The 225,061-nt window shown below is 61.8% G+C and carries 227 protein-coding genes, 3 tRNA genes and 2 riboswitches (2 of these 232 cut by a window edge); of the genes, 139 read left to right on the forward strand and 91 right to left on the reverse strand.

Annotated features, from left to right (window positions below; genetic code table 11):
* The 5 genes from ABAC460_RS28980 to rpiB form a co-directional block, all read left to right on the forward strand.
* Positions 1–1,933, forward strand: the 3' portion of a protein-coding gene (locus ABAC460_RS28980; protein ID WP_023452108.1) for a sialidase family protein. It extends 215 nt beyond the left edge of the window; the window shows 1,933 of its 2,148 coding nt (coding positions 216–2,148); its start codon lies off the left edge, out of view; its stop codon occupies positions 1,931–1,933.
* Between the two features lie 460 nt (positions 1,934–2,393).
* On the forward strand, positions 2,394–3,371 hold the full coding sequence (locus ABAC460_RS28985) for a hypothetical protein (protein ID WP_155914575.1): 978 nt from the start codon (positions 2,394–2,396) through the stop codon (positions 3,369–3,371).
* 13 nt (positions 3,372–3,384) lie between these two features.
* Entirely contained in the window at positions 3,385–3,705 is a 321-nt protein-coding gene (locus tag ABAC460_RS51170) for an STAS-like domain-containing protein (protein ID WP_155914576.1), read from the forward strand.
* Positions 3,665–4,168: a hypothetical protein gene (locus ABAC460_RS49540; protein ID WP_155914577.1), complete on the forward strand. Its 504-nt coding sequence runs from the start codon at positions 3,665–3,667 to the stop codon at positions 4,166–4,168. The genes ABAC460_RS51170 and ABAC460_RS49540 overlap by 41 nt, the downstream gene beginning before the upstream one ends.
* A 137-nt stretch (positions 4,169–4,305) precedes the next feature.
* Positions 4,306–4,755, forward strand: a complete 450-nt coding sequence (gene rpiB / locus ABAC460_RS28990) for a ribose 5-phosphate isomerase B (protein ID WP_023452110.1) — start codon at positions 4,306–4,308, stop codon at positions 4,753–4,755.
* Positions 4,756–5,308: 553 nt separating this feature from the next.
* Here the strand turns inward: rpiB and ABAC460_RS28995 are convergent.
* The 3 genes from ABAC460_RS28995 to ABAC460_RS29005 form a co-directional block, all read right to left on the reverse strand.
* Positions 5,309–5,830, reverse strand: coding sequence for a carbohydrate binding domain-containing protein (locus tag ABAC460_RS28995; protein WP_023452111.1), 522 nt, complete (start codon positions 5,828–5,830; stop codon positions 5,309–5,311).
* A 50-nt stretch (positions 5,831–5,880) separates the two neighbouring features.
* On the reverse strand, positions 5,881–7,563 hold the full coding sequence (locus ABAC460_RS29000; protein ID WP_023452112.1) for a glycoside hydrolase family 43 protein: 1,683 nt from the start codon (positions 7,561–7,563) through the stop codon (positions 5,881–5,883).
* 143 nt (positions 7,564–7,706) lie between these two features.
* Positions 7,707–8,828, reverse strand: a complete 1,122-nt coding sequence (locus ABAC460_RS29005; protein ID WP_031236395.1) for an endo-1,4-beta-xylanase — start codon at positions 8,826–8,828, stop codon at positions 7,707–7,709.
* Between the two features lie 173 nt (positions 8,829–9,001).
* Here ABAC460_RS29005 and ABAC460_RS29010 point away from each other — a divergent pair, with 173 nt between their 5' ends.
* The 4 genes from ABAC460_RS29010 to ABAC460_RS29025 all read left to right on the forward strand — a co-directional run bounded on the left by ABAC460_RS29010 (position 9,002) and on the right by ABAC460_RS29025 (position 16,486).
* Positions 9,002–11,398 (forward strand): glycoside hydrolase family 3 N-terminal domain-containing protein, encoded by a 2,397-nt coding sequence (locus tag ABAC460_RS29010; protein WP_023452114.1) that lies wholly within the window; start codon positions 9,002–9,004, stop codon positions 11,396–11,398.
* Positions 11,399–11,414: 16 nt separating this feature from the next.
* Positions 11,415–12,245, forward strand: coding sequence for a GDSL-type esterase/lipase family protein (locus tag ABAC460_RS29015; RefSeq protein WP_081716437.1), 831 nt, complete (start codon positions 11,415–11,417; stop codon positions 12,243–12,245).
* Between the two features lie 2 nt (positions 12,246–12,247).
* Positions 12,248–13,723, forward strand: coding sequence for a DUF5597 domain-containing protein (locus tag ABAC460_RS29020; protein WP_023452116.1), 1,476 nt, complete (start codon positions 12,248–12,250; stop codon positions 13,721–13,723).
* Between the two features lie 141 nt (positions 13,724–13,864).
* Positions 13,865–16,486 (forward strand): glycosyl hydrolase 115 family protein, encoded by a 2,622-nt coding sequence (locus ABAC460_RS29025; protein ID WP_023452117.1) that lies wholly within the window; start codon positions 13,865–13,867, stop codon positions 16,484–16,486.
* Between the two features lie 134 nt (positions 16,487–16,620).
* Here the strand turns inward: ABAC460_RS29025 and ABAC460_RS29030 are convergent, their stop codons facing one another.
* Positions 16,621–16,953, reverse strand: coding sequence for a hypothetical protein (locus ABAC460_RS29030; RefSeq protein ID WP_023452118.1), 333 nt, complete (start codon positions 16,951–16,953; stop codon positions 16,621–16,623).
* Between the two features lie 240 nt (positions 16,954–17,193).
* On the opposite strand from ABAC460_RS29030, the gene ABAC460_RS29035 reads away from it, so the two are divergent.
* From ABAC460_RS29035 to ABAC460_RS29045, 3 genes are all read left to right on the forward strand, one after another.
* Positions 17,194–18,456 carry a DUF3422 domain-containing protein gene (locus tag ABAC460_RS29035; protein WP_031236398.1) on the forward strand — a complete coding sequence of 421 codons (1,263 nt, stop codon included), beginning with the start codon at positions 17,194–17,196 and terminating at the stop codon, positions 18,454–18,456.
* Positions 18,457–18,613: 157 nt separating this feature from the next.
* Positions 18,614–19,018 carry a GFA family protein gene (locus tag ABAC460_RS29040; protein WP_023452120.1) on the forward strand — a complete coding sequence of 135 codons (405 nt, stop codon included), beginning with the start codon at positions 18,614–18,616 and terminating at the stop codon, positions 19,016–19,018.
* Complete coding sequence (locus ABAC460_RS29045; RefSeq protein WP_023452121.1) at positions 19,015–19,794, forward strand: M12 family metallopeptidase; 780 nt, start codon at positions 19,015–19,017, stop codon at positions 19,792–19,794. Before ABAC460_RS29040 ends, ABAC460_RS29045 begins: the two co-directional genes overlap by 4 nt.
* A 146-nt stretch (positions 19,795–19,940) precedes the next feature.
* Here ABAC460_RS29045 and ABAC460_RS29050 read toward each other — a convergent pair whose 3' ends face one another.
* A complete protein-coding gene (locus ABAC460_RS29050) occupies positions 19,941–20,654 on the reverse strand; it encodes an NlpC/P60 family protein (RefSeq protein WP_031236399.1) in 714 nt (237 codons plus the stop codon).
* Between the two features lie 175 nt (positions 20,655–20,829).
* On the opposite strand from ABAC460_RS29050, the gene ABAC460_RS29055 reads away from it, so the two are divergent.
* The 5 genes from ABAC460_RS29055 to ABAC460_RS29075 all read left to right on the forward strand — a co-directional run bounded on the left by ABAC460_RS29055 (position 20,830) and on the right by ABAC460_RS29075 (position 24,709).
* Entirely contained in the window at positions 20,830–21,063 is a 234-nt protein-coding gene (locus ABAC460_RS29055) for a hypothetical protein (RefSeq protein WP_023452123.1), read from the forward strand.
* Positions 21,064–21,113: 50 nt separating this feature from the next.
* A complete protein-coding gene (locus ABAC460_RS29060) occupies positions 21,114–21,917 on the forward strand; it encodes an N-acyl homoserine lactonase family protein (RefSeq protein WP_023452124.1) in 804 nt (267 codons plus the stop codon).
* Positions 21,918–21,998: 81 nt separating this feature from the next.
* Complete coding sequence (locus ABAC460_RS50715; RefSeq protein ID WP_235075763.1) at positions 21,999–22,334, forward strand: hypothetical protein; 336 nt, start codon at positions 21,999–22,001, stop codon at positions 22,332–22,334.
* Positions 22,219–22,527, forward strand: a complete 309-nt coding sequence (locus ABAC460_RS48840; protein ID WP_235075760.1) for a type VI secretion system tube protein Hcp — start codon at positions 22,219–22,221, stop codon at positions 22,525–22,527. The genes ABAC460_RS50715 and ABAC460_RS48840 overlap by 116 nt, the downstream gene beginning before the upstream one ends.
* Before the next feature lie 94 nt (positions 22,528–22,621).
* Positions 22,622–24,709, forward strand: coding sequence for a catalase (locus tag ABAC460_RS29075; protein WP_023452127.1), 2,088 nt, complete (start codon positions 22,622–22,624; stop codon positions 24,707–24,709).
* A 77-nt stretch (positions 24,710–24,786) separates the two neighbouring features.
* Here ABAC460_RS29075 and thiC read toward each other — a convergent pair whose 3' ends face one another.
* Together thiC and ABAC460_RS29085 are read right to left on the reverse strand one after the other, a co-directional pair.
* Complete coding sequence (thiC, locus tag ABAC460_RS29080; RefSeq protein ID WP_023452128.1) at positions 24,787–26,628, reverse strand: phosphomethylpyrimidine synthase ThiC; 1,842 nt, start codon at positions 26,626–26,628, stop codon at positions 24,787–24,789.
* A gap of 52 nt (positions 26,629–26,680) precedes the next feature.
* Positions 26,681–26,796: riboswitch (TPP riboswitch) on the reverse strand.
* Positions 26,797–26,837: 41 nt separating this feature from the next.
* Positions 26,838–27,671 (reverse strand): hypothetical protein, encoded by an 834-nt coding sequence (locus ABAC460_RS29085; protein ID WP_023452129.1) that lies wholly within the window; start codon positions 27,669–27,671, stop codon positions 26,838–26,840.
* Between the two features lie 187 nt (positions 27,672–27,858).
* On the opposite strand from ABAC460_RS29085, the gene ABAC460_RS29090 reads away from it, so the two are divergent.
* The 3 genes from ABAC460_RS29090 to cytX are packed head-to-tail and all read left to right on the forward strand — an operon-like array spanning position 27,859 to position 30,621.
* Positions 27,859–28,350 carry a hypothetical protein gene (locus ABAC460_RS29090; protein ID WP_031236401.1) on the forward strand — a complete coding sequence of 164 codons (492 nt, stop codon included), beginning with the start codon at positions 27,859–27,861 and terminating at the stop codon, positions 28,348–28,350.
* Between the two features lie 60 nt (positions 28,351–28,410).
* Positions 28,411–29,250, forward strand: a complete 840-nt coding sequence (locus ABAC460_RS29095; protein WP_023452131.1) for a TIGR00266 family protein — start codon at positions 28,411–28,413, stop codon at positions 29,248–29,250.
* A gap of 54 nt (positions 29,251–29,304) precedes the next feature.
* Positions 29,305–30,621 (forward strand): putative hydroxymethylpyrimidine transporter CytX, encoded by a 1,317-nt coding sequence (gene cytX / locus ABAC460_RS29100; protein ID WP_023452132.1) that lies wholly within the window; start codon positions 29,305–29,307, stop codon positions 30,619–30,621.
* Here cytX and ABAC460_RS29105 read toward each other — a convergent pair.
* On the reverse strand, positions 30,590–31,018 hold the full coding sequence (locus ABAC460_RS29105; protein ID WP_023452133.1) for a VOC family protein: 429 nt from the start codon (positions 31,016–31,018) through the stop codon (positions 30,590–30,592). The genes cytX and ABAC460_RS29105 overlap by 32 nt on opposite strands.
* A 119-nt stretch (positions 31,019–31,137) precedes the next feature.
* Positions 31,138–31,605, reverse strand: coding sequence for a hemerythrin domain-containing protein (locus tag ABAC460_RS29110; RefSeq protein ID WP_023452134.1), 468 nt, complete (start codon positions 31,603–31,605; stop codon positions 31,138–31,140).
* A gap of 171 nt (positions 31,606–31,776) precedes the next feature.
* Between ABAC460_RS29110 and ABAC460_RS29115 the strand changes: the two genes are divergently transcribed.
* The gene (locus ABAC460_RS29115; RefSeq protein ID WP_023452135.1) at positions 31,777–33,411 is read left to right on the forward strand and encodes an alpha-amylase family glycosyl hydrolase; all 1,635 of its coding nucleotides are present in this window, start codon (positions 31,777–31,779) and stop codon (positions 33,409–33,411) included.
* Here ABAC460_RS29115 and ABAC460_RS29120 read toward each other — a convergent pair.
* Positions 33,398–33,814: a hypothetical protein gene (locus ABAC460_RS29120; protein ID WP_155914578.1), complete on the reverse strand. Its 417-nt coding sequence runs from the start codon at positions 33,812–33,814 to the stop codon at positions 33,398–33,400. The two genes, ABAC460_RS29115 and ABAC460_RS29120, sit on opposite strands and share 14 nt — an antisense overlap.
* Before the next feature lie 575 nt (positions 33,815–34,389).
* Here ABAC460_RS29120 and rpsL point away from each other — a divergent pair.
* From rpsL to ABAC460_RS29155, 7 genes are all read left to right on the forward strand, one after another.
* Entirely contained in the window at positions 34,390–34,761 is a 372-nt protein-coding gene (rpsL, locus tag ABAC460_RS29125; protein ID WP_006275291.1) for a 30S ribosomal protein S12, read from the forward strand.
* 12 nt (positions 34,762–34,773) lie between these two features.
* The gene (gene rpsG, locus ABAC460_RS29130; RefSeq protein ID WP_006275290.1) at positions 34,774–35,247 is read left to right on the forward strand and encodes a 30S ribosomal protein S7; all 474 of its coding nucleotides are present in this window, start codon (positions 34,774–34,776) and stop codon (positions 35,245–35,247) included.
* A gap of 132 nt (positions 35,248–35,379) precedes the next feature.
* On the forward strand, positions 35,380–37,458 hold the full coding sequence (gene fusA / locus ABAC460_RS29135) for an elongation factor G (protein ID WP_023452137.1): 2,079 nt from the start codon (positions 35,380–35,382) through the stop codon (positions 37,456–37,458).
* 96 nt (positions 37,459–37,554) lie between these two features.
* A complete protein-coding gene (tuf, locus tag ABAC460_RS29140) occupies positions 37,555–38,745 on the forward strand; it encodes an elongation factor Tu (protein ID WP_023452138.1) in 1,191 nt (396 codons plus the stop codon).
* Positions 38,746–38,989: 244 nt separating this feature from the next.
* Entirely contained in the window at positions 38,990–39,466 is a 477-nt protein-coding gene (locus ABAC460_RS29145) for a MarR family winged helix-turn-helix transcriptional regulator (protein ID WP_023452139.1), read from the forward strand.
* A gap of 167 nt (positions 39,467–39,633) precedes the next feature.
* A complete protein-coding gene (locus ABAC460_RS29150) occupies positions 39,634–40,266 on the forward strand; it encodes a glutathione S-transferase family protein (protein ID WP_023452140.1) in 633 nt (210 codons plus the stop codon).
* 78 nt (positions 40,267–40,344) lie between these two features.
* A complete protein-coding gene (locus ABAC460_RS29155) occupies positions 40,345–41,532 on the forward strand; it encodes a GNAT family N-acetyltransferase (protein ID WP_023452141.1) in 1,188 nt (395 codons plus the stop codon).
* Positions 41,533–41,637: 105 nt separating this feature from the next.
* On the opposite strand, the gene ABAC460_RS29160 is transcribed toward ABAC460_RS29155, so the two are convergent.
* Positions 41,638–42,066, reverse strand: a complete 429-nt coding sequence (locus tag ABAC460_RS29160) for an META domain-containing protein (RefSeq protein ID WP_023452142.1) — start codon at positions 42,064–42,066, stop codon at positions 41,638–41,640.
* A gap of 422 nt (positions 42,067–42,488) precedes the next feature.
* Between ABAC460_RS29160 and rpsJ the strand changes: the two genes are divergently transcribed.
* The 42 genes from rpsJ (at position 42,489) to ABAC460_RS29355 (ending at position 74,704) form a co-directional block, all read left to right on the forward strand.
* The gene (rpsJ, locus tag ABAC460_RS29165) at positions 42,489–42,797 is read left to right on the forward strand and encodes a 30S ribosomal protein S10 (RefSeq protein ID WP_006273890.1); all 309 of its coding nucleotides are present in this window, start codon (positions 42,489–42,491) and stop codon (positions 42,795–42,797) included.
* Positions 42,798–42,809: 12 nt separating this feature from the next.
* The gene (rplC, locus tag ABAC460_RS29170) at positions 42,810–43,538 is read left to right on the forward strand and encodes a 50S ribosomal protein L3 (protein WP_023452143.1); all 729 of its coding nucleotides are present in this window, start codon (positions 42,810–42,812) and stop codon (positions 43,536–43,538) included.
* A gap of 2 nt (positions 43,539–43,540) precedes the next feature.
* Positions 43,541–44,173 carry a 50S ribosomal protein L4 gene (rplD, locus tag ABAC460_RS29175; RefSeq protein WP_023452144.1) on the forward strand — a complete coding sequence of 211 codons (633 nt, stop codon included), beginning with the start codon at positions 43,541–43,543 and terminating at the stop codon, positions 44,171–44,173.
* Positions 44,174–44,176: 3 nt separating this feature from the next.
* A complete protein-coding gene (locus ABAC460_RS29180) occupies positions 44,177–44,473 on the forward strand; it encodes a 50S ribosomal protein L23 (RefSeq protein WP_023452145.1) in 297 nt (98 codons plus the stop codon).
* Between the two features lie 15 nt (positions 44,474–44,488).
* A complete protein-coding gene (gene rplB, locus ABAC460_RS29185) occupies positions 44,489–45,325 on the forward strand; it encodes a 50S ribosomal protein L2 (RefSeq protein WP_023452146.1) in 837 nt (278 codons plus the stop codon).
* 2 nt (positions 45,326–45,327) lie between these two features.
* Entirely contained in the window at positions 45,328–45,606 is a 279-nt protein-coding gene (gene rpsS / locus ABAC460_RS29190; RefSeq protein ID WP_023452147.1) for a 30S ribosomal protein S19, read from the forward strand.
* A 1-nt stretch (position 45,607) separates the two neighbouring features.
* Positions 45,608–45,991, forward strand: a complete 384-nt coding sequence (gene rplV, locus ABAC460_RS29195; protein ID WP_006273896.1) for a 50S ribosomal protein L22 — start codon at positions 45,608–45,610, stop codon at positions 45,989–45,991.
* Positions 45,991–46,752, forward strand: a complete 762-nt coding sequence (rpsC, locus tag ABAC460_RS29200; RefSeq protein ID WP_023452148.1) for a 30S ribosomal protein S3 — start codon at positions 45,991–45,993, stop codon at positions 46,750–46,752. Before rplV ends, rpsC begins: the two co-directional genes overlap by 1 nt.
* Before the next feature lie 3 nt (positions 46,753–46,755).
* Complete coding sequence (rplP, locus tag ABAC460_RS29205) at positions 46,756–47,190, forward strand: 50S ribosomal protein L16 (RefSeq protein ID WP_023452149.1); 435 nt, start codon at positions 46,756–46,758, stop codon at positions 47,188–47,190.
* 5 nt (positions 47,191–47,195) lie between these two features.
* Complete coding sequence (rpmC, locus tag ABAC460_RS29210; protein WP_006273899.1) at positions 47,196–47,402, forward strand: 50S ribosomal protein L29; 207 nt, start codon at positions 47,196–47,198, stop codon at positions 47,400–47,402.
* A 13-nt stretch (positions 47,403–47,415) separates the two neighbouring features.
* Positions 47,416–47,655, forward strand: a complete 240-nt coding sequence (gene rpsQ / locus ABAC460_RS29215) for a 30S ribosomal protein S17 (protein ID WP_006273900.1) — start codon at positions 47,416–47,418, stop codon at positions 47,653–47,655.
* A 12-nt stretch (positions 47,656–47,667) separates the two neighbouring features.
* A complete protein-coding gene (gene rplN / locus ABAC460_RS29220) occupies positions 47,668–48,036 on the forward strand; it encodes a 50S ribosomal protein L14 (RefSeq protein WP_006273901.1) in 369 nt (122 codons plus the stop codon).
* Entirely contained in the window at positions 48,036–48,350 is a 315-nt protein-coding gene (gene rplX / locus ABAC460_RS29225) for a 50S ribosomal protein L24 (RefSeq protein ID WP_023452150.1), read from the forward strand. The genes rplN and rplX overlap by 1 nt, the downstream gene beginning before the upstream one ends.
* The gene (gene rplE, locus ABAC460_RS29230) at positions 48,343–48,903 is read left to right on the forward strand and encodes a 50S ribosomal protein L5 (protein ID WP_023452151.1); all 561 of its coding nucleotides are present in this window, start codon (positions 48,343–48,345) and stop codon (positions 48,901–48,903) included. The genes rplX and rplE overlap by 8 nt, the downstream gene beginning before the upstream one ends.
* Before the next feature lie 20 nt (positions 48,904–48,923).
* Positions 48,924–49,229, forward strand: a complete 306-nt coding sequence (gene rpsN / locus ABAC460_RS29235; RefSeq protein ID WP_031236406.1) for a 30S ribosomal protein S14 — start codon at positions 48,924–48,926, stop codon at positions 49,227–49,229.
* Positions 49,230–49,244: 15 nt separating this feature from the next.
* A complete protein-coding gene (gene rpsH / locus ABAC460_RS29240; RefSeq protein WP_006273905.1) occupies positions 49,245–49,643 on the forward strand; it encodes a 30S ribosomal protein S8 in 399 nt (132 codons plus the stop codon).
* A gap of 36 nt (positions 49,644–49,679) precedes the next feature.
* The gene (gene rplF, locus ABAC460_RS29245; RefSeq protein ID WP_023452153.1) at positions 49,680–50,213 is read left to right on the forward strand and encodes a 50S ribosomal protein L6; all 534 of its coding nucleotides are present in this window, start codon (positions 49,680–49,682) and stop codon (positions 50,211–50,213) included.
* Positions 50,214–50,216: 3 nt separating this feature from the next.
* Positions 50,217–50,570 carry a 50S ribosomal protein L18 gene (gene rplR, locus ABAC460_RS29250; RefSeq protein ID WP_023452154.1) on the forward strand — a complete coding sequence of 118 codons (354 nt, stop codon included), beginning with the start codon at positions 50,217–50,219 and terminating at the stop codon, positions 50,568–50,570.
* A 10-nt stretch (positions 50,571–50,580) separates the two neighbouring features.
* Positions 50,581–51,156, forward strand: a complete 576-nt coding sequence (gene rpsE, locus ABAC460_RS29255; RefSeq protein WP_023452155.1) for a 30S ribosomal protein S5 — start codon at positions 50,581–50,583, stop codon at positions 51,154–51,156.
* 3 nt (positions 51,157–51,159) lie between these two features.
* On the forward strand, positions 51,160–51,336 hold the full coding sequence (gene rpmD, locus ABAC460_RS29260; protein WP_023452156.1) for a 50S ribosomal protein L30: 177 nt from the start codon (positions 51,160–51,162) through the stop codon (positions 51,334–51,336).
* Between the two features lie 141 nt (positions 51,337–51,477).
* Entirely contained in the window at positions 51,478–51,957 is a 480-nt protein-coding gene (rplO, locus tag ABAC460_RS29265; protein WP_023452157.1) for a 50S ribosomal protein L15, read from the forward strand.
* A 118-nt stretch (positions 51,958–52,075) separates the two neighbouring features.
* Positions 52,076–53,458, forward strand: a complete 1,383-nt coding sequence (gene secY, locus ABAC460_RS29270) for a preprotein translocase subunit SecY (RefSeq protein WP_031236407.1) — start codon at positions 52,076–52,078, stop codon at positions 53,456–53,458.
* A complete protein-coding gene (locus ABAC460_RS29275; RefSeq protein ID WP_023452159.1) occupies positions 53,455–54,039 on the forward strand; it encodes an adenylate kinase in 585 nt (194 codons plus the stop codon). The genes secY and ABAC460_RS29275 overlap by 4 nt, the downstream gene beginning before the upstream one ends.
* Before the next feature lie 237 nt (positions 54,040–54,276).
* Positions 54,277–54,645, forward strand: coding sequence for a 30S ribosomal protein S13 (rpsM, locus tag ABAC460_RS29280; protein WP_023452160.1), 369 nt, complete (start codon positions 54,277–54,279; stop codon positions 54,643–54,645).
* A 10-nt stretch (positions 54,646–54,655) separates the two neighbouring features.
* Positions 54,656–55,045, forward strand: a complete 390-nt coding sequence (gene rpsK, locus ABAC460_RS29285) for a 30S ribosomal protein S11 (protein WP_006273914.1) — start codon at positions 54,656–54,658, stop codon at positions 55,043–55,045.
* 83 nt (positions 55,046–55,128) lie between these two features.
* The gene (locus ABAC460_RS29290; protein ID WP_006273915.1) at positions 55,129–56,145 is read left to right on the forward strand and encodes a DNA-directed RNA polymerase subunit alpha; all 1,017 of its coding nucleotides are present in this window, start codon (positions 55,129–55,131) and stop codon (positions 56,143–56,145) included.
* Between the two features lie 239 nt (positions 56,146–56,384).
* The gene (gene rplQ, locus ABAC460_RS29295; protein ID WP_023452161.1) at positions 56,385–56,801 is read left to right on the forward strand and encodes a 50S ribosomal protein L17; all 417 of its coding nucleotides are present in this window, start codon (positions 56,385–56,387) and stop codon (positions 56,799–56,801) included.
* 221 nt (positions 56,802–57,022) lie between these two features.
* The gene (locus tag ABAC460_RS49545; protein ID WP_023452162.1) at positions 57,023–57,178 is read left to right on the forward strand and encodes a hypothetical protein; all 156 of its coding nucleotides are present in this window, start codon (positions 57,023–57,025) and stop codon (positions 57,176–57,178) included.
* 128 nt (positions 57,179–57,306) lie between these two features.
* Positions 57,307–58,536, forward strand: coding sequence for an alkaline phosphatase family protein (locus ABAC460_RS29300; protein WP_023452163.1), 1,230 nt, complete (start codon positions 57,307–57,309; stop codon positions 58,534–58,536).
* A gap of 16 nt (positions 58,537–58,552) precedes the next feature.
* Positions 58,553–59,158: a hypothetical protein gene (locus tag ABAC460_RS29305; protein WP_023452164.1), complete on the forward strand. Its 606-nt coding sequence runs from the start codon at positions 58,553–58,555 to the stop codon at positions 59,156–59,158.
* Positions 59,159–59,238: 80 nt separating this feature from the next.
* Positions 59,239–60,516, forward strand: a complete 1,278-nt coding sequence (locus ABAC460_RS29310) for a TCR/Tet family MFS transporter (protein WP_023452165.1) — start codon at positions 59,239–59,241, stop codon at positions 60,514–60,516.
* On the forward strand, positions 60,513–60,875 hold the full coding sequence (locus tag ABAC460_RS29315) for a DUF1801 domain-containing protein (protein WP_023452166.1): 363 nt from the start codon (positions 60,513–60,515) through the stop codon (positions 60,873–60,875). The genes ABAC460_RS29310 and ABAC460_RS29315 overlap by 4 nt, the downstream gene beginning before the upstream one ends.
* An 88-nt stretch (positions 60,876–60,963) precedes the next feature.
* On the forward strand, positions 60,964–62,382 hold the full coding sequence (locus tag ABAC460_RS29320) for a Do family serine endopeptidase (RefSeq protein ID WP_023452167.1): 1,419 nt from the start codon (positions 60,964–60,966) through the stop codon (positions 62,380–62,382).
* A gap of 259 nt (positions 62,383–62,641) precedes the next feature.
* Positions 62,642–64,579 carry a M61 family metallopeptidase gene (locus ABAC460_RS29325; RefSeq protein ID WP_023452168.1) on the forward strand — a complete coding sequence of 646 codons (1,938 nt, stop codon included), beginning with the start codon at positions 62,642–62,644 and terminating at the stop codon, positions 64,577–64,579.
* Positions 64,580–64,768: 189 nt separating this feature from the next.
* Positions 64,769–67,453 (forward strand): TonB-dependent receptor, encoded by a 2,685-nt coding sequence (locus ABAC460_RS29330; RefSeq protein ID WP_023452169.1) that lies wholly within the window; start codon positions 64,769–64,771, stop codon positions 67,451–67,453.
* 93 nt (positions 67,454–67,546) lie between these two features.
* On the forward strand, positions 67,547–68,902 hold the full coding sequence (locus ABAC460_RS29335) for a replication-associated recombination protein A (RefSeq protein ID WP_023452170.1): 1,356 nt from the start codon (positions 67,547–67,549) through the stop codon (positions 68,900–68,902).
* The gene (locus tag ABAC460_RS48095; RefSeq protein WP_023452171.1) at positions 68,902–69,399 is read left to right on the forward strand and encodes a DUF805 domain-containing protein; all 498 of its coding nucleotides are present in this window, start codon (positions 68,902–68,904) and stop codon (positions 69,397–69,399) included. Before ABAC460_RS29335 ends, ABAC460_RS48095 begins: the two co-directional genes overlap by 1 nt.
* A 42-nt stretch (positions 69,400–69,441) precedes the next feature.
* Positions 69,442–69,933: a DUF805 domain-containing protein gene (locus tag ABAC460_RS50340; RefSeq protein ID WP_023452172.1), complete on the forward strand. Its 492-nt coding sequence runs from the start codon at positions 69,442–69,444 to the stop codon at positions 69,931–69,933.
* Between the two features lie 36 nt (positions 69,934–69,969).
* Positions 69,970–70,773 (forward strand): RluA family pseudouridine synthase, encoded by an 804-nt coding sequence (locus ABAC460_RS29340; RefSeq protein ID WP_031236412.1) that lies wholly within the window; start codon positions 69,970–69,972, stop codon positions 70,771–70,773.
* Positions 70,774–70,994: 221 nt separating this feature from the next.
* Positions 70,995–72,722, forward strand: coding sequence for a TadE/TadG family type IV pilus assembly protein (locus ABAC460_RS29345; protein WP_023452174.1), 1,728 nt, complete (start codon positions 70,995–70,997; stop codon positions 72,720–72,722).
* Positions 72,723–73,094: 372 nt separating this feature from the next.
* Complete coding sequence (locus tag ABAC460_RS29350) at positions 73,095–74,237, forward strand: vWA domain-containing protein (RefSeq protein ID WP_023452175.1); 1,143 nt, start codon at positions 73,095–73,097, stop codon at positions 74,235–74,237.
* Positions 74,238–74,296: 59 nt separating this feature from the next.
* Positions 74,297–74,704, forward strand: coding sequence for a DUF805 domain-containing protein (locus ABAC460_RS29355; RefSeq protein ID WP_023452176.1), 408 nt, complete (start codon positions 74,297–74,299; stop codon positions 74,702–74,704).
* 98 nt (positions 74,705–74,802) lie between these two features.
* Here the strand turns inward: ABAC460_RS29355 and lipB are convergent, their stop codons facing one another.
* Entirely contained in the window at positions 74,803–75,489 is a 687-nt protein-coding gene (lipB, locus tag ABAC460_RS29360) for a lipoyl(octanoyl) transferase LipB (RefSeq protein WP_023452177.1), read from the reverse strand.
* Positions 75,490–75,735: 246 nt separating this feature from the next.
* Here lipB and ABAC460_RS29365 point away from each other — a divergent pair, with 246 nt between their 5' ends.
* From ABAC460_RS29365 to ABAC460_RS48100, 4 genes are all read left to right on the forward strand, one after another.
* Positions 75,736–75,993: a FliM/FliN family flagellar motor switch protein gene (locus ABAC460_RS29365; protein ID WP_031236413.1), complete on the forward strand. Its 258-nt coding sequence runs from the start codon at positions 75,736–75,738 to the stop codon at positions 75,991–75,993.
* A 182-nt stretch (positions 75,994–76,175) separates the two neighbouring features.
* Positions 76,176–76,260: transfer RNA gene (locus tag ABAC460_RS29370), tRNA-Leu, on the forward strand.
* 124 nt (positions 76,261–76,384) lie between these two features.
* Positions 76,385–77,821: a magnesium transporter gene (gene mgtE, locus ABAC460_RS29375; protein WP_031236414.1), complete on the forward strand. Its 1,437-nt coding sequence runs from the start codon at positions 76,385–76,387 to the stop codon at positions 77,819–77,821.
* A 136-nt stretch (positions 77,822–77,957) separates the two neighbouring features.
* The gene (locus ABAC460_RS48100) at positions 77,958–80,369 is read left to right on the forward strand and encodes a glycoside hydrolase family protein (protein WP_023452180.1); all 2,412 of its coding nucleotides are present in this window, start codon (positions 77,958–77,960) and stop codon (positions 80,367–80,369) included.
* Here the strand turns inward: ABAC460_RS48100 and ABAC460_RS29390 are convergent, their stop codons facing one another.
* Entirely contained in the window at positions 80,370–82,214 is a 1,845-nt protein-coding gene (locus ABAC460_RS29390) for a patatin-like phospholipase family protein (protein ID WP_023452181.1), read from the reverse strand.
* A 97-nt stretch (positions 82,215–82,311) separates the two neighbouring features.
* Here ABAC460_RS29390 and ABAC460_RS29395 point away from each other — a divergent pair, with 97 nt between their 5' ends.
* The 3 genes from ABAC460_RS29395 to ABAC460_RS29405 are packed head-to-tail and all read left to right on the forward strand — an operon-like array spanning position 82,312 to position 83,563.
* Positions 82,312–82,716, forward strand: a complete 405-nt coding sequence (locus tag ABAC460_RS29395) for a DUF1489 family protein (protein WP_023452182.1) — start codon at positions 82,312–82,314, stop codon at positions 82,714–82,716.
* 57 nt (positions 82,717–82,773) lie between these two features.
* A complete protein-coding gene (locus ABAC460_RS50345; RefSeq protein WP_023452183.1) occupies positions 82,774–83,154 on the forward strand; it encodes a DUF7662 domain-containing protein in 381 nt (126 codons plus the stop codon).
* Entirely contained in the window at positions 83,147–83,563 is a 417-nt protein-coding gene (locus tag ABAC460_RS29405) for a type II toxin-antitoxin system VapC family toxin (RefSeq protein WP_031236417.1), read from the forward strand. Before ABAC460_RS50345 ends, ABAC460_RS29405 begins: the two co-directional genes overlap by 8 nt.
* Here ABAC460_RS29405 and panC read toward each other — a convergent pair.
* Positions 83,560–84,414: a pantoate--beta-alanine ligase gene (panC, locus tag ABAC460_RS29410; RefSeq protein WP_023452185.1), complete on the reverse strand. Its 855-nt coding sequence runs from the start codon at positions 84,412–84,414 to the stop codon at positions 83,560–83,562. The genes ABAC460_RS29405 and panC overlap by 4 nt on opposite strands.
* Positions 84,415–84,516: 102 nt before the next feature.
* Between panC and ABAC460_RS29415 the strand changes: the two genes are divergently transcribed.
* Positions 84,517–85,113 (forward strand): SPOR domain-containing protein, encoded by a 597-nt coding sequence (locus ABAC460_RS29415; protein ID WP_023452186.1) that lies wholly within the window; start codon positions 84,517–84,519, stop codon positions 85,111–85,113.
* On the opposite strand, the gene sfsA is transcribed toward ABAC460_RS29415, so the two are convergent.
* A complete protein-coding gene (gene sfsA / locus ABAC460_RS29420) occupies positions 85,110–85,811 on the reverse strand; it encodes a DNA/RNA nuclease SfsA (RefSeq protein ID WP_031236418.1) in 702 nt (233 codons plus the stop codon). The two genes, ABAC460_RS29415 and sfsA, sit on opposite strands and share 4 nt — an antisense overlap.
* 23 nt (positions 85,812–85,834) lie before the next feature.
* Here sfsA and ABAC460_RS29425 point away from each other — a divergent pair, with 23 nt between their 5' ends.
* The 5 genes from ABAC460_RS29425 to ABAC460_RS29445 all read left to right on the forward strand — a co-directional run bounded on the left by ABAC460_RS29425 (position 85,835) and on the right by ABAC460_RS29445 (position 93,648).
* Positions 85,835–86,617, forward strand: a complete 783-nt coding sequence (locus ABAC460_RS29425) for a competence/damage-inducible protein A (RefSeq protein WP_023452189.1) — start codon at positions 85,835–85,837, stop codon at positions 86,615–86,617.
* Positions 86,618–86,627: 10 nt separating this feature from the next.
* Positions 86,628–88,094, forward strand: a complete 1,467-nt coding sequence (locus tag ABAC460_RS29430; RefSeq protein ID WP_023452190.1) for a M20/M25/M40 family metallo-hydrolase — start codon at positions 86,628–86,630, stop codon at positions 88,092–88,094.
* A 63-nt stretch (positions 88,095–88,157) separates the two neighbouring features.
* Positions 88,158–88,244: transfer RNA gene (locus tag ABAC460_RS29435), tRNA-Leu, on the forward strand.
* Between the two features lie 238 nt (positions 88,245–88,482).
* Positions 88,483–90,489 (forward strand): alpha/beta hydrolase family protein, encoded by a 2,007-nt coding sequence (locus tag ABAC460_RS29440; protein WP_023452191.1) that lies wholly within the window; start codon positions 88,483–88,485, stop codon positions 90,487–90,489.
* Positions 90,490–90,732: 243 nt separating this feature from the next.
* On the forward strand, positions 90,733–93,648 hold the full coding sequence (locus ABAC460_RS29445) for a TonB-dependent receptor domain-containing protein (protein ID WP_023452192.1): 2,916 nt from the start codon (positions 90,733–90,735) through the stop codon (positions 93,646–93,648).
* A gap of 121 nt (positions 93,649–93,769) precedes the next feature.
* Here ABAC460_RS29445 and ABAC460_RS29450 read toward each other — a convergent pair whose 3' ends face one another.
* Positions 93,770–94,552, reverse strand: a complete 783-nt coding sequence (locus ABAC460_RS29450) for a PhoH family protein (RefSeq protein WP_023452193.1) — start codon at positions 94,550–94,552, stop codon at positions 93,770–93,772.
* Between the two features lie 347 nt (positions 94,553–94,899).
* Here ABAC460_RS29450 and ABAC460_RS29455 point away from each other — a divergent pair, with 347 nt between their 5' ends.
* Positions 94,900–95,430: a gamma carbonic anhydrase family protein gene (locus tag ABAC460_RS29455; protein ID WP_023452194.1), complete on the forward strand. Its 531-nt coding sequence runs from the start codon at positions 94,900–94,902 to the stop codon at positions 95,428–95,430.
* A gap of 51 nt (positions 95,431–95,481) precedes the next feature.
* The gene (locus ABAC460_RS29460; RefSeq protein WP_023452195.1) at positions 95,482–95,847 is read left to right on the forward strand and encodes a TFIIB-type zinc ribbon-containing protein; all 366 of its coding nucleotides are present in this window, start codon (positions 95,482–95,484) and stop codon (positions 95,845–95,847) included.
* On the opposite strand, the gene rnhA is transcribed toward ABAC460_RS29460, so the two are convergent.
* Positions 95,844–96,299 (reverse strand): ribonuclease HI, encoded by a 456-nt coding sequence (rnhA, locus tag ABAC460_RS29465; RefSeq protein ID WP_023452196.1) that lies wholly within the window; start codon positions 96,297–96,299, stop codon positions 95,844–95,846. The genes ABAC460_RS29460 and rnhA overlap by 4 nt on opposite strands.
* 42 nt (positions 96,300–96,341) lie before the next feature.
* Positions 96,342–97,283 carry a 4-hydroxy-3-methylbut-2-enyl diphosphate reductase gene (gene ispH, locus ABAC460_RS29470; RefSeq protein ID WP_023452197.1) on the reverse strand — a complete coding sequence of 314 codons (942 nt, stop codon included), beginning with the start codon at positions 97,281–97,283 and terminating at the stop codon, positions 96,342–96,344.
* Between the two features lie 193 nt (positions 97,284–97,476).
* Between ispH and ABAC460_RS29475 the strand changes: the two genes are divergently transcribed.
* From ABAC460_RS29475 to ABAC460_RS29535, 13 genes are all read left to right on the forward strand, one after another.
* A complete protein-coding gene (locus ABAC460_RS29475; protein WP_023452198.1) occupies positions 97,477–98,136 on the forward strand; it encodes a hypothetical protein in 660 nt (219 codons plus the stop codon).
* A gap of 73 nt (positions 98,137–98,209) precedes the next feature.
* Positions 98,210–100,036, forward strand: coding sequence for an arginine--tRNA ligase (gene argS / locus ABAC460_RS29480; protein ID WP_023452199.1), 1,827 nt, complete (start codon positions 98,210–98,212; stop codon positions 100,034–100,036).
* A 134-nt stretch (positions 100,037–100,170) separates the two neighbouring features.
* Positions 100,171–100,893 carry an NYN domain-containing protein gene (locus ABAC460_RS29485; RefSeq protein WP_023452200.1) on the forward strand — a complete coding sequence of 241 codons (723 nt, stop codon included), beginning with the start codon at positions 100,171–100,173 and terminating at the stop codon, positions 100,891–100,893.
* A gap of 19 nt (positions 100,894–100,912) precedes the next feature.
* A complete protein-coding gene (locus ABAC460_RS29490) occupies positions 100,913–101,314 on the forward strand; it encodes a hypothetical protein (protein ID WP_023452201.1) in 402 nt (133 codons plus the stop codon).
* A 53-nt stretch (positions 101,315–101,367) separates the two neighbouring features.
* A riboswitch (glycine riboswitch) is annotated at positions 101,368–101,457 on the forward strand.
* Between the two features lie 106 nt (positions 101,458–101,563).
* A complete protein-coding gene (gcvT, locus tag ABAC460_RS29495; RefSeq protein WP_023452202.1) occupies positions 101,564–102,685 on the forward strand; it encodes a glycine cleavage system aminomethyltransferase GcvT in 1,122 nt (373 codons plus the stop codon).
* Positions 102,686–102,697: 12 nt separating this feature from the next.
* Positions 102,698–103,063, forward strand: a complete 366-nt coding sequence (gcvH, locus tag ABAC460_RS29500) for a glycine cleavage system protein GcvH (RefSeq protein WP_023452203.1) — start codon at positions 102,698–102,700, stop codon at positions 103,061–103,063.
* A 10-nt stretch (positions 103,064–103,073) separates the two neighbouring features.
* Complete coding sequence (gene gcvPA, locus ABAC460_RS29505; protein ID WP_023452204.1) at positions 103,074–104,414, forward strand: aminomethyl-transferring glycine dehydrogenase subunit GcvPA; 1,341 nt, start codon at positions 103,074–103,076, stop codon at positions 104,412–104,414.
* Between the two features lie 8 nt (positions 104,415–104,422).
* Positions 104,423–105,964 carry an aminomethyl-transferring glycine dehydrogenase subunit GcvPB gene (gene gcvPB, locus ABAC460_RS29510; RefSeq protein ID WP_031236421.1) on the forward strand — a complete coding sequence of 514 codons (1,542 nt, stop codon included), beginning with the start codon at positions 104,423–104,425 and terminating at the stop codon, positions 105,962–105,964.
* 169 nt (positions 105,965–106,133) lie between these two features.
* Positions 106,134–106,520 carry a hypothetical protein gene (locus tag ABAC460_RS29515; protein WP_023452206.1) on the forward strand — a complete coding sequence of 129 codons (387 nt, stop codon included), beginning with the start codon at positions 106,134–106,136 and terminating at the stop codon, positions 106,518–106,520.
* 483 nt (positions 106,521–107,003) lie between these two features.
* Positions 107,004–107,795 (forward strand): helix-turn-helix domain-containing protein, encoded by a 792-nt coding sequence (locus ABAC460_RS48105; protein WP_162150293.1) that lies wholly within the window; start codon positions 107,004–107,006, stop codon positions 107,793–107,795.
* 108 nt (positions 107,796–107,903) lie between these two features.
* On the forward strand, positions 107,904–108,149 hold the full coding sequence (locus tag ABAC460_RS29525; RefSeq protein WP_023452208.1) for a hypothetical protein: 246 nt from the start codon (positions 107,904–107,906) through the stop codon (positions 108,147–108,149).
* Between the two features lie 62 nt (positions 108,150–108,211).
* Entirely contained in the window at positions 108,212–109,450 is a 1,239-nt protein-coding gene (locus tag ABAC460_RS29530) for a radical SAM protein (protein ID WP_023452209.1), read from the forward strand.
* 73 nt (positions 109,451–109,523) lie between these two features.
* Positions 109,524–111,614 carry a peptidase domain-containing ABC transporter gene (locus tag ABAC460_RS29535; RefSeq protein WP_023452210.1) on the forward strand — a complete coding sequence of 697 codons (2,091 nt, stop codon included), beginning with the start codon at positions 109,524–109,526 and terminating at the stop codon, positions 111,612–111,614.
* A gap of 59 nt (positions 111,615–111,673) precedes the next feature.
* Here ABAC460_RS29535 and ABAC460_RS29540 read toward each other — a convergent pair whose 3' ends face one another.
* The 10 genes from ABAC460_RS29540 to ABAC460_RS0124195 form a co-directional block, all read right to left on the reverse strand.
* Positions 111,674–112,165 (reverse strand): F0F1 ATP synthase subunit B family protein, encoded by a 492-nt coding sequence (locus ABAC460_RS29540; RefSeq protein ID WP_023452211.1) that lies wholly within the window; start codon positions 112,163–112,165, stop codon positions 111,674–111,676.
* Positions 112,165–112,842, reverse strand: a complete 678-nt coding sequence (locus ABAC460_RS29545; RefSeq protein WP_023452212.1) for a F0F1 ATP synthase subunit B family protein — start codon at positions 112,840–112,842, stop codon at positions 112,165–112,167. The genes ABAC460_RS29540 and ABAC460_RS29545 overlap by 1 nt, the downstream gene beginning before the upstream one ends.
* Before the next feature lie 47 nt (positions 112,843–112,889).
* Positions 112,890–113,147, reverse strand: a complete 258-nt coding sequence (locus tag ABAC460_RS29550; protein ID WP_023452213.1) for a F0F1 ATP synthase subunit C — start codon at positions 113,145–113,147, stop codon at positions 112,890–112,892.
* Positions 113,148–113,183: 36 nt separating this feature from the next.
* Positions 113,184–113,945 carry a F0F1 ATP synthase subunit A gene (locus ABAC460_RS29555; RefSeq protein ID WP_023452214.1) on the reverse strand — a complete coding sequence of 254 codons (762 nt, stop codon included), beginning with the start codon at positions 113,943–113,945 and terminating at the stop codon, positions 113,184–113,186.
* A gap of 64 nt (positions 113,946–114,009) precedes the next feature.
* Positions 114,010–114,312, reverse strand: a complete 303-nt coding sequence (locus ABAC460_RS29560) for an AtpZ/AtpI family protein (RefSeq protein ID WP_035425935.1) — start codon at positions 114,310–114,312, stop codon at positions 114,010–114,012.
* Positions 114,313–114,549: 237 nt separating this feature from the next.
* Positions 114,550–118,020, reverse strand: a complete 3,471-nt coding sequence (gene smc, locus ABAC460_RS29565) for a chromosome segregation protein SMC (protein WP_023452216.1) — start codon at positions 118,018–118,020, stop codon at positions 114,550–114,552.
* Positions 118,021–118,131: 111 nt separating this feature from the next.
* Positions 118,132–118,833, reverse strand: a complete 702-nt coding sequence (locus tag ABAC460_RS0124190; protein ID WP_023452217.1) for a DsbA family protein — start codon at positions 118,831–118,833, stop codon at positions 118,132–118,134.
* A 25-nt stretch (positions 118,834–118,858) separates the two neighbouring features.
* Positions 118,859–119,515, reverse strand: a complete 657-nt coding sequence (locus ABAC460_RS29570) for a thioredoxin domain-containing protein (protein WP_023452218.1) — start codon at positions 119,513–119,515, stop codon at positions 118,859–118,861.
* Between the two features lie 6 nt (positions 119,516–119,521).
* Positions 119,522–120,160, reverse strand: coding sequence for a DsbA family protein (locus tag ABAC460_RS29575; RefSeq protein ID WP_023452219.1), 639 nt, complete (start codon positions 120,158–120,160; stop codon positions 119,522–119,524).
* 262 nt (positions 120,161–120,422) lie between these two features.
* Positions 120,423–120,935 (reverse strand): DUF721 domain-containing protein, encoded by a 513-nt coding sequence (locus ABAC460_RS0124195; RefSeq protein ID WP_235075758.1) that lies wholly within the window; start codon positions 120,933–120,935, stop codon positions 120,423–120,425.
* 50 nt (positions 120,936–120,985) lie between these two features.
* Between ABAC460_RS0124195 and ABAC460_RS29580 the strand changes: the two genes are divergently transcribed.
* The 4 genes from ABAC460_RS29580 to ABAC460_RS29595 all read left to right on the forward strand — a co-directional run bounded on the left by ABAC460_RS29580 (position 120,986) and on the right by ABAC460_RS29595 (position 123,960).
* Complete coding sequence (locus tag ABAC460_RS29580; protein ID WP_023452221.1) at positions 120,986–122,056, forward strand: A/G-specific adenine glycosylase; 1,071 nt, start codon at positions 120,986–120,988, stop codon at positions 122,054–122,056.
* Between the two features lie 59 nt (positions 122,057–122,115).
* Positions 122,116–122,526 carry a hypothetical protein gene (locus ABAC460_RS29585; RefSeq protein WP_023452222.1) on the forward strand — a complete coding sequence of 137 codons (411 nt, stop codon included), beginning with the start codon at positions 122,116–122,118 and terminating at the stop codon, positions 122,524–122,526.
* 81 nt (positions 122,527–122,607) lie between these two features.
* The gene (locus tag ABAC460_RS29590) at positions 122,608–123,018 is read left to right on the forward strand and encodes a hypothetical protein (RefSeq protein WP_023452223.1); all 411 of its coding nucleotides are present in this window, start codon (positions 122,608–122,610) and stop codon (positions 123,016–123,018) included.
* A 21-nt stretch (positions 123,019–123,039) separates the two neighbouring features.
* Positions 123,040–123,960, forward strand: coding sequence for a polysaccharide deacetylase family protein (locus ABAC460_RS29595; RefSeq protein ID WP_023452224.1), 921 nt, complete (start codon positions 123,040–123,042; stop codon positions 123,958–123,960).
* Here ABAC460_RS29595 and ABAC460_RS29600 read toward each other — a convergent pair.
* Positions 123,957–125,081: a site-specific DNA-methyltransferase gene (locus ABAC460_RS29600; protein ID WP_023452225.1), complete on the reverse strand. Its 1,125-nt coding sequence runs from the start codon at positions 125,079–125,081 to the stop codon at positions 123,957–123,959. The genes ABAC460_RS29595 and ABAC460_RS29600 overlap by 4 nt on opposite strands.
* 238 nt (positions 125,082–125,319) lie before the next feature.
* On the opposite strand from ABAC460_RS29600, the gene ABAC460_RS29605 reads away from it, so the two are divergent.
* Positions 125,320–125,871, forward strand: coding sequence for a PepSY domain-containing protein (locus tag ABAC460_RS29605; RefSeq protein WP_023452226.1), 552 nt, complete (start codon positions 125,320–125,322; stop codon positions 125,869–125,871).
* 1 nt (position 125,872) lies between these two features.
* On the opposite strand, the gene ABAC460_RS29610 is transcribed toward ABAC460_RS29605, so the two are convergent.
* The 4 genes from ABAC460_RS29610 to ygfZ form a co-directional block, all read right to left on the reverse strand.
* Complete coding sequence (locus ABAC460_RS29610) at positions 125,873–126,487, reverse strand: ribonuclease HII (RefSeq protein ID WP_023452227.1); 615 nt, start codon at positions 126,485–126,487, stop codon at positions 125,873–125,875.
* 18 nt (positions 126,488–126,505) lie between these two features.
* Positions 126,506–127,225, reverse strand: a complete 720-nt coding sequence (locus tag ABAC460_RS0124200) for a DUF805 domain-containing protein (RefSeq protein ID WP_162150294.1) — start codon at positions 127,223–127,225, stop codon at positions 126,506–126,508.
* A gap of 83 nt (positions 127,226–127,308) precedes the next feature.
* Positions 127,309–127,893: a DNA-3-methyladenine glycosylase I gene (locus tag ABAC460_RS29615; protein WP_023452229.1), complete on the reverse strand. Its 585-nt coding sequence runs from the start codon at positions 127,891–127,893 to the stop codon at positions 127,309–127,311.
* Positions 127,890–128,552 carry a CAF17-like 4Fe-4S cluster assembly/insertion protein YgfZ gene (gene ygfZ / locus ABAC460_RS29620; RefSeq protein ID WP_023452230.1) on the reverse strand — a complete coding sequence of 221 codons (663 nt, stop codon included), beginning with the start codon at positions 128,550–128,552 and terminating at the stop codon, positions 127,890–127,892. Before ygfZ ends, ABAC460_RS29615 begins: the two co-directional genes overlap by 4 nt.
* Before the next feature lie 266 nt (positions 128,553–128,818).
* Between ygfZ and ABAC460_RS29625 the strand changes: the two genes are divergently transcribed.
* Positions 128,819–130,090, forward strand: a complete 1,272-nt coding sequence (locus tag ABAC460_RS29625; RefSeq protein WP_023452231.1) for a glycosyltransferase family 9 protein — start codon at positions 128,819–128,821, stop codon at positions 130,088–130,090.
* On the forward strand, positions 130,074–131,402 hold the full coding sequence (locus ABAC460_RS29630) for a dihydroorotase (protein WP_023452232.1): 1,329 nt from the start codon (positions 130,074–130,076) through the stop codon (positions 131,400–131,402). The genes ABAC460_RS29625 and ABAC460_RS29630 overlap by 17 nt, the downstream gene beginning before the upstream one ends.
* A 223-nt stretch (positions 131,403–131,625) precedes the next feature.
* On the opposite strand, the gene ABAC460_RS29635 is transcribed toward ABAC460_RS29630, so the two are convergent.
* Positions 131,626–133,059 (reverse strand): hypothetical protein, encoded by a 1,434-nt coding sequence (locus ABAC460_RS29635; protein WP_023452233.1) that lies wholly within the window; start codon positions 133,057–133,059, stop codon positions 131,626–131,628.
* Positions 133,060–133,228: 169 nt separating this feature from the next.
* Between ABAC460_RS29635 and ABAC460_RS29640 the strand changes: the two genes are divergently transcribed.
* The 5 genes from ABAC460_RS29640 (at position 133,229) to ABAC460_RS29660 (ending at position 138,299) form a co-directional block, all read left to right on the forward strand.
* Complete coding sequence (locus ABAC460_RS29640; protein ID WP_023452234.1) at positions 133,229–133,978, forward strand: enoyl-CoA hydratase-related protein; 750 nt, start codon at positions 133,229–133,231, stop codon at positions 133,976–133,978.
* 153 nt (positions 133,979–134,131) lie between these two features.
* Positions 134,132–134,662: a GNAT family N-acetyltransferase gene (locus ABAC460_RS29645; protein ID WP_023452235.1), complete on the forward strand. Its 531-nt coding sequence runs from the start codon at positions 134,132–134,134 to the stop codon at positions 134,660–134,662.
* 160 nt (positions 134,663–134,822) lie between these two features.
* The gene (locus tag ABAC460_RS29650) at positions 134,823–136,040 is read left to right on the forward strand and encodes a CCA tRNA nucleotidyltransferase (protein WP_023452236.1); all 1,218 of its coding nucleotides are present in this window, start codon (positions 134,823–134,825) and stop codon (positions 136,038–136,040) included.
* A 103-nt stretch (positions 136,041–136,143) separates the two neighbouring features.
* Positions 136,144–137,271 carry a M23 family metallopeptidase gene (locus ABAC460_RS29655; RefSeq protein ID WP_023452237.1) on the forward strand — a complete coding sequence of 376 codons (1,128 nt, stop codon included), beginning with the start codon at positions 136,144–136,146 and terminating at the stop codon, positions 137,269–137,271.
* A gap of 305 nt (positions 137,272–137,576) precedes the next feature.
* Positions 137,577–138,299: a type 1 glutamine amidotransferase gene (locus ABAC460_RS29660; protein ID WP_023452239.1), complete on the forward strand. Its 723-nt coding sequence runs from the start codon at positions 137,577–137,579 to the stop codon at positions 138,297–138,299.
* On the opposite strand, the gene hemF is transcribed toward ABAC460_RS29660, so the two are convergent.
* From hemF to ABAC460_RS29695, 7 genes are all read right to left on the reverse strand, one after another.
* Entirely contained in the window at positions 138,296–139,180 is an 885-nt protein-coding gene (gene hemF / locus ABAC460_RS29665) for an oxygen-dependent coproporphyrinogen oxidase (RefSeq protein WP_023452240.1), read from the reverse strand. The genes ABAC460_RS29660 and hemF overlap by 4 nt on opposite strands.
* A gap of 51 nt (positions 139,181–139,231) precedes the next feature.
* On the reverse strand, positions 139,232–139,879 hold the full coding sequence (locus tag ABAC460_RS29670) for a 3-oxoacid CoA-transferase subunit B (RefSeq protein WP_023452241.1): 648 nt from the start codon (positions 139,877–139,879) through the stop codon (positions 139,232–139,234).
* Positions 139,879–140,598 (reverse strand): CoA transferase subunit A, encoded by a 720-nt coding sequence (locus ABAC460_RS29675; RefSeq protein WP_023452242.1) that lies wholly within the window; start codon positions 140,596–140,598, stop codon positions 139,879–139,881. The genes ABAC460_RS29670 and ABAC460_RS29675 overlap by 1 nt, the downstream gene beginning before the upstream one ends.
* Positions 140,599–140,731: 133 nt before the next feature.
* Positions 140,732–141,952 (reverse strand): NAD(P)/FAD-dependent oxidoreductase, encoded by a 1,221-nt coding sequence (locus ABAC460_RS29680; protein ID WP_023452243.1) that lies wholly within the window; start codon positions 141,950–141,952, stop codon positions 140,732–140,734.
* On the reverse strand, positions 141,952–142,869 hold the full coding sequence (locus tag ABAC460_RS29685) for a bifunctional 5,10-methylenetetrahydrofolate dehydrogenase/5,10-methenyltetrahydrofolate cyclohydrolase (protein WP_023452244.1): 918 nt from the start codon (positions 142,867–142,869) through the stop codon (positions 141,952–141,954). The genes ABAC460_RS29680 and ABAC460_RS29685 overlap by 1 nt, the downstream gene beginning before the upstream one ends.
* Positions 142,870–142,912: 43 nt before the next feature.
* Positions 142,913–143,728, reverse strand: a complete 816-nt coding sequence (gene hutG, locus ABAC460_RS29690; RefSeq protein WP_023452245.1) for an N-formylglutamate deformylase — start codon at positions 143,726–143,728, stop codon at positions 142,913–142,915.
* Between the two features lie 41 nt (positions 143,729–143,769).
* Complete coding sequence (locus tag ABAC460_RS29695; protein ID WP_023452246.1) at positions 143,770–144,570, reverse strand: glycoside hydrolase family 16 protein; 801 nt, start codon at positions 144,568–144,570, stop codon at positions 143,770–143,772.
* Between the two features lie 118 nt (positions 144,571–144,688).
* Here ABAC460_RS29695 and ABAC460_RS29700 point away from each other — a divergent pair, with 118 nt between their 5' ends.
* A complete protein-coding gene (locus ABAC460_RS29700) occupies positions 144,689–146,491 on the forward strand; it encodes a monovalent cation:proton antiporter-2 (CPA2) family protein (protein ID WP_023452247.1) in 1,803 nt (600 codons plus the stop codon).
* Between the two features lie 2 nt (positions 146,492–146,493).
* Here the strand turns inward: ABAC460_RS29700 and ABAC460_RS29705 are convergent, their stop codons facing one another.
* From ABAC460_RS29705 to ABAC460_RS29720, 4 genes are all read right to left on the reverse strand, one after another.
* On the reverse strand, positions 146,494–146,781 hold the full coding sequence (locus tag ABAC460_RS29705; protein WP_023452248.1) for a type II toxin-antitoxin system RelE/ParE family toxin: 288 nt from the start codon (positions 146,779–146,781) through the stop codon (positions 146,494–146,496).
* Positions 146,781–147,017: a CopG family ribbon-helix-helix protein gene (locus ABAC460_RS29710; protein WP_023452249.1), complete on the reverse strand. Its 237-nt coding sequence runs from the start codon at positions 147,015–147,017 to the stop codon at positions 146,781–146,783. Before ABAC460_RS29710 ends, ABAC460_RS29705 begins: the two co-directional genes overlap by 1 nt.
* Positions 147,018–147,071: 54 nt before the next feature.
* A tRNA-Val gene (locus tag ABAC460_RS29715) sits at positions 147,072–147,146 on the reverse strand.
* Positions 147,147–147,167: 21 nt separating this feature from the next.
* On the reverse strand, positions 147,168–147,878 hold the full coding sequence (locus tag ABAC460_RS29720) for an HAD-IA family hydrolase (protein ID WP_023452250.1): 711 nt from the start codon (positions 147,876–147,878) through the stop codon (positions 147,168–147,170).
* A 78-nt stretch (positions 147,879–147,956) separates the two neighbouring features.
* Here ABAC460_RS29720 and glmU point away from each other — a divergent pair, with 78 nt between their 5' ends.
* The 8 genes from glmU (at position 147,957) to ABAC460_RS29760 (ending at position 158,902) form a co-directional block, all read left to right on the forward strand.
* Complete coding sequence (gene glmU, locus ABAC460_RS29725; RefSeq protein WP_023452251.1) at positions 147,957–149,324, forward strand: bifunctional UDP-N-acetylglucosamine diphosphorylase/glucosamine-1-phosphate N-acetyltransferase GlmU; 1,368 nt, start codon at positions 147,957–147,959, stop codon at positions 149,322–149,324.
* Positions 149,321–150,013, forward strand: coding sequence for a ribose-5-phosphate isomerase RpiA (rpiA, locus tag ABAC460_RS29730; RefSeq protein ID WP_023452252.1), 693 nt, complete (start codon positions 149,321–149,323; stop codon positions 150,011–150,013). The genes glmU and rpiA overlap by 4 nt, the downstream gene beginning before the upstream one ends.
* A 264-nt stretch (positions 150,014–150,277) precedes the next feature.
* Complete coding sequence (gene gorA / locus ABAC460_RS29735) at positions 150,278–151,648, forward strand: glutathione-disulfide reductase (RefSeq protein WP_023452253.1); 1,371 nt, start codon at positions 150,278–150,280, stop codon at positions 151,646–151,648.
* Positions 151,645–152,976 (forward strand): O-antigen ligase family protein, encoded by a 1,332-nt coding sequence (locus ABAC460_RS29740; RefSeq protein ID WP_023452254.1) that lies wholly within the window; start codon positions 151,645–151,647, stop codon positions 152,974–152,976. Before gorA ends, ABAC460_RS29740 begins: the two co-directional genes overlap by 4 nt.
* 155 nt (positions 152,977–153,131) lie before the next feature.
* Positions 153,132–154,505: a class II 3-deoxy-7-phosphoheptulonate synthase gene (locus ABAC460_RS29745; protein WP_023452255.1), complete on the forward strand. Its 1,374-nt coding sequence runs from the start codon at positions 153,132–153,134 to the stop codon at positions 154,503–154,505.
* Positions 154,506–154,565: 60 nt separating this feature from the next.
* Positions 154,566–156,659: a S9 family peptidase gene (locus ABAC460_RS29750; protein ID WP_023452256.1), complete on the forward strand. Its 2,094-nt coding sequence runs from the start codon at positions 154,566–154,568 to the stop codon at positions 156,657–156,659.
* A gap of 56 nt (positions 156,660–156,715) precedes the next feature.
* Positions 156,716–158,113, forward strand: coding sequence for an MATE family efflux transporter (locus ABAC460_RS29755; RefSeq protein ID WP_023452257.1), 1,398 nt, complete (start codon positions 156,716–156,718; stop codon positions 158,111–158,113).
* A 21-nt stretch (positions 158,114–158,134) separates the two neighbouring features.
* Complete coding sequence (locus ABAC460_RS29760) at positions 158,135–158,902, forward strand: SDR family NAD(P)-dependent oxidoreductase (protein ID WP_023452258.1); 768 nt, start codon at positions 158,135–158,137, stop codon at positions 158,900–158,902.
* Here the strand turns inward: ABAC460_RS29760 and ABAC460_RS29765 are convergent.
* Complete coding sequence (locus ABAC460_RS29765; protein ID WP_023452259.1) at positions 158,899–159,225, reverse strand: YnfA family protein; 327 nt, start codon at positions 159,223–159,225, stop codon at positions 158,899–158,901. The two genes, ABAC460_RS29760 and ABAC460_RS29765, sit on opposite strands and share 4 nt — an antisense overlap.
* A gap of 4 nt (positions 159,226–159,229) precedes the next feature.
* Complete coding sequence (locus ABAC460_RS29770; RefSeq protein ID WP_023452260.1) at positions 159,230–159,481, reverse strand: hypothetical protein; 252 nt, start codon at positions 159,479–159,481, stop codon at positions 159,230–159,232.
* Positions 159,482–159,554: 73 nt separating this feature from the next.
* On the opposite strand from ABAC460_RS29770, the gene ABAC460_RS0124205 reads away from it, so the two are divergent.
* Entirely contained in the window at positions 159,555–159,944 is a 390-nt protein-coding gene (locus ABAC460_RS0124205) for a MerR family transcriptional regulator (RefSeq protein ID WP_023452261.1), read from the forward strand.
* Here the strand turns inward: ABAC460_RS0124205 and ABAC460_RS29775 are convergent.
* Positions 159,941–160,834 carry a hypothetical protein gene (locus ABAC460_RS29775; protein ID WP_023452262.1) on the reverse strand — a complete coding sequence of 298 codons (894 nt, stop codon included), beginning with the start codon at positions 160,832–160,834 and terminating at the stop codon, positions 159,941–159,943. The genes ABAC460_RS0124205 and ABAC460_RS29775 overlap by 4 nt on opposite strands.
* Positions 160,835–161,035: 201 nt before the next feature.
* On the opposite strand from ABAC460_RS29775, the gene ABAC460_RS29780 reads away from it, so the two are divergent.
* The gene (locus tag ABAC460_RS29780) at positions 161,036–161,968 is read left to right on the forward strand and encodes a Gfo/Idh/MocA family protein (RefSeq protein ID WP_023452263.1); all 933 of its coding nucleotides are present in this window, start codon (positions 161,036–161,038) and stop codon (positions 161,966–161,968) included.
* A 425-nt stretch (positions 161,969–162,393) separates the two neighbouring features.
* Here the strand turns inward: ABAC460_RS29780 and ABAC460_RS50350 are convergent, their stop codons facing one another.
* From ABAC460_RS50350 to ABAC460_RS29815, 7 genes are all read right to left on the reverse strand, one after another.
* The gene (locus ABAC460_RS50350; protein ID WP_006274015.1) at positions 162,394–162,570 is read right to left on the reverse strand and encodes a hypothetical protein; all 177 of its coding nucleotides are present in this window, start codon (positions 162,568–162,570) and stop codon (positions 162,394–162,396) included.
* Positions 162,571–162,664: 94 nt separating this feature from the next.
* Positions 162,665–163,360 (reverse strand): NnrU family protein, encoded by a 696-nt coding sequence (locus ABAC460_RS29790; protein ID WP_023452264.1) that lies wholly within the window; start codon positions 163,358–163,360, stop codon positions 162,665–162,667.
* Between the two features lie 126 nt (positions 163,361–163,486).
* Positions 163,487–164,227, reverse strand: a complete 741-nt coding sequence (locus ABAC460_RS29795; RefSeq protein ID WP_023452265.1) for a hypothetical protein — start codon at positions 164,225–164,227, stop codon at positions 163,487–163,489.
* Positions 164,228–164,302: 75 nt separating this feature from the next.
* Positions 164,303–164,983, reverse strand: a complete 681-nt coding sequence (locus tag ABAC460_RS29800) for a hypothetical protein (RefSeq protein ID WP_023452266.1) — start codon at positions 164,981–164,983, stop codon at positions 164,303–164,305.
* A 52-nt stretch (positions 164,984–165,035) separates the two neighbouring features.
* Entirely contained in the window at positions 165,036–165,377 is a 342-nt protein-coding gene (locus tag ABAC460_RS29805) for an MmcQ/YjbR family DNA-binding protein (RefSeq protein WP_023452267.1), read from the reverse strand.
* Between the two features lie 10 nt (positions 165,378–165,387).
* Positions 165,388–166,176 carry an exodeoxyribonuclease III gene (gene xth, locus ABAC460_RS29810; protein WP_023452268.1) on the reverse strand — a complete coding sequence of 263 codons (789 nt, stop codon included), beginning with the start codon at positions 166,174–166,176 and terminating at the stop codon, positions 165,388–165,390.
* Positions 166,177–166,536: 360 nt separating this feature from the next.
* Entirely contained in the window at positions 166,537–166,866 is a 330-nt protein-coding gene (locus ABAC460_RS29815) for a HesB/IscA family protein (RefSeq protein WP_031236435.1), read from the reverse strand.
* A 217-nt stretch (positions 166,867–167,083) separates the two neighbouring features.
* On the opposite strand from ABAC460_RS29815, the gene ABAC460_RS29820 reads away from it, so the two are divergent.
* Positions 167,084–168,244 (forward strand): deoxyguanosinetriphosphate triphosphohydrolase, encoded by a 1,161-nt coding sequence (locus ABAC460_RS29820; protein WP_023452270.1) that lies wholly within the window; start codon positions 167,084–167,086, stop codon positions 168,242–168,244.
* 121 nt (positions 168,245–168,365) lie between these two features.
* Here ABAC460_RS29820 and ABAC460_RS29825 read toward each other — a convergent pair whose 3' ends face one another.
* Both ABAC460_RS29825 and ABAC460_RS29830 read right to left on the reverse strand, forming a co-directional pair.
* A complete protein-coding gene (locus ABAC460_RS29825; RefSeq protein WP_023452271.1) occupies positions 168,366–168,767 on the reverse strand; it encodes a VOC family protein in 402 nt (133 codons plus the stop codon).
* Positions 168,764–169,630, reverse strand: a complete 867-nt coding sequence (locus ABAC460_RS29830; RefSeq protein ID WP_235075759.1) for a GGDEF domain-containing protein — start codon at positions 169,628–169,630, stop codon at positions 168,764–168,766. Before ABAC460_RS29830 ends, ABAC460_RS29825 begins: the two co-directional genes overlap by 4 nt.
* 249 nt (positions 169,631–169,879) lie before the next feature.
* Between ABAC460_RS29830 and purE the strand changes: the two genes are divergently transcribed.
* From purE to ABAC460_RS29845, 3 genes are read left to right on the forward strand one after another with little or no spacing between them, the layout of a single operon-like run.
* Complete coding sequence (gene purE, locus ABAC460_RS29835) at positions 169,880–170,371, forward strand: 5-(carboxyamino)imidazole ribonucleotide mutase (RefSeq protein WP_023452273.1); 492 nt, start codon at positions 169,880–169,882, stop codon at positions 170,369–170,371.
* Entirely contained in the window at positions 170,371–171,441 is a 1,071-nt protein-coding gene (locus ABAC460_RS29840) for a 5-(carboxyamino)imidazole ribonucleotide synthase (RefSeq protein ID WP_023452274.1), read from the forward strand. Before purE ends, ABAC460_RS29840 begins: the two co-directional genes overlap by 1 nt.
* Positions 171,441–171,725, forward strand: a complete 285-nt coding sequence (locus tag ABAC460_RS29845) for a YciI family protein (RefSeq protein ID WP_023452275.1) — start codon at positions 171,441–171,443, stop codon at positions 171,723–171,725. The genes ABAC460_RS29840 and ABAC460_RS29845 overlap by 1 nt, the downstream gene beginning before the upstream one ends.
* Here ABAC460_RS29845 and ABAC460_RS29850 read toward each other — a convergent pair whose 3' ends face one another.
* The 3 genes from ABAC460_RS29850 to ABAC460_RS29860 all read right to left on the reverse strand — a co-directional run bounded on the left by ABAC460_RS29850 (position 171,726) and on the right by ABAC460_RS29860 (position 173,870).
* Complete coding sequence (locus ABAC460_RS29850) at positions 171,726–172,892, reverse strand: hypothetical protein (protein WP_023452276.1); 1,167 nt, start codon at positions 172,890–172,892, stop codon at positions 171,726–171,728.
* 37 nt (positions 172,893–172,929) lie between these two features.
* A complete protein-coding gene (locus tag ABAC460_RS29855) occupies positions 172,930–173,151 on the reverse strand; it encodes a hypothetical protein (RefSeq protein ID WP_155914580.1) in 222 nt (73 codons plus the stop codon).
* Positions 173,152–173,216: 65 nt separating this feature from the next.
* Entirely contained in the window at positions 173,217–173,870 is a 654-nt protein-coding gene (locus ABAC460_RS29860) for a COQ9 family protein (RefSeq protein WP_023452278.1), read from the reverse strand.
* A 242-nt stretch (positions 173,871–174,112) separates the two neighbouring features.
* Here ABAC460_RS29860 and rpsU point away from each other — a divergent pair, with 242 nt between their 5' ends.
* The 3 genes from rpsU to ABAC460_RS29870 all read left to right on the forward strand — a co-directional run bounded on the left by rpsU (position 174,113) and on the right by ABAC460_RS29870 (position 175,439).
* Entirely contained in the window at positions 174,113–174,364 is a 252-nt protein-coding gene (gene rpsU / locus ABAC460_RS0124210; protein ID WP_031236438.1) for a 30S ribosomal protein S21, read from the forward strand.
* 93 nt (positions 174,365–174,457) lie between these two features.
* Positions 174,458–174,835: an acyl-CoA thioesterase gene (locus ABAC460_RS29865; RefSeq protein WP_023452280.1), complete on the forward strand. Its 378-nt coding sequence runs from the start codon at positions 174,458–174,460 to the stop codon at positions 174,833–174,835.
* 121 nt (positions 174,836–174,956) lie between these two features.
* Positions 174,957–175,439 carry a hypothetical protein gene (locus ABAC460_RS29870; RefSeq protein ID WP_023452281.1) on the forward strand — a complete coding sequence of 161 codons (483 nt, stop codon included), beginning with the start codon at positions 174,957–174,959 and terminating at the stop codon, positions 175,437–175,439.
* 165 nt (positions 175,440–175,604) lie between these two features.
* On the opposite strand, the gene ABAC460_RS29875 is transcribed toward ABAC460_RS29870, so the two are convergent.
* The 16 genes from ABAC460_RS29875 to ABAC460_RS29945 form a co-directional block, all read right to left on the reverse strand.
* Entirely contained in the window at positions 175,605–176,270 is a 666-nt protein-coding gene (locus tag ABAC460_RS29875) for a hypothetical protein (protein WP_023452282.1), read from the reverse strand.
* A 7-nt stretch (positions 176,271–176,277) separates the two neighbouring features.
* On the reverse strand, positions 176,278–176,970 hold the full coding sequence (locus ABAC460_RS29880; protein ID WP_023452283.1) for a hypothetical protein: 693 nt from the start codon (positions 176,968–176,970) through the stop codon (positions 176,278–176,280).
* A 103-nt stretch (positions 176,971–177,073) separates the two neighbouring features.
* Positions 177,074–177,505: a DUF1801 domain-containing protein gene (locus ABAC460_RS29885; RefSeq protein WP_023452284.1), complete on the reverse strand. Its 432-nt coding sequence runs from the start codon at positions 177,503–177,505 to the stop codon at positions 177,074–177,076.
* Between the two features lie 7 nt (positions 177,506–177,512).
* A complete protein-coding gene (locus ABAC460_RS29890; protein ID WP_023452285.1) occupies positions 177,513–178,226 on the reverse strand; it encodes a hypothetical protein in 714 nt (237 codons plus the stop codon).
* A 30-nt stretch (positions 178,227–178,256) separates the two neighbouring features.
* Entirely contained in the window at positions 178,257–178,418 is a 162-nt protein-coding gene (locus ABAC460_RS48850) for a hypothetical protein (protein WP_023452286.1), read from the reverse strand.
* 34 nt (positions 178,419–178,452) lie between these two features.
* The gene (locus ABAC460_RS29895) at positions 178,453–179,862 is read right to left on the reverse strand and encodes an NAD(P)(+) transhydrogenase (Re/Si-specific) subunit beta (RefSeq protein WP_023452287.1); all 1,410 of its coding nucleotides are present in this window, start codon (positions 179,860–179,862) and stop codon (positions 178,453–178,455) included.
* Complete coding sequence (locus tag ABAC460_RS29900) at positions 179,862–180,188, reverse strand: proton-translocating transhydrogenase family protein (RefSeq protein WP_023452288.1); 327 nt, start codon at positions 180,186–180,188, stop codon at positions 179,862–179,864. Before ABAC460_RS29900 ends, ABAC460_RS29895 begins: the two co-directional genes overlap by 1 nt.
* 4 nt (positions 180,189–180,192) lie before the next feature.
* Entirely contained in the window at positions 180,193–181,326 is a 1,134-nt protein-coding gene (locus ABAC460_RS29905) for a Re/Si-specific NAD(P)(+) transhydrogenase subunit alpha (RefSeq protein WP_023452289.1), read from the reverse strand.
* A 211-nt stretch (positions 181,327–181,537) separates the two neighbouring features.
* Positions 181,538–182,107: a DUF4287 domain-containing protein gene (locus ABAC460_RS29910; protein WP_023452290.1), complete on the reverse strand. Its 570-nt coding sequence runs from the start codon at positions 182,105–182,107 to the stop codon at positions 181,538–181,540.
* Between the two features lie 5 nt (positions 182,108–182,112).
* The gene (locus ABAC460_RS29915; RefSeq protein ID WP_023452291.1) at positions 182,113–182,367 is read right to left on the reverse strand and encodes an aa3-type cytochrome c oxidase subunit IV; all 255 of its coding nucleotides are present in this window, start codon (positions 182,365–182,367) and stop codon (positions 182,113–182,115) included.
* A gap of 69 nt (positions 182,368–182,436) precedes the next feature.
* Positions 182,437–183,330, reverse strand: coding sequence for a bifunctional helix-turn-helix transcriptional regulator/GNAT family N-acetyltransferase (locus tag ABAC460_RS29920; protein WP_162150295.1), 894 nt, complete (start codon positions 183,328–183,330; stop codon positions 182,437–182,439).
* Positions 183,331–183,456: 126 nt separating this feature from the next.
* Positions 183,457–184,098: a hypothetical protein gene (locus tag ABAC460_RS29925; RefSeq protein ID WP_023452293.1), complete on the reverse strand. Its 642-nt coding sequence runs from the start codon at positions 184,096–184,098 to the stop codon at positions 183,457–183,459.
* A complete protein-coding gene (locus ABAC460_RS29930; protein ID WP_023452294.1) occupies positions 184,095–185,738 on the reverse strand; it encodes a tetratricopeptide repeat protein in 1,644 nt (547 codons plus the stop codon). The genes ABAC460_RS29925 and ABAC460_RS29930 overlap by 4 nt, the downstream gene beginning before the upstream one ends.
* Positions 185,739–185,841: 103 nt before the next feature.
* Positions 185,842–187,107, reverse strand: a complete 1,266-nt coding sequence (locus ABAC460_RS29935; RefSeq protein WP_023452295.1) for a Xaa-Pro dipeptidase — start codon at positions 187,105–187,107, stop codon at positions 185,842–185,844.
* 62 nt (positions 187,108–187,169) lie between these two features.
* Entirely contained in the window at positions 187,170–187,433 is a 264-nt protein-coding gene (locus tag ABAC460_RS29940; RefSeq protein ID WP_023452296.1) for a hypothetical protein, read from the reverse strand.
* Positions 187,430–189,226 carry a M3 family oligoendopeptidase gene (locus ABAC460_RS29945; RefSeq protein ID WP_031236439.1) on the reverse strand — a complete coding sequence of 599 codons (1,797 nt, stop codon included), beginning with the start codon at positions 189,224–189,226 and terminating at the stop codon, positions 187,430–187,432. Before ABAC460_RS29945 ends, ABAC460_RS29940 begins: the two co-directional genes overlap by 4 nt.
* Positions 189,227–189,454: 228 nt before the next feature.
* Between ABAC460_RS29945 and ABAC460_RS29950 the strand changes: the two genes are divergently transcribed.
* From ABAC460_RS29950 to ABAC460_RS29960, 3 genes are all read left to right on the forward strand, one after another.
* Complete coding sequence (locus tag ABAC460_RS29950; RefSeq protein ID WP_031236440.1) at positions 189,455–190,906, forward strand: sigma-54-dependent transcriptional regulator; 1,452 nt, start codon at positions 189,455–189,457, stop codon at positions 190,904–190,906.
* Between the two features lie 149 nt (positions 190,907–191,055).
* Entirely contained in the window at positions 191,056–193,980 is a 2,925-nt protein-coding gene (locus tag ABAC460_RS29955) for a beta strand repeat-containing protein (RefSeq protein ID WP_023452299.1), read from the forward strand.
* A gap of 85 nt (positions 193,981–194,065) precedes the next feature.
* Positions 194,066–196,660: a calcium-binding protein gene (locus ABAC460_RS29960; RefSeq protein ID WP_023452300.1), complete on the forward strand. Its 2,595-nt coding sequence runs from the start codon at positions 194,066–194,068 to the stop codon at positions 196,658–196,660.
* 171 nt (positions 196,661–196,831) lie between these two features.
* On the opposite strand, the gene ABAC460_RS29965 is transcribed toward ABAC460_RS29960, so the two are convergent.
* From ABAC460_RS29965 to kdpF, 6 genes are all read right to left on the reverse strand, one after another.
* Positions 196,832–197,506 carry a response regulator gene (locus ABAC460_RS29965; RefSeq protein WP_023452301.1) on the reverse strand — a complete coding sequence of 225 codons (675 nt, stop codon included), beginning with the start codon at positions 197,504–197,506 and terminating at the stop codon, positions 196,832–196,834.
* Positions 197,507–197,693: 187 nt separating this feature from the next.
* The gene (locus ABAC460_RS29970; RefSeq protein ID WP_023452302.1) at positions 197,694–200,351 is read right to left on the reverse strand and encodes a sensor histidine kinase; all 2,658 of its coding nucleotides are present in this window, start codon (positions 200,349–200,351) and stop codon (positions 197,694–197,696) included.
* Positions 200,348–200,908: a potassium-transporting ATPase subunit KdpC gene (gene kdpC, locus ABAC460_RS29975; RefSeq protein WP_235075762.1), complete on the reverse strand. Its 561-nt coding sequence runs from the start codon at positions 200,906–200,908 to the stop codon at positions 200,348–200,350. Before kdpC ends, ABAC460_RS29970 begins: the two co-directional genes overlap by 4 nt.
* A 310-nt stretch (positions 200,909–201,218) precedes the next feature.
* Positions 201,219–203,282, reverse strand: coding sequence for a potassium-transporting ATPase subunit KdpB (gene kdpB, locus ABAC460_RS29980; protein WP_023452304.1), 2,064 nt, complete (start codon positions 203,280–203,282; stop codon positions 201,219–201,221).
* 3 nt (positions 203,283–203,285) lie between these two features.
* Entirely contained in the window at positions 203,286–204,998 is a 1,713-nt protein-coding gene (kdpA, locus tag ABAC460_RS29985; protein WP_023452305.1) for a potassium-transporting ATPase subunit KdpA, read from the reverse strand.
* Between the two features lie 10 nt (positions 204,999–205,008).
* Complete coding sequence (gene kdpF, locus ABAC460_RS29990; RefSeq protein WP_023452306.1) at positions 205,009–205,101, reverse strand: K(+)-transporting ATPase subunit F; 93 nt, start codon at positions 205,099–205,101, stop codon at positions 205,009–205,011.
* Between the two features lie 356 nt (positions 205,102–205,457).
* Between kdpF and ABAC460_RS30000 the strand changes: the two genes are divergently transcribed.
* Positions 205,458–207,653, forward strand: coding sequence for a calcium-binding protein (locus ABAC460_RS30000; RefSeq protein ID WP_023452308.1), 2,196 nt, complete (start codon positions 205,458–205,460; stop codon positions 207,651–207,653).
* Positions 207,654–207,742: 89 nt separating this feature from the next.
* Positions 207,743–210,241 carry a beta strand repeat-containing protein gene (locus tag ABAC460_RS30005; RefSeq protein WP_023452309.1) on the forward strand — a complete coding sequence of 833 codons (2,499 nt, stop codon included), beginning with the start codon at positions 207,743–207,745 and terminating at the stop codon, positions 210,239–210,241.
* Between the two features lie 3 nt (positions 210,242–210,244).
* On the opposite strand, the gene ABAC460_RS30010 is transcribed toward ABAC460_RS30005, so the two are convergent.
* Positions 210,245–211,597, reverse strand: a complete 1,353-nt coding sequence (locus ABAC460_RS30010; RefSeq protein ID WP_023452310.1) for an MFS transporter — start codon at positions 211,595–211,597, stop codon at positions 210,245–210,247.
* 278 nt (positions 211,598–211,875) lie between these two features.
* Between ABAC460_RS30010 and ABAC460_RS30015 the strand changes: the two genes are divergently transcribed.
* Positions 211,876–213,009 (forward strand): lactonase family protein, encoded by a 1,134-nt coding sequence (locus ABAC460_RS30015; RefSeq protein ID WP_023452311.1) that lies wholly within the window; start codon positions 211,876–211,878, stop codon positions 213,007–213,009.
* Here ABAC460_RS30015 and ABAC460_RS30020 read toward each other — a convergent pair.
* The 7 genes from ABAC460_RS30020 to ykgO all read right to left on the reverse strand — a co-directional run bounded on the left by ABAC460_RS30020 (position 212,993) and on the right by ykgO (position 219,762).
* The gene (locus ABAC460_RS30020) at positions 212,993–215,347 is read right to left on the reverse strand and encodes a GH36-type glycosyl hydrolase domain-containing protein (RefSeq protein ID WP_023452312.1); all 2,355 of its coding nucleotides are present in this window, start codon (positions 215,345–215,347) and stop codon (positions 212,993–212,995) included. The genes ABAC460_RS30015 and ABAC460_RS30020 overlap by 17 nt on opposite strands.
* A gap of 3 nt (positions 215,348–215,350) precedes the next feature.
* Positions 215,351–216,715: an MFS transporter gene (locus tag ABAC460_RS30025; RefSeq protein WP_023452313.1), complete on the reverse strand. Its 1,365-nt coding sequence runs from the start codon at positions 216,713–216,715 to the stop codon at positions 215,351–215,353.
* 69 nt (positions 216,716–216,784) lie between these two features.
* The gene (locus tag ABAC460_RS30030) at positions 216,785–217,750 is read right to left on the reverse strand and encodes a hypothetical protein (RefSeq protein WP_023452314.1); all 966 of its coding nucleotides are present in this window, start codon (positions 217,748–217,750) and stop codon (positions 216,785–216,787) included.
* Entirely contained in the window at positions 217,737–218,135 is a 399-nt protein-coding gene (locus ABAC460_RS30035) for a hypothetical protein (protein WP_023452315.1), read from the reverse strand. The genes ABAC460_RS30030 and ABAC460_RS30035 overlap by 14 nt, the downstream gene beginning before the upstream one ends.
* A gap of 440 nt (positions 218,136–218,575) precedes the next feature.
* On the reverse strand, positions 218,576–218,848 hold the full coding sequence (locus ABAC460_RS30040; RefSeq protein WP_023452316.1) for a DUF2312 domain-containing protein: 273 nt from the start codon (positions 218,846–218,848) through the stop codon (positions 218,576–218,578).
* 100 nt (positions 218,849–218,948) lie between these two features.
* Positions 218,949–219,551, reverse strand: coding sequence for an HAD family hydrolase (locus tag ABAC460_RS30045; RefSeq protein ID WP_023452317.1), 603 nt, complete (start codon positions 219,549–219,551; stop codon positions 218,949–218,951).
* Between the two features lie 85 nt (positions 219,552–219,636).
* Complete coding sequence (ykgO, locus tag ABAC460_RS30050) at positions 219,637–219,762, reverse strand: type B 50S ribosomal protein L36 (protein WP_006274063.1); 126 nt, start codon at positions 219,760–219,762, stop codon at positions 219,637–219,639.
* Positions 219,763–219,984: 222 nt separating this feature from the next.
* Between ykgO and ABAC460_RS30055 the strand changes: the two genes are divergently transcribed.
* Together ABAC460_RS30055 and motA are read left to right on the forward strand one after the other, a co-directional pair.
* The gene (locus ABAC460_RS30055) at positions 219,985–221,331 is read left to right on the forward strand and encodes a lytic murein transglycosylase (protein WP_023452318.1); all 1,347 of its coding nucleotides are present in this window, start codon (positions 219,985–219,987) and stop codon (positions 221,329–221,331) included.
* 240 nt (positions 221,332–221,571) lie between these two features.
* Positions 221,572–222,444, forward strand: a complete 873-nt coding sequence (motA, locus tag ABAC460_RS30060; protein ID WP_023452319.1) for a flagellar motor stator protein MotA — start codon at positions 221,572–221,574, stop codon at positions 222,442–222,444.
* 52 nt (positions 222,445–222,496) lie between these two features.
* Here motA and ABAC460_RS49555 read toward each other — a convergent pair whose 3' ends face one another.
* A complete protein-coding gene (locus ABAC460_RS49555; RefSeq protein WP_023452320.1) occupies positions 222,497–222,658 on the reverse strand; it encodes a hypothetical protein in 162 nt (53 codons plus the stop codon).
* 341 nt (positions 222,659–222,999) lie between these two features.
* On the opposite strand from ABAC460_RS49555, the gene ABAC460_RS30065 reads away from it, so the two are divergent.
* From ABAC460_RS30065 to mnmD, 3 genes are all read left to right on the forward strand, one after another.
* Positions 223,000–223,191 carry a hypothetical protein gene (locus tag ABAC460_RS30065; protein WP_023452321.1) on the forward strand — a complete coding sequence of 64 codons (192 nt, stop codon included), beginning with the start codon at positions 223,000–223,002 and terminating at the stop codon, positions 223,189–223,191.
* Between the two features lie 85 nt (positions 223,192–223,276).
* Positions 223,277–223,543, forward strand: a complete 267-nt coding sequence (locus ABAC460_RS30070; RefSeq protein ID WP_023452322.1) for a hypothetical protein — start codon at positions 223,277–223,279, stop codon at positions 223,541–223,543.
* Positions 223,543–225,061 carry the 5' portion of a tRNA (5-methylaminomethyl-2-thiouridine)(34)-methyltransferase MnmD gene (mnmD, locus tag ABAC460_RS30075; protein WP_023452323.1) on the forward strand. Its footprint extends 185 nt past the window's final position, so the window shows 1,519 of its 1,704 coding nt (coding positions 1–1,519); the start codon lies at positions 223,543–223,545; its stop codon lies beyond the right edge, outside the window. Before ABAC460_RS30070 ends, mnmD begins: the two co-directional genes overlap by 1 nt.

The raw sequence follows: 225,061 nt of genomic DNA on the forward strand, positions 1-225,061 counted from the left end.
GATCCCGCTGCTGGATCATCTCAGCCATGATGAAGCCGACCTGATGGGCGTGCTGTCGATGGCGGTCGATCCCAATGACCCGAACAAGGTCTATGCCGCCTGCGGGCTGTATCTGGCCGACTGGGCCGGGAAGGGCGCCATTCTGCGGTCGAACGACCAGGGGAAGACCTGGCAGAAGACGGCTTTGGATATCAAGGTCGGGGGCAATAGCGACGGCCGCGGCTCGGGTGACCGGCTGGTGGTCGATCCGAAGGACGGTAAGGTGCTGTGGTACGGTTCCAACCAGGATGGCCTGTGGAAAAGCACGGATGGCGGTGCCTCGTTCGGCAAGGTCAATGGTCCGGCGACCAACCTCAGCCTGGTGCTGATCGATCCTGCTTCGGGCGCCATCTATGCCGGGGGTTATGACGCCAAGGCGGGGCTGTTCGTCAGCCAGGATGGTACGTCGTGGCAGCCGGTCGAGGGCACGCCGGCCCAGATGCCGCAGCATGCGGTGTTTGCGGCTGATGGTTCGCTGTATGTGACCTTTGCGCATGGTGACGGCAAGAATGTCGTCAACCCCAGCTATGCCAGCCAGGGCGGGGTGTGGAAGCGCGACAAGGCCGGCAAGTGGCGTGAGATTTCGCCGATCAAGCCGGTCGGTGGCGCCAGTTTCGGTTTCTCGGGCGTCGATGTCGGACCGGACGGCACGGTGGTGGTGTCGACGATCGACCGGTGGTGGCCCGGGGATGAGGTCTATGTGTCGCGCGATGGCGGCGGGACGTGGATTCCTTTGGGCGACAAGTCGAAGCACGATGCTTCGGGCTATCCGTGGCTGATCAACTTCCTGAAGGGCCAGGACAAGATGGGCCACTGGATTTCAGACGTGAAGATCAATCCGTTCAATGGCGATGAGATGATCTACGGCACCGGTTACGGCCTGTGGATGAGCGAGAACCTGACCAAGGCCGGAAGCGAGACGGTGCGGTTTGCTTTCAACATCAAGGACCTGGAGGAGACGGCGACGATCCAGATGACGTCGCCGACCGGTGGCGCTGTGGTGCTGGCGGCGTTGGGCGATGTCGGCGGGGCGGCGTGGGACGATCTGACGGCGACGCCGTCGACGGGATTGTTCACGCCGGCCAGCGAGACCAATTTTTCGGTCGATTATGGCGGCCAGGCGCCGGCCTTTGTGGCGCGGACGACCAACAGCGGTTCGCATGGCATGTATTCCGAGGATGCGGGGGCGAGCTGGACGGCGTTTCCGGCGTCACCGTATCGGCGGCCGGTGGATGGCCAGCCGTGGAAGAGTTCAGGAATTATCGTGGTTTCGGCCAAGGCGACATCGTTGCTGTGGGTGCCGGAAAAGGAAGGCGCCTGGTATTCGACGGACAAGGGGCGGACCTGGAAGGAAGCCGCCGGGTGGCCGTCGGGTAGGGATCAAGGTTTGACGCCGATCTCGGATAAGGTGGCGGACGGGGTTTTCTATGTCCATGACCGGTTTTCGGGGGCTGTGTTGATCAGCGTCGATGGTGGCGCGACGTTCAAGCCGATCGTGTCGGGCCTGCCCAAGGTCGAGGGCTGGCAGGGCGCTCAGCTGGCGGTGGTGCCGACGCGGATGCGGGATCTGTGGTTTGCCGCGCCCTATGGGCTGCTGCATTCGCGCGATGCCGAGGCGAGCATGAGTCAGGTCAAGGATGTCGATGTCGCCTGGTGCGTCGGGTTCGGCGCGGCGAAGGTCAAGGACGGCTATCCGGCGGTGTACCTGGCCGGCAAGGTCAAGGGTAAGGAAGGGCTGTGGCGGTCGGACGACGAGGGTAGGTCGTGGGTGCGGATCAATGATGACGCGCATCAGTTCGGGCATTTCCGGGCGATTGCCGGTGATCCGCTGGAATGGGGGACGTTGTATATCGCGCCGCATGGAAGGGGGTTGTTGGTGGGCAAGCCGGGGTAGGGGGTGAAGACTTGGTGGGGACTGTAAGCAAGATGTTTTCGTTTGGTTGACAGTCTGGACGAGTCAGATGACCTCTTTTGTCATCGTCTGAAATTGTGGTCGTGCAGTCCATTTCTTTCGAGGTGTGCTTTATGGACTGGCCTAACGCTATCCGCACCGGCGCATAACCGGATCCTCACGCAATCTTGACTAACATCGGGAATCCAAGGCAACCTTGGGCAGTCCGATGAAAAAACTAACTCTCAGATATAAGAACATCCTACTACACCGTGGGCAAAGCGCGTCCCGTAATAGGAAGCTGAAGCACTATAGGGGCTGGGGTAGCGCAGCACGTCAGCCCAAGGTGCCAACATTTCACGTAAGCATTTGGGATGGTGGAGAGCCCTTCACTGCACAGTGCAATGTACAGGCGCACGCCTGTCCGTCGAATCTATGCCTTTACGAGAATGCTGGTGATACGTTGAAGCTCTTACATAAAATTAAGAGCGGCCTGTGGCGGGTGACGCCTCAAACTGGCGGCTGGGTCAACCGAAAGAAGCGCGGGCTGCCAAGAATAAAGGCATATTTCGACTTCAGTACGATCGATCGTCTCTCAACGGCTGCGGCGTTAATCATCACGTCGGATTATGACAGAGCCAAGCGAATTTCAGGTATTGTACCGCCAGCGATTGATCTTGAAAACTGGGGTGATGATGCCTTCAAAGTTCTTTACGAAATCGGCTTTTTCGAACTGATTGGGCATGTACCAGGATCTCACCCTGCGCTGCGATATCACGACATCGATGACGGGCGTTTCCGGCTGATGCAAATAATGTCAGGCAAGAACTCAAACGAACTGGGCAATGTCGCCGAAGGCATTTCAGGCCTAATTGATTACTTGGGCAGTAGTCATGCCGTTCAGGATCTGTCCGTGGAAATAAACGGAGCTGTCGGCGAAGCCATGATCAACGTGGCCAAGCATGCGTACCCTGGCGATTTTCGTGCAAGTAGAGGCTTTAGGGCGGTTGGAAGGTGGTGGGTCACTGCGCGAGCCGACCGGGATAACAACACCTTAACACTCGTCATATACGATCAAGGAGCCACTATTCCCGGAACCCTCCCGCATCGGGTTTGGTACAACGACATCATTCTGGAGATTAAGCGAACGCTGGGTAAGTCCGATGCTTCCAGTGCCTTTATGGACCCTGAATTTATTGCTCACTCGATGAAGCGTGGCAAAACGCAAACGCTGGAACCTGGACGAGGCGAGGGCCTGCCGCAAATGCAGGAACTGATTGACTTTTGTGGGACTGGCTGTCTTAGAATCTTGAGCCGCTCCGGCGCGTACATATATGAGCGAAGCCACCAGCGAGAACCGAGTGTGACAAAGTACAAGTTACCGATGCCCTTGGAGGGGACGCTGGTGGAATGGGAGCTAAAGCTTCCCGAAGCGGCTTAGTATGGAAAACATCATGATCAACATAGCGGACTTTTCAAGGTACCCGTCCGGGAGGGACCACCGAGACGGCGACAACAATGGAACTCGATTTCGAGAAGAAGTCCTGTGTCCTGCTATCGAGGAAGCAGTAGCCGCTGGTAATAAAGTAGTAGTGTCTTTGGACGGTGTTAATAGCATGGGGTCTTCGTTTCTCGAAGAAACTTTTGGGGGGCTAGTGCGGAATCACGGTTACGGGAAAGATTTTATTAAAAGTATTTTAGAGGTTACAACTAATCGCGAATCTTTTAAGCGATATGTTGATGCTGCTTGGAGGTACATTGATAGTGCAGCCTAATGTATTTTCTCTCTTCGGAGTGCCTACATTTGCTGCCCTATTAGCAGGCCTTATTACACTTATTGTTACCACGTTATTTAATATACGAAGCGCGCAAAACGAAATAGTTAAAGATTACTTGGAAGATTTAAAAAAAATTGAGGATCTTTCAATCCAATATTGGCTTGGTGACCACGAAGCTAAACGAGATGACTTAGAAAAAATTGCAATTGAATTGCGGGCACGCCTCACAGCTACGGGTGATTTTTGCCAATTGGTGGGAAAAAACGGTATCGTCGTTGCCGGATTTTATTCGCGCTTCAGAAAGTTAGACGGACAGCTCTTCGACTTGGCAACGGGCGGAAGCTTTCAAACAGCAATGATGAAAGCTGACCCAGCGACCGCCGATCAATTGATTCAAATTCTTAGTGAAATTAGAAGTCTGCTTCGTCAGAGCCGAGTTGCGCGTTACTGGTTTCACTGATTTGCGAAGTTGTTAAGTAAGTATTTGAAATATTTTTGAATTTTGTAGATGTGCAGGCTGTCCGAGCGGGTGAGAGCTTCCACATTTCTCTTTGTGGCCTTGCCTCTCTACAGACGTTTTAAGAACGGACGACGCTCATGACATCCGCCGAACGCATCGTTCTCTCCAGCGACCATTCCGCCATACAACTCAGGCAGGCTATTGCGGGGCATATCGCTGCGCGGGGCTGGGTCGTGGTCGATATCGGACCCGCGACGCCGGAAAGCACCGATTATCCAACGCATGGAGAAGCGGCGGCGAAGCTGGTCGCTTCGGGGGATTGCCGGTTCGGCATCATCCTGTGCGGCACCGGCCAGGGCATCATGATGGCTGCCAACAAGGTCAAGGGTATCCGGTGCGGGGTTTGCTCCGATACGTTCTCCGCCCGCATGATACGTCGGCATAATGATGCTAATATGCTGTCGATCGGGGGGCGAGTGGTCGGGGAGGGGCTGGCGCTCGAGATCGTCGATGCGTTTTTAGGTGCTGAGTTTGAGGGCGGGCGGCATGAGAAGCGAGTGGAGATGATTAAGGCGATGGAGGGTTAGGGGCGTTAAGAGGACCTCTCCGTCTCGACGCCTTTTCGTTTTGGGGGGGGTGCAGGTGGAAATACCTGCGGGCCCAATCCCCCACCGTCTCATTTGCTTCCAGCAAATGATCCACCTCCCCGTATAACGGGGAGGGATTAAGTTATTTATATTCCTCGTCTTTTTTTAAAAGAGGCGAAAGTTCGCGTGGCGCTGCATCCGTGATCATCCGTGATCATCCGTGTCGCCGCAAAGCGGCGCATCCGTGGAAATCCGTGTTCCCACTTTAGGCCGGCGGCCGGCTTCGGCACGACAAGCACATACTGAAGTTCGTGCTTTTCGTGTCGCCGCAACGCGGCGGGTTGGTGCTTTTCGTGTTAAAATCTTGAGGTCGGGGAGCGAGTTAGGAATACGTTCGAGCTTCCGAAAGAAAGTCGCCCCACCACCACATCTCACTCGCTGGCGGCCTGCGGCCTGGCTCGCTCGTGCGGTCCCCCTCCCCACGCAAGCGCGGGGAGGTATCGGAAAAGTGTATTTCCACCCAAGAGGCGCGGGGAGGTATCAGAGATTTGGGTTACTGCGCAGGGATCAGGACGAAGGCGGGCCCAAGGTAGACCGTCTGCTTGGCGCCGGCCAGGTGAACCGCCAGCACTACGGTTTTTTTATTGTAATCCTGCGTCGCTGTCGTCTCGACGGCATACAGTTTCCACTCCGGACCCACCGACTGCGTGCTTTCGACAAGCGAGGTATAGGGCGCCGAATTGATCTGAACCCGGATATTCAGATGCGCCGGAGAACCGTCCTCGGTCTTGGCCTTCAGCCACACCGCCGCCAGGATCTTGTCGCCCTTCTTGATGTCGCCGGTAATATCCGTCTGGGCCGCCGAATCCCAAGGATTGGCGCCCTTGGCCGGGATCTTGACCTCGATGGCGTAGCCGCCCTGGACCGCGGCGTCCTTGATCCGCTTGTTCGTCTGCTGGCCGTAGACCTGCCAGCCCGAACTGGGGTCGTTGATCAGCTTGTCTTCGGCAAAGGCCGGCACAGCGGTAAAGGCCAGCGCGCAGACTGTGCCCGCGAGAAAATCCCGACGCTTCATATGATAACTCCCTGGTATTTTATTGTGGTTTTCAGGGAGGTTACATCCGGTCAGGGATTTTGGCTATAGGCGTACAGGCCGAACACCGTGCCGACAAAGCCGCCGGCTTTATTTGTGCTCAGCACTGTGGCATCGCCGTCCCACATCAGACGCTTCAGATCCGTCTTCATGTAGTCCTTGGCTTCCGAATACATGCAAATCAGCTTGTCGCGGCGGGCTTCCAGGGTGACGAAAACGCCGTCCTTCACGTCGACCGGTGCGGATTTCAGCACCACGCCGTCGCGCGGGTCGTTGGCGCCGGCGCGGACGGTGAGGATGATTTCGGTGACGCCATTGCGTTTGGTCAGGCCGCAAAAGATGTAGGAGTCGTCCGATTGCACGGCGGCGACGCCGGCGCGGTCGCCTTCGTCCGGCGTGAAGTGGACCCAGGTATCGAACGCGGTGGTGTTGCCCTGCTGGCGCGGGCCGGCGAAGCTGGGGATGGCGTTGACGTCGCCCAGGGCGGCGTTGCGGGCTTTCAGGGTGACCGTCTGGCCGTCCTTGCTGGCGGTCAGGAAGTCCTTGGACGAGCCGCGGATGGAGAGCCAGGTCAGTGGGTTATAGCCGTGCAGGTTCTGGTAACGCGGATCGGGTTGGGGTTTGTCGCCCAGGCCTTTGGGGCGTTTGACCGATAGCGGGATGGGTTGGCCGTGTTCAAGGATGACCGGCCAGCCGTCCTTCCAGGTGACCGGCAGCAGGAAGGTTTCGCGGCCGGTATTGTAGAGGTCGCCAGTATAGGGCCGGGTGGCCAGGAAGACCGACCACCATTCGCCGGATTTCGTCTGGACCAGGTCGGCGTGGCCCGAGGACGTGATCGGTTGGTCGCGGTTGGGATCGAGGTCGCGTTGGGTCAGGATCGGGTTCTGGTCCCAGGGCTCATACGGCCCCCAGACGTTTTTGGAGCGGAAGATGACTTCGGAATGGTCGGTGGAGGTGCCGCCTTCGGCCGCCATCAGGTAGTACCAGTCCTTGACGTGGTAGATGTGCGGGCCTTCGACCCAGACCGGCTTTTTGGCCAGGTCGACGCCGCCGTTGATGACCAGTTTCTTTTCGCCGGTCATGGCCAGGGTTTTCGGGTCGAACTCCTGCATCCAGATGGCGCGGTGGCCGCTGTAGAGCGGTTCGCCCTGCGGGCCGTCGTTCCAGGCGATGTAGGCCTTGCCGTCGGTGTCGAAGAACAGAGAGGGGTCGATGCCGCCGAACGGCAACCAGGTCGGATCGGACCACGGGCCGGCCGGGTTTTTGGCGGTGATGACGAAGTTGCCTTTGCAGTCGACGCAGGTGTTCACGATGTAGAACAGGCCGTTGTGGTGCGAGATGGTCGGGGCAAAGACGCCGCGCGAGGTGCCCAGGTTCGAGAAGGCGAGTTGGCCGGGACGGTCGATGGCATTGCCGATCTGCGTCCAGTTGACCAGGTCCTTCGATTTCCACACCGGGATGCCGGGCCAAAAGGCAAAAGTCGAGTTGACCATGTAGTAGGTGTCGCCGACGCGCTCGATCGAGGGGTCCGGGTAGAAGCCGGGCAGGATCGGGTTCTGGTAGTGGCCGGGTTGGTCGGGGACGTTCTGGCCGTAGCTTTCGTCCGCCAGGTGGCCGCCGCGCAGCCAGATCCCGTCGAAGCGGGCTTCGGGTTGGGCAAGCGCAGGGGCGGCGAGCGATAAGGCGAGGGCGGTGAGGGCGGCAATACGGCGCATGGCTTGCTCCAGATTATGGGGCGGACGATGTCAGAAACTGACCTTAGACGGAAGGGGCTATTCCACCGACGGAAAAGCCCCTCCCACCGCTTCGCGGTCCCCCCTCCCCGTAAACGGGGCGGGAGAAGAAATTATAGGTGTTCTTAGCGCGGGGAAGCGTTTTTGAAGGATTCCGCGATGGCGTAGTAGAGCGGTTTCTTTTCGAAGTTGGAGTCGAACGGCGTCGGGCGAAGCGGCAGCTTGTCCTCGCGCGGGGTGAAGCCCTGCAGCCAGTTGTAGTGGTCCGGCATGCCCCAGAAGATCACGTCCTTGGTCTGCTTGTAGCTCAGCATCTGGTCGAGATAGATCCGGCCAACCGTCGCCACGATCGCGTCGCGCTGTTCGATGTCGCCCGTCGGGATGCGTTGGTCGTCGACGTCGAATTCGGTGATGTGCAGGTCGTAGTCCAGCGCCACAATGGCGTCGAGCCACTCCTTCCACTGGTTGACCTGGCCGCCCAGCAGATCGAAGCCGTTACCGATGTGCGACTGCACGCCCAGGGCGTTGATCGGCACCTTCTTGTCGCGGAACCAGCGCAGCAACTTCAGCACGCCGGCGCGGTGTTTTTCGTTGCCGGCTTCCCAGCTCATATAGTCGTTATAGACAAGTTCGGTTTTCGGCAGGTTTTCACGCGCGGCTTCGAAGGCGATGCGCAGGACGTCCATGCCGAGGATGCGGGTGAAGACGTTGTCGCGGACCTCGCCGGTCGCCGGGTCGATGGTTTCGTTGACCACGTCCCAGGAGCACAGGCGTTCGCCGTAGTGGGTGGTGACGACCTTGATATAGTCGCGCAGGACCCGCTCGGCCTCGACCTTGGGCTTGGCGCCGAAGTCATAGGACTTCAGCCACTGCGGGGTGAATTCGTCGCGTGCCCAGTACAGGTTATGGCCGCGCATCGGGATCTTGTTGGCCTCGGCGAAGCCCAGCAGTTCGTCGGCCGGGGCGAAGTTATAGTCCGTCGCATTGTTGTTATGCGTGACGTACATCTTCAGTTCGTTTTCCATGACCAGGACGTTGCATTCCCGAATCATCAGTTCCTTCAGCTTTGGATCCTTGAAGGCGCCGATGCCGATGGCGTTGCCGAAGCGCAGACCCTTGGCGGCGGCCAGATCTTTCAACGGTGTATCGGTGCCGGCAAAGGCGGCCATGGGGCTACTTACTGCGGTGGCAGCGGTTACCGCGCCGGCGACGGCCAGGGCACCCCGGCGTGTGAGATTTTGACTCATGAAATTCTCCCTGTTGTCATTTTTGTTTGTTACCGCTAACACTGTCACCGATCGATACCGCCGTCAAGCGCGCCGCCCGCGAGATTCCGCGCTGGAAATTCGCCCAAGGCGCGTTTATGGTCAGACCAACCGCTTCGTTCAAGAAGCGAACATAAAACAGGGAAGTTACCGAAATGAAGCACCTGACCCGCCGTCTTTTTAGCGCCTCCTCCTTGGCTCTGACCATTGGCGCGGCGACCGCCGCTGCGGCCGCTCCGAAGAAGAAAGCCAAGAAGGAAGCCCTGCCGTACCAGGACGCCGCCTTGCCGGTTGCTGACCGGGTCAAGGATCTGATGGGGCGTATGAACCTGGACGAAAAGGTCGCCCAGATGCTGTGCGTGTGGCAGCAGAAGGGCGCCATCCAGACCGAAAAGGGCGATTTCGATCCCGCCAAGGCGACCGCGGTGTATCCGAACGGTCTGGGCATGATCGCGCGTCCCTCCGACCGGGTGGGCGTCAATGTCGCGACCGGCGCCGGCGATAATGGCGCGGTGCCGAACCGTAATGCCTTCGAGACAGCCACCTATATCAATGCCGCCCAGAAGTGGGCGATGGAAGAGACGCGCCTGGGTATCCCGATGATCATGCACGAGGAATCGCTGCACGGTTTCGTCGCCCGCGACGCCACCAGCTTCCCGCAGGCGATTGGCCTGGCGTCGTCGTTCGATCCGGACATGGCTCAGAAGATCTTCAGCGTCTGTGCGCGTGAAATGCGCGCCCGCGGCGCCAACCTGGCGCTGGCGCCCGTCGTCGACGTCGCGCGCGATCCGCGCTGGGGCCGGATCGAGGAAACCTATGGCGAAGATCCGCACCTGTGCGGCGAGATGGGCAAGGCCGCCGTGCTGGGCTTCCAGGGTGATACATTGCCGCTGGCCAAGGACAAGGTGCTGGCGACGCTGAAGCACATGACCGGTCACGGTCAGCCGGAAAACGGCACCAATGTCGGCCCGGCCCAGGTGTCGGAACGCGTGCTGCGCGAGGACTTCTTCCCCCCGTTCGAAAAGATCGTCAAGGAAACCAAGATCGCGGCGGTCATGCCGTCGTATAACGAAATCGACGGCGTGCCGTCGCACGCCAACAAGTGGTTGCTGACCACCATCCTGCGTGGTGAGTGGGGCTTCAAGGGCATGACGGTGTCCGACTACTTCGCCATCAACGAAATGATCACCCGCCACAAGCTGGTGCCCGACGTGACCGAAGCGGCCTTCCGTTCGATCAAGGCCGGCGTCGACATCGAAACCCCGGACAACCAGGCCTATGGCAAGCTGGTCGACCTGGTGAAGGCCGGCCGTGTTTCGGAAGCCGAGATCGACGCCGCCGTCCACCGCATCCTGGAATGGAAGTTCCAGGCCGGTTTGTTCGAAAACCCCTATGCCGACGCCAAGAAGGCCGACTCGCTGACCGCTACGCCGGACGCTGTCGCCCTGGCGCGCGAAGCGGCGCAGAAGTCGGTGGTTCTGTTGAAGAACAATGGCTTGCTGCCGTTCGACGGCAAGAAGGTCGGCAAGCTGCTGGTGCTGGGGACCCACGCCAAGGACACGCCGATCGGGGGTTATTCCGATATTCCGCGCAAGATTGTCTCGATCCTGGAAGGCATCGAGGCCGAGGGCAAGGCCCAGGGCTTCGAGGTCGCCTACAGCGAGGCCGTGCGGATCACCGAACAGCGCATCTGGGGCCAGGATCAGGTCAACTTCACCGATCCGGCGGTCAATGCCAAGCTGATCGCCGAGGCGGTCGAGGCGGCCAAGTCGGCCGACACTATCCTGATGGTGCTGGGTGACAACGAGCAGACCTCACGCGAAGCCTGGGCCGACAATCACCTGGGGGACCGCGACTCGCTGGACCTGGTGGGGCAGCAGAACGACCTGGCGGCGGCGATTTTCGCGTTGAAGAAGCCGACGGCGGTGCTGCTGCTGAATGGCCGTCCGCTGTCGGTCAACCTGCTGGCCGAAAAGGCCGATGCGATCGTCGAGGGCTGGTATATGGGCCAGGAATCGGGTTGGGCCGCCGCCGACATCCTGTTCGGCCGCGCCAATCCGGGCGGCAAGCTGCCGGTGTCGATCGCGCGTGGCGTCGGGCAACTGCCGATCTACTATAACCATAAGCCGACGGCGCGTCGCGGTTACCTGGGCGGCGAGACCAAGCCGTTGTATCCGTTCGGTTTCGGGTTGAGCTATACGACGTTCGAGATCGGTACGCCGACCCTGTCGCAGGGCACGATCGGTATCTCGGACAGCGTTCGCGTCGAGGTGACGGTGAAGAATACCGGGGCGGTCAAGGGCGATGAGGTGGTGCAGCTGTATGTGCGTGACGACGTTTCGTCGGTGACCCGTCCGGTCAAGGAGCTGAAGGGCTTCAAGCGCGTGACGCTGGAGCCCGGCGCCAGCGAGACTGTGACCTTTGTGCTGACGCCGCGGGAATTGCAGTTCTACAACACGGAAATGCAGCGCGTTGTCGAGCCGGGGACCTTTACGATCTCCGCCGGCCCGAATAGTGTCGACCTGAAAACGGCGATCCTGACGGTCGCCTAGTTTTAGGGGATCTGACATGAGTGTGGTGCGGCGTGGTCTTCTCGGTGGAGCCATCCTGGCGGGGGCGTCTTTCGGCATGGCCAGGGCGGCCGGGGCTCAATCCTTGTCTAGTGGGGCCCTGTCCGCCAACGAGCCTCAGTTGAAGACGGACGAGGCCGCGTTTCGCGACCAGGCCGAAGCCGTCGCACCGTTGCCGCCCCAAGTGGAGCGGGTTGGCCAGGACTGGGCCAATCTCAACCGCTACAAGGCGGCCAATCGCGACGCGTTGCGGCTGCCGGCGTTTAACCGCCGCGCCGTGCTGATGGGCGACTCGATCACCGATGCCTGGCCGGGCCAGACGGGTGATGTCTTCACCCGCAACGGCTTGATCGGGCGTGGCATCGGCGGCCAGACTACGGCGCAGATGGTGGTGCGGTTTCAGCCCGACGTCATCGCGTTGAAGCCTTTGGTCGTGCATATCCTGGCCGGCACCAATGACGTTGCTGAGAACCTGGACCCGTACGACTTTACGGCGACGACCAACAACCTGTTGGCCATGGCGGCGATGGCCAAGGCCAACAATATCCGCGTCGTCATGGGATCGGTGCCGCCGGCGACCAGCTTTGCCTGGCGTCCCGGTGTCGGTAACCGCAGCGACAAGATCCAGACGTTGAATGGTTGGATCAAGACCTTCTGTGCTCAGAACGGCCATGTCTATGCCGACTATTGGCCGGTTTTGGGGGATGGTCTGGGCGGTCTGAAGGCGGGGCTGGGCACGGACTCCGTTCACCCCAATGCGGCGGGCTATGCCGCCATGAATCCGGTCGCTCTGGCGGCGATCGACAAGGCCATGTCCCGAGGAAGATGACGATGAAGCTGCCGGTTCTGATCCTCGTGGGCGCTTTGCTGGCGTCCGGTGTACAGGCACAACCGGCGCGGATCAGCGACAAGGGGCTGATTGTCGACGGCAAGCCGTTCCTGGTCCTGGGCGGGGAGGTCGGCAATTCTTCCGTGTCCGATCCGAAGCAGATGGGGCCAGTGTTCGACAAGGCCAGGGCCATCGGATTGAACACCCTGGTCGTGCCGGTCGAATGGGACCAGATCGAGCCGGTCGAGGGGCAATTTGATTTTACCGTCACCGATGCCTTGATTGCGGAAGCGAAGGCACGGGATCTCAAGCTGGTCATCCTGTGGTTCGGGGCGTGGAAGAATTCGATGTCGACCTATGCGCCGGCGTGGGTCAAGACCGACCAGAAGCGCTTTACCCGGGCGCGTTCGGCCGAGGGCGTGGCGCAGGATATATTGACGCCGTTCGACGATGATTTGTTGAAGGCGGATGTGAAGGCGTTTTCGACCTTCATGGCGCATCTGAAACAGGCCGATCCCGCGGGCGTGGTCATCATGGTGCAGATCGAGAACGAGATCGGCATGTTGCCGTCGGCGCGCGATCATTCCGACCTGGCGACGAAACAGTTCATGGTGACGCGTGACACCGAGGAGCGGTTTCAGGCGCGGTCATATGCGAAGTTCGTTGAGGCCATGGCCAAGGCCGGCAAGGCGCAGTACGACCTGCCGATGTATGTCAATGCGGCCTTGAACCGGCCGGGCAAGCTGCCGGGGGAATATCCGTCGGCCGGGCCTTTGCCGCATCTGTTCGATATCTGGAAGGGCGTGGCGCCCAGCCTGGATATGCTGTCGCCGGACATCTATTTTCCGGACTTTGTCGAGCGGATGAAGCCGTATTCTTTTAAAGGCAATCCGCTGTTTATCCCGGAAGCCCATTACGCCGGCGATGCGGTGGCTTCGGCCAATGCGTTTTATGCCATAGGTGAGTTGGATGCGATCGGGTTTTCGCCGTTCTCGATCGAGAACCTGCCCGACGGCGATCCGCTGATTTCGGCCTATGCCGTGCTGGACAGCCTGGCGCCGCTGATCCATGCCCAGCGCGGCAAGGAGACCATGCGCGGGTTGAAGGCGCCGATCAATTACGATGGCGTGACGGATACGACGCCTCAGGTGTTCGAGCTGGGTGGATACCAGTTTACGGCGGCGTTCATCGATCCGTGGACGGCCAAGGACAAGCAGGTGCCGGGCAATCATGGCGCCTTGATCATCCAGACCGGCAAGGACGAGTTTATCGTCGCGGGTTCGGGGGTGACCTTGACGTTTGCTGATACCGGCAAGGAACGGATCGGCATGGAACAGGTCGTTGAAGGTACGTATGAAAACGGCGTCTTCGTGCCGGGCAAGTGGCTGAACGGCGACCAGACTCACCAGGGGCGGCATCTGCGTCTGCCGCCCGATAAGTGGGGCGTGCAGAGGCTGAAACTCTATAGATATAATTGATGCCTCCGGCAGTTGATTTTGACTCTTAAGAAAGGGCCCCGCCCGGCGCTTCGCGCCACCCTCCCCGTAAACGGGGTGGGCAAAGAAAGAGAAGTCAAACCAAACTGCCGTTGGACTAAGAACAGGTTGGGAGAGAGTACGATGAAGGCGATGTGGCTGGCCGCGGTGGTGTGGCTGGCGCCGGTGGCGGCGCTGGCCTGCGAAGGTCCGGTGGCGGTATGCGCCGGCCAGCAGGACGGCTTTGCGCTGATTTCCGGCGGTAAGCCTGCGGCCGTCTATGTCGACGCCAACTCGGCCGGGCCGGTGTTGCAGGTCGCGCAGGATTTTGCCGCTGACCTGGAGCGGGTGTCGGGCGTCAAGCCGGTCATCGTCAATGATTTGAACGGTTTGAGCGGGCCGGTGGTGATCATCGGCCAGGCCGGGCAACCGGTCATCGACGGGCTGGTGCGGGATGGCAAGCTGGGTGTGGCTGACATTTCAGGAAAATGGGAAGGGTATGTTCAGCAGGTTGTGACCGGTCCCATACCGGGCATTCCCATGGCTTTGGTGATAACAGGTTCCGATCCGCGCGGGGCCGTGTATGGCACTTATGACATTTCCGAAAAAATGGGAGTGTCGCCGTGGTACTGGTGGGCCGATGTGCCGGTTCGCAAACAGACGGATGTGACCGTTCTGGCCGGGGCGCGGTCGGATGCGCCGGTGGTCAAGTATCGTGGTTTCTTTCTGAACGACGAGGAGCCAGCGCTGGGGAACTGGGCGCGTGAGAAGTTCGGCGGCATCAATGCCGAGTTCTATGCCCATGTGTTCGAGTTGAATCTGCGGCTGAAGGGCAATTTCCTGTGGCCGGCCATGTGGGGCAAGTCGCTGCCCGATGACGATCCCAAAAGCCTGGCCATGGCCGACCGGTACGGCGTGGTGTTGAGCACCTCGCACCATGAACCCATGGCGCGGGCTCATGTCGAGTGGCAGCGTCAGAAGGACGCCGGCTTGATGTCCGGTAAATGGGATTACCGCAGCAATGCCGAGAACCTGCGCAAGTTCTGGCGCGGCGGCATGGAGCGGGCCAACGGCCATGAGCAGGTCATAACCTTGGGCATGCGTGGCGATGGTGACGAGCCGATGACCGAGGGGACGGCGACGGCCTTGCTGGAGACCATCGTCGCCGACCAGCGCAAGATCATCGGCGAGGTCACGGGCAAGCCTTTGACGGAGACGCCGCAGGTGTGGGCGCTGTATAAAGAGGTTCAGGATTACTACGACCACGGCATGAAGGCGCCGGAGGACGTAACCCTGTTGTTCGCGGATGACAACTGGGGGCAGATCCGGAGGTTGCCCGCCGCGCTCAAGGAGCGGAGCGTTAGCGCAACGCAAAATGCCGGTGCGGAGGCGAGGGCCGGGGGGTATGGGGTTTATTATCACTTCGACTATGTCGGGGGGCCGCGGAACTACAAGTGGCTGAACACCAACCAGATCGAAAAGACCTGGCAGCAGATGGACATCGCCTATGAGTCCGGCGCCGACCGGCTGTGGATCGTCAATGTCGGTGACCTGAAGCCGATGGAGTTCCCGCTCGACTTCTTCCTGGACATGGCCTGGAACCCCAAGGCCATGGACGTCAATGCGCTGTATGCCTATCCGGCCAACTGGGCCGAGCAGCAGTTCGGGCCGGAGCTGGGCTATACGATTTCGTACCTGCTGACGGATTCGTCGAAGTGGCTGGCACGGCGTAAGCCTGAATTGCTGGATGCCGGCGTGTTTGCGGCGAGCCCCGATTTCAAGGTGATGACGCGCGACTGGCAGGACATGCTGGCGGCCTCGAAAGAGGTTCGGGCGGAACTGCCGAAGGAGTATGACGCGGCCTATTTCCAGTTGGTCCATCATCCGATCGCGGCGGCGGCCAATGTCTATGAGCTGTACAATGCTGTGGCTGACAATCAAGTGGCCGTGGCCAAGGGCGATGCCGTCGCGGCCAATAAGGCGGCCGATGTCGCCGAGCAGGCCTTCGATCGTGATCAGGCGATCAGTGCTGAGTATCACGGGTTGCTGGGCGGCAAGTGGAACCACATGATGTCGCAGACCCATATCGGTTACGACAACTGGCAGCAGCCGGACAAGGATGTCATGCCGGTCGTGAAGCGGCTGCCGGTCGATGGTGTTGTGCCGGCGCGGCAGGTTGTGGTGGCCGATTACAGTGCCGTGCCTTATGTCGAGGTGCCGCGTCACTATGGTGGCCGCTATACGGACGAGCATGGCTATGTCTCGATCGATGCCGAATATTTTACGCGGGCGTTCGGTGACGTCAGTGGTGACGTGTACTGGGAGTTGGTGCCAGATCTGGGGCGGACCGCGGGTTCGTTGATCAGTTTGCCGCAGAACGCACCGGCTTCGGATGTGACGGTTCAGGCGCCGATGCGTGTCGAGTATGATGTGTCGACGTTGAAGGACGCCGACGCGGTGTTGCATCTGTATCTGGCGCCGACCCTGGATACCCAGGGCAAGGGCGGTTTGCGGATCGGTGTATCGATCGACGGTGGGGCGGTGCAGGTTTTGAGTTTTGATCTCAAGCCGGATGCGCCGGATTGGAACGAGGCCGTCAAGAACAATGCTCATGTGTTGAAGGCTTCGTTCCCGGGTTTGAAGGCCGGAGCGCATACGATCAAGGTGTTCCGAATCGATGGGAATGTCGTGCTGGAGAAGCTGGTTTTGGATACGGGTGGTTTGGGGGCTTCGTATCTGGGGCCGGTGAGGAGCATGCAGAATTAGGAAGGGGGCGGGAATGAGGGCAAGAGTACGGCGGGCCAAATCCCCCACCGTCTCATGTGCTTCCAGCACATGATCCACCTCCCCGTATAACGGGGAGGTATGATATTATTATGTTTGGTACTGCACGACAGTGCTTAAGTCCGCCGCTTCTTCAGGCGTTTGGCGTTGGCCATGGCGCGGGTGCGGAAGGGCTTCATCGTCTTGCGCGTCAAGGTTTCCGGGCTTTCGTTGGTGAGGATACCCGTCGATAGCGCAATCAGGGATTCGGCAGCGGCTTCGGCCTTTTCCTGGCCCATAAGGAGGAATTCGGCGCTGTCACGGGGGCTCAGCGGGAATTGCGCCATCGCCATGCGGTTCAGGCGGTGGCGGATCACCTGGGCCGAGGCCAGCATCATCTCGGCCGTCTGCCAGCCAAGACCGGTCCATTGCGTCACAGACAGGGATTTGGGCGTTTTGCGTCGTGGCATGAGTCACCTCCGGCGATAGGGTGACGTTGTGACGGTAAGGAAGCGATGTGTGGTGGCGGTTTCTACGGTAAGATACCCCTCCACCGCTCCGCGGTCCCCCTCCCCATGAAATGGGGAGGAGAAGGAAGAAAGTGTCTCTCTCCGTTCAGTGCTGTTGCAACAGGACACAGGAAGTGACGTTACGGCAGGGCGGTGCGTGGTAAGTTGCGGCAAATCAAAAATATGCCACTCGAGTCCCCCATGTCCCGACCTTCCGACCATCCCTTGCGGGCGTCGCTCAGCGACCTCATGCACGCCCGCGTCATCCCCGTCTTCGCCGCCCCCGCCGTCGTGCGCAGTTGGGTTTATCTGCTCAACGATGAAGAACGCGCCGCCGAGCGGACGTGGATCGACGCATTGGCCGGCGAGCATGGCGCCGAGGGCTGGACGTTGCATGATATCGGCGACACCGGCGGTATGATCTGGGAACGGCATGGCGAGTTTTCGACCTATCTCAAGTTCACCACGGCGGTCGATCAGGATGAGGCGACGCAGAACGGGTTGGGGTTTTGCAGTCTCAAGACGGCGTATTTTCCGTGGCTGAGCGGGGCGCCGGGAAGCGTGTTTCGCAGTGTCGAGATCGCGGTCCTGCCGTATGAGCCCGAGCCGGAGCAGCTCCAGGCATCGATCGATCTGAGCCAGGCGGTGTGTTGCGATGTCTTCGGCGGCAAGGCGCGGATCTGGTCGGACTTCCGCATGCACGAGGGCGGAGCAGGGCGGATCTATGTTCATGACCGGGGTTTGCAGAACGATCAGTTGTCGCGGCTGCTGCAGAACCTGATCGAGATCGGGCATTACCGCAAGCTGGCGCTGCTGGGGTTTCCGGTGGCGCGCGAATTGATGGCCTGGCTGAAAGAGGCCGAGGCGCGGTTGGCGGCGGTGACGTCGGACATGGCCAGCCAGAGCGCGTCGCAGGCGCAGGTGCTGGACCGATTGATGGCCTTGTCGGACGAGGTCGAGCAGCGGGTGAATGCGGTCAGCTTCCGTCAGGGGGCGACGCGGGCCTATGCGCAACTGGCCGAGGACCGGCTGGTATCGTTGCGCGAAAGCCGGGTCGAGGGGTTTTCAACCATGGCCGAGTTCATCGAGCGGCGGTTGCGCCCGGCCATGCGGACCTGCGATGCGGCGGAGCGGCGGCTGGATGAGATTTCGTCGCGTATCGGCCGGGTGAGCGACCTGTTGCGGGCGCGGATTTCGATCTCGCTGGAGGTGCAGAACCAGGATCTGCTGAAGAGCATGGATCTGCGGGCGCGGTTGCAGGTCAAGCTGTCGGGGCTGGTCGAGGGGCTGTCGGTGTTCGCGGTCAGCTATTACGTGTTCAGTCTGTTGAAGTATGTCGTGGATTCGGCGGTGCCGAAGGAGGTGGCGCATTGGCTGTACGCGCCGATGATCGCCGGAATTCTGGCGCTGGCCTGGCTGTTTATCTATCACCGGAAGAAGAAGATCGAGGAACAGGCCGAGTAGCCGCCCTGAACCGGTTACGGGGTGTGGGGTCCGTGGCCCCAAGACTTTTCTTCTTCCTTCCCTATACCGTCGCCCAAGGGGGCGAGGTATAGGGAAGGAAAGAGGGAAGACTGGGGCCTCAGGCCCCAGACCCCATTACTTGTTCAGGGCGAATCCCATGATCCACGAAGGCGGCTGCCTATGCGGCGCGGTGCGCTACCGCATCTCCGGCGAACCTATGGGCAGCATGGTCTGCCATTGCCGCACCTGCCGCAAGGTCTCCGGCGCGCCGGTCATCGCTTGGCTGTCCGTCGCAAGGGAGACCTTCACCCTTGAAGGGCCGACCACAATCTTCAAGTCTTCGCCGAACGTCACACGCACATTCTGCGCTAAATGTGGCACCGGCCTCACCTATGAGCACGCCAACGAACCCGGCGAGGTTGGCGTCACCATCTGTTCGCTGGATGATTCCAACGCTTTCCCGCCGACCCACCATTCCTGGCTCGAGCACGACCTAAACTGGGTGAAGTTCGGTGACGGTCTGCCGAGCTTTCAGCAGTCGCGTTACGGTAATCCGGAATGAAACTCTGGCTTTTGCTGCTCGCGGTTATGTCGCCGGTATCGGCTCAGGCCGGCGCCGTCATGAAGGGCACCAACCCGTGGCCCAACGCCACCGTGCCGTATCAGCTCACCGCCGACATCCTGAAAACCGCCGGCACCACCAGCAAGGACTGCACCGGCTGGGCTAAATGGAAGGCCTCCGCGGCGCAGAAGGCGTGCCGCGCCATGGACGACTGGCACCGCCGGACCGGAGTCCGCTTCGTCGCGCGAGAAGGTCTGGGCAGCGTCCAGATCAAGCTGAATGCCAGCGCCACCACGGCGACCGTCGGCTACATGCCGATCGGCAACCAAGTCAATATCGAGCCCAACGCCAATTACGGCTCTATCCTGCATGAGTTCGGCCATATCCTGGGTTTAATGCACGAACACCAGCGCACCGATCGTGGGACCTATCTGACCTTTGAGCCTTTCCTGCAAGATTATCTCAAGACCTGCGGGTTGGGCCTGACGCCGGTGTGCCTGGATGTGCGCAATGCCTTCCCCAGCCGAGAGACGCGCCTGAGTTCGGACTACGATCCGTGTTCGCTGATGCACTACCTGGCCAAACAGCAGCCGCGCCACAAGGAAGACCCGCGCTGGAGCCGGATATATACGTTGACGGCGAAGGGCAGAGCGGCCGAAACGGCGTGCCTGCCGCAGTTCGCTAAACTGGAAAAGCGCTGCCGCAAGATTGGCCAGAAATGCGCTATTTCGGAGCGTGACGCCTGGACCGTTCGGCGGTTTCACGGGCTGGCGTAAGGGAGCGGGGCGAGGGAAGACCACGGCGGGCCAAATCCCCCACCGTCTCATTTGCTTCCAGCAAATGATCCACCTCCCCGTATAACGGGGAGGTATAGAATTATTTATGTTGCCCAGTCTGACTATGAAGAATTTACCTCCGAAATTCACGCTTCGTAGCGCGACAGGCCGCCCGTCGCGGCGACCTTCACAGGACCGGCGTTGCTTAAGGGTACCGTGGCGGGCCAGCGGATACCGTCCGGCAGGATACGGTCCTTGCGCACCCGCGCCACGCTGACCTTATCCGACTGATTGCCGCCCAAGATGTGGTAGGCGACATCGTCCTCGCCGGCATAGAAGCCGACATGGCCCTTCCAACTGGTCGGCTTTTCACGCCAGAACACCATGACCGCGCCCGGCCGGACCGTGCAAGGCGCGCCAAAGCGGCGCCAGCTCTGGGCACTCAGCGGATTGCCGGGCAGGGGCTCGGTGTTCAGGGTCGAGCTGATGCAATGGGCGACGAACAGACCGCACCAAGCAATGTCGTCGCTTTTGTACGGGATGCCGGCGTCGTCGGCCCATTGCAGAAGCACCGGATTGCTGCCGGGGGAGGTGTCTTCGCGCACCCCCAGAAGCCGGCGGGCTTCCTGGAACCAGATGATGGCGACGTCGTCCAGCGGATCGACCGCCGGCGCCTGGCCGAACAGGGCGGCGCTGGTGACCGGGCCGACCACGCCATCGGGCTGAAGGTTGTTGGCGCGCTGGAACGCCTTGACCGCGGTGTCGGTGCGGCGGCCCCAGACGCCGTCGATATTACCCGGACTGAAGCCCTTGGCCGCCAGAGCTTGCTGAATGGCCATGACGCGCTGCTTTACAGACATCGAATGTCTCCCCGTAATGCCCCGCCACCAGCCCGCTATCCTCTTACCACTTTCGGGGGAATTTCGTGAGGGATTTTTCTACTTAGCGGGGATTATTCATGATGGCTTGACAGGCCGTCGGATCGGGTGAACAAAAGGGGAATTATGGCAGAAGGCCGCTGTATCGTGTTGAGGGATGATCGCCGTGGCCAAACCGTTTTGCGACAAGCTGTTCGATTGCTGCTGGGTGGATTTGCAGGGCTATCCGCGGCCGGAACTGGTCATCCAGAAGCGGTGGAAGCCGAAGATCTTCGCGATCGACGAGTTTCTGTATGATGAGCGCGGGACAGCATTGCCGGTCAATGCCGATGCGCCGGCGATCCTGGTGATCTACAACACGACCGTGTCACCGCGACGACGCGTCGCTTGACGTAAGGTCACTGGTACGGCACGCCTAGGGAAAATCAAACGGAGGATACCATGAAGTCGCTTACGCTCGCTTTGGTGCTTGTCTTGGCATCCGCCGGTTTCGCTCAGGCGCAAACGGCGGAGGTCAAACTGACCCGACTGGATTGCGGCGATATGGGGGAACGCGATGTTGCATGGTTCTCCGATGCCCACAGCTTTGACGGCGTCAAAAAGCCGTTCGTCGCGTCGTGTTACCTCGTCCAGCACGGTAGCGACTATCTGCTGTGGGACGCCGGATTTGGGACCGGCGCCAAAAAGGACGACGGCACGCCGATCGTAACGACCACGGTACTTCAGCAACTGGCGACCGTGGGCGTTGACCCGAAAGCGGTCCGGTTTGTCGGCGTCAGCCATATCCATGGCGACCATACCGGCCAGGCCGGCGATTTTCCGGCAGCCACCTTGCTGTTGGGCAAGGGCGACTGGGACAAGATCAAGGCGGCCAACAAGAGCGATGATCCGCTGGTCCATTGGGTGTCGGGTGGTGGTGCGGCCGAGCCTGTGCCGGGCGACAAGGATGTCTTCGGCGACGGTTCGGTGGTGATGCTCAACATGCCGGGTCATACCGATGGCCATCACAGTCTTCTGGTGAAGTTGAAGACCAAGGGCTATGTGCTGATCACCGGCGACCTGGCGCACTTCCATGAAGCCTATGACGGCAATGAGGTACCGGGTTTCAATACCGATCGGGCCGACAGTCTGGCGTCGCTGGACCGGTTCAAGAAGATGGCCAAAAATCTGAATGCGACAGTGATCATCCAGCATGATCCGCGCGACATCGCCAAGCTGCCGGCCTTCCCGAAGGCGGCGGAGTAGGGACGGGGGCTGTACAGAACGGCGTTGTGCAACGGCAGAGGCCGTGGCAGTCTCAGCGAAACCAGGATGGGAGGACGTAAGATGCGTGTACGGACAGGGGCGTTGGTGATGGCGGCCGGGATGGTTCTGGTGTCGGGGGCAGGGGCGGCGGATGCCGGCTATCTCCAGATCAAGGGCAGCAAGCAGGGCGAGTTCAAGGGCGACGTCCTGGCCAAGGGCAAGGAAAGCTGGAATTCGGTCATTGGGTTTGACTACACGGCGCCCGGCGCCCGGCGCGTCGGCGCGAAGAGTCCAGGCGCCGGTGACCTTTACCTTGCGCTGGACCAAGGCGACGCCGCTGCTGATCAATGCGGCGATCAGCGGAGAAGTGCTCAGCGAGTTCAGGTACAGCAACTGGGTGCCACAGGCGATGGGTAATGGGAATGTTGTCCAGGCCGACACGCTGGAATTTACCGGCGCGAAGATCACCTCGGTTCAGATCCACGATCGCACCGGGCCCAGCGATACGGTCGAACCGGTGGTCGATATCACCATCAGCTACCAGAAGGTGATCATCACCCATGCCGAGGGCGGCATTACGGCGACGGACGACTGGTCGGCGCCGAAATAGGCCGCATGGGGCCTTTATGTCTTTCCATCTTCGACTCATTGCGCTCTTACCGCGCCCTTGACCATGGTCGGCCCACATTTGCGAGGGCACGACCATGGACAAGACATTCGATACCCGTACCGGCAACGGCGGCGAGACCCACCAGCATGTACCTGAGATGGGACAGCACAGCCCTGAAGGCCATCTGACGACCAACCAGGGCATTCGCGTTTCCGATAATCAGAACAGCCTGAAGTCCGGCGCGCGTGGGCCGACGTTATTGGAAGACTTTATCCTGCGTGAAAAGATCTTCCATTTCGATCATGAGCGTATCCCGGAACGTATCGTTCATGCCCGCGGTTCGGCGGCGCATGGCTTTTTTGAGCTGACCGAAAGCCTGGAAGATGTTACCACCGCCGATCTGTTCCAGCGGGTCGGTGAACGCGTGCCGGTGTTTACGCGGTTTTCGACCGTGGCCGGGGGCGCCGGGTCGGTGGATACGCCGCGCGATGTCCGTGGCTTCGCCGTCAAGTTCTATACCCAGGCCGGCAACTGGGACCTGGTCGGCAATAACATCCCTGTCTTCTTTATTCAGGACGCCATCAAGTTCCCCGACCTGGTCCATGCCGTCAAGATGGAGGCCGATAAGGGCTATCCGCAGGCGGCATCGGCGCATGATACCTTCTGGGACTTCGCGTCGCTGATGCCGGAGACAACCCATATGCTGATGTGGGCCATGTCCGACCGGACGATTCCGCGCAGCCTGCGCACCATCGAAGGGTTCGGCGTCCATACCTTCCGTTTTGTCAATGCGGACGGCAAGTCGACCTTCGTCAAGTTCCACTGGAAGCCCAAGCTGGGCCTGCAGTCGCTGGTTTGGGACGAGTCGTTGAAGATCCAGGCGGCCGATAACGATTATCACCGCCGCGACCTGTTCGAAGCGATCGATACCGGCAACTTCCCGGAATGGGAGCTGGGGGTTCAGTTGTTCGATCAGGCGTTTGCGGATGGTTTGCCTTATGATGTGCTGGACGCGACCAAGCTGATCCCAGAAGAGGTGGTGCCGATAAGGATCGTGGGGCGCATGGTGCTGGACCGCAATCCCGATAACTTCTTCGCCGAGACGGAGCAGGTGGCCTATTGCCCGGCCAACATCGTGCCGGGGATCGACTTCAGCAACGACCCGCTGTTGCAGGGGCGGCTGTTCTCCTATCTCGACACGCAGTTGAAGCGGCTGGGGAGCACCAACTTCCATCAGTTGCCGATCAATGCGCCGAAGTGTCCGGTGATGAACTTCCAGCGCGACGGCCATATGCAGATGATGGTGCCGAAAGGGCGGGCGAACTACGAGCCGAATTCGCTGGGCGAGAACGGCGAGGCCGGCGGGCCGCGCGAATGTCCGGTGACCGGATTCAACAGCGTTGCGGCGGCGGATGGCGCCGAGGAGCAGGGCGACAAGCTGCGGGTGCGGCCGGAGCTGTTTGCCGATCATTACTCGCAGGCGCGGCTGTTCTGGCTGTCGCAGACGGAGTCGGAACAGGCGCATATCGCGTCGTCGTTCGTGTTCGAGCTTTCGAAGGTCGGGATTGCGACCGTGCAGGCGCGGATGGTGGCCAACCTGCGCAATGTCGATGACGGTCTGGCGCAGCGGGTGGCGGATGGGTTGAACATTCCGCTGCCGGGCAAGAACCCCGCCGCGCGTGAGGTGGTAGACCTGCCGCCTTCGGATGCTTTGTCGATCCAGAAGAACGCCAAGCCTATGTTGGAAGGGCGGCAGTTTGGGGTGCTGATTGCCGACGGTTCCGATGCGGCGGCTGTGGCGAAGGTGAAGAAGGCGATTGTCGATGCCGGCGGCAAGGCGGTCATTGTCGCGCCCAAAGTCGGCGGCGCCACGCTGTCAGACGGCAAGGTGATGAAGGCGGATGGCCAGTTGGCTGGATCGCCGTCACAGCTGTATGACGGCGTGGCGGTGGTGCTGTCGGAGGATGGGACGAAGGCGTTGTTGAAGGAGAGCGCTGCGGTGGAATGGGTCAGCAATGCCTTTGTCCATCTCAAGGCGATCGGCCATACCACGGAAAGCCATCCACTGTTGGCTAAGGCCGGCGTCGAGCATGATGCGGGCGTGGTGTTGCTGGACGATTTCGTTGCGGCGGCAGGGACGCGGTATTTCGACCGGGAACCGAATGTGAGGATGCTGGCTTAAGTAAGATACCCCTCCACCCCTTCGGGGTCCCCCTCCCCACTTCGTAGGGAGGAGGGCGTTTGGACATTCTACAGCGTCTATTCTGCGGGCGTCTTGACGTCGATCTCGCTGCCCAGTTCCTTGAACTTGTGCGACATCTCGGCCATGCCGGCGTCGATATCCGCCCGCTCGTTGTCAGTCATGTTGGCGGCGAATTCGCGCACCTCCTGGCTGATCTTCATGGAACAGAATTTCGGCCCGCACATCGAGCAGAAGTGCGCCGTCTTATGCGCCTCCTTGGGCAGGGTCTCATCGTGGAAGGCGCGCGCCGTCTCCGGATCTAGCCCTAAGTTGAACTGGTCCTCCCAGCGGAATTCGAAGCGGGCGCGGCTCATGGCGTCGTCCCACATCCGCGCGCCCGGATGGCCCTTGGCCAGGTCGGCGGCGTGGGCGGCGATCTTATAGGCGATCACCCCGTCCTTGACGTCCTTGCGGTCGGGCAGCCCCAAGTGCTCCTTAGGCGTGACGTAGCAGAGCATGGCCGTGCCGTACCAGCCGATCATGGCGGCGCCGATGGCCGAGGTGATGTGGTCGTAGCCCGGCGCGATGTCGGTGGTCAGTGGCCCAAGCGTATAGAAGGGAGCTTCGCCGCAGGTCTTGAGCTGCTTGTCCATATTGGCCTTGATCTTGTGCATCGGCACGTGGCCGGGGCCTTCGATCATGACCTGGACGTTCTTCTTCCAGGCGATCTGGGTCAGTTCGCCCAGGGTCTCCAGTTCGGCGAACTGGGCGGCGTCGTTGGCGTCGGCGATCGAGCCGGGGCGCAGCCCGTCGCCTAGCGAGAACGAGACGTCATAGGCGCGCATGATGTCGCAGATCTCGTCGAAGTGGGTGTAGAGGAAGTTTTCCTTGTGGTGGGCCAGGCACCACTTGGCCATGATCGAGCCGCCACGCGAGACGATGCCGGTGACGCGCTTGGCGGTCAGGTGGATATAGGCCAGGCGGACACCGGCGTGGATGGTGAAGTAGTCGACGCCCTGTTGCGCCTGTTCGATCAGGGTGTCGCGGTAGATTTCCCAGGTCAGGTCCTCGGCGACGCCGTTGACCTTTTCCAGAGCCTGGTAGATCGGCACGGTACCGATGGGGGCGGGGGAATTGCGGATGATCCATTCTCGGATGTTGTGGATGTTGCGGCCGGTCGACAGGTCCATGACGTTGTCGGCGCCCCAGCGGATGGCCCAGACCATCTTTTCGACCTCTTCCTCCATCGAGGAGGTGACCGCCGAATTGCCGATGTTCGCGTTGATCTTGACCAGGAAGTTGCGGCCGATGATCATCGGTTCGACTTCCGGGTGGTTGATGTTGGCCGGGATGATGGCGCGGCCGCGGGCGACTTCGTCACGGACGAATTCCGGGGTGATGAAGTCGGGGATTTCGGCGCCGAAGTCTTCGCCGTCGCGGATGACCTCGGCGTCCCGAGCGCGGCGCAGGTTTTCGCGGATGGCGATGTATTCCATCTCGGGCGTGACGATGCCGCGGCGGGCGTATTCCAATTGGGTGACCGACTGGCCGTCCTTGGCGCGGAGCACCTTGGGGAGGTTGGGGAACTGTGGGGCCAGCTTGCCGGCGGAGACGTTACCGTTGTCTTCGGGTTTGACTTCGCGGGCGACGATCTCTTCGACGTCGCCGCGTTGACGTATCCAGGAATCGCGAAGTCTGGGGAGACCTTTCGAGATATCCGGAATAAATCCGGCTTCGGTGTAGGGGCCCGACGAATCGTAAATGGTCAGGGGCGCTTCGTTGGCGGAGGCGTGGACACAGACCTCGCGGAACGGCACGCGGATGTCGGGGTGGAGCGTGCCCGGTTGGTAGACCTTATGCGAGCCCGGAATGGGGGAATGTTCGACGGTGATCGGCTTGTGATCGAACGGCTTGTTCATATGAAATCCTTTCAAAAGAAAGGATCATGCGCGTAGATTGCGGGCGCTCTGTAAGACAGCGTATCCAACTCCCTTCGCCGGCATGACCCGGATCAGGTTCGGCGGGTTCAAGGCACTGTCGCCTCGTCTCAGCCCGCCTCAAACGCGCGGACACCCCGGTGAACTACCCTGGACTCATAAAGATATGGGCGAAGGGGTCAATATGAATCTCAGGGGGCGGGGCTAAAGGCGTGGGCGCCGATCAGCACACGCTGGTCAGCCTGAACGTTCACTGTGCCGACAAGCGTACGCCCCAACTTCGGCGTACTGAAGAAGCACGATAGCCGACCGTCCTGGATCTCGATAAGAAGGCCGAGATCCGTCAACGATTTTGCGTCCAGCGGATAGGTCGCCTGCATAAGGCCTTCGTCCGGTTCGTCGCCCGACTCGCGGCGAGCGAGGACTGCGGCCGGTTTGCCGTTCAGCTGGGCAGCGCCGCAGAATACATAGTGCTGGTTATCCTGCCAGGCGAGAATGCCAGCCCGGTCGCCGTCCTGTTGTGGCGAGTAGATGACGCGGGTGGTGTAGTTTGCGCGCGGCCAGGCCTGTTTTATGCCGGTGAAGCTCGGGTTTGCGCCTTCGACGCCGGGGCTCTGCGCGGTGGCTTTGAGGCGGACGATGCGGCGTTTTCCTATGCTGCCGTCGGGGTACGTCAGATCCAGGTCCTGAACCGTGAGGAAGGTCTCAGGCGCGCCGATGGATTGCCAGGTGGCGGCATAATCGTCTTCGGCGCCGTACACGCTGACGAGTCGAGCCTTATTTACACCGGCAGCGGAGTCTTGGGCCGAAAACCGGGCACCATGTTCTTCGTAGGTGATGTTGTAGAAGACGGCTTCGCCGGGCACCGGTGATACCGCGTCCGTGATCTTGGGGCTGTCATCCCCCTGGAGGGAGGGCGGGAAGGCGACAAGCGGTGCAAGGACAGGGGCGACGACCGCAGCCGTACATCCGGACAGGGTTGCCGCGCTGAGCGTGAGCAGAAGCAGTCTTTTGAATGTCATCATAATCCCCCCAGTTAATTGGGGCTGTATAGCAGATTATGGGGGAGAAGTCCCGCCTTCGCTGCGATCTGACCATCGGATTGGCCGACGGGCCTTCCGGCACGTTTCCGGTCTTGACGCTTCCTTAAGCTTGCGAGCTCAAACTTATCCACAGTCTTTCCCAGGGCGTTTGGCGCCACCGAGGTAAACCATGCCTGCCCGACACACTTCGCGGCCGGTCGACGAAATGGACCTGCATCTCAAGGTCGGTGCCTACGACGAATACCACCACGCTCATGGCTATGCCCGCCCGCGCGAAAAACACCATTGGTACTGGTTCGCCGGCATCGCCGTTGCGATTTGCCTCACCGCCGTCGTCGCTGGGATCTACACCCTCTACGATCGCGCCATGGCGCCGATGTGCAGCCGAAGTGACAGCAAGACCAAGGCGTCGCCCGACGGCGCTTATGTTCTGGAATCCGTCCTCGTCACCTGTGCCGGCGCCGTGCCCAACCGCCGCGTCCTGGTCTACGCACCAGGCAGCCCCGGCAATGTCCCGGCCTTGGCCAGTTTCGACGAGGCGGCTTTTGTTCGTATCCGCTGGGACGGCGACAACTCGGTCGTCCTCACAAAGTCCGGTGGCCGGGTGTGGAGCTTCCGTCCCCATTATCGCGACATCCGCGTGCATTATGTGACCGAGTAGGGCCTTTATTTTGCCGTGCCGCACGCTACATCTTCCCTGAACCATCCAAGGAGGATTCGCATGTTCGGCTCATCTGTTCCCACGACGCATCATCACCGCAGTTCCGGTGTCGCCGACGATATCGACTTCGAGATCAAGGGCCAGGAACTGCAGTTCGTCGAAATCGAGCTTGATCCGGGCGAAAGCGCCATCGCCGAAGCCGGCGCCATGGTGTGGAAGGATGCCTCCATCGGTATGACCACCGTCTTTGGCGACGGTTCCGGCCAGCAGGGGGGCGGGTTTATGGGCGCGCTATTGGGCGCCGGCAAGCGGTTGATCACCGGCGAATCCTTGTTCACCACCGTGTTCACCCATAACGGCCACGGCAAGGCGCGCGTCGCCTTTTCCGCGCCTGTGCCCGGCGCCATCGTGCCGCTCAAACTGTCGGATCTCGGCGGGCGGTTGATCTGCCAGAAGGATGCTTTCCTGGCCGCGGCGAAGGGCGTGTCGCTGGGGATCGCTTTCCAGAAGCGCATCATGACCGGGCTGTTCGGCGGCGAAGGCTTCATCATGCAGAAGCTGGAAGGTGACGGCTGGGTGTTCGTCCAGTTCGGCGGCATGGTGGTCGAGCGTGAACTGAAGCATGGCGAAGTGCTGCACGTCGATACCGGCTGCGTTGCCGCCTTCACCGATACGGTCGATTTCGACCTGGTCCAGGCCGGCGGCATCAAGTCGATGCTGTTCGCCGGTGAAGGGGTGTTCTTTGCCCAACTCACCGGGCCGGGCAAGGTGTGGATCCAGTCGCTGCCGTTCTCACGCTTGGCCGGACGGATCGCGGCGGTGGCCGGCGGCACCGGACCCAATCGCGGCGAAGGCTCGGTCCTGGGCGGGCTGGGCGACCTAATCGGCGGAAACCGGTAAAGTTGCGTCCGGCCAGACTCACGGTACAACACAGGGTTTGTACCGTGAGGCACCATGGCCGATCCTTCCGAACGCGACGCCTATGATCCGCTGACACCCGTGCCTGAGGCGCAGCGTGCCTTCACGTCGCGCGACGCCTTTTCGCTGTGGTTCAGCTTAGGCATCGGGCTTCTGGTGCTGGAAGCTGGCAGTTTCCTGGTGCCCGGCCTCTCCATGGGCGTGGCCCTGGTGGCGATTGTCGTCGGCAGCCTGGTCGGGGCGGGGCTGTTGGGATTGGCCGCTGTGGTCGGCAGCGATACGGGCTTGTCGGCCATGGGGTCATTGCGGCCGACCCTGGGTGTGCGCGGCGCCGGTGTCGCCGCCATCATCAATATTGTGCAACTGGTCGGGTGGGGCGCGTTCGAAATCATCGCCATGCGCGATGCCGCCGATGCCCTGGCGCAGCGCAATTTCGGTATGCATTGGCCAGTGGTGTGGACCATCCTGTTCGGCGTGGCCGCGACGGGGCTGGCCCTGGCCGGTCCGTTGAGCGTGGTGCGCCGCTTCCTGCGCCATTGGGGTTTGTGGCTGTTGTTGGCCGGGGCGGCGTGGATGAGCTGGACGCTGCTGTCGCGCACCGACTGGGGTCAGCTGTTCGCGCGGCCGGGTGACGGTACGCTGTCTCTGGCGTCGGGTATTGACCTGGTCGTCGCCATGCCCTTGAGCTGGCTGCCGCTGATCGCCGACTATTCGCGCTTCGGCAAGTCGCCGGTAGGGATGTTGAAGGGGAGTGCGGGCGGCTATCTGCTGGCCAATATTTGGTTCTACAGCCTGGGCGCCGCCTTTGCCCTGACGGCGCATGGCAATCCCGATGGTCTGCTGCTGGCGGCCCTGGCCACGACCGGCGGCGGGCTGGCCTTACTGCTGATTCTGATCGATGAGACGGACAATGTGTTTGCCGATATCTTCTCAGCGGCGACCTCGACGGGAACTTTGTTTCCGGTCCGGATGGCGTATCTGGTCGTCGGCTTCGGCGTTTTGAGCACCCTGATCGCCCTGTTTGTGCCGATGGGTATGTTCTCCAATTTTCTGTTTGGGATCAGTGCGGTGTTTACCCCGCTGTTCGGTGTTATGCTGATCGACCATTTTGTCGTGCGGCAGCGTAAGGTCGTCCCCGCCGATATCCGCAATCCGTTCGGCGTCTACCGCTTTACCTACGGTGTGCACCTGTCGGCCTTTGCCGCCTGGGGAGCTGGCATTGCTACCTATCAGTATTTTCATACCTGGCTGCCCTCGGCCGGGGCGACATTACCGGCCTTCTTCGTGGCGGGTTTAGCCTATTGGGCACTGTCGCACAGCTTCAGTAGCCTGAACGCGCCACCGGAGGCGTGACCGCCGGGCCTTTCAGTTCCAGGTGATTGCCGTCGGGATCGGTCAGGTAGATGGACGGGCCTTCGCCATCGGCGCCGTAGCGGCTGGCGACTTCGGCTTCGATGTTATGGGCGGCGAGGTGGGCGATGATGGCGGCTTCGTCCCACGGCGAGACGCGGAAACAGACATGGTCGACATTGTGGCCGTCAGGTCCGGGGGCGGGACCGCCCATGCGGCCGATGATGCCGTCGACCGGGACCAGGTCAATCAGGGATGTGCCGATGCGCAGTTGGTAGAGGTCGACATGGGTTTGGTGCTGTTCGAACTGTGCCCCCAGGACGTCCATGTAAAACCGCGCCGCGCGATCGAGATCGCGGACGCGGAAGACGACATGGTCGATGTTTTGGATCGAGATCATGGTGCTTTATAGCAACTGCGGTTGATTTTGCCTCAAGAAAGAGCCCCGCCCGGCGCTTCGCGCCACCCTCCCCGTAAACGGGGTGGGCAAAGAAAGGTCAAGCCCAATTGCCGTTGGTATTATAGCGCGGGAATCTCGAACTCCATATCCTCAAGGAACTGCTGCTTCAGCCGGTCCATGTCGGCGGCCAGTTGTCGGGCCTGGGCCGGGGTGAGCAGGACGCGGGCCTTGGGGAAGACGTCGTTTTCCTCTTCGTGGACGTGATGGGTAACGGCCTGCTTCAGCTCGCCGAACTTCTCGATCCAGAACTCGCTGGAGATCGGGGTGTTGTCGAGCACGGTCAGGCAGTCGGCGATGTCCTGATGTTCGTCGACCGAATGCGCCATCTGCAGGCGCACGGACTCGGAAGCGGCGGCTTCGACGGCGACGTAAAAGGTCTGTTCTTCCGCCTTGCTGTGGGCGATCAGTTCTGACCGGATCTTGTGGAAGATGTTCTGGCGGATGGCGGGGAGACGGATGCTCATCACGTCGTCCATCATACCGGCGACCTTGCGGTGGTCGCGTTTGATATAGGCGAAAATGTCCATTGCGGCGCTCCAGGTCGGCAACCCCCGAAGCGCTTCAGTCTGCCACAATCGGTTGTAACGAAGACATGCCGGACCATGGGCTGTCAGATAAGGCGCGCATACGTATTCAAGTAGGCAAGCCGTCCGGCGCGTGGCACACCTGCCGCATAAAACAGGGCAGGGAGCTCGACTATGACATTGAAGGCCATCTACGGCGCGGCCGCACTTGCTTTCATCCTGGCCGGCGCTGCCCAGGCCCAGATCGATGTCTCGCCCGTCCCGGTGATCAAGAAGACCAGCGCCTTGCCCAAGGACTGGAACAGGACCGCCGTCTTCACCGAAATCTTCGTGCGGTCGTACAAGGACAGCGATGGCGACGGTATCGGTGACTTCAAAGGCATGACGTCGCAGCTCGACTATCTGCGCGATCTGGGCATTACCGGCATCTGGCTGATGCCGATGAACCCGTCGCAGGACGGCGACCACGGCTATGCCGTCAATGATTATCGCGCGGTCAATCCCGACTACGGCACCATGGCCGACTTCCAGGAATTCCTCGACGAGGCCCACAAGCGCGGCATCGGCGTCATCATCGACTTTGTGGTCAACCATTCGGGTAGCGGCAACGCGTTGTTCGTCGATGCGGCGAAATCGAAGTCCAGTCCGTACCGCGACTGGTACCTATTCGCTGACAGCAATCCCGGCTGGTACGACCAGAGCATGCGCGGCGTGTCCGGGGCCTATTGGAACGACCCGTGGAAGCCAGCGGACAAGGTCGTGCCGGGCGGGCAGGGGCTTTATTACGGCGTGTTCGATACCTCCATGCCGGATTTGAATCTGCGCAACCCGAAGGTCGTAACCTATCTGCAGGATTCGATGCGCTTCTGGGCCAATATGGGCGTGGACGGGTTCCGGTTGGATGCGGTGACCATGCTGCTGGAAGAGGGCAAGTCGTCCTATTTCAACAATCCCGGTAATCCGGGGATCGTCCGGGCCTTCAAGGATGTCGTCGACCAGTATGATAATCGATATTTGATTTGTGAGGTGTCGGAAGGCCGCGAACTGTATCTCGATGTCTGTTCGGCCTTTGCCTATGGCGTGCAGCAACACCTAATTGCCGGGATCAAGAAGGGCGTGGTGGCGCCGGAGGTTATCAGCTTCCTGCAGGATCCGCGGCGTGACCTGATGCCCCTGGCTTTGCAAAGCCATGACGCCTATGTCGGCGATCGGCTGACCAACCAGTTCGGGGTCAATGGCGAGGCCAATTATAAGGTCGCTGCGGCGGCTTCAATTTTGGTGTCGGCGACGCCGTTCGGTTATTACGGCGAAGAGATCGGCATGAGCAACGGCGGGACCTATAATGATCCCGGCATCCGCTCGCCGATGTCGTGGACGGGGGAAAAGCCGGCGGCCGGGTTCTCGGCGTCGCATCCTTATCGCGATCCGGCGATCAATTTCGCCACCATGAATGTCGACGCCCAGACCGGCGATCCGTCGTCGATCCTGGAGTTCTATCGGGCGGTTTACAGCGTCCGTAAGGCCCATCCCGTGCTGGCGACGGGGACGTTCAAGCTGTTGTCGAAGGCGGGCGATCCGGTCTTGGCCTTTTCGCGGACCGATGCGAAGGAAACTGTCGTGGTGGCGATCAATGTGTCGGATACGGCGCAGTCCGTGTCGGTGGATACCGGCGTGAAGAACGGTCGGTTCGGGCAGGCTTTCAAGGCACCGGACGTGGCTGTGGCGCCGGACGTAAACAGTGATAAGGCCGGCCAGGCGAGGGTCGATCTGACGCCCAAGTCGGTGCAGGTTCTGGTCAAGGGGCGCTAACGGCGAAATGCGCCATAACCTGGCTTAGCAGGGTCTCGATCCGGTCGCGGTCATGGCTTTCGCTTAGGGTCACGTCGCGCCCCTTTGGCGTGGTCAGCACCAGGCGGAAGAAGTTGTCTCCATCGCTGTCCTTGGCGGTGTGGATGGCCGGCGGTTCGACATCGCGTGGACGAAAGCGTTCCGCGTCGGTTTTCCACGGCCAAAATTGGTGCACGGTAATGTCGCCATGTGTAATCGTGGTGTGAACCAGAGGACGTTTGAATAGGTCGGCGCTGCCGGCCGCGCCGAACACCCAGAACAGCAGCATGATGCCAATTTCGACGGGCTGGGAGAACTGGCCGAAGCCGCCGTCGCGCAGGAAGACCCACGTCATCAGGCAGAGGAAGCTCATCCAGATGGACATGAAAATCCAGCCGACCAGAGGCATCAGGTTTCGGATTTTAACAGGCGCCGCCCTCATGAGGACGGTTGTAGCTGAATTGCGCTACAGGTTTATTAAGGGGGAGGGGCTTCTGGTTCGGAAACCGCAGGGCGATCGCGCTTACGCAAGATACCCCTCCACCGCTTCGCGGTCCCCCTCCCCACTTCGTGGAGAGGAGGGCGTTTGTGACATCCGACGGGGACTCTCCAGGGGAGAGTATGCCTCCGCGGAGGTTGGCATTTCCGACACGACCCATCCAAGCTGAGAGCAGTCGTCGCTGGCAAGCCTCGCCTCTCTCAAGAAGCAAACGATCACAGTCGTACGGATTAGCGCTTGACGGGGTAAGACCTGTCCTCTATAGCCCGCCCATCATTTTCGAGGCGGCCCTCAAAAGCTCTCCCGATCCATCCTATGCAGGGGCTGTGTCCCCGCCGTAACCTCCATAGCGCAGGTTGCGGCTTTTGTGTTTGTTCGGATTGGCCTCAGAAACGGTAAAACCGCAACCGAAGCCCCCCGGCCAAACGGCACAGGCTTCCTCCATCAAGGCACGAGATTTAATGCCCACAGTCAACCAGCTTATCCGCAAGCCTCGCCAGCCGAAGCCCAAGCGCAACAAGGTGCCGGCCCTGAAGGGTTGCCCCCAGCGCCGCGGCGTTTGCACCCGCGTCTACACCACCACCCCGAAGAAGCCGAACTCCGCGCTTCGTAAGGTCGCCAAGGTCCGCCTGACCTCCCAGATCGAAGCCGTGTGCTACATCCCGGGTGAAGGCCACAACCTGCAGGAACACTCCGTTGTCCTGATCCGCGGCGGCCGCGTCAAGGACCTTCCGGGCGTCCGTTACCACATCCTGCGCGGCGTGCTCGATACGCAAGGCGTCAAGAACCGTAAGCAACGCCGTTCGCACTACGGCGCGAAGCGTCCTAAGTAAGGAGCAGATCATATGTCACGTCGTCACCGCGCAGAGAAGCGCGACGTCCTGCCGGACCCCAAGTTCGGTGATCTGGTCGTCACCAAGTTCATGAACTACGTCATGTACGAAGGCAAAAAAGCCGTTGCCGAAAACATCATCTATGGTGCTTTCGACATCCTGATTGCCAAGAAGAAAGACGCCACCGCGCTGGAAACCTTCCACGCCGCCCTGGACAACGTCTCGCCGTCGATCGAAGTGCGTTCGCGCCGCGTCGGTGGTGCGACCTACCAGGTCCCCGTCGAAGTCCGTCCCGACCGCCGTCGCGCCCTGGCCATCCGCTGGTTGGTCAACGCCGCCCGCAAGCGTGGCGAAAACACCATGACCGAAAAGCTGGCCGGCGAACTGCTGGACGCCGCCAACAATCGCGGCACCGCCGTCAAGAAGCGTGAAGACACGCACAAGATGGCCGAAGCCAACCGCGCTTTCTCGCACTATCGCTGGTAAGAGAAGGCTTGGCGTTGGTCATTCCAACGCTTTTGCAAGCGCGAAAATTTTGCTTTGAGGCGCGGGCGGTTTGAGTTAAACCGCCCGCGACTTTGCACCTGAAACAAGTTTTTTTATCCTGAGGCTACTCCCATGCCCCGCACACATAAGATCGAAGACTATCGCAACTTCGGTATCATGGCGCACATCGACGCCGGCAAGACCACGACCACCGAGCGCATCCTGTATTACACGGGTAAGAGCCACAAGATCGGCGAAGTCCACGACGGCGCCGCCACCATGGACTGGATGGAGCAGGAGCAGGAACGCGGCATCACCATCACCTCCGCCGCGACCACGACCTTCTGGCTGGGCAAGCGTCTGAACATCATCGACACCCCGGGCCACGTCGACTTCACCATCGAAGTCGAGCGTAACCTGCGCGTCCTCGACGGCGCGGTCGCCGTTCTGGACGGCAATGCCGGCGTCGAGCCCCAGACCGAAACCGTCTGGCGCCAGGCTGACAAGTACAAGGTGCCGCGCATCGTGTTCGTCAACAAGATGGACAAGATCGGCGCCGATTTCGACAAGTCGGTCCAGTCGATCCGCGACCGTCTCGGCGCCAAGGCTGTGCCGATCCAGTTCCCGATCGGTTCGGAAAACACCCTGTCGGGCCTGGTCGACCTGGTTCGCATGAAGGCCGTTGTCTGGGACAACGACGCCCTGGGGGCCAACTATCGTGACGAAGAAATCCCCGCCGATCTGAAGGCCAAGGCCGACGAAGCCCGTCAGTACCTGATCGACAACGCCGTCGAACTCGACGACGAAGCCATGGAAGCCTATCTCGAAGGCACCGAGCCGTCGGAAGAAGTACTGAAGAAGTGCATCCGCAAGGCCGTTCTGAACGCCGCCTTCTATCCGATCCTGTGTGGTTCGGCCTTCAAGAACAAGGGCGTTCAAACCCTGCTTGACGCCGTCGTCGACTACCTGCCGTCGCCGTCGGACGTTCCGCCGACCCACGGCATCGACTACAAGACCGAAGCCGACGTGGTCCGCAACGCTTCGGACGATGAACCGCTGGCCATGCTGGCCTTCAAGATCATGGACGACCCGTTCGTCGGCTCGCTGACCTTCTGCCGTCTGTATTCGGGCAAGCTGGAAACCGGCATGGGCCTGCTGAACACGACGCGCGAAAAGAAAGAGCGCGTCGGCCGCATGCTGCTCATGCACTCCAATGACCGTCAGGACATCAAGGAAGCCTATGCCGGCGACATCGTCGCCCTGGCCGGCCTGAAGGATACCCGCACCGGTGACACCCTGTGCGATCCGATGAAGTCGCCCGTCATCCTGGAACGCATGGAATTCCCGGCCCCGGTTATCGAAATCGCCGTCGAGCCCAAGTCGAAGGCCGACCAGGAAAAGCTGGGCGTTGCCCTGGCCAAGCTGGCGTCCGAAGATCCGTCCTTCACCGTTTCGACCGACCACGAGTCGGGCCAGACGATCCTGAAGGGCATGGGCGAACTGCACCTCGACATCAAGATCGACATCCTGAAGCGGACCTATAAGGTCGAAGCCAATATCGGCGCGCCGCAGGTTGCCTATCGCGAATCGATCACCCGCAAGGCCGACATCGACTACACCCACAAGAAGCAGACCGGCGGTACCGGCCAGTTCGCCCGCATCAAGGTGACGGTCGAGCCCGGCGAGCCCGGCACCGGCTTCGTGTTCGAATCGGCCATCGTCGGCGGTAACGTCCCCAAGGAATACATCCCGGGCGTTATCAAGGGCTTTGAAACCTCCAAGGAAAACGGCCTGCTGGCCGGCTTCCCGCTGATCGACTTCAAGGTCACCCTGACCGACGGCGCCTACCATGACGTCGACTCCTCGGTCCTGGCCTTCGAAATCGCCGCGCGCGCCGCCTTCAAGGAACTGCGCGACAAGGCCGGCCCGCGTCTGCTGGAGCCGATCATGAAGGTCGAAGTTGTGACCCCGGAAGAATATCTGGGTTCGGTCATCGGCGACCTGAACGGCCGTCGCGGCATGATCCAGGGTCAGGACATGCGCGGTAACGCCATCGTCGTCGACGCCTTCGTGCCGCTGGCCAACATGTTCGGTTATGTGAACACCCTGCGCGGTATGTCGCAAGGTCGCGCCCAGTTCTCCATGACCTATGACCACTACGAGCCCGTGCCGCAGCACGTCGCCGACGAAGTGATCAAGAAGTACGCCTAAAAACCCTCTTGGCCCGTAGCACGGACTGTGCTACGGGCCGCAACCTTACAAGATCAACCCTAGCAATGAAGGCCCGCCACCGGCGGGATTTGTGAAATGGCCAAGGAAAAATTCAACCGTTCGAAGCCCCACTGCAACATCGGCACCATTGGTCACGTTGACCATGGCAAGACGACGCTGACTGCCGCGATCACGATGACGCTGGCGAAGTCGGGCGGTGCGACGGCCAAGAAGTACGAAGACATCGACGCGGCTCCGGAAGAAAAGGCCCGCGGCATCACGATCAACACGGCGCACGTGGAATATGAGACGGCGAACCGTCACTATGCCCACGTCGACTGCCCGGGCCACGCCGACTATGTGAAGAACATGATCACCGGCGCCGCCCAGATGGACGGCGCGATCCTGGTCGTTTCGGCTGCCGACGGCCCGATGCCGCAAACCCGCGAACACATCCTGCTGGCCCGCCAGGTCGGCGTTCCGGCCCTGGTCGTGTTCATGAACAAGGTCGACCTGGTCGACGACGAAGAACTGCTGGAACTGGTCGAAATGGAAGTCCGCGAGCTTCTGTCGTCCTACCAGTTCCCGGGCGACGATATCCCCATCACCAAGGGCTCGGCCAAGGCCGCGACCGACGGCGTCAACCCGGAGATCGGTGAAAACCAGATCCTGGCCCTGATGGCCACGGTCGACGACTACATCCCGCAGCCGGAGCGTCCGATCGACCTGCCGTTCCTGATGCCGGTTGAAGACGTGTTCTCGATCTCGGGCCGCGGCACCGTCGTGACAGGCCGTGTCGAACGCGGCATCGTCAAGGTTGGCGAAGAAGTCGAAATCGTCGGCATCCGTCCGGTTCAAAAGACGATCTGCACCGGCGTCGAAATGTTCCGCAAGCTGCTGGACCAGGGCCAAGCCGGCGACAACGTCGGTCTGCTGCTGCGCGGCACCAAGCGTGAAGACGTTGAACGTGGCCAAGTCCTGTGCAAGCCGGGCTCGATCAAGCCGCACAGCAAGTTCGTGGCTGAAGCCTACATCCTGACCAAGGAAGAAGGCGGCCGTCACACCCCGTTCTTCACCAACTACCGTCCGCAATTCTACTTCCGTACCACGGACGTGACCGGTATCGTCCGTCTGAAGGAAGGCGTGGAAATGATCATGCCGGGCGACAACGCCGAACTGGACGTCGAGCTGATCACCCCGATCGCCATGGAAGAGAAGCTGCGCTTCGCTATCCGTGAAGGCGGCCGCACCGTCGGCGCCGGCGTCGTGTCGAAGATCGTTGAGTAAGGTTTAAGGCGAGGGGGCCTCGGGCCCCCTCGACCCCCGTTACTCGGCAGTGCCGGTCAGAGATTGAACGGCAAACAGAGATACAAACTGAAAACCCCTTGGGCTGAAGAAGCCCAAGGGGTTTTCAGTTTGTATTTTTGCTTCTCGTTGAACTCCGATTGATACTGTCGAGTTATGGGGTCCAGGGGCCTGCGGCCCCTGGCCTTATTCCCTTCTTCAACAATCTCGACTAAGTATGCGGACGATGTCCGACGACTATATCTCTTCCCTGGGCAAGGCCTTTCTGGCGCACCGTTTCAAGCGGTTGTCGGAGACCTTTGTCGACGATATCCAGGCTTTCCTGCAGGCAGCCGGGTTGCGTGCGCCGGCGCGGGCGTTTTCTACGTTGCGGTTGTTGAGCGATACGCCGGGGCTCAGCGTCACCCAGCTCGCCGATCAGATCAAGCTGTCGCATCCGCTGGTCATCCATCTGCTGTCGCAGTTGGAGACCCTGGATCTGGTGCATTTCGACATCGATTATGACGATCGCCGGCGGCGGTTGGTCTATTTGACCGAGGCCGGGCAGGTGGAGGTGGCGCGCTTGAAAGCGGCTGAGCCGGCGCTCTGCGCGGCCTATGATGGGCTTTCGGCCGAGGTCGGGGCGGATGTTATGGCGGTCGTCGAGCGTCTGGATGCCGCGCTGGATAAACGGTCGATGGCGGAGCGGTTGAAGACGCCTTGAAGTAAGATACCCCTCCGCCGGCTTCGCCGGCACCTCCCCACTCCGTGGAGAGGAGGGAGCTTGAAAATTCCGTAATGAGGTTGATTGGCGCTAGGTTTGCAGATCTTGGCGGGATCGGCGGTGGATGAGCCGGTGGTTGTGGGGTAGCCTGACCTGAGGAGGCGCCTATGATTCTGATCGGTCAGTATGATTCCCCCTTTGTCCGCCGCTGTGGCATCGCCATGATGCTCTACGGCTTCGTCTTCGAGCACCAGCCGTGGTCGACCTTCGGCGAGGGTGACAAGATCAAGCCGTTCAATCCGCTGCGCCGGGTGCCGACATTGGTGCTCGATGACGGCGGTGTGGTCATCGACAGCGCCTATATCCTCGACTGGATCGACGAGCAGGTTGGGCCGGATCGGGCTTTGATCCCGGCCGCCGGTGAGGCGCGGCGCAAGGCGCTTTACTATATAGCGCTGACGACAGGGTTTTCGGACAAGTGCGTGTCGCTGTTCTACGAGAAGGTGCTGCACAAGCAGACGTCGCACATCTGGCTGAACCGGCTGGAGACCCAAGTCGACGAAGTCCTGGATGTGCTGGAGAGCCTGCGTGCGGAAGCCACGACGCAGTGGCTGTTCGGTGACTATCTTGGACATGCCGACATTGCCTTGGGCTGTTCCATACGGCATGCCCGTGAGGCGCATGGTGACGCGATCGACTGGTCGAAGAGGCCGGCCTTGTTGGCCCACAGCGAACGTTGTGAAGCCCTGCCGATTTTCGAGCATATTTCTCAGCCTTTCATAGGTCCCAGCTCAGATTAACCACCTCGTTTAGCCCGGCATAAACCGTGCAGTGTTACAAACCTGACAAGAACACTGTTTCAATCCGGGGCGCATGAAATGACCGATCGTATCGAGCTCGTTCAGGTCAACCAACTGACGGCAGCTGACGAAGTCCTGTGGAATGGCTTTGTGGCGGCGCGGTCGGACCTGGTCGGACCGTATTTCGATTTCCGCTATGTCCAGGCGATTGCGCCCGGCGTTCCCAATTCGGGTGTCGCGCGGTTCTATGAAGGCGACCAGGTCGCCGGCTATTTCGCCTATCAGAAGCGCGGCGATATCCTGTTGCCGATCGGCGCTCCGCTCAGCGACTATCACGCTGTCATCAGTTCGGCTGATTTTGTTGCCGATTTTGATGAGTTGATGCGTCTGACGCGGACCCGCCGGGTCGAGTTCCAGGGCCTGGTTGGGACGTCGGCCGGCCGTGGCGCCCATATGGGCCTGACCCGCCGTGTCGCCGATGCGACGCATGGTTTCGATCATTGGTGGGCGACCCAGGATGCCGCGAACCACAAGTTTTTCAAGAATGTCTCGCGTTGCCAGCGCAATGTCGAAAAGGATTTCGGCGGGTTTGAGTTCTCGTGGGAGAAGGTGACGCCGGAGCTGATGGACTGGACGATTAACCTGAAGCGCGACCAGTATCGCCGTTCGGGTATGCATGACGTCTTCGGTTGCCGCTGGACGCGCGAAATGCTGGATCGGTTGGCGGCTTTGGAGACGCCGGATTTCGGCCTGCGGTGCGGGGTTTTGCGCGACAAGGGGCGTTTGGTCGCCGTCGAGATCAGCCTGGTCCAGGGCGAAGACGTCCACCTGTGGTTCCCGGCCTATGATCCGGAATATGGTCGCTATTCGGTGGGTATTCTGCTGACGGTGGCGATTATCAAGAATACCGAGGCCCTGGGTTTGAAGCGGTTCGATTTCGGCACGGGTGGTGAGGATTACAAGTCGCCGATGACGACGCCGGGTGGCGTCTGTCTGGAAGGCGAGGTCGAGATTCGCCGGTCGCTGCAGAGCCGGGCTCTGGATGCCGCCGGGGTGTTCCTGCCGAAGGAGCGGTTCGAGAAGGTCAAGATCAGTCTGCGCCGCCGGGTCAAGGTGATCCGGGCGACGGAAATTACCTTGAACGGGTGGGGCAGGGCTTTGACGGATCTGGGACGTCGGGCTGTGATGCGGACCGGGGTGACCAAGGCCTATGCCGGGGTCTTGAAGAAGACGGCCGCGCTGGGGGCTGTGACCTTCGTCGGATAGGTCGGGCGTATTCGTAAGATACCCCTCCACCCCTTCGGGGTCCCCCTCCCCACTTCGTAGGGAGGAGGGCGTTTGCGACTTCGACCTGCGAGAGCTTGATGCCCCTTACTCCTTCGCCTCGAAGCGGGCGAGGGGGGCCATGCGGGCTTTGTTGAGCGACAGGCTGTTGCCGTTGAGGCTGTAGTTGTCGGCGCGGCTCAGAACGTCGAAAAAGGCCTGCTCCACATCCATGCCCTGCATACAGGCCATCTTGGTGCTGGCCACCTCCGAGAAGCGTACACGGTTGCCTGGTTCCACAACGGCGGAGCCGCCGAAGGTGTTGCAGCCGCCTGAGCCGCCGACGCGGCCGGCCTCGGCATTGATCTCCATATAGGCTTCGCGCGCGGTGGCAGCGACCGGCTGGCCGTTCAGTTCGACCAGGACCCAGTGGCGGCCGGCAATGGCCGGAGCGCCGGAGGATAGCGGCGGGGCGGCGCCGTCTGTCGCGCAGGCGGCCAGTAAGGGGAGGGCGATCAGCACCGACAGGACTTTCATGACAGGCTCCTTTGATATAGGGGCCGTACGCGATCACCTGCAAAAGAGCTATGCGAATCTTCGGTGAAATCTTTCCGGCAGGTTGACGTCCGGACTTATAGACAGCTTATTTTTTCCCGGGTTTTTAGCATTTTCGGGGTTGACCTTCCCGAGTCGTTCCGTCATATACCCGCACTCTGTTGGATCGGCTGTGGCGCTTCGGTGTCAGACGCGGTTCGCAAGGCACGAAATTCAGACGCCTCGGCGGCCCTAGATTTATAGGGAGTGAGGTTTCTGTTCAACGGCCCGCATCGGGGTTTACCTGATGTTGGGCTTTGTTTTTGCGGATATCGTGTCCGGAGGGGGTGACCCCGACGGGCCTGGTCTTTGAAATGGTTCACTGGACGCGGTAACGCAACCACCCTTATTGGAATACGAGCGATATGGATCGTCAGAATATCCGCATCAGGCTCAAGGCCTTCGATCACCGCGTCCTGGATCATTCCACGCGCGAAATCGTCAACACGGCCAAGAGAACCGGCGCAACCGTGCGGGGACCCATTCCCCTGCCGACGCTGATTGAGCGCTTCACCGTCAACCGTTCGCCGCACGTCGACAAGAAGTCGCGCGAACAGTTCGAAATCCGCACGCACAAGCGCGTGCTCGATATCGTCGATCCGACCCCGCAGACCGTGGACGCGCTGATGAAGCTCGACCTGTCGGCTGGTGTCGACGTCGAGATCAAGATTTAAGGGGCGACCAGCATGCGTACAGGTTTGATCGCCAAGAAGCTGGGTATGACGCGTTACTTCGATGCCGAAGGTTCGCACGTCCCCGTAACCGTGCTCTCGCTCGACGGCTGCCAGGTCGTTGCCCAGCGCACTGAGGCCAAGGACGGCTATGTTGCTCTGCAACTGGGTGCCGGTACCAAGAAGGCCAAGAATACCTCGAACGCCGAGCGCGTTCGTTTCGCCAAGGCTCAGGTCGAGCCGAAGGCCATCCTGACGGAATTCCGCGTTTCCGAAGAGAACCTGATCGACATCGGTGCCGAGTTCACCGCCGATCACTTCATCGCAGGCCAGCGCGTCGATATCCAGGGTGTCACCATCGGTAAGGGTTTTGCCGGCGCCATGAAGCGCTGGAACTTCGGTGGTCTGCGCGCAACCCACGGCGTTTCGGTCTCGCACCGTTCGCATGGTTCGACGGGCCAGCGTCAAGATCCGGGCCGTACCTTCCCGGGCAAGAAGATGGCCGGTCACTACGGCGTCGAAACCGTCACCACCCTGAACCTGGAAGTCGCCCGCATCGATGCGGAACGTGGCCTGGTGTTCATCCGTGGTGCCGTCCCTGGCGCGGAAGGCTCTTATGTCAAGATTCGCGACGCGGTGAAGAAGGCGGCTCCGGCCGGCCTGAAGTTCCCGGGCGCAATCAAGTCCAATGCCGCTGCGGCGCCTGTCGCTGAAGAGGCCCCGGCTGAAGAGGGCGCGGAATAATCATGAAACTCGACGTCATTAAACTCGACGCTTCTGCCGCTGGTTCGGTCGAACTTTCGGATCTCGTTTTCGGGATCACCGACATTCGCGCCGACATCCTGCACCGCGTCGTCAACTGGCAGTTGGCCAAGCGCCGCGCCGGTACCCACAAGGTTCAGACCCGTAACGAAAATTCGCGCACGGGTAAGAAGATGTACAAGCAGAAGGGCTCCGGCGGCGCTCGTCATGGTTCGCGCCGTGCCCCGCAATTCGTCGGCGGCTCGCGCGCCTTTGGTCCGGTCGTGCGTTCGCACGCTTTCGACCTGCCCAAGAAGGTCCGTGCCCTGGGTCTGCGTCACGCCCTGTCGTCCAAGGTGAAGGATGGCGCCTTGATCGTTCTCGATCAAGCTGTCGTCGCCTCGCCGAAGACCTCCGCCCTCAAGGCTTCCTTCGAGAAGCTGGGCCTCAACAACGCCCTGTTCATTACGGGCGCCGAGGTCGACACCAACTTCGCGCTCGCTTCGCGCAACATCCCCAACATCGACGTGCTGCCGACGGCAGGCCTGAATGTCTATGACATCCTGCGCCGCCATAAGCTGGTGCTGACGACGGCGGCGGTTGAAGCTATCGAAGCCCGCTTCGCTGTGGAGGCCTAAGTCATGGCTGCTACCATCCGCAATTTCGACGTCCTGCTGGCGCCGCACATCACCGAAAAGTCGACCCTGCTGTCCGAGCAGAACAAGGTTGTCTTCCGCGTTGCGCTCGACAGCTCCAAGGACGAAGTCGCTTCGGCCGTCGAAGCCATCTACGACGTCAAGGTCACCAAGGTGAACACCATTGTCACCAAGGGTAAGACCAAGCGTTTCAAGGGTATCAAGGGCCGCCGGAACGACATCAAGAAGGCGATCGTGACGCTGGCTGAAGGCCAGTCCATCGACGTCTCGACCGGTCTGTAAGGGAAGGCTCGCACAATGGCATTGAAACAGTTCAACCCAACGTCGCCGGGCCGCCGCCAGCTTATCCTGGTGGACCGCTCCGAGCTGCACAAGGGCAAGCCCGAAAAGTCGCTGGTCGAAGGTCTGACCAAGTCCGGCGGCCGTGGCGCCGGCGGCCGTATCGCCGTCCGTTTCCGCGGCGGTGGCGCCAAGAAGCTTTACCGCATCGTTGATTTCAAGCGTCGCAAGCTTGACGTCGTCGGCACGGTCGAGCGTCTGGAATACGACCCGAACCGCACCGCCTTCATCGCGCTGATCAACTACGCCGATGGCGAAAAGGCCTATATCCTGGCCCCGCAACGCCTCAAGGCCGGCGACCAGATCATCTCTTCGGAGAAGGTCGACGTGAAGCCGGGCAACGCCGCGCCGCTGCGCAGCCTGCCGATCGGCACGATCATCCACAATGTCGAGCTGAAGCCCGGCAAGGGTGGTCAGCTGGCCCGTTCGGCCGGCGCCTATGCTCAGCTGGTCGGCCGTGACGCCGGCTACGCCCAGATCCGTCTCGGTTCGGGCGAGTTGCGTATGGTTCTTGACGCGTGCATCGCCACCGTCGGCGCCGTGTCCAACCAGGACCACATGAACATCAACCTGGGCAAGGCTGGCCGCAAGCGTCACATGGGCTTCCGCCCGCACGTCCGCGGCGTCGCCATGAACCCGGTCGACCACCCGCACGGTGGTGGTGAAGGCAAGACCTCAGGCGGCCGTAACCCGGTAACCCCGTGGGGTGTTCCCACCAAGGGCCGCAAGACTCGTTCCAACAAGGCGACGGATAAGTACATCATCCGCTCGCGTCACGTTAAGAAGGCTCGCTAACCATGGCTCGCTCCGTTTGGAAAGGCCCCTTCGTGGATGGCCACCTTCTCAAGAAGGTGGAAACCGCGCTCAATTCGGGTCGCAAGGAAGTCGTCAAGACCTGGTCCCGCCGGTCGGTCATCATGCCGCAATTCGTCGGCGCGACCATCGGTGTCTACAACGGTCAGAAGCATGTCCCGGTTCTCATCAACGAGGACATGGTCGGCATGAAGCTCGGCGAATTCTCGCCGACGCGCAACTTCCCCGGTCACGCCGCCGACAAGAAGGCGAAGAGGAAGTAACATGTCGCAGACCAAGAATCCGCGCCGCGTCAACGCTAACGAAGCCCGCACCAAGCTGGTTTCCGTGCGCATCTCGCCGCAAAAGCTCAACCTGGTTGCCGCCTCGATCCGCGGTCTCAAGGTCCAGCGCGCTCTGAACGAGCTGGAATTCTCGCGCAAGCGTATCGCCAAGGACGTCCGCAAGGCGCTCTATTCGGCGATCTCGAACGCCGAAAACAACCACAACCTCGACATCGACAACCTGGTTGTCGCCGAGGCCTATGTGGGCAAGGGCCTGGTCATGAAGCGTTTCGCTTCGCGTGCCCGCGGTCGTTCCTCGCGTATCATGAAACCCTTCTCCGAACTGACGATCGTCGTTCGTGAACTTGGCCAGGAGGCTGCGTAATGGGTCAGAAAGCCAATCCGATCGGCCTTCGCCTCGGCATCAACCGCACCTGGGACAGCCGTTGGTTCGCCCAGCGTCAGGAATACGCCAAGCTGCTCCACCAGGACCTGCTGATCCGCAAGGTGCTGAAGGAAAAGCTGAACGCCGCCGGCGTTTCGCGCATCATTATTGAGCGTCCGCACAAGAAGTGCCGCATTACCATCTACGCCGCCCGTCCGGGCGTCGTGATCGGTAAGAAGGGCGCCGACATCGACAAGCTGCGCAAGGACGTTTCCGTCATCACCGACGGTGAAGTGTTCCTGAACCTGGTCGAAGTCCGCAAGCCGGAAGTCGATGCGCAACTGGTCGCCGAGTCGATCGCTCAGCAGCTGGAGCGCCGTGTGGCCTTCCGCCGCGCCATGAAGCGTTCGATCCAGTCGGCCATGCGTCTGGGCGCCAAGGGCATCCGGATGAACCTGTCGGGCCGTCTCGGCGGCGCCGAAATCGCCCGTATGGAATGGTACCGCGAAGGCCGCGTGCCTCTGCACACCCTGCGCGCCGACATCGACATGGGTTTCGCTGAAGCCCTGACCACCTACGGCATCATCGGTGTCAAGGTGTGGATCTTCAAGGGCGAAGTCCTGGAGCATGATCCGTCGGCTCAGGACAAGCGTTGGGCCCAGGAAGCTTCGGGTCCGTCGTCGAGCGACCGTCCCGAGCGTTCGGACCGCGGCGATCGCAACAATCGTGGCCCGCGCCGCGACCGCAACAAGGAGAACTAAGTCATGATGCTCCCCAAGCGGACAAAGTACCGCAAGGCGTTCAAGGGCCGCATCCACGGTAACGCCAAGGGTGGTTACACCCTGAACTTCGGTTCGTATGGTCTGAAGACCGTCGAGCCCGAGCGTCTCACCGCCCGTCAAATCGAAGCCGCCCGCCGCGCCATCACCCGTCAGATGAAGCGTCAAGGCCGCGTCTGGATCCGCATTTTCCCGGATCTGCCCGTCACCGGCAAGCCGGCTGAAGTGCGGATGGGTAAAGGTAAGGGCGCTGTCGACTTCTGGGCCGCGCGCGTTCACCCGGGCCGTATCCTGTTTGAAATCGACGGCGTGCCCGACGACATCGCGCGTGAAGCGCTGCGTCTCGGCGCTGCCAAGCTGCCTGTCTCCACTCGCGTCGTGACCCGTCTCGACGCCGGTGTCGCAGCGGCTGCGGAGTAAGAGAAATGACCAAGATTGCCGATTTTCGTGTCATGACCCCGGACCAGCTGCATGAGCAGCTGCTGAACCTGAAGAAGGAGCAGTTCAACCTGCGCTTCCAGAAGGCCACCGGCTCGTTCGAAAAGACCCACCGCGTTGGCGAGATCCGCAAGGACATCGCGCGCATTCAATCCCTGGTGACGGCCCAAAAGGCCGCCGCCAAGTCCGCCTAAGAGGATTTAGACCATGCCCAAGCGCATTCTCGAAGGTCTGGTCGTCTCCGATAAGGGCGACAAGACTGTGGTCGTGAAGGTGGAACGTACGATTCTGCATCCCGTTCTGAAAAAGACGGTGCGGAAGTCCAAGCGTTACCATGCCCACGACGAAAACAACGCATACAAGACCGGTGAGAGCATCCGCATCATCGAATGTGCGCCGAAGTCGAAGCTGAAGACGTGGGAAGTTCTCCCGCGCGAAGCCAACTAAAGGAAGTTTGATATGATTCAGATGCAAACTAACCTGGAAGTTGCCGACAATTCGGGCGCTCGCCGGGTCATGTGCATCAAGGTGCTGGGCGGCTCTAAGCGCCGCTACGCCTCGGTGGGCGACCTGATCGTCGTGTCGGTCAAGGAAGCCATCCCGCGCGGCCGTGTCAAGAAGGGCGACGTTCTGCGCGCCATCGTCGTGCGCACGTCCAAGGATATCCAGCGCAAGGACGGTTCGGTGATCCGTTTCGACACCAACGCCGCTGTCATCGTCAACAAGTCGAGCGAGCCGATCGGCACGCGTATCTTCGGGCCTGTGCCGCGTGAACTGCGCGCCAAGAACCACATGAAGATCATCTCGCTGGCTCCGGAGGTCATCTAATGGCTGCCAAGATCAAAAAGGGCGACTCGGTTGTCGTTCTGACCGGCAAGGACAAGGGCCGTCGCGGCACTGTCACCAAGGTCCTCCCCGAAGACGGCCGCGTGGTCGTCCAGGGCGTCAACATGGTTCAACGCCACACCCGTCCGTCGCAAGGCAATCCTAACGGCGGCATCATCAACAAGGAAGCGTCGCTGCACGTTTCCAACGTCGCCCACGTCGACGCCAACGGCAAGCCGACCCGCGTCGGTTTCAAGATTGAAGGCGACAAGAAGGTGCGTTTCGCCAAGACGACGGGAGATGTCATCAATGGCTGATACTGAAACCTACATTCCTCGTGCCAAGCAGGTCTATCTCGATACGATCCGCGCCGCGTTGAAGGAAGAGTTCGGCTATACGAACGAAATGCAGGTCCCCAAGCTCGACAAGATCGTCGTGAATATGGGTATCGGCGAAGCCACTGCGGACTCCAAGAAGGTCAATTCGGCCATCAAGGACCTGGCGGCCATCACCGGTCAGAAGCCGGCTCCGACGCGCGCCCGTCAATCCATCGCCGGCTTCAAGCTGCGCGAAGGCATGGTGGTCGGCGCCAAGGTGACCCTGCGCAAGGACCGTATGTACGAGTTCATGGACCGTCTGATCACGATCGCTCTGCCGCGCGTGAAGGACTTCCGTGGCCTGAACGGCAATTCGTTCGACGGCCGCGGCAACTACGCCATGGGTCTGAAGGAGCACATCGTGTTCCCGGAGATCAACTACGACCAGATCGACCAGATGTGGGGCATGGACATTGTCGTCTGCACCACGGCCACGAGTGACAAGGAAGCCAAGTCGCTTCTGAAGCACTTCCAGTTCCCGTTCACCGCGTAAAGGACGGGTAGAGAAAGCACATGGCAAAGAAATCCGCTGTCAATCGTAACGAGATGGTCAAGAAGCTGGTGGCGCAATACGCGTCCAAGCGCGAGGCCCTCAAGGCCAAGGCCAACGACGAATCGCTGCCGCTCGAAGAGCGCTTCGACGCCCGTCTGAAGCTGGCCAAGCTGCCGCGCAACTCGGCTCCGACCCGCATTCGCAACCGCTGCGAAGTGACCGGCCGTCCGCGCGCCTATTATCGTAAACTTCACATGAGCCGGATCGCGCTCCGGAAGCTGGGCAATGAAGGCCAGATTCCGGGCCTGACCAAGGCCAGCTGGTAAGGGGAGGGTACACATATGTTCGTCAACGATCCCCTCAGCGATATGATCGCCCGCATCAAGAACGGCGCCATGCGCAGCCGCTCCAAGGTGCTGACCCCGGCCTCGAAGCTGCGTGCCCACGTCCTGGACGTGCTGCGCGACGAAGGCTATATCCGCGGCTATGAAGTCCTGGAGACCCCGGGTGAGTTCCCGCAGTTCGAAATCGAACTGAAGTACTTCGACGGTCAGCCGGTCATCGCGGAAATCGCCCGCGTGTCCAAGCCGGGCCGTCGCGTCTATTCGTCGATCAAGGACCTCAAGCCGATCAAGAACGGCCTGGGTATCTCGATCCTGTCGACGCCGAAGGGCGTCATGTCTGACACTGCCGCCCGCGATGCTAACGTCGGTGGCGAAGTTCTCTGCCGCGTCTACTAAGCGGCAGCGGACACTTAAGGCACAAAAGGTTATATAATGTCTCGTATCGGCAAGAAGGCCATCCCGGTTCCCAACGGCGTCAATGTGACGCTGTCGGGCCAGGATGTCGCCGTCAAGGGCCCCAAGGGCCAACTGTCCTGGAAGGTCGTCGAGGAAATCGAAGTCCGTCAGGAAGGCAATGTCCTGCACATCAGCCCGCGCGGCGAAACCCAGCGCCACAAGGCGATGTGGGGCCTGTCGCGCACCCTGATCGCCAACATGGTCAAGGGCGTCACCGACGGCTATGAAGTGACCCTCGAAATGGTCGGCGTCGGTTACCGCGCCGCCTTGAAGGGCGCCAACCTGTCGCTGCAGCTCGGCTTCTCGCACGATGTCGACATCGTGCCGCCGGAAGGCGTCAAGTTCGAAGTGCCGAAGCAGACCGAAGTCAAGATCATCGGCATCGACAAGCAGGTCGTCGGCGAACTGGCCGCCAAGATCCGCAAGATCCGTCCGCCCGAGCCCTACAAGGGCAAGGGTGTCAAATACGCCGGCGAAAAGGTTCGCCGCAAGGAAGGCAAGAAGAAGTAAGCCATGGCCCTCTCTCCTCGTCAGCAACTGGCGCGTCGCGCCCAGCGCAACCGCACCCGTCTCAAGAAGCTCTCCAACGGCCGTCCGCGTCTGTCGGTCTTCCGTTCGGACAAGAACATCTATGCCCAGGTCATCGACGACGCCAGCGGCGTCACGATCGTCTCCGCTTCGTCGCTGGAAGGCGACAAGAAGCAGGGCAGCAACGCAGCGGCCGCGACCGAAGTCGGCAAGCTGGTTGCCCAGCGTGCAATCGAAAAGGGCGTCTCGGACGTCGTGTTCGATCGTGGCGGCTACATCTATCATGGTCGGGTGAAGGCGCTGGCGGAAGCCGCGCGTGAAGCCGGTCTCAACTTCTAAGGATATCCGAATGGCCCGTCCCAGCGATAACCGCGGCGACCGTCGCGACCGTACCGAGGAGCCCTCGGAGTTTGTCGAGAAGCTCGTCGCCATCAACCGCGTTGCTGCCACCGTCAAGGGTGGTCGCCGCTTCTCCTTCGCCGCTCTGATGGTCGTCGGCGACCAGAAGGGCCGCGTCGGCTACGGTCACGGTAAGGCCCGTGAAGTGCCGGAAGCGATCCGCAAGGCAACAGAAGAAGCCAAGAAGTCGTTGATCCGCGTTCCGCTTCGCGAATCGCGCACGCTGCACCACGATGGCTACGGCCGTTGGGGCGCCGGCAAGATCCAGATGCGCGCGGCCCCTCCGGGCACCGGCGTCATCGCGGGTGGTCCGATGCGTGCCGTTCTCGAAACCCTGGGCGTCTCGGACGTCGTGGGCAAGTCGATCGGTTCCTCGAACCCCTACAACATGGTGCGTGCGACGTTCGAAGCGCTGAAGGTTCAGTCTTCGCCGCGTCAAATCGCGTCCAAGCGTGGCAAGAAGGTCGCCGACCTGCTGCAGCGCCGTAACGATGGCGCTTCGTCGCCGGAAGCTCTGGAGGGCTAAGTCATGGCCACGATCAAAGTAAAGCAGACCGGTTCGCCGATCCGCCGCACCAAGGACCAGCGCGCCACCCTGGCTGGCCTGGGCCTGAACAAGATGGGCCGCGTCTCCGAACTGGAAGACACCCCGTCGGTCCGCGGCATGATCGCCAAGGTCCACCACATGGTGCAAATCGTCGAGTAATCGTCAGATTACGAACGAAAATACAGATCGAGGCGCGGATTGTCTGCGCCTCGATTTGACTTTTAGAGAATTTGGCGGCATAGCCGCCACAGATTTAGAGCCGAGTAGGGCATAGCCCTGCGCAATCCAAGGAATAGGCATATGACCAAGCTGAACGAAATTCGCGATAACGAAGGCGCCACCAAGAACCGCATGCGTGTCGGCCGTGGCCCGGGCTCGGGCAAGGGCAAGACCGCCGGCCGTGGTGTCAAGGGTCAGAAGTCGCGTACCGGCGTCAGCCTGCTGGGCTTCGAAGGCGGCCAGATGCCGCTGTACATGCGTATGCCGAAGCGCGGTTTCAACAACCCGTTCGCCCTGAAGCTGGCCGAAGTCAACCTGTGGCGCCTGCAGGACGCCGTTGACGCCGGCAAGCTGGACGCTTCCAAGCCGGTCGACGGTGCTGCCCTGGTGGCCGCCGGCGTGATCCGCCGCGAACTGGACGGCGTCCGCGTGCTGGGCGAAGGCGAGCTGAAGGCCAAGCTGGACCTGACCGTGTGGTCAGCGACGGCCTCGGCGGTCAAGGCCGTGGAAGCGGCCGGCGGCAAGCTGACCCAGAAGCGTCCGGCAAAGACCGAAGCCTAAGTTGACCTTTCACTAAGCCTACCCCATATGGGGCGAGGGCGGTTGGAAGGTCGCGGGAATCGCGCATTCGGCTGTCCTCTCCCATTTTGGTTAAGACTTTCCGGGTTTTGAGGACTTTATGGCATCTGCTGCTGAACAACTTGCGGCCAATATGAATTTCGGGGCCTTCGCCAAGGCCAAGGATCTGCACAAGCGGCTCCTGTTCACATTAGGTGCGCTGATCGTTTACCGTCTGGGGACCTATGTGCCCCTGCCGGGCATCGACCGTCAGGCGTTCGACAACTTCTTCCAGAATAACCAGAATGGTATTTTTGGGATGATGAACATGTTCGGCGGCGGGGCCATCGAACAGATGGCCGTCTTCGCGCTGAACCTGATGCCCTATATTTCGGCCTCGATCATCGTCCAGCTCATGGGCTCGGTCTATGGTCCGTGGGAAAAGCTGCGCAAGGAAGGCGGCGAAGCCGGCCGCAAGCAGCTGAACCAATATACCCGTTACCTGACTGTGATCTTGGGCCTGGTACAGGCTTTCGGCATCGCCTTTTCGCTCTATCGTGGCGGCCTGGTGCTGGACGGCCTCAGCGAGCCCCTGTTCCTGGCTTCGGCGACCATCACCCTGACCGCCGGCACGCTGTTGCTGATGTGGCTGGGTGAGCAGATCACCGCCCGCGGGATCGGCAACGGGTCTTCGATGATCATCTTCGCCGGTATCGTCGCGGTGCTGCCGCGAACGGTCGGCAACCTGTTCAACATGGGTTCCACTGGCGACCTGCAGGCACCTGTCCTGGTTGGGATCCTGGTCCTGCTGCTGGCCTGTGTGGTCTTTATCGTCTTTATGGAGCGCTCGCAGCGTCGTCTGCGCGTGCAGTATCCCAAGCGTCAGGTTGGTAACCGCATTGTCGGCGGCGAAAGCTCGTTCATGCCGCTGAAGGTCAATACGGCCGGTGTCATTCCGCCGATCTTCGCGTCGTCTCTGCTGCTGATGCCGACCTCGGTTGCCGCCTTCTTCAACCAGAATGCCGGTGCGGATCAGCCGGAGTGGATGCGCGTCGTCGGCCAGGTGGCCGGCACCCTGACGCACGGCAATCCTATCTTTACCGCGCTGTACGCCTTCCTGATCATCTTCTTCTGCTTCCTGTACACCTCGCTGGTGTTCAATCCGGAAGAGACGGCGGAGAACCTGCGCAAGTACGGTGGCTTCCTGCCCGGTATCCGTCCGGGCAAGCGAACGGCGGAATATCTCGATCACGTCCTGACGCGAATCACCGTCGTCGGCGCCTTCTACATCACCACCGTCTGTCTGCTGCCGGAGTTTCTGATCGCCAGCCTGGGTAACACCTTCTATTTCGGCGGTACGTCGATCCTGATCGTTGTGACCGTGACCATGGATACGGTGGCGCAGATTCAATCCCATCTGCTGGCGCACCAGTATGACGGGCTGATCAAGAAATCGAAGTTGAAAACAGGCGCGAAATCGCCTGCACGGGGAGCGCTGCGATGAATATCATCCTGTTCGGACCGCCGGCGGCGGGGAAGGGGACCCAGGCCAAGCGGCTGGTCGCGACACGCGGCATGGTCCAACTCTCGACGGGCGACATGTTGCGGGCGGCGATCGCCTCCGGCTCCGAGCTGGGAACGCGGGTCAAGACGATCATGGATACGGGCGGCCTGGTGTCGGACGCCATCGTGATCGACCTGATCAAGGAAAATCTGCCGCGGGCCGAAGCCGCCGGCGGCGCGATCTTCGACGGCTTTCCGCGCACCGTTGCCCAGGCTGAGGCGCTGGACGCCATGCTGGGCGGCCGCGGCGCCAAGATCGACAAGGTCGTGCGCCTGAAGGTCGACGAGCAGGCCCTGATCGAACGTATCGAGACGCGCTTCCAGCAGGAAGGCCGCGCCGACGACAACCCCGAATCCTACAAGGTGCGCCTGGCAGCCTACAACGCCCAGACCGCGCCGCTGCTGCCCTACTATGCGGCGCAGGGCAAGCTGTATGAAATCGACGGCATGGGCGCCGTCGACGACATCGCGGCCCGCGTCGAAGACGTGCTGGGCAAGACCGAATCCGCCACGACCGTCTAGTGGCGCAGTTGAGTTTCCGGCCTGTTTAAACCGGCTGGATAGTAAGACCGTAAAAAATGGCTTGCTTTTTTTGCGGATTAACCCATTGACGGGAGCGAAAACCCTTCTATAAGGGCAGGCTTCCGCGAAATGACGCGTACGCGCCTTGAACCGGCCGGATGGCAGGATCAGGGAGGCTTACGTGTCGTCTTTTCGTTTTACAGGTGCGCCTGCCGGCGCATTTCAGGAGATTACCTCGTGGCCCGTATTGCTGGCGTCAACATACCGACCAACAAGCGCGTGATCATCGCGCTTCAATATATCCATGGCATCGGCCCCAAGAAGGCCGAAGAGATCGTGCAGAAGGTTGGCATCGAAGACGCCCGCCGTGTCAACCAGCTGTCGGACGCTGAAGTGCTGCAGATCCGTGAAACCATCGATCGTGACTATACGGTCGAAGGCGATCTGCGCCGTGAAGTTTCGATGAACATCAAGCGCCTGATGGACCTGGCCTGCTACCGCGGCCTGCGTCACCGTAAGGGCCTGCCTGTCCGCGGCCAGCGTACCCACACCAATGCCCGCACGCGCAAGGGCCCGGCGAAGCCCATCGCCGGCAAGAAGAAGTAAGGATTAGCCCATGGCCAAGGACACTTCCCGCGTTAAAAAGCGCGAACGCAAAAACATCACTTCGGGCGTGGCGCATGTCAACGCTTCGTTCAACAACACGATGATCACCATCACCGACGCGCAGGGTAATGCCGTGTCGTGGTCGTCGGCCGGCGCCATGGGCTTCAAGGGGTCGCGCAAGTCGACCCCGTACGCCGCCCAGGTTGCAGCCGAAGACGCTGGCAAGAAAGCCATCGAACATGGTGTCAAGACGCTGGAAGTCAGCGTTGCCGGTCCGGGTTCGGGCCGTGAATCGGCTCTGCGCGCCCTGCAGGCGGTTGGTTTCACCATCACGACCATTCGTGACGTGACGCCGATCCCGCACAATGGCTGCCGTCCGCCGAAGCGTCGTCGCGTTTAATACATTCTCCGAATTTTTTCGTCGCTCCGCCCGGGCTGTTTGTTTAGGGCGGGGCGACATCTCCTGTTCTTAAAGGGACGTCAATGATCGAAAGAAACTGGCAACAGCTTATTCGTCCCGAGAAGCCACAAGTCGAAGCCGGCACCGATGCTTCGCGCAAGATGCGTCTTGTCGCGGAGCCCCTGGAGCGTGGTTTTGGCGTGACCCTCGGCAACGCGCTGCGTCGCGTCCTCCTGTCGTCGCTGCAAGGCGCGGCCGTCACCTCCGTCCAGATCGATGGCGTGGTGCACGAATTCTCTTCCATCGAAGGCGTCCGTGAGGACGTGGTCGACATCATCCTGAACATCAAGCAACTGGCCCTGCGCATGCATGCGGAAGGCCCGAAGCGTATGGTGCTGCGCGCCTCCGGCGCCGGCCCGGTGACCGCCGGCCAGATCGACGTCCCCGCCGATATCGAAGTGCTGAACCCGGATCACGTGATCTGCACCCTGGACGAAGGCGCTTCGGTGCGCATGGAGTTCACGGTTCAGAACGGCAAGGGCTATGTCGCTGCCGACCGTCTGCGTCCGGAAGATGCGCCGATCGGCCTGATCGCCGTCGACGCCCTGTATTCGCCGGTGAAGAAGGTCGCCTACCGCGTCGAGCCGACCCGTCAGGGCCAGTCGCTGGACTATGACAAGCTGATCCTCGACGTCGAAACCAACGCCGCCGTGACCCCGGTTGACGCCGTCGCCTTCGCCGCCCGCATCCTGCAAGACCAGCTCCAGATCTTCATCACCTTCGAAGAGCCGAAGGCGCCGGTCGTGGAAGAGGGCAAGCCCGAGCTGCCGTTCAACCCGGCTCTGCTCAAGAAGGTCGACGAACTGGAACTGTCGGTCCGTTCGGCCAACTGCCTGAAGAACGACAACATCGTCTATATCGGCGACCTGATCCTGAAGACCGAGAGCGAAATGCTGCGTACGCCGAACTTCGGCCGCAAGTCGCTCAACGAAATCAAGGAAGTTCTGGCTTCGATGAACCTGTCGCTGGGGATGGATATCCCGAACTGGCCGCCGGAAAACGTCGAAGACCTGGCGAAGAAGTTCGAAGATCAAATCTAAGATCTTCCAATCTGTTGAGGAAGCCGGATGGGGAAACCCCTCCGGCTTTCCCTTTTTATAGGAGAAGCTTTTTCTCCGACTTGCCGCGAAGGACCAAAACCTTGTCGCGGCAATTTCCGGGTTCGCCCGGACGTCCGAAGCGGGCAGGGGCCGTCGGCCCTTCTGACCTTTGCCTTCGGGCTCGATTTTGGGGCCGCGCCTGAGCCATCAGCGCCACGCGGTCTTATGGAGAGATACACATGCGTCACGGTCATGGTCACCGCAAGCTCGGCCGCACCACCTCGCACCGCATCGCGATGTTCGCCAACATGGCGGCTTCGCTGATCAAGCACGAACAAATCGTCACCACTCTGCCGAAGGCCAAGGAACTGCGTCCCTTCGTCGAGAAGCTGGTGACCCTGGGCAAGTCGGGCTCGCTGCACGATCGCCGCATCGCCATCTCGCGCGTCCGTGACGTGCCGCAGGTCGCCAAGCTGTTCGACGTTCTGGCCAAGCGCTATGCCGACCGCAACGGCGGCTATATCCGCATCCTGAAGGCCGGCTATCGTCATGGCGACAACGCCCCGATGGCCATCATCGAATTCGTCGACCGTGACGAATCGGAAAAGGGCAAGGATTCGGGGCCGGTGTTCGAAGTCGCCGGCGACGAAGAATAGGCTGCGATTTTTCAGCAGGATTTCAGAAGGCCTCCGGATGCTTCCGGAGGCCTTTTTCTTTACCGCGCGTTTAGATATCTTTCGGTTGAGTTAACAACCCTGTGATGTTTCGTCAGCAACCGTTATTTCCGCAATTGCGAAATCCGGGTTAGCGTACAGGTGCGGTCGACCAGGACAGAAGGCCGCAATCCCTTTTCACTGCTCACCTGAAGGAGGCCGACATGACCGACGAAGCCCTGTTGGAAGCCCCCATCGATGAGACGCAAGATGCGTCCGGCGATATGGCCCTGAGTGACTCGCTGACGCTGGAAGCGTCGGGCGAGGGCGTAAAACTCTATTCCTCCCCGGTACTGGACCGTATTCGCGCCAGCGATTGATGGTCAGGTTCCAAAGATGACATTGCAGCCCCCGGTCCCTGACCGGGGGTTTTGTTTTGGAACGAGGTGAAAGCGTCGCAAACCTGTGGCAAGACGTGTGGTTTCAGACGTACCGACATGAGTGCCGCATGCGCTATCTGCTTCCTCTGGTTTTGATTTTCCTGATGGTTACCGGTTGCGCTTCGGTGCCGCAGCACCGGACGGAAACGCCGCTGCTGATCCTGGTGTCGATCGATGGCTTCCGGGCCGACTATCTGGAGCGCGGCGTCACGCCCAATCTCAAGCGTCTGGCCGAAACCGGGGCGAGTGGACCTATGCGGCCGTCCTTTCCGTCCCTGACCTATCCCAACCATTATACCCTGGTCACGGGGCTGCGTCCGGATCACCACGGCGTCGTCAACAATACGATGCGCGATGACGGCCAACCGGGTGTCACCTTCAGGATGGCCAACCGCGCGGCGGTCGAGGACGCCTTCTGGTGGGCCGGCGGCAAACCGGTGTGGGTCAGCGCCGAAGAGCAGGGCATGCATGCCGCCACCCTGTTCTGGCCAGGATCGGAAGCCCCGAACCATGGAGTCAGGCCGAGCTACTGGTTCACCTACAATGAAGACCTGCCGCTGCCGGAACGCGTCAGCACGATCCTGGGGTGGGTCGATCTGCCGCCGGAGCAAAGGCCGGGCTTCATGACCTTGTACTATTCGGACGTCGACCATGCCGGCCATGATTTCGGTCCCGACAGCCCGGAGGTCGATGCCGCCCTGGCCCGGGTCGATGCTTCGATCGGGGCCTTGCTGGACGGGTTGAAGGCGCGGGGGCTGGAGGGCAAGGTTCACGTGATCATCGTGTCCGATCACGGCATGGCCAAACACCGGCCGGAGACCTTTGTCAAACTGGCCGATCTGCTGCCGCCCGACAGCGCCGATATGCTGGGCGGGCAGGTGGCGGGATTCAACCCGAAACCGGGTCATGAAGCCGAGGTCGAGGCCATATTGCTGAGGCCGCACGATCACATGACCTGCTGGCGCAAGGCGAAGATGCCAGTGCGTTTCCGCTATGGCCGCCATCCGCGCGTGCCGAAGATCAACTGCCTGGCCGATGTCGGCGGCTATATCGTGGCTCCGTCCGGCGACGGCTGGATGCCGAAGCCCGAAGGCGGCAGTCACGGCTACGATCCCGATGCCGTCGAGATGCGGGCCATCTTCATCGCCAGCGGTCCGGGAATCAAGCCGGGCGTGAAGCTGAAGCTGTTCGACAATGTCGATGTCTATAGCCTGGAGATGGCGCTGCTTGACCTGAAGCCCGAAGCCTCGGATGGTACCCTGCGCACCTTCCGGCCGGCCTTGCGTGACCGAAAATAGCAGACGTCGTTGAGCCATGAACCTGGATGCCCTCGTCAGGGATCGCATAAAGCCGACGCTCGATCATGCGGGTTTCAAGGCCAGGGGGCGGACGTTCCGGCGAACGACCGATGGCTTTGAGCACCTGATGGAGGTTGGCCGGGGGCAGCGGTCTATGGAGGGCAGGTTCTGCATCACCCTGTATGCCCATCCGCGGGTCAGCGGCTACCCGGGGCTGCCGGAATTTCCGCTCCGCTCGGGCGATTACTGGCTGAGTCACAGGCTGACACCCGCCGGGCTGGACGATCAGTGGTGGCCGGTTGACCCTTTAAGTTCGAGCGATGGCGATCAGATCATGGGGCTGATCGAGGGGGGCCTGGCTGAGTGGTTTTCCGATCTGCAGTGTCTGTCGCGTTTCTCCGCCGACTGGTTTCGGCGGATGTGGACGCTGGATCACGCAGCGGCAAGGCTGGGCCTGTTGCCGGCGCGGCTGGCCTATCTGCAGGCGGCTGTTTTTGCCGAACAGGGCAAGACCGATGTTGCCGGAAACGTCGCCGAGACGGCCTATGAGCAGGCGGGGCCTCGTGCGGTGATGCTTCAGGCGTGGATCCGGCAGTTCCAGTCGGGCCTCGCGGACTGCTGACTCCTTCTGGCGGCGGAGGCCTATCCCGCCACCAAGATTTCCTCTAAGGCTGTCGGACCATTGCAGGGGACACACACCGCATGTCGGACAAGCTCAAGGCCGCCGCACCTTTCATCCTGGTGACCGTCTTTCTCGACATGCTGTCGATCGGGGTGATCATTCCCGTCCTGCCGCGTCTTATCGAAGACTTCGTCGGTTCGATTTCGTCGGCCGGGCTGTGGACAGGCATTTTCGGTTCGGCCTGGGGGACGGCGCAGTTCATCTTTTCACCGATCCAGGGCGGCCTGTCCGACAGCATAGGACGGCGGCCGGTCGTGCTGTTCTCCAATTTCGGCACAGGGGTCGACTTCCTGTTCATGGCGCTGGCGCCGGGGCTGTGGTGGCTGCTGGTCGGGCGGATCATCTCCGGCATGACCTCGGCCAGCATCTCGACCGCCTATGCCTATATGAGCGATGTCACGCCGCCGGAAAAGCGCGCCGGCGTCTTCGGCATGATGGGCGCGGCCTTTGGCATCGGCTTTGTCGTCGGACCAAGCCTGGGCGGCGTGCTCGGAGAATTCGGCCACCACGTGCCGTTCCTGGTCGATCATGGCTGGGAAGACCGGCTGCCCTTCTTCTTTGCCGCCTGCCTGAGCCTGCTGAACTTCGTCTACGGCTTCTTCGTTTTGCCGGAATCCCTGCCGAAGGATAAGCGCAAGCCTTTCAGCATGCGCACGTCCAACCCGCTGGGGGCGTTCCAGTTCCTGGCTAAGTCGAGCCAGGTCCTGCGCCTGTCGGTCATGTACCTGATGATGATGTTCGCCCAGTCGGTCTTTCCGACGACGACCGTGCTGTATTGCGCCTATCGCTTCGGCTGGGGACCGTTCGAGGTCGGGCTGATGCTGGCCGTGGTCGGTGTCTGCTCGGCCATTGTCCAGGCCGGCCTGACCGGGATCATCGCCAAGAAGATCGGTGAGCGAAAGGCGATGTATCTGGGGCTGTTCTGCGGCATGATCGCTTTTATCGGCTATGGCCTCGCGCCGAGCTGGGAGTGGTTTGTGGCGACGATCCCGATCGGCGCCTTGTGGGGGCTGGCGACGCCCAACATCCAGGCGCTGATGTCGTCCAAGGTCGATCCGAAAGAGCAGGGGACACTGCAGGGCGCCAATATGAGCCTGTCGGCCATGTCGACCGTCTTCGCGCCGATCCTATTCGGTGTCACGCTTTCGGCGGTGACCCATCCCGGCGTGGCCAAGTGGCTGAGCGGTTCGGCCTTCTGGGTTGCGGCGCTGTTCATGGTGTTCTCGCTGCTACTGGCGGCCGGGGTGAAACAGTCGCTGAAGGTCGAACGTCCCGCCGATGGCGGAGCGGCGCATTGACGACGCCGGACGCCCTGGTCGCCGGTCATCCGGCGCAGGCGGAAATCGAGGTCTTGCGCCGGTTGATCCTGGCGGCCGATCCGGCCATCGAAGAAGGCGTCAAGTGGAATGCGCCCAGCTATAGGTCGGGTGAATGGTTTGCGACCTTCCACCTTCGGGCCAAATCCGGTGTGCAGATCATCCTGCATCGCGGCGCCAAGGTCCGGGCCGACGGCATCGGTGGGATCGACGACCCGGAGGGGCTGTTGCAATGGTTGGATCCCAATCGGGCGTCGGTGAGTTTCGCCGATATGGCGCAGGTCGAAACCCGGGGCGGCGCTTTCCAGGCCATCCTGCGCCAATGGGTACGGCAACTGTAACGGATTAAGGCCTAAACACGGTTGGCCCGAGCCTTGATACTGCCGCATTGGTTCTTAAATCTGAGCCTCTGAATTTCAGGGGACTCCTATGAAGTCGCGTTTTATCTCCCTTCTGCCGGTGCTGGCCGTTCTGGTGGCCTGCGGGCCTGGCCATTCTCAGGACAACAAGACGTTTCAAGGGACCGGGTTCGGCAACGAACCGCGCCAGGTGCCGTCGTCCGCCGTCGGCATGAAGACCTCGTTCGCACCCGTAGTGCGCACCGTCGCTCCGGCGGTCGTTAACGTCTATGCCAAGGTACGGGTGCGCGAGAATGTCGATCCCTTCTGGCAGATGTTCGGCAACGGCGTGCCGCAATCGCGCACCGAAGGATCGCTGGGATCGGGCGTTATCGTGCGCAAGGACGGCATCGTCGTCACCAACAACCACGTCGTCGCCGGCGGCCAGACCTTCATGGTCGTCCTGAACGACCGCCGTGAATATTCGGCCAAGCTGCTGCTGTCGGATCCGCGCTCGGACCTGGCGGTGCTGAAGCTGGAGGCACCGGGCGAGACCTTCCAGACGATCGAGTTGAACGACGGCCGTGACCTGGAGGTGGGCGATCTGGTCCTGGCCATCGGCAATCCGTTCGGGGTGGGCCAGACCGTGACCAACGGCATTATTTCGGCGCTCAACCGCAGCAATGGCGAAGAGGGCAACTTCATCCAGACCGACGCCGCCATCAATCCCGGTAATTCCGGCGGCGCCCTGGTCGACATGAACGGCAAGCTGATCGGCATCAATGCCCAGATCCTGTCGCGCGCCGGCCAGTCGTCGGGTGTCGGCTTCGCCATCCCGGCGGCCATGGTCAAGCGCGTGGTCGACAGCGCCGCCGGCGGCGCCACCTCGCTCAAGCGGCCGTGGCTGGGCGCCAAGGGCGATACGGTGACCTCGGACATCGCCAAATCGCTGGGGATGGACCGGCCGGAAGGCGTGCTGGTGTCGGATGTCTACAAGGGTTCGGCCGCCGATCAGGCGGGACTGCAGACCGGCGATGTCATCCTGGCCATCAACGGTCAGGCGGTGAATGACGCCGGCGGGCTGCGCTACCAGATCAGCCTGTTGAACCTGAACCAGACGGCGAAGATCGAGGGGCTGCGCCAGGGCAAGCCGTTCAGCGTCAATGTCAAGGCCACGCCGCCGTCGGATTCGCCGCCGCGCGACGAGCGCCTGATCAAGGGCGAGAATCCTTTCGCCGGCGCCAAGGTGGTCAACCTGTCGCCTGCGGTCGCCGACGAGATCGGTGTCGATCCGTTCGACGCGCCCAGGGGGGTGATGATCTATTCCATCGAATCGGCGCGCACCTATGCTGCCGGGGTCGGTTTGCAGCCCGGCGACATCGTCCGCGAGGTCAATGGCAAAGTGATCAACACCTCGGGCGACCTGGACGCCGTGGCGAAGCAGGGCGCGCGGTCGTGGCGGATCAGCATCCAGCGCGGCGGGCGGATCATTACGGCGCAATTCAGTTAGGGCAGGGATGGGCGACTGTTTGTCGGCGGGGAGGGAACCCAGGCCACAATTGCGCAAGCCTGTTGACGATCTCGTCTACCTTGTACCCCTCCGCCGGCTTCGCCGGCACCTCCCCAGCCTCGCCGGCAGGCATCGTGGAGAGGAGGGCGTTTGTCATTTCCGTCGGCGACCGCCCTGCAGGATTTGGGAGCCCCATGAAAAGGTCTTTACAGAGCGAACTCCGCGTGAATAGTTCCTCGTGAAACTTCAGGAGGGTGGCATGAAGGCGATCGTGGCCGCGGTAGTGGCGTTTGGACTTGCGGCTGGCCCCGTCTCAGCGCAGGCCCCTGCCATGCCGGCGGCGCTGCCGCCCGGTCTGCCGGCGCCGCGGGATGTCGCTTTTCCCGGCACGATTCAGCTGTTTGTCGACGCCAGCGACACGGACCGCCACATCGTCCATATCCGCGAGGTCATCCCGGTGGCCCAGGCCGGGCGGCTGACCCTGCTGGTGCCGAAATGGCTGCCGGGGCACCATTCGCCCGCCGATACCGACCTGACCAAGATCGCCGGGCTGAAGGTCACCGCCGTCGGCCAGGTCCTACAGTGGACACGCGACTCGATTGAGCCGAACGCCTTTCATGTCGAGGTGCCGGCCGGCGTTACCGAGGTGACGGCGCAGTTTCAGTACCTGTTTCCGGTTCAGGAACGCGACGGCGAAATCCTGCATACCGACACCATGCTGGCCTTGCAGTGGACCGGCCAGAGCCTCTATCCCGCCGGCTGGTTCGCCCGCCGCATTCCGATCCAGTTGAACCTGACGCTGCCGAAGGACTGGCAATTTGCGTCGGCGCTGGAGACGGACGGGCGCAAGGGCGACGTCGTAATCTTCAAGCCGATTTCCTACGATCACTTCATCGACTCGCCGCTGATCGCCGGACAGTATTTCCGCACCTACGACCTCGATCCTGGCGCCAAGGTGCCGGTGAAGATGAACATCGTCGCCGACGACCCGAAAAACCTGGAGGTCCCTGACAAGGTCGTCGACATCCATCGCCGCGTCGTCCAGGAGGCCTACAAGCTGTTCGGGGCGAAGCACTATGACCGTTTCGATTTCCTGGTCACAGCTTCCGACACCGTCAGCATCGGGCTGGAGCACCACCGTTCGTCCGAGATCGGCGTCGAGCCGGACTATTTCCGCGAAGTGGCGGGCAAGGGCTTCGGCCGAAACATCATGGCCCACGAATACATCCATAGCTGGGACGGCAAGTTCCGCCGCCCGCAGGGCCAGTTCACCGGGGATTTCCAGGCGCCGATGCAGGACGAGCTTCTGTGGGTCTATGAAGGCGGCACCACCTACTGGACCTTTGTGATCGAGGGCAGGGCGGGGCTCTACACTTACGACCAGACCCTGCAGCAACTGGCGGCCAGCATGGCGGTCTATGACAACCTGCCGGCGCGGCAGTGGCGCAACCTGGTCGATACGACCTATGATCCGATTATCTCCAACCGCGAACCGAAATCGTGGACCAGCTGGCAGAGATCGGAAGACTATTATTTCGAAGGCGCGCTGATCTGGCTGGAGGCCGATACTCTGATCCGGGAGAAGACCGGCGGGAAAAAGTCACTGGATGACTTCGCGCGGGGATTCTTCGGCGTCCACGATGGTGCGTGGGACCCGATGGTCTATGGTTTCGACGACGTTGTGGCGGCCCTGAACGCCGTCTATCCTTACGACTGGGCGAACTTCCTGAAGGCGCGCACCACCCGCACTGGTGGCGGCGCCCCGCTCGAAAGCCTGGCGCGGGCGGGCTATCGCCTGTCCTACAGCGACACGCCGACCGACTACACGAAGTCGAATGAGGCAAAGCGCAATGTCGTTGGGCTGATGTACGGCCCGGGCCTGAGCGTCGCCAAGGATGGTGCGATCCGCGAAGTCATGTGGGACGGGCCAGCCTTCAAGCTGGGCCTGACGGCGAGCATGAAGATTGTCGCTGTCGACGGCCGCGGCTTTACGTCGGACCGTTTGAAAGACGCCCTGGTTGCGGCCCATGGCACGGACAAAAAGATTGAACTGTGGATGCAGGAAGGCGACCACTACCGTGTCGTAGTGCTCGATTACCATGAAGGACTGCGTTATCCGCGCCTGGAACGCATCGAAGGCAAGGCCGACGGGCTCAAGCCGATCTTCACCGCCTCTGATTCGGCGGCCCGAAAATAAAGCGAGACCGCCGGTTTCGCGCGCTCAGAACGCGAATTGCGTGACGATTTTGCAACGTCGACGTCTCTTTCGCGCCGCAACCAAGCCGTTTTGTCAAACTGTCACAGAGCGCCGGTAACGGCATCCCCATCGCGGCCTGAACGCCGCACCCGACGCGCATGGTGCGCGCTGGATCATGGGGATACCAATATGCTGTTTTCCAAGAAGAGCGCACTGCGCCTGGCGCTGATGGCCGGCGCTTCGTTTATTACCGTAGGTCAGGCCTATGCCCAGGACGCCCAGGTGGAAACTGGTGAGGAAGTGGTCGTGCGCGGCCGCCGTCCCATGGCGGAAAGCCAGGAAGCCGCCATGAAGGCGCAGAAGAATTCGGACTCGCTGGTCACCGTGCTGTCGGCCGACGCTATCGGCGACCTGCCCGACCAGAACCTGGCCCAGGCGGTTTCGCGCCTGCCCGGCATCGGCATCGAGCGCGACCAAGGTCAGGGCCGTTACGTCAACCTGCGCGGCGCCCCGCGCTACTGGACGACCCTGTCCTTCGACGGCCTGTCGGTCGTGTCGCCGGAAGGCCGCCAGACCCGCTTCGACAACATCCCGTCGGCCATCGCGTCGCAGGTGACGGTGCAGAAGGCCATCGTCGCCTCCATGCCGGGCGACACGGTCGCCGGCAATGTCGACATCCGCACGCGCCGCGCCTTTGACTACAAGGGCCAGAAGATCACCGGCAAGCTGGGCCTGGGCCATGTCGAGTTGGGTGACGGTCAGGAAATCGACGCGTCGCTGGTCTATTCCAACATCTTCCTGGACGGCAAGCTGGGCGTGGTCGCCCAGGCTTCGTACTACAGCCGCGAAATGGCGACGGAAAACTGGGAAACCGACCCTTACGTCACGCCGAAGGCCGTCGATACCTCCAAGCGCTTCGCCGTCGACACCAAGAACAAGCACTACCGCCTGACCCGCGAGAACACCTCGGCCTCGCTGCGCCTGGATTACAAGCTCAACGCCGACAACACGATCTTCGCCTCGACGATCTTTTCGGAATATCATGACGACGAGTTGCGCGACCAGTTCATCTTCAACCTGGACGGCCAGAGCACCAACGCCGCCGGCGTGGCCTATAACAGCGACGCCTATTTCACGGCCAACGATCCGAAGCATGGCACGGCCTATGGCGCCCGCCTGAATGCCCGCATCACCTACCGCGATAACTACGACACCATGTCGACCAATACCCTGGGCGGCGAGCACCACTTCGGCAACGGCCTGGATGCGTCGTGGCGCCTGAACTACACCTGGACCGAAAACCGTGGCGACAACCCGGCCGAAATCCGCTTCCGCAGCGGCAGCAACTTCGCGTCGCGTCCGACCGTCGACTATGATTTCCGCGACACCACCTCGAACTTCGTTCAGCTGTTCCGCACGACCGGCACGACCTCGGCTCGCGTCAAGGGCGACCGGGTGATGAATATCGAAGACTTCGCCATGCCGCTGAACCAGATCTCGATGTTCGAGGCGGCGGAAGAAACCAAGGCGTGGACCGGCAAGGTCGATTTCGATTATGCCACGCAACTGTTCGGCCGCGACACCAAGGTCGAGTTCGGCGGCCTGTATACGACCCGTGAAAAGGAAAACCGCGACTACGGCTTCAGCGGTTCGACTGCGAACAGCACCCTGACCTACAGCCAACTGGCCCAGGACGGCGACTATCTGGGTGAGCAGTATCTTGGCTACACCTTCCGTTATTCCAACAAGGAGAAGGTGCTGAACGCCATCGCGACGTCGCGCAACGGCGCTGCCCTGACCGAGACCCTGGCCAACTACTGGAAGGTCAGCGAAGACGTCTCCGCCGCCTACCTGATGGCGACGACGCAGTTCGATTGGGGTAATGTTGTCTACGGCGTCCGCGTCGAGGCGATCGGCAATACCGGCGAGGCCTATACCTTCGTTGGCTCGACCAATACCGGCCTGAAGCAGACCAAGTCCGACGACACCCTGGTCTACCCCAGCGTTCACCTGAACTGGAACCTGTCCGACCGCCTGAAGGCCCGCTTCGGCCTGACGACCTCGGCTTCGCGCGCCGATTTCGACGACCTGCGCCCGAACTTCACCATCAATGACGGCGAAACCTCGATCTCGGGCGGTAACCCCGACGCCAAGCCGGAAAAGCAGGTCGGCCTGGACGCCTATCTGGAATATTACGGCAGCCACGACACCTTCTTCTCGGCCGGCGTCTTCTACAAGGACATCAGCGACGTCCTGCTGTCGACCTCCAGCACCTATGGCAAGGACGATCTGGATGTCGCCGGTTTCGACCGCACCAACTATCGCTACAACACCGTCCGTAACGGCGGTGACGGCTATATCAAGGGGCTCGAACTGTTCGCTTCGACGACAGCCGAAACCCTGGTCGAAAGCAACGGCCTGCCTGAATGGCTCGGCGGCTTCGGCGTTCGCGCCTCCGCCACCTTCACCGAATCGGAACTGAACCTGCTGGCGGTCGGCACGTCGCCTGCCCGTACCGTCACCCTGTCCGGTACGTCGGACTCGGTTTACAACCTTCAGGCCATCTACGAAAAGTATGGCCTGACCGTCCGCCTGGCCGCCCAATACCGCACGCCGTGGCTCCAGGACGTCGGCGTCTATAAGGCGGTTGCCGGCACCATCGTTCCCGATGGCAATGGCGACATCTACTGGGACAAGGATCTGGAGGTCGACCTGTCGGTCCGTTACCAGATCAACGACAACTTCGAAATCTTCGCTGACGGTGTCAACCTGACCAATGACGGCGCCGCCCGCTTCGGCGACACCGACCAGTATCCGATCGAATACGAAAAGTTCGGCAAGCGGTTTATCGCGGGTGTCCGTTTCAACTTCTAAGATCAGACGACAGTTCGCGTAGCGAAGCGCCGCCGGTACCTCCGGCGGCGCTTTTTGCGTTGAAATCGGGGGTTTGGGTTCTATATGTGTTCCATGCCCGCCCCCAATGCAGATCTATTCGGCCATGTTGCGCCGACCGCCAAGTCCACGCTGCCGCAGGTGGATGACGCCGCCAAGCCTCTGGCCGACCGGCTGCGCCCCAGGGCCGTCGACGAGGTCGTCGGCCAGGATCACCTGCTGGGGCCCGATGGCGCCATTGCCAGGTTGATCGCGCGCGGCTTCCTGCCCAGCCTGATCCTGTGGGGCCCGCCCGGTGTCGGCAAGACCACCATCGCCCGGCTGCTGGCCGAGGCGGCCGGCTATGAGTTCCAGCAGATATCGGCCGTCTTTTCCGGTGTCGCCGACCTGAAGAAGGCCTTCGAACAGGCCCAGGCGCGGCACCAGATGGGACAGCGTACCGTGCTGTTCGTCGATGAAATCCACCGTTTCAACCGGGCCCAGCAGGACAGTTTCCTGCCCTATGTCGAGGCCGGCGTGGTGACCCTGATCGGCGCCACGACGGAAAACCCGTCGTTCGAACTGAACGGGGCCTTGTTGTCGCGCTGCCAGGTCTTCGTATTGAAACGCCTGGACGAGGCCGCCCTGGACCGGATCATCGCGAAGGCGCAGGATCATATCGGTCATAAACTGCCGTTGCAGCCCGAGGCGTACGACACGCTGAAACTGCTCAGTGACGGCGACGGCCGTTACATACTGAGCCTCATCGAAGCCCTGGATCATATGGGCTTCGAGGCGCCCTTGTCGTCGGAGGAACTTCTGGCGCAATTGCAGAAGCGCCGGCCCAATCACGACAAGGACCGCGAGGGTCACTACAACCTGATCAGCGCGTTGCACAAGTCGGTGCGGGGATCGGATCCGGATGCCGCCCTGTACTGGCTGGCGCGGATGCTCAACGGCGGGGACGATCCCCTGTTCATCGCCCGGCGGCTGATCCGCATGGCGTCGGAGGATATCGGCAATGCCGATCCGATGTCGTTACTGATGTGCCAGGCGGCGCGCGACACCTACGAGGTGCTGGGCTCGCCCGAAGGCGAACTGGCCCTGGCCCAGGCCGTGGTCCACATGGCTTCGGCGCCCAAGTCGAATTCGGTCTATACGGCTTTCAAAGCGGCGCAGAAACTGGCGCGGGAGACCGGCCACCTCGACCCGCCGGCGGTGATTCTCAACGCGCCAACCAAGCTGATGAAAGATATCGGTTACGGCGCCGGCTATATCTACGATCCGGATGATCCCGACGGTTTCTCCGGACAGAACTATTTCCCGGACGGGGTGGCGCGGCCGAAATTCTACGATCCGGTCGGCGATGGTCACGAAGCCAAGGTGAAACAGCGCCTGGAGTACTGGGCGCAACTGCGGGCCACCAAGCAGAGGGCGCGCGGGGACGTGTGATGCCGGAGGAGGTGGGGGCGCTCTTTTACCTGGAATATTTCCTCTATGTTGCGGGGCCGGTGATCGTGTTCGTCGGACTGGCCGCCGCGCTGGCTGCCGCGGCGGTTCTGGGCCGGCCGGAAGGTCGCAACCGTTTCGGCCGGGTGCCCCAGACCTTGCCGGTCCCCGATGCCTTCGTCACCATCTTCCGCAAGTTCGCCGATTTCCGCGGGCGGGGTGGGCGCTCGGAAATCTGGCCGTGGCTCCTGGCCACGCTGGCGGTTCAGTTGGTGATCGTCTTCCTGTTGCGCGACAATCTGTACGTGGCGGGCGCAGTCGCGGCGCTGCTCTGGATTCCGGGCGTCTCGGCCGGGGCGCGGCGGCTGCACGACCTCAACCTGTCGGCGTGGTGGCTGGCCGTGGCGCTGACCGGCGTCGGCCTGCTGGGCCTGGCCATGATCTGGTTGGTGCCGTCGCAAAAGCCTCATGAGGCTGATGTGTCGGACATGTTCGAGTAGGTCGCCGGTTTACTTTTCCGGTGCCGTAGATAGGTTGGTGGCATGTATTGGGCGGGCGGCAGCTATATTTACCTCTTTATGGCCGGGATTCTCGGTGCGCCGGTGATTATCGGCGTGCTGGCCCTGTGGCTGATCAAGCCTGGCACGGCCGGGCACTATGGACCCTTGCCGACGCGCAAGTCGATCGCCAGCGCCGTGCTGACCGTCTACCGCAAAACCTTCATGTGGAAGGGCAGGGCCAGCCGGTCGGAAATCTGGTGGTACCTGCTGTTCGTGTTTACGGTGCAGAGCACGGTCATCTTCCTGCTGGCCTTCCGCAATGGGACGATCGACAACAACATCAACCTGGCGCTCAACGCCCTGTGCCTGCCGACGGGCCTGGCGGTCGGGGCGCGGCGGCTGCACGATATCGGTCGCAGCGCCTGGTGGCTTCTGCTGGGGGCGACCGGCACGGGCTATCTGGTCCTGCTGGTCCTGTGGCAGCTGCCACCGGGAAAGGATATCGGCGTATCTCAGGCCGAGGTGTTCGACTGATTTGCTTTTCCGGCCCGCCGCCGCTATGGAGCGGCCATGGCGAAACACTCCCCGCAACATCTTAAAGCCATGGCCAGCCGCGGGCCGCGCCCGAAACAGGCGCCGAAGTTCATTCCGGCGTCCAAACTGCCGCGCAACCTGTCGCCGGAGGATATCGCCTGGGTGAAGTCCATGGTGATCTATGAAGACGCCGACATCATGGGGTTCAACAAGCCGTCCGGCCTGTCCAGCCAGGGCGGGCGCGGGGACGGGCACAATCTCGATGACATGATGTGGGCCTTCGCCAGGTCCAATGGCAAGCGTCCCAAGCTGGTGCACCGGCTGGACCGCGACACCTCCGGGATATTGCTGGTCGCCAAGACCCAGCCGGCTGTCTCCTTCCTGGGCAAGGCCATGATCCGGCGCGCCTTCGACAAGACCTACCTGGCCATCGTGTCCGGCGCGGAACTGCCGGACAGGTTTACGGTCGATGCACCGCTGCGCCGCGAGGAAGTCGGCCGCGAAGCCTGGTCGCGGGTGTGCGCGTCCGACCACCCCGATGCGCTGACGGCGCAAACGGCCTTCGAAGTGTTGAACCGCTGCGATGACGCTGCCCTGGTTCGATGCAGCCCCCATACCGGCCGCATGCATCAGATCCGCGTCCACCTGGCCCATCTGGGGGCGCCGATCGCCGGCGACGTCCGCTACGGCGGCACGCTCAGCCTGGGGGGCGCGGCTGTACCCCGCCTGATGCTGCATGCCCTGAACCTGACCTTTCCCCACCCCGCAGGCGGGAATAAGGCGCTGTCCGCTCCCGTGCCAGGGGATTTTGAGCAATTGCGTTCGTTAGCCGGTCTTTAACCCTAACGAATTGCGCGAATTCTTTACCATAGAGTTTGTGGTTTATTTTACGGTAGCAATACTATCTGGTAATGGTAAATCTATATTTATCCTAATATTTGGCTGAAATTTTTTAACCTCGTATTTTTCTATTTTCTTAAAGGTCGGATGATACCTTTTTATTCATTGCCGGACCAATTTCTCGGAGAAGGCCTGTCTTTCTAGCCCCAAGGCGCACGTCCATGACGAACCTCAGTCGTTATTTTCGTAAGTTTACCGCGGACATCCGCGGCAATGTAACCATGGTCGTCGCGTTTTCCGTCATCCCGATCGTCGCGGCGGTCGGGGGCGGGCTGGATTTCGCCAATATCCAGGCGGCGCGGGCCAAGCTTCAGGACGCGGTCGATGCCGGCGCCATATCGGCGACGATCGACCCGACGGCGACTCCGACCCAGGCCACGCGTGAAGCGGCGGCCAAGAAGGCGTTCTGCGGTAACATCAAGGAAAGTACGGGCCTGCAGAACAGTTTCTGCAACGCCAAGGTCATTCCCACCCTGGGGACGGCGACGGCGACCCTTAGTACGGCGACCAGCAATAATGTCATGACCGTGAGTTATTCGGCCACCGCCCATGTGCCGACCTACCTGCTGGGCCTGGTCGGGATCGACACGGTCGATATCGACGCCGTTGCCAAGTCGGGTGTCAGCACCAGTACGGCCGAGGTCGCTTTCGTCCTGGACAATACCGGCTCGATGTCGTCGAACAACAAGATGACCTACCTGAAGTCCAGCCTGGATGCCGTGCTGGCTTCGATGCTCGATTCGACAGGCAAGAACTACGCCAAGACCAAGGTCGCCCTGGTGCCGTTCGACACCCAGGTGTCGCTGAGCAATGTCGCGGGCATGACCAACTATACCGGCAGCTTCCAGACGGTGAACCCGACCTACAGCTGTTCGAACTATACCGCGGGGCAGTGCCAGGTCATCTATGAAAACGTGTCGTCGATGTGCGGAAGCAATGCGACCTGCCAGTCGAACAACCGCAACTACACCCGCAGCTGGACGTCGAACGGCAGCACCTATTTCGGCGTGTTCTCGACGTCCTACTACACGTCGAGCCACACCTACCGGTACTACAACAACACCTACTACTACACCTATATCGCCTGGCGTCAGGTCGTCTACAAGGTCAGTGGCTCGACCCTGACGCTGAACAGCACGAACAGCGGTGGCGACGACTACACCTATAACGGCTATTACAACGAACCCAACAACTACACCCGCTACTATGGTGCGGTGACCTACAGCACGCCTTCGGCCGGCGGCTACAGCTCGGGCTCGACCACGGTCATCAAGGACAACACCACCATCACCAGCAATGACGACCTGCTGGGGGTGAGCACCACGACCTGGACCGGCTGCGTCATCGACCGTACCCAGTCCTATGACGTCACCGCCGACGCACCGGTGTCCAGCAATGCCAGCACGCTGTATCCAGCCGCCAAGTGCGCCACCAACTCGCTGCTGCCCATCATGCCCCTGACCCTGGACATCGCCGCGGCCCGGATCTACGCCGCCAAGATGACCCCCGCCGGCAATACCAATGTCACCATCGGCGTGCAGTGGGGCATGGAGGTCCTGTCGCCGACCGCGCCCTTTACCGAAGGCGGCAGCTTCACCGACGGGTCCGCCCAGAAGTACATGATCGTCCTGACCGACGGGATCAACACCCAGAACCGGTGGACCACCAACAACGCCCAGATCAACGCCCGCCTGGCCCTGGCCTGCACCAATGCCAAGAACCTGAAGATCACCGTCTTCACGGTCCGGCTGGAGCAGGGCGACTCGAGCACGCTGCAGGCCTGCGCCTCGCAACCGGCCTACTACTACAACCTGAGCACGGCTGATCAGCTTCCGGCCACCATGGCCAAGATCATGAAGTCGATCCGCAAGGTCCGCCTGACTCAGTAGTCGCTCAGACGCCGCGAGGCTCGCCGCATCAGCGGCGGCGGGCCCCAGAGCGGTTATCGGGCCCTTGCCAGGCTGCGATATTGCAGCCTGGAGTAATTTCAAAGTTCCTCCGGCGAAGACTCACCGAAACTGCCGACCTGACGCCCCCGCAAGGGGGCGTTTTTTTGCGCCTTTGAAGCGTGTGGTTAACAAGTTCCTAATTTTCGGTACGCGGCTTGCAACCCCAGGATGGAGTGTCCCGCTTTCGGACACAGGCCCCTTTTGCATCCGAGGTTCATCACCGTGACGATCCTGGCACGCCCTACACATGTTTTCGCAGGCTTCCTTCGCCGCCTGGGCGAGGGCTGTCGTGACCAAGGCGGAAACGTCATCATGATTTTCGCCCTCAGCGTCTTTGTCATTTTCGGCTTCGTCGGGGCCGCGATCGACTTTTCCCGGGTCGATTCCGCCCGCCGCAAGCTTCAGGACGCCGCCGATTCCGCGGTGCTGCGCGCCATGGCGCTGAAGTCGGCCTCGGACGAGTCCCGTGGCGCCGCCGCCGACAAGGCCTTTGCCGATAACTTCGCCCGCGCCGGCGTTTATGACATCAACGGCGACCTTAAGCGTGAGGTCAGCGACAACGTCATCAGCCAGACCTATACGGTTCACGCCACGGTCACCTCCTACTTCGGCGCCTTCTTCGGCAAGGACAGCTACCCGGTCACCGTCGTGTCCCAGGCCAAGACCTCGCTGGATGTGTTCGAAATTGCCTTCGTGCTGGATACCACCGGCTCCATGGCCGAGGCCAGCAAGATGCCGAACCTGAAGTCGTCCGTCGACAGCGCCATGGCCGGCCTGCTGGAGAATGGCAAGAACGTATCGGGCAGCAAGATCGCCGTCGTGCCGTTCAACACCCAGGTCCGGCTCAGCAATGCCACCGTGACCACCATGGCGAGCCAGGGCTTGTCGACGGGCTTCGGTAGTTGCGCTGTTGACCGCGCCCAGCCCTCGGACGTTTCGGCCGTTGCGGCTCAGAAAGGCAAGGCCGTGACCCTTTATCCGCTCGGCAATTGCGATGAAAGCAGCCTGCGTCCCGTCCAGGGACTGAGCGACAATATCGCTGCGTCGCGCAGCTTCATCCAGACCCTGCAGCCCGGCGGCTACACCAACATCACCATGGGTGTGCAGTGGGGCATGGAAGTCCTGTCGCCGAACCAACCGTTTACCGGCGCCACCGAGTTTGGCAGCGGCAAGGCGCGCAAGTTCATGATCGTGGTCACGGACGGCGACAACACCAAGAACTTCTGGAGCTGGAGCGCCAGCGAGATCGACAAGCGCACGGCCCTGGCCTGCGCTGACGCCAAGGCGCGCGGCATCACCGTCTATACGGTCAAGATCATCGAGGGCAATTCCAACATGCTGCGCAAGTGCGCCAGCGCGCCGGAATACTTCTATGACCTGACCAACGCCAATCAGCTGAACGCCACCATGGCAGGCATCTTCAAGTCCATTAATAAGACTCGCCTTTCGATGTAGTATTCTGGTGGTCGTCCCCTCCTGTTTGTTATAAGAAGCGGCGACCAACGGAGTCTCTCATGAACCCCAAGACCGACTGGGCCGAACTGTTCTTCTCCGCCACCGGGCGTATCGGGCAGGTGCCGTTCACCGTCGCCGCGGCCCTGCTGCTGGTCGGCGTTGCGGTCTATCAGTCCGCCTTTCATGGCCCGATCGAGTTCGTCGCCGGGATCGTCGTCTATTCCGCCGTGGTCTTCATGGGGACCTGCGTGCTGGCCAAGCGGTTGCATGACCGCGGCCGCTCCGGCTGGTGGGCGGCGGTGATTCTGCTGGCGGTGGTCATGGTCTGGCCGGCGCCCTACGGTTTTTTCGATTTCCTGGCCGGACTGGTGGTGCTGTGGGCAGCCGTCGACCTGTGCATCATGCCGGGGGAACGCGGTGACAACCGCTACGGCAAGACCCTGTTCCGGACAAAAGCCGCGATTTAGAGCGCATCCCGAAAAGTGTGACGCACTTTTCGGATTAAGATGCGCGTTAAAACAGAAACTTAGAGCGCCGATTCGATTCTTCCGGATCGAAACGCGGTCTAAGCGGCGTCAACGGGGCCGAACAGCTTTTCGAAGCTGGTTTTCAGGGCGTAGTCGACCTCGTCCATCGTCACCGGAAGGCCCAGGTCCAGCAGGCTGGTGACGCCGTGCTCGCGGATGCCGCACGGCACGATGCCGCCGAAATGCGACAGGTCGGGTTCGACGTTCAGGCTGATGCCGTGGAAGCTGACCCAGCGTCTCAGTTTGATACCCAGCGCCGCGATCTTATCCTCGGTCAGGGGATAACCCTTATCCTTGCGCTCCACCCAGACACCAACCCGGCCGTCGCGGATATGGCCTTCGACATTGAACTGCCACAGGGTGTCGATGATCCATTGCTCCAGGGCTTGGACGAAGCGGCGGACATCTTTCTGCCGGCGGTTCAGGTCCAGCATGACATAGGCCACGCGCTGGCCCGGGCCGTGATAGGTATATTGGCCGCCACGACCGGTCGGATAGACCGGAAAGGCACCGGGCGCGATCAGGTCGTCGGGTTTGGCCGATACGCCGGCGGTGTAGAGCGGCGGATGTTCGACCAGCCACACCATCTCGGGCGCTTCCCCGGCCTGGATGGCGGCGACACGGGCTTCCATGAAGGCGACGGCGTCCGGATAGTCGACAGGCGAGGGGGCAACCACCCACTGTGGGGCTGGCCCGTCGATTTGGCTGTGGAAACCGTGTTTCATTAACCTGTCATCAAGCATGAAACCTCATTGAGAGACTGTTTGCAAATGTGTCCAGCTGGCCTGCAAAGGTCCGTTTTCTGCGCTTCCGGTGCTCACGTACTTGAGTACGCTCCGCTCCGGTTCTCGAAACCAGCCCTTTTCGGCTCAGCCGTACAAATTTTCAAAACAGTCTCTGAGTTATAAAGTTTTAAGAGGCAAGGCCCTAATGTAGGTCCTCAGCCGGTTTAAGGTAAGGGTAGGGGTCGCGTGACGACATCTCAGGTGGGATCGGTTCCCGTCGAAATCTCGGTGCTTCTGGGCCGTTCGGTCCTGCCGATGCAGCAGTTGCTGCGCATGGGCCGCGGCGCCGTGATTCCGCTGGACGCGCGCGAGCACGACGAGGTGTGGATCCTGGCCAACAATCACCCGGTGGCGCGCGGCGAAATCCAGATTTTCGAAGAAAAAATCTCGATCGTCGTCACCAAGGCCGCGAACGTCTACGACTTCATGGCGATTGGGTCTTAATAGAGCTCAAACGCCGGACTAGGCGCCCCCCATGGCTCCTCGCATAAGCGGCGGCGGCCAAAGAACTTTTTCGGTGCCCTCGCCAAGCTGCATGCAGCTTGGAGGAAATTCCGCAACGGGTTCAATTAAAGACTTCACAAAGCCGCAAACTGTTGCTATCTGCCCGCCTCTCCGGATGGTGTGCGGTCGTGGCGGAATTGGTAGACGCGCAGCGTTGAGGTCGCTGTATCGCAAGATGTGGAAGTTCGAGTCTTCTCGACCGCACCAATCCGGAAAATCTTCATTATAACGGGATACGCTATCGCGCACTGAAAAGGGGGACTGGGCCATGAGCCAGACATCGGATACCCCGCAGAAGCCCGAAGCCCCAAAGCTTTCCCCCGATGACGTCATGACGGCGCCCGACGCCATCCTGACCACCCCCGAAGACATCGAAGACTTCGCGCTCAAGGACGACTACGCCCTTAATCCGCAATATATCAGCCTGGTTATCGACGCCGCCGACCGCGGCGACGGCATGCGCCTGCGCGAACTGCTGGATGCCCTTCACCCGGCCGACATCGCCGACCTGCTGGGGTTCCTGTCGGAAGACTACCGCGAGGAGGTCATCCCGTGGATCCCCGCCGACGCCCTGGCCGAGGTTCTGCCGGAGCTGGATGACGACATCCGCGACGAAGTCATCGACACCCTGCACACGGCGGACCTGGCCGAGGTGCTGCAGGAGCTCGATTCGGATGACGCGGCCGCCGTCTTCGAGGACCTGGAGGAGGACCAGCAGAAGGCCGTCCTGGCCGCCATGCCGCAGGCCGAGCGCGAGGCCATGGCCACGGCGCTCGCCTACGAGGAGGAAACCGCCGGCCGCCTGATGCAGCGCGAGGTCATGGCGGCGCCCAGCTTCTGGAATGTCGGCCACACCCTGGACCATATGCGCGAAGCCGGCGACGACCTGCCGGAGCTGTTCTTCGACATCTATGTCATCGACCCGTCGCACAAGCCGATCGGCGCCATTCCGGTATCGGTGCTGATGCGGTCCAAGCGCGAGGTCACCCTGGCCGCGCTGATGGAGCCGATCACCGAGATCGCCGTCAACCAGGACCAGGAAGAGGTCGCCTATATTTTCGAGAAGTACCACCTGATTTCGGCGCCGGTGGTCGATACCTCGGGCCGCCTGGTGGGCCAGATCACGGTCGACGACATCGTCAACATCATCCAGGAAGAACACCGCGAAGACATGCTGGCCCTGGGCGGCGTGTCCGACGACGAGGGCCGCGACGCCTCGACCGCCGATATGCTGAAGTCGCGCCTGCCGTGGCTGGCGGTCAACATGCTGACCGCCTTCTGTTCGACCTGGGTCATCGCCGCCTTTCAGGAGCAGATCCTGAAGCTGGTCATCCTGGCCACGCTGATGCCGATCGTCGCCTCGATCGGCGGCAATTCCGGCACCCAGGCCCTGACCGTCAATGTCCGCGCCCTGGCGGCGCGCGAACTGACGGTCGCCAACGCCTGGCGCACCCTGTGGCGTGAGGTCCGGGTGGCGTGGATCAATGGGGCGACCCTGGGCTTCGTCCTGTCGATCATCGCCACGCTTTTAATGTGGAACACCCAGATTCAGAAGGACTGGAACGGGGCGCTGGCCATGGGGGGCGTCATGTGGGGCGCTGTCGTCATCAATTTTACCGCGGCCGCTCTGGCCGGCACGCTGATGCCGCTGGGCTTGTCGAAAATGGGGCGCGACCCGGCTGTCGCTTCGCCGATTTTTGTGACCATGGTGACAGATACCGTCGGTTTCTTCAGTTTTCTTGGCCTTGCCGCGGTCATACTCCTGTAAAATAACGAGAAGACACTTGTCAGTGTTAAACGGTCTGTGGTTTGCTACGACGGGGCGTAAGAGGCGCAAAACGTCTTGTTTTGGGTCAGAGGTGGGTTAGTTTCACCCGCCGCAGGCTAGGTTAGGGTCAATTGGGATGAGAGCGCGTCAAAAGGTCTCCCGCGCCGGGGTCGAGCTGATCAAGAGTTTCGAAGGGTTGCGGTCGACCGCTGCCCGGTTGCCGGATGGCCGCTGGACTCTGGGTTATGGACATACCTTTTCCGCCCGGGAGGGGGCAAGGGTCACACAGGAAGACGCCGATGCCCTCCTGCGCTTCGACCTGCTGCCGATCGTCGATGCCCTCAACAACCTGGTCCTGGTACCCCTGAACCAGAACCAGTTCGACGCCCTGGTGTCGTTCTGCTTCAATATCGGCGTCGAGAATTTCGCTCAGTCGACCGTGCTGAAGCGGATCAACGAAGGCCGCATGACCGAGGCCGCTCTGGCCATGGACGCCTGGCGTTCGGCTGAATTCAACGGCCAGACCTATGTCCTGGCGCCGCTGATCCGCCGCCGCGCGGCCGAAAAGAACCTCTTCCTGACGCCGGACGAAACCTCCGGCAATGCGCCGACCCTGCTGGTCCGTCCCGTCGAGGACGCGGGCGGTACGCCCGTCCACCAGCCGTCGGAACTGAATTCGCCTGATCGCGGCGGTATCCTGTCGACCTTCCCCGTTGGCGTCCAGCAGACAACCGAGCCGTCGACCACGCCGGCATCGGCCCTGCCGCCGGAAATGCTGTCGCCCTACGCCCGGCCGGCGCCGGCGACCTTCGGCCATACGCCCGTGGCGTCCCAACCCGTCGCCCAACCTGTAGAACGCATCGTCGAAGCCCTGCCGGAAGGTCTGGTCGCTGCCAGCGCCATGCGTGAGACACCGGTCGTCGAAGACGCGCCGCTGGCACCCTTTGCTGGTGAAGAGACTGAACCGCAGATGAGTCCGGCCGTTGCTGCCGCCATTGCCCGGGCCCAGGAAGAACAGCGCCTGCGTGACGAAGCGCAGCAGGAAATCCAGCGTCAGGCGGCCGCCCTGGCGGCTGCGCGTGCTGCCGAAGAGGCCCGTATCCTGGAGCAGCAGCGTCTTGAGGCTGCCCGTCAGGAGCAGGAGCGTCAGGAGGCCGAGCGCGCCGCTGTCGCGGCCGAGGCTGCCCGTCTCGAACAAGCTCGTCTTGAGCAGGCCCGTCTTGAGCAGACCCGTCTTGAACAAGAAAACCTGGTTGCGGCCGAGGCCGCACGCCTGGAGCAACTTCGTCTCGAGGAAGAGCGCCAGGAACGCGACCGTATGATCGCGGCCGAGACCCTGCGCCGCGAACAGGAACGTCTGGAGTTTGAACGTGGCGCTGCGGCAGCTGCCGAGGCTGCCCGTCTGGAACAGGAACGGCTGGAACGCGACCGTCTGGCGTCCGAAGCCGCCCGCGTCGAGCAGGAGCGCTCTGAGCGCGAAGCGCGTGAACGTGAAGCCAGGGAGCGTGAGGCCAGAGAGCGCGAAGCCCGTGAACGCGAAGCCCGTGAACAGGCCGAACGCGAGAAGGCGGCTGCGGCTGCCCCCGTGCCGCCCAGTGACCAAGAAGCCGAAAAGATCCGCAAGGCCGAAGCCGCCGCGGCCCTGATGCGCCTGTATTCGCCCTATGGCGGCGGCGCCCTGGGACGTCCCCTGGCCGCGCCGGCACCCGGCCCGCGTCCGGCACCGGCTCCAGCTCCGGTCGTGGCCCCGCAACCCGCACCGGCCCCTGTGGCGGAAGAATTCACCAACCACAGCCTGATTGCGCCGCAACAGGCGTCGTCGGCCCCGATCGAATTGTCCAGCCGCCGTGAGCCGGCGCCGGAGCCTGAAGAGATCGAGGAAGAGTCCGAAATCCAGGGCTTTGCACCGTTCAAGCCGGTGGTGTCGCCGTCGGCCATGCCGGCGCCGGTGATCACCGCGCTGAATCCTTATGCCCGGCCGATCACGAAACCCGAGCCCGTTCAGGCAGAGCCTGTGAAGGCGACGCCCGAGGTCGTGGAGGTTCCGCGTCCGCGTGCCGTCGATCTGTCGGCTATGCCTGCACCTGAGGCTTTTAAGCCGGAGCCGGCCAGGCCGGCGCAATCAGCCCACTGGCGCGAGCAACTTCAACGGCCGCTGCCGGACGGCTATCGCGGACCGGAAGTGGTCCAGCCGGAAACCCAGGGCAGCCTGCTGAGCGCCAACCCGGCGTTCGATGACGACAGCGGTGCCTGGACGATGGATGGCGACCGTATCGCCCTTTCCGCCGAAGACATGCACGAGGAAACCGCGACCTTCGGCAAGATGCTGATGCGCACGATGAAATGGATCTTCATTTCCGTGCTCGGCCTGGGTTGCCTGGGCGTCGGGGCGGCCGCCTGGTTCAAGTATCAGGATCCGACCGTAGTGCGCGCCGGCATGGCGGGTGATTTCCGCAACCTGTCGATCATTGCTGCGGCCCTGGGTATCTTCTTCGTGTCGGTCTCGGTGTGGCTGATCATGAAGCGCCTGGGCGGCCTTAAGGATTGATCATCCGAACAGGCCGAAGCGCGTGCCCTGTTTCTGCGGCGGTTGTGACGCCATCTCGACATAGCTGTCATCCGGCGTGAAGGCCGGGATGTTGGGATGCACGCTCACCCCCTTCTTGCGCAGGGTCGTGACCGGCGAATCCAGCTGGGCCAGCGTCGCCACCGTCGTCTGGTAGCCGTTTTCCACCGCCAGGTCATAGGCCTTCCAGTCGCGGATCTCGACGCCGGCCGGTTCCGGAATGATCAGCAGGTCGGTCGCGGCGCGCGACTGGGCCAGGTCGGCGGCCGTGGTAATCGTCGCCGAGCGCATCATGACCGACACGATCGGCGGACCGCGCCGCCAGTCGCCGCGGGCGAACCATCCGGCCAGGTTTTTCGGTACGCTCAACGCCTTTGGGTCGACGCCGCGTGCCCGTGTTACGTCGACGCCGATCACCGTCCCCAGGTGGGTGTTGCGCATCATGGTCGCCGGGAACGAGCGCATCACGGCGCCATCGACCAGAACCTCGCCGTCCTCGATCACCGGCGGCATGACGCCGGGCAGGGAAATCGAGGCGCGCAGGGCCTGACGCAGCAGGCCCGTCTTGTGAACCTTCAGCGTGCCAGTGGTCAGGTTGGACGACAGGCAGAAATAGGGCAGGGGCATGTCCTCGATCTGGATGTCTGCGAAATGTTTCTCCAGCCGTTCGTCCACCTTGCGGCCGCCGGTCATGGCCAGGAAGGGGAAGGTGATGTCGTCCAGCGGTGACGAATCGACGAAGGCGTCGCGGATGCGCCGTTCGATCTCGGCATCGTCCCATTGCATGGCCAGGGTTGCCGCCAGGATGGCGCCCATGGATGAGCCGCAGACGAAATCGATCGGGATATGGGCTTCGCGCAGAGCCTGGATGGCGCCGATCTGAGAAAAGGCGCGGGCGCCGCCGCCGGAAAAGACGATGCCGACGCTGTGGCCGGCGATGATCCGCGCCAGCCGGCCCAGATCGTGGATGTCGTCGTGATAGATGTGGAACCAGCGCGTCGGCCGGACCTGATCCAGCCAGGCGCGGGTGCGGCCATGGGCATGGTGGGCCTTGGCCTGGTCGGACGGATACATCAGCACCAGGTCGGGGGCGCGGTGCAGCAGTGAGCGTTCGCCCTCGACCTCGATAGCGTCGGGGCGTTCGCGGGCGTCGGCCATCAGGAAGACGTGGTCGACCTGGCGCGAGCTGAGCAGCCGCCAGTGGCTTTCGTGGCGTTCGGCCACGTGCAGGACATAGTCGTTTTCGGTTTCGATATTGGAAAAGGCGTCGGGCGAGGTGCCGTGGAAGGTCTTGTCGAGCACGGCGACCCGGTAGCCCAGGGCGCGGATCTGGGTGGCGACCCGTTCGACCATGGGAAGGATCGGCTGATCGCAGATGGCGTAGAAGGCAAAGACATTTGGCGTCACCGCCGGAATGTCGCGGCGGACCCGCTCGATGACCTTGCGCGACAGGGCCAGCAGCAGATCCGGGCGTGAATCGACGAAGGTGAGGAAGGCTTCGCGCGGCATGGCCAGAAGGTCGGAATCACGCAGGGCCATGACGGTGAAGCCATGGGCGGTGCCCGCCAGAAGCGACATTTCGCCGACCGGTTCACCCGGTTTGATGATGCCGATCAGGCTGAGTTCGTCATGGTCTTCGTCGTGGCGGAAGACGCCGAGCCGGCCGGAGCGCAGCAGATAGATGTGGTCGGACTCGTCGCCCGTGCTGAACAGCCGCGATCCTCCAGGCAGGGAGATCAGGCTGGCGCTTTCGCCCTGGACCGTGCCGAAAAGGCTCTCCAGCGCCTGCTGCAGCGAGGGCCGTGGATGGTTGTCGTCTTTCGCCATACGCCTGGACACCTGATACGCGTTTCCGTCTTTATTTTGCTACAGGATTGCGCCTAAGAACTTAAGGTCTGTTTACCAGGTTTTCCATACGGGCGTGATGAGTGACATTCACATTATGAAGCTGGCGGTCGGCGCCGACAGCCTCGAAGATATTTTGCGCTGGGAACAGGAACGCGGTTTTGCCGAGGTGTCCTATATCCATACCCGCCACCGCCCGACGCGGTGGGAGGAGCTGATCAACGGCGGTTCGCTGTATTGGGTGGTCAAGGGCGTGATCCTGTGCCGGCGCGAGATCGTTTCGTTCGACTATGTCGAGGCCGACGATCATTGGCTGGTCGGCCTGAAGTCGAAGAACATCCTCACCGAAGCCCAGCCACGGCGGCCGTTCCAGGGCTGGCGCTACCTCAAGCCGGCGGATGCCCCCAAGGACCTGCCGGTGGGGGATGAGGTCGGGATGACGCCGGAACTGGCCCGCGCGCTGAAAGAGGCCGGGGTGTGGTAAGATAAACAGTGTTTATTTGTGTATTTTTGTGTTAATTTGTGGCGTGGGAGTTGCGCCATGTCCAAGTATGATCCTTTGGAAGATTATCTGAAGCAATCCGATGACGAGCAAATCGCCATGGGTTTTTCGGAAATAGAAACCGTGCTGGGCTTCAATCTGCCGCCCAGTTCGCGCAAACAACGGGCGTGGTGGAGCAACAATCCCACGAACAATGTCATGACGCAGGCCTGGCTGGATGCCGGTTTCGAGACGGCTGCGGTGGATATTCCCGCGGAGAGACTGATGTTTAAACGCATACGCCAGGCCGCAGCCGTGACATCCAGTGCGCCCAGGCGCAGTCCCCTATTTGGGGCGCTGAAAGGGATGATGACCATTCCGCCGGATCTTGACCTGACCCTGCCGGCTGACCCGGACTGGGGTAAGGCGGTCCATGACTAGGCCGATCTTGCTGGATACCTGCGCCGCCATCTGGCTTATGGCGGATGAAGCCCTGTCTGCCACCGCCGTTGACGCGATCGATCAGGCCAGCGACATGCGTCAAGCCATCTATGTCTCGCCGTTCACAGCCTGGGAGGTCGGGCTGCTGGTGGCGCGCGGACGCCTGCCGCTGGCGGTCACACCGTTAACCTGGTTCAACGCCCTGACGTCACAGGACCTGGTTGAGCTGGCCGATCTGACGCCCGAGATTTTGATAGCCTCGTCCAGCCTGCCCGGCACGCCGCCGAACGATCCGGCCGACCGCATCATCATCGCCACCGCGCGGCAACAGGGGATGATGGTGATGACGCGTGACCGGTTGATCCTGGGCTATGCCGACGCCGGACATGTCGGCGCGATCGCCTGTTAGACCGCGATGTTGTCGATCAGACGCGTCTTGCCCAGCCATAGAGCTGCCAGCAGTCGGCGAGGCTTTCCGGCGCGGACCTCGCCCAGGGTTTCGGCATCGCGCAGGGCAATATAGTCGATCTGGCCGAATCCAGCCGCCGTCAGGTCCGCTTTCGCTGTGGCGATGGCCACTTCGGCGTCACCACCGGCCAGCACGACGGACCGGATAGCCTCCAGAGCGGCGTGCAGCTTCGGCGCCGCGGCGCGTTGCTCCGGCGACAGGTAGGCATTGCGCGACGACAGCGCCAGGCCGTCGGCCTCGCGCATGGTCGGATAGCCAACGATGTCGATGCCCAGGTCGAAGTCGCGGACCATGGCGCGGACGACCGCCAACTGCTGGAAATCCTTTTCGCCGAACACCGCCAGGTCGGGCCGGACCTGGTTGAACAGCTTCATGACCACCGTGGCGACGCCGGAAAAGAACTGCGGCCGGAAATCGGTCTCCAGGCCCAGGGCCGGGCCCTTCATCTCGATACGGCTGACGAAACCCTGCGGGTACAGCACGTCCACGGTCGGCAGGTAGACCAGGTCGCAGCCGACGCTTTGCAGCAGGGCGATATCGCCAGCTTCGTTGCGCGGATAGCGGTCCAAGTCCTCGGTCGGGGCAAATTGCAGCGGATTGACGAAGATCGACACCACCACCTTGTCGGCGCGGGTTTTGGCATGGCGGACCAGGGCCAGGTGGCCTTCATGCAGTGCGCCCATGGTCGGCACGAAGGCGATCCTGGCGCCGTCCTCGCGGAAGCCGGCGACGGCGGATTGCAGGCTGGCCACGGTCGTGACGCGGGTGAGGGGGAAAGCTGTATCGGGCATGGCGCACGTCCGGTATTAACCATAGCTCCTAACCGTATTTTAGACGGCCTTGGGCATAGTCGGCTTATGACCCAGACAGCCCCCCTCCGTAAAGTCGTATTTTTGTGCGCTGCACTGACCGCCCTGGGTGGCCTGACGGCGTGTGACAATGTCAATCTCAGCGAGAGCTTCGCCAGGATCAAGGCGGCCGACGTCGATGCCGGCAAGGGTGAACCGGCGGCGGATCCGAAAAAGCTGAACCGCAAGGATATCGACCTCGCTGTCGGCACAGCACGGGATCTGGCCTTTAGCGTCGACAAGACCGTAAAGGACCAGGGTCAGCAGAAGCTGGAGATTGCGGTCGTGGATCCGCTGGACCTGCCCAACAACCAGCCGGCGGATGGCCCCGCGCCGGTGGTGGAAACGACTCCTGTGGTGGCCGAAGCGCCGGCGCCGGTATTGCGGCAGGAAACTTCGGCCGGCCGTTCGGTCCAGGTCGGATCGTTCGGCTCGATGGCGGCGGCGAAGGATGCCTGGCTGACCTTGCAGGCGAAATATCCCGGCGTTGAGCGCTACAGCCCGACCTACCAGTCGGTGACCACCGCTGCCGGCAAATCCATGGTCCGGCTGAAGGTAGGTCCGGTGACGACCCAGGCCCAGGCAGCCGCCTTGTGCGGTCAGTTGGGTGTGCGCGATGCCTGGTGCGCCAAGGCGTCTTAAAGGACCTTAAGGGCCTGGTGGAAACGCAGGCCTCGCGGTGAAAATTCCCACGAAATGGACATGAACTCGACGCCGGCGGCGCGGGCCAGGTCGTAGGCCCTGCCGAAGCCGGGATCACAGTCGCGGGCTATGTCGAAGGTCGTGACGTCGTGGCGCTGGACGCAGAAGACGACCACCGCGCGGTAACCTTCGTGGACCATGTCGATCAGTTCCAGCAGATGCTTGGCGCCGCGTTCGGTCACGCAGTCGGGAAACTCGGCGTGGCCGGGCGTGCGCGACAGGTGGACGTTCTTGATTTCGATATAGGCGTCCGGTCGGGCAGGGTGGCCGGTCGCCAGCAAATCGATGCGCGAATTGCGACCGTATTTTACTTCCGGTTTTATAGAAGTGTAGCCAGTCAGCTCCGGAATGAGGTCCGCGTCGATGGCTTTCGCGATCAGCCGGTTGGGCCATTGCGTATTGACCCCGACCCAGCAACCGCGTTCCTTCAGCGCCTCCAGCCGGTACTGTAATGTCTTCTTCGGATCGCCGATATGGGTGACCAGGGCCTCGGTTCCGGGTTCCAGCAGGCCCAGCATCTTGCCCGGGTTCGGACAATGTGCTGTAACCGTTTCACCTGTATCCAGTTCGATATCGGCGAAGAATCGCTTGTATCGCGCCTGCAATCGGCCTTTGATAAGGTTCTGAAAGCCTATCAGATGATCCACCGGAAGTCCCTGCCATGAGCGCCAATCCCACAGCCGCCATCCTGATTATCGGCGATGAGATCCTGTCCGGCCGTACCATCGACACCAATGTCAATACAATCGCCAAATTCCTGACGGCACTGGGCATCGACCTGATGGAGGTGCGGATGATCCATGACGATGAGTCGCAGATCGTCTCCGCCGTCAATGCCATCCGCGATGCCTACGACTATGTCTTCTCCACCGGCGGGATCGGGCCGACCCATGACGACATCACCGCCGACTGCATGGCAAAGGCCTTCGGTGTCCAGATCAGCGAACATCCGGCGGCTTTGAGGTTGCTAGTCGACCGGGCGGCCAAGATGGGCTGGGAGCTGAACGAGAACAGCCGCCGCATGGCGCGCATCCCGCACGGCGCCGAGTTGATCCAGAACCCCGTATCGGCGGCGCCGGGCTTCCAACTCGGCAATGTCTTCGTCATGGCCGGGGTGCCCAAGATCATGACGGCCATGCTGGAGGATGTCGCGCCGCGGCTGCAGACCGGCCGCAAGGTGCTGTCGCGCACCATAAAGCTGTCCTATGTCGGTGAAAGCTGGGCGGCCGATGTCCTGCGCGACATCGACAGCCGTTATCCCGGCCTGTCGTTGGGCAGCTATCCCTACGGTCTGTTGCCGGGAGAATTCGGCACCCATCTGGTGGTGCGTGGCCAGGACGAGGACAGCCTGGATGCTGCCACAACCGAGTTGATCGCCCGTCTAGAACCCATTGTCGCCGAGACGCAACGCCGCCAGCCGCTGGCCGCGCTCGAAGAAGTTTAGGAGCCTCACAATGAAGTCGATCCATTTCGCTGCTGTCCTGGCGGCCGGTATGGCCGTTGCCACAGCACCGGCCGTCTACGCCAAGCCGAAGAAGGCCACGGCCGTAGCGGCGCCGGTCGCCCTGGCGCCGGCCGACCAGGCGGTGGTTTTGCGCGACGCCGCACTGAAGGACAACAACGCCTATGAGTTCGTGGCGGCATTGACCACGCGTTTCGGCGCCCGGCCGGCGGGCTCGGCTTCGGAAAAGGCCGCCGCTGATTGGTCGGTCGAACAACTGAAAGCCATGGGCTTCGACAATGTCCGTGTCGAGACCTTCCCGCTGGAGATCTGGCAACGCGGCGAGGAGAAGCTGGAAATCGTCGGTCCCTTCCCGCAGAATCTGGTCGCCACGGCGCTGGGCGGTTCGGGCACGACGCCGCCGGGCGGTGTCGAGGCCGAGGCCGTGCTGTTCGAAACCTATCAGCAGTTCAGCGCCTCCACCGTCGACCTGAAGGGCAAGATCGTCGTGATTCTGCAGCCGACGGTCGCCACCCAGACCGGGGTCGGCTACGGCGCCAATTCGGGCTCGATCCGACGCCAGGGACCGGAAATCGCCCGCCAGCGCGGCGCCGTCGGCTATGTCATGCGCTCGCTGGGCACGCATGATCACCGCTTCCCGCATACGGGCGGAACGCGCTTCCTGGGCGCCGACGGCGTGCCGGCCATGGCGATTTCCCCCCCTGACGCGGAACAACTGGAACGTATCCTGAAGCTGCAAAAGGAAGGTCAGGCCGGCCCGATCCGGCTGAAGATGCTGTCGACGCCGAAATTCCTCGGCACCGGCCAGTCACAGAATGTCATCGCCGAAATCACTGGCGCCAAGCGGCCGCAGGAGATCATCACCATCGGCGGCCACCTCGACAGCTGGGATCTGGGCACAGGCGCCATCGACGACGGGGCAGGGGTGGCCATCACCATGGCGGCCGCAAAGACGATCCTCGATTCGAAAGTCCGGCCCGACCGCACGATTCGCGTAGTCTTCTGGGGCTCGGAAGAGGTCTCGCAGCCTGGCGATAAGGGTTTAAGCGGCGCCAACGCCTACGCCGCGGCCTACAAGGCGGAGTTCCCCAACCACATCATCGCGGCGGAGTCGGACTTCGGCGCCGATGTCGTCTATGCCCTGAGCCTGCCCGCAAGCGACTCGCCCGAGTTTACGAAACAGGTCGGCAATGTGCTGTATCCGCTGGGCATCTATGTCGACGGCGCGGTTTCGACCGGTGGCGGTCCGGACACATCGCCGCTGTTCAGCGCCGGCGTGCCGGTGATGGACCTGCAGCAGAACGGCATGGACTATTTCGACACCCACCACACGCCGGACGACGTGCTGGACCGGATCGATCCGGCCAAGGTCGATCAGAATGTGGCGGCCTGGGCGGCGACGCTCTGGTTGATCGCCTCGACCGAGGTGAAGTTCAAGGGCGTCGCGCCGAAGCCGTAATAAGGCTTTGACGGCGGGCGACAATTGCGGCAGAACGCCTGTCCCGTTCTGCCGGAACCTGCTGCGGCCGTGGCGAAATTGGTAGACGCAACGGACTTAAAATCCGTCAGGAGCAATCCTATGCCGGTTCGACCCCGGCCGGCCGCACCAATTCGGCGGAGCCGAATTGGTTTTTGGGTTTTGCACTCAGAAGCTTCGCTTCTCGGCGTCCCATCGGACGCTGTTACGTCGTTTTCTCTTGCCTTTACGTTTTCCGTGCCGGTTTGGGCTAATTGGGATGGCCCTGAATTACAAATGTGTAACAAAGCAGTTGTGATCGAGCGGGCGGCTTGACGCCCCTCGGGGAAGGCGTTTCAGATGCGACGAAATTGAGACACGGAGTATGTCCATGGCGCGCTCGCTTAAAGCCTTCGTCAAATCCGTCGCCGTCGCGGCGCTCCTGGCCGGGACCGCGGCGCAGGCCTGGGCCGCCTATTCTCCCCCGGCCAAGCCGCTGGCGATCCAGGATATCTCCCGCTACGAAGCCCTGACAGATGTAAGCCTGTCACCTGACGGCAAGCATATCGTCGGGCTTGTCGCGGTCGAAGGTGAAAAGTGGCCAGTAATATCGATCTGGGACGCGGAAGACCTGAGCAAGCGGCCGATCTGGATCCCGTCCAAGACCAGTCGCATCCAACAGGTGGGTTTTTTCACCTCCGACAAGATATTCTTTGTCATGCGTCAGCCGATTACCGGCTACGATGGCAAGCCGGCCTTCGTAGACAAGCTGTATTCGACGGATCTTGAAGGGAAGAAGATCGAAGAGCCTTTCCGCGTTACGGGCACGCTGAATAAGGATCTTCAGGACGCGGCCGAACGCGGTTTCTCACCAGATGTCTTCAACAACCACCTGTATGATGAAAACAAGGTGCTGATGGAGACGGTCGACCCGACCTCATACGTCCAGAAGATTTTCGAACTCGATACCAGGACCGGCAAGACACGGACGGTAGCCTTGGGCAGCGAAGAGTTCAACTTCCTGGCGGCCGGTGTCGACCTGAAGACCGGCGAACCGATGATCAAGGCTAAGGTCGACACGGTTGGGGGGGAGTTCTGGTACCAGGTTTACATCAAGGATGCCGCGGGCCAGTGGATTTATCACGAGCCTCTCAGCTACAAGGTCAAGGAACGGCGCGATGCAACGATCCTCGGCTACGACACCGACCCGACCAAGCTGATTGTGTCCTCAAACATCAGCACCGACAAGGCAGCGATCTACAGCTATGATATCGCCGCAAAGGCGTTTTCGCAGGAGCCATTGTTCGCCAACGCCAAATACGACCTGCCCAATGTCATTTTCCGGTATCACCGTGCCGAACAGACGACGACGGTCGAAGGTGTTGTGGTTGGCGGCCCCGTTCCCATGGCGATCCGGACTGACGACAAATGGCCTGCCGTCCAGAAGTCGATCGAGGCGGCCTTCCCCGGCCGGTATGTCAGTCTTCAGATCAACAGTCATTCGCGCGAAACGGCGCTGGTGACCGTTCACGGCGCCGACTTTGTTCCGCAATATTTTCTGTACAAGGATGCCAAGCTCCAAGCCTTGGGGGGGGAGCGTCCGTGGATTGATCCAGCAACCTTGGGCAAGGCCGAGTTTGTTACCTACAAGGCGCGTGACGGCCTGGATATTCCGGCAATCGTTACCCTGCCGCCCGGCTGGACGCCGGACCAGGGACCTGTGCCATTGATCGTGCTGCCGCATGGCGGGCCGTGGGCGCGTGACGTCATGACCTGGGACGGCAGCGGCTGGACGCAGTTCTTCGCGACCCGTGGCATTGCCGTCATCCAGCCGCAATATCGGGGCTCCCAGGGGTGGGGCCAGAAACTGTGGCTGGCGGGGGACAAGGAGTGGGGGCAGAAGATGTCGGATGACAATGACGACGCCGCTGCCTACATGGCGTCGCGCGGCATCGCCGACACAAGACGCATGGCGATCATGGGCTATTCTTATGGCGGTTTCGCCGCCATTGCGGCTTCGGTGCGGCCCAACAGCCCCTATAGATGCGCCATTGCCGGCGCCGGCGTCGCCAGCCTGCAGCGCCTGGGCAACCTGTGGGGCGACAATCACCTGGCTCGTGAGATTCAGGGGCATACCGTTGATGGCATGGATCCGATGAAAAACATCGCCAAGGCCAATATTCCCATCATGCTATATCATGGCGATCATGATCGTCAGGCCGATACCGAGCATTCGCGCATGTTCTATGCCGCGATGAAAGGGGCGGGCAAGGACGTTGAATATCACGAAATCAAGGGTATGTGGCACCAACTTCCCTGGACCACGGCATGGCACGATGAAAGCCTGAAACTAATCGAAGACTACCTGAAAAGTCCAAAATGCGGCTTGATCAGCTGATTCCAACTCTGATCACATAGTTGCAACGGAGACTCGATAATTGTGAAACCAATCTCTTTATTATTAAATTTGCGTAATGTTCGACGGAATATTCACGCTGATTTAACCGCTTTCATCGATTACTGCGACAAATTCATCACGTATGCTTTGTGACGGGTGCAATTGCAACAATTTCGTATTGCGTCAAAGCTGTGTCTGATTAGTGTCAGTTTCAACATATTTGACTCACCCCCGGAGTATGTCATGTTCAAATCCCCTCTTCTCAAGCGCCGCTGGCTGCTGGCCGGCACGGTGCTGACCTCGCTGACGTTCGGTCTCCCGGCCCTGGCGCAAGACACCCCACCCGCTGATCCTGCTGCTGCACCTGCCGAAGAATCGACCGAAGTCGTCATCACCGGTTCGCGCATCAAGGGCAAGGAATACACCTCGGCTTCGCCGGTGACGGTTGTCACGGCCGAGAAGTCGTCGGCCGCCGGTCTGATCAGTGCTACGGAAATTCTGCAAACGACCTCGGTCGCCAATGGTTCCGGCCAGGTCAATTCAACCTTTACCGGCTACGTGCTGGATGGTGGCGGTGGTATCAACACCCTGTCGCTGCGTGGTCTCGGCGCTCAGCGGACCCTGGTCCTGCTGAACGGTCGCCGCATGCCGCCGGCCGGTGTTTCCGGTACGGTTGCCGCCGTTGACCTGAACACCATTCCGGATGCCCTGGTCAACCGCTATGAAATCCTGAAGGACGGCGCGTCTTCGATTTACGGTTCGGATGCTGTTGCCGGCGTCGTCAACGTCATCACGCGCAAGAACTTCGAAGGCCTGGAACTGCAAGGCACGACCCGTTTCAGCGAAGCGGGCGGCGGCGAGAGCTATAATGCTTCCGCCATCTGGGGCAAGTCGCTCGACAAGGGCCACATCCTGGTGTCGGGCAGCTATTATGAACGCAAGGCCCTGCTGCAGGGCGACCGTCCGGGCCTGGATTGTCCGGAAGACTATATCTTCAACGCGGACGGCAGCCGTGCCGACCTGGTCACCACCCGTCCGGGCGAGAGCGGCTATAAGTGCTGGGGCTCGACGGTTGGCGGTATCATCATCGACGACACCTACTTCCGCCGTCCGCAGGCTGGTGCTTCAACCACCATCTACGGTGTACCGAATCCCGGCTGGTTCGGTCCGGTACCCTTCGCCGCGCGGGATATGGACCCGGCTATCGAAGACCGCGTCAGCGTCATTTCTCCCGTCAAGCGCGTGACGCTGTTTGCCCAGGGCGAATATCGTCCCGACTGGGCAAACGGCGCCGAGCTCTACACCGAACTGATGTATAATCGCCGTGAGTCCGAGCAGTATGGCGTGCGCTACATCTTCCCCTACTATGATCCGCAATCCCCGCAAAACCCATTTGGCGCTGAGACGCCATGGGGGCAGTTGACAGGCGGCTCGTACGTTTACCCGTACTTCCTTACCAAGTCCGACGACGCGCAGGATATCAGTGTCTTCCGCGGCGTATTCGGCGCTCGCGGCGAGTGGGGCAAGTGGGCTTGGGATGCCTATATTTCGCATGCGGTCAACGACGGGAAGTACACCGGCGACGTCGTGCCAAAAGACACCTTGTTCTACGGTACCGGCCTGAACGAAGACACCTTCGAATTCATCGGCGTCTGTCCGCCGGGCGCTCCGGCGGGGTGCTTGCCCTTGAACCTGCTGACACCGGCGGCGCTGAACAATGGGGAACTGACCCAACCGGAGTGGGATTACTTCTTCAAGACGGAAACCGGCCAGACCGACTACACCCAGACCATCGCCGAAGCCACCCTGACGGGCGACCTGTTCAACCTGCCGGCCGGTCCTGTGGGCGCTGCCTTCGGCGTCAGCTTCCGCCGCGACGAGATCAAGGACGTGCCGGGTGAATATTCGCGTGCGGCCAATGCGTGGGGCTCGGCCAGCGCCGGCATCACCGAAGGCCAGGACACCCTCTCCGAGGCCTTCTTCGAACTGGATGCCCCTCTCATCGAAGGCAAGCCCTTCTTCGAGGATCTGGAACTGAACGTGTCGGGCCGTTTCTCGAACTATGACAGTGTCGGCAGTGCCGCCACCTACAAGGTTGGCCTGAACTGGGCCATCAACAATACCTTCCGCCTGCGCGGAACGCACGGCACGTCGTTCCGTGCGCCGGCCTTGTACGAAATGTTCCTCAACGAACAGACGGCCTTCCTGGGCCAGCGTTCGGTCGACCCCTGCATCAACTGGGGTGGTACCGGCGAAGGTGGCCAGCCGGTCAAGAGCCAGACCATTCGCGACAACTGTGCCGCCGACGGCATTCCGGGTGACTATGCCGGTGCCGGTTCTTCGGCCCTGATTGTCTATTCCGGCAGCCAGGATCTGGACCCGGAAGAGTCGGAAGCCACGACCTTCGGTCTGGCCTTCACGCCGCCGAACACCGGCTTCAAGCTGGCGATCGACTACTGGCGTATCAAGGTCGAGAACCAGATCCTCAGCACCGGTCCAGGCGTCGTCGGTGCCTGCTATGGTCAGGAAACCTTCCCGAACAATGGTTTCTGCGACCTGTTCGAACGTGATGCAACCCACAGCATCCGGGTGGTCGACGCCAGCTATCGTAACATTCCGAGCGAACTGACCAGCGGTGTCGACTTTACCGCCAGCTACGAAAAGGAATTCAACCTCGGCAAGCTGTCGATCGACCTGGACGCCAGCTTCACGGATCAATCGACGACACAACTGTTCCCGGGCGACGTCGAGATCGACTATAACGGCACGGTCGCCGACCCGCAGTGGGTGGGCGATATCCAGTCCCGTTTCGATTACAAGGACTGGACCTTTGCTTACACCCTGAATTTCGTGGGTGAGTCGAGCAACCAGGGCTACCGTGATGAAGACGGCGTCGTTGCCTTCAGCTATGCACCGACAGCTTACAATATCAACTACACCAAGGACTGGACGACGCACGACCTGACCGTTCGTTACCGCGCCAAGGACTGGACCGTTACCGGCGGTGTCATCAACCTGTTCGACGAATACGCTCCGATCCTCAGCGTCGGCGACAATGCCGGTTCTCCGGGCCGTCAGGGCATCTACGCATGGGGCAGCCAGTATACTCAGGGCTATCTGGGCCGCGAGTTCTACCTGCACGTCTCCAAGACGTTCTAAGCCTGCGGAGACTGAAGATATCGGCGGCGAGGGTGACCTCGCCGCTTTTTCTTTTGCCGCCGCCAAAACAAAAGGCCCGGAGCATGTGCTCCGGGCCTTTCCTTGCCAGGCGATTATGCGCCTACAAAACGCCAAGCATCTGGGCGACCAGCGGGTGACGGACAATGTCCTTGTCCTTCAGGCGGACGACGGCGATGGTTTCGACATTCTCGAACTTGTCGGCGACATCGGCCAGACCGGACAGGCCGTGCATCAGGTCGGACTGGGCCGGGTCGCCGGTGACCACCATGGTCGAGTTCCAGCCCAGCCGGGTCAGCAGCATCTTGAGCTGCACGTAAGTGCAGTTTTGGGCTTCGTCGATGACGACAAAGGCGTTGTTGAGGGTGCGGCCGCGCATATAGCCGACCGGGGCGATTTCGATCAGGCCTTCCTGCATCAGCGCCTTGACGCGCTTCATGCTGAGCCGGTCGGTAAGGGCGTCGTAGAGGGGGCGCAGGTAAGGCGCCAGCTTGTCTTCCATGTCGCCGGGCAGGAAGCCGATCGACTCGCCGGCTTCGACCGCCGGGCGTGACAGGACGATGCGGCCGACCTTGCCGGCTTCCAGGGCTTCGACGGCCTTCGCGATGGCGAGATACGTCTTGCCGGTGCCCGCGGGCCCCAGCGCCATGACCAGGTTCTTTTCGTCCATGGAGGCCAGAAGGGCGGCCTGGCCTTCGGACTTGGGCTTGATGGTTTTTACGTAGGACTGGGAGCGGTCTTCGTTGGCCGGGCCGCTCATGGGCGACCACGACGATGAGGCGCCGCCATTATGTATGCTCAAGCGGCGCACCTTGGTGTCCGAGGCATATTGCTCGGCATCCAGGGTTCCTTCACGGAGAAAACGCTTTGCAGATCGCTTGGTCATGGTTGGCTCCTACAAATGGCCGTGCGGTGTGCCGCCGCATCGGGCATGAAAAAAGGCGAGGCCCATAGAGGCTCGCCTTCGGATACGATTGGGGAGGAGAATTGACGGCTTATAGAAGAGCCGCCGTCGCCGGCAAGGGGCGGTGGGGAGACAGCAATTGGTATGTACGCAACCCTTATTGCCACTTTTACCTCTAAGGTCTGAACCTTAATACGGTGCCGGACAGTGAGGAATGTGATTCCCTCGACCTGACGGTATCAGATTCTCGCAATTGTCTTACTGACTTCTTAAAAAAGCTGTGTGGTTCATCTCGCACTCGCGTAATAAACGAAATAGGGAGACCCGACATGACGGTTTATCGGCTGGGGGATGTGGCGCCCGTCTTGCCAGAAAGTGGCCGGTACTGGATCGCGCCATCGGCGGAAGTGATGGGCGACGTGCGTCTGGGCGAAGATGCAAGCATATGGTTTCATTCGATACTTCGTGCCGATAATGAACCTATGATCATCGGGGCGCGGAGCAATATCCAGGACGGCAGCGTGCTGCATTCGGATCCCGGGTCGCCGCTGACCGTGGGGGAGGGTGTCACGGTCGGTCACAAGGTTGTGTTGCACGGCTGTACCGTCGGCGACAATTCGTTGGTCGGAATCGGGGCGATTGTGCTGAACCGGGCGGTGATCGGACGTGACAGTCTGGTCGGCGCGGGCAGCCTGGTGCCGGAAGGCAAGGTGTATCCGGATGGTGTGCTGCTGCTGGGCTCGCCGGTGCGGGTGGTGCGTGAACTGACGCCCGAGCAGATCGCCGGCCTGCGGCGGTCGGCGGACCACTATGTCGCGAACGCGGCCCGTTTCCTGCGCGATTTGGCCGCAGTCCCTTGATTTTGTTTCTGGGCTTCCGATGTCGATAGGACAACAGCCAGAGGAGCCCACATGCCTGCCGATATCTCAACCATGTCCTGTCCCGTGTGCCAGGGCAGCTTTCGCGAAGTCCTGCGCGAAGGCATCCTGATTGATGTGTGCACGCAATGCCGCGGCGTGTGGCTGGATCGTGGTGAGCTTGAGAAGCTGCTGTCGCTGGCTCGTGCCGATGACGATGCGCCGCCGCCGCAACAGCCGACCTATGCGCCTCCGCCGCAGCAGACCTATCAGCAGCCTCCCCAGCCGCAGTATCGCCAGCCGGAACGTCAGTACCGCCACGACGATGATGACGACGATGACAAACGCAAGCACTACGGGCAACACGGCCAGTACAAGAAGAAAAAGAAGGGCTTCGATATCTTCGAGTTCGGGGATTAACTGGCGGCGGCGCGCGCTTCGGTGATGCCCTTGTTGGCCAACTGATCCGCGCGTTCGTTCATCTCGTGGCCGGCATGGCCCTTGACCCAGTGCCACTTGATCTTGTGGCGTTTGGTGGCCGTGTCCAGGCGGATCCACAGGTCGTCATTCTTGACCGGCTTGTTGTCCGCCGTCTTCCATCCGCGCTTCTTCCAGGCGAAGATCCACTCCTTGATGCCCTTCAGCACATACTGGCTGTCGGCATGAAGCTCGACCTCGCACGGCTTTTTCAGCGCCTCCAGGGCCTGGATGACGGCCATCATTTCCATGCGATTGTTGGTCGTCTCCGGCTCATAGCCGTACAGCTCCTTCTCGTGCTCGCCCGAGATCAGGATGGCGCCCCAGCCGCCGCGGCCGGGATTACCTTTGCACGCGCCGTCGGTGTAGATGGTGACTTTGGGAAGTTCGGACATGGCTCAGGCTTATACGGGAGTCGCGTGGCGGCGCAATGACGCTCAGGCTTCCGTCAACACCCGCGGCAGTTTGAACGTCACGGTTTCGCGCACGCCCGACGATTCGATCACGTTGGTGTCGAAACGGGCGCGAATGGCGTCGATCAGGTCGCTGATCAGGTTCTCCGGCGCCGAAGCCCCTGCCGACACGCCCACCGAGGTCACACCGTCGAACCAGGTCCAGTCGACATGCGAGGCATCATCGATCAGGTAGGCCGCCGGCGTCCCGGCCTTCAGCGCCACCTCGACCAGGCGTTGGGAGTTGGACGACTTGGCCGAGCCGATAATCAGCATCAGGCCGCAATCGGCCGCCACCGCCTTGACCGCCTCCTGGCGGTTGGTTGTGGCATAACATATGTCTTCCTTGTGCGGCACCCTGATCGACGGAAAGCGGTCGCGAAGGGCGGCGACGATATCGGCCGTGTCGTCGACCGACAGGGTGGTCTGGGTGACGAAGGCGACATTGTCGGGATTTTGCGGCTGATAGGCCTGCGCGTCGTCGACCGTCTCGATCAGGGTTACGGCGCCGGCCGGAAGCTGGCCCATGGTGCCGATGACTTCCGGGTGGCCGGCGTGGCCGATCAGCAGGATTTCGCGGCCTTCGCTGTGCTGGCGTTCGGCCTCGACATGGACCTTGGAGACCAGTGGGCATGTGGCATCGAGGAAGAACATCTGGCGCGATTTCGCCTCGGCCGGCACCGACTTGGGGACGCCGTGGGCTGAAAACACCACCGGCCGGTCGGGCGGGCACTGGTCCAATTCCTTGACGAAGACCGCGCCCATGGCCTTCAGGCGGTCGACCACGTGCTTGTTGTGGACGATCTCATGGCGGACATAGACGGGCGCGCCGTACAGCTCCAGGGCACGTTCGACGATCTGGATGGCGCGGTCGACGCCGGCGCAGAAGCCGCGCGGCGTGGCGAGATGGACGGTGAGGGCGGTCATGCCCTCTACATAGGCGGTTTCTTTGGACTTTTCCAGAGAGAGAAGCCGTGCCCCTCTTGTCACAGGTGACGGGGTTGCGCCGTGATTTCGCCGCAACTGCCCGATAAACCGCTTTGACAAGCGTTCGTCTTACGCTACCAAGGCGGTCAAGGGGCTGACAGGCCTCATTGTTTATACAGGATTCTCGAAGCCCATGTTCCTTCGCGCGCGTCATCTTATCGCAGGCGTCTGCCTGGGGGTCATGGTCAATGCCGGCGCCTTTGCCGTCCAGGCTCAGCAGCAGCGCGGCCGCGGTGAAGAGACGGGCGAGGACCAGGCCAAGAAGGAAGACGAGTGGGGCGACCGCAACCTGCGTCTGAAGGCCGTCAAGGCCGAAGGCCCGTGCCCCTTCGTCAAGGTGCTGTATGACGCCGCCCGTTATCACGAGTTCAAGGACAACCGCGAAGCCACCTCGGCCGCCATGTGGACGGGCGAGATCAACGGCGTGTCGTCCGATTGCGCCTACAAGGGCGAGGATCCCATCGAAGTCGGCATGACCATCGGCTTCTCGCTGGGCCGCGGTCCCATGGCCGATGGCGAAACCAAGGTCTACCGCTACTGGGTGGCGGTGACCGAGAAGGATACTACCGTCCTGGCCAAGCAGTACTTCGACCTGCCCGTGACCTTCCGTCCGGGCGAACAGAAGGTCGATATCAGCGTGCCGATCGAAGACATTGTCATTCCGCGCGCCGATATCACCGTGTCGGGTTCGAACTTCGAAGTCCTGGTCGGCTTCGATGTCACGCCGCAGATGGTTGCCTTCAACCGTGACGGCAAGCATTTCCGATACACGAGCGCTGTAGAGCAGAAATAACCGACGCCAAAACAGAGATTGTCAGGGCGTATAGCGCCCTGTATCAGGGCCGCTCAGTTGCGAGAACGGACCCATGGCCGAAGATTTTATCCCCTCCACCGACTTCCGGAGCCAGTTGACGGCGACCGCCGGCGATGCTTTTGCGGCCGAAGGTTTCGACCCCGTCGCTGGCCGCGTGCAACCGTCCGACCGCCCCGATCTGGCCGATTTTCAGTGCAACGGCGCCCTGGCCGTGGCGAAGGCGGCCAAGGCCAATCCGCGCGAGGTCGCGACCCGCATCCAGTCGCGGCTGAGCGATGACGCGCGGCTGCAGAGCCTGGAGATCGCCGGGCCGGGCTTCCTGAACTTCAAGCTGAACGACGCGACTTTGAGTGCGCGGGTGAACGTCCTTGCCGCCGATGAACGGCTGGGCGCGCCGAAGGTGGCAGCCAGGCGTAAGGTGATTATCGACTTCGGCGGTCCGAACGTCGCCAAGGAAATGCATATCGGCCACCTGCGCACCGCCGTCATCGGTGAGAGCCTGAAGCGGATCATGCGGTTCCTGGGTGACGAGGTTGTAGGCGATGCCCATTTCGGCGACTGGGGCCTGCAGATGGGCCAGTTGATCGTCGGCGTGTCGGAGGAGTTGCCGGAGCTGCCCTATTTCGATGAGGCGCTTTCTGGGCCTTATCCGGCGGAGTCGCCGGTGACCCTGGCAGACCTGGGCCGCATCTATCCGAAGACCAGCAAGCGCATCAAGGATAAGGATATCGAGTTTCTGAACGCCGCCCGTAAGGCGACGCGGGAGCTTCAGCAGGGCCGGCCGGGCTATCGCGCCCTGTGGCAGCATTTCGTCGTGGTCAGCCGTGAAGCCTTGAAGCGCGACTACGCCCTGCTGGGCGTCGAGTTCGATCTGTGGAACGGCGAGTCCGATGCCGACCCTTATGTCGAGCCGATGATCGCCGACCTGGAAGCCAAGGGGCTGCTGGTCGATGACCAGGGCGCCCGCGTGGTCCATGTCGCGCGGCCGGGCGAGACCCAGAAGAAGAAGCTGGACGACGGTTCGATCGTCGAGGTGGCCGATCCGCCGCCTTTGCTGGTTGTGTCGTCGGAAGGCTCGGCCATGTATGGCACGACCGACGTGGCGACTGTGCTGCAACGCAAGACCGAACAGCAGCCGGACCTGTCTCTGTATGTCGTCGACAAACGTCAGGCCAACCACTTCGAGCAGGTCTTCCGGACGGCTTACCTGGCTGGTTACGCTGTTGAAGGGCAGTTGGAACACGCGGCCAACGGCACGGTCAACGGCCCGGATGGCACGCCGTTCAAGACCCGCGATGGTGGGACATTGAAGCTGCACGAACTGGTGTCGGAAGCGGTCGAGAAGGCCGTTGCGCGTCTGCATGAGCAGAACCTGGGTGAGAACCTGTCTGAGGCCGAGTTCAACGAAACGGCGCACAAGGTGGCCGTGGCGGCGTTGAAATTCGCCGAGCTCTCCAATCACCGGCTGACCAACTACATCTTCGACCTCGACCGGTTCATGACGTTCGAGGGCAAGACCGGGCCATACCTGCTGTATCAAGCAGTGCGGATGAAATCGATCTTGCGCAAGGCAGGTGAGCAAGGTTTGGTTCCGGGCGCGATTGTGGTCGGCGAACAGGCCGAGCGCGAGGTGGTGTTGCTGCTGGACGGGTTTGATGGCGCCTTGCGCGAGACCTATGTGAAACGCGCGCCGAACATCCTGGCGGATCATGTCTATCGGCTGGCCCAGGCGTTTTCGAAGTTCTATGCCGCCTGTCCGGTGCTGATCGGCGACGACGAGGCGGTGAAGATTTCGCGCCTGGGTCTGGTTCAGGTGGTGTTGAAGCAACTGGAACTCGGGCTGGACCTGATGGGCCTGAGCGCGCCAGACCAGATGTAGCAGGGGGCAAGCCCCCTGCACCCGGACTCGTGACAGCGCCGATCGGTGCGGAACTCACGCCTGGGTGCTGAATCCTGCTGACAAACTGCCGGACTTGGGTTTTAGTGTTACCCAAGCGTTAATGGGGCGTCAGAATGGCGAAGGGCGGCAAAGATACGGGTTGGCACCTGCCGCTGTTTCGCAAGCGCGCCGCCTTCTATTTCGACGGCTTCAACCTGTATCACGCCGTCGACGCCTATAGGCGCCCCTACCTGAAATGGCTGAACCTGAAGGCCCTGGCCCGCGCCGTCGCGCCGAGGTCCGAAGCCATCAAGCGCGTCGTCTGGTGCTCCGCCTTCCGGCCGCAGAACAAGACCAAGCTGAAACGCCACGAAGATTACCGCAAGGCGCTGGAAGGGCAGGGCGTCATCTGCCGCATGGGCCACTTCGTCCACGCGCAGGATGGCTGCAATTCGTGCGGTCACAGCTGGCAGATCCATGTAGAGAAGCAGGGCGACGTCAACCTGGCCCTGTCGATCGCCGCCGACGCTGAGGATGACCTGTTCGACGTCTGTTACCTAGTGACTGCCGATGGCGACCATGCCGCCACGGCGCGCTATATCCGCGAACGCTTCCCCAATAAGAAGCTGGTCCTGGTGTCGCCACCCGGCCGCCACCCCAACCGCCATATCGAGCGCCTGGCCCATGCCTGTGTCGAGATCGAGATGGCGCACCTGGAGGCGTCGCTGTTGCCGCAGATGGCCAAGTACAAGGAACGCTTCCTGCGCCAACCCGAACGTATCGGTCGACCGGAAGCCTATGACCCACCCCAGGTGCGCGTAAAGCAGCACCTGCGCCTGGTCGTCAACAACGGCTGAAGCGTGCAAAAAGGTTGTCATGCTAAAGGATAAACTCACTGCCATGGGCTGTCCGCTCAATGGGCCGGCGACGGCGCTACAAATCGCCAGTCTTTCGTTGCGTTGTGAAGGCAAACTGGATCCGACATACGTCCAGATATATTCGCAGTTCAATGGCTTTCGAGACTACGAAAGCCATGACCCTAGTTTTATACATGTGTGGAGTATCGAAGAGATATTGTCGAGTGAGTTGAACCTGTCCGAATGGGGGACATATCTCCCGTTTGCCGACGAGTTCATCTGCGCTGACATGTTCATGTTTGATCCGGCCGACGCCTTACGGCCAATATTGAAATATAATGACCGCTCGATATCAGCGGATAGTTCGATCTCGTTCTGGCAGGGTTTTGTCGACGGTCACTACGACGCTGCCACTCGGTGAGCCGGTTCCTCGTTGTTCTCTTGACTCTTCGCGGCCGCTGACGCACAAGGGCCTTCGCTCATGCGGGAGAGATCGGATTCTATCCCGACGCCGAAGGCGCAACCGCCCCGGAAACGCTCAGGCAAACGGACCGCATCGAGCCACCAAACGCTGGAAAGTAGCGCTAGACTTGCGTTCGCCGAAGGAGCAAATCTCTCAGGCCAAAGGACAGCGGGGGCAGACACGTGTTCAGACGATCTGCGAGACCCCATGCCCGATTCCAGCACTCCCCTGAAGTCCACCCCGCTCTATGATCGTCACGTCGCGCTCGGCGCCCGGATGGTCCCATTCGCCGGCTACAACATGCCCGTCCAGTATGGCGGTGTTCTGGCCGAGCACAAATGGACCCGCGAAAGCGCCGGGCTGTTCGACGTATCGCACATGGGCCAGGCGCGCCTGACCGGCGCCGATGCCGTTGCCACCCTGGAAGCCCTGACCCCGACCGACTTTGCGACGTTAGTTCCAGGAAAGCAGAAATATTCTCTACTACTGAATGGCGAGGGCGGTATCCTCGACGACTGGATGGTATCGCGCCCGGAAGGCGACGGTTTCTTCCTGGTCGTCAATGCCGCCTGCAAGGATCAGGACTTCGAGATTCTGGCCGACGAAATTATCGGCGATACCCATTTCGAAGTGGTCGATGACCGCGCCTTGTTGGCGCTGCAGGGACCGAAGGCAAAGGACGTCATGCAGGCGGTCTGTCCGGCGGCGTGCAAACTATATTTCATGGAATGTGGAAGTTTTGACCTGCTGGGTCAGACAGCCTTCATTTCGCGCACCGGCTATACCGGCGAGGACGGTTTCGAGATCAGCGTGCCGAATGCCATTGTGGGTGAGTTGTGGGACCTCCTGCTGACCTTTGATGCCGTCAAGCCGATAGGCCTGGGGGCGCGCGACAGCCTGCGCCTGGAAGCCGGCATGCCGCTCTATGGTCATGAGATGGATGCGGGTTATACGCTGGTCGAGGCCAATCTCGGTTTCGCCATGCAGAAGTCGCGCCTGAACCGCGGTGATATCCGCGGCATCGACCGTATCCGTCAGCAGCTGGACGGCGGCCTGGACCGGGTCCGCGTCGCCATCCGTGTCCTGGAAGGCCCACCGGCGCGTGAAGGCGCGAAGATCCTCAGCGAAGGCGGCGCCGAACTGGGCATCGTCACCTCAGGCGTGCCATCGCCGTCGCTGGGTTATTCCATCGCCATGGGCTATGTGCCGCCCGCGTCGTCGGACGTCGGCACGAAGCTGAAACTGGAAGTCCGCGGCAAACCTTACGCCGCCGAAGTCGTCACCCTGCCGTTCGTGAAGAACGGCTATCACCGCAAACCGAAAGCTTGAGAGGGCCATCAGATGAAATTCACCAAGGATCATGAATGGGTCGAAGTGACCGGTGACACCGCTTTGGTCGGCATCACCGCCTATGCCGCCAATGCGCTCGGCGATGTGGTGTTCGTCGAGGTTCCGGCGCCGGGTACGGCGCTGAAGAAGGGCGACAGCTTCGCCGTGGTCGAAAGCGTCAAGGCGGCTTCGGACGTCTATGCCCCGGTGTCGGGCGACGTCATCGATGCCAATACCGACCTGTCGGCCAATCCGGATACGGTCAATGCCTCGCCGGAAGGGGCCGGCTGGATCGCCAAGGTCAAGCTGACCAATCCGGCCGAACTGGACGAACTGATGGATCGCGACGCCTACGAGGCGTATCTCAGCACCTTGTAAGGAAAAGCGTATGCGTTATCTGCCGTTGAGCGAGGCCGACCGGGTCTCGATGCTGGACAAGATCGGGGTCGGCTCGATCGACGACCTGTTTGTCGACGTTCCGCAAGCCGCCCGCCGTTCGGGCACTGTCGATCTGCCGATGTATGCCGGTGAACTGGAGGTCGAAGCCCAGCTCCAGGGCTTTGCCGCGAAGAACATCAGCCCGGCGAAGGCACCGTTCTTCGTCGGCGCTGGCGCCTATCGCCATCATATCCCGGCGACCGTCGACCACATCATCCAGCGTTCGGAATTCCTGACCAGCTATACGCCGTACCAGCCGGAAATCGCGCAAGGGACCCTGCAGGTCCTGTTCGAGTTCCAGACCCAGGTGGCGCGCCTGACCGGCATGCCGGTGGCCAATGCCTCGCTGTATGACGGTTCGACCGCTGCGGCCGAGGGCGTGCTGATGGCCACCCGCGCCACCCGCCGCAATAAGGCGGTACTGTCGGGCGGGCTGCATCCGCATTACCGCGAAACCGTCGAGACCCTGGCCCATGCCGTCGGCATCGAAACCGAAGCCTGCGGCCTGGCCATCGATGACGAAGCCGAGGTGCTGAACCATATCGACGCCGACACCGCCTGTGTCGTCGTCCAGACCCCGAACGTCTTCGGCACCGCCACCGACCTGACCCAGATCGCCGCCGCCGCCCAGGCCGCCGGCGCGCTGTTGATCGTGGTGGTGACCGAGGCCATGTCGCTGGGCCTGCTGAAGTCGCCCGGCGAAATGGGCGCCGATGTCGTCGCCGTCGAAGGCCAGTCGATCGGCGTGCCGCTGTCCTATGGCGGTCCCTATGTCGGTCTGTTCTCGGCCAAGGAAAAATACCTGCGCCAGATGCCGGGCCGGCTGTGCGGTGAAACCGTCGATGCCGATGGCGAGCGCGGTTTCGTCCTGACCCTGTCGACGCGCGAACAGCATATTCGCCGCGACAAGGCGACCTCCAATATCTGCACCAATTCCGGCCTGTGCGCCCTGGCCTTCAGCATCCATATGAGCCTGCTGGGCCAGGAAGGCCTGAAGCGGGTGGCGAAGATCAACTACGCCAAGGCCCATGCCCTGCGTGACCGTCTGGCGGCCGTTCCGGGTGTCGAGGTGGTGACGCCGCGCTTCTTCAACGAATTCACCGTGAAGTTGCCCAAGGCCGCCGCCGGTGTGGTCGAAGCCCTGGCCGCCCAGGGCGTGCTGGGCGGGGTGCCGGTATCGCGCCTGGATGCTGATCCGGCGTTCGACAATCACCTGATCGTCGCGGCTACCGAAACGGTGAGCGACGCCGATATGGACGCGTTTGTACAAGCTTTGAAGGCGGTGCTGTGATGGGCGATATGAAGATGAACACCGTCGGCCGTCCTTCCGCGCCCGATTTCGATGTCGAGGCGACCTCGTTCCAGACCCTGCTGGGCGGCCGCGGCCTGCTGCAGTCGGAAAAGCTGATCTTCGAATGGGACGATTATCACCGCACCGGCGTCGACTTCGCCGATATCGCGATCGATACGTCGGACATCGACGGCCTGGTCCGTGGTGACGACCTGAACCTGCCGGGTCTGACCGAGCCGGAGTGCGTGCGCCATTATGTCCGCCTGTCGCAGAAGAACCATGCCATCGATCTGGCGCTCTATCCGCTGGGCTCGTGCACCATGAAGCACAATCCGCGCCTCAACGAGAAGATGGCGCGCCTGCCGGGCCTGGGCGATATCCACCCGCTGCAGCCCGTATCGACCGTCCAGGGCGCTTTGGCGCTGATGGACAGCCTGGCGCACTGGCTGAAGACCCTGACCGGCATGCCCGCCGTCGCCCTGTCGCCCAAGGCCGGCGCCCATGGCGAGCTGTGCGGCCTGTTGGCCATCAAGGCGGCCCACGAAGCCAAGGGGGAGGGCCATCGCCGCACCGTGCTGGTGCCGACCTCGGCCCACGGCACCAATCCTGCCACGGCCGCGTTTGTGGGCTATACCGTCAAGGAAGTCGCCCAGACCGCTGACGGCCGCGTCGATGTCGCCGACCTGGCGTCCAAGCTGGGGCCCGATGTCGCCGCCATCATGGTGACCAATCCCAACACCTGCGGCCTGTTCGAGCGCGACATCATCGAGATTGCCCGCGTTACCCACGAGGCCGGCGCTTATTTCTACTGCGACGGCGCCAACTTCAACGCCATTGTCGGCCGGGTCCGCCCGGGCGACCTGGGCGTCGACGCCATGCACATCAACCTGCACAAGACCTTCTCGACGCCCCATGGCGGCGGCGGTCCCGGCGCCGGTCCGGTGGTGCTGTCCGAGGCCCTGGCGGCCTATGCGCCGCGTCCGTGGGTCGTATCGGCTAATGACGGCTTCGATCTGGCCGAACACGGCGAGGGCGAGAGCGCGGCCAATTTCGGCCGCATGTGCGCCTTTCACGGCCAGATGGGGATGTATATCCGCGCCCTGACCTATATGCTGAGCCACGGCGCCGACGGCCTGAAAAAGGTCGCCGAGGACGCGGTGTTGAACGCCAACTACATCAAGGCGTCTTTGTCGGACCTGATGAGCGTGCCGTTCCCGGAAGGGCCGTGCATGCACGAAGCCCTGTTTGACGACCGCTGGCTGGAGGGCACCGGCGTGACCACGCTCGACTTCGCCAAGGCGATGATCGATGAGGGCTTTCACCCGATGACCATGTACTTCCCCTTGGTTGTCCACGGCGCCATGCTGATCGAGCCGACCGAAACCGAGTCGCGCGCCGAGATGGACCGGTTCGTGGCGGTGCTGCGGGCCCTGGCCGGGGCGGCTCTGGACGGCGATGTCGCCCGCTTCAAGGGGGCGCCTTATCTCGCGCCTGCGAAAAGACTGGATGAAACACGCGCGGCACGGCAGCCACGGTTAACTTTCTCGTAAAGCTAAGTCTTCAAAAGATTTTCATGTATTTTTGGTAAGCCTTATTTCGGCCCTCCGCGGTGTTTAAATGCGACACTTACGCGCATTTGACAAAGCGGAGGGCTTTCCGCCTTGTGCACTGCGGGGGTGAACCCTATATGCGTCGGGTAAGTATTTAAGGTCTATCGAAGTGAAACCGTTTTCCGCGTTGAAGAAAATTCTACTGAGCATCGTCGGCATTCTGCTGATGATCTTCGGTGTCGCCATCGCGCCCCTGCCCGGGCCGCTGGGCGTGCCGCCGTTCATGTTCGGCCTGATCCTTCTGCTGCGTAATTCGATCTGGGTGAAGCGCGTGTTCGTGCGCCTGAGCCGCCGTTTCCCCAAGCTGGTTGGGCCGGTGCGCGCCATGCTGCGTCCCGGTGCCAAGGTTGTCGCTCTGATGTGGCTCAATACCCTGCGCATGGAACGCCGTATCCTTGGCCGCAAGAATCGCTTCATGAACCGCTTCCGCCAGGAGTTCAAAGCGATCCTCGGCATGCGCTTCAGCCGCCGCCGCTGGCAAACCGCCGCGGCCTGACAGGTCAAACCGTGAATTTGAAAAGCCCCGCTGGTCCTCCGGCGGGGCTTTTTGCATTCGGTCAGAAGCGTGTTCCGCGAGAGCGGATTGCGTTCAGATGGAAACGCTTAGAGCGGGTTGCGTTCAGGTGGAAACGCTTAGCGGAACGTAACCCGCTCTAATTTTTACGTTTATACGCTCCGCGCGTTTTTCGATTTGATTCCGTGTAAACGCGCTTTGCTCTAGGGGAATGCAACTCGCTCTAATCTTACGTTTTTTGCGCTCCGCAGGTACATGTGGTGATGCCGCGTGTACGTACTTTGCGCTAGTGCCAACTGTGCAGTGCATTTCCCAACAGCCGTGTTTGATGCCATATTTATGACATTCTATTTGCTAGTAATAAAATTTCCGGTTGTGGGGCGTGTTGTTTCCCTACCTTGAAGGTCGTCACATTTTTTATGCGAGCGCTGACAAGCGCTGTCGCTTCGGCATAGGGGGATGCTGATGGCGTATACCAATGAATTGGTAGGCATGGGACAGGACTGGGGTATCCTATTGGTATCGGCCATGGCCGTGCCTTGGAGCAACGTACCCGGGGAGTTCAGTTTCGGCGTCGCACGCGAACTACGATGCGAGATTAGACGGCCTCCGATGTTTATGGTCGACCGTCACCAAGCCGACAAAATCCAAAGGCCCTCTCAAATTCAGGCAGTTGTTTTCAGTGATGACATCGTCAAGAAAATTGTCGGAAGAGGACGTCGTACCTGCCTGACAAGAGAAGGCGCAGGCCGCGGTGTGATTTTGGATGGTGGGTTGAGCACCGATTTGGATCAGTTGTTTTTTCGGGCTGGAAATGGCGATATGTCATCACAGGAAGCCGAATTTCGTGGGCTGACCATCCTCAGCCAGATACTGGACCGAGAGGTGCTCTACGGCGGGGGGAATGACAAAGCAAGATCTGTCGCGGAGAAGGCGTCCCGGTATATAGATACCCATATCGACGGGAAACTGACCCTCAGCGGCCTCTCGAAATACTGTCGGACATCGCGGGACGCGCTGACCTGCGTATTTCGGGACTGTTATGGACTGACGGTAACAGCCTATATTTATGGGCGTCGCCTCGACCTCGCGAAAAGACTTGTAACACGTACCTCATCCCCCCTCGCCGAGATCGCTTCTCAGTCTGGTTTTTCAAGCCAGGCTCACATGACCGCAGCGTTCAGGAAAGTTTTTGGAACGACGCCGGGAGCGATGCGTGGCATCGCGAGTAAGCGCGAAGCCTCAACGATTAAGTGAGTGATCTCTCGGCCGAGATGTAAAAGATATCGATAAAAGTGTAAGACAGTCTCGCCGATAAGCAGAAAACTCCATGGGTCTCATAACGGGACACATAGGAGAAATCTGATGAAATCCAACTTGTTGAGCATACTTGCCGAGAAGTTTCCCCGCGCCAATGCCGAGCAAAATCCGCTTGTCATGCAGTTGCTGACGCCGGAGGAAATGTCGTCCGTATCCGGCGGTGACTACACCATGGCCGGTTATAGCCAGGGCAGCTATTCGATGGGAGGTTATTCGCAAGGCGGCTACTCCATGGGCGGCTATTCCATGGGCAGTGGTGGCAAGAAGCCGCCTACGCCGGGCGGCGGCTGATCCGAGCCCAAGGCGCGAACTTTTCGGGTTCGCGCCGAATCTTCCACCATCAGGAGTATGTTATGTCGCTTTCACCCATTGGCGGGGTCACTCTACAGCGTCTGCAGGTGATCTATAAAACCGTTGAACGCTGTAACCTGGCGTGTCCGTATTGTTATTATTTCTATGGAAGCGATCAAAGCTACAAGGACCGGCCGGCGCGGACGCGCATCGCTGTCGTCGATGCGCTTTGTGACTTTCTGATACAGGGCGTCGAAGATGCCGATATCGCCGGCATCGACCTGATTTTCCATGGCGGAGAACCGATGCTGCAACGTCTTGCGGATTTTGAGGAATCCTGCCGACGCTTACGCGACCGTGTCGGTACCCTCACCACACTGCGCCTGTCCATCCAGACGAACGGCACGAAGCTGGACGAGGCGTGGCTGGGCGCTTTAAAGCGGCACGGTGTCCGCCTGGGGGTCAGCCTGGATGGCCCTGACGAAATCCACGACAAAAACCGAGTCTACCACAATGGCAAGGGGTCGTTTGCAGACATTGCTGCGCGGCTTCACAGGGTTCGTCAGGCGGATCCGGACTATTATGATAACTGTGTAGGCTCGCTGACGGTTCTGGACGCACACCAGAACTATCGCGACATAGTTTCCTATTTTTACAGCGAACTTCACCTGCGGCAACAGAGTTTCCTGCTGCCGGACTGCACCCATGACGATGGTATTCCCGGCGGCCTGTCGGCCCGCGATTATGGCCACGCCCTGTGCGGCATCTTCGACCAGTGGCTGGAGCAGCCCGGCCTGCAAATTCGCGAAATCGAAAAAATACTGCGCTGCTTTCAAAAGGCCAGTTTTTACGACACCCCCGAGACCGTGGGCCTGGTGGATGGACGCCGTGTCATCGATAATCAGGTGATCGTGGTTCAGTCCGATGGAGCCATCAAGGTCGACGACAGCTACATACCGGCGGAAATATGGAGGTCGCAGGCCCCGGTGCGGAACATCCAGGACACGTCCCTTGCGAATTACGTGACCCACGCCTTCTTCGATGAATTTCATGACGCCCGTCAGACGCCACCCACTGCGTGCAAGGCGTGTATGTGGGTGAATATCTGCCGGGGAGGGGATGTCGAAAATCGCTGGTCCACGGAGCGGAGGTTCGACAACCCTTCTGTTTTTTGCGAGTCGCTGCAGATCTTCTACGAGCATGTCGTTCGCTATCTCGTCACCAACGGATACCCCCTTCAAGATATTTATCGTCGTCTCGCCGACGGGCCTCGGGGGGAAGATTTTGGATACGCGGCCTGAGGCACTACAGCGTGGCTCCATTACCGGTGCCGCATCTTCGCGCCGGTACAGATGGCGGCCGAGGCTACCCACAATGATGGCGGCCGAACAGGCGGAATGTGGGCTGGCATGCGTGGCAATGGTTGCGTTTTATCACGGACACGATGTCGACCTTAACGGCCTGCGCAACCGCTATGGATTTTCGATGTCAGGCGCCAGTTTCGCAACCCTGGCCAAGCTGGCCGGCGACCTCTGCTTCATGACACGGGCGATGAGAATAGATGTGGCGACGCTGCGGCAGATTGCGCTTCCTGCCATCTTGCATTGGGACCATAATCATTTCGTTGTGCTGCGGTCCATCACGGCCACACGGGCGGTTATTCATGACCCCGCCAAGGGGCGTGTCGAATTTTCCATCGATGAATTCAGCACACGCTTTACCGGTGCGGTGCTGGAAGTCAGGCCGCGGCTACCTTTCAGCGCGATTGCGGCCCGGTCGCCGAGCGGTCTCAGGACTCTTTTCGCCGGACTTGAGGGCCTTAAGCTCAAGATACCGCTCATCCTGGCCTTTTCGGTCGTGCTGCAGGCGATAGCGTTTGCCATGCCGTTCCAGATGCAATGGATATTCGACGACGTTCTGGGGGGGGGCGACGCAAATCTTCTCGTAATTGTATGTGCAGGGTTTGCTGCCCTGACCGCGGCGCAGACGATTGTCGCGGGGCTGCGCGACTGGACGGTCCATATCCTCGGCAATCAGATGATCCTGCAAATGATCAACCGAATTGTCGGTCACCTTATCAGGCTGCCGTCCGATTTCTTTGAAAAGCGGCACCTCGGTGACATCCTGTCACGAGTCGATTCTGCCAGGTCGATACAGCAGGTTGTCAGTCAGGGCCTCATATCGTCGCTCATAGACGGTTTGATGGCCATCACGGCAGCCGTCGCCATGTGGGCCTATTCTCCGACCCTTGCCGCGCTGGTCTTCATGTCACTGACCTTTGTCACGGCTTTGATTCTGTTCTTTTTCTCCCGGCTGCGGCGGGCAACGCAGAGAGTGATCGAGACCTCGGCAGACGAACAGACCTGCCTTATGGAGACCATTCGCGCCGCCACCACGGTGAAACTCATGGGCGCCGAAGCACAACGCGAGGCCATTTGGTCGGCCCTGTATGACAAGGCACACGGCGCCACTCACGCTTTGGGGGGGCTGCAGGTTTCCATGGCGTTCATTCAGAATACAATCATCGGTTTGCAGTCGATACTTGTCGTTTTTTTCGGCGCCAAGCTGGTTCTGGCCGGCACGGGATTTTCCGCCGGAATGCTGATTACCTTCATGGCGTTTCAGCAGACCCTGGTCAGCCGAACGGTCGCCCTTATCGCCCAAACCTACCAGGTCCGGCTCCTTGGCATGCACCTGGAGCGATTGAGGGATATTGTCGGCCAAAAGAAAGATGATTTATCCATCGCTGAAGACGACATCCGCGACCATGGCAATCTGAGCCTGGTCGACGTCTCATTCCGCTATGGCGCAGGCGACGACTGGGTCCTGAACCAAATCGATCTGGAAGTTTCGCAGGGTGAATTCCTGGCGATCACCGGCCCCAGCGGTGGCGGCAAATCAACCTTGTTGAAGCTGCTGCTGGGCCTTTACAGTCCGGTTCAAGGGACGCTCTGTATCGACGGGCGCCCCGTAACGCACCCACTGTGGCGCCTTTGGCGTCAGCGGGTTGGCGTTGTGAGCCAGGATGACCGGATGCTCTCAGGCAGCCTGGCGGATAACATAGCTTTTTTTGAGCCGCAAAAGTCCATGGAACGAGTCATGCGTGCAGCGGTTGCAGCCCGGATCCACGACGATATCATAAGGATGCCGATGTCCTATCAGACCAAGGTTGGGGATATGGGATCCACGTTGTCGGCTGGACAACGGCAGCGTGTCCTGCTGGCCAGGGCGCTGTACCGTGAACCGCAGCTGCTGATTTTGGATGAAGGCACGGCGAATCTCGATCCCGCTACGGAAGCAGAGATTGCCGATACGCTTCGTGCCCTGCCCATTACGCGCATTGTCGTAGCCCACAGACCCGCGCTGATTTCACGGGCCGACCGCGTTATGCGTCTTGAAGACGGAAGGCTTTATGAGGACGTAGAACACAGCGCCAAATTCCCCGTCCTTTTTGCTTCTGCCTGAGCGAAGAAAAGGCCCGGAGCGAACTCCGGGCCTTACATAACCAAAAGGTTATCGACTTCTTAGTTCAGGGTACCCTGGATCTGGCCGATGGCGGTGTCCACCGAAGCGTCACTGGTCATCTTGGCCGTACGGTCGGCCAGGATGGTTTCGGCAAGTTGCGTCGCCAGGTCGGCAGCCGCCGCCTTGACGTCCGCCGTCGCCTTGGCTTCGGCCTGGGCGATCTTGCGTTCGGCCAGTTCCTCACGGCGCTGGATCGAGTCGGCCAGCTTTTCGCGGGCTTCCTTGGCCAGACGCGCCGCTTCCTCTTCGGCCAGGGCGATCAGCTCGCGCGCCTTCTGTTCGGCGGCGACGCGTTGCGCCTTGATGGCGTTCAGCAGGTCGGTGGCTTCCTGACGGATGCGCACGGCCTCGTCCAGCTCGGCGCGGACGGCCTTGCCGGTGTCGCCCAGCGAGCCCCAAACCTTGCCGGGCACCTTGGCCACGATCAGGATCAGGAAGAAGACGACGAGGGCGATACGTACCCAGGTTTCAGCTTCAGCGAGGTTGAACATTACGATACCTTTCCGAAGGCCGATTTCAGGGCGGCCGCGGTGACCGGCTTGCCGGTCAGCTTTTCGACCAGCACCTGGGCGGTTTCACCTGCGATCTCCGTGACGTGGGCCATGGCCGTGTCACGCGCGGCGCGGATGCGGGCTTCCGCTTCCGACAGGCGGGCGTTCAGCTTGGCATCCTCGGCCGCGGTCTGGGCCGCGATCTCGGCGTTCGAACGCGCCAGGGCTTCCGCCGCCAGCTTGCGCGACGCGGCGTGAGCCGCGGCGGTTTCGGCGGCCGCTTCCTTGGCCTGAGCCTCGGCCTCGTCGCGATTGGCGCGGGCGTTGGCCAGGTCTTCGGCGATGGTCGAACCGCGGTTCGAAATCACCTTGCGCAGACGCGGCGTGAAGACGGTCGCCATCAGAACGTAGAACACGGTGAAGATGATCAGCAGCCAGACGATCTGACCGGCCCAGTGCTCCGTCTGGAGCTGGGGCAGGCCGCCGCTGCTGTGCTCATCGGCATGCTCGGTGGTCGCTACCGTGCCGGCCGTGTGGTCGCCGGCGCCATGGGCATCGGCGGCATGGGCATCGTCACCGTGACCCGGCACCAGGGAGACCACGGTCGTGGTTTCCGGTGCCGAGGTGGCGACATCACCTGTGGCGTTATCGGCAGCGGAAGTGGGGGCTGCAGTCATGACAGATCCTTGAAGGCCCGGGCGCAAGGCTCAGGCGTTTTGCTCAATTAGGCCGACGGGGCGTTGAACAGGATCAGCAGCGCGATAACGAACGAGAAGATGCCGAGGGCTTCGGTCAGCGCCATGCCGATGAACAGGTTGGTCTGCTGGGTCTTGGCCGCCGACGGGTTACGCAGGGCGCCGACATAGTAGTTGCCGAACAGGATGCCGAGGCCGATACCGGCACCGATCATGCCGAGGGTGGCCAGGCCGGCGCCGATGTACTTGAAGCCGACGGCGAAGAGGGTAGCGGATTGAACGTCCATTGGGGGTAGCTCCGTAAGGTAGGATTTTCAGTTAGATTAGTGGTGGCCGATATTGACCACGTCACCGAGATAGACACAGGTCAGAACGGCAAACACGAAGGCTTGCAGATAGGCGACCAGGAATTCGAGGGTCGTCAGGGCGACGATGGTGGAGAGCGAGACCAGGCCGATGCCCCATCCCAGGACACCCATGGTCGCCGTGGTGATAATGAAGCCAGCGAACACCTTCATCACGATGTGACCGCCCAGCATATTGCCGAAGAGTCGCAGGGTGAGGGTGACGGGGCGCATGATGAAGGCGATGACTTCGATCGGCACCAGAACGATCAGGATGTACCAGGGCACGCCCGACGGCACGAACAGCTTGAAGAAGCCGAGACCGTGGCTGAAAACGCCAACGCCGATGACCAGCACGATGGTCAGGGCGGCCAGGGTCATGGTCACGGCGATCTGCGAGGTCGCGGTGAAATAGGTGAACATACCGATCAGGTTGCAGCTCAGGATGAACAGGAACAGCGTGAAGACATACGGCATGAACTTACGGCCGTCGTGGCCGATGATCGATTCGGTCATGTCGTCGATCAGCTTGAACAGGCCTTCGGCCATGACCTGGCCGCGGCCGGGAATGATGCTGGCGCGGGCGGTGGTCAGGGTGAAGAACAGCAGGGTCAGGCCGACGGCGATCATCATGGCCAGGACCGAGTTGGTGATCGACATATCGACCACGACACCGCCGACTTCGAAGGACGGAAGCTCAGCGACCTTCTGGATCTGGAACTGGTGTAACGGATCGGCCATAAGCCCTAAACCTCTTTATTGTACCGGCGCGAACCGGTGGAATGTCACGGATGAGGCGATTGCCTCAGGATTCAGACTGGCCGCGTTTCACGATCAGGTAGACCGCAGCGACCATGCCCAGTAATGCGCCGGCGATCATACCCCAAGGCTTACTGCCCAACAGGTAGGTATCGACCAGCCAGCCCAGTCCCAAACCGCCACCGATGCCGCCCACGAGTTCGCCAAGCGCCAGGTAGCCCTGGTTGGCGCCGACTTCCGCACCATGGTCGACCGACTTGCGCTGACGCGCTTCGGCCGCCTTGAGGCGGTCATCGAGGTCCTTCAGCTCGTCGTCCGGCGAGGACCCGTAGGGAGGTTCATCTGTCACGGTCAGCACCACACAGGCAGGGGTAGTCGAAAAAACCACCCCCGGCTTGAACGCGGCGGAACCTACTGAAACGCCTTACAAAGGTCAAGCGCAGGGGGCGACAAAACCGCGATGCCGGTATTTTTATGGCGCGGCCTGCTTTGAAAAGGTAGAATCCGTTGCGATTTCAGCCGGTTTGGCGGGTAAATCTTGCCTGAGAGGCTTCGCAGGCGCACAATTTTCGCCCCAAAAGCAAACTTAAGCGACGTCTTCGGTCACCAAAGCCTCGGCCTGCGACAGATCGACGCTGACCAGCTGCGACACCCCGCGTTCGGCCATGGTGACCCCGAACAGCCGGTCCATGCGCGACATGGTCACCGGATTATGGGTGATGGCGATGAAGCGCGTGCGGGTACGGGTGCGCATCTCAGCCAGCAGGCGGCAATAGCGGTCAACATTGGCGTCGTCGAGCGGCGCGTCGACCTCGTCCAGCACGCAGACCGGCGCCGGATTGGCGAGAAAGACGCCGAAAATCAGTGCTGTCGCCGTCAGGGCCTGCTCGCCGCCGGACATCAGGCTCATGGTGCTGAGGCGCTTGCCCGGTGGGCAGGCGAAGATTTCCAGGCCGGCCTCCAGCGGGTCTTCTGATTCTACCAGGCGCAGCTCGGCCGAACCGCCGCCGAACAGGCTGACGAACAGGGTTTTGAAGTGTTCGTTGATGATCTCGAAGGCCGCCAGCAGGCGTTCGCGGCCTTCGGCATTAAGTTCGTCGATGCCGTCGCGCAGCTTGGCGATGGCGGTGATCAGGTCAGCGCGTTCGCGCCCCAGGGTATCGAGGCGGCCTTCATATTCGGCGGCCTCTTCCTCGGCGCGCAGGTTGACCGCGCCCAGGCCGTCGCGTTCGCGCTCCAGGCCGGACAGGAGTGATTCGGCGCCCGAAGCGTCGGCCGGAGTGGCGATGGCCTCTTCCTTGAGCTTACGCCCCAGGTCGTCGGGTGTGCCGCCGGTCTGGTCGAGAATCACCGCTTCGATTTCGGTGGCGCGGGCCTGGATGGCTTCCAGACGCGCCTGGGCGCCGGCGCGTTCTTCACGGGCGGCGGACGCCTCCTGTTCGGCGGTGCGCAGGTTGATATCGCCGTCGCGCTTGGCGGTTTCGGCGGCATTGAGGGCATCGCGGGCGGTCGACAGGCGCTTCTGGGCGACTTCCAACTGGTCGACCAGGGCGATGCGGCGTGATTCGAACTGCGCCGGCGCGGCCTGAGCCTTTTCCAGATTGGCGCGGGTGGTCTCCTGGTCCTTTTCCAGCTTGATCAGGCGCGAGCCCGAATCCTGGGTGCGGCGGGTCCAGTCGGCCAGTTCGCGGGTCAGGGTGCGTTCGCGGCCCTCGCGGGCGGCGCGGTTGCTCATTTCCTGGTCCAACTCGGCGCGGGCGCGCATCACCGACTGGCGCTTGCCCTCGGCGATGGCCCGGGCGGCGTCCAGGGTGGCCTTCATGGTGCTGGTGTCCAGCGCTTCGGACTGCGAGGCGACAGCCAGGCGGTAGAGGTTTTCCATCTCGCCATGATCGCCGGACAGCCGGGCCAGCGAGGCCTCCAGGCCTTCGAGGCGGGCTTCATAGTGGGTCTGGGCGCGCAAGCGTTCTTCCAGGGCCAACTGCTTGGAGCGCACCAGCCGTTCCAGGTCCGGCACCCGTGCACGCGCCTGGCGGACCGTGTCTTCGTGCTTGCGCTGGGCGTCGGCGGCCGTGGTCTGGGCCGTTTGGGCTTCGGCAAACCGGGGCTTCAGGCTGGCGATGTCGGCTTCTAGCTCATCGAGGCGGTTGCGCTGGGCCAGGCGTACGGCGGCGGGCTTGGGGGCCTTGGCGCGGACGATCAGCCCGTCCCAGCGCCACAGGTCGCCTTCCCGGGAGACCAGACGGGCACCAACAGGAAGTTGGCCGTGCAGTTTTTCGGCTTCGGCGGCCGTCACCACCCCGATGGTCGACAGACGCAAGGCCAGGGCGGCCGGGGCGCGGACATGGGTGCTGAGCGGTGTCGCCCCCAGGCTTTTTAGATCGATATGGGCTGCGCGGCTTTCGAAATCCTCGCTCCAGAAGGCGAGGGCATCGCTGTTCTTCTTCGACAGGGTCAGGTTGAGGTCGTCGCCGAGCGCCGCCGCCAGGGCCAGTTCGTAACCCTTGTCCGGGCGAACCTCGTCCAGCACAGGCTTGTTGGCCTTCTGACCGCCCTGCAGGATTTGCGACAGGCCGCGGGCTTCCGAGTTCATCCGGCCGAGCTGGTCTTCCAGTTCGCGCGCGGTTTTGCGCGCCTGGGCCTCGGCATTGACCAGGCCGACGCGCGCGCCTTCCAACTCCTCGGCCGCTTTCCGCGCAGCGTCCAGGTCGGTCTGGCCCTGGGCGGCTTCTGTCTTCAGCCGGTCGACGGCGCCATAATCGAAGGTGCCCAGGGCATTGCGTTCGTTGTGGGCGGTCTGCAATTGCGCGGCGATGCGGTCGAAGCGCGCCTTGGCCTCGCTCAGGCGGGCGGCTTCCAGCCGCTGGCGCTCGACCTGGGCGGCCTGTTCGGCGGCCATGGCCTCGATGGCGGCGTCGCCCTGGCGACGCTCGGCTTCGGCGGCATCGACGGCGGCACGCAGCTCCGGCTCACGCGACGGGGCGTCGGCGATTTCGGCCTGGACGCGGGTCAGGGAGGATTGCAGCCGTTCGAGCTGGATCGAGCCGTCCGACGACAGGTCCAGTTCGCGCTGGAAGTCGGCCCTTAGGCGCGACAGTTCATTTTTCAGCCGTTCGATCTCGGCGGCGGCCTGCTTTTCCTCCAGGTCCAGCCGTTCCTTCTCGACGGTCAGCCGGTGCATGACGGTGGCCGCGACGGCCTCTTCCTCGCGCAGGGGCGGGATGGCTTCGGTGGCGTCGATGGCGAAGGTCTGGGCGACGGCGGCGGCGCGTGCCGAGGTTTCGACCCGCGTCGACTGGGCCTGCATGTCGCTGACAGCGCCTTCGAGAAGCGCGCGGACCTCCAGCCATTTGGCGTGGAGTATGGCTTTCTGCAGGGCGCGGATCTCGGCGGAAATTTTCTTGTACTTCTCGGCCTGGCGGGCTTCGCGCTTCAGCCGTGACAGGGCGCTGTCCAGTTCGCGGGCGATGTCGTCCAGCCGCGACAGGTTGGATTCGGCGGCGGTCAGGCGCAGTTCGGCCTCGTGGCGGCGGCTGTGCAGGCCGGAGACTCCGCCGGCTTCTTCCAGGACGCGGCGGCGGTTCTGCGGTTTGGCGGCGATCAGTTCCGAGATCTGGCCCTGACGGACCAGGGCCGGAGAATTGGCGCCGGTCGAGGCGTCGGCGAACAGCAACTGGACGTCGCGGGCTCGGACCTCCTTGCCGTTGATGCGGTAGGACGAACCGGCGCCGCGGTCGATGCGGCGGGCGACGTCCAGCACCGGCTGGTCGGTGAAGGGCTGGGGCGCCAGGCGGTCGGAATTGTCGATGGTGAGCGTGACTTCAGCCCAGTTGCGCGACGGGCGTTTGTCGGAACCGGCGAAGATCACGTCGTCCATGCCGGCGCCGCGCATTGCCTTCGCCGAGGTGGCGCCCATGACCCAGCGCAGGGCTTCCAGCAGGTTGGATTTTCCGCAGCCATTGGGCCCGACAATACCCGTCAGGCCGGGGTCGATGCGGAACTCGGTCGCATCGACGAAGGACTTGAACCCGGAAAGCTTGATCTTCTGAAACTGCAAGGACGGGGGCCAAAAACCGAATTTACTGATTCTTAACGGCTATAATAGGGGCGCGCGCCTGTCGAGGCAAATACCGCCCGCGTCGTTGCATGACAGTGGAAAACGCCGCGACTATTTCGCCGCCGCGATGGCCGCGTCCAGGTCTGCGAGTTCGTGGCCTTCGATTTTCTTGCCGTTCACGACGAAGGTCGGCGTCGACTCGATCTGGTCGGCGTCCATATGGGCATTCATATTATCGTAAAAGGTCGACAACGCCGTCTCGTCCGTGACGCAGGCCTGGACATCGGCTTCCGTCATGCCGGTCTTGGTGTTGACGTCGCTCAGCACGAAGCCGATGCGCTTGGTGCGGTAATAGATTTCCTGACCCGAATAGAAGCTGTTCAGAACGGCGAAATATGGTGCGGAATTGGTCGGGTCTTTGCTGCGGTTGACAGCGCAGCGGCCGATCAGAAAGGCCGACAGAGCGTAGGGCCTTGGATTGGTCAGGACTTCGCGGAAGATGTAGCGGACCTTGCCGGTCTTGACATACTTGGTTTCGAATTCCGGCCACACCGTTTCGTTCCAGTGGGCGCAATGGGGGCAGGCGGCCGAGGCATATTCGATGACGGTGATCTTTGCCTTGGGATTGCCCAGGGACATGTCGGGCAGCAGGCCGGGCTTCGCCGCCGGAATGACCAGGGCCGGCACCGGCTTGGCGGGTACAGGTTTGGCGGGGACAGGCTTAACTGGGCCGGCCGCCAGTGTGGGCAGGGCGAGGACGGCCATGCCGAGCAGGGCGGCCGTTATCACAGATTTCAAAGCTGAATTGGCCATGATCACTCCTTCCCGATCCCCGCTTTTACTTTACGCCCGCAGCCGCGAAAGCGCGTTCGAATTCGGCGAAATCACCGGTTTTGCGCTTGAATTCAACGCCATTGATAAAAAAGGTCGGTGTCGACCTGACGTGGTGTTCCAGTATGTACTTATCGGCGTTGGTGTAGACGCGGGTCTGAGCGGTTAGGTCGACCATGCAGGCATCGAACTGTTCCGGTGACAGGCCGACGTCCTTTGCGATTCTCAGTAGTACCGGCCGTACATTGGTGGTTGTGCCGCCGAAAAACATGATGCTCTGCGAGCGCATGATGGTGTCGACGACTTCGAAATACTTGTCCTTGCCGGCGCACCGGGCCAGCAGGATGCCGGCCATGGCGACATCGTTCGGAGGGGTAAGATATTCTCGCTGGATGTACCTGACCTTGCCGGTGGCGACGTATTTTGCTTCGATCTGCGGCATGACCTCTTCGTTGAACGCAGCGCAATGGCTGCAGGTCAACGAAACATACTGGATCAGGGTGACCGGAGCGGTTTCGCTGCCTTTGGTCATATCGTCGGAGGCTTCTACGACGACGGCGGGGTTCGGTTTGGCCTGCGGTGTGGAGGCGACGGCAGGCAGGAGAAGGACGGCCATGCCGAGCATGGCCGTCGCCGTCATGATTTTCAGCGCCGCCCCCTTCATGACGTCCTACTTCACGCCAGCGTCGAGGAGCGCCTTTTCGAACTCGGCGAAGTCGCCGGTCTTGCGCTCAAACTTCTTGCCGTTGATGAAGAAGGTCGGAGTCGACGAGACGTCGTTCTCCTTCATGTACTTGTCGACATTGTTCTGAATGCGCTCGATGCCCTTCTGGTCGGTGATGCAGGTGTTGAACTGATCTTCCGACATGCCGACGCTCTTGGCGATGTTCAGCAGAACCGGCCGGGCATTGGCCGTCGAGTTGCCGGCGAACATTTCGCGCTGCGACTTCATGATGGTGTCGACGACTTCGAAATACTTGTCCTTGCCGGCGCAGCGGGCCAGCAGGATGCCGGCGGCCGAAACGTCGTTCGGCGGGGTCAGGAATTCGCGGTAGACGTATTTGATCTTGCCGGTCTTGATGAATTTCTCTTCGAGCTGCGGCATGACCGTCTCATTAAACTCGGCGCAGTGGGCGCAGGTGACCGAGGCATATTCGATCAGGGTCACCTTGGCGGTCTCGCCGCCCTTGCTCATGTCGTCGGCGGTCACGGCACCCGGCTTGGCGCCGCAGGCGGCCAGAACCAGGGCCGAGGCGGCAAAAAGGGCCACGGCGGCGACGCGGCGGCTAAGGTGAGAAAAAGTTTGCATCGGAAAACCCCGTAGTTAGACGCGTCCTTGCGCCCTTATGGCTTTGAGAACAGTGCGCCGCCCGCTTTGTCAACCGCATTTTAATAGCACGGATTGCGCTCAATTTATGGCGGGTCGTCAGAGACTGTATTGGAAATTCGTCAGGCTGAGCCGAAAAGGGCTGGTCTCGAGAACCGGAGCGGAGCGTACTTAAGTACGTGAGCACCGGAAGCGCAGAAAACTGTCCGTTGCAGGCCAGCATGGCGGGTTTCCAAACAGTCTCTCAGGGTGAGCGCAGTTTCTGGTGCCGCATGACCGATCGCCCCAGTTTCAGCAGGGCGGCGCGGACCTTGTCGTCGCCGACATCACCCAGTTGCTGTTGCAGGGCCAGGTCTTCCGCGGCGCTCAGGGGCGCCGGTTTCGGCGGCGGGACCTTGCGCGGCGCCACGGTGAGCGGTCCCTGGATGATGCGCAGCCGGTCGACCGGCTTGCCGCCCAGGAACAGGTTGATCCGATCGACCAACGGGCCGGCCTGGTGCTGGATCAGCGGCGCATAGGCGCCGGCGACACGAATTTCGAGCGCCCCGCCTTGCGAGCTTCCGGCGCGGCCCTTGATCAGGCGGACGGGTTCGCACAGTTTGGCCAGTTTTTCGCCGGCGATTTCAGGCCAGCGCCGCTGCAGGCGGTGGGCGGGATCGTCCTGGCCTTCAAAACGCGCCTCCAGGCTTTTCATCAGCGGCTGAACCTGCTTCTTTACTGGCGGTGGCGCCTTGGGCGCGCGCCGGGTACGAGTCATGCGCAGGATTCGCAACGAGTCTTCGAGCGATGGCAGAGAGCGTTTCATAGATGGCGATTATAAAGAAAGACGCGGTGCTTGTCTCGCGTTTACGCAGCGATCTGCTGAGCTGGTACGATCGTCACGGCCGCGACCTGCCGTGGCGAAAAGGGGCGCGCGATCCTTACCGGGTGTGGCTGTCGGAGGTCATGCTGCAGCAGACCACGACGGCCCATGCCGCGCCTTACTATGCCCGTTTCCTGGAGTTGTGTCCGACAGTGGCCGACCTGGCCGCGGCGGAGGACGGCGTGGTGATGGGGCAGTGGGCCGGGCTGGGCTACTATGCCCGGGCGCGCCGGCTGCTGGAATGCGCCCGGGTGGTTATGCGCGATCATGGCGGCCAGTTTCCGGATACGGAAGAGGCGCTGCTGCGGCTGCCGGGGTTCGGCCCCTATACCGCGGCGGCGGTAGCGGCGATTGCTTTCGACAGGCCGGCCAATGTGGTCGACGGTAATATTGAGCGGGTCATGGCGCGGCTCTATGCCATCGAAACGCCTTTGCCGGCAGGGCGGGCAGAGGTGCGCGAAGCCGCGGCGCAATGGGTTTTGGCTGAACGTGCGGGTGACTGGCCCCAGGCGCTGATGGACCTGGCCAACCAGGTCTGCCGGCCGAAGTCACCTGCCTGCCTGCTGTGTCCGCTGACGGACGGGTGTCTGGCTTTTGAGGGAGGCGATCCGGACCGGTTCCCGGTCAAGCTGACCAAGGCGCCCAAGCCGAGGCGCGAAGGGATTGTATTCGTTGTGACCGACGGCGTCTCGGTGATTGTGGAGCGGCGTGAGGACAAGGGGCTGCTGGGCGGAATGCTGGGCCTTCCACATACCGAATGGGTTTCGGAAATGCGTGATGTTCAACACTTGTTTGACCTTAAATATCAACATATTGGCGCCTATGAACATGTGTTTACGCACTTTGCCCTGACGCAGCAGGTGTGGTTGGCGCGGGTGTCGACCGCCGATCTGACCGACCTCCTGCGTCGCCATAATGCCTATCAGGCTTTGCTGCTGACGGAGTCCAAATCCCTCCCGACCGTGTTCGCCAAGGCCCTGAGGTCCTTATCAAGTCTTAATCATACCGACAGCTAACAGGCATCGGTTTCACCTGATCCTGCCATTAAGTTTCCCATATTGCATGGAGACGGATCATGAAGCGGGCATGGGTGGCGATTGTGGCAGGTGCAGCTGCGGCGGCTCTGGGCGTTTCAGCCCTGGCTGCCGAGCCTGTATATCTGGGTGATGTCCGCATCGTGCACCAGCCGCCCCCCAGCGGCTACCAGCCCGAAGGCACCAATTTTGACCTGGAGGATCAGGGCAAGACGTTCGACATCTCTTGCACGATCGCGGCGGATGGCCGGCTCTCGGCGTGCGAAGCCGGCGAAAACGACCTCTACGACCAGAAGTTCGTCGATATCGCCACGGCGAATGTCAGCCAGTGGGTGGTGGCGCCGCAAACCGTCGCGGGCGGGCCTGCCGCCGGAAAAACCCTGATTGTGACGGTACAGTTCAATCGCACAGATCAGACCAACCTGGCTGCTGCGTCCGACGGCGCAAAATAATTGACATAAATGTCAAAAATGTCATCATCCCATCATACGGTACGAGTCGTAACCGGATAAAGAGAGGCGGGAGGTTGGCGTATGGTGTGGCGTTTTCGCGATATCCGGCCGGTTGCCGTAGGTATAATCCTGGTCTGCCCGACCCTGGTTTGGGCGCAAGGTCTGATCGCCATCGACGATCTCAACATCATATACCAGCCCGAACCGGCGCACTATCAACCGTCCGGCGACGATCTCGATCTCGCCGACGAGGGCAAGTCGTTCGAGGTTACCTGTGTGGTCAGTTCGTCAGGGCGCCTGATGGACTGCGAAGCCGAGGACAATGATATGGCCGACCAGAAATTTGTCGAGGTCGCCGTGGAGAGTGTTGGCAAATGGGTGGTCGGCACCGAAACGCTGTCAGGTGAAAACGCCGTTGGGCGCCTGGTGACCATTACCTGCCGGTTCCGGCTCGAAGGCGGTGAAGAGCGGACGTCGATAGCCGCGCGCTAAATCCGGTGCTAGGATCAGGCCATGACTCGCTTTGATCGTCGCGCTTTTCTCGCCGGGCTTCTGGCTCTTGGAACTACGCCCGCCTGGGCCGCGGACGCCGCGCCGGGCCTTTCTGTTACCATCGACGACTTCGACCTCAGTCCCGATCCGTTGATGAGCGGCGAGGCGCGCGATCAGCGGCTTCGTGAGGCCGTGGAGCGGCGTGGCGTCAAGGCGGCCGGTTTTGTCGCTGGACGCAACGCCGTGGACGAGGTGGGGGCGCGTGTTCTGACCGCCTGGTCGGACGGTGGTCATCTGATCGGCAACCACACCTTTTCGCACGGCTACTACAATGGCTCGGATCCGCAGGCCTACTGGCAGGATATTGCAAAGGCCGAAGCGGTGTTGAAACCCTTTGCCGGTTTCCGCAAACTGTTCCGCTTTCCGTTCCTGGCCGAGGGCAAGACGGTGGAGGGGCGCGACGCCCTGCGCAAGCTATTGAGCGATAACGGCTATCGCAACGGCCATGTCACCATCGATACGTCGGACTGGTTCTACAGCAGCCGCCTGCTGGCGCGCCTGAAGGCTGATCCGAAGGCTGACCTGGCGCCGTATCGCCAGGCCTATCTCGACCACATGTGGGAAAAGGCGACCTTTTACGACGGTGTCGCCAAGACGATTTTCGGACGGTCGATCGACCATACCTTGCTGATGCACCACAATGTCATCAACGGCCTGTTCCTGGGCGACCTGCTGGCCATGTTCAAGGCGCGCGGCTGGCGGCTGGTCGACGCGGCGTCCGCTTTCGACCAGCCGGAGCTTATCCGGACCTATGACGCCATGCCGTCTGGTCAGAGTGTAGTGCTTCAGGCGGCTATCGCGGCCGGGCATCCGGAACTAGCGCGCTATCCCGGCGAGGATAGCGCGTACGAGAAGGCCAAGCTGGACGCCTTGGGACTTTAGTTCATGTCGCTGCGGATACGGGCGCGCAGGTCGTCGATCGGCTTGAGGCCGGCGTCGGTCTTGAAGCGCCAGTAGGTCCAGCCATTGCAGGCCGGCGACTGCTCCATCATGGCGCCCATCTTGTGGATGGAGCCGCTCAGATCGCCATAGACCAGAGAGCCGTCGGCGCGGACCTTGGCGGTCTTGTCGCCCTTGGGGGTATACAGCATGTCGCCCGGTTGCAGCAGGCCGGCCTCGACCAGGGCGCCGAACGGAATGCGCGGTTCTGCCTTCTTCGACCCCACGACGTTCAGGTTTTCCGCCGTGGTCGGAATCACCTTGGCGATGCGTTCGCGGGCGTGGCGGGCATAGGTTTCGTCGCGCTCGATACCGATGAAGTGACGGCCCAGGCGCTTGGCGGCCGCCCCCGTGGTGCCGGTGCCGAAGAACGGGTCGAGTACGACCTGGCCGGGCTTGGAGCAGGCCAGCAGGACGCGGTAGAGCAGGGATTCCGGCTTCTGGGTCGGGTGGGCCTTGTTGCCGTTTTCGTCCTTCAGGCGTTCGTCGCCGGTGCACAGCGAGATCAGCCAATCCGACCGCATCTGGGTGTCTTCGTTGAAGGCTTTCAGCGCGTCATAGTTGAAGGTATAGCGCTTCTGGCCCTTGGCCTTGGTCGCCCAGATCAGGGTTTCATGGGCGTTGGTGAAGCGGGTGCCCTTGAAGTTGGGCATGGGGTTGGCCTTGCGCCAGATGACGTCGTTCATCACCCAGAAGCCCAGGTCCTGCATGGCGACGCCGAGGCGGAAGATGTTGTGGTACGAGCCGATGACCCAGATGGCGCCGTCGTCCTTCAGCACGCGGCGGCATTCGCGCATCCAGTCGCGGGTGAAGGCGTCATAGGCTTCGAAGCTGGCGAACTGGTCCCATTCATCGTCGACGGCGTCGACCTTGGAATTGTCGGGACGCAGCAGGTCTCCGCCCAATTGCAGGTTATAGGGCGGATCGGCGAAGACCAGGTCGACGCTGGCGTCCGGCAGGGATTTCAGGACCTCGATGCATTCGCCGATGTGGATGGTGTCGAGCTTGAGCGGGGCGGCCAGGGACTTCGCAGGGGCAACCGGGACAGTTTTGAGCTTCGGCATGGGATCACTTTCGGCAAATCCGCCGGCCTTTTGCCGGACGGGAGGTAAGGTCTTGATTCAAAGACAAGAATCCTTTTGCGTTAAAAATAGCTTAAGGCTTGACTCCGCGGGAATCAGGTTGTGAAAATATTTTTCGGGGTGAGTCTTTGCGGACTCACTTTCGGATTCGTTTTGTTCTCAATTCCGTATTGCGACCGGTGTCACAGCGTGAAATTGTGCCGGATCCACGGAGGACAACATGAAAACGATGATGTGGTATGCGGTGGCCGGTGCGGCCGTGGCTCTGGCCGGATGTACGAACGAAAAGCCGGCGGATATCGCCTCGGCCAGCGAGGTGGCGGAGATGTCGGCCCTGGCCGGCGATATCATCACCGATGTGGCTGCGGCCGATCTGCCACCCGAGGTCATGGCGACAGCGTTGAAGGCGATTCCCGGCATGACGATCAGCGAGGCCAAGCGCAAGGAACGTGACGGCCGGGTCTATTACGATGTCGAAGGCAAGCGGCCGGACGGTTCCGATGTCGAACTCGACCTGCTGCAGGACGGGACTGCGTTCAAGGTCGTCGAGATTCAGCGTGATATCGCCTGGGCGGATGCGCCCGCCGATGTCCGCGCTACCGCTGAAGCCTCAGCAAAGACGGTCGTGCCGGTGCGGGTGATCGAAAGCATCGAAAGCGACGGCAGTGTGATCTATGAGCTGTTCGCCGAGGGCAAGCCGGCCAAGCCTTCGCTGGAGGTCCGCGTCAAGGACGGTAAGGCCGAAGTCCTGACCGAAGAATGGCCGCACTAATTTATTCGGCCGCGCCCAGCGGCAACGCCAACTGCTGCAGGGTCGACCAGGACATCCGATGGACGGGCGAGGGGCCGTGGACGCGCAGGGCCTCCAAGTGGGCGGCCGCCTGATAACCCTTGTGACGCTTGAAGCCGTACTGCGGATAGACGGCGTCCAGTTCGATCATGATGCGGTCGCGCGCCGTCTTGGCCAGGATCGAGGCGGCGGCAATCGACAGCGACAGGGCGTCGCCGCCGATGACGGCCGTCGCCGGCACGGTCAGTTGTTTCGGACAGCGGTTGCCGTCGATCAGGGCGTGGTGGGCGCAAGGATCGATTGCCATCACGGCGCGCGTCATGCCTTCCATCGTGGCGGCCAGGATGTTCATGCTGTCGATGTCTTCGACCGACATGGTGATCACCGACCAGGCGACGGCGGCGTCTTTGATCAGAGGTTCCAAATGGAACCGGCGGGCTTCGGTCAGGGCCTTGGAATCGTCGATACCGTCGGGCGTGCGCGCCGGGTCCAGAATGACCGCGGCGACGCAGACCGGCCCGGCGCAGGGGCCGCGGCCGGCTTCGTCGACGCCGCACACCAGACCGGCAAAGCGCTGTTCATGGAAAAAATCCGCCATGAACCGTCTTTAGACGATTCATCGCCGTTTGCCAAAGGTCGGGCGTACGGCCCCGGGCGCCAGCGGATTGCCGGCGGACGCGGGCGTGTAGCGCGGTTGGGGCGCCGGCGCCGGGGCAGCCTCGCGCACCATCGGCACGCCGCGCGATGGACCGAAGTCGAACACCGGCTTGTGCGGCTCGGCATAGGCGGGACGGGAGTCCTCGGGCTCCGGGGCGTCGAAAACGCGGGCGATATCAGCGACGCCACCTTTCGGGTCATCACCGAAGCGGTTGGGCCCCGGCGTGCCGGGCAGGACCATCAGCACGAACATGACAATATTACCCAGGAAGCCGACCAGGCTCAGGATCGAGCTCTGGGTTGAAGCGGCCATGATATTGTCGGGATTGCCCGATGCGATCGCGGCAAACATCTGCATGTTGGTGACGTTGGCGAAGACGCCGGGGGCATACAGCAGCAACCACCAGGCGGACTTGTTCGTGTCGTGAAGCCGGCGGACCGTGACGGCCAGATTGGGCAGCAGGCAGGCCAAGGCAAACACCATGATGAAGCCCATCAGTGCGGCACTTCCGCCAACGGCCGCGCCGGCATTGCGATCAGCAATGCTGCCGACGACGCTTATCATCATGATGGCGATCAGGACGAAGGCCACTAGGAACTGGAACAACTGGAACAGCCAATATTCGGACCGGCGCGCACGCCCCCGGAAATCGGCATACTTCATAAATGGCTTGAACATCAGCATCGGTGCACCCTCTTTCCCGGTAACTGGATAAGAGGGGTTTTACCCCAGCGGGTTGAAGTTTCCGCAAAGGAAGGTGGTTAAACCGCTTTCATCATTTTGGAGACTTCTGCATGGCGAAAACAGGTCACGGTGTGGTCGTTGACCATGCCGACCGCCTGCATGAAAGCGTAGACGATGACCGGGCCGCAGAACTTGTAGCCGTGCGATTTCAGCAGCTTGGCCAATTCGCGCGACGTCGACGTCTCGGTCGGGATCTGGCCCTGTTCGAAATGGTTGATTTGCGGTTTGTGGTCCTGGATCGCCCAGATCAGGTCCTTGAAGTCAGTGCCCTTTTCGCGCAGGTCCAGGGTGATACGTGCGCTGTCGATGGCCGCCAGGATCTTGGCGCGCGAGCGGATGATCCCGGCGTCGTTCATCAGCCGTTCGATATCGGCGTCGTCGAAGCGCGCCACCTTATCCGGATCGAACCCGGCGAAGGCCGACCGCAGCGAATCGCGCTTGCGCAGGATGGTGATCCACGCCAGGCCGGCCTGGAAACCGTCCAGCACCAGCTTCTCCCACAGGGCGCGCGAATCAAATTCCGGCACGCCCCATTCCTCGTCGTGATAGGCGCAATAGAGCCCGTCGTCCTTGGGCCAATGGCAGCGGATCAGGTCGGTCATGCGGCCTCCGTGGAAATATGCGGGGCGATCCAGCCCGGAATGGTCAGATTAAGCGGCGTGCCATCGCAAATCAGGTCGCCATCCAGCCGGTCCAGCCGCATCAGGGCCAGCGAAGCGCCATCAATCGAGCCCAGGACTTCGCCGGCGCGGCGATCGCCGATCAGCACCTCACCGCCGGTGGGCAACTTTCCGTCATGGCGCAGCGGCAGGACGCGGTTCTTGATCTGGCCGCGTCGCTTCATGCGCGAGGTCAGTTCCTGGCCGACATAGCAGCCCTTCTTGAAGTCGATCCCGTCCAGCAGGTCGAGATTGGCGTCGATGGCATAGAGCTCATCCTTGCTGAAGTCGCTGCCGGCTTCGGCCAGGCCGTGACGGTAGCGGAACTGCGTCCAATCGTCCGCAGTAGCGTCGGCGGGTTGCGGATCGTACGACCATCCGAACCCCGCGCCGATGACCTCACCGCGCGGGTCGGCGGCAAATGCCTCCGGCAACGAACCATCAAAGGCGGCGTGGACGGCGAGGTCCAGCGGCTCTATCGTCACCTTGGCGCGCAGCTTGTACATGTTCAGTTTCGCAAGTAATTCCTCGCGCGCAGTCTGCGGCACGTCGAGCCAGACTTCGTCAGCAGAGCGCGGCGAGAGCAGGCAGTCGGCGTACATCTTGCCCTGTGGCCGCAAAAAAGCCCCGTATGCCAGTCTACTAGGCGAAGTTTGGCCGCCATGATGTGAGTCTTCCGGACGAATCAGGTCGTCGATACGCGCCGTGCATAACCCCTTCAGAAAAGGGGCCCAATCGGGACCGGTGATACGGATCAGGGCGCGGTGAGAAAGATGTGCTATGCGGGTCATGCCAAGGCTTTGAATTGCAGTTCGTCTATTACGGGACGCGGACTTGATATAGGCGTAAATCGGACTAGGTAGGTAGCATGAAATCAAGCTTCCCGATTCTCCTGCTGGCGCTGTGCGAACCGGCCCGGGCGGTCGCGCTGGGCGGGGTGATTCCGCGCCTGAAGCAGGAGATTCCCCACGCCGTCATCACCCTGGTGACCACCAAGCTGTCGGCCGAGCTGTTCCAGAACGAAGCGGCGATCGACGAGACCCTGGCGCTGGACGGCGCCATCTTCAACCTGAAAGCCCTGGGCGCCCTGGCCGAACTGAGCCGGCGCCAGTGGGGACTTCTGGTCGACATCGGTCCGACCATGGTGTCGAAGATGATCCGTTCGAAGACGCGCCTGGTCGTCAATCCCAACGATTCGGCGGGGCCGTTGCGCCAGATCTGCCAGGCCCTGGCCCTGAAGGAAACCGACGTTTTTCCACGTCTGGCGGTATCGGAAGAGCGCGCCGCCAAGGCGCAGGCCGTTCTGGATGCCGGAAAAATGGTCGCGCCATTTCTGGTGATGGCGCCGGGCGCCGGCTGGCTGGGTAGGCGGTGGCCGACCGAGCGATTCGCCGTTCTGGCGACGCGTCTGATGCGCGAGGATGGCCCGTTCGCCAACCACAACCTGCTGATCGTCGGCGCCGAGGCCGACCGCGATACGGCCGTGGCCCTGTCCATGGCGACGCCGCGCGCCCAGATCATGGAAATGACCGGCAAGCTGGATCTGCTGACGGCCTGTGCGGTCATGAAAACGGCCGCCGCCTTTGTCGGCAATGACGAAATCTGGCTGCGCCTGGCGGCGGCGGCCGGCATTCCCACCTTCGGCCTGTACGGCCCGACCGATGAGGCCGACGCGCCGCCGGGCCCCAACATGCACGCCATCCGTGGGCCGCGCAGCCTGGCTGAGATTCGCGCTGCCGACCCCAAGCTGAAACAACAGGTCTGTCATATGCTGGACCTGACCATCGACACCGTCTTCGACGCGATCGATGCCGCGACGCCGCGACCGGAGTCCGAGAGCGCGGACGATGATCCGGCCGAAATCGTGGTCGAATCGCCGGCCACAGCGGCGCCCGCGGGCATTGTGTCGTGGGAGACCGAAGTCGATATCGCCGACCAAGCCGAGGCCTCCGATGACGTCGCGGATGTCGCCTCACCGGAAGAGGTCGTAATCGAGCCGGCAGGTGTCGAGCCTGTCGCTGACGACCTGCCTGAACCCGAGACGCCGCCCCAGACGCCTCAAGAGGCGCCGCCAGAGGCGCCGCCAGACACGCCGGAATCCAAGCCGGCAAGAGAGCCAGCCCATGCCGAAAAGCTTTGACCTGATCATCCGCAACGCCGACATCATCAACCATGCCGGACGGGGCAAGGGGGATATCGGTATCGTTGACGGCCGCTTCGCCGAATTCGGCGATCTCAGCCAGGCCTCGGCGGCCGACGTCTTCGACGCCACCGGTCTGCTGGCCATGCCGGGGGTGATCGACACCCAGGTGCACTTCCGTGAGCCCGGCCTGGAGTGGAAGGAAGACCTGGAGACCGGCTCCCAGGCCGCCGTCCTGGGCGGGGTGGTGGCGGTGTTCGAAATGCCGAACACCAATCCGACCACCACGACCCACGATGCCTTTTTCGACAAGCTGAAGCGCGCCCATCATCGCATGCACTGCGACCACGCGTTTTACGTTGGGGGTAGCCACGAAAACATCAGTCACCTCGGTGACCTGGAGCGCCTGCCGGGATGCTGCGGCGTCAAGGTCTTCATGGGCGCTTCGACCGGCACCCTGCTGATCGCCGACGATGCCGGGGTGGCTGCCGTGCTGGGGGCCGTGCGCCGCCGCGCCACCTTCCATTCGGAGGACGAGTACCGCCTGGCCGAGCGCCGGCCGCTGGCGCGCGAAGGCGACTGGACCAGCCACGACTATGTCCGTGATGCCCAGTCGGCGATCCAGTCGACCCACCGCCTTGTCAAGCTGGCGCGTGAAGCCGGCAAGCGCATCCATGTGCTGCACGTGACGACGCGCGAGGAGATCGAGTTCCTGGCCGGCCATAAGGATATCGCGACCGTCGAGATCACACCTCAGCACCTGACGCTGGAAGCGCCGGAAGCCTATGAACGGTTGAAGGGCTTTGCCCAGATGAACCCGCCGATCCGCGACCGTTACCATGTCGAAGGCCTGTGGCGCGGTATTGCCGGCGGTATTGCCGACGTGCTGGGGTCCGACCATGCGCCGCACACCCTGGAAGAAAAGGCCAAGCCCTATCCGCAGTCACCGTCAGGCATGCCGGGTGTGCAGACCCTGTTGCCCGTGATGCTGAACCATGTTGCCCAGGGGCGTCTGTCGCTGGAGCGGCTGGTCGACCTGACCTCCACGGGGGCGCAGCGCGTGTTCGGTGTCGCCAACAAGGGCCGGATGGCGGAGGGCTATGACGGCGACGTCACCCTGGTCGACCTGAAGGCCAGGCGCGTGCTGAAACATGCCGATATGCGCACGCGCAGCGGCTGGACGCCGTTTGATGGTATGGAGGTCACGGGCTGGCCCAAGGCGACCATTATCCGCGGCAAGGTGGTGATGCGCGACGACGAGATCGTCACGCCGTCCCAGGGCGAAGCCTGCCGGTTCATGGAAACGCTGTAACACCGCTTTTGCGAGGACCAGGCCACGGGCCGGCCCCGCAAAAGGAAAAGATGCAAAGCCGTCTCGCCGGGCCGCCCACAGAGACGGCTTTTCCATATCCAATCCGTAAAAAAGTACACTGAGCGTAGCGCTCCGCGCGGAGCGAAGGACTTTTTTACGGCAAAAGTAAAGCCCGTGAGGTCGGACCTCACGGGCTTCATCTTTTCAAACCTGAACCTCGGCCTTAGTCAGCCGAAGAATAGGTGCCGTTACCGGCAATCTCGCACTGCATCTCGTCCTTGTTGGAACGGGCAATGGCGCAGGGGCGGGTATATTGCAGGCTCTGGCGGTTCGGCGCGACCTCAATGATGTAGCCACGCTTGTTGACGCAGGCCAGTTCGGCCAGCAGGGCGTTGGGGTTGTCGCTGGACTCGCCGATGTAACGCACTTCCTTGACGTCGCAGTTCTTGGTCGGTTCGGCGACCTTGATCAGCTTGTCGAGGTGCTTCATCAGGGTTTCCGGCGTGACATAGGTGCACAGTTGGCGCGCCGTCTGGTCCATGAAGCAGTCATAGACGTCGGTCGGGGCTTCGCTGCCCGCCTGCGGCACGAAGCCGATCAGGCCGAAGGGCTGTTCCGGGCACTTGAACTCAACATAGTCACGCTTGCCGGCGCTGCCCTTGACGTCGAAATCGCTGACGGTGCACGGCATGCCGGCGGCCTTCAGGACGGCCGTCATCTGGCCGTTGGCATCGGCGGCCACCAGACCCGCGTCGCTCAGCTTGCACCCGCCCAGCGCCAGAGCGCCGGAACAGGGGATGACACGGTTGAGGCTCTGGTCATTGTTGTTGATCAGCACGATAAAGCCCGGCGGGGTTGCGCAGCCATATTCATAATAGGTCGCGGTCCCTTCGCCGTTGACAGCCACATAGCGGACATCCGTCGCCTGGCATTTGGCGTCGGCCTGCGCCGCCATCGGCTTCATGTAGTCCAGCATCTGTGCGTGGGTCGTCAGAGTACACTTCGAAGAGCTGGTCGTGCTTTCATAGGCCAGACATGGCGAGAATTCGACCGACGCCTTCGACAGGAACCGTGGGTAGTCGAGCAGGCCGCTGCCGCCGTTGGTACAGCCGACTTCGATGCGATCGAACATGTGATCGCCTTCGCCGCCGGAGCCGACCATCCGGAACCTGTCCACATCGCAGCCCGCAACGTATTTTTGCATAACCGGCGACATCCACTTTTGCACCGGCAGGTTTTCCGCCAGGGTGCAACTGGGGGCGTCCTTTTGGGTTTCCTTGGCCTTGGCCAACTGGACGCAGCCATAGAAGTCGCGTGCCGCATTGTCGGACGCGTTGATGACGACGACGAAACCCGGGCTGGTCTTACAGGCGACTTCGTACATATGGGATGGAATATTGTCGATCGCAGCGGAAACGATAAGCCGCGCGTTCGACGCTTCGCAGGTCACGCCGGACGAGGCAATAACCGTCGCCGCCATTTCCAGCGGTGTTACGGTCGGAGCGGCGACGGCGCCCGCCTTCGGCGCCTTTTGCTCCTTCTTGGGGACCGGCCGGTCTTCGTCGGAATTCTGGGCGAAGGACGCCGTGGCGCTGAAGCCGACCACAAGGGCCAGGCCTGCGGCCATGAGGGCGCCGGCGAGTTTGGATAATTTCATGGGCGAGGTCTCCGCTGCCTGTACAGTTCGGCCGGGTAAGCGACGGCCGCTCATTGCCTCTTATCTACAGGATATGTCCATAGCAAGGCAAGTCTCACCGCGATGTCACGGTTGCCATCATCTGCGACTTACGTTAACGTTCACGTAAACTAAATGCGCGGAGGCGGAAATGGACATTGTCACGGAACGGGAAGGCGGGGTTTTGACCCTGCGGCTGAACCGCCCGGCCAAGAAGAATGCCCTGACACGCGCCATGTATACCGATCTGGCGCAAGCCCTGAGCGACGCCGGCGATGATGACGCCATCCGCGCGGCGGTCATTGTGGCGGAAGGCGACGACTTCTGTGCCGGCAATGACATCGTCGATTTCGCCCAGGGGCTGGCCGAGCTGCAAAGTGAAAATCTTGAAGCCGCGCCGGTTTTCCGGTTCCTCAAGGCCCTGACCTATTTCCCCAAGCCGCTGGTCGCTGGCGTCCAGGGCCAGGCGGTCGGCGTCGGCGTCACCTTGCTGCTGCATTGCGACCTGGTGGTCGCTGACGAGGGGGCGCGGCTTCGCTTGCCCTTCCTTCAGTTGGGGCTGGTGCCGGAGGCGGGGTCGACTCTGTTGCTGCCGCAGCGTATCGGCCATGCTCGCGCCTTCGAATGGTTGTCGCAGGGCGCCCCGGTGATGGCGGGCCAGGCGCAGGCGTGGGGCCTGGTCAATCGCGTCGTGGCGAAGGACGCCGTCGCGGCGACGGCGAGTGAATTGGCCCGCAGCCTTCTCAAGCTGTCGCCGGCGGCGGTGCGCCACACCAAAGGCTTTATGCGCGATCCGGATCAAGTCTGGCAGGTGGTCCAGGCGGAAGGTCAGGTTTTCCGGCAACTGCTCACCAGTCCGGAAGCCATGGCTGCGTTCTCGGCCTTCCTCAACAGGTCATGAAATTTAAGCGAAACAAGCTCTTACTTACGGTATTTGTCACATTCGGACGCATAAATTGCACGCATTTTGCCGTATATTGATTTGACCTGAACTGCTAACCGGCATATCCCCGCTGTACCTGACGGGGGATGACCATTTATATCGGGGGCGCATTTGGCTCTGGATACACTGACTTTGGACTATGTGATTGGCCTCGAAACGCCGCAAACTGCGGATCGCGTTATCGAGCTGACGGACCGTGTGTTCGGTCCCGGACGATATACCAAGACGGCAGAACGCCTGCGTGAAGGCTCGGATCCGGTCCACGATCTCAGCTTTGCCGCCACGACGGGTCCAAAAGGCCATGAGCGTCTGCTGGGTTCGGTGCGCATGTGGCCGATCTTCATCTACGACGAAGATAACAATATCAAGGAACCCCTGGTTTTTCTGGGGCCGATCGTGGTTGAACCGACCCACCGTGGTCTCGGAATCGGCAAGAGCCTGGTCCGCGCCTCGGTCGATGCGGCCTTCCAAAAGGGCCTGCGCGCCGTGCTGCTGGTTGGGTCGCAATCCTATTTCAAGCCGTTCGGCTTCGACCTGGCCCAGGGCATCGACATGCCGGGACCCGTGGACCCCAAGCGCGTTCTGATCCGCTATCGCGATGAAGGTCTGAATTTCCATGGCCGAGTTGTTAAAGTCATCTGACATTGAAGCCTGTTTGCAAATCCGTCAGGCTGGCCTGCAAAGTGCCGTTTTCTGCGCTTCCGGTGCTTACGTACTTGAGTACGCTCCGCTCCGGTTCTCGAAACCAGCCCTTTTCGGCTCAGCCTGACGGATTTTCAAAACAGCCTCTTGGGACGCGGGCATGACTCGTATCCTCCTCACCGACAGTATGAACGCGCCCGGCAGCCGGGCCGTATTCGCCGCCTTGGAAGCCCGGGGCGGGAAGGGCTGTGTCCGGTTTGTCGGCGGCTGTGTGCGCAACGTCCTGCTGGGCGTGCCGGGCAGCGACCTCGATCTGTCGACCCAATTGGCGCCCGACGATACCGAAGCGGCTCTGGAGGCCGCCGGCATCCGCAACGTGCCGACCGGAAAAGACTACGGCACCATCACCGCCGTGGTCGACGGCGAGCCGTACGAGATCACTTCGCTGCGCGAGGACGTTGAGACCGACGGCCGCCGCGCCGTGGTCAAGTACACCACCGACTGGGCGAAGGACGCGGAACGCCGCGACTTCTACGTCAATGCGCTTTATGCCGATATCGACGGCCAGGTCTACGATCCGACCGGCCATGGCCTGGACGACATCGCCGCGCGCCGGGTGCGGTTCATCGGCGAGGCCGAGTCCCGCATCCGCGAAGACTATCTGCGTATCCTGCGCTTCTTCCGTTTCACCGCCGGCTATGCCGCCGGGATTGATCCGGGTTCGCTGGACGCCTGTATCGCCCTGCAGGCCGGTATCGACGGCCTGTCGGGCGAGCGCATCTTCGGCGAAACCTTCAAGACCCTGGCCCTGGCCGATCCGTTGCCGGCCTTCGAAGCCATGCAGGCCGGCGGGCTGCTGGCGCGTGTCCTGCCGGGATGGACCCTGACCGGCGACCGCCTGCCCGAATTGAAGGCCATGGTCGCGATCAGCGACGATCCGGAACGGCGCCTGATGGCGCTGGTCGATAGCGGCCTGGGTCTGGAGGCCGGTGATATCAAGGCTTTGCAGGGGCGGCTGAAGTTTTCGCAGGCGATCTGCGAGCGGCTTATCAAGGCCGGCGAGGTCATCGGTCATCTCGAAGCGGCCGAGGCCGGCGATATCGCCCGGCTGATCTACCGCCATGGCCGTCCGGCCGTCGAGGACGCCGTCCTGCTGGCGGCGGCACACGATGACCGCCGGCCGGGCGTCCTGATGCAGCTGATCGGTGAACTGGATGTGCCGGTGTTTCCCCTCAAAGGGGCCGACCTGATCAAGCTGGGCCTGCAGCCGGGGCCGGAACTCGGCCAGAGGCTGAAACAGATCGAGGCCGACTGGCTGGCGGCGGATTTTTCGCAAAGCGTGATCGACGCAGCGCTGGCCGGACCACCGCGGGTGTGATAGGCCATTACGACCGGTGGTAAGGGGGCGTCCGAGGCCGCCATCGGCTGTATCCTGACATTCTGGCGTTGCATTTTCACGACTCTGTCTGAGGAGAGACGACATGACCCGTACCCTTATCGGCGCGGCGACCCTTGCTGCCCTGCTTTTTGCCGGCACTGCCGGCGCCCAGTCCTACGAGATGCCTTTGCACGGCGAAGACCTGGCGCCCGGAGAGCGCTACCGTACCGACACCCATGCCGCCGGCATCCAGGCCCAGGGCCGCGACATCACAGCCCGGCGGTGGCTGGGCGATGGCAAATGGTCGGGGCTGAAAAGCGGCGTCGATGCCGACGCCAATGCCAAGAACCCGAAGAACAGCGCTGACCTGATCTATGGCGACGCCATCTACGCCATGGAGGACGGCGAGGTCGTCGGCTGCTGGGCCAATGCCGTCGAAAATCCCCGGCCCAAGCGCGGCGATGAAGACGGCGACATGGCCAACCCACCGTGGATTGCCCAGGATCTGAAGGACGGACTGATCGCCGGCGGCGGCAACCATATCTGGGTGCTGCAGACCAACGGCGTCTATGCCCTCTACGCCCATGCCATTCCAGGTTCGATCCCCAGCAGTGTCTGCCCCAACCGGGCGGTACGCTTCCCGAAGAAGGTTAGCTACAGCGCCCGCTGGCCCGACGTCCACCCGACGGTGGAAATTGCCCCAGGTTCACGGCCCAAGGTCAAGAAGGGCCAGAAGCTGGGCCTGGTCGGTAATTCGGGTTCATCGACCGGGCCGCACCTGCATGTCCATATGGAAAAGGACGCCAAGCCGCAACCGATGAACTTCGCCCGCGGCATGACCACGCCGATCGTTGACGCGACCGATATCAACGGGCCGTGGACGCCGCTGAAGGGCAAGCCGCTGCCGGAAGGCAAGATTCTGGTCTGGCCGGCCCATTCGCTGGGGGCGAAACTGACCTGGAACGGTACCGCCCAGGGCGATTTCCAACGTACCTTCGATCACTTCGCCGACAGTAGCTACTGGATGGATACGATCGTGTGCAAGGTCAGCAATGGCAAGATCAGCTACGACACGACCTGGTCGCCGGCGAAGAACGGCTGGTTCGGCTGGTTCGGGATCAGCGAGGCCAGCTACAACGCCAAAAAGGCCGATGCCGAGTCCAAGGGCATGAAGGAAACCTGGCACAATATCTGTAACGGTTCGCACTCGGCCATCTTCAAGAAGGTCTGATCGGAATTGAGGTCTTAGTTGAAATAAAAGCGAATATTTTTATTACCTTACACCTCCCCGCTATGCGGGGAGGTGGATCATTTGCCGTAAGCAAATGAGACGGTGGGGGATTTGGCCCGCTGTGACCTACCGCAGCCACCGACTCTCCGCACCCGGATTAACCCCTTGGAAACCGAAGCGGTTAATCATCGTCATAAAGCGTGATGAAGCTCACCCTTGACGCACCTGCGAAATAGAACATCTTAAAGGTCTCGAGGCCCGGATTTTGCATCCGCTTGAGTAGCTTGTAGACCTTTGGGACGGTCATGCGTAACGAATATATCGCCATCCTGGAAACCGGAGTGCCGCCGGCGGGACTGGATCAGACCTACGGCACCTATGCCGACATGTTTGCCACCCTGCTGGCGGACGAAGGGCGCACCTTCAAGACCTTCCGCACGCTGGAAGGTGAACTCCCCGTACAATGTGAACACCTGCGCGGCGTGGTCATCACGGGCTCGCCGTCGGGCGTCTATGAAAGCGATCCGTGGATTGCCGGCCTGATCGACTGGCTGCGGGATCTGGACGCTTCCGTGCCGGTGGTGGGGATTTGTTTCGGCCACCAGGTGATGGCTCAGGCCTGGGGTGGTCATGTCGAAAAGTCGCACAAAGGCTGGGGTGTCGGTTTACACGAATACAGCATCGAAGCCGCCGATTTGTGGCACGACCTGCTGGGTCGGCCGGCTGATGACAAGGCCATTCGCGTCGCCGTCACCCATCAGGACCAGGTGGTGAAAAAGCCCGACAGTGCCGTCGTCCTGGCCGGATCGGAATTCACGCCGCACGGTGCGCTCTACTATACCGACCGCAAGGGGCTGTCGTTCCAGTGTCACCCGGAGTTCTGTGAGGACTTCGCCAGCGACCTGCTGCTCAGCCGCCGCGGCATCCGTATCGATGCCGCCCTGGTCGACCACGCCGTCGAAACCCTGAAGAAGCCGTCCAGCCGTAGTCAGGTTCTGGGCGCGATTTCGCGCTTCCTGAGCGTTTAGGGCCACTTTACCACAGGCGGCATGGACGACATGATCGAAGCGACATTGCCGCCGGTCTTGAGCCCGAACAGAGTGCCGCGGTCGTACAGCAGGTTGAACTCGACATAGCGGCCACGCTGGACCAGTTGCGCCTCGCGCTCGTCCTCGTTCCACGGCTGGTCCAGCCGGCCACGCACGATCTGCGGATAGATATCCAGGAAGGCCTGACCGACCGCCTGGGTAAAAGCGAGGTCGGTATCGTGATCGCCGCTGTTCAGGTGGTCATAGAAGATGCCGCCGACGCCGCGCGGTTCATTGCGGTGAGGCAGGTGGAAATACTCGTCGCACCAGGTTTTGAAGCGTTCGTAATAGGCAGGATCGAACCGATCGCAGGCGGTCTTGAAGGCGCCATGGAACCGCACAGCATCCGGCGCGTCCTGATGCCGGTCAGCCGCCATCAACGGCGTCAGGTCGGCACCCCCGCCAAACCAGGTCTTGGTCGTGGTGATGAAGCGGGTGTTCATATGCACCGCCGGCACATGCGGATTGTGCATATGGGCGATCAGCGAAATGCCGGTCGCGAAGAAACGCGGATCTTCTGCGGCACCCGGGATTGACTTGGCGAACTCCGGCGAGAAGGTACCGTGCACGGTCGAGATGTGCACTCCGACCTTTTCGAACAGGCGGCCTTTCATGACCGACATCTCACCACCGCCGCCTTCGGCCCGGTCCCATGGTGTGCGGACGAAACGGCCGGTTTCGCCGCTGTACAGCGCGGCGGGCGCGTCGTCCTCAAGGGCTTCGAACGCGGCGCAGATCTGGTCGCGTAAGGAGCGGAACCAGGCGGCGGCGGAGGTCTGGCGGTCGGTCAGGGTTTCGGCGGAGAGGGCAGCTTCGGTCATGGCGCCGCTATAGACCGCTACGCCGCCTCAGAAAAGCGCTGAATTGCCGCATCAACCGTGCAACGCCACCTCATAGGCCGCCTCGGTTTTCGAGGCGATCTCCTCCAGGGTCACTTCGGGCGCCAGTTCGACCAGCACCAGGCCGGAACCGTCCGGCTTGACCTCGAACACGCCCAGATTGGTGATGATCAGATTGACCACACGTGTCCCGGTCAGCGGCAGGGTGCAGGCCTTCAGCACCTTGGATTCGCCGTGCTTGTTGGCGTGCTCCATGACCACGACGACCTTCTTGACGCCGGCGACCAGGTCCATGGCGCCGCCCATGCCCTTGACCAGCTTGCCCGGGATCATCCAGTTGGCGATGTCGCCGTTTTCTGCAACTTCCATGGCGCCCAGGATGGTCAGGTTGATGTGGCCGCCGCGGATCATGGCGAAGCTGTCCGACGACGAGAAATAGGCCGTCTCATCCAGTTCGGTGATGGTCTGCTTGCCGGCATTGATCAGGTCGGGGTCAACTTCGTCATCATACGGGAAGGGGCCCATGCCCAGCATGCCGTTTTCCGACTGGAAGGTGACGGTCATGCCTTCGGGAATGTGGTTGGCAACCAGCGTCGGAATGCCGATACCCAGATTGACGTAATAGCCGTCCTGCAGTTCCTTCGACGCGCGCTCGGCGAGTTGATCACGAGTCCAGGGCATCAGATGCTCTCCTTGGTGCGGACAGTACGTTGTTCGATCCGCTTCTCAAAAGTCGCCTGCACGATGCGGTCGACATAGATGCCAGGCGTGTGGATATTGTCGGGATCCAGCGAACCGACCGGAACGATTTCCTCGACCTCGGCGACGCAGACCTTGCCGGCCGTGGCCATCATCGGGTTGAAGTTGCGCGCCGTCTTGCGGAAGACCAGGTTGCCGCGGGCATCGCCCTTCCACGCCTTGATAATGCTCAGATCGGCGACCAGGCCGGTTTCCAGCACGTACTGGCGGCCGTTGAACTCTTTGATTTCCTTGCCGTCGGCGACGATGGTGCCAACGCCTGTCGCGGTATAAAAGCCCGGAATACCGGCGCCGCCGGCGCGGATGCGCTCTGCTAATGTGCCTTGGGGATTGAACTCCAGCTCCAGCTCGCCAGCCAGATATTGCCGCTCGAACTCTTTATTCTCACCGACATAGGAGCTGATCATCCTGCGGATCTGGCGGGTGGTGAGCAATTGCCCAAGGCCGAACCCATCGACACCGGCATTGTTCGAGATGACAGTCAGGCCGGAGGCGCCGCTGTCGCGCAGGGCGGCGATCAGGTTTTCCGGAATTCCGCACAGGCCGAAACCGCCGGACATGACGGTCATGCCGTCGAAGGTCAGGCCTTCCAAGGCGGTTTTGGCGTCGGGAAAGACTTTGGGGGAGGTGGTGGTCGGCATCAGGTCCCTCTTATGTTTTGAGGTGATGTAGCGTTGTTAGCAGGCGAAGTCACGCAGATTTTGAACGATCGTTGAAATTCTGCGTGTTCGCTTTCGGGGCGAATTAAGCGCAATTTTGTGCGCTGCGAAAGAACTATTTTGCCAGATAGGGTTTCAGCGAGGCTTCCGCATCGGCGACGATGGCTTCGTCGACAGCGACACCCTTGGCGATCAGCAGCTTGGCGGCCATGAAATCGGCCGGGCGGCTAACGCATTCGGCGGTCAGGACGCGGTTGCCGCCGTTCAGATGGAAGACGCTGAACGATCCCGCCGCCGGATCGCCGCGCACCACTGCGCGGGTGTCGGGGCGCAGCAGGCCGGCGATCTGCAGTTTGAACTCGTACTGGTCCGACCAGAACCACGGCGTCTCCACCACCGGCGGTTTGTAACCGGTGATGGCGGCGGCGGCCTGCTTGGCCTGCTCCAGTGCGTTGGGCACGCTCTCAAGGCGGAAGCGGCCGTCATAGAAGGGCAGGGTGCGCGACGTCACGTCGCCCAGGGCGAAGACATTGGCGCGCGATGTCCGGGCTTCGGTATCGACCACAATACCGTTGGCGCAGTCGATCCCCGCCGTCTGAGCCAGGTCGTCGGCCGGCAGAGCGCCGATCCCGACCAGCAACAGGTCGAAGGCGTGGGTGCGGCCATCGGCGAGATGCACGATCTTGTCGTCGCCCGCACCCAGGGACAGTTCTGTCACGAAGGCTTCGGTAATGAAACGGACGCCGCGGCCGAGATGCATGTCGGTGAAGAAGTCCGACAGGGCGCGCGAAGCCACACGGGCCAGGATGCGCGGCTCGCGTTCGAAGATGGTGACTTCGCAGCCGAGATGCCGCGCCGACGCGGCAACCTCCAGGCCGATATAGCCGGCGCCGATCAGGCCGATGCGATGACCGGGCTGCAGCGCACCTTTGAGTCTTTCGGCGTCGTCCAGCGACCGCAGCAAGTGGTGCGGCACGGTCTGGGTACCGGGGATATCGAAGGGCCGTGCCTTGGAACCGGTGGCCAGGATCAGGTGGTCAAACGGAAGGTTTTCACCATCGCTCAGAGCGACATTATCGCTAGAAATAGCGTTAACACGTATGTTTAACCGTGTCGTAATGCCTTGATCCGGATAGAAGTTTTCATTTCGTAGGTACACGTCATCCAGGCCGGCATCGCCCTTCAGCCAGGCCTTGGACAGCGGCGGTCGTTGGTACGGCAGGTAGGGTTCAGCGCCTACAAGCGTGATGCTATCCTCGTAACCGTACTGGCGCAGGAAGCCCGCGGCGGCCCCTCCGCCGTGGCCGGCGCCGATGATGACGACCCCGCCAGCCATTACACGCCGTCCGGAATGGCCAGGCCGTTCTGCAGGCAGAAGGCCTTGATGGTGTTGTTCAGCAGGCAGGCAATGGTCATCGGCCCGACGCCCTTGGGAACCGGCGTGATGGCCAAGGCATTGGCCTTGGCGGCCTCGAAATCGACATCGCCAACGACCTTCGACTTGGAGCCCTCCGGCGTCTCGACCTGGATGCGGTTGATGCCGACGTCGATGACATAGGCGCTGTCCTTCACCCAGTCGCCCTTGATGAAGTGGGCGCGCCCGACGGCGGCCACCAGGATGTCCGCTGACCGGCAGACCTCTGCCAGGTTCTGGGTGCGCGAATGGGCGATGGTGACGGTGCAGTCCTGGGCCAGCAGAAGCTGGGCCATCGGCTTGCCGACGATGTTGGAGCGGCCGACGATGACGGCATTCTTGCCGCGCAGCGTATCGCCGAACTTTTCGGCGGCGTCTTTCAGCAGCATCAGCGAGCCCAGCGGCGTGCACGGCACGATGCCGTCCAGGCCAACGGCCAGCCGGCCGGCATTGGTGACATGGAAGCCGTCGACGTCCTTGTCGGGGTTGATGGCGTCGATCACCTTCAGAGACGACATGTGCGCCGGCAGCGGCAGTTGCACCAGGATGCCGTTGACGACCGGGTCGCGATTGAGCTCATCGACCAGACGCAGAAGCTCGGCTTCGGAGGTGGTGTCGGGCAGGCGGAGGGTGCGCGATTCCATCCCGATGGCCTGGGTCTGCTCGCCCTTGTTCTTGACGTAGATCTGCGATGCCGGGTCTTCGCCCACGATGACCACGACAAGGCAGGGCGTCTTTCCCGACACTTCCTGTAAACTGGAAACGTGCTCGGCCAGCCGGTCGCGCAGGGATTTGGCGTAGCCGGCGCCGTCGATGATATGACCGCGGGTGGTGAGCATGAAGGCCCTTCCGTCAAAAGACACTTCCAGTAATTTGGAAGTTTTACAGCGCCAGCAAAAGTGCGTCGATCAGCGGGCGCAGGGCCCGCGACAACGGTGCGGCGCGGGCCTCGTCATACAGGTGAGGGGTGTCCGAATTCAAGTAGCAATCCTGGACAATTTCGATCTGGATCGCATGCACCTTATGCGCCGGATCGCCGTAGTGCCGCGTCGTGTAGCCCCCCTTGAAGCGGCCATCCAGAACATGGCTGTAATCGTCCTGGCCGTTGCGCCAGGTATTCAGCGCCGCCAGCAGCGACGCGCCGGCGGTGGCGCCGCCATTGGCGCCGAAGTTCAGGTCGGGCAGGCGGCCTTCGAACAGCGAAGGAATCTCCGGCCGGATGGAGTGGCAGTCGATCAACAGGGCGCGGCCGTGGCGGGCGACGGCGCGGTCCAGGGCATGCCGCAGCTGGGCATGGTAAGGGGCATAATAGGTGTCGCGGCGATCGACGACCTCGGCCGCACAGGGATCGTGGCCTTCCGGATAGAGCGGATTGCGGTCGAAGTCGGTCAGCGGACACAGGCCGGTCTCGAACTTGCCCGGATACAGGTTGCCGCCTTCCGGATCGCGGTTCAGGTCGATGACATAGCGCGAATGGGTGGCGAACAGGGTGGTCGCGCCCAGAGCCGGGGCGAAGTCGAACAGGCGATGGACGTGGAAGTCGGTTTCCCGGATCGCCCGCCCGGTCTCGGTCATGGTGCGCGCGATGTCGAGCGGAATATGCGTGCCGACGTGGGGCGCCGCGAAGACCAGCGGGCCATCGCCCTCGCGATAGTCGAAGAGCGGGAATTCATCCGGACGCGGAGCAAGGGCGGGCATGGTTTCATTTGAACCTGTCCGCGCTGCCGGTGTCAAGGTGATTACTTCTGATAAACCCGTACGTAGTCGATCTCGAACTTCGTCGGGAAGACCGTATCGTCGATGCCCTGCTGGCCGCCCCAGTTGCCGCCGATGGCCGTGTTCAGGATCAGATATTCCGGCACATCGTAAGGCCAGACCTCCTTCGACGCATTCTTCGGGCGTTCGCGATGGTAATAGGCCTTGCCGTCCAGCAGGAAGGTGATGGAGTCCTTCGTCCATTCTGCCTGGTAGTTATGGAAGGCCGTGCACGGATCGGCCAGTTCGGTCTTGCCGCCCTGGGGCGCGCTCTTGGCGACAGTATCCGGCGAATGGGTGTTGCCGTAGATGGTGGTGGCATCGAAGCCGACATATTCCATGATGTCGATCTCACCGGTCGCCGGCCATTGCCCGTTGCCCAGCAGCCAGATGGCCGGCCATTGACCACGGCCGCACGGCAGCTTGGCGCGGATGTCGAAGAAGCCGTAGGTCCAGTCGGCACGGCCACGTGTCACCAGCCGCACCGAGCTGTAGTGCTGTCCGCCCCAGTCGGCCATCATGCTGAGGTCGTCCTTGCGCGCTTCGATGATCAGGTTACCGTTTTCGATGCGGCTGTTTTCAGCGCGGTGGGCCGAATAGTATTGCGCTTCGTTGTTGTACCATCCGGTCTTGTTGACGGTGACATCGTAATCCCATTTGGCGGGATCGGGCGCCGTGCCTGTGTCGAACTCATCCGACCATACCAGCTTGTAACCGGTGGGGGCTTGCGCCGCGGCGGCGGACGCCATGGCAGCCATGACGGCGGCAACGAGAATGGATTTCATGGTGGTACTCCCTGACGTTTTCGCCAGTTTTGCAGTTTTACGCCTGGCGAACAAGCGCAACCCTTGCGCTGTGCCTCTCAGGCCCTAGATTAGGGCCCGGCGATTCAGGAGAGACGGCATGGATTTCAACGTATTGTTGGGTGTTTTCGTTTTCCTGGTCGCGGGCTGCTTCGTCGTGCCGATCGCCCAGCGGCTGAAGCTGGGTTCGGTCCTGGGCTACCTGATCGCCGGGATCATCATCGCGCCGTTCATCTCGGGCATTGTCGGTGATTCCGAGCGGGTGATGCACTTCGCCGAGTTTGGCGTCATCATGATGATGTTCCTTATCGGTATGGAGCTGGAACCCGCCATCCTGTGGCGGTTGCGCAAATCCATCCTGGGGCTGGGTGGGCTGCAGGTCGTGCTGACGTCGCTGGGACTCATGGCGGTCGGCATGGCGCTGGGCTTCACATGGCAGGCCTCGCTGGCTGTCGGCATGGCGCTGGCCATGTCGTCGACCGCCCTGGTCATGCAGATGCTGCGGGAAAAGAACCTGACCCATTCCCTGGTCGGGGAAACTTCGTTTGCCGTGCTGCTGTTCCAGGACATGGCGGTCATCCCCATCCTGATCATCATCCCGCTTCTGGCAGCGGCTGGCGTCCATACCGAAGCTTCACACAGCTTAATCGCGTCCTGGCCGGCGTGGCTGCAGCCGGTCGCCGTGGTGGCCGTCATCGCCGCCGTTATCGCCGCGGGCAAGTACGGTTCGCGCTACATCTTCCAGGTTATCGCCCGCGCCAACCTGCGCGAGGTCTTCACCGCCGCCTCGCTGGGCCTGGTGATCGGTGTCACCCTTCTGATGGAACTGGTCGGCGTATCGCCAACGCTCGGCGCCTTCTTGGCCGGGGTGGTTCTGGCCAATTCGGAATACCGCCGCACGATTGAGACCGATATCGAGCCGTTCAAAGGCCTGCTGCTGGGGCTGTTCTTTATCTCGGTCGGCATGGGGATGGACTTTACGATCCTGGCCCAGAACCCGTTCGGCATGATCGCCGCCGTGCTGGGCCTTATGGTGGTAAAGGGGATCATCCTGTTTGTCCTGGCCGAACGGTTCGGCGTCGGCGGGGCGCAGGGCCTGGGCCTGGCCATCGGCCTGTCGCAGGGGGGCGAATTCGCCTTCGTATTGCTGAACCTGATCGGTGGTCAACTGCATATCATCGACCCGCAAACGCAAAGGTTCGTGACGCTGGTCGTGGCGCTGTCGATCGGAATGACGCCGATCCTGGTGGCGCTGTACAGCAAGTTCATCCTGCCGCGCTTCCTCAGCCAGTTGCCGGAGCGCGAATACGACACGATCGACGAGCACCATCCGGTGATCATCGCCGGTTTCGGCCGCTTCGGCCAGATCGTCGGCCGTTTCATGATCGGGCAGGGTATCGCGGTCACCGTGCTGGAAAAGAACCCGGACCAGATTGAGCTGCTGCGCAAGTTCGGCTCGAAGGGCTATTTCGGTGACGCCACGCGGCTGGACCTGCTGCGCTCAGCCGGTGCCGACGAAGCGCGGATGCTTGTCGTGGCGGTGGACGACGCCGACAGCGCGCTGGAGATCGTCAAGCTGGCCAAGGCGCACTTCCCGAAGCTGAAGGTGTTCGCCCGGGCGCGTAACCGGCGCCACGCCTATGAGCTGGATCGGGCAGGGGTGGATTACTATCACCGCGAGACGCTCGATTCTTCGCTGGCCTTGGCGCGTGAGGCGATGGTGACCCTGGGCCGAGACCGCGCCGAGGTCGAACGCAAGGCGCGGTTGTTCCTGGAGCATGATATCGTGACCTTGAAAAAGTCGTTCGACTTCTTCGACAGCGAGCCCGACCTGATCAACTTCGCCAAGCTCAGCCGTGAGGAGCTGGAAGGGATCCTGCGCGAGGACAAGCAGGACGGATAGGCCTATCCGAAGTAGGCGGGCCATTCCCGTGCGCCGTGAACGACGGCCAGGACTTCAATTTTCGAGGTGATGCGATAGGCGATGATATAGCGAGTTTGAGGAACGACCCATTCGCGCGTTGCGTCGATTCGACCGGGACGTCCGGCCATGGGGTTGTTGGGCAGGGTGGTGTCGACGCTTGAGAGAATATCGGCGACCAGACGATACGCAGCGCGTGGACTATCCTGTGCGACATAGTCCTGAATTTGGTCGAGATCTTCGAGCGCCGGTTTGGTCCAGGCGACCTGCATCAGGCGTCGCGATATTTGTTTTTTACGCGTTCGACGTCGGCTTCACTCGCAAAATCGCCGCGTTCCGCTGCTGCAATACCCCGAGCTACTTTCTTCAGAAATTGCTCCTGCCATTCCAAAGAGTGGCCATTTTCCAGCGCATCCGAGATGACGTCAGCCGCCGACCGCCCAGAAGCGGTCGAGAGGGCGTCGATACGCGATTGCAATTCAGGTGTAAGATTTAGGTCGAGCGGCATGCGAAAATTATCGCACGATAGCGTTCGGTTTTAAACGAAAATATGAAGGGGAAATGGTGGACGCGACAGGGATTGAACCTGTGACCCTTCGCGTGTGAAGCGAATGCTCTCCCGCTGAGCTACGCGTCCATCCAATGGGGAGCGAGGCTTCTAGCGTGACGCTTCGCCCGTGGCAAGCCGGTTTTGCGAATTTATGCACGCTTTCACCGCCGCCACGAAATCGTGGTAGTGATCGATGAACACGTCGGCGGCCAGTTCGCGGATCGGTCCTTCGGAATAGCCGAAGGTGACCAGGATCGACGGCACGCCGGCGTTTTGCGCCGTCAGGAAATCGGTTTCGCTGTCGCCGATCATAATAACCTTACGGATATCGCCGCCCATGTCATCGATACAGGCCTGCAGGTGGCCCGCCGCCGGCTTCTTGGCTTCGACAGAGTCCGAGCCTCGGTTGCTGCCGAACCGCTTGGTCAGGCCCAGCTTCTCGATCAGCAGCACCGACAGGCGCGTATGCTTGTTGGTGCAGACGCAGAACCGCGCGCCCATGGCTTCCAGCTCGTCCAGGGCTTCGACCAGGCCGTCGAACGGCCGGGTCAGGGCGTCTATATCGACCTCGTACAGTTCCAGCAGCCGCGCCAGCAGTGGTGCTTCGTCCTCCGGCGCCAGTGGATGGCCCGCCAGCCGGTAGGCCCGGCGCAGCAGTTCCATGGCGCCACGGCCGATCATCGGGCGGGCTTCGTCGAGGTGGAACGGCGTGATTCCCTGCTCTTGCAGCACCTTGTTCAGGGCCGAAATGATGTCCGGCGCGCTGTCGACCAGGGTGCCGTCCAGATCGAAGGCCAGAATATAGCCGTTCAGGTCCATTTTACCCTCATTACGCTTTGTTTTGTGGAGGCTTTGGGCTAAATCGGCGCCCAGCGCAACGCAAGAAGAGTCGTGGTAATGCAAAAAAGCCCTCCCACCGGCCGGGCCGCCGTCATCCTCGCCGCCGGCCAGGGGACGCGCATGAAATCTCCCGTGCCCAAGGTGTTGCACAAGATCGGCGGCCGCACCATGCTGGACCGGGCCATCGATGCCGCCTTCGAGGTCGGCTGCGAGCGGGTCATCGTCGTCGTCGGCAACCATTCGCCATCGGTGCGCGCCACCGCCGAAAAGCGCGTCGGCGCTGCCAATATCGTCGTTCAGGATCCGCCCCAGGGTACCGGCCATGCCGTCAATGTGGCGCGCGAGGCGATGAAGGATTTCGACGGCACGGTCATTGTCACCTATGGCGACAGCCCGCTGATGGCGGCCAAGGTGTTGGAACCGGTTTTCACCCTGGCTGCCGCGTCGGACATCGCGGTGTTGGGCTTTATCGCCCATGATCCCGGCGCCTATGGCCGGCTGGTGCTGGATGGCGACCGTTTGAACGAGATCGTCGAGGCGCGCGAGGCCAGCAAGGAGCAGTTTGCGATCAAGGCTTGCAATTCCGGCGTCCTGGCGTGCGATCGTGAACTGCTGTTCTCGTTGCTCAGCGACGTGAAGAACGAGAATTCCAAGGGCGAATATTACCTGACCGACATTGTCGGCCTGGCCAAGGCGCGGGGGGGGCAGCCGCGCGTCACCATGGCTCAGGAGCATGAGGTTCTGGGCGCCAACAGCCAGGCCGAATTGGCCGTCATTGAAAAGGTGTGGCAGGACGGGGTCCGCCGCAGCTTCATGGACAATGGCGTGCACATGCCGGCGCCGGAAACGGTCTTTTTCAACTGGGATACCCAGGTCGAGGTCGGTGTGATCATCGAACCCAATGTGGTGTTCGGCGATGGCGTCCATGTTGCTTCGGGTGCGGTGATCCGGGCGTTTTCGCACCTGGAAGGCTGTAAGGTGGGCGAGGGCGCTTTGATCGGTCCCTATGCGCGTCTGCGTCCGGGGGCGGATATCGGCAGGGACGCTCATATCGGCAACTTCGTTGAGGTCAAGAACGTCACGGTGGGCGAAGGCGCCAAGGCCAATCACCTCAGCTATCTCGGCGATGGTTCCGTGGGGGCGGGGGCCAATATCGGCGCCGGCACCATCTTCTGTAACTACGATGGCTTCTTCAAGCATAAGACGGTTGTGGGGGAGCGCGCCTTTATCGGCTCGAACACCTCCCTGGTGGCGCCGGTGACCATCGGCCATGGCGCGATTACGGGTTCGGGGTCGGTGATCACCCAGGACGTGCCGCCGGATGCCCTGGCTTTGACGCGCGCGCCTCAGGTAGCCAAGGAAAGCTGGGCGGCGGCCTTCCGTGAGAAGAAACTGGCTGAAAAGGCCGCCAAGGGTAAGTCATGACGGTTGATGAACAAAAAGAAGCGGTCGGTGAGGCCGCGCTCAAGTACGTAAAGCCCGGCATGAAGGTTGGCCTGGGCACGGGGTCGACAGCGGCCTGGTTCGTCAAGGCCGTCGCGCGCGAGGTGGCGGCGGGGCTGAAACTGACCCTGGTGTCGACGTCGGTGCAGACGACGCAACTGGCCGAAAGCCTGGGTTTGGTGATCAAGGACATCAACGATGTCGGCACGCTGGACCTGTGCGTCGACGGCGCCGATGAGGTCGGCGAAGGCCTGGCCCTGATCAAGGGCGGCGGTGGCGCGCTGTTGCGGGAGAAGCTGATCTGGGAGCAGGCGAAAACCTGTGTGGTCATTGCCGATGCCGCCAAGCATGTGCCGGTATTGGGCAAGTTTCCGCTGCCGATCGAGGTCGAGCCGTTTGCCTGGAAGGGCACGGTCAACCGGATCAGCGATGTGCTGGTCGAGTTCGATATCGATAAGTTGCCTGTCATGCGGAAAAAGGACGGCCAGCCATGGATTACGGATGGGGGCAACCTTATCTTCGACGTGGCGTGCGGACGGATCGAGGATCCCAGCGGGTTGGGCGCGGCTCTGAAGTCGGTGACGGGGGTGGTCGATCACGGCCTGTTCCTGGACCTGGCCGAGGTGGCGCTGATCGCGACTCCGGACGGCGTCAGGGTTGTCCAACCGTAAGGTTTCTAGTCACGAAAAACACGAATAAGAAAGTAAGGTTTGACCACGAACCACACGAACAGACACGAACGAGCGCAAGGGCGCTCAATAAATTCTGATACACCTGAGTGTGCTTTCTTTCTTGTTCGTGTCTGTTCGTGTGGTTCGTGGTTGAAAATACCGGTCTTAAAGCCGTTTTGCGGCGTCAAGCATGTCCTGAAGTCCGTGTTTTTCGTGGCTAAAAACAAAACAGAGGCCGCAAACGCGGACCAACAAGGGTAAACCATGGCCGAGTACGACTACGATCTGTTTGTGATAGGCGCCGGCTCCGGCGGGGTTCGGGCTGCAAGGCTGGCCGCCAATATGGGCCTGAAGGTCGGCGTTGCCGAAGAAGACCGCCCCGGCGGCACCTGCGTCCTGCGCGGCTGCGTCCCCAAGAAGTTCATGGTCTATGCTTCCGAAGTGCCGTCCAATATCGACTATGCCCGCGGCTTCGGCTGGGACGTGCAACTGGGCGACTTCAACTGGCATCAGTTCAAGACCCATAACCAGGCCGAGGTCACCCGCCTGTCCGGCATCTATGGCTCCAACCTGGCCCGCGCCGGCGCCGAACTGATCCCATGCCATGCCGGGTTCAAGGACGAACACACCCTTATTCTCACTCAGGGCGGCGCGACCCGCGAAGTGACGGCGAAGACCATCCTGATCGCCACCGGCGGCTGGCCCTTCCTGCCGCAGCATTGCCCCGGTGTGCTGGAACACGCCCTGACCTCGAACGACATGTTCGAACTGCCCGAACTGCCCAAGAAAATGGTGATTGTCGGCGGCGGTTATATCGCCGTCGAATTCGCCGGCATCATGAACGGCCTGGGCGTTGAAGTCACCCTGATGTACCGCGGTGAGAAGATCCTGCGCGGCTTCGACAGCGATGTCCGCGACCACCTGACCGCCGAAATGAAGCTGCGCGGCATCACCATCCTGACCGGTGTCGATCCGATCAAGCTGCATACCGAAGGTGACGACACCATCCTGCACCTCAACAACGGTGAGACCTTCACCACAGGTAAGGTGATGTATGCTTCCGGCCGCAAGCCCAAGACCGAGGGCCTGAACCTGGACGTGCTGGACATCAAGGTCGATGTTCACGGCGCTATCCCGGTTGACGCTTTTTCGCGCACCGCCGTCCCGCATATCTTCGCCATCGGCGACGTTACCAATCGGGTCAATCTGACGCCGGTCGCCATCCGCGAGGCTGTGGCCTTCGTCGAGACCGCGTTGAAGGACAATCCGGTCGCCTACGACCACGGCAATATCCCGACGGCGGTCTTTTCGCAGCCAGAGATCGGGACTGTCGGCCTGAGCGAAGACGACGCCAAGGCCAAGGGCATCGTCTACGACGTCTACCAGACGCGCTTCCGGCCGATGAAGACGGCCTTTGTCGGTGGCGAAAGCCGAACCTTCATGAAGCTGATCGTCGAGGCCGAAAGCGATATCGTCATTGGCTGCCATATTGTCGGCAACGACTCGGGCGAAATGATCCAGTTGGCGGGCATCGCCGTCAAGGCGCGGCTGACCAAGGCCCAGTGGGACGCCACCTGCGCCGTTCATCCGACCGCGGCGGAGGAACTGGTGACCATCAAGGACAAGCGGCTGTGACGGCAAAAGGCGTGTGGGAAGCGGTCAAGGCGCATTATGCCGAATGGTGGCTGCTGTTTGGCCTGACCTGGCTGCCGATTTTTGCCTGGGTGGTGCCGACCGCGCTCCCGGCCATGCTGTTCATCTGGGGCATTCCGCTGCTGGTCTATCTCGGCCGTCTGAAGCGGTTCTGGCCGGCGGCAGCCATCACCGGCGCCATGGTCGTGTTGGGCTTCCTGCGTTCGGAATTCATGGTTGACCTGCTGGCCGGCAAGGGACTGGCCGTGGCGTTTGCGACCAAATACTGGTTCGCACCGACCTTTGCCTGGCTGGTGTCCTGGGCGGTGATCGCCGGTTTCGACGGCCTGCCCGACGAACAGGCGCCGCGCCTGGCCACTTGGTTCGGCTGGCTGATGATCGGCCTGTCGGTGGTCCAGGTCTTGGAAAGCCTCAGCCATATGGGGCTGCGCACCGGCATGAACAACGCCTTCGCGGCCGCCGGCACACCCGCCCTGGATGCGTCGCTGCCGGAAATGCTGATCGTCCATATGATCAACTGCAATGTCTATTTGACCCTGCTGTTCTGGCCCCTGGCCTTCTGGTTCGAACACCGCCGGCAATACGGCCAGATCGTCGTGCTGGCTATTGCCGTGGTGGCCGGGGCGATTGCGTCGGACGCCAATGCTCACCTGCTGGCCATGGTAGCCGGTGGCATCGTCTTCTTCGCCGTCCGCTATTGGCCCAAGGCCTTGCAGCGTTTCGCGCCGCATAAACTGCTGGCCGGGCTGAGCGCGGCCACCGTGCTGGTCCTGCCCTTGGCGGTCTATGGCGCGATACGGTCCGGCCTGTTCCAGCATATCAAGACCAACTTCTTGCCGTCCTGGGCGGCGCGGCTCGACATCTGGACCTATACGGTCGAACAGACCCTGGCTCATCCGTTCTGGGGGCTGGGCTATGAGACCGCCCGTACATTCGATCCGCACATCCCCAACCATCCGCACAACCTGTCGCTCCAGGCCTGGATGGAACTGGGCGTGCCCGGTCTGGTGCTGCTGGCCGCCCTATGGTTGGCGATCTTCTGGCTGTCAGGCCCTAAGGGCGGTTATGGCGAAGCCCAGGACGACGGCCTGCGCGACATCGGCGCGCCGGAGGTGGTGACGCCCCGGACGATGACCGTGCGCCAGCGCGCCACGCCCTATATCCTGGCGGCGGCATCGGGCTATTTCGTCATCAACCTGGTCAGCTATGGCCTGTGGCGGTCGTGGTATTACTGCCTCGGCGCCGTGCTGGTGGCCATCTTCCTTCTGGTCCTAAAGGCGGCAGATCAGCCGATAAAGTTACGGACTTAACTATAACCGCTGGAATTTACAGTCTTTTTCAAAAAGACAGCGTTGTCGGTATGGGTTTTGCAGTTGAAACCCGGCGTCTGAATGCGTAAATTGGCGGCTTAGGTGGACGCGCCCTACATTCTGTCGGCACGAACACTGCGTGGAATACAATGACAATGAACAAAATCTGGTCTCCGAAGGACTGGCGCCAAATGCCGGCCCTGCACATTCCCAGCGACTACCCCGACGCGCAGGCCCTGACCGCCGTCGAAGGCGAACTCGCGACCCTGCCGCCGCTGGTCTTTGCCGGCGAGGCGCGCCGTCTGACGACCGCGCTGGGCCAGGTCGCGCAAGGTAACGCCTTCCTGCTGCAGGGCGGTGATTGCGCCGAAAGCTTCAAGGAATTCTCGGCCGATAATATCCGCGACACCTTCCGCCTGATCCTGCAGATGGCCATCGTCATGACTTTTGCCGGCGGCCGTCCGGTGGTCAAGGTCGGCCGCATCGCCGGCCAGTTCGGCAAGCCGCGCTCGTCCCCGATCGAGACCATCGATGGCGTCACCCTGCCGTCCTATCGCGGTGACAATATCAACGGCATGGACTTCACGCCGGAGTCGCGCATTCCCGATCCGCAGCGCCTGCTGAAGGCCTACCATCAGTCGTCGGCGACGCTGAACCTGCTGCGCGCGTTTGCGAACGGCGGCTATGCCGACCTGTACAATATCCATAAGTGGACCCTGGGCTTCGTGTCCGGTTCGCCTCAGGGCGAACGTTACAAGGCCCTGGCCGAGAAGATTTCCGAGACGCTGAGCTTCATGTCGGCCATCGGCATCACCTCGGAAAGCCACCCGTCGATCCGCAGCGTCGATGTGTTTACGTCACACGAAGCCCTGCTGCTGAACTTCGAGCAGGCTATGACCCGCGTCGATTCCACCTCGGGCGATTGGTACGACACCTCGGCCCACATGCTGTGGATCGGTGAGCGTACGCGTCAACTGGACGGCGCCCACGTCAACTTTATGAAGGGCATCAAGAACCCGATCGGCGTCAAGTGCGGCCCGACCATGGAACCCGATGACCTGGTCCGCCTGATCGACGCCTTGAACCCGGAGGCCATTCCGGGCCGCCTGACCCTGATCGGCCGTTTCGGTTCCGACAAGGTCGCTGAGCGCCTGCCGAAACTGATGGCGGCGACGCGCAAGCACGGCGTGCCGGTGGTGTGGTCGATCGACCCGATGCACGGCAATGTGGTCAAGGCCGCCAATGGCTACAAGACCCGGCCGTTCGACCGTATCCTGTCGGAGGTGCGTTCCTTCGTCGATATCGCGGCCAGCGAGAGCGTCCACCCGGGCGGCATGCACCTGGAAATGACCGGCCAGAACGTGACGGAATGCACCGGCGGCGCCTTTGCCCTGTCGGAAGAGGATCTGCGCGACCGGTACCACACGCACTGCGACCCGCGCCTCAATGCCGATCAGGCTCTGGAACTGAGCTTCCTGGTGGCCGAGCGCCTGCACGCGTTGAAGGACAAGGCCGTCAAGGCGGCCTGAGCGCTTCCCACAGGCGAATGAATATGCAAGTCTCCGGTGAAACCACCGGAGACTTTTTTCATGCGCATGATCCTGATGACCGCGGCAGCCTTGCTGGCGTTTCCGGCGATGGCGGCGGAGCCCCCGGTGGCAAAAAAGGTGCCTTATGAGGTCAAGGCGCCGTTCGGCGCCGTGCGCAACGACGACTATTACTGGCTGCGCGACGACACCCGCAAGAACGAGGAGATGCTGGCCTATCTGCGGGCGGAAAACGCCTATGCCGATACGGTCCTGGCTGACAGCAAGCCGCTGGCGGAAACGCTGTACAAGGAAGTCACCGCCCGCCTGGTACCCGACGATGCCAGCGTTCCGTATCTGAAAGGCGGCTACTGGTACTATACCCGCTATGTCGCCGGGAAGGACTATCCGGTCGTCGCGCGGCGCAAGGGCGAGATGACGGCGCCGGAAGAAATTCTGCTGGACCAGAATGCGATGGCGGAAGGCAAGGGCTATTTCCGCGTCGGCGCCTGGACGGTCAGCCCCGACAAGACGAAGATCGCCTGGGCCGAGGATACGGTCGGCCGTGGCCAGTACGGCCTGAAGGTCAAGACGATCGCCACAGGTGAAATCCTCGACGCCAAGGTCAGCAATATCGAGGATATCGTCTGGTCCGACGACAACGCGACGATCTTCTATATCGACAAGGATCCGGTGACTCTGTTGTCCAAGCGGGTCAAGGCGCATGTGATCGGCAGCGAAGCGGCGGCGGACCGCCTGGTCTACGAAGAAGCCGACGACAGCTATTACATCTCGCTGGGCCGCACGACTTCCGACGAGTATGTCTGCATCTATCTTCATGCGACCGTCAGCGACGAGCAGCGCTGCGCGCCGGCCGTAGGCGGAGACTTTGCCGTCATAGCCCCGCGTGAACGTGAGTTCCTGTACACGGCCGATCATGTCACCGGCCGCTGGGTGATCCGCACCAACTGGCAGGCGAAGAACTATCGCCTGATGACCCAGGCCGACACATTGGGCTTCGGCGATCGGTCGAAATGGACCGATCTGGTCGCGGTTAGCGACGATGTTTTCATTGAAAACTTCCAGCCCTTCGACGGCTTTGTCGCCATCGAGGAGCGGGTAGGGGGCAATAAGCGCCTGCGTACCCTGACCATGGCGGGCGTGTCGACGCCGGTTAAAAGCGATGAGCCGGCCTACGTCATGGGGCTGAACGTCAATCCCGATCCGGCGACGGATTGGGTTCGCTATTCGTATGGTTCGCTGACCACGCCGGACACCGTCTATGAGACCAATGTCAAGACCGGTGAGCGCCGCACCCTGAAGGTCCAGCCGGTGCCGGGCTATGATGCCTCGCAGTACACGACCGAACGGGTCTGGGCCACGGCCCGCGACGGCACCAAGATTCCGGTTTCGCTGGTCTACAAGAAGGGCTTCAAAAAGGACGGCACAGCGGCCGTCTATCAGATCGGTTATGGCGCCTACGGGGCGTCGTCCGACCCGTCGTTCAACCCGATGTTCCCCAGCTTGCTCGACCGCGGCGTTGTGGTGGCGATAGCCCATATCCGCGGCGGCCAGGAGATGGGCCGGCAGTGGTACGACGATGGCCATCTGATGAACAAGATGAACAGCTTCACCGACTTCATCGACGTCACGCGCTACCTGGTCGACCAGAAATTCGCCGCGCCGAAGCGCGTGGCCGGTTTCGGCCGCAGCGCCGGCGGGTTGCTGATGGGGGCGGTGGCCAATATGGCGCCGCAGGATTACGGTGTCATCGTCACCCAGGTGCCCTTCGTCGATGCGGTGACGACCATGCTGGACGCCTCGATCCCGCTGACCACCAACGAATACGACGAGTGGGGCAATCCGGAACAGAAGCCCTTCTACGACTATATGATGACCTATTCGCCGTACGATAATGTCACGGCCCAGGCCTATCCGCCGATCTATGTCTCGACGGGTTTGTGGGACAGCCAGGTGCAGTACTACGAGCCGACCAAGTGGGTGGCGAAACTACGCGCGACAAAGACGGGCGATGCGCCCTTGGTCTATCGCGTCAATATGGAGGCCGGCCACGGTGGCAAGTCGGGCCGCTTCCGTCGCTGGGAGGAACTGTCCGAGGCCATGGCGTTTGCGATGAAGCAGTTGAAGGTGGAGTAGCTGCCAGTTCCTGACCGCGATTGCCCTATACTGCGACTTCGGTTACAGGAGCGACCATGTCGGGATTGCGATCACTGTTGAACCCTGAGGTAAGGGCGGCGTTTGCCGCCCTTTATCGTCTGTCATGGCCGGTCGTCCTGTCGCGCCTGGGCTTCATGCTGATGGGGCTGATGGATACCCTGGTCGTCGGGCACTATTCCGCCGCCGAACTGGGCTACCACTCCCTGGCCTGGGCCCCGACCAGCGTCTTTCTGGTGACCTCCATCGGCTTGCTGGTCGGGGTGCAGGTCAAGACCGCCCACTTCGTCGGTGCCGACGAACCGCATCGCATCGGCGGCGCCTTTCAGCGCGGCATGGTCTACGCCATCATCCTGGGCTTCCTGTCGATGATCCTGCTGGTCCTGGCGGGACCGGCCCTTCTGAAGGCCACCATCCAGCCCGGCATCGCTACGGGCGCCTCCGGGCCGCTGATCGTCTTTGCTTTGTCCATGCCGTTCTACATGCTGGCCGTGGCCGGTTCGGAATTCCTCGAAGGCCTGGGCAGGACCCGGCCCGGCATGGTCTTCACCTGGAGCGGCAATGTCGTCAACGTCGCCTTGCTGCTGGTCCTGGTGCCCGGCATCGTCAAGATTCCCGGCATCGACAGCGATGGCGCCATGGGGGCCGCCATCTCGACCCTGGTGGCGCGAATCCTGGTGACCATCGCCATCCTGGCCTATGTCTTCACCCTGAAACAGGTGAAGACCTACAACCTGCTGGGCCGTCATGCCCCGGATCCTCAGGGCGCGCGCGAACAGCGCCAGATCGGTTATGCCGCCGGCGCCTCCTATTTCATCGAAGTGACGGCCTTTGCCGCCATGACCTTTTTCGCCGGCCGGATTTCCGAAGCCGCCGTTGCCGTCTGGGCAATTATCCTGAACTTCGCCAGCCTGGTCTTCATGGTGCCCATGGGGCTGGCCATAGGTTGCTCTGTCCTGGTCGGCCGCGCCTATGGCGCCGAAGACTCCGCCGGCATGGCGCGGATGGGTCGGGTCAGCTTCCTGTCGGCAGCTGGTTTCATGATGCTGGTCGTGCTGACCGTGCTGACAGGATCGTCGTGGCTGGCGGCCGGCTATACGTCGGATGCCGCACTGATCACCGGCGTCCAGGCGGCGTTGCTGCTGTCATGCCTGTTTTTCGTGCCCGACGGTGTCCAGGTGGTTGCCGCCCAGGCTTTGCGCGCCCGCCACGATGTCTTGATCGCGCCGGTGCTGCACTATGTTAGCTACGGCCTGTTCATGCTGCCTTTGGGCTATCTCTTCTCGCTGCACTGGGGGCAGGGCGTGCCAGGCCTGATCTATGCCTGCGCCGTGGCGAGCTGGATCTCGGCGACCCTGCTGGTGGCGCGGTTCTTCTGGCTCGACAAAAAAGCGGCAGCCCTCTCGACAGACGCCGCCTGCGCACCTAATAAGTAATATAATTACAAGGAGGCGACGATGCTGGATGATTTGCAGGGCAAGCTGGTTTTGATCACGGGGGCCAGCACCGGCATTGGCGCGGCCGTCGCCCAGGCCTTTGCCGCCAAGGGCGCCAGGGTCGCCATCCACTACAATTCCAGCCGTGACGCCGCGCAGACCGTAGCCGACCTGATCGGGGCTGACGGTGGCGAAGCCCATCTGATCCAGGCCGACCTGATGAACGCGCCCGACAGCGTCCGCGACGTCGTCGCCGAAGCCGGACATAAACTCGGCGGGTTGGACATCCTGGTCAACAATGCCGGCGCCCTGGTGGCGCGCAAGCTGCTGATGGAGTGGGATGACGGCTTCTACGACAATGTCATGGACCTGAACCTGCGCTGCGTCATCGCCGGCACCCAGGCGGCCGTTCCGCTGATGGAAGCGCGTGGCGGCGGAGCCGTGATCAATGTCGGCTCGATCGCCGGCAGCAATGGTGGCGGTCCGGGCTCAGGCCTTTATGCCACGGCCAAGGCGGCGGTGCACAACCTGACGCGCCATATGGCGACCGACCTGGCCAAGAAGAACATCCGGGTCAATGCCATTGCGCCGGGTGTGATTGGTACGCCGTTCCATGCGATGACCCCGGCCGATCGAATGGAGGCCATGCGCAACTCGGTGCCCATGGGCCGCGTCGGCACGCCGGACGATTGCGTCGGACCGGTCCTGTTCCTGGCGTCTGCGATGAGCGGCTACGTCACCGGCCAGATCCTGCACGTCAATGGCGGCCAGTACTACGGCGGCTCCTAAGCCGACCGCGGACCGAATAGGATCATCGCCGACCCGGCCAGGCACAGCACCAGCCCGCCCAGGTCCCAAAGATCGGGACGCTGCTTTTCCATCAGCCACATCCAACCGATCGACGCGGCGATATAGATGGCGCCGTAGGCTGCATAGGCCCGGCCGGCGGCCGAACTGTCGATCAGAGTCAACAGCCACGCGAAAGCGCCTAGGCATAGCGCGCCGGGCACCAGCCACCACGGCGACCGGCCCAGCTTCAGTACGGCCCACAGGCTGTAGCAGCCGGCGATTTCGCAGAGGGCGGCCAGGACATAGACGGCAAGGGCTTTCATGTCCCTACCTTGCCTGCGGGTCGTGGTGCTTGCAACCGCAACTTCCGTCATGGGCGCAGGCCTTGCGCGGCTTGAGCACCAGATAGAGTCCAAAACCCGACAGCGCCACCAGAGGCAGGGCGCACACCAGAACCTCAAGGCTCACCCCGGCCAACCGGAGCCCAACAAGGGTTACCCCGGACACGGTGGGGATCAGGAACAGCAGGGCGCAGCAGCCCAGGCATGCCGCGATAACGGCGAGGATGGCTTTTTTCATGCAATTGCACTCCGAAAGGGTTGATGTCATCCGTGTCCGACCTCAAGTTACTTGAGGTTCAAGGAAAAAATGCATGTTCACCATCGGCGTTCTGGCGCGCAAAGCGCAATGTTCCGTCCCAACCGTCCGTTACTACGAAGCGCAGGGCTTGATGCCGCCGGCGGAACGACGGGAGAGCGGCCATCGCGTCTATGGCCGGGCCGACTTGGCGCGGTTGGTGATGATCCGCCGGCTGCGCGATCTTGATGTGCCGCTGGAGCGGGTTAAATCCCTGCTGGCCCTGGAGGCCAATGGCAAGCCGTGCGCCGAAACCCTGGCATTTTTTCAGGAGCAGCGCGACGCGATACGGCAACGGATAGAGGCCTTAAAAGACCTCGACCTCACCTTGTCCCTGCACATGGCGAACTGCCAGGCCGGCTGCCTGCCGGCCAATGGCCCGTGTGACCTCTATAGCGCTATTTAGGCGCCCAGGATCCAGCCTTCATCGCTAGCGGCCAGGGCGACATCGGTCTCGCTCAGGCTCTTGGGCGCGCTGAACAGCCCGTCCAGGTTCCCCTTGTCATCCAGGTCGGCCAGGGCTTGCGCCGTGAACCGCACCGCCGCCGCGTCCTTGACCTCGCCGGTCGTTGCTTCGCCTTCGAACATTGGCGGATAGACCTCGGCCACGACCGTATTGACGCCGTCCAGTTCCAGCGTACCGAAGCCGGTCTGCAACGGCCACAGCCGCGCCTTGTCGCCCAGGTGCTCCAGCAGCGAACGCACCGCTACGATCCCCAGCATGGCGACACCACCGGCGACACCGGCGCCGTGCATCTGCCACAGGCTCTTGGGCAGGGCGGCCTTCTTGATCTTGCCGGTCAGCGCTTCTTCGGTAAGGCGGAATTCCGGGAAGTCGCCGAACGAGTCCGGCTTCAGCGTCGACAGCCACTTCTGCGAGGCGTTCTTGGGCGCCCCCCAGAACGGCCAGGCTTCATCGGTGATCAGCCGGTTGATCTTGGCGGCGACCTGGAAGCGGTTGTTGGTGTTGTCGGCCTTGTCGACGATGTTCTTGGCCAGGAAGTCCCACAAGCCCTTCCAGCCATTCAGTTGCAAACGGCCGGCGGTGCCGCGGACAAAGCCCAGCGGGAAGCCAAAACCGAGGAAGATCCGGTCGCCGCGCTTGTGCAGGTCGGCCAGGATGGCGCGCAACACGGTTTGCGCCTCGGCGCGGGTAGCCGGGTTATGGGTCTCGTACGACAGGCGGAAGCGGACGTCACGCTTCATGACGCCGATCCATACCGAGGATTCGCCGGTCTTCTTGCCTTCGGCGGCGCTGTAGTCGACGATTACATAGGCCCCAAAAAGACGCTGCACGAATGACTCCCTGACATGGCGGGTCGCGGCAAGGCCTGCCGCAAAGTGCTCGCTTGTAACGCGATTGCGAAAGGGCACAAAGCGCTTTGTGCCGGGATCACAGGGCTGTGCACAGTTTATGTGTGTGGTTTCTATTCCATTTTTGCTGCAAAGCGGTCTAGATATGCCGCCGGGCGGGGGAAGCGCAGGGAAGAGAATGGCATGACCAAGGTGTTGCGTGCAGGTGTTGCGGGTGCGGGCGTGTTCGGCGGGTATCACGCCAACAAGTACAAGCAGGCTTCCGATATCGATTTCGTCGGCATTTACGATCTGGACATCGAACGTGCGCGCACCGCGGCGTCGGCCCATGGCGTCCAGGCGTTCGACGATCTCGACGCCTTCTTGGCCGCGGTCGATGTCGTCACCATTGCGACACCGGCCTTTGCTCATGCTTCGGTCGCCCTGCCGGCGCTGGAAAAGGGTATTCACGTCTACACCGAAAAGCCCCTGGCCGTGGCGTCACGCGATGGCGAGGCCATGGTGGCTCTGGCCGAGGAAAAAGGGCTCGTCCTGGCCTGCGGCCATCAGGAACGCGCTGTCTTCGAAGCCATGGGGCTCTATGATGTGCCGGAAAAGCCGCTGCAGCTTGAAGCCGTCCGCAACGGCACAGCGTCGAGTCGTAATCTCGATGTGTCGGTGGTTCTGGACTTGATGATCCACGACCTGGACCTGGCCATAAGCCTGGCGGGCTGCGAGGCCGGTGGTTTGCAGGCGGCTGGCCGCCGGCGTGGGGACGAAGGCTATTCCGCGGTCGGTGGCGATGAAGTCGACGCCGAAGTCGATTTCGAAAACGGTATGAAGGCGGTGTTCAAGGCGTCGCGCATGGCGGACGAGCGGGAGCGGACCATGCGGATTGTTTATCCGTCGGGCACGGTCTTTATCGACCTGCTGAACCGCAAGTTCGAGAACGGCACGCCGTTTGCTTTGAATGCTGACTTTGCCGAAGCCGATATCGCCCGCGACCCGCTGGGCACCAGTGTCTTCCGGTTCCTGGACACGGTGCGCGGCGTGCGCGAACGGCCTTTGTGCACCGGCGCAGAGGCGCTGCAGGCCCTGGAGCTTGGCTTTGCCATCGACGAGGATGTGGCGTTCTGACGTAAGGAAGATGGACCACGGACCACACCAAAACGCCGCTGCGCGGCGACACGGAAAACACTAAAATTTAGCGCTGATGCGCGCGAAGCGCCTTCACATTGGTGACAATTCGCAGACGATTCAAGCGTTTACGATGTTCATCTGGCTTCTCTGGCTTATCTGTGGACAACCTTTTACGAGGGTTCCGCCACGACGAAGGCCGGGATTTCGCCCGGCAACGGAGCCGTGGAAGCATCGCATTTTTTGTCCACAGATAAGCCAGATAAGCCAGATGGACGGCGCTTAAGCGCATTCCTTCCAAGGGACAGGCGTATCTTTTGAGGCGCTTCGCGCGGGAGATACTTCACCCGGAATTCAGTGATTTCCGTGCCGTCGCGCAGCGGCGTTTCCGTGTGGTCCGTGGTCAATCTTCTTAGATCAGGCCGCTAATGCGACTGGCCTTTGAACACGATCCCGAACACCAGGACGCCGAACGCTCCGGCCATCAGCCAGTACTGATACTCCGTCAGGTACTGGACCTCCTGGAAACGGCCGACCAAGCTGGCTATGGCAAGCGCCACGGACACGAAGAACAACAACAATGTGAAAGCCGACAGCTTCATCGTCCTAACGTACCCACCCACGCATCTGTTTCTCAGACCTTAACGACTATTTGTTCAAACATTTGTGACAAGATCAACAGGTTTTCGCACCCGCTCACAACAGCCGTGCGATAAAGAGCACTTCGTGCCACACCGCGAACATCGAGAACATAGAAGCTGCCAGGAACATGCGCGCAATCCCCAACTCCTCAGGGGCGAATGCGGTGCGGCCTTCGATGATGGCAACGAAGGGAATGATCGATGTGCGCCGCATGATCGAGGCGTAGGTGTCCCCCATCAGTGCCAGGCGTTTGCGGTCGATATTGGCGGCGCCCAGGACGCAGACCCCCAGTAAAGAACCGAAAAACAGCCAGCCGGCGATGTTGCCGCACGCGATCAGGTGCATGGCTGACCACAGGCCGATGCCGGCCAGGATTGGGTGCCGTGAAATCCGGATGATGCCGTAGACGCTTTTGTCAGGCAGGCGCCACAGCGCCAGCAGGTTGGTCGGCGACGGCGTCGTCAGGCCCAGGATCACCAGGAAGAAGGCGACGAAGTTGATCACCAGGGAGATGATTTCCAGCGGCAGCGGCGCTTCGCTGCGCTGCCACAGGCGGAAGTTCAGATTGTCATCCTGAGCGGCGGCGAAGGCCATACCCATGGCGATGAGGCCAGCCAACGACAGAATGGAAAAGATGACGTAATAGGCCGTGCCGCCGATGCGACCGATGATCTGCTCCTTCAGATGGGTGCCGCTGATCATCAGATGGATGCAGAGGAAGAAGGCGCACGCGAGTGCCAGAGTCCACATGGTATTTCCGGGGTGGTTTTTGGCCGGGATAGTTTTTGGCCGGGATTAGGCTTTCGGCCGGGATCAGGTTCGCGGTGAGGTTAACAGCTTTTTCGCCCGCGCCAAGCCGTGCCGTGCGCGGCCAGGTCAGATGTAGGGGATAAGCGGGGCGTTGAGCACATCGCCTTCCCCTTTTTTCGGCGGCGCCGATGCGGATGGCGCCGGGGCCGGGCCGGGTTCGGGCAGGGCGGCCGGGATAGGAGCTACTACGGCGACCTTGGCGGGTTCGGGCACCGGCGCATGGATGGCGGGCGGCGGCACCTTGACGTGCACCGGGCGGCGCAGGATGGCTTCGACGTGGTGGAACCACTTGCGAGCGCGGGCCATGGCGGCGCGCGGGCCTTCGGCGCGGGCGGTCAGGGCGTCATCCGGGCGCCACAGGATCAACTGGAAGTCGGGATGGATCGGGTCGTCGAAAATCAGGCGCACGGTGACGTCGTTGACGGTCGGCGCAATATCGTCGATCGCCTTATAGGATCCGGTGTCCAGCGGCTTGGCCGATCCGGCGCGAACGACACGGGCGAAGATGCGGCCATCGACGAAGACTTCCAGGCCGTACAGGTCGGCAATCGTGTAGGTCCGGGTCGGCAGCTTGCCGAATTCGCGCACGATGACGATCTTGTCGGCCATGTAGGAGATGGCGCAGGCGGCCTTGCGCACCGGCTCGATCGACTCGACGTCGGGCTTGGCGCCGCCAAGGGCTTCCTTGACTTCGTCCTCCAGCTTCTTAGGCTGTTCGACGCGCGATTCATAGATCCGGTAAAGGATGATCAGAACGGCGAGCGCAGCCGCGGACAGAATGATAAGGGCGGGCAGGAAGGTCGGCACGGTGAACCTGAACAGCTATGGCACTTTTCGGATTTAACCATAGTTCCGCAGGGACGTTAAGCCTTAACCTCTTATTCAGTGTTTTTCGTCGTCGTCCGTGTCGTTTTCGACATCGTCATCCCACGGTGGCCGGTCATTGATCACCGGTTTAGGCGCCTTTTTGGGCTCTTTGGGTCTTTGGGCTACCGCGGCCGGCTCAACGTCTTCGGCGGGGTAGGGGGATGCCGCGGCTGGCATGCGCTTGATCACCGCATCGATGTGCGACAACCATTTGCGGCCCAGCCGGACGGCTTCGGCAGCGGTCTTGGCGTGGACCGGGTTGTGGCTGACATCGCCGAAGAGATTTAACTCGAACTCCGGCGTTTCGACGTCGTCGAACATCAGCCGCAGGGTCACGCGTGAGGCCTGGGCGTGGGTTTCATTGAGCACACGGCGCGGTTCGCCGCGCTGGGCCCGGGCGACGACTCGTTCGTCGACGATCAGTTCGGCGCCCTCGATCTCATCGAAAGCATAGACCAGCCCCGCCGTGCCGCTGTTCCACAGGATGGCCAGGTCGCCGGCGGTAAAGTCCAGCCCGGCCGCCTTGGTGCTGCTGAGGTCGTAGACGATGGCGTCGGCGGGCTTGCCCAGGGATGTGGTGAGGGCGCGCTGCAGCCGGCGGGTGGCTTCGAACCACCACATCAGGCCCGAGGCGATCAGGGTGAGGGCAAACCCGGCGAACAGAAAATACAGCAGGGTGCGCGCGACTTGGTCCATGGACCGGACACTCTTGGTATGGTCAAGAAAAACTTAAGATGTTGGAAAGACGTTAAAATTCGGTTTGCGTGTGCTGTTTCAGCAGACTCTTCGGGGCTGTATTTCGCCACGCCATCCACAGGGCGCTGGTGGCGGTGGCGTTATCCGCGCGTGTGCTGTGGAACTGTGTCCAGCCCTTGGCGCCCCAGGCATTTTTCACGGGCTCGAAAATCTCCGGTTCAGCCTCGCACAGCATCTGCTGCTGTTCGGGGGTGAGTTTCAGCACGGCTATGTCCTGGTCGATGCGCGAGGCGAAAATCTTGTTGCGGACGCGGGCGTCGGCACTGTCGAAATGGGACGCGGCTTCCGCTTCCGGAAACGACAGGGCCAGGTCGCGAAATGCCTCAGGTGTCATTTTGACGGTCTCAGGCCAGTTCGATTTCGACCGGAACGTGGTCCGACGGCTTGGCTTCGTCGTGGGTGCGGCCGCGGGTGTCCTTGTGGATGGTCAGGCCGTTCAGCCGATCCGCCGCCTGAGGCGACAGCAGGTGATGGTCGATGCGGATGCCTTCGTTCTTCTGCCAGGCGCCGGCCTGATAGTCCCAGAAGGTGTAACGGTTACCTTCCGGCGGCATGACGTCAAAGGCGTCGGTGTAGCCCAGGTTCTTCAGGCCCTGATAGGCCTGGCGGACGGCCGGCTGGTACAGGGCGTCATCCAGCCATACGCTTTCCTTCCAGCAGTCGGCCTTGGTCGGAATGATGTTGAAGTCGCCGGTGATGACGGTTGGTTCTTCTAGGGTGAGCAGGTACGCGGCGCGGGCGTGCAGACGTTCCAGCCAGCGCAGTTTGTAGGCATATTTGTCGGTGCCGAGCGGATTGCCATTGGGCAGGTAGATACCGACGAAGCGCACCGGTTGCGGCGCTTCGATCAGAGCTTCGATATAGCGCGATTGCTCGTCGGTTTCGTCGCCGGGCAGGCCGCGGGTGATGTCGCTGAGCGGGAATTTCGAGAGGATGGCGACGCCGTTCCACGTCTTCTGGCCGAAAACGGCGACGTTGTAGCCGAGGGATTCGAAGGCTTCCGTAGGGAACTTCTCGTCCAGGCATTTGATTTCCTGCAGGGCGCAGACATCAGGTGCGGCTTCGCGGAACCACTCCAGCAGCAGCGGCAGGCGGGCATTGACCGAATTGACGTTCCAGGTGGCGAGTTTCATGCCGCCTTGTTTAGGCGGGCAGGGGGATTCCCGCAAGGGTTCTTAGCCGCTGAGGCAGACGCATACAGTACTATCGCAAAAGATGTTGCAAACTCCCTCCTCTCCACGAAGTGGGGAGGGGGACCGCGAAGCGGTGGAGGGGTATTCTTGCGGACGAAGTTGCAGTTCGTTGAAGCGTAATAAAAAGTATTTTTTCCCGCCACCTAACTCAGATAGTTATGAAACGCAGCGGTAATCGCACTTGCAGATACCCTCCACCGCTTCCTTGCGCGGCAAGAGCTGTACTCTTGCTCGCTCACCCGACCTCCCCACTTCGTGGACAGGAGGGAGCTTGTCCAGCCTATTGGGGTAGCTAAATGCCTACAGCGCGAAGCTCGTTCCGCAGCCGCAGGAAGCGACCGCGAGCGGGTTCAGGATCTTGAATTGCGAACCGACCAGTTCCTCGACATAGTCGATCATCGACCCGGCCATCAACGGCGCCGAGACATCGTCGACCAGCGCCGTGGCGCCGTCGTTGGTGATCTGAGAATCCTCAGGTGCGGCCGTATCCGTCAGGTCCAGGACGTATTGGAACCCTGAACAGCCGCCGCCTTCGACCGTGACGCGCAGCATGACCGGGTGGCCGGCTTCGCTACTTAGTCGGTTGAGGTGCTTCGCGGCGGAGGCGGTGAGGGTGATGTTGTGGCTCATGACGTTCAATATGGCGGTATTTGTTGGGATTTTCACCCCTTGGGCAGCGAAAATTTAGGTCGTTGTTACATTTTATAGTATAGGGACGCCACATGCTTAGAGCGCCTTTCGATCCGGAAGAACCGGATCGGCGCTCTAAGTTTTTGCTTTTACGCGCATCTTTATCCGAAAAGTGCGTCACACTTTTCGGGATGCGCTCTAACGAAAGACGCGCCTGATGAGCCTGGCCCCCTATGCCGAAGACGTCACCAAGAGCCTCGGCCGGCTCAATCCGCAGCCGGAAAGCCCAAGCCGTACGGCCTTTGCCCGCGACCGCGACCGCATCATCCATTCGACAGCGTTTCGCCGGCTGAAGGGCAAGACCCAGGTTTTCGTCGCCAATGAGGGCGACTATTTTCGGACGCGTCTGACGCACTCGCTGGAAGTCGCGCAGATTGCCCGGTCTTTGGCCCATTCGATGAAGCTGAATGAGGACCTGGCCGAGACGATCGCCCTGTCGCACGACTTGGGGCATCCACCTTTCGGTCACGCGGGTGAGGATGAGCTGCACAAGTGCATGGAGCCGTGGGGCGGGTTCGACCACAACGTCCAGACCTTCCGGGTCATCACCAAGTTGGAGACGCGCTATCCGGGGTTCGACGGGCTGAACCTGACCTGGGAGACGCTGGAAGGCATCATCAAGCACAACGGGCCGGTGGGGCACCACATGGCCGAGCCGTCGTGGAAGGCGATCGTCGATTTCAATGAGCAGTGGGATCTGCGGCCGGACACCTTCGCCTCGATGGAAGCCCAGGTGGCGGCGATTTCGGACGATATTGCCTATAACAATCACGATGTTGACGACGGTTTACGGGCGGATCTGTTCACGATCGCCGATCTGATGGATGTGCCTTTGATCGGGCCGGCTCTGCGGTCGGTGCAGAAGGACTGGCCGAATATCGACAAGCGGATGCTGCGGCTGGAAGGCGTGCGGCGGATGATCGGCACCATGATCGAGGACGTCGAGGCTGAGACGGCTCGGCGGCTGGCGGCGGACGGCATTCAGACGGCCGAGGATGCGCGTTCGGCGAAACGTCAGATGGTGGCGTTTTCGAAGGGCGTGTTCGATGACCTGACGCGGTTAAGGGCGTTTTTGTACGAGCGGATGTACAAGCATTATAAGCTGAACCGGACGCGGTCGCATGCCCGTCGGACGCTGAGCGAGATGTTCTTCCTGTTTATGAACGAGCCGGATACGCTGCCGACCGAGTGGTTTCAGGTGGTCTGCGCCAAGGATTCCGAAACCGCGCGGGCACGGGTGATTTGCGATTACATCGCCGGGATGACGGATGCGTTTGCGATTGAAGAGCACCGCAGACTGTTCAGCTTTATCGGCTAATGGGGTTTGGGGCCTGCGGCCCCAAGTCTTCCCTCTTCCTTTTCTTGACCTCGCCCCCTTGAGGGCGAAGGTCAAGAAAAGGAAAAGAAAGGTTTTATGGGGCCGCAGGCCCCAAACCCCATTACGCGACGGAGCTGACCGGCTCCAGCAAATCCCACAAATTCCCAAACCGATCCCGGAACACGCAAACCTTGCCGTAGGGCTCGACGCGCGGTGTCTCACGAAACTCCACGCCAGCAGCACTATAAGCCGCATAATCCCGGTCGAAATCGTCGGTGAACAGTACCAGGAACACCCGACCTCCGGTCTGGTTCCCGACATGCGAAACCTGATCCGGTCCCACTGCCTTGGCCAGTAGCAACCGCGTCTCCGACGATCCACGCGGCGCTACCAGCACCCAGCGCTTGCCGCCGCCCATGTCGCTGTCTTCGATCAGGTCGAACCCCAGATCACCGCAGTAGTGTGCGATGGCCAGATCATAATCCGGCACCAGAACGCTCAAAGCTGCAATACGCTGCTTCACCGGGCCGACTTCTTGACCAGGAACATGGCCGCGTCGGCCTCGCTCAGCCAGGCTTCGGCCGTTGTCTGGCCGGCATAGGCGCGGACGCCGAACGAACCGCCGGTCTTCAGGTACAGGCCGTTATAGGCAAAGGTGCCCATCATCAGCTCGGCTTCCAGCTTCATCGCCTTGACCCGCGACGATTTCAGATCCGCCCGCCGCAGCAGGATGGCAAATTCATCCCCGCCGATCCGGGCGACGGCGTCGCCTTCACGCACGCTGGTCTTCAAGGTCTCGGCGACATAGATCAGGGCCGCATCGCCGGCGCCGTGGCCATAGGCGTCATTGATCGCCTTGAAGCTGTCCATGTCGAGATAGATCAGGCAGGCCTCTTCGCCATAGCGCTTGCAGTCGGCCATGGCGCGATGCACCTCCTGCAGGAAGGCTCGGCGGTTCAAGGTCGGCGTCAGCACATCGCTGTCAGCCTGGTCCTGGGCCGACTGCAATTCCAGGCTCCGCTGATGCAGTTGCTCGCGCAGCCGCTCATTCTCCATCATCAGGGATTCGATCAGGGCCTGAGCCGAGACCGGCCATTCGGTCTGCACAGGCTCCACCTCCGGCACGACCGGCGGTTCGGTATGCAGGGCCGCTTCGAGACGGGCAAACGAAGCGGCAATCGCGTCTTCCGGCCGTAGCTTCGGCGTCTCGTCCGTCACGCTTAAGGCATGGCGCACCGGTTCCAACGGCGCAGGATCATTGGCTGGAACGACATCTTCGGCCTGGGCCTCGAAATATTGCGCCAGCAAGTTCTGCATCGACGCTGTGGTGGCGCGTCGAATGGGTTCGTGATCCTGCGCGGACAGGGGCGGTTGCTGGTCGGCCATCATCAGGTGCGTTTGGGGCTGGAGGTGTGCGAATGCGGGCTCTTGCCGGCCCGTCCGGTGCCTGTATGAAAGCACACCCGAAGGGGCTGCGCAATGCGTTCGCCTGCGCAAATTCTGTTGATTTGAATATCCGGAAAATCAAGGCGTGGTAAGGTGGTTAATGCCCCGTAAGCGGTTTGAAATCGGCGCTTGCAGTTGTGGCCTTTTCCCCTATATACCGCCCTTTTTGAGAGCCTGGAAAGGATTCCCATGGCCGCCTCCGTACCCGTCGCCATCATCATGGGATCGCGCTCCGACTGGAACGTGATGAAGGCCGCCGCCGCAGCGCTCGACTCCTTAGGAGTCGCTTATAACGCGAAAGTGGTGTCCGCACACCGTACCCCCCAGCGCATGGTCGAATTCGCCACGGGTGCCAAGGCCGCGGGCTACAAGGTGATCATTGCCGGCGCCGGCGGCGCCGCCCACCTGCCGGGCATGACGGCGTCCATGACCACCCTGCCGGTCCTGGGCGTCCCGGTTCCGCTCAAGGAAGGCCTGAAAGGCATAGATTCCCTGCTCAGCATCGTCCAGATGCCGGGCGGTATCCCGGTCGGCACCCTGGCGGTCGGTGAAGCCGGCGCCAAGAATGCGGGTCTTCTCGCCGCGCAGATTCTGGCGTTGAGCGATCCCGACCTGTCGGCCCGGATCGAAGCCCTGCGCGCCACGCAGACCGACGGCGTGCCGGATACGGTGGAAGACTGATGCAGGCTCTTCAGCTCGGCGCTACGATCGGCATCCTCGGCGACGGCCAGTTGGGCCGTATGCTCAGTCAGGCGGCCTCGCGCCTGGGCTTCAAGGTCGTGACCTTCGGGCCCGACGCGGAATCGCCGGCCGCCCAGGTGTCGCTGGCCTCCAAGGTCGCCGCCTATACCGACGAAGCCGTTCTGGCGCGCCTGGCCGAACGCTGCGACGTCATCACCTTCGAATTCGAGAACGTCCCGGCGTCGAGCCTTGACTACCTGGTCGGCCTCGGTGCAACCGTTGCACCATCTTCCAAGGCGCTGCGCATCACCCAGGACCGCGTCTTTGAAAAGAGCTTCGCGCGCGAACAGGGCGTCGGCACGGTCGACTTCCGCGCCATCGACAGCCTGGACGACCTGAAGGCCGCCGTGGCCGAACTGGGCGTGCCGTCGCTGCTCAAGACCCGCCGCGAAGGCTATGACGGCAAGGGCCAGGTATGGATCAAGTCAACGGACGATATCGCCGAAGCCTTTAACAGCCTGAACGGCCGCCCGTCGATCCTGGAAGCCAAGGCAGACTTCACGCGCGAGATTTCCGTCGTCGCGGCGCGTGGCTGGGACGGGACGGTCTCGACCTTCCCGATCGGCGAGAACCACCATGTCGGCGGCATCCTGTCGACCACCCTGGCGCCGGCCCAGATCGCCGCTGAAACGGTGGCCAGGGCGCATGACATTGCCCGCAAGGTGCTTGAAGGGCTCGACTATGTCGGTGTCCTGGCGGTGGAACTGTTCGTGCTCCCAGGCGGCGACGTCCTGCTGAACGAGATCGCGCCGCGCGTCCACAATTCCGGCCACTGGACCCAGGACGGCTGCCTCTGTGACCAGTTCGAACAGCATATCCGCGCTGTCGTTGGCTGGCCGCTGGGCGATACCACGGCGCGTTGCACGGTCGAGATGACCAATTTGCTGGGCGCCGACATCCTGGACTGGCCGCGACTGTCGGCCGAAGCCCGGGCGCGCCTCTATGTCTACGGCAAGGACGACCCCAGACCCGGCCGCAAGATGGGCCATATCAACCGGATCAAGAGCTGATGATTATCGCACTGCTGACCTACAAGGTGTCCACGGAAGAACTAGACCAGTATATCGACGCCCACCGCGACTGGCTGAAAGAGTCGATTGCGGCCGGCCGTCTGCTGGCGGCGGGGCGCAAGGTGCCGCGCACCGGGGGTATGTTGCTGGCGCGCGGCGAACTGGACGAGGTCAAGGCCTGGGCCGCCACCGACCCGTTCGCGGTCAATGGTCTGGCGGACTACGACTTTACCGAAGTCGCCGTAACCCTGACTGCCGAAGGCCTGGACGCCCTGAAGTCCTGATTACATCCCGGGCATGGAACTGAACTTCAGGGTCACGAAACCGACCGTGCCCTGGGGATCGCCGCCGTAGCTGGCTTCCAGTCTGTCCGGGATGCTGTTGAACTGCTGGACCACGCCGACACCTAAACTGGTGCTGTCGTTCAGCGCAATGGTCCGCATGACGCCGACCTCGGTCTTGGCAACCCAGACCGGATCGGGCCCCAGTTCGCTGTTGTAGACCCGCTCATAGCGCAGCAACCCCGTCCATGGACCACTGAAGGCCAGGCTGTTCTCGAACAGCACGGCGTCGGCCGGCTTGTGGTGGCCGTCCTCGTCCTCTTTGCGGGCGAAGGTGAGGGTGGAATTCCATCCCCCCACCGCGAACTCGACCCCAGCCGAGGTCTTGATGACATTCTCGTCTGGATGGAGCTGTTCCGGGCTGACCTGACGCGCCCGCGACACCTGAGCTCGCAGATTCGGTGTCACCTGCCAGGTTGCCCGGACTGAGGTCGAATCCAGCCGGACCGGATCGAGGTCGAAGCGCTTTTCATCCGGCTCGCGGCCTGTGAATTGCGACACTTCCAGTTTTAGCGAACCTTTTTCCACCGCCGCCGTGACCACGCCCATGGTGATGTGGCCGCTGTCGAGCCAGTGGTGGGTGATCGGCGCCGTCGGGAAGTTTTCACCCGATTTCCTATGCATGAAGGCGGTCGGTCCAAAGGCGAATTCACCGGGATAGCCGACCTGTATCGACGCCCGGGTTCCGCCATCAAACCGGTAGCCCACCTTCGCCGTCAGGCCCATGAACAGGTCATGGGGATGCTGACGGTCGACCAGGTGATGGACGCCGTCAGCGGTCTCACCCGTCTGCAGCAAGAGCGGATAGCCGTCCTTGCCCATGAACGGATCGGGCGACAGCATGGCTTCCAGGGTCAGGTCGGCCTTGTCCGTGAGTTTACGATGGGCTGAGGTCATGACCATGCCCTGCAGGAAGGTTTTGTCGCCGCCGCGCGGACCGCTTTGGTGGTCCGCGACGACGGTGACGACGCCATGGGTCATGACGTGCCACTTGGCTTCGGTTTCGGGGGCGTGTTGATGGTCGTTGTGGTGCGCATGGTCCTGGGCGAACACGGTCGCCGGCAGGCCAGACGCCAGCAGCGCCATAAGCGGCGCATAGCGGATAGACATGGATATCTCCTTGAAAAACGTCAGAATCGAAGCGGATTCAAACGTGTTTCGGAGGTCGTGGCTCGGCAGCGGGTGTCAGGCCGACGGGAAGGCTTTCGGGGGCGGATGAGAGCCGCAGGTCCATCTTGACGGGCTGTGACCAGACCATCGGCGTCGGCAAATCCAGGGATGCGTGGTGGGCACAGCATGCCATGACGGTCTTGACCGGCTTATCGTGGGAGCTGTCGCCATGGCAGGGCGGCGTGTCGGTTGTGGGCATGGCGTGTGCCGAGACGCTGATCCCGAAGAGCAGCCATATCGCTGCGAAAAGAATCCGCAGGATCTTCACAGGTTGGCGTCCTGACCGAAGCAGAGTTTTCCGAGGCTCTGGGCCAGGTTCAGCACAATCTCTTCCGGCTTGGCGGGCAATTGCGCCTTGAACTTTTCGTAGGCCATGACCGAGTCGATATTGCGCTGGATCTGGTCCAGTTGGGCGTCGCGGCCCTGGCTTAGGCGCGTCATCAGCGCCGTCGACAGGATGCCGCAGACGATGATTCGCTTCGAATAGTGATTCTCATCCAACGCCTTGTCGCCGGCCAGGACCCAGATACGGTCGGCAGTCGCCCATAGCAGGCGATGGAACAGCGCCGCGTGGTGGGGCAGGGCGAAGAAACCCATCAGACGTTTGGCCAGGCGCTCGTCCATGGCGGCGGAATCCAGGCGCAGATTGAGCAGGTGGGCGATCTTCTCGCGAATCTTCAGGCCGTCGACCGTGGCCGTATCCAGGACGGCATCATGGCTGCGCCAGAGGATGGCGGCAATGTCCGACGCGCCATTGGGCGCGATCAGGTCACGCATGCCGTCGTCCAGGTTCAGCGTCCGAGCGCCGGCCTCCAGGCTGCTGCGGTTCAGGCCCATGTCCGGCACGAAATGCGCCACGGCCTGGGCCAGGCGGGATTCGGCATCCTTGAGATCGGAGAAGGGGGCTTGCGCGCTCATAGGATTAGGATAGTCGCTGTGCGGCACGGCGCCAAGGGTGGAAAATGTCGCAGGCCGGGTGAAAACCCGGAAAAACGCTGCCTAAACTCCCTTTTAACGCAAGCTTCGTATGGACATGCCCCAGGCTCTGATGTATGGGCATGCGACCTTCCCGCAGACCGACCGGTTTGCGGGCTTAACTTTTTATTCGACTGAGATGCCATTCCACGCCGGGACGGCAGCTATGGCATCAGTCCCGAACCCTGAATGGAGAGAGACCTCTGGTACAGATTTTCGTCCGTGACAACAACGTCGATCAGGCCCTGAAGGCCCTGAAGAAGAAGATGCAACGTGAAGGTTCGTTCCGTGAAATGAAGCGCCACGTGCACTACGAAAAGCCCTCCGAGAAGCGCGCCCGCCAGCAGGCTGAAGCTGTACGCCGCGCCCGTAAGCTGGCCCGCAAGCGCATCCAGCGTGAAGGTGGTATCACCGCGGCCCGTCCGGCCAAGGCTTAGGTTAAAGTCACGGCTTGCCAAGGTCACACTTGAAAGCCACTCCGAAAAGGCGTTGAAGGGAAACCTTCGACGCCTTTTTCATTTGGATTCGTTATGGACACACCCGATCCCGCCGACCTCGCTATCCTGACCACCGCCATGCCGGCCGACACCAATCCGTCGGGCGACATCTTCGGCGGTTGGCTGATGGCCCAGATGGACCTGGCGGCCGGCAATGTCGCAGCCCGAACGTCGCGCGGCCGGGTGGCCACCATTGCCGTCGACGGCATGGTGTTTCTTACGCCGGTCAAGGTGGGTGACGAGGTCAGTGTCTATGCCAGGGTGATCTCTGTCGGCCGCACCTCGATGAAGCTGGACGTCAAGGCCTATCGGCGTATGCGCGACAGCGACACCCGCATTCCGGTCACCGAAGGCACCTTCACCTTCGTGGCCATCGACGCCAATGGCCGGTCGCGGCCGGTTGAAGGCTGACGAGTCGGGGATGGAATTGCACGCCTGAAACTACCCCCTTTCGTCTGACTAAAATTGTGTTAAGAATGCGTCAAACTCCCTGAAGGGGAGATAAGCCGACAACAGGCCCGGGGTAGCATACATGGTAAGATCGACCTTCTTCAGCCGTTTCCAGGAATGGCTCTCCGAGTGGGACGAAACCAAGACCCGTCAGTCTCTTATCGTCGTCCTGGCCGTATTGATCGGGCTTCTGGTCGGACTGATCATCTACACCGGTATCAACTATTTCTTCCTCGGACCGCTGACCGATATGCGCGACAAGGAGCAACTTGTCGCCATCTACAAGACCATGACGTTGGCCGATTTCATTCCCGATGTCGTGGCGTGGGTCTCGGGAACCCTGGCCGGTGGTTATACGGCTGTGCGGATCGCCAAGCTGGGTCAGTTCCCGGCCTGGATCGTCGGCGTCCTGCTGTTCGCCTTCTATGCCGTCGGCATGGTCGGATTGCCCAATCCGATCTGGTTCGTCCTGCTGTGCCCGGCTTCGGTCGCCGCCTGCGCTTACGGCGCCGGCTGGCTGGGGATGTACATTACCGTCCAACGCGAAATCAAAGCCCAAGCCTGAGGGTTGTGGCGGGCTGCAAACCGTCATCTTCTTGCGATACGGTGCTCACGTACAAGCTTTTAGTTGTGCTAACGCTTCGCTCCTTGAGCACGATACGCTCCGCTCCGTTTCTCAGAAGCTAACGGTTTTCGCCTCACGATAAACGCTTAGGTCACAGCGCCAGCGTCATTTTTGTTTCGGGACGATGTACATGGCGGTGGGCGCGCGGTCGAGCGTGATCCGCGCTGCGTCCGGGACATCCGCCGGGAAGAAACACGGCGCCGTCGTCTTGCCCGAAGTTTGCAGTTTCAGGTTCACGGACTTTCCCGATTTCGTTGCGACTGTGCCGCTGTGCGCGCCCTCGAAACAGACCGCCTTATAGTCGGGCACCGCAAGGCTCAACAAGCCGGCCGCTTTCTTGGCGCCGTCGTGGGCTTGCTTCACCGAAGCGGCCAGAGGTGCGGCTTCCATCGATGCCGCCGGCGCCAGGTTGGGTATCAGGCGGATGTCGATGCCGATCTTGCCGTCCTTCGGTGCCGTCAAGGCAATTTCACGCTTAGCCTTGAGATCTGCGGCTGCTGGAAGTGGCAATACACGACCATTAGCGGCAATGTTCAGGGGGCGGTCTCCGGACGCGCCCTTCAGGACCATGGAGACACTGTTCCTGTCGACACCATCAAGCAGGAAGAAGTAGCCCATGGTGAACTGGTCACGCTGGTTGGCCGGCAGGTCGTAATAGGTCTTCAGAAACGGAAACAGCTTTTCCGCTGGTACGTTCTTTGTTTCCGCCATGGCGACTGACGCCGCCAGAACGAAGGGAAGGGCCGCCGCCGCGGCCTTTGCGAGCTTCATGACAAACCTACTTCGGAGGGGTGTCGAACAGGGCGATCGAAGCCGGCCTGGTCAGGGTGATACGCGTGGCGCCGGGAAACTGCGACGGCACGAAATAGGGCGTGCCGGCCGGATATTCGCCGTTCGCGCCCGTCTTGGGCAGGGGCTTCTGTTGGCCGCCGACTTCGACCGTGCCATCACCACCGCCGACAAAATAGACGCGATCCAGCTTCTTCAGGGCCAGAGCCATGGCGCCGGCGATCTTACTCATGGCGGCATTGCCCTGCTTGATGCCTGTGGCCAGGCCGCTGGCGTCGTAGGTCTTGCCGGCCGGCTGCGTCGAATGGACCTTGATCTTCGGACCGACGGTGCAGGTCTTGGGCATGACCATGGTAATGGTGGCGCCGCCGTTGAGTTGATCACGCGTCGGCAGGGGCGAAATGCGGCCGTCGCCGGCAATGCGCAACGGCGTCGCCTTGCCGCCCGAATTCAGAGTCGCGGTAACCTTGGATGTGTCGCAGTTCTTGATGCGCAGGTTGTAATAGACATTGACCTGGCTGCGCTCACCGGCCGGCAGGTTGAGGAACTTTTGCAGGCCGGGCAGGGCTTCGGACGCCTTACCGATCTGGGTAACCATGTCCTGCGCCACGACCGGCGCGGCGGACAGCAACACTGCGGCCGACACAGCGATGGCGGCCGTCTTGACGAAATGACGCAACACGTATGGATCCCTCGATCATCGCCCCGGAATGAGCGTTCTGTGTAACATAGTGATGTTGTTGTGCCAAATTGTGGCTGAACGGCGTGTGAACGGTGGCGTACGATCAAGCCTTGTAACGGAGTTTCATCGTATCGTAGCCCCATTTGATCAGAGCCTTCAACCTGTCCCGGTCGAGGTCGGCGAGCTTTTTGAAGTAGAGGCATGAGCCTCTGGCCGTGAACTTGCCCAAGCCGTCCACCAGTTCCGGCCGATCGGAATAGCCTGTCATGATGTAGATCGTTATCTGAGCCTTGCGCGGCGAAAAGCCGGTGAGAGGCCAGTCGGCAGGCTTTTTTGAGGTATTGGTGTACGTGTAGCGGCCGAAGCCAACGATGCTCTCGCCCCACATGACGGGATGTTCGCCGGTGACCTCTGTGAACAGGTCGAGAAGGGCCAGGCCGTCGGCACGGCGGTTTTCCGGCGCCTGCGTGGTAAGATAGTCTACAGCGCTGGCGTCAGTGGGCTTTGTCTTGGGCCCATCTTTGGAATTTGGCATGGCGACCTCACGAGGTTTTTCGCGCCGGGAGGAACAGTTCGGTGATGGCGGCGCGCCGGGCCGGATCCAGTTGTTCCATATAACCGGCCATACAGTCCATATAGCTGTTGTCCGAATGCCATTCTGAAATAAATCGCTTGATGCCACGGCCTTCGAGCTTGTGTTGAAGGCCTTGCAGGGCGGCGTACCATTCCCGTGCCTGTGGGCGGGGCGCGAGGCCCGTCGTCAGGTTCACGGTCTGGCGGTCCTGAAACTGGATGACGTAACCGATCTCGAAGGTGTTGGCGCTTTGGCTGCAGGAGACCTGGATCTCGCTCGCCTTGGCGAGGTCGAAATTCTGGTAGAGCGGATTCAACCGGTCGGGCTCACGGGTGACGATCCGGTCAGTGTAGACGGCTGTGCCGCCGGTAACGTCCATGGCGAGCGCCGACGTGATCATGACAGCGGCCAGGATGACGTGGCCCCTCATCCAGGCGTTGCTGCGGGTGAGGCGGGTAAAGCGGACCAGGCCTAGGAAAACAACCGCATACAGACTGAGGGCGACGACGCTGTAGAGCGATACGACGGGCCACCAGACGATGGGATTTGCCGGTAGCGTATGGGGAAACAGCGAGAGGTGGCCGAGGAGGTGGAACGGCCCGATCAGCAGGTAGAGGACGTAGAGGGCCAGGATGATCCAGAAGCCCCAGACGGTAAAGATGTGTCGCGGTTGTGTGCCCATGCCCGTTCCCATGCAGGAAACGGACCAGCATCAATCCTCGGGGAAGTGGTCGTCCTCGTAGGCGGCGATGAGGTCGAGGAGGGCCTGCAGTTCGTCACCCATGGGCGTGCCGGGTTGGGCGCCGGTTATGGCCTCGAGCCGCTTGAGCGCCGCCTGGTACTCTGCATCTGTTCGTAGGAATTCATACTGCATGTTATGGGGTCAAGGGGGGCTTGCCCCCCTCGCCTTAAAGTCCTTTGACGATGCCTTCGACCATCTTCTTAGCGTCGGCGAAGAGCATCATGGTGTTGTCGCGGAAGAACAGCTCATTCTCCACGCCGGCATAACCTGCGGCCATACCACGCTTGACGAATAGCACCGTGCGGGCTTTTTCGACGTCCAGAATCGGCATGCCGAAGATGGCCGAGGTCGGGTCGGTCTTGGCGGCCGGGTTGGTGACGTCGTTGGCGCCGATCACGAAGGCCACGTCGGCGGTCGCGAATTCGCTGTTGATGTCCTCGAGCTCGAAAACCTCATCATAGGGCACATTGGCTTCGGCCAGCAGCACGTTCATGTGGCCGGGCATACGTCCCGCCACGGGGTGGATGGCGTACTTCACCTCGACGCCTTCTTCCTTCAGCTTGTCGGCCATTTCGCGCAGAGCATGCTGGGCCTGGGCTACGGCCATGCCGTAACCCGGCACGATAATGACCTTGGAGGCGTTCTTCATGATGAAGGCGGCGTCGTCGGCCGAGCCCTGTTTGACGGGGCGGGTTTCGACCTTGCCTTCGCCGGCGGCGGCGGTGTCGCCACCGAAACCGCCCATGATGACGCTGAAGAAGTTGCGGTTCATCCCCTTGCACATGATGTAGCTGAGGATGGCGCCGGACGAGCCGACCAGGGCGCCGGTGATGATCAGAGCGATGTTTTCGAGCGTGAAGCCCAGCGCTGCCGCAGCCCAACCCGAGTAGGAGTTCAGCATCGACACGACGACGGGCATGTCGGCGCCGCCGATCGGGATGATCAGGGTGATGCCGAGGATCAGGGACACGGCGAAGATGCCCCAGAAGGCCCAGGTGGCGCGGCCGTCATTGATGATCATGATCACCACGAGGGCGACGATGGCTATGCCCAGAGCGATGTTGAGCAGGTGCCGCGCCGGCAGGATGATCGGCGCACCCGACATATTGCCGTTCAGCTTGGCGAAGGCGATGACCGAACCGGTGAAGGTGATGGCGCCGATGGCGCAACCCAGGGACAGTTCGATGATCGACTGCAGCTTGATGCCGTCCAGGCCGTTGTCGATGTGGAAGGCGCGCGGGGCATAGAGGGCGCCGATGGCGACCATGCAGGCGGCCATGCCGACCAGGGAGTGGAAGGCGGCGACCAGTTGCGGCATGGAGGTCATGGAGACCTTACGCGCAATGACAATCCCGATCGTGCCGCCGGCGGCAATGCCGGCCAGGATGATGACGATGGTCACTGGATCAAGGGCGTTGTTGTTCAACAGAGCGAGCAGGGTGACGCCGACGGCTATGGCCATGCCGACCATGCCGTAGAGATTGCCTTGGCGTGAGGTCTCCGGTGAGGACAGGCCGCGCAGGGCCAGGATGAACAGGACGCCGGAAACGAGATAGGCGAGGGTGATGAGTTCCATTAGTGCTTACCCCCTGCGATCTTCTCTTTTTTCTTGTACATGGCCAGCATGCGACGGGTGACCATGAAGCCACCGAAGATGTTGACGGCGGCCAGGGCCGAGGCGATGCCGCCAGCGCCCTTGGCGATCCAGGTGTTGATGTCGAGGCCGGCCGGGCCGGCGGCCTGGGAGGCGGCGGCGATCAGGGCGCCGACGATGATGACCGAGGAGATAGCGTTGGTGACGGCCATCAGCGGCGTATGCAGGGCGGGTGTGACGCTCCACACGACGTAGTAGCCGACGAAGATGGCCAGAGCGAAGATGGCAAAGTGGTAGACGGTTTCCATCGGGTTATCCTTTCAGATTCGGATGGACGACCGCGCCGCCCTGGGTGACCAGCGACGCCTTGAGGATTTCGTCCTCGAAGTCGGGCGCCAGCTTGCCTTCCTTGTCGATCAGCAGGCCGACAAAGGCCTGCAGGTTTTTGGCATAGAGCGCCGAGGCATCGGTGGCGATGGTGGCGGCTATGTTGGAAAAACCTATGATCCTGACGCCGTTGACATCGACGACCTGGTCGGCGACGCAGCCTTCGACATTGCCGCCTTGGGGCGCGGCCAGGTCGATAATGACCGAACCGGGCTTCATCGAAGCGACCTGCTCCTTCGTCACCAGGATCGGCGCAGCGCGGCCGGGGATCAGGGCGGTGGTGATGACGATGTCCTGCTTGCCGATATGGCTGGTGATCAGCTCGGCCTGCTTGGCCTTATATTCCGCCGACATTTCCTTGGCGTAGCCGCCGGCGGTCTGGGCGTTTTTGAATTCTTCGTCCTCGATGGCGATGAACTTGCCGCCGAGCGATTCGACCTGTTCCTTGGTGGCCGGGCGGACGTCGGTGGCGGTCACCACGGCGCCGAGGCGGCGGGCGGTGGCGATGGCCTGGAGACCGGCGACGCCGACCCCCATGATAAAGGCCTTGGCCGGAGCAACGGTGCCCGCGGCGGTCATCATCATCGGGAAGGCCTTGCCGTAGGCGGCCGCCGCTTCGATGACCGCGCGGTAGCCGGCCAGGTTGGCCTGGGACGACAGCACGTCCATGACCTGGGCGCGGGTGATGCGCGGAACGAATTCCATGGCATAGGCATTGGCATTGGCTGCAGCCAGGCCGTTCAGGGCGTCCTTGTCACGATAGGCATCGAGTTGGGCGATGACCGAGGCGCCGGGTTTCAGCGCGGCGATTTCGCTGGCCTGGGGGCTGCGGACCTTCAGCACGATATCGGCGCCGTCCAGGGTTTCCGTTGTCGTGCCTGTGATGGTGGCGCCGGCGGCCGTGTAGGCCTCGTCGCTGATCGAGGCGCTTAGCCCCGCGCCGCTCTGGACGCGGACGGTCTGGCCGGCGCCGGTCCATTTCTTCACCGTATCCGGCGTCGCGGCGACCCGCGTCTCACCGGCGTGCGATTCCTTGAGAATTGCGATGGTAACAGCCAAGTTGTTTTCCCTTATGTGGCAAGGAAGTAAGCAAGTTTACCCGCTGCGACTCTGACGGCCGCCTGGTTAATTATGGCTTGTTATGGGCAAACGACGGCTGAGTCAAAGGACGGTTGCGTGATATATCGTGCCGGTTGACGTTACCGTCGCTAAACTAAAGCCTCATGCCCAAAAGTGGTCGCCACTTTTGGGATAAACATGAGGCGTCAACCTAAGATTTGTCAGCAGCCTGGCGCAGCAGCGTAAGCAGGTTGTCATCGGCCACATCGGGGCCGGTCAGGGTAATTTTGGACTTCAGCCGTTCCGACCAGCTTTCCTTGCCGCAGGCTTCAAGGCGCGGATAGGTTTGCGGCGATAGCGCAAGGCCCAACAAAGCCTGGCCGCCACGGACGGGTTTCAACGCCGCGAACTGAACCTTGCGTGACCAGGCGCTGTAGCCCTTACGCTGGGTCGGCACGACGTCGGAGATTTGTGAAATCAAGGCTTCGATCGCCTGAAGGATCGCGGCGCTCTGGGCGTCCTTCCACAGGGCGGCACGCAGGGTATCGGGATCGTCCCACAGGCCGGCTGGGTTCAACGCGTCAAGGATTTGCGCGGCACGATTGACGCCCAGGCCATGATTGGCCTTGAGCCAGGCGGATTGTTTTCCTGTGGTCGTCTCAGGGCAGTCGCGCCGGACGATCTCGACCCATTCGGCCAGGGTCTTGCCGGTGTCGCGTTCCAGCGACGCCTGGACGGAGGCGAACCACTTCTGCTGACGCTCGGTGAGATTCGCCACCATCAAGCTTAGTGGACCGGGTCGGCCTTCTTCTTCAGCAGGAACCAGCCGCCGGCGGCGACGACCACAGCCGAAATACCGGCGGCGATCAGGCCCAGCTTGGTGCAGGTCAGGATGATCACGAACACCAGGAAGACGGCCAGGTTCAGGCTGCCCCACTTGGTAAGGGCCGCAAACAGCGCGTAGGTGCCGCGATGCTGATGGATATCCATTTCGCCGCGGACATAGTCGCTGTGGCTGTCGTGATCGTGATGGTCGGCCATGGGGTCCTCGAACGAACGCAAAATCAGTAGATTCTTCCCGCTCTTACAAAAGCGCAAGGCTTTGGTCAATCATGTGAGGACCTTTTCCAGCGAGATGTCCGAGCGCTGGTAAAGTTCGTGCAGCCCCGTGGCGCTGTCGACATAGCCCAGCTTGTGGTAGGTCGGCACGGCGTGCGGCAATTTGACGGAGGAAACCAGGTAGAGTTTGGTCAGGCCCAGAGACCGGGCATGGTCCTCGATGGCGGCGACCAGGGCAGTCCCGATGCCCTTGCCCTGAAAGACGGTCGACACCGCCATCTTGGCCAGTTCGTACATATCATCCGAGCGTTTGACCAGGGCGCAGGTGCCGACGATCTGGCCATGGACCGCGGCCATGTAGATGGCGCCACCGGGGGCAATGATCAGGGCGACCGGATCGGCGAACATCTTGCGATCGACCGGTTCGACGGTGAAATACTGTTCCAGCCACTCGGTGTTAAGCGCTTCGAAATAGCGTTGGTGGCGGTCATGGTCGTAGGGCAGGATTTCCAGGCCTTCGAGGACATGATCGCGTTTCAGCACGGTCTTCAAGCCGCGCGGAATCGCCCGGTCGTCGACGGCTTCCTCGAGGCGGGCGACCAGTTTCAGAATCTGTTCGGCTTCCTCGCCCGGGAAGGCGGTTTCCAGTGCCTGGCGCAGGACGAACCAGGCGGGCTCCAGCCGCGTGTGCAGGACCTGGCCCGGAGCGGTGAGGGTGACCTGTTTTATGCGGCCGTCGTTGGGATCGGGGGTAAGCTCAATCAGGCCGGAGTCGACCAGTTGCTTGCAGAAAGCGTTGACGGCGGCGTGCGATACGCCAAGCTGCTGCGACAGCGCCATCATGCCAATGCCGGGTTGATTGTGGACCGTGCGAAACAGCGGGAACCAGCGCGGTTCGAACTCGAGCTTGTACTCGTCGTAGAAGGCCTTGACGGTGGCCATCATGTTTTCGCTCAACACGCGGAAACGGGTGCCGAGGGCAAGGATACCGAGGTCTTGAAGCGCTTGCGTCATAAAATACGTAATAAATTACGTAAATGCTTCCGTCAAGTTTGGCGCTGATGGGCAGGGCTATCGGACAGAGCAGTCCTCGGCGACCGAGATGGTGCGGGCGGAAACGGTACATACCGCCTTGCCTTGGTCGAAACCGCAGATGGTGCCGCCGCGATAGGAGCGGCAGGTCCAGCCGTCGGCTTCGACGCGCACACCCTTCAGGCGGAATTCCCCGGAAGCATAGCCGGCGCAGGTGGTGTCGCGGGCATAGGATTCGGCGGACGCTAAAGCGGCGGCACGGGCGGCGGCCTCGGTCGGGTAAGGCGTCAAGTCCGCCCGATGGGCCACGGGCAGTACGAAATCCTGCGGCGCCAGGAAGGTTTCCGACTCTATGCGTCGCGCGGCGGTAAGGCGCGCCGTTGCCTGGGAGGCGAATTCTCCGTCGGCATAGGTGGCGATGTAGGTCCGATAGCCATCGCAGGTCTGGCCCTTGGCCGCGCTGTCCCACATCTTTTGCTCCGCCGGGGAGGCGACACCCTGCAGGTGCAGGACCGAGCAGACGGGACGGAACCACGACTGCTGGCACATGAACTGACCGGCGCCGCCCAGGTCGCTGATGACGCCCAGCGCAAGGAGGCCGGCGGTCAGTGAGCCGCCCGTGGCAAAGGGCGATTTCCTGAAAACGGATGTGATGCTGTCAACGACACCGAGAAAGGTCATGGTTGGGTTCCTGAGGGGGTGTCGAAGCCGTTAACGGCGTCTTGCATCATCACGTAATAGGGATCATCGGACGTACGCCAGTGACCGCCGGTCTTCATGCGGTCAGCCTGGGCCAGGGTGCGCGCCCAGGCGTCGCGCGAAGGTTCGTTTTCGGCGATATTCCAGTAACCGGCGAGCAGATCGTGTTGGGCCTGCGGATTATCGGGCAGGCGTTTTGCCACCGTCTCCCGGATGGCCAGGGATTTGCGATATAGCCCGAGCGCGGCTGGCCGGTTATCGGGCTTCTCTAGGTCGGCGAGGTCATCGTAAATGACGGTCAGGCCGCGCTGAACCTCGAAATTGTCGGGCACACTCTGCGCCAGGGGCTCGGAAATCGCGATGGCCTTGTGAAGATAGTCACGCGCCGTGGTCGGGTCGTTGGCCTTCACCAGATTGGCAATGCGTTCGTATTGGTTGGAAAGGTCGGATTGCGCCTGGACATTGCCGGGCAGGCGTTGAACCACCTCTTCCTTGAGCGCCAGAGACTTGCGGTAGGCGTCGAGCGCCCCGGCTGGATCGCTGGTCCGGAGCAGATCGCCGATGTTGGTATAGCTGACGGACAGGTTGCGCCGTGCCGCGGCGTTGTCGGGCTCACGCCGCACCAGGTCCTCCCTTATGGCCTGTGACTTCTGGTACAGGGCCAGGGCGGCTTTGTCGTCATTGCGGGTCATGTCGGCGACACGTTCATAACTGACCGAAAGCGCCAATTGAGCCTTGAGATCGTCGGGCAGGTCTTGCGCCCGGGCCTCGGTCAGGGCCAGCGACTTGCGATAATAGTCGAGGGCGCCGGCCGGATCCGACATTTCCAGCGCCCGGCCCATTTCGTTATACAGCCCCATGCGTTCGCGGTCGTCCTTGACCTGGGGCAGGAGCGACTGCGCCAGGTCGTAGGCCTTGGCGTCTTCGCCACCATAGAAATACAGCCGCACCAGCGAGATGCCGCTCCAGATATCGGACGAGTCGAGCGCCTGCGCCTTCTCGAACGCCGCGATGACCCGGCCGACCGGCACCTGGCCATTTTCCAGCTTGCGGCGCAGGGGCTCCGCCACAAGGGTACGCAACTGCGCCGCCTGCTGGATGTCCTGGATGCGGCGGGCCAGCATGGCGGTGGTCTCGATATAGTCTTCGTTGCTTTCGATTTCATCGAGGGTCGGCTCACGCGCCGCCAGCATTTCCAGCTTTTCGGCGATCTGCGGGTCGTCCGACAACGCCGCACCGCGCAGGGCGCGTTCGTAGACGGCCAGTTCCTGTTGCGCGCTGGCGTCTTTTTGCAGGATCTGCGCTGTCAGCCGGTCGCGTTCGTCGAGCGCCGCCTGCAGCGCGACACCGGCCTGCTTGTTTTGCTTGGACAGAGCCCAGTTCTTGCGGATCAGGGTCTCGTTTTCGTCGAGCAACTGGTTTTGCGCCGCGGTCGCCAGTTGCCGTTCGCGCACCAGGTCGGCGGCCTTCTGACCCTGCAGTTGCTGGACGACCTGGCGTTCGCGCTGGTTGACGTCGTTGCGCGGCGCCGCAGCCGACGTATGAACGGTCTTCGCCTGTACGACGGGCGCGGCCAGGATCGCCGCGACGAACATTGTCAGGATGATTTTGCCGCCCGTCATCGCGTGTCTCCAGCCAACTCATAAGAGTTAACGCTGAAAATAACCGCGTTGTCAAAGCCCGAACGGTATCTTTCCACCCTGATTTTCGCCTGGGGAGCGAATATCAATCCTTACGGACGACCTCGCCGCCCTTCATGACGAAGACCGGCTTTTCCAGCACCGTCACGTCGCTCAGCGGATCGCCGGTGACGCCGACCAGATCGCCATAGTGACCGGGCTTCAGGCTGCCGACATCGTCTTCCCAGCCCAGAGCCTGAGAGGCCGTGACGGTGGCCGACTGGATGGCCTGAAGCGGTGTGGCGCCGTACCGCACCATGACCGCGAACTGTCTGGCGTTGTCGCCATGGGGGTAGATGCCGGCGTCGGTACCGAAGATCATTTTCGCTCCGGCCTTCAATGCCTTCTTGAAGTTCTGGCGTTGGGCTTCGGCCAGTTCGAGGTCCTTGCGCAGGTTGTCGGGCAGGACGCCGTTCTTGGCGCCTTCGGCCTGGGTGTAGTCGGTGTTGTAGATGTCCATTGACAGGTAGGTACCGTGCTGGATGGCCAGCTTGATGCCTTCGTCATCGATCAGCGAGGCGTGCTCGACCGTATCGACACCGCCGATGATGGCGGCCTTGATGCCTTCGTAGCCGTGGGCGTGGGCGGCGACGCGCAGGCCATCCATATGGGCTTCCTTGGTGATGGCGGAGATTTCCTCGACGCTCATTTGCTGGGCGCCCGACGATTTGCCGCGCGAGAAAACGCCGGCGGTGGCGCAGATCTTGATCACCGTGGCGCCATATTTCCGCAGGGTCCGCACGGCTTTGACGCCTTCGGCTGGGCTGTCGGAATTGAAGGGTTCCTTGGCGTTGAAAGAGGCCGGGAAGAAGGTTTCGTCGCAGTGGCCACCCGTCGCGCCGAAGGCATAACCGGCCGTGTCCATGCGTGGCCCCGGTACATAGCCGGCGTCTATGCCTTCGCGCAGGCCGACGTCGTTCCAGTCGCCTGAGCCGACATTGCGAATGGTTGTAAAGCCGGCGTTCAGGGTCTTTTCGGCATTCGCAACGGCGACCGTCATCCAGAAGCGGTCGGAAAACTCCAGATAGGTATAGCCACTAAACCGGGGATCTGTGTCGATATGGACATGCATGTCGATCAGGCCCGGCAGCAGGGTGACTCCGGGCAGGTCGACCCGTTCGGCGCCGACCGGAATGGCGACACCGGCGCCGGCCGCTGTGATCCGGCCATCGGTGATAACGACGACGGGTTTGCTGATGATCTTGCCGGTCTCGACCTCGATCATGCGATCGGCGGTTACGGCAACGGTCTTGGCGTGGAGGCCTGTGGCGGCGAAGGCCAGTGCGGCGAAGGCGACGGCGAGAGTTTTCATGATCCGGCTCCTGAGGATTCTGGGAGGCGACCACAAATTCTCATCTTAGGCAAGTTGTGCGACTAAAAGTGCACCCACACCTGGGCTAGCGGATGGTGCAGTTTAATCTCTTCAATGGTTTCAGCGAAGCGTGCCGTCGTCACGTCGTAGGCCAAACGCGTCATGTTGAAGCCCTTTTCCTTATAGCGCTCGAACTCGCCATCGGAGAGCGCAGTCTTGCTCAGCCAGATGGCGGCCTCCCTGCAGTCATGCGCCGTCATGAGGTCGTACCAGCCCTCTTCGGATGTGACGAGATAAATCGGAACCTCATTCATTTCGTCGATCATAGCAATGCCTCGAAACCGTCGATCAGGCCTTCCAGGCGAGCGCAGCCCATTTTCCAGAAGGCCTTGTCGCGTGGGTTCATGCCGAAGGGCGCCAGGGCCTCGGTGTAGGTCTTGGTACCGCCGCCTGACAGCAGGGCCTTGTACACCGGTGTAAAGGCTTGCGGATCCTGGCGGCGCTTCTCCATCAGGGCCGAGACCAGCAGGTCGCCGAAGGCATAGGCGTAGACGTAGAACGGAGCGTGGACGAAGTGGCTGACATAGGCCCACCAGTATTCGTAGCCTTCGTTCAGCTTGATCGCCGGGCCCAGGGACTCGCCCATAACCTCCAGCCAGATGGCGTTGATCTGTGGGACCGCGACTTCGCCGTCCTGGCGGGCGGCGTGGAAGCGTTCCTCGAAGCGGTGGAAGGCAATCTGACGGATGACGCTGTTCAGCCCGTCCTCGATCTTGCCGGCCAGCAGGGCCTTCTTGTCGTCGGGCGAGGCATCGGCGACCAGGTGCTCGAACACCAGGCCCTCGGCGAAGATCGACGCGGTCTCCGCCAGGGTCAGGGGTGTGTCGGCCAGGATGGAACCCAGGGGTTGGCACAGGGTCTGGTGGACGGCGTGGCCCAGTTCGTGGGCCAGGGTCAGGACTTCGCGGCGGTCGCCGGTGAAGTTCAGCATGACATAGGGATGGCGGTTGGCGGTCACCGGGTGGGCATAGGCGCCCGACGACTTGCCCGGGCGCGGCGCGGCGTCGATCCACGGCCGGTCGAAGAAGACCTGGGCGCGGTCGGCGAACTCGGTTCCCATCTGGCGGAAGCTGTCCAGAACGATCTTCTTTGAGTCGTTCCAAGCGTATTGCTTCTGGGTTTCCTGGGTCAGGGGGGCATTGCGGTCCCAGAAGTCGAGTTGCTTCTTGCCGAGGATCTTGGCCTTCAGCTTGTAATAGCGGTGCGACAGGGCGGTGTAGGATTCCGCCACGGCATCGGCCATGGCGTCGACGGCGTCCTTGTCGACCTCATTGGCCAAGTGGCGCGAGGCCGCCGGGCTTTCATATTTGCGCCAACGGTCTTCGACTTGCTTTTCGAAAGCGAGTGTGTTGAGCGCGAGGGCCAGGACCGGCGCGTTTTCTTTCAGCGCTTCGGTGAGGCCACCGGCGGCCGCCTTGCGCACCGCCGGCAGCGGCGATGACAGCCGGGTCAGGGCTTCGTTGAGGGTGAGAGATTCTTTGCCCACCTTGGCACGCAGCCGGGTCAGGGTCTCGTCGAACAGCCGCGTCCATTGGCCGACCGCCGGAGCGCGTTCAAGCAACAGCCGCTCCAGCTCAGCCGACAGTTCGTGCGGGCGTGAGGCGCGGATACGGCGCAGCCACGGGCGCCATTTCTGGGCCTTGTCGACGGTTTTGAGGGCCTGTTCGATCTCCCAGTCATCGAGCTTGTTCAGTTCCAGGCTGAGGAACAGGCTGTCGGCCGATATCATGGCGCCTTGCGCGCCGAGGTCGGACTGCAGCTTGGCGATCTGCGGGTTTTCGCGGTCGATGGTCGAGGCGAGGGTGGCGTAGGCCATGGCGCCGCCCATGTCGTCCATGGCTTTTTCGTAAAGCGACGCTGCCTGGTCGATCAGCAGACCCAGGCGTTCGGCATTGCCGCGTGCCGACAGGAAGGCCCCCTGCAGCTTGGCCAGTTCCTTGATGTGACCTTCGCCGGACGCGAAGTCCTGGGCGATCTTCGGATCTTCCGGTCCGGAATAGAGGTCGGTGAGGTCCCAAACGGGAAGGGCGGAATCGAGGTTGTTCGGCATCTGTGTCATGCATCGGGCATAGCCAAATTCCCGTTTGAAATCGAGATGGTTTTTCTTCCCGCTGTGGATGAAAGCTTTCTCGTTTTTTTGGCTCGCCCCATTGGGGATAACCGTACAGAAACGGGACATTAACCCTCTCCTTCAATTCGATGTTCAACCTCTTTGGCTACAACTGTCTCAAAACAAACGTACCTCGCCTTTGCGGGGCGCGTCTCAAAACGAGATGGTGTGCTGAAAATGGCCAAGACGATCCTGATCTGTGACGATGATCCGACGCAACGCCGCCTGATCCAGGCCGTGCTGGAGCGTGAAGGTTTCATGGTCATGCACGCCGAGAACGGCGCCCAAGCCTATGATCGCCTGACGACCCTGCCCGGGATCGACGCGGTCATCCTGGACCTGGTCATGCCGGGACAGTCGGGCATCGACACCCTCAAAGAAGTCCGCGCCGCGGGTATCCGTACGCCGGTCGTGGTTCTAACGGCTTCCGGCGGGATCGACACGGTGGTCAAGGCCATGCAGGCCGGCGCCCAGGACTTCTTTATCAAGCCGGCATCTCCTGAACGTATTCTGGTATCCGTGCGCAATGCCCTCCAGATGGGTGACATGGCCGCCGAGGTCACGCGCCTGAAAAAGCATGTCGGTAATCGCATTTCCTTCGACGATCTGATCGGCACGTCGCCGACGATGTTGATGGTGCGCCGCCTGGGCGAACGCGCCGCCAAGTCTTCCATTCCCGTCCTGATCCTGGGCGAAAGCGGCGTCGGTAAGGAACTGATCGCCCGCGCCATCCAGGGTTCGTCGGAACGCGCCGGCAAGCCGTTTGTCGCCGTCAACTGCGGCGCCTTGCCGGAAAACCTCGTAGAATCAATACTTTTTGGCCACGAAAAGGGCTCGTTTACCGGCGCTTCGGACAAGCACCTCGGCAAGTTCCAGGAGGCCAATGGCGGGACCCTGTTTCTCGACGAGGTCGGCGAACTCCCGCTGGACATGCAGGTCAAGCTCCTGCGCGCGCTGCAGGAAGGCGAGATCGATCCAGTCGGCTCCAAGCGCCCGGTCAAGGTCGACGTCCGCATCATTTCGGCGACCAACCGCAACCTGGCTGACCAGGTCAAGGCCGGCCAGTTCCGCGAAGATTTGTTCTATCGACTCAATGTCTTCCCGGTCGAGGCGCCAAGCCTGCGCGAGCGCCGCGACGATATTCCGGCGTTGATCGAGCACTTCGTCCGCCGCTTCAATGTCGAAGAGGGCAAGAGAGTCACCGGCGTGTCCAGTGAAGCGCTGCAGATGCTGTGCGCCTATGAGTGGCCGGGCAATGTCCGCCAATTGGAAAATACGGTCTACCGCGCCATCGTCCTGGCCGACAGTCCGTACCTGCAAGCTTTTGATTTTCCGGCAATTAGTGGTCAGGCCATGCCGATGCCGGCGGCTGAAGCGCCGCGCATGGGGGTGGTGGAAGCTCACCACGAAGCCATTAACGCCTTACCGGATGCACCGGTGCGGATCCTTGATGCGGCAGGGCATTTGCGCAAGCTGGAAGACATCGAACGCGATCTGATCGAACATGCTATCGGCGTCTATGCCGGCCATATGTCGGAAGTCGCGCGGCGACTCGGAATCGGAAGGTCGACCCTCTACCGCAAGGTGCGTGATTGTGGTCTGGAAGGGCTGGTCAAAGAGGCCGGCTAACAGTTCGCAAAAACTGGAAGTGTAGGCGGCGGGTCGTTTGATCCGCCGTTTTTTTCCATGTCAGGAGGCATATGGTTTGCACGAAATCTGAGCTTGCGTAACTGTGTTTTAAGCGTAGCGTGACGCCAAAGCAAAACAGGGAGGCTCTCATGATCAGGTCTTTCGGTAAGCGTGACGCTCTTGGCTCAATCAACGAGAGCGACGATGGGCCCGACCCGGTCGATTACGTCGGGACGGACGGCAACGACACCTATGCCGGCGGCGACAATCCCGACCGCATCGAAGGGCTGGGCGGCGACGATTCGCTGTCCGGCGGCGGCCATGAAGACACCCTCTTCGGGCAGGACGGAAACGACACCCTGGACGGTGGCGACGATTTCGATGAACTCTATGGCGGCAGTGGCGATGACGTGCTGACGGATCCGTCGGCGGGTTCGCTTTACGGCGAGGACGGCAATGACACCCTGACGGGAGGCAGCGATGTCAACTCACTCGATGCCGGCACCGGCAGTGACGCGGTCTACGGTCTTGGGGGGGACGACGAAATCTTTGCAGCCGAAGACGGCATCGATACGCTTGAGGGGGGCAGTGGCGACGACTACGTCGGCACCGGGGGCGCCGGGAGCTTTGTCGATGGCGGAGAAGGAACCGACTACGTCAATATTGGCCGGAGCACTTCGTCACTGAGCTTCGTGATCGACATGACGGTCATCGCGTCCGGCGTGGTCGTGGTCCTGGCGGACGGCACGACGGTGCGCAATTTCGAAGCCGGTTCGGCGGTGTTAGGTTCGGGGCAGGATACGCTGGTCGGGAGCGATGTCGGCGAATTTTTCGCCGGCGGAGGTGGCAATGATCTGGCCAGTGGCGCCGGCGGTGACGACCGCCTTCTGGGCGAGGCCGGCCACGACCGCCTGAGCGGGGGGCTGGGTGGTGACTGGCTGGAGGGCGGCAGCGGCAACGATACCCTGACCGGCGGCGCGGGCAACGACACCTATTCCGTTGACGCGCTTACCGACCAGATCGTCGAACTGGCGGATGAGGGGCTGGATGCCATCTATGCCACGATCAGCTATTCGCTGGCCGGGACTCAGGTTGAGAGCCTGGTACTGGCCGGGAATGCGACGATCGATGGCACCGGGAACGACCTCGCCAATCTCATTTCGGGCAATATCCGCAACAATCTGCTGGACGGCGGACTGGGCAACGACACCCTTGAAGGCGGAACCGGCAACGATACCCTGGCCGGCGGCGATGGCGACGACATGGCGACCGGCGGCAACGGCAATGATGTCCTGTTCGGTCATGGCGGCAATGACACGCTCTATGGCAATGCCGGCAACGACAATTTCTATGGCTCCTCCGGACATGACCTGATGGAGGACACCTCCGGCATCAGCAACATGGAGGGATGGACCGGCAACGACACCCTGATTGCCGGCGGCCAGGCCGACAATCTCGAAGGCGGAGAGGGCGATGACCTAATCCAGGCGGGTGGCGGCAATGACTATGTCGAAGACGACACCTGGTATCTCCTGCTGGGCAACGATACGGTCGATGCCGGCGCCGGCGACGATTTTGTCAGCATACTGGGTGGTGCAGACGTCGTTGACGGCGGACTGGGCAATGACACGGTGGTCTGGCGCTATGTGGACTTTGAAACGGCCGTCTTTATCGACGCGTCTCAGGCCACCAACGGAACCGGCTCGACCCAGTCCAACGGTGCAACGGTGCGCAATGCCGAGAAACTGGTCATCTGGACCGGCGACGGCGACGATACGGTGATCGGCAGTTCTCACGACGATAACTTCGCGACCTACGATGGCGACGATTCCGTCCAGGGTGGCGCGGGGAATGACCTGATATCCGGCGGGCTGGGGTTCGACACCCTGGACGGCGGCGCCGGCAACGACACGATCGCGGTGTACCACGAGGACATTTCGCAGGCCGATGTGCTGTACGGTGGCGACGGTAATGATCAGCTGTACGGAACGCGGACCGGCGATGACTTCCTGATGGGCGGCGCCGGTAACGACTCGATCTACGGCGATTTCGGCGACGATACGGCGTCCTACGCCGACGCCACGGCCGGGGTGACGGTCAACCTGAATGTGGGGCGGGCGGCGGGGGGCGGTGGGACCGATGTTCTTGATGATATCGAAAACCTGATGGGCTCTGGGTTCAATGACAGCCTGGCCGGTGATGGCGCCGACAATCGGCTCGACGGCGGTGCCGGCAGTGACAGCCTCTCCGGCAGTTCGGGCAAGGACAGCGTGGAGGGTGGGACGGGCGACGACAACCTCTCGGGTGGCACGGGAGATGACAGCCTGAGTGGCGGCAACGGCAACGACACGGCCCAGGGCGGCACCGGGGCCGACAGGATGGATGGCGGAGCCGGCATCGACACCATCACCTATTCGGTGGCGACAGCGGCCATAGCGGTCGATCTGGCGGTCACTGTGGCGCAAAACACCGCCGGTGCGGGCATGGACCAGATCATGGGTTTCGAAAACCTGACCGGGTCTGCTTTCAACGATACGCTGGCCGGGGATGGCGGCGGCAATGTCCTGCGTGGCGGCGGGGGCGCCGATCGTATGACCGGGCGGCTGGGTGACGACACCTATTATGTCGATCATGTCGACGACAAGGTCACCGAACTGCACCTGGAAGGCACCGATCTGATTTACACCTCTGTCAGCTATTCGCTCTTCGGCCGGGCGGTGGAAGACGTGATCATGACCGGAAGCGGTAACCTGACCGCGACGGGCAATTCGCTGGCCAATCATTTCACCGGCAATGCCGGAAACAACGTTTTGGACGGCCAGGGCGGCAATGACACCCTGACCGGCGGGGGCGGGGCGGATATCTTCCTGTTCCAGACGGGCAGTGGCAAGGATACGGTTGCCGATTTCAGCACTGCCGATAGTATCAACGTCAACGCCTATAGCGGTGGCGTCGCGACTTCCGGCATGGTCACCCAGGCCGGCAGCCATGTGGTCATCGATCTGGGTGGGGGTAATATCGTCACTGTGTTGAACGCGGTGCGGGCCACGGTGCTGGACCATATGGTGTGGTAACGGGCTGATTTCGCGAAACGGCCTGCAACCTTGAGGTTTGGTTAACTCTCCCGCGGGTATTTTGCCGCCAAGGGGGAGGTGATCTATGACCAAAATTTCCAAAAAAACCGACGCGCTGATTCCGTTGACCCAGGCGGCCGTCCTGGCGCCCACGCCGGGTAGCGTGCGCGAAGCCAATCTCTGGGGCCTGGCCGGTGACGACAGTCTGACGGGAGGCACGGGGAACGACACAATCCATGGCCGCGCCGGGAACGATACGCTGGATGGCGGGGATGGCGACGATCAGGTTTTCGGCGGTGCCGGCGATGATGTGCTGATTGCTGGCGGAGGTTTCAACCGCCTTTACGGTGAGAGTGGCAATGACCTGTTCATTGCCGGGCCGGGGTTCAGCCACTATGACGGGGGCGCCGGGGTCGACACCATCAGCTTTGCGGGTGCGACGGCGACGGTCGACATGATCCTGGATGGCGGCTGGGGCGACGTCAGTACGTCAGGCATAGAAAATGTCATTGGCTCGGACTTTCGCGATTATATCAACGGAAGCGCAGGCGACAATTGGCTGGAGGGCGGCGACGGAAACGATGAGCTCTACGGCCATGACGGCAACGACACCCTGTCGGCCGGCGAAGGCTCCGACTATGCGTTGGGGGGCGCCGGTGACGACGTGTTGTATGCCAGTTCGGGGCCCGATCATCTGGGCGGCGGCGACGGTGATGACCTGATCGAACTCGGAAATTTCCGCGCCGATGTTTACGGCGGGGTTGGCGATGACACGATCAGTTTCGCCACGGCGACCTATATTGTGGGGATTGACCTTAACCAGAATAATTTCGGTCTTGGATGGGTTTACGAGGTCGAGAATGTCCTCGGTTCGCCGGGGCAGGATTATATCGGTGGCGACGGCGGTGGGAACCACCTGGACGGCGGCGGCGGAGACGACTTCCTGTACGGCCGCGACGGCGATGACACCATGACCGGTGGCCAGGGCTTCGACATTATCGACGGCGAAGGCGGTGACGACCTGGTGTTCGACAGCAGCGGCAGGGACGTCGTCTATGGCGGCGCCGGCAATGACACGGTTTCCTATATCCACGCGACCGCCGGCGTCAGTCCGTTGTACCTTCTGGGGGTTGAAAACCAGATCGGCTCCGCCTTCGATGATGTTCTTCTCAGCGTCGGGCTGACCAACACCCTCGATGGACGGGGCGGCGACGACGTCGTCTGGGGACAGACGGGGGACGACATCCTGAAAGGCGGCGACGGCGATGACCGGGCCGTCGGCGAGGCGGGCCATGATTCCCTGTCCGGCGGTAACGGCGACGACTGGCTGTACGGTGGCAACGGTTATGACAGTTTGGTCGCCGGCGAAGGCAACGATACCCTTTGGGGCGGAAACCATGCCGACAGCCTTTCCGGCGGTAACGGCAGCGACTCGCTGGATGGCGGAACCGGCCGAGATACCATGACCGGCGGTGACGGCGACGATTCCTACGTGGTCGATTATGACCTGGACCGGATCAACGAAGCCGCCGGCAAGGGCACGGATTTGGTCGAGGCCTCGGTCAGCTTTGTTTTGACCGCCAATCTCGAAAACCTGATTTTGGCCGGTACCGGCAACATCTCCGGGACAGGCAACGGCGGCGACAACCTGCTGACCGGAAACCGAGGCGACAACGTGCTGAAGGGCGGCGGTGGCCATGATGTCCTGGATGGGGGAGGCGGCAATGACACCCTGGAAGGGGGCGCGGGTAATGACACCTATGTCGCCAGCTACGCCGATGAGGTCGTCGAGCATGCCGGCGAAGGCGAGGACACGGTCCTCACGTCCGGGTATTTTTCGCTGGCCGGCATGGCTGTGGAAAACCTGATCATGACGGGCCAGGACGGGTATCATGCCGTCGGCAACGAACTGAACAACAGGATGACCGGCAATACCGGCTATAACCGGATCGACGGCGCCGCGGGTGCGGACACGATGAGCGGCGGTCTGGGCAACGATACCTATGTCGTCGATACGCTTTCGGACCTTATCGTTGAAGCGTCGGGAGAAGGGATCGATCGCGTCGATGCTTCGTTGAGCTATGCCCTGGGCGCCGGGGTCGAGAACCTTTTGCTGACGGGAACGGCCAACATCGATGGCGCGGGCAACGGGTTGAACAATGTTCTCACTGGAAATGCGGGCAACAACACGCTTTCGGGTGGCTGGGGCGACGACACCTATTACGTCCAGAACGCCGGGGACAAGGTTGTCGAAACGTCCGGCGAAGGCCGTGATACGATCATTTCGTCGATCACGTGGTCGTTGCGGGGGACTGTGGTCGAGAACCTGACCCTGACCGGCAGCGCCGATCTGAACGGAACCGGCAACGGTCTGGGCAATGTCCTGACGGGCAACAGCGGCAACAATGTCCTCAACGGCATGGGGGCGAAGGATAGTCTGACCGGTGGCCTGGGGGCGGATGTCTTTCTGTTCACGGCCAACAGCGGCGCCGATCGCATCACCGATTTCAGTGCGGCGCAGGGCGACAGCCTCAATGTCAGCGCCTATACGGCGGGCGTTGCCAATGCCGGCCTGGTCAGCCAGTCGGGGCTGGATGTGGTCATCGACCTGGGCGGGGGGAATACGGTCGTCGTGCTGAATGCGGTGCAGGCCGACGTGCTTGCCCAGATGGTTTGGTAACTCATATCAACCAACGATGATGTTGACACATCGACCTAAAGAGGCCCCCTCCGTCTCGACGCACTTCGCCAATGGCCTGCGGCCTGGCTCGCTTGCTCGCCACCTCCCCATTGAAGAAATGGGGAGGAGAAGGAACCAATCCCGATGAGTCAGAGTCATCATTGGTTGGTATCAGTCGGCGAAGCGATAGCCGATGCCCGGTTCGGTGAGGATAAAGCGGGGGCTTAACGGGTCGTCCTTGAGCTTTTCGCGCAGGTGTTGCGTGTGGATGCGCAGGTAATGGTTCTGCTCGGTCGAGTGGCGGCCCCAGACGGCTTTTAAAAGCTGGGCGTGGGTCAGGACCTTGCCGGAATGCTGGGTCAGGGTGGTCAGCAGTTTGTATTCGATCGGAGTCAGGTGGACGTCCTCGCCGTCCAGCCACACCCGACGCGCCGCCAGGTCGATCTTCAGACCGTTGCGGTCGACGGTTTCCGGCGTGGCGGTCCCGCGCGCGGCGTGGCGTAGCGCCACCTTGATCCGCGCCAGCAGTTCACCCGGTGCGAACGGTTTGGTCAGGTAGTCGTCGGCCCCGCCGTCCAGGGCTTCGATCTTGTCGGCCTCCTGTTCGCGCGCCGACAGCACGACGATCGGGACCTGTGACCATTCGCGCACCGAACGGATAAAGTCCTGGCCGTCCTGGTCCGGCAGGCCGAGATCAAGGATCACCACATCAGGGCGGTCGAGAGTCAGGCGTTGCAGGCCTTCTTTCGCTGTGGCGGCTTCGACGACGTCATAGTTCTGCGCCGTAAGGGTGGCGCGGAGGTAGCGGCGGATATCGCCTTCGTCTTCGATGATCAGGACCTTCATGGCGGTGGTTCAGAGTACTTTGGCTGTAGGTGGGCTGGTTGTAACGGAAGCACGGGCGGGCCAAATCCCCCACCGTCTCATTTGCTTCCAGCAAATGATCCACCTCCCCGTATAACGGGGAGGGATTTTATAATTTATGGGTCGTGGAGCATTTGAGCTACCCCGGCGCTTACGCGAAAGCTGGAGTTCATTTCGCTATAGCCACCGGAAGGGTAAAGATAAAGCTGGCGCCACCGGGAGGGTTGTTTTTGGCGTAGATCAGCCCGCCATGGGCTTCGATGATGCCCTTGCAGATGGCCAGGCCCAGGCCGGTGCCGGTCGTGCCGCGGTCGGATTTCAGGCCGCCGTCAGTGTGGAACTTATCGAAGACCAGGTCCTCTTCGCCGGGTTTCAGGCCAGGACCGTTGTCGCAGACCTTAACGCGGACACGGTCGGCATCGGTCTCAAAGCTCAGGGTGATGATGCCGTCTTCGGAAGTATGGGCAAAGGCGTTTTCCAGCAGGTTGATCAGCACCTGTTCAATCAGCCCGCCGTCGATGGCGACCATGGGAATGTGACCTGAAGTGACAGTGCGGATCTGGCGGGCGCCTTTTTGCGGTTCGACGCGGGCCAGGGCAGCACCGGCGATCTCCTGGATCATATAGGGTTCGAAGTTGAGCTTGAGCTGGCCCGAGGTGATGGCCGCCATGCGCAGCAGGTTGGAAACGAACTTCTGCAGCCGGGTCAGGTGGCCCCACAGGGCGGTCAGTTCGTCGACCGCTTCGCGCGGCAGCTTCTTGCGCAGTTTCAGCAGGGAAGAGACGGCGCCGCTCATCACGGTCAGCGGAGTCTTCAGGTCGTGCGACAGCGAGGCCAGCAGGACGTTGCGCAGCTTCTCGTTCTCGCTTTCGATGCGCGAGGTCTCGGCCTCAGCGCTGCGGCGGGCGCGTTGGAAGGCGCCGGCGATCAGCGAAGCGACCGTTTCGAAGACCAGGTGCTCGGCGCCGGTGAACTGGCGGTTGCGGTCGCGCGGGGTGAGGGACAGGACGCCCATGTCGGAGGCTTCCGCCACCAGAGGCAGGTACAGACCGGCGGCGGAGGGCAGGGTGTCGGTGTGGCGGCCGGCCATCTGGTGGTTGTGCATCACCCAGTGCAGCACACCCAGTTCGCGCGGATCGTCTTCGGTCGGGCCGGTGATCTGGCGGCCGCCGGTCCACAGCCGGACCTCGGCGTCGAAGGCGGGTTCGAGGTGGCGGGCGGCAACCTCGGCCATGGCGTCTATGCCGCGTGCCGCCGACAATTGCCGTGACAGGTCGTACAGCAGGCGGGTTTCGGCCTCGCCCTTGCGCGCCAGGCGGACATGTCGCGACAGCCGCGCCGTCAGTGAACCGACGATCAGAGAGGTTGCCAGCATGACCGCGAAGGTGATGGCGTAGCCGAGATTGTCGAAGGTGAAGCTGTAATAGGGCTCGATGAAGAACCAGTTGAACGCCGCCACCGACAGGATGGAGGCCAGGACGGCCGGGCCGATGCTGTAGCGCGCGGCGACGACGACGACGCCGGTGAGGTACAGCATGATCAGGCTGTCGGGATCGATCAGGCTGCGGAAGGGCAGGCCCAGGCCGGTGCAGACAGCGACCACCAGGGCGGCCATGGCATGGTGGCGCGGGCGGGCGACAAAAACCGACCAGTCGGGGCGTTCACGTTCCTGGGGTTTGTCTTCCGGGGCGTCGGCATTGAGGGTGGTGATTTCCAGTCCGGCGCCCTGGGCGATAAGCTTTTGTGACAGGGAGGGCTGGCCCAGGCGCCACCAGGGTTGCGGGCTGTGGCCCAGCACCAGGCGGGTAAAGCCGTTTTGGCGGGCATAGGTCAGGATGGTCGCCGCGGCGCCGCCGGCGTTCAGCCGCACCACCCGCCCGCCCAGCTTTTCGGCCAGGCGCAGATTGTGTTCGACCCGCAGGCGGGCCTTGGGCGACAGGGTTTCGTGGCGGTCGGTTTGCAGATAGAGGGCAAACCACGGCGCACGCGTCCGGTCGGCCATGCGTTTGGTGTGGCGGATCAGGCGCGACGACAAGGGATCGGGGCCGACCAGGACCAGGATCTTGTCGCCGGTGGCGGCTTCGTTCTGACCCATGGCGGCGTTGAGCTGGTCGTTCTGGGCGTCGACCCGTTCGGCGGCGCGTCGCAGGGCGATTTCGCGCAGGCGGCCGAGATTGGTCTTTTTGAAGAAGTTGTCGGCGGCGCGTTGGTGGGCGCCCTCGGCAACATAGACCTTGCCGTCGGCCAGACGTTGCAGCAGTTCGTCAGGCGGGATGTCGATCAGGGCGATATCGTCGGCAGCGTCGAAGACGCTGTCGGGGACGGTTTCCTTGACCCAGACGCCGGTCAGTTTGGCGACGACGTCGTTGAGGCTTTCGAGATGCTGGACGTTCAGTGTGGTGAAGACGTCGATGCCGTTGTCGAGCAGTTCCTCGATGTCCTGCCAGCGTTTGGGGTGGCGTGAGCCAGGGGCGTTGGTGTGGGCATATTCGTCGACCAGGATCAGGGAGGGCCGGCGTGCCAGGGCAGAGTCGAGGTCGAACTCGGTGACCTGGACGCCACGATGGTCGATGGTTTTGCGGGAAAGGACGGGGAGGCCGTCGATCAGGGCCAGGGTTTCCGGCCGGCCGTGGTGTTCGGCGATGCCGATGACCACGTCGCGGCCGTCCTTCGCCAGGCGGCGGGCTTCGTTCAGCATGGCGTAGGTCTTGCCCACGCCGGCCGAGGCGCCGAAGAAGATCTTCAGGTGTCCACGCGCGTCTTCGCCCTCGTCGGTGGTGACGAGGGCGAGGAGTTTGTCGGGATCGGGTCTGTGGTCGGCGTTCACTTCAGCTTGCCGTCGAGTCGCAGATTGACCTCTAGCACATTGACGCGGGCTTCGCCGAGAATCCCGAGGGTCGGGTGTTCGGTCGAGCTGTCGATGGCCAGGCGGACGGCGCTTTCGCTGATGCCGCGAGTTTGCGCGATGCGGGTGACCTGGATCGCGGCGGCGGCCGGGCTGATGTGTGGATCGAGACCGGAGCCCGAGGCGGTGATCAGGTCGACCGGGACGTTGGTCGAGGTGTTCAGGGCGGTCAGGCGGGCATGGGCGGCTTCGAGCAAGGCGGGGTTGTTGACGCCGTAGTTCGAGCCCGAGGAGAAGCCGGCGTTGTAGGGGGCTTCGGCGGTGGCGGAGAGGCGGCCCCACAGGTACTGCGGCTGGGTGAAGTTCTGGCCGATCAGTTTGGAGCCGATGATGGTGTTGCCGTCGCGGATCAGGGAGCCCTGGGCCTGGTTGGGAAAAGCTGTCTGGCTGATAGCCAGGGTGGTGAGGGGGTAGATCCCGCCGAACAGGACCGTGAAGATGGCCAGGGAGACGAGGGTCGGTTGGATATGTTTGAGGATCATGGTGTTGTAAGAAACCCCACCACCGCATCTCATTCGCTACGGTCATCGGCCTATGGCCTCAGACCTCCACTCACTCGACTTGCGCTTGCCGAGATATATCTCGGCGGCGCTCACCCGACCTCCCCGAGAAGCGGGGAGGAGCAAGAAAGAGTCGGTCTACGTCTTCAACGAAACACCGATGAAGCTGACCCGAACTTTTCTTCTTTATTCCTCCCCGCTTGTCGGGGAGGGGGACCATGAGCGAAGCAAAACGTAGCGAAGCGAAGTGTCGCGCAGCGAAATGGTGGTGGGGTGTCTTCCTTTCTTGCTAAACGAGGCCGATGGCGGTGAGGCCGAGGTCGATGATTTTGATACCGATGAACGGCGTGACGATCCCGCCCAGGCCGTAGATCAGGGCGTGGCGTGTCAGCAGGCTCGAGGCCGGCCGGGCGTGGTACTTGACGCCTTTCAGGGCCAGGGGGATCAGGGCGATGATGATGACGGCGTTGAAGATGACCGCTGACAGGATGGCGCTCTGTGGCGAGGACAGGCCCATGATGTTCAGCAGGCCCAGGGCCGGATAGGTGGTCGCAAACGCCGCCGGGATGATGGCGAAATACTTGGCCAGGTCGTTGGCGATGCTGAAGGTGGTCAGGGCGCCACGCGTCATCAGGAGCTGTTTGCCGATCTCGACGATCTCGATCAGCTTGGTCGGATCAGAGTCGAGATCGACCATGTTGCCGGCTTCCTTGGCGGCCTGGGTGCCCGAGTTCATCGCCACGGCGACGTCGGACTGGGCCAGGGCGGGGGCGTCGTTGGTGCCGTCGCCGACCATGGCGACCATCTCGCCGCCCTCCTGCATCTTGCGGATATATTTGAGCTTGGTTTCCGGCGTGGCCTGGGCGACGAAGTCATCGACTCCAGCTTCGGAAGCAATGGCCGCGGCGGTCAGCGGGTTGTCGCCGGTGATCATCACGCTCTTGATCCCCATGCGGCGCAGTTCGGCCAGGCGCGTCTTGATATCGGGCTTGACGATGTCCTTGAGGTAGATGACGCCCAGCACCTTGGGGCCTTCGGCGACCACCAGCGGCGTGCCGCCCTTGCGGGCAATGTCGTCGACGGCGCTTTGAGCTTCCGGCGGCATGAGCCCGCCCTTCAGGTTGATCAGGCCGGCAATGGCGTCGGCAGCGCCCTTCAGGATATGGCGTTCGTTGATGACGATGCCCGACACCCGCTGTTCCGCCGAAAACGGAATGAAGGTGGCAACCAGGCTGTCGGCCTTGCGTTCGGGCAAACCGAACTGGCCGCGCGCCAGGGCGACGATCGAGCGGCCTTCGGGGGTTTCGTCGGCGAGCGACGAGAGTTCTGCGGCTTCGGCAAGTTGTTGTGCGCTGACGGTGGTCACGGGGATGAACTCCACCGCCTGGCGGTTGCCGAAGGTGATGGTGCCGGTCTTATCCAGCAACAGGACATTGACGTCGCCGGCGGCTTCGACGGCACGGCCCGAGGTGGCGATGACATTGGCGCGGATCAGGCGCTGCATGCCCGAAATGCCGATGGCCGACAGGAGGCCGCCGATGGTGGTCGGGATCAGGCAGACAAGAAGCGCGATCAGCACGGTGATGGTGATGACCGTGCCCGACCCCGCCCGATCGACGCTGAACAGCGAGAAGGGCAGGAGGGTGGCGCAGGCCATCAGGAAGACCAAAGTCAGGGCGGCCAGCAGGATCGACAGGGCGATCTCGTTGGGTGTCTTCTGGCGTTTGGCGGATTCGACCAGGCCGATCATCTTGTCGAGGAAGCTTTCGCCAGGATCGGCTGTGACCCTGACGATCAGCCAGTCGCTGAGCACCCGGGTGCCGCCGGTGACGGCGTCGCGGTCGCCGCCGGATTCGCGGATGACGGGGGCGGACTCGCCGGTGATGGCGCTTTCGTCGACGCTGGCGACGCCTTCGATGACCTGGCCGTCGGCCGGGACGACATCGCCGGCTTCGATGATCACGATGTCGCCCTTGCGTAAGCTGTTGGCGGCCACGACGGTTTGGTTTTTGGCCTTATCCAGCTTCTTGGCCGGGACGTCGCGGCGGGCCTTTTTCAGGCTGTCGGCCTGGGCCTTGCCGCGGCCTTCGGCCATGGCTTCGGCAAAGTTGGCGAACAGGACCGTGAACCACAGCCAGAAGCAGATCAGGCCGATGAACCACACGGGTTGCCCGCCGCCGATGACCGAGCCGGGATCGGCCAGTATGACGGTCAGGATGACGGTGGTGATGACCGACCCGACCCAGACCAGGAACATGACCGGGTTGCGGGCCTGATAGCGCGGGTCAAGGCGTGCGAAGGCCTGGAGGACGGCCGCCATCAGGTCGGTTTGTGTTTGAGCTTTGGAGGACATGGATCAGCCTTTGATCATGTTGAGGTGTTCGATGACCGGACCCAGGGCAAGCGCCGGGGCATAGGTCAGGACGCCGACCAGGACGATGATGCCGACCAGGACGACGACGAACAGCGGCGTGTGGGTGGGCAGGGTGCCGGCAGAGGCGGGGATGGTTTTCTTGGCCGCCAGGGAGCCGGCTATGGCCAGGACCGGCAGCAGGACGAAGAAGCGTCCGAACAGCATGCACAGGCCCAGCAGGCTGTTGTAGAACGGGTTGTTGGCGCCCAGGCCGGCAAAGGCCGAGCCGTTGTTGTTGGCCGCCGAGGTAAAGGCGTAGAGCACTTCCGAGAATCCCTGGGCACCCGGATTGTAGATATTGGCCTTGCCGGGTTCGGTCAGGACGGCGACCGCGGTGCAGGTCAGGATCAGGGCCGAGGGCAGCAGGACGGCGATCGAGGCCATCTTGATTTCAAAGGCGCCGATCTTCTTGCCGAGATATTCCGGCGTGCGGCCGACCATCAGTCCGGCGATGAAGACGGTCAGGATGACGAAGATCAGCATGCCGTAGAGGCCGGAGCCGGCGCCGCCGTAGATGACTTCGCCGAACTTCATCAGCAGCATGGGGATCATGCCGCCCAGAGGCGTGAAACTGTCGTGCATGGCATTGACCCCGCCGTTGGAGGCGGCGGTGGTCGCCGCGGCCCAGATGGCGGAATTGGCGATGCCGAAGCGGGTTTCCTTGCCTTCCATATTGCCGCCTGACGGGTCGGCGCCGGCGGCGATCAGGTGGGGATTACCCGCCTGTTCCAGGCCGATGCAGGCCACGGTCAGGGGAACGAAGACCAGGGTCATGGCGGCGAAGATGGCGATGCCCTGGCGTTTGTCGCCGATCATCCGGCCGAAGGTGAAGCACAGGGCGGCCGGGATGATCAGGATGGACAGCATCTCGATGAAGTTGCTGAACGGTGTCGGGTTTTCGAAGGGATGGGCGGAGTTGGTGTTGAAGAAGCCGCCACCGTTGGTGCCCAGCATCTTGATGGCTTCCTGCGAGGCAACAGGACCCAGGGCGAGGGTTTGGTTGGCGCCTTCCAGGGTTTTCGCTGTGGCGTAGGGTTCCAGGGTCTGGATGACGCCCTGCGAGGCCAGCAGAACGGCAAGGATCAGCGCCAGGGGGAGCAGGATGTAGAGGTTGGTGCGGACCAAATCGACCCAGAAGTTGCCGAGTTTGTCGGTCGCGTGGCGCGATAAGCCGCGGATCAGGGCGGCGAGGACAGCGATGCCGACAGCGGCGGAGACGAAGTTCTGCACCGTCAGGCCGGCCATCTGGCTGAAATAGCTGAGCGTGGTTTCGCCGCCATAGGATTGCCAGTTGGTGTTGGTGACGAAGCTGACCGCCGTATTGAAGGCCAGGTCCGGTGTCAGGCCGGGCAGGTTCTGCGGGTTGGGCGGGATCGACCCTTGGGCCAGCAGCAGGCCGAACAGCAGCAGGAAGCCACCCAGCGAAAATAGGATGACGGCGGTGGCATAGTCCTTCCAGGTCATCTCCTGGTCCGGGCGGACATTGCAGGCGCCGTAGATCAGCCTTTCGACGGGGGCCAGGACGGGGGTGAGCAGGTTGCGCTCGCCCGACAGGACGCGCGCCATGTAGAGGCCCAGCGGCACGGCCAGGGCCGTGAGCACAAGCATGTAAAGCCCGAGCTGAAGCCAGCTGGCGGGCGTGATACCGAACAGCATGCCGGTCTCCTTAAGGGAATAATTCGGGTTTGATCAGGGCGACGATCAGGTAGCCGGCGAGGCCCAGGGTGATGATGCCGGCGGCGATATAGAGGGCGGTCATGATCCCTCCTTCAGGCTGTCGGCAAAGGCGACGAAGGCCAGGCACAGGCCGAAAAAGCCTGTCCCGGCCAGAAGATAGACGATGGCCATGTGGGCCCTCCGTTCGATCAGCGGGAACGGTGGGTGGTTTAGGCTTTGTCGGATATGGCTGGCGTATAGATGCGGTAGGTGGGTGTATAGAATTCGTATAGGGGCGTGATCGCGGAGATCCTTGGTCGGTCGGGGTGCAATCGATGTCGTTGCGGGTTATGGCTTCACGGTGGAATGACATTGCCGTCATGTGACGGTCTCGCGGTAGCCGCGCACGCCTATCCTGTTTAGATTCGCCGCAAGGGAATAAGAACAGAGGAAACGATCATGACCAAAGCGTCCAACCGCTTCAGCGCGTTCTCGGCCGGGATCAACCAGGCGACCTATTACGGCACCACCGCCAACGACACCTATGCCGGCACGTCCGACAACGACCTGGCCGATGGCAATAGCGGTGACGATTATCTCGACGGCGCCGGCGGCAATGATTTCCTTGTCGGGGAGCGCTATTGGGAACTCGTCGGCAACGACACCCTGATTGGCGGCGACGGCAACGACGTGTTGAACAGCCTTGGCGGTGTCGACGTCCTGGATGGTGGCGCCGGCACCGACTTCGTCGAGTATATCCAGACCTATTCGACCTATTCCTACCTGTTCGACGTTACAGCCATGGCGACGACGACCGGTGTGACCCTGGCGGACGGCACCATCATCCGCAATGTCGAGCGGGCCCATGTCGAAGCCGGACTGGGGAATGACACCTTTGTCGGAGGTTCCGGCGCTGACACCTTTCTGGGTGGCGGCGGCAACGATTCAGCCGCAGGTGGATCGGGTGAAACCTACCTGTCCGGGGGCGCCGGCGATGATACTCTGTCGGGCGGCGGCGGCGTGGACCGGCTGAGCGGCAACGAGGGCAATGACAGCATCAGCGGCGGCACGCACAACGATTTTCTGCACGGTGAATGGGGCAATGACACCCTGTTCGGCAATACCGGCAACGACCGCCTGGAAGGCAGCGACGGCGACGACCTGCTGAACGATACCTCGGGCGCCAACATCCTGCAGGGCGGTTCGGGCAACGACACCATCACCAGCGGCAATCTGGCCGACAGTATCTGGGGCGGTGAGGGCGGCGATCTCATCAATGCCGCGGACGGCAATGACACCATCTATGACGACAGCAATATCGAGCTGCGCGGCAATGACACCATCAATGCCGGTGGCGGCGACGATATCGTCAGCATCTGGGGCGGGGCGGATTCGATCGATGCCGGCGCCGGCCAGGACAGTTTCACGCTGTGGTACGAAAGCGAAAGCGTCGATCTGCTGGTCGATGTGTCCCAGGCACACACCAGTGGCGGCTCGACCTTCTCGACCGGCACCGTGATCCGCAATGCCGAGTTCTTCAAGATCTATACCGGCAGCGGCGACGATACTCTGGTCGGGACGGTCCATGATGATGTGATCGAAACCGGTTCGGGGGATGACTCGATCGCCGGCGGTGACGGCAACGACAGCATTACCGGCGGGCTGGGTTACGACTTTATCGATGGTGGCGCCGGGAATGACACGATCTGGGTCGCCCAGTCGGATATCTCGGAAGGCGACACCCTGTACGGTGGCGACGGCAATGATCAGCTTTACGGCACGCGGACCGGCGACGACTTCCTGATGGGCGGGGCGGGGAATGACTCGATCTACGGTCATTTCGGTAATGATACCGTCTCCTATGCCGACGCTACGGCCGGGGTGACGGTCGATCTGAACGTCGCTGCGCAGACGACGGGGGGCAGCGGAAATGATTTGCTCGACGATATCGAGAACCTCATCGGGTCGGATTTTGCGGACAACCTGGCGGGGGACGGCGCGGATGGATTGATGCAAGGCCTCGGCGGCAATGACACGGTGGCCGGCAGTTCGGGCCATGACACGATCAGCGGCGATGACGGCAATGACAACCTGTCGGGCGGCACGGGCAACGACGTGCTCAACGCCGGGGCTGGCAATGACCTGATCCAGGCCGGTGCCGGCGATGACTCGATCGACGGCGGGCTGGGGCTTGATACCCTGAGCTATTCCACGGCCACAGCGGCGGTCACGGTCGATCTGGTGGTGGCGGTCTCACAGGCGACCGGCGGGGCGGGTTCGGATCTGTTGCAGGCGATCGAGGGGCTGATCGGGTCGGGGTACAATGATGTTCTGTCGGGTGATGGCGGCGACAACAGCCTGGATGGCCGGGCCGGCAATGACATCTTGAACGGCCGTGGCGGCAAGGATATCCTGACCGGCAAGGCGGGGCTGGATACCTTCCTGTTCGAAACCGGCAGCGGGCTGGATGTCATCAGCGATTTCAGCGTTGCGGACGGCGACCTGATCAATGTCAATGCCTATACCGGCGGTGTGGCCAGTCCGGGATCGGTCACCCAGGCCGGTTCGCATGTCGTGATCGATCTGGGCAGCGGCAATATGGTGACCGTGTTCAACGCCAGCCAGGGCGATGTGCTCAGTCACATGGTCTGGTAACGGCGTTCATCACAACAGAGGTGAAGGGGTTGCGGTAAGGTGGTGCCCAATCCATAGTGCAGTCAAAATCAGAGACGAGGGACGCCAACATGGCCAGTTTGAACCAAAAGCGTAAGGATGTCAGTCTTTTGCCGGCTGACGCGGCTGTTTTGCAGGCCAGCTATACCGGTACCTCAGGTCCCGACACCTATACCGGTGGTTCCGGCGCCGATTCGATCTTGGGCGAGGGCGGTAGCGACAGCCTGTCCGGCGCCGGTGGCAATGACACCATCGTTGGCGGCGCCGGAGCGGACACCCTGGATGGCGGCGCGGGCAGTGACTGGATTGTCGGAGGTCTGGACGGCGACTTCCTGCTGGGTGGCAGCGGGCGCGACACGATCAGCTATGCCGGCGCGGCGGGGCCGGTCACTGTGAACATCGGCGGCCAGACGCCCCTGGCCTCGGGAGGGGGCGGTTCCGGCTGGGATCTGGTGCTTCAGTTCGAAGACATTATGGGGTCTGCCTTCAACGACACTCTGACCGGCAATCTCGGCAACAACGTCATTAACGGTGGCGCCGGCGACGACGTCATGGACGGCGGCAAAGGCTATGACACCTTCGTGCTGAGCAGCCTGGGCGATAGTATTGTTGAGAGCACGCTCAATTCGGAACCGGATCTGGTCATCGCCCCCTTCAGCTATACGCTGGGCCACAATGTCGAATACCTGACCCTGAGCGGGACGGGGAATTTCACCGGCACCGGCAATAGCTGGAACAATTACCTGACCGGGAATTCGGGTAACAATGAGCTGACCGGGTTGGTGGGCGACGATACGCTGGATGGCGGGGCGGGGAATGATACGCTGGTCGGGGGCGAAGGCGCGGACCGCTACTATGTCGATAATCCCGGCGATGTCTTCACCGAGGCGCCGGACGGCGGTGAAGACTGGGTCTTTATCGCCTACAGCTACACCCTGGGGGCGACGTTCGAGCACCTGACCCTTACAGGGACCGCCAACCTGGATGGCGGCGGCAATGGCGAGAACAACTCGATTGAGGGCAATGTCGGTAACAACGGCCTGTGGGGTGGTGGGGGTAACGACTTCATCCGCGGCGGCGCCGGCAACGACACGGTCCGGGGCGAGGCCGGCCTCGACGCCATCATCGGTGACGAGGGCGAAGACCTGCTGTATGGCGGCGACGGCGACGACGTCGTCCAGGCCGACGATCGCGAGCCCACCGCCATCTTTGGCAGCATGGACTGGATTTACGGCGAGGCGGGCAATGACTCGCTGTACGCCGGTCTGTTCGATGAGGTTTTCGGTGGCGACGGCAACGACCTGATCTGGAACGGGGGCAACAGCTTCGGCGGTGATGGCGATGACATCATCTATGCCTATGGTTCGCGCGGCGCCGTGTCTCCCGCCGTGGTGGCCTCCGGCGGCGTCGGCAACGACACCATCGGCGTCGCCACCTATTACGACTTTTACGGCGTGCCCTATACCAACGATGGCAGCGTGCGGCTGGAGGGCGGCGACGGGGCCGACATGCTCACCGGTGGCGTTGCGGGGGACGAAATCCACGGCGATGACGGCGCCGACACCATGGCCGGCGGCAAGGGTAACGACACCTACTATGTCGACAATGGCTTAGACCGGGTGGACGAACAGCACGGGGAAGGCATCGACCTGATCTACACGTCGGCCAGCTATTCTTTGTTCGGGCGGGCGGTCGAAAACGTCATCCTGACCGGGACGGCCAGTGCGTCGGTGATCGGCAACAGCCTGGCTAACAGCATCACCTGCAATGCCGGCAACAACCTGTTCAACGGCGGCGAGGGCCTGGACACCGTGACCGGAGGATCGGGCGACGACACCTATATCGTCAATGCCGGCGCAGATGTGGTGATCGAAGCGGCCGGCGAAGGCACGGATGTTGTCTTCAGCACGGCGACCTATGTGCTCAGCGCCGATGTCGAGGACCTCACCCTGATGGGCGACGCGAATATCGGCGGTACCGGCAACGCGCTGAACAACCGCATTGGCGGCAACTCTGGCAACAACGCCTTGAACGGTGGCGCCGGCCACGATGCGCTGAATGGCGCCCAGGGCAATGATACCTTGACAGGCAGTTTGGGTGACGACAGCTATTGGGTCGACGCGGCGGGCGACAAGGTGGTCGAGGCCAGCGGCGAAGGCTATGACACCATCTATGCTTCGGTGAGCTACAGTCTGACCGGGCGCTATGCCGAGGTGTTGGAACTGACCGGCACGGCCGATCTGGATGCGACGGGCAACAGCGTCAGCAATACGCTGATCGGCAATGCCGGAAGCAATACGCTCAACGGGCTGGGCGGGTTCGACACCCTGACCGGGGGATCGGGCGCGGATGTGTTCCTGTTCCAGACCGGCAGCCGTCAGGATAAGATCACCGATTTCAGCGGTGCCGAAGGCGACTTGATCAATGTCCACGCCTATACGGGCGGGGTGGCCAGTGCCGGCATCGTCAGCCAGGCCGGTACCAGCGTCGTTATCGACCTGGGCGGCGGCAATGTGGTGACGGTTTTGAACGCCGGCCAGGCCGATGTGCTCAGCCACATGGTGTGGTGAGGATTAGGCTTCGTTCTTGATGCCGCCGGCGATTTCGGCCTGGACGCGGATCACCTGGTCCGCCTTCAGGTCGTAGAAGCCGATGATGAGCGCGCCCAGGGCTGCCATGCCGGCCGGCACCACGCCGATCAGGATCCGGATATGGTCCAGCAAGGCGCCCGAGGCCGCGGTATTGGCGGTATAGCCTTCCGCCGTCAGGGCCCAGGCGATCAGGGCGACCGCAATGGCGGCGCCGATCTTGCGCGCCACCATCAGCAACGAAAAGGTCATGGCCGTCGCGGTCTTGCCGGTGCGCCAGGCGTTGAAATCGGCGACATCGGCATACATGGCCATGGTGATGGCCCAAATCGGACCCAGGGCCAGGCCGCCCAGCAATTGGCAGAAGAGGATCAGGCCCAACTGGTCGCGCGGCGCCAGGTAGAGGCCCAGGCTGGAGGCGGCAACAATACCCAGCATGACGGCGATCAGGCTGCGCCGGGTCAGCCAGCGCGTCAGGGTCGAGGTGGTGGCGGCGCCGGCCGCCAGGCCCAGGCCGAACAGCATGGTGAAACCGGTGACCAGGTCGGGATCGCCGACATAGTATTTGATGTAGTAGGGCGCCACGCCGGTGTGCAAGGCAAAGGCCGCCATCTGGACGAAACCGAGCAGAAACAGCGCCACCCAGGGGCGGCAGGTGAACAGGTCGCCGACGTCGCGCAGGGGATTCGCGTGTGGCGCTGACTGCGGCGTAAAGCGTTCGTGGGTGTTGAGGAACAGGTTGATGAAGACGCCGGCCGCCAGGACGCCGAACACCGTCATGGCGAACTGCCAGCCCAGGGCCTCCTGGCCCGGGCCGGTGAAGCCGACCAGCTTGGGGGTCAGCCAGGTGAGGAAGACCATGGCCAGGAAGCCGCCGCCAAAACGGGCGCTCATCAGGTATTCGCGCTGGCCGGAATCGGGCGTCAGGGCGCCGGACATGGCGTTATACGGCACCATGATGGCGGTATAGATCAGGTTGAGAAGACAGAAGCTGATATAGACGGCGGGGAGACGGGTTTCTTCGGTGAAGCTGGCGGTGGAAAAGGCCAGGACACCTGACGCGGCCAGGGGCAGGGACAGCCAGAGGAACCAGGGACGGTAGCGGCCGTAGGCTGTGCGGGTGCGGTCGGCGATCGCGGCGAAGACCGGCTCAGCCACGGCGCTGCTGATGCGCATGGCGACCAGCAACCCGCCCACGGCGGCGGCACTGAGGCCCACCACGTCGGTCAGGTACAGCATCAAAAAGGCTGTCATCGGCGCCCAATAGAGGTTAAAGCCGATATCGCCCAGGCTGTAGCTCACGGTCTCGACCGTGCCGACCCGCTGATATGCGCCCACGCCGGGCCTGGTTGATGCTACTATCGCCATACTGGTTCGCCCACTCCGAAAATGGACTATCGCGGAACTGTATGAGGAAACCGTAAAACAGGCGTCGTTTTACGCGAGTTATGACGTGTTATCGTTTGAAAAATCATAGGTTTACTGAATTTTTCACGCGTACCGGTTGTGCAATCGATTGGACTGACGTTTGTAAAACGGGGTGCGTCGATGAGAAATGTGTGGCGGGGCCGTCTCAAGCTGGCTACGACTAGGGCAAAAGATTGAGAGGAAAGCCGATGACAAAGTCCGTTTTGAACCGCCGCACCATGATGGTCAGTGCCCTGGCCATGGCCTCCGCATCGGCCTGCGCGAAGACGACAAAGGCGACGGCGGCTGTGGCTGATTTGAACCTGTTTGTCGGCACCTATAATGGCGACGATGCCAAGGGCGTCTATCCGCTGAGCTACAGCGCGTCGGCCGACACCTGGACGATCGGGCAGCCGGCGGCGCAGGTCGAAAACGTCTCGTTCGGGGCGTATAGCGCGAAACACAAGCGGCACTATCTGCTCAACGAGAAGGACGACGGCAAGGTTGGCGCCTGGACGGTAGCCGACGGCGCGTGGACCTTGACCAGTGAACAGTCGTCGCAAGGTTCGTCGCCGTGCTATGCCGCATTGTCGAAAGACGAGAGCGTCCTGGCGGTCGCCAATTACGGTGGCGGCAATGTCGTGGTCTATCCGTTGAGCGACAAGGGTGAACTGGGGGCGCCGATCGCCAATCGCAAGAACAGCGGTTCGGGGCCGAACAAGGACCGTCAGGAAGCGCCGCACGCCCATTGGGTACAGTTTTCGCCGGATCAGGAGCACATTTACAGCGTCGATCTGGGGACCGATCAGGTCCTGGCTTACGGCTATGATGCGGCTCAAAAGACGGTCGGTGATCAGGTCGTGGCCTTCCAGGCGCCTGCGGGATCAGGACCGCGCCATCTGGCCTTTCATCCGAATGGCCAGGTGGCTTTCCTGGTCACCGAACTCAACAACCTGTTGATCAGCCTTAAGAAAAATGCCGATGGCAGCTTTACGGAGATTCAGCAGGCGCCGCTGCTGCCGGCTGATTTTGCCGGCAAGAGCCAGGCCGCCCATATCGCCGTCAATGCCGCCGGAACGCGGGTCTACGCCTCCAACCGCGGCCATCACAGCATTGCCGTGTTCGAAACCGACGGTTCTGGCGCGCTGAAGCTGCTGCAGATCGCGCCGACCCTGGGAGACTGGCCGCGCTTCTTTGCTTTGTACGAAGCCCAGAAGCGCGTGATTGTCGCCCATCAGCGCAGCAACGATATCGTCGTCTTCACACTCAATGATGACGGTACCTTGACACCGAAGAACCAGAAGGTCGCCGTGCCGCGTCCGGTCTTTATCGGCGCGGTGTAACCACTTCGATCTTATAGGTTTTTCCGGCCTCAAAACCGCGGATCAGATCGCCGTCAACCGTTGCTTCCGGGCAGGTGACGATGGTCTGGGTTGCGGCGTCGTCGCTGCGAATGTCGATGTCGAAAACCGCGCCGCGGAAGTGGCGCGTGACGCGGGCCTGGGGCCATTGCGACGGAAGTTGCGGGGTGATCCGCAGGCCTTCGCGGCTGCCTTTGACGCCGAAGAGGCCCTCGATGACGCTGCGATAGATCCAGGATGCGGTGCCGGTGTTAAACAGGTGCGACGACCGGCCCGAGGCGTCCGGGAATTGGCGGTGGGCGCCACGATAGTAGTTGGGTACGAAGACCGGCATCTGGCCGCGGCGCAGATAGTCGGCGTCGTTGGGCCCGACCAGCATTTTTCGCAGTAGTTCGAAGGCCTTGTCGCCTTCACCGACCTGATAGAGGCTGTAGATGTAGAAGGCGGCGGCGTGGTTATAGACCGAGCCGTTTTCGGCAACGCCGGGGAACTTCTGGGTCAGGCGGCCGACATCCTCACGCATGTGGGTATAGGCCGGGGCGATCATTTCGACGCCGTAGGGCGTCTCAAGCTGTTCTTCGATCGCCTTGATCATCAAGGGTTTTTTGGCGTCACCCGCAACCCCGGCCATAAGGGCGAAGCTTTGCGGGTTGAGATAGATGCGGCCTTCGCCGTCGGCCTTGACCCCGAAGATGACGCCGTCGTCGGTGATGCCGCGGCCGTACCAGTCGCCGTCCCACAGGTGGGTATTGGCGGTATCGCGGAATTGCAGTGCAGCGGCTTCGAATTCGGTGGCGTCGCGGCCGTCGCGGATAAGGATCTGCGTCCAGAGTTTCAAGCCGTAGGCGGTGGCGATGGTCAGCCAGCCGGACACGCCCAGGCCTTTCCAGCCGACCATGTTCATCGGGTCGTTCCAGTCGCCCTGCTCGATGAAGCTAAGGCCGCGATGGTCGACTTTTTCGATCAACCATTGCATGGCCCAGGAAACGCGGTCGCGGACGGTTTTTTCGGCACCGGTCTCCTGGTCCTTCACCACTGCGTCGAGGACGGCGTAGTCGTCGGTTTCGTCGAGATAGGCTTCCAGCAGCATGGGCAGCCAGACGCAGTGATCGGTGTGCGGAACCTGGTTGATGTATTTCAGTTCCGCCCCGTCATACAGGGTGATGCCGTCGGGCATGGAACCGTTGGCATGCTGTTGCGACAAGGCTTTGAGCAGGGTGGCGCGGGCCGCTTCCGGTCGTACATAGACGTTGCCAAGCGCGTCCTGAAGGAAGTTGCGCGTCTGCGGATCCGTGGTCAGCCGGTTGGTGTCGCCGTGGTAATAGACCTGGCGTGGCAGCCAGGTGTTGACGAAGGTGGTCAGGTGTTCGTCGCCGAAATCAATATTGAGCGACCCCCGGCCCTGGGCCATGTAGGCGGCGTAGTCGGTGCGGGCGCGTTCGAAACCTTCGGCCGACAGCCAGGTGTCTTTTAGCCGCTGGATCTCGGCGGCGTTGAAAGCCGGACCGAACAGGAAGCGGTGGGTGACCGTGTCGCCGGGCGCCAGGTCGTGGTCAAATTGCAGGGCTGCGATCGGATTTTCATAGCGGGCAATGCCGCCGCTCAGGCGATCCGCGGTGATGGCGTCCGGGCGGTGCAGGCCGCCTTCGCCTTCGAACGGGCGTTGGCGGGTCTCGAAGGCCACCGGCGTCTGTTCGCTCAGCAGGAAGACCTTGTCTTTCAGGTTCTTGTTTTTGAAGTAGTCGGCGACCTTTTGGTAGGGCGTGACGCAATCGCCGACGATGGCGTTCAGACCGGCGTCGAAGGCGGCCGACTGGCTCATCCAACTCATCAGGCCGAGCGGAAAGGCGGGGTAGAGGCTCAGACGGCGCGGCGATCCATGGTTGATCAGCCGCAGTTGCCAAAGTTCGACAGCGTCGTCGACCGGCAGGAGGAGGTCGAGTTCAAGCCGCAGGCCGGCCTGTTCCAGCACCCAGCCGATGCTATCGGGTTTGACCTCGAAGGCAAAACGGTCCCAGGGGCTGCGGGCCGGCTCATAGGGCGCCGAACGCAGGTCGCCGGTGTCGCGGTCCTTCAGGTAGAAGAAGCGGCCGGGATGGTGGGCGTAGGTGCCCTGTTCCGGCAGCATGAAATGCTTCTGCTCCAGGATCTGGGCGCGGGCGTATTTGGACGGCTCGGGCTGCATGAACTGGGCGGTGGCGTAGCCGCGCGCATTCATGTGGATCATCATCCGTTTGTTCCACAGATAGCCTGCGGCCAAGGGAAGGGCGATCGGGCTGTTGAGACGGCACAGCCGGGTTTCGAAATCGATCAGAGACATGACTTAGTTCTGGGCCTTGCGAGCTTCCAGGTCGGCCTGGATGGTCTTCAGCTTGGCGTCGTTGAGGTTGTAGAGGAACAGGATGAAGACCGACGCAAAGGCGATGGCGCCGGGCACCACGCTCATCAGCAGGACGATGCCTTCCTGGGAGGCGTTGCTCTGGACCTGGTTGGGCTGGTAACCCATCGAGGCCAGGACCCAGGCGATCACCGCCGAGGCCAGGGCCGCACCCATCTTCTGCGAGAAGCTGGCAGCGGCGAAGGTCATGCCGGTGGCGCGGCGGCCGGTCTTATGTTCGTTGTAGTCGGCCGCGTCGGCATACATGGAGAAGGTCAGGGGCGATTTGGGCCCCAGGCACAGGCCGATGGCGGCCTGCAGGCCGTACATCAGGGTGATATTGTCCTTGGGCACGAAATAGAAGGCGCAGGACAGCAGCCCGACCAGGGTCATCAGGATGATCAGCAGCCGTTTCTTGTCGATAAAGCGCGTCAGGACCGGCGTGATCAGCGATCCCGTCGCCAAGGCCACGCCGTAAATGGTCAGGAAGGCGCCGATATCGTCCTTATCGCCGCCGACATAGTATTTGATGTAGTAGGCGCTGGCGCCGGCGCGGGTACTGATGGTCACCATGATTACCAGGGCCAGGGCAAACAGGATCACCCAGGGACGGTTGCCGATCAGGTCGCCCAGGTCTTTAAACGGACTGACGGGCGCTTCCGACACCGGCTGCACGCGCTCACGCGTCACCAGGGCCAGGATGGCGAACAGGAAACAGGCCAGGACGCCGTACAGGGCCATGGTGGCGGGCCAGCCGTCGACCACGCCCTGTTTATCGAACCAGGCAACGAATTTCAGTGTGAAATAGTTGACGAAGGTTGTGCCCAGGAAGCCGCCGACGAAACGGAAGCTGTTAATCTGGGTGCGGATTTGCGGGTCGTTGGTCAGGACGCCGGACAGGGCGCCGTAGGGGATGTTGCCGACGGAATAAAGCGCCCCCAGGGTGCCGAAGGTTGCGGCGGCATAGATCAGCTTGCCGTTCAGCGACAGGTCGGGCGTGATAAAGGTAATGACGCCGAAAATGGCCAGCGGCAGGCTACCCCACAGCAGCCACGGGCGAAAGCGGCCCCATTTCGACTTGGTGCGGTCGGCGACGGCGCCCATGACCGGGTCGACACAGGCATCGATCAACTTGGTCACCAGCAGCATGGTGCCGGCGGCGGCGGTCGGAATGCCGAAACTGTCGGTGTAGAAGAACAGCAGATAGGACGAGATGGTCGCCCAGTACAGGTTGAACCCGAAATCACCGAAGCCGTAGGATATGCGTTCCAGCCACGAAGGCTTGCCGCCGCTGTGCGTCGTTTGCGTCATCTTCCCAACCGTTTTGTTATATCGTTATCGTAAGGTGTTAGCAGCGCCGGGCCGGTTTGGCCAGCGCCGTCACCTTAAAAAGCGAGCGCTTTTCTGCCGGCAGGTCAGCAGTTCGCGGTCACCGTTCTGCTGCGACGGCTCGATTTCGGAGGCCTCGTGCCATTCGTTGAACGAGACTATCAGGATCCAGTCCGGATCGGCGGCAATGGCGGCATCCCACAGGCTGCGAAACAGTTTGCCCTTGTCACGGTCAATCACCGGGCGCGGTTTCGGTCTGTCGGGGACCAGGCGATCGTCGAAGCCCGGAAGGATGGTGGCGGTCCTGACCTTCAGGCCGGCCTGATAGCCGACCCAGCCCTTGTAGAACTGGCGCCGCCACAGCCATTCGACGCCATGATCCTGAGCGAGGTAATAGGCCATGTCGTAGATGTGGACGCCATCGACATAGGGGGCGCGTTCGTTGATCTGATTGCGGCCATTGCCCGTGGCGATAAAAGCCAGGGCCTTGTTGCCGATCAGCGCCCGGGCCTGTTTCCAGCCTTCCAGGCCAAGGGTTTGCAGCACACGATCGTAGAGGAAGATCACCGGGCGGCCATCGAGCATCAACCATTGCTTATGGTGGGTATAGTGGCTGTGCAGGTACAGGACCTGGTCGGCCAGGACCTGGGGTGTGGCGGCGTTTTCGATATAGGCGCAGACCTTGAGATTCGTCTTTGCCGCAGCGTCCAGGAGTTTCGGCAATTGTTGATCGGTGGGATCACCTGGTCCCCACCATGAGGCGATAAAGCCGGTAATGCCGTTGTTGCTGGCCTGTTGGACGTGACGGGCGATGACGGCGTCGTCCTGGCTGTCATAGGGGCCGGTGACCGGGGTGTTGGGCGAACCGGGATTTTGCCAGTGCGCCTGGGCGCCTTTCGTCCGGTACCAGCCGTAGTAGAAGGCCAGGACCTGTTTTTGCGGTCGTGTGGCGGCCAGGGCGCGAAGCGGTAGCAGGGCTAGCGCGGTCAGGGCGGCGAGAAGGCTACGTCTCAGCATCGGGTTTGGCCTTTCGCGCTTTCTTGCGGATTTCCTTGAGTTTTACGCCTTGGCGCAGGGACAGGGTACCGTTCACGGCGCCCTTGTCGGGATCGGCGAAGGCGCGGCCATAGGTTTTGACTCTTTCGGATACGCCGTCGATGAAGTCGCTTTCCCAGGGTGACAGCTCGATGCCTGAACTGGCGGCGTCTTGGCGTGCCTTTTCCAGCGCGCGCAGGGTGGCCTTTTGTAGGGATTTCTGTTGCGCCTTGCGCTGTTCGGCCGGTGAGGGCGGGGCGGTGTTCATCCCGCCGCCCTGTTTCATGCCAGAGGTCTTCAGGGCCGTCTTTGTCTGCGGCATCGTGGTGCGCTGGAGCGGCTTTCCGGGTTTGGAGGTGAAGGCCATGGCTCAGATTTGAGCATCCGGCGCCGGTGCGTCAAGGCATTATCGGTAAGATGGGTGGAAGCAAACGACGGAACACACGGAAAAAGTCGGCAAGAAACGGAATTCCGGTTACGGTGCCGCCCGCGAGAAGTGCCTTCATTCCATGAGTTTATCGGTCGTATTCCGGCTGAGTTGAAGCCATTAATTCCGTGTGTTCAGTGCACGCCGCCATCGGCGGCGCTTCAGTGGTTTCCGTGTTCCTCTTAAATGTCAGAGGCAGGCCGGCTGGCCAAAAGCCTTCTGAAGCGAAGAAGGGGAACACGGACCACACGGAGGCCGCTGCGCGGCGACACTGAAAACACGGAATTCAGGGTGTTGAACGGCCCGAACAAACCTTCATCTGTTTTGGGAATGAAGGCGCTTCGCGCCGGCAGCGCCGTGACCGGAATTCGGTTATTAGATTACATGCCGATAGCCGACATGTAGAGCTCCAGGATGGCCTCTTCTTCCTCGCGCTTCAGCTTGTCCTTCTTGCGGATCGACACGACCTTGCGCAGGATCTTGACGTCGAAACCTTCGCCCTTGGCTTCGGAATAGACTTCCTTGATGTCGTTGGCGATTACGGCCTTGTCTTCTTCCAAACGCTCGATGCGCTCGATAATAGTGCGCAGGCGGGTCTGGGCGGCGCCGGTGATAACGTCGTTGGAAGTGATGGAGGCGGCGTCGTCGGCCATGGCAATAGTCCCGATACTGAAAGGTTGGGCTTAACCATAGCCAAGGTGATTCGCGACCTCAACGCCCAGTTTGTTAAGAAGCCCGATCGCCTGTGGACAATTACAGGACGCCGGCGGCGACCAGGGCCGGGCGCAGGGCTTTCGGGTCCTGGAACAGGTGCGTGACAAAGCCTTTGCTACGGGCGACGTCAATATTGATGGCGCTGTCGTCGGTGAAGAAGATCTCTTCCGCCGGCAGGCCGAGGCGGCGCAGGGTGATGTCGTAGATGACGGGATCGGGCTTGATCACCCTTTCCGCGCCGGAGATGATGATGTCGCGGAAATAGCTGAAGACCGGGCTGTGCGAGAAGACCATGGCGGATTTTTCGGCCGGCATGTTGGTCAGGGCGTACAAGGGCACGTCTTTTTTGTGCAGCTCTTCAAGGACAGCGATGGTTTCGGGCACCAGATCGCCCAGCATGTCTTCGAACCGTTCGTCGAAGGCCAGAATCTCCGCCGTATAGTCGGGGTGGGCCAGCAGGCGTTCCTTGCGGTTGTCGGCAAAGGTGACGCCGGCATCGTGGGCCGCGTGCCACGACATGGGCACCACGGTCTCCAGCACAAAGGCGCGGCGGACCGGGTCTTCAATCATCCGGTTATAGAGATTGGAGGCGTGCCAGGTGATGATGACATTGCCGATATCGAACAGAACGGCCTTAACCATAAATCTCATCCCGACATGAAAAAACGCTCGAAATCCAATGACTTCAAGCGTTCGTTTCAGCTAATGAAAGCGAAGAGCCTAAGGCTTAGCCTTGCTTGGCCTTGAAGCGCGGATCCGTCTTGTTGATCACATAGACGACGCCTTTGCGGCGCACGATCTTGCAGTCGCGATGGCGACCCTTGAGCGACTTGAGCGAGCTGCGGACTTTCATGGTTCTACCCGAAAATGAATGTGTTATGTCCGCCTGGCGATGGACGCGGCGTGACAAGAGCGGTGGCTTCTAGAAGAGCGCCTCAATTTTGTCAACGCGATAAAGCAGGGTGAAATCAGAATTTCCTCTACCGGGCGGTATTTTCATCGCGGCTGTGGCCTTTAAAGCCTTGGAAAGGGAATCGCAATCGGGGTAAATAGGCCTCAAACCTCGGGAGCTCTTATGCGTCTTCGTTATGTCAGCCTGTTCGCCCTGTTGAGCGCCTGCGCCACGGACACACAGCCGCCTGCGCCGATGCCGCAAGCGCCGGTCGCGCCGCCCGTCGCCGCGGGAGAGCCCGCGCCGGCGTCTTCGAGCTCGGCGTCATCGGCGCCTGCCGCGGCCGAACCTGCACCCGCGCCGGTTCCGGCCATCACCTACGCCAATTTCGACCAGTGGAAGCAGAACTTCATCAGCAAGGCGGCGTCGCGCGGCTTTGACCCGGTGTTCACGTCGCAGGTGCTGGAAAACGTCCAGCCGCTGTCGAACGTCCTGTCATCCGACAACCAGCAGCCGGAATTCTCCAAGCCGGCCAGTTCCTATATGCGTCAGGCGGTCAGCCCGACCCGCGCCGCGGCGGCGCGGACCCGGCTGGACGCCAATACCAATGTATCGGCGATCGTGACCAGGTTCGGGGTGCCGGCGCATCTGCTGGGCGGCATCTGGACCATGGAAAGCGATCTCGGCCGGGTTCAGGGCAATATCGATGTCATTTCGGCCCTGGCGACCCTGGCCTATGACGGCCGGCGCCGGGTATGGGCCGAGGATGAGCTCATCGCCTGCCTGACCATATTGCGCGACCACAAGATCGGTCGCGACACCCTGAAAGGCTCGTGGGCCGGGGCCATGGGTCAGACCCAGTTCCTGCCGGATAACTACATCAGGCTGGGCGCCGACGGCGATAATGACGGCATCGTCGATATCTGGAAGTCGGATTCGGACGCCCTGGCGTCGTCGGCCAACCTGTTGGCCAAGGCCGGGTGGAAGCCCGACCAGGATTGGGCGGTGGAAGTCATCCTGCCGGCCGGTTTCGACTATTATCTCGGCGAGACGGTGAAAAAGACGCCGGCCGAATGGGCGGCGCTGGGTGTCAAGCGCGCCGATGGCGGTTACTGGCGTCCGACCGAGCAGGGCGAGCAAACCACCCTGCTGCTGCCGTCGGGGGCGAAGGGCCCGGCCTTTCTCGCGCTGCCGAACCACTATGTCATCCGCAAATACAACAATTCGACCAGTTATGCTTTGGCCGTCGGGTTGATCGCCGACCTGATCGCGGGCAAGCCGGCGCTGAAGACGCCGTGGCCGACCGAGCCGCCGCTGAGCCTGGAGCAACGCAAGAAGACCCAGGAGGCGCTGAAGGCGGCCGGCTATGATATCGGCACGGTCGACGGCGTGATCGGGGTCAAGACGCGCCAGGCGATTCGCGATTGGCAAAAGGCGCGTGGCGAGGTGGCCGACGGTTATCTCAGCTTCGAGTTGGCCAACCGATTCGTGGTGATGCAGGGTGGTACGCCGGCAACCCCGCCTTCGTAGGTTTTTTTACCACGGACCACACAGACCACACGGACATTGAGGCCGTTCTGACGCCGCGCAGCGGCCTTGTCTATCGACTGCCGCTGCGCGGCGGGGGGCAGAACCGATTGAAAGTCCGTGTGGTCCGTGTGGTCCGTGGTACAATTCTGATCCCCCGACGGTGAAGATTCACGGTTAAGGAAACCGGCCCTTAAGGATTAACCACGATAGTGAGCCCAAAGAATCGTTCGTGGGCCCTCTATGTTTCAGATCATCGGTATCGTCCTCCTCTTCGCCATGGTGTTCGGCAGCTACATGCTGTCCGGGGGTAACTTCGCGCCGATCATCGAAGCGGCGCCCCACGAACTCATGGCCATCGGCGGCGCCGCCGTTGCCGCGACCCTGATCTCCAACTCGCTAACCACGCTGAAAGGCATGGGGGGCGGCATGGGCAAGGTGTTCGGCGGCCCGAAATGGAAGGCCTCCGACTATCGCGATCTGCTGTCGCTGCTGTTCCTGCTGACCAAGACGATGAAGTCGAAAGGTGTCATCGCACTGGAAAGCCACATCGAAAAGCCTCACGATTCCAGTATCTTCAAGCGTTTTCCGAAGATCGTGAAAGACCATTTCGCGGTCGATTTTATCTGTGACACCCTGCGCATGATGACCATGAACCTGGAAGACCCGCACCAGGTCGAAGACGCCATGGAAAAGCAGCTCGAAAAGCACCATCACGAAGCGCTGCATCCCGCCCACGCCCTGCAGAACATGGCCGACGCCCTGCCGGCGCTGGGGATCGTCGCCGCCGTTCTGGGGGTTATCAAGACCATGGGCTCGATCACCGAGCCGCCGGAAGTCCTCGGCGCCATGATCGGCGGCGCTCTGGTCGGTACCTTCCTGGGCGTCTTCCTGGCCTATGGCCTGGTCGGTCCGTTCGCCTCGCGCATGTCCTCCGTGGTCGAGGAAGAGGGCGCTTTCTACAAGATCATCCAGTCGGTCCTGGTTGCCCACCTGCACGGCAACGCCGCTCAGATATCGGTCGAAATCGGCCGTGGTTCCATCCCCAGCCCGTCGCAGCCTTCGTTCCTGGAAATGGAAGAGGCGCTTAATAATATCCCGGCCGAAGCGGCCTAGTCCAGGATGAGCTGAAGGTCTGCGTTCAGCCGACAGATTCCCAAAGTGCCTTTCAGGTCGCCGGCCGCATCCATTTCGATGCGGCCGGTTTCGCCGTCGAAACCGTCGGCTGTCTGGAAACCGTCAGACCTTCTACATAGGGCGTGAAAAAGTAGGTGACATTGTCGCTGTTGGACAGATTAACGCGCCAGGCGGACCGTCGGTGTGGCGGCATACGCGGCGCCCGCCAGACTCCATCCTGCAACGCCTGCGAGAATCACCCACCGTTTCATGCCCTGTTTCCCTGCCTGTGGGCGCATATACGAAGACCTTCGTTGCGGAATCATGGTGGTGCGCGGGGCGCGAAGGGGGCATTTCGCCCGCCGACGTCGTCTCTGCGGGTTTTGGACAGGCCCGTTTTCATCCTTTCTGTTGAAAAAGGCGATCACAATCGCATCTTCGATCACAGTTTTGTGAAATAGCACTTGCGGGACTCAGGCGTTTTGAGTATGACTCGATCCGTGGGCGTAGGCTTCAAGGTCCTGACGCTCTAACGTTAGAATTAAGGATCTGATCATGACCTCCAAAATCGTCCGCGTCGCCCTGATCGCCGCTGTTGCCGCTGCTTCGCTGTCCGTCGCCGCTTGCCAGCCGAAGGCCACTGAAGCCGAAGCCGCCGCTTCGGAAGCCACCTCGGAAATGGCCGTCGAAGCCTCGGCTGAAGTCTCGGCCGCTTCGGTCGAAGCTTCGGTTGCTGCTTCGCACTAATCTATTCGCCTCAGGGCGATATGATGAAGGGCCGCACCTCAGGTGCGGCCCTTTTTCGTGCCGCAATCCTGGGGTAGGAGATATCATGCGCCCGATTCTGATTCCCCTGATAATTGCGACCCTGTCCCTGGGCGCGTGCGGCGAAAAGGCCGAGGACGGCCACGCCGAAGCTGAGGCCGAAGCCCCAGCCGACATGCCGATGGATGCCGCCAGCGCCGATGCCCAGGCCGCCCTGGAAGCCGCTGCTGCCGCCGAACCCGTGGCTGTTGAAGCCGGATCTGCATCTGCCGCCGCGCCTGCGCCGCCCTCAGGTTCGGCTGCGCCGGCCGCCAAACCGGCAGACCATCATTAGTGACGGAAACTGATGTCTATTTTGCCGAAGACGGTACGCCGCGGTCGGCGCGCTTCGGTGACATCTATTATTCGCCCCAGGACGGCCTGGCGGAAAGCCGCGCGGTTTTCCTGGACGGTTGCCATCTGGGCCAGGCCTGGGCCGAAAGTACCGACTTCACGATCCTGGAACTGGGCTTCGGCACAGGGTTGAATATCGCTGCCGCACTGGAATTGTGGACGCGCTCGGGATGCCCCGGCAGGCTGCATATCTTTACCGTTGAAGCTTTCGTGATGGCGCGTGATCAGGCGGCGACTGCGCTCGCAAACTGGCCCGAAATTGCGCAATTTGCGCAGGCCATCGCCGGCCAGTGGCCAACAAAAAGGCGCGGCTTTCATCATATGGATTTCCCGCAGTGGCGGGTCAGCGTGACCATCGCCCTGATGGAGGTCGATGCAGCGCTCGACGCGTGGCAAGGAAAGGCGGATGCGGTCTTTCTCGACGGCTTTTCGCCCGCGCTCAATCCTGACATGTGGTCGCCCGCCGTGTTCGGGCGGATCGCCGAACGGGTTCACCCGGGCGCCCGACTGGCGACCTTCACCGTCGCCGGCCATGTCCGGCGCGGTTTGCAGGATGCCGGCTTTACCGTCGCTAAATGTCCGGGCTTTGGCCGCAAGCGCGAGCGCCTGGAAGCCGTTTTTGGCGGAGAGGCCTCGCCACGCGTCCGGCCACAACGTATTGCCATTGCCGGGGCCGGGATTGCCGGCGCCTGTCTGGCCTGGCAGGCGGGATTGTTCGGCCTGGAGGCGGATATCTATGATCCGGCGCCGGGCAGCGGTGCCTCGGGTAATCCGGCCGCCCTGGTCACGCCGCGCCTGGATGCCGGCGACAACGCGATCTCGGCGCTCTTCGCCGACGCCTTTGCCTACGCCACGGCCTTCTATCGTCATTGGACGCCAGGTGCGGTTCTGGGGCAGGGCGTGCGGCAATGCGCCCTGGAGGACCGCGATCTGGCGCGATTTGAACGCATCGCAGGGCAGGCCGGATTTGTGGCCGGGGACCTGGCGCCGTTTGCGGCCGGCACTCTGGTCAATATGCCTGCCCTGGCGGGGCTGCACCTGAAGCCGGCGCTTACCATCGCGCCGGTCGAGGTCGTGCGGACGATGCTGGCGGGGCAAGTGGTGATCCGCGAACGCCTGCCTGACGACCTGAGTGGCTACGACGCGGTCGTCCTGGCCTGTGGCGAGGGCATACTGGACCGTGACATCGGTTTTGCGCTGCGTCCGGTACGGGGGCAGATCGAGATCGCGGCAGGTCAGACGCTGGACGGTGCCCTGGCGTGGGGCGGCTATGCCGTACCCACGTCGGAGGGCATGCTTTTTGGCGCCACCCATGATCGTGACGACCGCGGCAGCGAGGTCCGTCCGCAGTCGCGCGAGGCCAATCTGATCAACCTCGCCAAGGTTCTGCCGCAGATGGCTGAAACCCTGGGCGGTAGGGATCTGCGGTCGCGGGCGTCGGTGCGGGTGACGACGCGCG

Origin of the sequence: Asticcacaulis sp. AC460 (assembly GCF_000495795.1) — a bacterium.
Taxonomy (GTDB): Bacteria; Pseudomonadota; Alphaproteobacteria; order Caulobacterales; family Caulobacteraceae; genus Asticcacaulis.

Coding starts and splice junctions, on each gene's coding strand:
- motA (WP_023452319.1), top strand. CDS start 221,572: ATGTTTCAGATCATCGGTATCGTCCTCCTCTTCGCCATGGTGTTCGGC.
- ABAC460_RS29655 (WP_023452237.1), top strand. CDS start 136,144: ATGACCCGTACCCTTATCGGCGCGGCGACCCTTGCTGCCCTGCTTTTT.
- ABAC460_RS29290 (WP_006273915.1), top strand. CDS start 55,129: ATGATCGAAAGAAACTGGCAACAGCTTATTCGTCCCGAGAAGCCACAA.
- gcvH (WP_023452203.1), top strand. CDS start 102,698: ATGAAATTCACCAAGGATCATGAATGGGTCGAAGTGACCGGTGACACC.
- rplD (WP_023452144.1), top strand. CDS start 43,541: ATGAAACTCGACGTCATTAAACTCGACGCTTCTGCCGCTGGTTCGGTC.
- rpsG (WP_006275290.1), top strand. CDS start 34,774: ATGTCACGTCGTCACCGCGCAGAGAAGCGCGACGTCCTGCCGGACCCC.
- rplN (WP_006273901.1), top strand. CDS start 47,668: ATGATTCAGATGCAAACTAACCTGGAAGTTGCCGACAATTCGGGCGCT.
- ABAC460_RS29310 (WP_023452165.1), top strand. CDS start 59,239: ATGTCGGACAAGCTCAAGGCCGCCGCACCTTTCATCCTGGTGACCGTC.
- rplV (WP_006273896.1), top strand. CDS start 45,608: ATGTCGCAGACCAAGAATCCGCGCCGCGTCAACGCTAACGAAGCCCGC.
- rpiA (WP_023452252.1), top strand. CDS start 149,321: ATGACGGTTGATGAACAAAAAGAAGCGGTCGGTGAGGCCGCGCTCAAG.
- ABAC460_RS29395 (WP_023452182.1), top strand. CDS start 82,312: ATGAGTGACATTCACATTATGAAGCTGGCGGTCGGCGCCGACAGCCTC.
- rpmD (WP_023452156.1), top strand. CDS start 51,160: ATGGCCACGATCAAAGTAAAGCAGACCGGTTCGCCGATCCGCCGCACC.
- ispH (WP_023452197.1), bottom strand. CDS start 97,283: ATGACCGCCCTCACCGTCCATCTCGCCACGCCGCGCGGCTTCTGCGCC.
- ABAC460_RS29460 (WP_023452195.1), top strand. CDS start 95,482: ATGCCTGCCGATATCTCAACCATGTCCTGTCCCGTGTGCCAGGGCAGC.
- ABAC460_RS29700 (WP_023452247.1), top strand. CDS start 144,689: ATGGATTTCAACGTATTGTTGGGTGTTTTCGTTTTCCTGGTCGCGGGC.
- ABAC460_RS29915 (WP_023452291.1), bottom strand. CDS start 182,367: ATGGCCGACCATCACGATCACGACAGCCACAGCGACTATGTCCGCGGC.
- ABAC460_RS29160 (WP_023452142.1), bottom strand. CDS start 42,066: ATGAAAGTCCTGTCGGTGCTGATCGCCCTCCCCTTACTGGCCGCCTGC.
- rpsK (WP_006273914.1), top strand. CDS start 54,656: ATGGCCAAGGACACTTCCCGCGTTAAAAAGCGCGAACGCAAAAACATC.
- ABAC460_RS29935 (WP_023452295.1), bottom strand. CDS start 187,107: ATGAAAACTCTCGCCGTCGCCTTCGCCGCACTGGCCTTCGCCGCCACA.
- ABAC460_RS29325 (WP_023452168.1), top strand. CDS start 62,642: ATGAAGGCGATCGTGGCCGCGGTAGTGGCGTTTGGACTTGCGGCTGGC.
- ABAC460_RS29075 (WP_023452127.1), top strand. CDS start 22,622: ATGGACAAGACATTCGATACCCGTACCGGCAACGGCGGCGAGACCCAC.
- ABAC460_RS29455 (WP_023452194.1), top strand. CDS start 94,900: ATGACGGTTTATCGGCTGGGGGATGTGGCGCCCGTCTTGCCAGAAAGT.
- ABAC460_RS29855 (WP_155914580.1), bottom strand. CDS start 173,151: ATGCCCACAACCGACACGCCGCCCTGCCATGGCGACAGCTCCCACGAT.
- ABAC460_RS29850 (WP_023452276.1), bottom strand. CDS start 172,892: ATGTCTATCCGCTATGCGCCGCTTATGGCGCTGCTGGCGTCTGGCCTG.
- ABAC460_RS29895 (WP_023452287.1), bottom strand. CDS start 179,862: ATGGAACTCATCACCCTCGCCTATCTCGTTTCCGGCGTCCTGTTCATC.
- ABAC460_RS29545 (WP_023452212.1), bottom strand. CDS start 112,842: ATGACTGCAGCCCCCACTTCCGCTGCCGATAACGCCACAGGTGATGTC.
- ABAC460_RS29920 (WP_162150295.1), bottom strand. CDS start 183,330: ATGATGGCCACCGTCAAGGCCTTCTACGACGAGTACAAGCTCGAGTTC.
- ABAC460_RS29535 (WP_023452210.1), top strand. CDS start 109,524: ATGATGGCGGCCGAACAGGCGGAATGTGGGCTGGCATGCGTGGCAATG.
- panC (WP_023452185.1), bottom strand. CDS start 84,414: ATGCCCGATACAGCTTTCCCCCTCACCCGCGTCACGACCGTGGCCAGC.
- ABAC460_RS29155 (WP_023452141.1), top strand. CDS start 40,345: ATGACCGATCGTATCGAGCTCGTTCAGGTCAACCAACTGACGGCAGCT.
- ABAC460_RS29820 (WP_023452270.1), top strand. CDS start 167,084: ATGAGCCTGGCCCCCTATGCCGAAGACGTCACCAAGAGCCTCGGCCGG.
- ABAC460_RS29815 (WP_031236435.1), bottom strand. CDS start 166,866: ATGAGCCACAACATCACCCTCACCGCCTCCGCCGCGAAGCACCTCAAC.
- ygfZ (WP_023452230.1), bottom strand. CDS start 128,552: ATGTACGCCGACTGCCTGCTCTCGCCGCGCTCTGCTGACGAAGTCTGG.
- tuf (WP_023452138.1), top strand. CDS start 37,555: ATGGCCAAGGAAAAATTCAACCGTTCGAAGCCCCACTGCAACATCGGC.
- ABAC460_RS29105 (WP_023452133.1), bottom strand. CDS start 31,018: ATGATCTCGATCCAAAACATCGACCATGTCGTCTTCCGCGTCCGCGAT.
- ABAC460_RS29875 (WP_023452282.1), bottom strand. CDS start 176,270: ATGAAGCTCGCAAAGGCCGCGGCGGCGGCCCTTCCCTTCGTTCTGGCG.
- ABAC460_RS29680 (WP_023452243.1), bottom strand. CDS start 141,952: ATGGCTGGCGGGGTCGTCATCATCGGCGCCGGCCACGGCGGAGGGGCC.
- ABAC460_RS29490 (WP_023452201.1), top strand. CDS start 100,913: ATGCTAAAGGATAAACTCACTGCCATGGGCTGTCCGCTCAATGGGCCG.
- ABAC460_RS48100 (WP_023452180.1), top strand. CDS start 77,958: ATGAGAGCGCGTCAAAAGGTCTCCCGCGCCGGGGTCGAGCTGATCAAG.
- ABAC460_RS29710 (WP_023452249.1), bottom strand. CDS start 147,017: ATGCCGCTCGACCTAAATCTTACACCTGAATTGCAATCGCGTATCGAC.
- rpsL (WP_006275291.1), top strand. CDS start 34,390: ATGCCCACAGTCAACCAGCTTATCCGCAAGCCTCGCCAGCCGAAGCCC.
- ABAC460_RS29960 (WP_023452300.1), top strand. CDS start 194,066: ATGACCAAAATTTCCAAAAAAACCGACGCGCTGATTCCGTTGACCCAG.
- ABAC460_RS49545 (WP_023452162.1), top strand. CDS start 57,023: ATGACCGACGAAGCCCTGTTGGAAGCCCCCATCGATGAGACGCAAGAT.
- rpsE (WP_023452155.1), top strand. CDS start 50,581: ATGGCCCGTCCCAGCGATAACCGCGGCGACCGTCGCGACCGTACCGAG.
- ABAC460_RS29485 (WP_023452200.1), top strand. CDS start 100,171: ATGGCGAAGGGCGGCAAAGATACGGGTTGGCACCTGCCGCTGTTTCGC.
- ABAC460_RS29675 (WP_023452242.1), bottom strand. CDS start 140,598: ATGCCGACCACCACCTCCCCCAAAGTCTTTCCCGACGCCAAAACCGCC.
- ABAC460_RS30040 (WP_023452316.1), bottom strand. CDS start 218,848: ATGGCCGACGACGCCGCCTCCATCACTTCCAACGACGTTATCACCGGC.
- ABAC460_RS29865 (WP_023452280.1), top strand. CDS start 174,458: ATGGACACACCCGATCCCGCCGACCTCGCTATCCTGACCACCGCCATG.
- rpsJ (WP_006273890.1), top strand. CDS start 42,489: ATGGATCGTCAGAATATCCGCATCAGGCTCAAGGCCTTCGATCACCGC.
- ABAC460_RS29830 (WP_235075759.1), bottom strand. CDS start 169,630: ATGGCCGACCAGCAACCGCCCCTGTCCGCGCAGGATCACGAACCCATT.
- kdpA (WP_023452305.1), bottom strand. CDS start 204,998: ATGCTGTTCGGTATCACGCCCGCCAGCTGGCTTCAGCTCGGGCTTTAC.
- ABAC460_RS29015 (WP_081716437.1), top strand. CDS start 11,415: ATGAGTGTGGTGCGGCGTGGTCTTCTCGGTGGAGCCATCCTGGCGGGG.
- ABAC460_RS29390 (WP_023452181.1), bottom strand. CDS start 82,214: ATGGCGAAAGACGACAACCATCCACGGCCCTCGCTGCAGCAGGCGCTG.
- ABAC460_RS51170 (WP_155914576.1), top strand. CDS start 3,385: ATGATCAACATAGCGGACTTTTCAAGGTACCCGTCCGGGAGGGACCAC.
- ABAC460_RS30020 (WP_023452312.1), bottom strand. CDS start 215,347: ATGTCTCTGATCGATTTCGAAACCCGGCTGTGCCGTCTCAACAGCCCG.
- ABAC460_RS29580 (WP_023452221.1), top strand. CDS start 120,986: ATGGCGATTATAAAGAAAGACGCGGTGCTTGTCTCGCGTTTACGCAGC.
- glmU (WP_023452251.1), top strand. CDS start 147,957: ATGCAAAAAAGCCCTCCCACCGGCCGGGCCGCCGTCATCCTCGCCGCC.
- ABAC460_RS29940 (WP_023452296.1), bottom strand. CDS start 187,433: ATGATCGACGAAATGAATGAGGTTCCGATTTATCTCGTCACATCCGAA.
- ABAC460_RS30005 (WP_023452309.1), top strand. CDS start 207,743: ATGGCCAGTTTGAACCAAAAGCGTAAGGATGTCAGTCTTTTGCCGGCT.
- mgtE (WP_031236414.1), top strand. CDS start 76,385: ATGACGGCGCCCGACGCCATCCTGACCACCCCCGAAGACATCGAAGAC.
- ABAC460_RS29475 (WP_023452198.1), top strand. CDS start 97,477: ATGTTCCTTCGCGCGCGTCATCTTATCGCAGGCGTCTGCCTGGGGGTC.
- ABAC460_RS29720 (WP_023452250.1), bottom strand. CDS start 147,878: ATGGACCTGAACGGCTATATTCTGGCCTTCGATCTGGACGGCACCCTG.
- ABAC460_RS29780 (WP_023452263.1), top strand. CDS start 161,036: ATGACCAAGGTGTTGCGTGCAGGTGTTGCGGGTGCGGGCGTGTTCGGC.
- ABAC460_RS30045 (WP_023452317.1), bottom strand. CDS start 219,551: ATGGTTAAGGCCGTTCTGTTCGATATCGGCAATGTCATCATCACCTGG.
- ABAC460_RS30035 (WP_023452315.1), bottom strand. CDS start 218,135: ATGGCCTTCACCTCCAAACCCGGAAAGCCGCTCCAGCGCACCACGATG.
- ABAC460_RS29640 (WP_023452234.1), top strand. CDS start 133,229: ATGGACATTGTCACGGAACGGGAAGGCGGGGTTTTGACCCTGCGGCTG.
- ABAC460_RS29900 (WP_023452288.1), bottom strand. CDS start 180,188: ATGGAAACCGTCTACCACTTTGCCATCTTCGCTCTGGCCATCTTCGTC.
- ABAC460_RS30000 (WP_023452308.1), top strand. CDS start 205,458: ATGACCAAAGCGTCCAACCGCTTCAGCGCGTTCTCGGCCGGGATCAAC.
- lipB (WP_023452177.1), bottom strand. CDS start 75,489: ATGAAACACGGTTTCCACAGCCAAATCGACGGGCCAGCCCCACAGTGG.
- ABAC460_RS29425 (WP_023452189.1), top strand. CDS start 85,835: ATGAGCGCCAATCCCACAGCCGCCATCCTGATTATCGGCGATGAGATC.
- ABAC460_RS0124195 (WP_235075758.1), bottom strand. CDS start 120,935: ATGACTCGTACCCGGCGCGCGCCCAAGGCGCCACCGCCAGTAAAGAAG.
- ABAC460_RS29600 (WP_023452225.1), bottom strand. CDS start 125,081: ATGCCGAAGCTCAAAACTGTCCCGGTTGCCCCTGCGAAGTCCCTGGCC.
- ABAC460_RS29755 (WP_023452257.1), top strand. CDS start 156,716: ATGTCGGGATTGCGATCACTGTTGAACCCTGAGGTAAGGGCGGCGTTT.
- ABAC460_RS30055 (WP_023452318.1), top strand. CDS start 219,985: ATGCGTCTTCGTTATGTCAGCCTGTTCGCCCTGTTGAGCGCCTGCGCC.
- ABAC460_RS29340 (WP_031236412.1), top strand. CDS start 69,970: ATGGCGAAACACTCCCCGCAACATCTTAAAGCCATGGCCAGCCGCGGG.
- ABAC460_RS50340 (WP_023452172.1), top strand. CDS start 69,442: ATGTATTGGGCGGGCGGCAGCTATATTTACCTCTTTATGGCCGGGATT.
- ABAC460_RS29550 (WP_023452213.1), bottom strand. CDS start 113,147: ATGGACGTTCAATCCGCTACCCTCTTCGCCGTCGGCTTCAAGTACATC.
- ABAC460_RS30065 (WP_023452321.1), top strand. CDS start 223,000: ATGACCTCCAAAATCGTCCGCGTCGCCCTGATCGCCGCTGTTGCCGCT.
- ABAC460_RS29950 (WP_031236440.1), top strand. CDS start 189,455: ATGGCCAAGACGATCCTGATCTGTGACGATGATCCGACGCAACGCCGC.
- ABAC460_RS29625 (WP_023452231.1), top strand. CDS start 128,819: ATGAAATCAAGCTTCCCGATTCTCCTGCTGGCGCTGTGCGAACCGGCC.
- rnhA (WP_023452196.1), bottom strand. CDS start 96,299: ATGTCCGAACTTCCCAAAGTCACCATCTACACCGACGGCGCGTGCAAA.
- fusA (WP_023452137.1), top strand. CDS start 35,380: ATGCCCCGCACACATAAGATCGAAGACTATCGCAACTTCGGTATCATG.
- ABAC460_RS29035 (WP_031236398.1), top strand. CDS start 17,194: ATGTCCCGACCTTCCGACCATCCCTTGCGGGCGTCGCTCAGCGACCTC.
- ABAC460_RS29650 (WP_023452236.1), top strand. CDS start 134,823: ATGACTCGTATCCTCCTCACCGACAGTATGAACGCGCCCGGCAGCCGG.
- ABAC460_RS29045 (WP_023452121.1), top strand. CDS start 19,015: ATGAAACTCTGGCTTTTGCTGCTCGCGGTTATGTCGCCGGTATCGGCT.
- ABAC460_RS29885 (WP_023452284.1), bottom strand. CDS start 177,505: ATGCCAAATTCCAAAGATGGGCCCAAGACAAAGCCCACTGACGCCAGC.
- ABAC460_RS29005 (WP_031236395.1), bottom strand. CDS start 8,828: ATGAGTCAAAATCTCACACGCCGGGGTGCCCTGGCCGTCGCCGGCGCG.
- ABAC460_RS50345 (WP_023452183.1), top strand. CDS start 82,774: ATGTCCAAGTATGATCCTTTGGAAGATTATCTGAAGCAATCCGATGAC.
- gcvPA (WP_023452204.1), top strand. CDS start 103,074: ATGCGTTATCTGCCGTTGAGCGAGGCCGACCGGGTCTCGATGCTGGAC.
- rplE (WP_023452151.1), top strand. CDS start 48,343: ATGGCTGATACTGAAACCTACATTCCTCGTGCCAAGCAGGTCTATCTC.
- ABAC460_RS29745 (WP_023452255.1), top strand. CDS start 153,132: ATGAACAAAATCTGGTCTCCGAAGGACTGGCGCCAAATGCCGGCCCTG.
- cytX (WP_023452132.1), top strand. CDS start 29,305: ATGGCCGATCCTTCCGAACGCGACGCCTATGATCCGCTGACACCCGTG.
- ABAC460_RS29110 (WP_023452134.1), bottom strand. CDS start 31,605: ATGGACATTTTCGCCTATATCAAACGCGACCACCGCAAGGTCGCCGGT.
- ABAC460_RS29540 (WP_023452211.1), bottom strand. CDS start 112,165: ATGTTCAACCTCGCTGAAGCTGAAACCTGGGTACGTATCGCCCTCGTC.
- ykgO (WP_006274063.1), bottom strand. CDS start 219,762: ATGAAAGTCCGCAGCTCGCTCAAGTCGCTCAAGGGTCGCCATCGCGAC.
- ABAC460_RS29330 (WP_023452169.1), top strand. CDS start 64,769: ATGCTGTTTTCCAAGAAGAGCGCACTGCGCCTGGCGCTGATGGCCGGC.
- ABAC460_RS29750 (WP_023452256.1), top strand. CDS start 154,566: ATGCGCATGATCCTGATGACCGCGGCAGCCTTGCTGGCGTTTCCGGCG.
- gorA (WP_023452253.1), top strand. CDS start 150,278: ATGGCCGAGTACGACTACGATCTGTTTGTGATAGGCGCCGGCTCCGGC.
- ABAC460_RS29025 (WP_023452117.1), top strand. CDS start 13,865: ATGAAGGCGATGTGGCTGGCCGCGGTGGTGTGGCTGGCGCCGGTGGCG.
- ABAC460_RS29530 (WP_023452209.1), top strand. CDS start 108,212: ATGTCGCTTTCACCCATTGGCGGGGTCACTCTACAGCGTCTGCAGGTG.
- rplO (WP_023452157.1), top strand. CDS start 51,478: ATGACCAAGCTGAACGAAATTCGCGATAACGAAGGCGCCACCAAGAAC.
- ABAC460_RS29450 (WP_023452193.1), bottom strand. CDS start 94,552: ATGACCAAGCGATCTGCAAAGCGTTTTCTCCGTGAAGGAACCCTGGAT.
- ABAC460_RS29320 (WP_023452167.1), top strand. CDS start 60,964: ATGAAGTCGCGTTTTATCTCCCTTCTGCCGGTGCTGGCCGTTCTGGTG.
- ABAC460_RS29590 (WP_023452223.1), top strand. CDS start 122,608: ATGGTGTGGCGTTTTCGCGATATCCGGCCGGTTGCCGTAGGTATAATC.
- ABAC460_RS29860 (WP_023452278.1), bottom strand. CDS start 173,870: ATGAGCGCGCAAGCCCCCTTCTCCGATCTCAAGGATGCCGAATCCCGC.
- ABAC460_RS29955 (WP_023452299.1), top strand. CDS start 191,056: ATGATCAGGTCTTTCGGTAAGCGTGACGCTCTTGGCTCAATCAACGAG.
- ABAC460_RS29840 (WP_023452274.1), top strand. CDS start 170,371: ATGCAGGCTCTTCAGCTCGGCGCTACGATCGGCATCCTCGGCGACGGC.
- ABAC460_RS29145 (WP_023452139.1), top strand. CDS start 38,990: ATGTCCGACGACTATATCTCTTCCCTGGGCAAGGCCTTTCTGGCGCAC.
- ABAC460_RS29345 (WP_023452174.1), top strand. CDS start 70,995: ATGACGAACCTCAGTCGTTATTTTCGTAAGTTTACCGCGGACATCCGC.
- ABAC460_RS29445 (WP_023452192.1), top strand. CDS start 90,733: ATGTTCAAATCCCCTCTTCTCAAGCGCCGCTGGCTGCTGGCCGGCACG.
- ABAC460_RS29115 (WP_023452135.1), top strand. CDS start 31,777: ATGACATTGAAGGCCATCTACGGCGCGGCCGCACTTGCTTTCATCCTG.
- ABAC460_RS29630 (WP_023452232.1), top strand. CDS start 130,074: ATGCCGAAAAGCTTTGACCTGATCATCCGCAACGCCGACATCATCAAC.
- ABAC460_RS50715 (WP_235075763.1), top strand. CDS start 21,999: ATGCGTGTACGGACAGGGGCGTTGGTGATGGCGGCCGGGATGGTTCTG.
- ABAC460_RS0124200 (WP_162150294.1), bottom strand. CDS start 127,225: ATGTTCAAGCCATTTATGAAGTATGCCGATTTCCGGGGGCGTGCGCGC.
- ABAC460_RS29405 (WP_031236417.1), top strand. CDS start 83,147: ATGACTAGGCCGATCTTGCTGGATACCTGCGCCGCCATCTGGCTTATG.
- gcvPB (WP_031236421.1), top strand. CDS start 104,423: ATGAAGATGAACACCGTCGGCCGTCCTTCCGCGCCCGATTTCGATGTC.
- rpsS (WP_023452147.1), top strand. CDS start 45,328: ATGGCTCGCTCCGTTTGGAAAGGCCCCTTCGTGGATGGCCACCTTCTC.
- rplB (WP_023452146.1), top strand. CDS start 44,489: ATGGCATTGAAACAGTTCAACCCAACGTCGCCGGGCCGCCGCCAGCTT.
- ABAC460_RS29030 (WP_023452118.1), bottom strand. CDS start 16,953: ATGCCACGACGCAAAACGCCCAAATCCCTGTCTGTGACGCAATGGACC.
- ABAC460_RS29635 (WP_023452233.1), bottom strand. CDS start 133,059: ATGAAATTATCCAAACTCGCCGGCGCCCTCATGGCCGCAGGCCTGGCC.
- ABAC460_RS29090 (WP_031236401.1), top strand. CDS start 27,859: ATGCCTGCCCGACACACTTCGCGGCCGGTCGACGAAATGGACCTGCAT.
- ABAC460_RS49555 (WP_023452320.1), bottom strand. CDS start 222,658: ATGCCGCCACACCGACGGTCCGCCTGGCGCGTTAATCTGTCCAACAGC.
- ABAC460_RS29685 (WP_023452244.1), bottom strand. CDS start 142,869: ATGCTCACCACCCGCGGTCATATCATCGACGGCGCCGGCTACGCCAAA.
- ABAC460_RS29305 (WP_023452164.1), top strand. CDS start 58,553: ATGAACCTGGATGCCCTCGTCAGGGATCGCATAAAGCCGACGCTCGAT.
- ABAC460_RS49540 (WP_155914577.1), top strand. CDS start 3,665: ATGTTGATGCTGCTTGGAGGTACATTGATAGTGCAGCCTAATGTATTT.
- hemF (WP_023452240.1), bottom strand. CDS start 139,180: ATGACCGAAGCTGCCCTCTCCGCCGAAACCCTGACCGACCGCCAGACC.
- purE (WP_023452273.1), top strand. CDS start 169,880: ATGGCCGCCTCCGTACCCGTCGCCATCATCATGGGATCGCGCTCCGAC.
- gcvT (WP_023452202.1), top strand. CDS start 101,564: ATGCCCGATTCCAGCACTCCCCTGAAGTCCACCCCGCTCTATGATCGT.
- ABAC460_RS29910 (WP_023452290.1), bottom strand. CDS start 182,107: ATGGTGGCGAATCTCACCGAGCGTCAGCAGAAGTGGTTCGCCTCCGTC.
- ABAC460_RS29350 (WP_023452175.1), top strand. CDS start 73,095: ATGATTTTCGCCCTCAGCGTCTTTGTCATTTTCGGCTTCGTCGGGGCC.
- ABAC460_RS29300 (WP_023452163.1), top strand. CDS start 57,307: ATGCGCTATCTGCTTCCTCTGGTTTTGATTTTCCTGATGGTTACCGGT.
- ABAC460_RS29335 (WP_023452170.1), top strand. CDS start 67,547: ATGCCCGCCCCCAATGCAGATCTATTCGGCCATGTTGCGCCGACCGCC.
- ABAC460_RS29020 (WP_023452116.1), top strand. CDS start 12,248: ATGAAGCTGCCGGTTCTGATCCTCGTGGGCGCTTTGCTGGCGTCCGGT.
- ABAC460_RS29605 (WP_023452226.1), top strand. CDS start 125,320: ATGAAAACGATGATGTGGTATGCGGTGGCCGGTGCGGCCGTGGCTCTG.
- ABAC460_RS28995 (WP_023452111.1), bottom strand. CDS start 5,830: ATGAAGCGTCGGGATTTTCTCGCGGGCACAGTCTGCGCGCTGGCCTTT.
- ABAC460_RS29695 (WP_023452246.1), bottom strand. CDS start 144,570: ATGAAATCCATTCTCGTTGCCGCCGTCATGGCTGCCATGGCGTCCGCC.
- ABAC460_RS29180 (WP_023452145.1), top strand. CDS start 44,177: ATGGCTGCTACCATCCGCAATTTCGACGTCCTGCTGGCGCCGCACATC.
- ABAC460_RS29790 (WP_023452264.1), bottom strand. CDS start 163,360: ATGTGGACTCTGGCACTCGCGTGCGCCTTCTTCCTCTGCATCCATCTG.
- ABAC460_RS29705 (WP_023452248.1), bottom strand. CDS start 146,781: ATGCAGGTCGCCTGGACCAAACCGGCGCTCGAAGATCTCGACCAAATT.
- rpsC (WP_023452148.1), top strand. CDS start 45,991: ATGGGTCAGAAAGCCAATCCGATCGGCCTTCGCCTCGGCATCAACCGC.
- ABAC460_RS29765 (WP_023452259.1), bottom strand. CDS start 159,225: ATGAAAGCCCTTGCCGTCTATGTCCTGGCCGCCCTCTGCGAAATCGCC.
- ABAC460_RS48850 (WP_023452286.1), bottom strand. CDS start 178,418: ATGCAGTATGAATTCCTACGAACAGATGCAGAGTACCAGGCGGCGCTC.
- ABAC460_RS29050 (WP_031236399.1), bottom strand. CDS start 20,654: ATGTCTGTAAAGCAGCGCGTCATGGCCATTCAGCAAGCTCTGGCGGCC.
- kdpF (WP_023452306.1), bottom strand. CDS start 205,101: ATGACCGCCCTCTATATCGCCGCCGGCATCATCACCCTGGGCCTCGCC.
- secY (WP_031236407.1), top strand. CDS start 52,076: ATGGCATCTGCTGCTGAACAACTTGCGGCCAATATGAATTTCGGGGCC.
- ABAC460_RS29870 (WP_023452281.1), top strand. CDS start 174,957: ATGGTAAGATCGACCTTCTTCAGCCGTTTCCAGGAATGGCTCTCCGAG.
- rplF (WP_023452153.1), top strand. CDS start 49,680: ATGTCTCGTATCGGCAAGAAGGCCATCCCGGTTCCCAACGGCGTCAAT.
- ABAC460_RS29845 (WP_023452275.1), top strand. CDS start 171,441: ATGATTATCGCACTGCTGACCTACAAGGTGTCCACGGAAGAACTAGAC.
- ABAC460_RS48105 (WP_162150293.1), top strand. CDS start 107,004: ATGGCGTATACCAATGAATTGGTAGGCATGGGACAGGACTGGGGTATC.
- ABAC460_RS29555 (WP_023452214.1), bottom strand. CDS start 113,945: ATGGCCGATCCGTTACACCAGTTCCAGATCCAGAAGGTCGCTGAGCTT.
- ABAC460_RS29060 (WP_023452124.1), top strand. CDS start 21,114: ATGAAGTCGCTTACGCTCGCTTTGGTGCTTGTCTTGGCATCCGCCGGT.
- ABAC460_RS29010 (WP_023452114.1), top strand. CDS start 9,002: ATGAAGCACCTGACCCGCCGTCTTTTTAGCGCCTCCTCCTTGGCTCTG.
- rplP (WP_023452149.1), top strand. CDS start 46,756: ATGATGCTCCCCAAGCGGACAAAGTACCGCAAGGCGTTCAAGGGCCGC.
- ABAC460_RS29595 (WP_023452224.1), top strand. CDS start 123,040: ATGACTCGCTTTGATCGTCGCGCTTTTCTCGCCGGGCTTCTGGCTCTT.
- ABAC460_RS29890 (WP_023452285.1), bottom strand. CDS start 178,226: ATGGGCACACAACCGCGACACATCTTTACCGTCTGGGGCTTCTGGATC.
- ABAC460_RS29805 (WP_023452267.1), bottom strand. CDS start 165,377: ATGACACCTGAGGCATTTCGCGACCTGGCCCTGTCGTTTCCGGAAGCG.
- ABAC460_RS29150 (WP_023452140.1), top strand. CDS start 39,634: ATGATTCTGATCGGTCAGTATGATTCCCCCTTTGTCCGCCGCTGTGGC.
- ABAC460_RS29965 (WP_023452301.1), bottom strand. CDS start 197,506: ATGAAGGTCCTGATCATCGAAGACGAAGGCGATATCCGCCGCTACCTC.
- ABAC460_RS48095 (WP_023452171.1), top strand. CDS start 68,902: ATGCCGGAGGAGGTGGGGGCGCTCTTTTACCTGGAATATTTCCTCTAT.
- ABAC460_RS29095 (WP_023452131.1), top strand. CDS start 28,411: ATGTTCGGCTCATCTGTTCCCACGACGCATCATCACCGCAGTTCCGGT.
- ABAC460_RS29570 (WP_023452218.1), bottom strand. CDS start 119,515: ATGAAGGGGGCGGCGCTGAAAATCATGACGGCGACGGCCATGCTCGGC.
- ABAC460_RS29610 (WP_023452227.1), bottom strand. CDS start 126,487: ATGGCGGATTTTTTCCATGAACAGCGCTTTGCCGGTCTGGTGTGCGGC.
- kdpB (WP_023452304.1), bottom strand. CDS start 203,282: ATGTCCTCCAAAGCTCAAACACAAACCGACCTGATGGCGGCCGTCCTC.
- ABAC460_RS29925 (WP_023452293.1), bottom strand. CDS start 184,098: ATGACCTTTCTCGGTGTCGTTGACAGCATCACATCCGTTTTCAGGAAA.
- ABAC460_RS30025 (WP_023452313.1), bottom strand. CDS start 216,715: ATGACGCAAACGACGCACAGCGGCGGCAAGCCTTCGTGGCTGGAACGC.
- argS (WP_023452199.1), top strand. CDS start 98,210: ATGGCCGAAGATTTTATCCCCTCCACCGACTTCCGGAGCCAGTTGACG.
- rpmC (WP_006273899.1), top strand. CDS start 47,196: ATGACCAAGATTGCCGATTTTCGTGTCATGACCCCGGACCAGCTGCAT.
- ABAC460_RS29575 (WP_023452219.1), bottom strand. CDS start 120,160: ATGCAAACTTTTTCTCACCTTAGCCGCCGCGTCGCCGCCGTGGCCCTT.
- hutG (WP_023452245.1), bottom strand. CDS start 143,728: ATGCCCGCCCTTGCTCCGCGTCCGGATGAATTCCCGCTCTTCGACTAT.
- ABAC460_RS29275 (WP_023452159.1), top strand. CDS start 53,455: ATGAATATCATCCTGTTCGGACCGCCGGCGGCGGGGAAGGGGACCCAG.
- ABAC460_RS29085 (WP_023452129.1), bottom strand. CDS start 27,671: ATGATGACATTCAAAAGACTGCTTCTGCTCACGCTCAGCGCGGCAACC.
- thiC (WP_023452128.1), bottom strand. CDS start 26,628: ATGAACAAGCCGTTCGATCACAAGCCGATCACCGTCGAACATTCCCCC.
- ABAC460_RS29670 (WP_023452241.1), bottom strand. CDS start 139,879: ATGCCCTGGACTCGTGATCAACTCGCCGAGCGCGCGTCGAAGGAACTG.
- ABAC460_RS30030 (WP_023452314.1), bottom strand. CDS start 217,750: ATGCTGAGACGTAGCCTTCTCGCCGCCCTGACCGCGCTAGCCCTGCTA.
- ABAC460_RS29770 (WP_023452260.1), bottom strand. CDS start 159,481: ATGAAAAAAGCCATCCTCGCCGTTATCGCGGCATGCCTGGGCTGCTGC.
- ABAC460_RS29355 (WP_023452176.1), top strand. CDS start 74,297: ATGAACCCCAAGACCGACTGGGCCGAACTGTTCTTCTCCGCCACCGGG.
- ABAC460_RS29945 (WP_031236439.1), bottom strand. CDS start 189,226: ATGACACAGATGCCGAACAACCTCGATTCCGCCCTTCCCGTTTGGGAC.
- ABAC460_RS29120 (WP_155914578.1), bottom strand. CDS start 33,814: ATGTCCATCTGGATGAGCTTCCTCTGCCTGATGACGTGGGTCTTCCTG.
- rplC (WP_023452143.1), top strand. CDS start 42,810: ATGCGTACAGGTTTGATCGCCAAGAAGCTGGGTATGACGCGTTACTTC.
- ABAC460_RS30015 (WP_023452311.1), top strand. CDS start 211,876: ATGACAAAGTCCGTTTTGAACCGCCGCACCATGATGGTCAGTGCCCTG.
- ABAC460_RS29040 (WP_023452120.1), top strand. CDS start 18,614: ATGATCCACGAAGGCGGCTGCCTATGCGGCGCGGTGCGCTACCGCATC.
- rplQ (WP_023452161.1), top strand. CDS start 56,385: ATGCGTCACGGTCATGGTCACCGCAAGCTCGGCCGCACCACCTCGCAC.
- ABAC460_RS50350 (WP_006274015.1), bottom strand. CDS start 162,570: ATGAAGCTGTCGGCTTTCACATTGTTGTTGTTCTTCGTGTCCGTGGCG.
- rpiB (WP_023452110.1), top strand. CDS start 4,306: ATGACATCCGCCGAACGCATCGTTCTCTCCAGCGACCATTCCGCCATA.
- ABAC460_RS29585 (WP_023452222.1), top strand. CDS start 122,116: ATGAAGCGGGCATGGGTGGCGATTGTGGCAGGTGCAGCTGCGGCGGCT.
- ABAC460_RS29055 (WP_023452123.1), top strand. CDS start 20,830: ATGATCGCCGTGGCCAAACCGTTTTGCGACAAGCTGTTCGATTGCTGC.
- ABAC460_RS29800 (WP_023452266.1), bottom strand. CDS start 164,983: ATGGACCAAGTCGCGCGCACCCTGCTGTATTTTCTGTTCGCCGGGTTT.
- ABAC460_RS29660 (WP_023452239.1), top strand. CDS start 137,577: ATGCGTAACGAATATATCGCCATCCTGGAAACCGGAGTGCCGCCGGCG.
- ABAC460_RS29525 (WP_023452208.1), top strand. CDS start 107,904: ATGAAATCCAACTTGTTGAGCATACTTGCCGAGAAGTTTCCCCGCGCC.
- ABAC460_RS29760 (WP_023452258.1), top strand. CDS start 158,135: ATGCTGGATGATTTGCAGGGCAAGCTGGTTTTGATCACGGGGGCCAGC.
- ABAC460_RS29430 (WP_023452190.1), top strand. CDS start 86,628: ATGAAGTCGATCCATTTCGCTGCTGTCCTGGCGGCCGGTATGGCCGTT.
- ABAC460_RS29440 (WP_023452191.1), top strand. CDS start 88,483: ATGGCGCGCTCGCTTAAAGCCTTCGTCAAATCCGTCGCCGTCGCGGCG.
- ABAC460_RS29930 (WP_023452294.1), bottom strand. CDS start 185,738: ATGACGGGCGGCAAAATCATCCTGACAATGTTCGTCGCGGCGATCCTG.
- ABAC460_RS30070 (WP_023452322.1), top strand. CDS start 223,277: ATGCGCCCGATTCTGATTCCCCTGATAATTGCGACCCTGTCCCTGGGC.
- rplR (WP_023452154.1), top strand. CDS start 50,217: ATGGCCCTCTCTCCTCGTCAGCAACTGGCGCGTCGCGCCCAGCGCAAC.
- ABAC460_RS0124190 (WP_023452217.1), bottom strand. CDS start 118,833: ATGGCCAATTCAGCTTTGAAATCTGTGATAACGGCCGCCCTGCTCGGC.
- rpsN (WP_031236406.1), top strand. CDS start 48,924: ATGGCAAAGAAATCCGCTGTCAATCGTAACGAGATGGTCAAGAAGCTG.
- ABAC460_RS0124205 (WP_023452261.1), top strand. CDS start 159,555: ATGTTCACCATCGGCGTTCTGGCGCGCAAAGCGCAATGTTCCGTCCCA.
- xth (WP_023452268.1), bottom strand. CDS start 166,176: ATGAAACTCGCCACCTGGAACGTCAATTCGGTCAATGCCCGCCTGCCG.
- rplX (WP_023452150.1), top strand. CDS start 48,036: ATGGCTGCCAAGATCAAAAAGGGCGACTCGGTTGTCGTTCTGACCGGC.
- rpsQ (WP_006273900.1), top strand. CDS start 47,416: ATGCCCAAGCGCATTCTCGAAGGTCTGGTCGTCTCCGATAAGGGCGAC.
- ABAC460_RS29000 (WP_023452112.1), bottom strand. CDS start 7,563: ATGCGCCGTATTGCCGCCCTCACCGCCCTCGCCTTATCGCTCGCCGCC.
- rpsH (WP_006273905.1), top strand. CDS start 49,245: ATGTTCGTCAACGATCCCCTCAGCGATATGATCGCCCGCATCAAGAAC.
- ABAC460_RS29615 (WP_023452229.1), bottom strand. CDS start 127,893: ATGACCGACCTGATCCGCTGCCATTGGCCCAAGGACGACGGGCTCTAT.